This is a genomic window from Methylocaldum sp. GT1TLB, from assembly GCF_051027445.1.
In the GTDB taxonomy this organism is placed as follows: domain Bacteria; phylum Pseudomonadota; class Gammaproteobacteria; order Methylococcales; family Methylococcaceae; genus Methylocaldum.
In genome coordinates this window covers 2,865,628-3,096,313 of record NZ_CP194898.1, presented here as the reverse complement: position 1 = coordinate 3,096,313, position 230,686 = coordinate 2,865,628, and the positions used below count along the sequence as shown (strand labels likewise).

The window sequence follows — 230,686 nt, the reverse complement described above, 5'->3', positions numbered from 1 at the left end:
CAGTAAGGCTGGTTCTTTCCGATAACCAGAACCCACAAAACGGCTTTCCGATCGAGGACCATTGTTCGATTTCTCCGGAAGACAGATCAAGCATCTCACTTAAATTCGAGCGAAAGCAGATAGCCGAAATCTCCCGCTTTGCCGTATCGAAGCAATTTCGGCGCCGCGTTGGGGAGTCCGAGACCATCCATGGTATTGCTGAGCACAAAGTTCCCGTCATCGAGAAGGACGACCGGAGATTGGTTCCTCACATCACTTTGGGGCTGTTTCAAGCGATAGTGCAGATGAGTGCCGAAAACAATATCAAGCTTTGGTATGCGGTTATGGAAACGCAGCTGCTGAGATTGTTAAAACGGTTCGGAATTCGGTTTACTCAAATTGGCGAGCCGGTTAATTATCATGGCTTGCGAGTCCCCTGCATTGGTCCGGTGGATGAAGTGATGTCCGGCATCAAGCGCGACTGCCCTGCGGTCTGGGAATTCATTACCCAGAAAGGCAGGCTATGGCCGTATTGAGGAATGCTTTTGTAGCGGTAGCGTACCGATCAACCCTGACGCCGATAAGAGACACCGAGATGCGAGATTTTTCAAGGGAATACAGCGAGTCACCGAATTGTGTCGCGATTCGGCGACACCTCGCTGTGAGGAATTTCTGAGTTTACTCCAAGAACTTTCAGTCGAAGCTATTAATTCCGGGTTATTCCGCCATTGGCGTTTTTCTTGCTTATACGCATCCTGGTGTTTCGCATGCTCATTTTGCTGAGCGTCGTCTCAGCGAAGAGCTGCGTACTCTCAGGGCGCGATGAGTCGCGGTAAGGCACCTGAGATCAAATCTGTTCGTTCGATAGGCCGACTCTGCTTGACTTAAGTTGGATTTAAGGAGAACGCGTGATGTTTGATGCTCGCTACGAGGTCGTATTGGCGGATACCCCGGAAAGTAAAGAGATTCACTTCAATCTGAGGTACAAGGTATTTTGCTTGGAAAAGGGATTTGAAGATGCGAGTAGATTCACTTCCGAAATGGAAAATGATCAGTACGACGACCGGGCGATTCATTTCTTGGTCAGGGAGCCGCTGACAAACAGATGGATTGGCGCTGCGCGCTTAGTGATAGATAAGGTCTCCGCTTTGCCGATTAATCACATTGCTGATATCGAGGTTCCGTCGAACGAAAAAGATGCCGTAGTCGCAGAGTTTTCGCGGCTTCTGGTACTCGACAACTTTCGCCAAGCCCAAACGAAATTGGCTGCGGAACCCGAAATATTATTAGGGCTTATCCGTGCTGCCCGAGACTATTGCCTCCGACAGGATATAAAAAGCGTACTGTTTTTGTGCCGCCGCTCTATTCACAGAATCTTGGGGAACGCAGGCGTCGACATGCTTCAAATCGGCGCCCCCTGTATTCACCGCGGCGTGAGAGCGCCTTATCTTGTGGACTTGGAAAGAGGATTTGATCGGGTTTTTCGTCCGTATAGCCGGGCTTATCAGATGTTTTCCAGGGCACACAGCTACTATTACTACTCGGATCTCTATAGTCGCCAAGTAGCATAAGCCATTCACGATGACCCGGCGGTGGAATTCGCGATCATTGTGGAGCTATTTGGAATCGCTAGATCCGTCTTTTCTTCGAAATTCATCCTTTCCATTATGTCGGCTTAAACGTTTACGGCTGCCGCGCAAGCCGTTGACGCTCCGGGAGCGTCGTACCGTTTGAAACGATGACGCTTTCAGGCGCAAGCGCGCTTTGGTGTTTTTGCGCCGCAATCGACATTCAATATGACGCGGTAAGCATGCGTTTGGAGTATGCTAACGGCAATTGCTAGCTTCATTCCGTTAAATCCTCATTTCGTCGGGCGTAATGGCTTCCGATCGAAATAGTGCTCTTAGCTGTCAATCAGTCATATCGTGACAACGAATAACCTTTCTAAACTACGGATCGATCGGGCGGCGCGAGAGATTTCGGCTCCCCCTCGCATCGGGGCCCTTCGCAAGCGCATTGGACTGCTTGCGATGCTGATTGCGATCGCTGTGGGAGCTCTGGTTTATTCGAAACTTCGTAGCGCCGGCATCGAGACCGAGGTCGCCACTGTTTCAAAAGTTTTTCCTTCTCAAGCGTTTACCTTGCTGAACGCAACCGGCTATGTGGTGCCGCAAACCAAGGCGGATGTGGCGTCCAAGGCAACCGGGCAGTTGGAAAAGCTCGACGTTGAGGAAGGAAGCTACGTCAAAAAGGATCAGATCATCGCACAGCTCGAAAATCGCGATCTGATGGCGAGTCTTAACCAGGCTGCGGCCAATGTCGCGGTCGCAAGAACGGATCTGCTGAAAGCGGAAGCGGAGTTGAAGGAATCCACCCTGGCTCTGAACCGTGCCCGCACGCTTGTGCAGAAAAAATTCGTTTCGCAGGAAATCTATGATGCCGAGGTTGCCCGGCACGAAAAGGCCGTGGCCGCCGTGGAAAGCGCAAAATCGGCGATCGCCGCGGCCGAGGCGGCATATCAGGGGGCGCGAGTGTCCTTGGATTACACCTTCATTCGGGCGCCTTTCGACGGCATTATCCTAAGCAAGAATGCGGATATCGGCGACATTCTGGCGCCCTTCTCCTCGACGATGCTGTCGAAGGGGACCGTGGTCTCCATGGCCGATATGAATACCTTGGAAGTCGAGGTCGATGTGGCTGAGTCGAATCTTAATCAGGTACGTGTCGGTCAGCCATGCGAAATCCAGCTCGATGCGTTTCCGGATGATCGATTCCGTTGCTCGGTCGATCGCATCGTGCCCACAGTGGACCGCACCAAGGCAACCGTGCTGGTCAAGGTGCGCTTTATCGATAAGGACGAGCGCATCCTGCCGGATATGAGCGCCAAAGTGGCGTTTCTGTCGCGAGAGCTTGCCGCCGATCAGCGGAAGCCCATTTCCGGCGTACCTCCCGCGGCGATCGTGACGCGCGGTCCGGATAGCGTCGCCTTCGTGCTGGACGGCAATCGGGTCAAGGAAGTCCCGGTCGATACCGGAGAACGTATCGGCGAGTGGGTGGTGGTGAAGAACGGGCTCAAGGCCGGCGACCGAGTCGTACTCAGTCCGTCCGAAAAAATCAAGGACGGTATGGAGATCCGTGTCCGGGAAGCCGAAAGATCTTAGCGCTGCCGGCCCGGTTCGTTACATGAACCCGATCGTCGAAATCGAGAATCTCACCAAACACTATTGGAAGGGCGATCAGATCGTCCCGGTACTCGCCGATATCAATTTGGTCATTCGGGAGGGGGACTTTTTGGCGCTCATGGGGCCGTCCGGCTCCGGCAAAAGCACGCTGCTCAATCTGATCGCGGGCCTGGACCGGCCGACCGGCGGCGTTCTCAGGGTTGGCGGAATCAATATCGCCGAGTTGCCGGAATCCAGTCTCACCGATTGGCGCTCGGAGCATGTCGGATTCATCTTCCAGTTTTACAATTTGATGCCGGTTTTGACGGCGTTCGAAAATGTCGAGCTTCCGCTATTGCTGACCGGCTTGTCGAAGCGGGAACGACGCGAGCACGTGGAACTGGTCCTGGAACTGGTCGGTCTGACGGATCGCATGGATCATTATCCGTCCCAACTGTCCGGCGGACAGCAGCAACGCGTCGCAATCGCCCGCGCTCTAGTTGTCGATCCCGCCTTGATCGTGGCGGACGAACCCACCGGCGATTTGGACCGCGTATCGGCGGAAGAGGTACTGGAGCTCATGGAGCATCTCAATCTGAACCTGGGCAAGACCATCATCATGGTGACTCACGACCAACGCGCCGCTGCAAAGGCGCATGCCATCCGGCACTTGGATAAAGGGGTCCTGACCGACGATCCATCGGGCACGGACTAAGTCTCCGATCGATGCTGTTTTTCCTGCGTCTCGCACTCCGAAATCTTTTTCGGCACAAACTCAGGACCAGCCTGACCGCGCTTGGCATCGTCATCGCCATCGTCGCTTTCGCTCTCCTCCGAACCGTGGTCGACGCCTGGTATGCGGGCGCGGAGGCGACCTCGGCCAATCGCCTCATTACCCGAAACGCCATCTCCCTGATATTTCCGCTGCCGATCAGCTATGCCAATCGCATCCGGCAGATAGACGGGATTACCGGTCTGAGCTATTCGAATTGGTTCGGGGGCGTGTATATCGACGAGCGGAATTTTTTCCCCCAGTTCGCCATAGAGCCGAAAAGCTATCTCGAGCTTTACCCCGAATTCATTCTATCGGAAACGGAGAAAACGGCTTTCATAAAGGACCGGAAAGGCGCAATTGCGGGCCGAAAGCTGGCGGAAGAGTACGGGTGGAAGATCGGCGATGTGATTCCGTTGCGCGGAACCATCTATTCGGGGAGTTGGAGTTTCGTCTTGCGAGGCATTTATCGCGGGGCGGAAAGAAAGACCGACGAGACCTTATTCCTGTTTCATTGGGACAACCTCAACGAAACCCTGAAGAAAACGGATCCGAGCCGGGCCGAGCGTGTAGGCGTCTTTGTTCTCCGGATCGATAGGGGCGGTCGCGCGGCGGAACTTTCCGATGCGGTCGACCGGCTTTTCGAGAATTCGCTCGCGGAGACTCTGACCGAAACCGAGGAGGCATTCCAGCTCGGCTTCGTCGCCATGACGGAAGCTATCTTGGTCGCCATCAAGATAGTTTCCTTCGTGGTCATCGCCATCATCATGGCGGTAATGGCGAACACCATGGCGATGAGTACCCGAGAGCGCCGGCGCGAGTACGCAACGCTGAAGGCAGTCGGGTTCGGATCGCGCTATTTGCTCGCGCTTATTTTGGGCGAATCTCTGGCTCTGTCGATCGGTTCCGGAATTCTCGGCATCCTGGCCGCTTTCCCGGCGGCCGGCATCTTGGCGGCCAAGTTCGGCACGCTGTTTCCGGTGTTCGAAATATCCTCGCGAACCATACAATTCGGCTTGTTCGCTTCGTGCCTGATCGGGCTGACGGCGGCGGTATTCCCCGCCTGGCGCGTCATTACCTTCCCGGTCAGCGAGGGACTGCGCAGCATCGGCTAGCGAGAGCGCGACCATGAACCTAGAAACGGCAGTTGACCGCTTAGAAGGAACAGAAAAGCCATATGAATTCTGACCGTCCTATCTTCTATCGATCTCACCGTTTAGGTGAAGCCGCTACGCACCCGATTGCACGGCTGACGGGCCACCTGGCGGCGTTGCTCCTTCTTGTGGGGGGCGGCCCCACGGCGTCGTCGCGCCTAGCCATCCGGCCCGTCAGCCGCACACTCGGACGCGTCCAACTGCCGTTTCTAGGATGAAGATACCGTTCTCTTATTCGTGGAAGAGCTTGTGGGCGCGCAAGGCTACGTCCGTCTTGACGGCGGCGGGGATGGCTCTGGTCGTCTATGTATTTGCAACCGTGCTGATGCTCACCGAGGGTCTCAGGCAGACCTTGGTGGCGACCGGAAGCGATGACAACGTGGTGTTGATCCGGCAGGGGGCGGAGACGGAAGTTCAAAGCTCGATCGAGCGGGAGCAGGCTGCGATCATCGAGAGCGCGCCGGAAATCGCCTATGCGCCGAACGGAACGAAGCTTGCCTCCAAGGAGGTCATGGTTTTGATGACGCTGCCGAAACGGGGCAGCGACAAACCCTCCAATGTGACCATTCGGGGGCTGTCCGAGAAAGGGCTGACGCTAAGACCGCAGGTGCGTTTGGCCGAGGGACGGATGTTTCGTCCCGGATCGTCCGAAATCGTTGCCGGCAGGAAAATCGCAGAGAATTTCAAAGGTGCCGGCATCGGGGAAACGATACGCTTCGGCCTGCGCGATTGGACCGTCGTCGGCGTGATGGACGCCGGAAACACCGGCTTCAGCTCCGAAATCTGGGGCGATGCCGATCAGTTGATGCAGGCTTTTCGGCGGACGGCTTATTCCGCGGTCGTCGCCAAGCTCGCCGATGTTTCGTTGTTGGAGCGCTTCAGGGTCCGTATCGAGGCCGACCCGCGGATGAAGGTGGAAGCCAAGCGGGAAACGGTTTTTTACGCCGAGCAATCGGAAATGCTGGCGAATTTCCTGAAGATACTCGGCATGACCCTGAGCGTGATTTTTTCGCTGGGCGCAATCATCGGAGCGGTTATCACGATGTACGGCGCGGTGGCGAGCCGGACCCGCGAAATCGGAACGTTGCGAGCGCTGGGTTTTCGGCGTGGCGGTATATTGAGCGCCTTTCTTTTCGAATCAGCGCTTTTGGGATTGATCGGCGGTCTCGCCGGTGTCGCGCTGGCTTCCACCATGCAACTTTTGACGGTTTCCACCCTCAATTGGCAGACGTTTTCCGAACTGGCATTCACGTTTACCCTGACGCCGACGATCGCGTTTCAGTCACTCGTGTTTTCGCTGTTCATGGGCCTGCTGGGCGGCTTGCTCCCCGCCTTTCGAGCCGCCAGGATGGATTTGATCGATGCCTTGCGATCTGTCTGAGAGGCTTTTTTACAACCTCTGAAGGAGCATGCCGATGACCGTGAATCGATATGCGAATTTCGAAATGGCGGCGCTTTGGCCGCTCATCCGGCTAAACGGATAAGGTTGAGACGTTTCCGCGCCTCTTTCAGATGTTGCTGCCAATAATTGCGATAGCCGTTCGACCAGATCCGCTGTGCCGACTGTTCCCCGATGGTTCCGGCTTCGTACGAGGCCAGTCCGCGTCTGACTTCGAAATAGATATCGGTCAGGTTTTCCGAAAGATTTCCGAAGCTCAGGTCATAGAATTCGGCAGGGTCCGGCCCCGGTGAGAGTTCGTCGTAGTGGTCCAGGTAACGTTTAAGGCGAAGATAGGACTCGAAACGCGCATCCAAATCGTGGGCCAGTTTGTACGCGTGGTAGGGTTCTTGAGAGGCGAGTCGCCTGACGGCGGTATCCAATTTCAGTAATGAGCTTTGCACGCAGCTCAGCCAGTCCGCCAGCTGATTGGCTCTCACGTGCTCGATCAAGCGGCAATAGTCATGTGCGGCTTCGGCTACCGCTTCGAGCGGGGTTTTATCGTCAATCACGTTTTTTGATCGGTTAAAGTCCAATTGACTCCAAATCGTACCAGCATCTTCAGCGATCAATCGTGCCGCTCCGAAGTCATTGCGTTAGAGGTTCGAAAGCCGATCGCTCGCTGCAAGCCAAAGCGCATCGTGAACAAGTCTAGTCAATCCGGGGCGATTCGCTCGCGGCGGCGGTGTCCTCGTAGCGCATGGAACGTCCATCGCTATGCCGGAAAGGAGTTCCGGAATGGCTGTTCAAGGCCAGAATTCCCTCGGCTGAGGAATGCCTGCGCGATCCTTTGAAGTGCTCGATTTTGAGATCAAGATCTCAAAGATATCGTAACGGGTGAATATACTCTCTACAGCCGAATTGTAAGAAGCCGACTTAGGGCTAAACTCAGGTAAAGTCACAAGTCCTATCTCTCGATTTATGGATCACGATCCGGCTCTGCCTTTCAAGCTCGATATCGAAGCGGCCTCGGTTTGGCTGGATGGATTGCCCGTGGCCAATATCCGTGAAAGCTGCCGTGTACTTTATCCGGTATTGCGGGCGTTGAACGCTTCCGCCATCGAGCCGCGCCTTCGTTTTGCGATCCTCGAGAAATGCCGAGCGACAGTGACGGGGCTTGATAAGGGGCTCCTGTCATATTTCCTTGACAGGCCTTTTCCATTGGATGGAAAGACACGGAAAATCGCCAGTCTCTGCTCCAGATTTCATGGCGAGCTGGCCGCGGGTTATAGGCAACTCGTGGAAGCGGAGACATCTACCGGCGTTTTTAATCCATCAGAGCAGGCTTTGATCATCGGGCGCGCATTCGAGTACTACGCCAACAGCCTTCTAAGATCTGCTCAGATTTATGAGGCGCAGCCCTCGGCTTTTTGGTCGTTCGTCTTCGGGCTTTTCCGGCTGGCGGAAGAGCGGGGACTCTGTCATTCGTCCCCGGACGACAAAGCCTTGGGAACGGTTTCCGTCCCCCTGTTCTTTAAGGTCATACTCTTGTTCGGGATAGCCGCTCCAAGTAGGCTCAGCCAGCAGGACATGCAGCGGCTGTTCGATTTTTTGGTGGCTCATGCGGATCTCGTGAGAATCGAGTCGACGCCCGTCAGTAATGGGGCGCGTGCCGTCTTGTGTTTCGATTTGTCGGTCGGCGGACCTATCATGCCGGTGCCCGCGCCTGCCCCGGTCGACAAGCCGGGTCTTAGGTTTTTGTTCATGGAACGCTTGCTCAATGAATTTCGCAACGAGATTCGGACGGACGGCAAGCCAGAGGAAAATCCGCTGGCCTTGGTTCTCCCCAGACTCGGCGATCGTCTGCCGAATCAGCCGGAACTGACCGCGCGGCGTGCCGCTGCCAGTTTGGGAGTCGAGGCAATCGCCGCAACAGTGGGCCGTATCGAGTCACGCCGAATCAGCGGCGCCTCCCAATCCCTTTGGTCGAACCTGGACCAACTCGAATTGGCGCCCCTGAGTTCGGATATGCGACCGGAGATTCTCGGCTCAAAATCCACAGGCACTTTTGCCGCCGCGCTGGTTTCGGGTTCGGGAGCCAAGGACGAGAGCCTAGGCATTGGTTTCGGGGACATGCGTTCCGTAAAGGTCTACCGTAGCGAGCTTCCTGGTTTTTATATCATCGATTCCGGTGGGCAGGTCTTTCGCATAGGCGATCTGCTCGCATTAAACACCGACGATGAGATTATCCAGGTGGGGGTCGTGCGGGGCGGACAAATATACAACGGCCAGTTTTGCTACAACGTCGAACTGTTTGGAAATCGTCCGTGCTTTGTCCGATTTTTCGCCGACTCGCCCGGAAGCCGTGCGCATAAAGGTTTGTTGTTCAAAATGGGCACGGATGTGCCGGATAGTTTAGTCATTCCGCCTGTCAAGCTACGTTGCGGCGATACCGTCCTCGTGGAGGAGCAGGGAGAGAAAAACACCTTCCGAGTAGCCCGGCTTATCGAAGCCAATTCGAATTTCTGCCAAATAGCGCTTACGACAGTCGAAGCGCCAGCATCTTCCGTTTGAATACGCCTCGCTCGCGCTCAGACGAAACTCCAATCGGAGAACCTCGCCGCTTGGCCGCAGTAGACGCCTCTGGCATCGAGCAGATTCCAGATGGTTGTGTGCTCGATCAAAAAGCGACGCCCGTGTTTCGAGATGCGAATCCCCCGATAATCCTCGATATAGCCGCGAGCGGCGACTTCGGCTAGAAGGCGTTCCCGATTTTCCTGGTTCTGGCGCTCGGCGGAAAGGCGCGAGGGAAACGCGGTAAATTCCTCCCACTCCATGCCGAACAAGCTCATCGCGGTTTGATTGGCGTAGTTGAAAACCGGGTCCTTGGCCGTATCATGAGAAAGCACCGCGAACGGGGCGGAAAACAGATACCGGGCCGCTTCGTAGTGATTCATTCTCGGATCGACCAGCTCGCGCCCCGTCCAATGTCTATAGCTATCCCGCAAAATGGCTACGTGATCGGCCAAGAAACAGTTCTCTTCGCTGGGTTTGGGAAAAGCGGTCATGGACATGTACGGCTCTCAGGACGTAAATTAAGCCGCGCTTTGTAGGCGTAACCCGATAATAGCCCGTACCGAAGGCATTCCCGAATGACCGATAGCATCACTATTGCGACGGTGCCCGCCGGCACTGCCTGAATCGGCCGTTCGTCAAAAAAGAAGGACACCAGAGTAACAGGGGGAAATGGCTTTTGCGGTTAACGGAGGGATACAGTAGGCAGTTATGGAGAATATGTCAGCTGTCCCCTGGTGTCCGAAAGAAGAGGTTATGCAAAGATGTTAACGCAATGGGCGTGCCACGATTGAAAAATCAGTTAAAACAACGATATGCTCGTTTCGTCTGTGGGGTTGCAATCGGATTCGGGGCATCTGCCTCAATCCTGTGCGGGAAAACGCGCACCATACCTGTTCCGCCCGATCGGACATGCCTCGCGTTTCCACTGGAATTTGGCTCGGTCTGAAGTCATTGCGATGCGGAAGTACGGCGGTACCCTTGTCCATTGCTGCAGAGATGAAATGGGCCTCATCGAGGTTGTCGAAACCTGCGGCGTTCGCTCTCTTCATTTCGGCACCCATCCCAAACAGAGCGCCATGTCGCTCGCCGAACCCGATAAATTGGAGCTTTCTTATGCGAGGGCGATGCTCGCGGGACTTCTGTTCAAACCCGAGCCGCGCAAAATTCTTCTGCTGGGATTGGGGGGCGGTACGCTCGCGAGATTCCTGTTCAATCACTTCCCCGAATGCCGAATCGATGCAGTCGAGTGCCGACCGGCGGTCGCCGAGATCGCTTACGAATATTTCGGTCTTCCGAAGGATGCGCGACTCACCGTTCATGTTTCGGACGGAAACGAATTCGTCTGTGCCGAAGCCGACCGTCGGGAGGCGGAGTACGATCATATTCTGGTGGATGTCTTCGATCATCAAGGCCTTGCGGAGGCCGTAAATCAACAGGATTTCTTTTCGGCAAGCCGCCGGCTTTTGCACCCGGAGGGCATTCTCGCCATAAATCTGTGGGGAACGGAGACCCAGTCGCTGCGGCAGTCCATGGGACTGCTCAATCTTTATTTCGAAAGACGCACGATGCGCCTGCAGGTTCCCGGCCGGGGCAATGTGATCGGATTCGGTTTCGGAGAGCGACTCGAACACGCCGAGATCGCCGATCTGAAGCAGCAGGCGAAGACAATGGAGTTGCTCATGGGCGTCGAGTTTCCGCGTTTCTTGCGTCTGCTGTCCTATTCCGGCTGGCGGTGACGCGGCTTGTCTCGGTAGGTCAAGGGTTCTCAGTCTTCCGGACGAGGCCTGTACTGCCCCATGAGCTGTTGCTGAATATGCGGCGATACCGGTTCATAGTGGCTGAATTCCAGCGTATAGGAACCCTGGCCGGCCGTAAGCGATTTGAGCCGTGAATGATAGCTGCTCAGTTCGGCCAGAGGCGCGCGGGCGGCGACCGTCGTCATCCCGCTTCGCGATGGCGCCGTGCCGGTAACCTGGCCGCGTCGCGACGAGAGATCTCCGGTGACATCGCCGATCGTCGATTCCGGAATACTGATTTCCACGTTGACCACCGGTTCCAGCACGATGGGTCGCGCTTTCGCCACGGCATCCTGGAAGGCCTTCTTGCCGGCCGCGACGAACGCCACTTCCTTGCTGTCCACCGGGTGCGCCTTGCCGTCGTAAACCACGACGCGGACATCCTGTATCGGGTAGCCCGCCACGGCGCCGGTTTCCAATGCTTGTCGCACGCCTTTTTCGACCGCCGGGATAAATTGTCCGGGAATCGCGCCGCCTTTGACCTCGTCGACGAACTCGAAACCCGCCCCCCTCGGCAGCGGTTCGATACGCAGGAAAACTTCGCCGAATTGGCCGGCGCCGCCGGTTTGTTTCTTGTGTCGGTGGTGCCCCTCGGCCGGCGAGGTGATCGTTTCGCGGTAAGGAATTTTGGGCGGATGAGTGTCCACTTCCAGCTTGTACTGCTGTTGCATTTTTTCCAGCACCCTTTGCAAGTGGAGTTCGCCCAGACCGTGCATCACTTCCTCATGAGTCGTGGCATCGTATTCCACGTCCAGGGCGGGATCTTCCGCTTCAAGCTTGTGCAGGACCTCGGATAACTTGTGTTCGTCGCCCCGGCGCTTCGGAGTGATCGCCAGACCGAACACTGCATGGGGAAAGTCGAGAGGTTTCAAGTGGATATGGTCGTCCTCGGGCGCATCGTGCAGCACCGAATCGAACTCGATTTCATCCACCTTGGCTACGGCGCAAATGTCGCCCGGTATGCACCGCATCGCGGGAACGTGCTGCTTGCCCTGGAGCATGAACAGATGCCCTGCTTTGAAGGGCTTGCGGGACTCGCCGATGAACAGTTGCGTATCGGGGACGACGGTGCCTTGATGGATGCGGAATACCGAGATCTTGCCGACATACGGATCCATTTCCACCTTGAATACATGAGCCAGCGCATGCTTGGACGCATCGGGTTCCGACCGGAACGGCACGGCGTTCTTGCGCTCGGTGCTGGATGGCCAGCGTTCGAACAGGGGCGGGTTGCCTTCCTTGGGATTCGGCAGCAGTTTTACGAATGCGTCCGCCAATTCCGGAACACCGACGCCGGTGCGGGCGGAAACGAAACAAATGGGAACCAGGTGGCCGTTGCGTAGCGCCTCTTCGAAAGGGGCGTGCAAGGTTTCGGGAGCGATCTCCCCCTGTTCGAGGTATTGCGTCATGAGCTCTTCATCGACTTCAACCACCTGATCGATCAGCGCGCCATGGGCTTCGGTCGGTGACGAAAAATCGGTCCTGCCGTCCCCGTTGAAGAAGCAATCGATGACCCGTGTACCTTTGTCGGCAGGCAAGTTGATCGGGAGGCATTCCTTGCCGAAGGCATCGCGAATCTCCTTCAGGAGTTCCGGCAGGTTCAGATTGTCGCCGTCGATTTTGTTCACGACGATCATTCGACACAATCCTCTTGCCTGGGCCCATTGCATCATCCGGCCGGTGGTGAATTCGATGCCGTTGGCGGCGTTGATGACCACGGCCGCGGTTTCGACCGCATCCAGCGCGCACAAGGCTTGGCCCATGAAATCGGGATATCCCGGAGTATCCAAAAGGTGAATGCGGGTAGCTTTGTGGTCGATGTGGGTGACGGCGAGTTTCTGGGAATGCTGATGGGCTTTTTCGAGCGGATCGTAGTCGCAAACAGTGGTTCCTTTCTCCACACTGCCCGGCGTATTGATCATTCCCGTCTTATACAGCAGTGCTTCGACCAGCGTCGTCTTTCCCGCGCCCGCGTGTCCGACCAGTGCGATAGTCCTGATGTCTTCGGTCGAGTATGCGTTCATATCCGTCCTCACTCTCGCGATTTTGGGGGTTGAGTTCGAGTGTAGGGGAGTACGAGGGGTGAGTTCAAGTTAGCTTATGTTCTCAAAATGGACCTGAGTTTCGCCGATTCGACCTTGAGAACTCGGAGGTGCGCTCCCGTCGGATGGAGCCGTTCACCATTTCTCGTACGGCAGAAATATGCTGATCACGGCGGCGCCGATCCGATCTCCTTGAAATCTATCGGTTGGTGCGGATGCTTGATTACAGCGCGCAAGGAAAAAAATGTCTGTGTTACCTGTCCTTTCTTGCCGGCATTGATTCTTCCGTCGTTCCTTTTATCGGTTTAAGCGCAAGCATCGCCGATCGATTGCTAATCACACCGATAAGCAGCGCCATCGGCTACGCCATTGAGCACTCCGAGCTCCTTGAAGCTTTTCCAGACCACATGTGTGGCGCCTATCCCGTCGGCCTTTTTCAAGGCCCGAACCTTTGCCGCTTGCCGCCAATTCATGTCCTTTCCGTATCCCGAAGAGCCTTTTACATTGGCGATAAATCGGCAATTCTCCACGTCCGGCTGGAAAAGCTCTTTCGGTTCGGCATTTGAATCGCCCGTGGAAATTCCAACGACAACGAGTGCCGCGATGACGCGGAAAGCGATAGACATCATGACGACCTCCTCCGGCAAAGAATGGCAGCGGTTGACTCCCGATCTTCAAAGCTTGTGCGTAAAACGCTAATGAAGAACTCTTGACGCATCAAGCTGCAACTTAGATTTAAAGGGCGATGCAGGGTTCGCTTGATGTTTGCCGAATGGGGCACCGGCAGCGTTATGCCGCATGCATTGGGAGCAAGTCGTCGTTGAAACTGCGGTAAGAAAACAATAGGAGCCCGTTTGGCTCGTGCCTAAGCCGGGTCACGACTTCTCAAGTAGCTTTTCCACCCGCCGTGCCCGGTGATGTCGAGCGCGTCTGCCACCGCATAGGCTTCGCAGAGGAAGCCTTGCACGCATTCGCCGTCCGCGAGTTCCAGGGAGCCTATCCCTAAGGGAGCCGGGATTTCCGCGACAAAGCCGCCGAATTCCGCCACCGGCAGCTCCCAGACCTCGACTTCGATGGCGGCACCGGGCGCTTGCCGCAGCAGCCCGGGACGCTTGCCGTCCGGAAGGGCGTAGAGGCGATAGCTGCTTGCCGTGCGGGCGCTTTTGACTAGCTGCCCGCCCCGGCGGGTCAGTTGTCCGTTGAGCGGGAGCCCGGACAAATGGGCGCCGCAGACGGCGATCCGGACATGGCCCGGTTTTTCCCGCTCGGGTTGAGAAGAAGGCGCCGGCAAGGGCTGGCCGGTGGCGCCCATCGTCAGTCCAGCGGCGTAATGCAGCCGTTCGGCCAGATTCAGCAGGGCGTGATCGCTGCCGGCCGGGGCAAACAGCGTGATGCCGAACGGCAGGCCGCCCGGATTGAACCCTCCCGGCACGGCGACGGCGGCGAGGCATATCAGATTCATGAAGTTGGTGTAATAGCCGAGATTGCTGTTGAGCCGAACGGGATCGGCCTCGACCTCGGCAATCCGGTAGATCGTTCCCGTGGTCGGCGTCAGGATGATGTCCGCTTGCGTCCAAACTTCCTCCGCGGCCCGCTTTAGAGCCATGAGGCGATAGAAGGCGGCGAAGGTATCGCTCGCCGAGTGGTGCTTGCCGCGCTCGATGATCGTGCGTGTGACCGGGTAGACGGCATCCGGGTCTCTATCCAGCAGATCGCGTATCGCCAGATAGCGCTCCGCGACCCAGGGACCTTCGTACAACAGGCGGGCCGTTTCGAGAAACGGGGCAAAATCGATTTCGATTCTGCGACCACCGATGGCTTCCAGCCGTTCCGCGGCGGCCGCGAACAGCCGCTCAGCGTCCTTGTCGCCGAAGAATTCGAGCTGATCGGGCCGCGGCACTCCGAAACGGAAGCGCTCGGCGAATTCGGGCCGCGCCGTTCCATCGCATCGGGCATAAGGATCGGACGGGTCGAATGTCGCCACCACCCGGAACACCCGCCGCGCATCGCCGGCAGTCAAGGCGAATATCGACACGCAATCCAGCGAACGGCAGGCGGGCACGACGCCCGAGGTGCTGATGAGGCCCGGCGTGGGTTTGAGCCCGACGAGATTGTTGAACGCCGCCGGCACTCGCCCGGACCCGGCGGTATCGGTACCCAGTGCGAAGCTGACCCATCCCTTGGCCACGGCCACCGCCGAGCCCGAGCTCGATCCTCCCGAGATATAACCCGGATCGAAGGCGTTCGGGCAGGCGCCATAGGGCGAACGGGTGCCGGTCAGGCCGGTCGCGAACTGGTCCAGGTTGGTCTTGCCGATGGGAATCGCGCCCGCCTCGATCAGCTTCCGGACGGCGAAGGCCGATTGCTCCGGACGGTAGGCGTAGGCGGGGCAGGCGGCGGTGGTCAGGGTTCCCGCCAGGTCGATGTTGTCCTTGATGGCGAAGGGAATGCCGTACAAGGGGAGTTCGGCCGGCGAGCGCTGCTCCAGCGCATGGGCATATCGCAGGACTTCATCCGCCGGCAGACGGTAGATCCAGACGGGCTGCCCGGGTTCGGCGTCCAGCCGGGCGAGCAGGCCTTCGATCAATCGGACCGGCGTGATACGGCGCTGGCGGTAGGCCGCCGACAAGGTTTCGATATCGAGACTCGCCGGAAAATTATCGGTCATTGCTTATCCTCCGTTTGCAGCACGAGCAGGTCTTGCCCGGCGGCCACCGGGCCGCCTTCGGTGCAGAAAACGCCCCAGACGGTGCCGGCGGCCGGGGCCTGAATGTGAATCTCGGTTTTCATGGATTCGACGATCACCAGGAGATCGCCGGCCTCCACCCGGTCGCCCGTCCCCACCGCGATTTTCCAGACGCTGCCGGCCACATGGGACGCGACGGCCCGGGCGTCGGGCGGCAGATCGAGCTCGGTATCCGCCGCCGCTTCGGCCACGGCATGATCGTCGGCAAAGCTCCGTTCCGAACCGGCCCAGCGTTCCCGTTCCGCCTCGAATGCCGCCTGCTGTTTCGCCTTGAATGCGGCGATTTCCTCCCGGTGGGTCTCCAGAAACCGGTTGTACTCCCTGAGGCTGAAGGTTTCCTCGCGGATGTCCAGCTTCAGGCGTCCCCGGATGAAATCCTCGCGGTAGCGCGTCAGTTCGTCCGCCGTGACCGGGAAGAAGCGGATCTGATCGAAGAAGCGCAGCAGCCAGGGTTTGCCGTCCCGGAAATCGGCGGTTTGACGATAGCGGTTCCACATTTGCACGGTGCGCCCCACGAACTGGTAGCCGCCCGGACCTTCCATGCCGTACACGCAGAGGTACGCACCGCCGATACCGACCGCGTTTTCCGGCGTCCAGGTGCGGGCCGGGTTGTACTTGGTCGTCACCAGCCTGTGGCGCGGGTCGACCGGCGTCGCCACCGGCGCGCCCAGGTAAACGTCGCCCAGTCCCAGGACCAGATAGCTGGCGTCGAACACGATCCGCTTGACCGCCTCGATGCTGTCGAGGCCGTTGATGCGGCGGATGAATTCGATGTTGCTGGGGCACCAGGGCGCATCCTTGCGCACCGATTGCATGTACTTTTCGATGGCGAGCTGCGTGGACGGATCGTCCCAGGAGAGCGGCAGGTGGACGATGCGGGTCGGCGTTTCCATGTCGTCGATCGCCGGCAGTTCGCTCTCCGCGGCTATGAGCAGATCGAGCAGCCGTTCCTGCGGGATCGCGCGATCGTCGAAATGCACCTGGAGCGAGCGGATACCCGGCGTGAGGTCGACGATGCCGGCGATGTTTCGCTCCTTCAGCCACTCCATCAGGGCGTGAACCCGGAACCGGAGATTCAAGTCGAGAACCGGCGGACCGTATTCGATGAGCAGGTTGCAATCGCCGGACCGGCGATAGACCGCCGTGGGACAGGAGTCCTCGCCGGACCTTTCGTAAAGCACCGGGCTGCAGAGTGCGCGCGGATTGTCCCCGTGAAGTGTCGTCTGTCTTCGCGGTTCCGCCCGCGTAACAGTGCCGCCGTCGCCGATGCGGGACAGGGAAGCGTCGATCTCGTCCGCCAGTGCGCGGGCCTGGTCCGGGGTGACCGGCCGGAAGCGCACCGTATTGCCGGGGCGGAGTTGCCCCAGCTTCCACAGCTCGGCCTGGACGATCGTGACCGGACAAACGAAGCCGCCGAGGCTGGGGCCGTCGGGGCCCAGGATGACCGGCATGTCGCCGGTAAAGTCGACGGCGCCGACGGCGTAAGCGTTGTCGTGAATGTTCGACGGATGCAGCCCCGCTTCGCCGCCGTCCTGCCGGGCCCATTCGGGTTTTGGGCCGATCAGACGGATTCCGGTGCGGCTGGAGTTGTAGTGTACCTCCCAATCCGTGGCGAAGAAGGTTTTGATATCGCGATGGGTAAAGAAATCCGGTGCGCCGTGGGGCCCGTAAAGCACGCCGATTTCCCAGGCGTCGGTATAACTCGGGATCAGGTCCGTCGGCGGCCTAATGCCCGTCTGCGTCGTTGCGGCTGGCTTTTCGAGATGCAGCACATCGCCGGTGCGGAGTGCGCGTCCGGCATGGCCGCCGAAGCATCCAAGCGTGAAGGTCGATTTGGAGCCCAGATAATCGGGCAGGTCGAAGCCTCCGGCGACCGCGAGATAGGCGCGGCAGCCGTGGCCGTCGACCGGGCCGATACGGAGGACTTGCCCCGCTCTGACCGAATGCGCGGTCCACAGGGGCAGCGGTTCGCCATCCAGTTCTGCGCGCATCGCTGCGCCGCACAGCGATATCAGCACGTCGCAGTTGAACCGCAGGGTCGGACCGGTGACGGTCAATTCGAGCGCAGCCGTTCCTTCGGCGTTCCCGACCAGTCGGTTGGCGATTCGGAAGGCGAGGGCGTCCATGGGACCCGACGGCGGCACCCCCACGTCCCAATAACCGAGCCGGCCGGGATAGTCCTGTATCGTGCTTTGGGTACCCGGTTCCATCACTTCGAGCGTGCGCCGGCGATATTCGAAACCGGCGAGATAACCCGTGGTCTGGCTGCCTTCCCGGAATACCCCGTCGTCCGCGATCTGGCGGAGATAATCGAGGTTGGTTTCGATGCCGGCGAGCCGGGTTTCGGCCAGGGCTTGTTTTAAGATTGCGATGGCGCGGTCGCGATCCGCGGCATGCACGATCAGCTTGGCCAGCAGGGGATCGTAGAACGCGGGCACCTCGAGTCCGCGTGTTAACCAGTGATCCGTCCGCACGCCTTCCGGAAACGATACTTCGGTGAGGAGTCCGGAAGACGGCTGAAAGTTCTTGCCGGGGTCCTCGGCATAAATCCGAACCTGTATCGACGAGCCTTCGGGCTGGTGCCGATAGCGCTCGAAAAACGCCCGTTCGCCCGCGGCCAGCCGCACCATCCATTCGACCAGATCGACCCCGGTGACCGCTTCGGTGACGCCGTGCTCCACCTGCAGGCGGGTATTGACCTCGAGGAAATAGAATTGGCCCGTCGCCGCGTCGTACACGAATTCCACCGTGCCCGCCGAGCGGTAATTCACGGCGCGCCCCATGGCCAGGGCATGCGCATAAAGCCGTTCCCGCACCTCGGGACTCAAACCCGGCGCCGGCGTTTCCTCGACCACTTTCTGGTTGCGGCGTTGCAGCGAGCAGTCCCGTTCGCCGAGATGCAGAACGCCCCCTTGTCCATCGCCGAAAATTTGCACTTCGATATGGCGGGCGCGTTCGACGAATTTTTCCAGATAGAGCCCGGTGTCCTTGAAATTGGCGGCGCCGAGGCGCTGAACCGAGTCGTAGGCATCCACGAGTTCGGATTCGCTCCGGCACAATCGCATGCCAATCCCTCCGCCGCCCGCGGTGCTTTTCAGCATCACCGGAAAGCCGATGCGTTGAGTCTCGGCCAGAGCGTGCCGCACATCGGACAGGAGTCCGGTTCCGGGCAGCAGCGGAACGCCGTTCGCCTCGGCGATTTCGCGCGCCGTGTGCTTGAGTCCGAATCTTCGGATTTGCTCAGGCGTCGGGCCGATGAAGGCGAGCCCGCGTTCGGCGCATGCCTCGGCGAAAGCGGCGTTTTCGCTCAAGAAGCCGTAACCGGGATGGATGGCCTCCGCGCCGCTGCTTCGCGCCGCATCGAGGATGCGGTCGATGCGGAGATAACTCTCGGCGGCGGGCGGCGGGCCGATGCAGACGGCTTCATCGGCTTCTTCCACGTGACGGGCGTGGGCGTCGGCCTCCGAATAAACCGCCACGCTGCGGATTCCCAAGCGGCGCAGGGTACGTTGAATACGGCAGGCGATCTCGCCGCGATTGGCGATCAATACCTTGTCGAACATCGGTGTTCTTGCTCTTTCAGGATGGGGCGGGTCGTCCCGCCGTTTTCGCGAGCCACGGGTCGTCCCGCGGCGAATCGGATCACGGTTGATGGCATGCCCCGAGGCTGGCTGCCTCGTGGCTGGCGCGGTGCTTCGGCAACATGGAAAACCTGCCGGCGAGGTCGCTCATCCGTTCCACACCAGCAGCCGGATCGGTGTCGGGTTGTAGGCGTTGCACGGGTTGTTGAGTTGCGGACAGTTGGAAATCAGCACCATCACGTCCATCTCGGCGCGCAGCTCGACATATTTGCCGGGTGCCGAAATGCCGTCCGCGAAGCTCAGGCCGCCTTCGGGAGTTACCGGCACGTTCATGAAGAAATTGATGTTGGCGGTGATGTCGCGCTTGGTCATGACGAGCTGACGGGCGCGATCGCTGTGGGCCAGAGCATGCAGGAAGTTGTCGCGGCAGCTGTGCATGGGGCGCTTGTCGAGAGCATAGCGCACAGTGTTGCTCTCCGCGGCACAGGCGCCGCCCAGCGTGTCGTGGCGGCCGCAGGTGTCGGCGACGATGGTCAGCATGGGCCGCCCCTCGCTGGAATACAAAACCGAACCGACCCCGAGATAAAGATTGCCCTGGCGGCGTATGGTATCCACCGCACTGTAGCGCTCTTCCCGATCATCGGCGCTGTAGAAGAGGGTATCCACCGCCTGGTTGCCCTCCAGGTCGAGGATGCGAAAGATCTGGCCTTTCTTCACCAACCCCGTCCACGGTTCTCCGACCGGGCAGGTTTCGTCGAGAACGGCGTTTTCCGGAGCGAGTGTGCTTTCGATCAACATGGGTGTCCTCCTAGCAGGCGTAGAAACGCTCGGTATTGATGAAACCGCGCCGGTTCTGTTCGCACGAGGTGCGGCAGAGGTCGCTTTCACCGGCGGGCCCCGCATGCCAGGCGGTCAGCTTTACCGCCGCCGGCCGGTATTCCGGGTTCGGGTCCAGCGGGTGCGGTGCGGTCGAAAACACCACCAGCACGTTCATGTCGAAGCGCAGATCGACCACGTCGCCGGCCCGGCTGTGCCCGGAATGGAAGCGAAGTCCGCCGTCCGCATCCGCCGTCACCTTGCTGAAGAAATTGACGTTGGCGGCCAGATCGCGCTTGCCCAGGCCCCATTTGCCGAGTTCGATCAGGAGGCCGTCCCGGCCGCTGCGGTACATGTCGTTGCGGTGGGTCTGAAACGTGGCGGTGCCGTATTTGTCCAGAATCGATGCGTTGTCGCTGGTGCCGCACACGGTGTCGTGCCAGCCGACCGAATCGTGGATGATCGAGCACAGCACTCGGCCCATGTCGGAGTAGCACACGTGGCCGGCGGTGAGGAAGGCGGTGTGCTGGGCCTTTAGCGTATCCGGCATGTTGTAGCGTTCCAGCTTCTCCTCCTGGTTGTAGAACAGCGCCGAGACGTTGGCGCCGCCCTCCAGGTCGGTGAGGCGCAGCGCCGAACCGCGCCGCAGCAGGCCGGACCAGTGATTGCCGCCGGGAACCGTCTCCTCCCAGAGGATTCGGTCAGGGGTGAAGGTGATCGTCATGCTTGACCTCTCATCATCGAAAAATGAACACAAAAGAAGCGCCGCCGTTCTTGGCCGCAGAGCTCGCATCGGAACCGGTCGTGGTCATGCGGCAGCCCCCGGCTGTGCGGTGGCCGTGAGCTTGTCCAGCATTCCGCGATCGGTTTGCATCCCCGAGGTGGCGCGGATGCGGGACAGGATTTCCCGTTTCAGCTCGGTGAATTCGGGAGATAGCTTCATGTCCTGCTCGCGTTCCGGTGGCAGCGGAACCTCGTAGATCGAGTCGATCCGTCCGGGACGGGGCGCCATCAGGACCACCCGGTCGCCGAGATAGATCGCCTCTTCCACGTCATGGGTGACGAACACGATGGTGGGCCTTTCCAGCGCGAACACATGCAGGATGAGATCGTGCATCACCTCGCGCGTCTGCGCGTCGAGCGCGCCGAACGGTTCGTCCATCAACAGGATGTCGGGCCGGTTCATCAGTGCGCGGGCGATGGCCACGCGCTGCTGCATGCCCCCGGAAAGCTGGTTGGGATAGGCGTTTTCGACCGGGGCGAGCCCCATCAGCCCTATCAGGGCGTCGGTACGCCCGGAAGCGATTTCCACGTCGGCCGAAGTGATCTCTTCGCGCTTGATCTTGAGCGAGCGGCAGAAGCGGATGTTTTCGCGCACCGTGAGCCACGGGTACAGGCTGTAATGCTGGAACACCATGGCGCGCTCGGCTCCGGGACCGGACACCGGCCGGCCGTCCACCCGGATTTCGCCCGAGCTGAGGTCCTCCAGGCCGCCGATGCTGCGCAGCAGGGTGGATTTGCCGCAGCCCGAAGCGCCCACCAGGGTGACGAATTGGTTGGCGCGAATATCGAGGTCGACGTTCTCGAGCGCGGCGATGTGCCGTCCCCCGGTGTCGAACAGCTTGTTGGCTCGTCTGATTTCGATCTTGGCCGTCATGTTGATCACTTGAAGTAAAGCCAGGGGAAACGCTTGCGGTGCAGCCAGCGGAACGACTGGTCCATCAGCAGCCCGAACAGCCCGATCAGAAGAATGCCGGCAAAGATCTTGTCGGTTTGCAGGAAGCGCTGCGCCTTGAGAATGGCGAAGCCCAGTCCTGAATTGGCCGCCACCAGCTCGGCCACGACCAGGTAGGTCCAGGCCCAGCCCATGGTGACGCGCAGCGTATCCAGCAGCGCCGGTTTGGCGGACGGCAGTATCACCAGCCGGGTCAGTTCGCCGCGCGTCGCGCCCATGGTCTGCGCCGCCTCGATCTGGGCCATGGGCACGCGGCGGATGTCTTCGGCCATCATCAGCACCATCTGGAAAAAAGTGCCGATGAAGATGATGGCGATCTTGGCGCTCTCCTCGATGCCGACCCACAGCATCACCAGCGGAATGAAGGCCACCGCGGGCATGTAGCGGATGAAATCGGTGAGCGGTTCGAACAGCGCCTGCAGCGGCCGATAAGTGCCGATCAGCAGCGCCAGCGGCAAGGCCAGCACGGCGGAGATGGCGAAGCCGGCGGTCACCCGGTAGACGCTGATCCAGATGTCGCCCAGCAGGTCGTCCTCGGCGAACCAGCCGTAGATCCGGGTAACCACTTCTTCCGGCGCCGGCATGAACACCTTGTCCACCCAGCCGCTATGGGCCAGTCCCCACCAGGCCGCCAGCGGCGCCAAGAGGCCCAGCAGCGCGAGAACCAGATATTCGCGGCGGCCGATCTGTCCCCGTATCACCCACCATCGCTGGCGCGGGTTCGGGATGCCGCTGTCGCATTGAGCTGCCATTCTCTTTCCTCGATTGAAGCCGTTAAGAAAATGTGGAGCCTCCCCGGCGGAGGCGGGCCGCTGCCTATTTCTTGTCCGCAACTTCTTTTATCAGCGAGCCGTCCACGCCCTGGGCAAAATCCACGGTGCCTTCCATCAGTCGGTTGTCGAGCAGGAAGTCGGAAATGGCGGGCGCTACGTTCAGCAGCGACCGGGATTGGTCGGGCGGGCCGAAAGCTTCGAGGTTATCGGCCTCGGCGAAGAACTTGGTGCCGGGCAGAAAAATCTTGTACTCGTCGGTCTTGAGGCCGACGACCTTGGACATGATCTTGACCGCCTGGTCCGGGTGTTCGCGAATGAACTTCTCGGCGTCGTACCAGGCCTCGATCATGCCCAGGAAATCCTTGCGGTGGACGGCGAGGGATTTTTCCTGCACGACCAGGAGGTCGGGAATCAGTCCGGGGATGTCCTTGGAGCTGAACAGCGCCTTGCCCTTGCCCGACAGCTCGATCTTGTTGACCCAGGGGTTCCATACCACGGTGGCGTCGACACGACCGCTCAGGAAGGCCGCCGCAGCGTCGCCGGCGGACAGGTTGACGATCTCGACGTCCGCCTGCGTCATGCCGTTCTTGGCCAGCGCGGTCACCAGCAGGAAATGGGAGACGCTGAACTGCTCCAGCGCGATCTTCTTGCCCTTGAGGTCGGCGAAGCTCTTGATCTTGGGGCTGACCATCAGAGCGTCGTTGCCGGCCGAGTTGTCGTTGACCAGTATGGCCTTGAGCGGAATGCCCTTGGCCAAAGGGGCCATGGTGTCGGACCAGGTCTGGCAATTGCCGTCCAGCTGGCCGGCCGACAACGCGGAAATGGAATCGGTGTAGTTGGCGAACCAAACCAGTTTGACTTTGGCGCCGTGCTTTTTGAAATAGCCGTTTTTTTCGGCCACGTACCAGGCGACCCAGCCCGGCCAGTCGCTGACGCCGATCTTGACCTCGGCGGGAGACGGCAGGGGAAGCAGAAGAAGGCCGATCAAGGCCGGGAAAGCGAGAAAACGGCGCAAGGCATGAGCGAATAGGGACGACATCACGGGGCTCCTTTTCGGAAATTACACGGCGAGAGGGCGAACCGGTTCTTACGAACCGTCACGACCTCCCGGGCTTTTATCCCGCCGTGTAACCCCGCGAGCCACGGGGCCGGAAACTCTCGGACCAGACGCCCCCGAGCGGAGGGGCCGGAACCCTAGTCGCCATTTGTGAACGGTGCCGCCGAATGGCGCACCTCTCGTTACGGATGAGACCGAGCAGGATGCGTGCCAGCCTCGAATTCAGCGGCTTCGGCAAGATTCGGAACTGAATTGCGCGCGATTTGGACCGATTTCGGGGCGAGAGGTCGGTCTTGTGCTCCGAAATGGTGCAGAAAAACCGGATTCGACTATCGCCTAGAGTCTTTTATTGCTGCCGGAAGCAGATGTCCGTTCAGCCGATCCGGGAAGACCAACGCTGCTTATTGTTTTTTTAAGAGGCATGGCGCGCTTTGTGCTTTTGTAGTCTTTCGACGACTCACAGGGCTCCGCTGTTTAAGCGCAAGAAACACAGGAGCCTGAACTCATGAAAAACATCAAATCGAAGCGTCATCTGGCACTCATCGCGGGCGGGCTGATGAGTATCGGTGACCCGAGCCGGGCAGAAGAGACATCCGGTTTATTGGGGGGATTAAAGGTCATCAACGAATCGGCCTGGATGAAATCCCTGGGGCTGACCCTGACCGGCTGGATAGACGCGGGTATTACCTACAACGCCAACGATCCGGCGGACAACTACAACGGTCCCGTGATCTTCAACGATCGGGCCGGCGAGTTTCAGCTCAATCAGTTGGTGGTGGATTTGTCCCGAACCGTGAACGTCGAGGGCGGCGATTGGGACGTGGGCGGAAAGCTGACTTTCATGTTCGGTACCGACGCCCGGACCAACACCATCAACGCCTATGGCGACGGTCATTGGGACAACGACTTGATCGGCGACGACACGCGTTTCTACAAAATCGCGCTTCCCAACGCTTATATCGACGTGTTCGCACCGTTCGGCAACGGAATCACGGCACGGCTGGGCCGTTTCTATACCATCATGGGTTATGAAACGGGTCTGTCTCCGGACAACTTCTTTTATTCCCACCCGTATACCTTCCAGTACGGCGAACCCTTTACCCATACCGGGGCCATGTTCACCTACCCGGTCGTCAGCAATCTGTTGGTCACCCTCGGGGCCGTCACCGGAGGACACAATCAGTTCGGCGGATCGCTGGACGGCAATGCGGGCTGGGACGGTTTCGACAAGAATATGGAGAACTGGAATTTTCTGGGCGGCGTTTTCTGGAATACCGACGATAAGGCTACGTCGGTCGGACTCTCGATCATCACCGGGGATGTCAACGCCGATAACGACCTCGACGATTTTCGCCGGGAAACGGGCATCGACAAAAAGGACAATCGCACCTTCTACAGTTTCGTTTTCAAACAGAATTTCACCGATCACGTGCACTATGTCTTCCAGCACGATCACGGTATAGAGCAACAGCATCCTTTGAACAATTTCAAGGACGCTCAGTGGTACGGCATTCAGCAGCAGCTGATCTACGATGTCACCGATACCGTGGGCGTGGGATTGAGGGGCGAGTGGTTCCGCGATGACGACGGCGTGCGGGTTGCACAAATGTGTCCCGGCTGCGCCGTTCTTGCTTCCGGACCCGCCAGCTATTACGGCGTTACCCTTGGCTTGAACTGGAAACCGCTGGACTGGGTCGCGGTTCGTCCCGAAGTCCGATACGACTGGGCTGACGGAATAGACAACTACGACGCGCGCAAGAAAAGCGATCAGCTTTTATTCGCTATCGACGCAGTCATCAAGTTCTGAGGAGTTCCATTCTCCGCCGCGGATCGAGAGCATTGATCGTAGGGTGGGTTAGCGGAGCGTAACCCACCGATTCGAGGTGGTTCGGCGGGTTACGGCCTCCTGGCCTAACCCACCATCGATGGGTTTTGCTTCGCTCTACCCATCCTACAAACTACAAACAGTGGCGCTGTCGGCAGCATTTCCTGCTTAGTGCAGCAAAGTCAGTTCCCACCGGCTGTCGCGATCGTTCTGGCGGATGGTGTAGATGTGGCAATCGTCGCCGAGCACCTTGAAGTAGCGGTGCTCCGGCGTGGTCCAGCGGTTGAGGATTTCCACCTTGACTTTGCGGTCGTCGATCAACATCCGCCGCGGTTCTTCGTCGCCGCGATAGCCGGCATAACAGAACACCCTGATTTCGGAAAAAGATTCACGTTTCATGCGCCTTAGAACTGTCCAAAGGGTAACCTTTCTTAGACAGTTCCAGGGCGTTTGTATCGTCAAAGTGACGTGGAGTGGTTCCGGAGTCGGTCTAAAACGCCTCGTCCTTGAAATCCATGATGCTCCCGCTGCCGGAAAGAATGGCGGAAAAGAGCCCCGAGGTTCTGGGCAAGATGCGCTCCATGAAGAAGCGGGCTGTATCGAGCTTGGCCTGATAAAAGCCGGTCGTATCGTCCTTGATTTTTTCCTGGGCGATTTCCGCCATGCGCGCCCAGCAATAGGCCATGGTGGTCAAGCCGAACAGATGCAGGTAGTCGTAGGCCGCGGCACCGGCTTCGTTGGGGTCGGCGAGACTGCGCTCGGCGATGAAGGCCGTCGCGCGTTGCAGCCGGCCGAACGCCTTGGCCAGCGGTTCGGTGACGAAGGCCAGTTGAGCCTGCCCGGTACGTTCGTCGAGATAACGCTGGACCGGGTGGAAGAAGCTGCGCAAGTACCGCCCGGCATGGGCGGGCAGCTTGCGTCCGACCAGGTCCAGCGCCTGGATGCCGTTGGCGCCCTCGTAGATCTGGGCGATGCGCGCATCGCGCACGAACTGTTCGATGCCGTGTTCTCGAATATAGCCGTGCCCGCCGTATACCTGCATGGCCAGATTGGCGGTTTCGAACCCGAGATCCGTGAAGAAGGCCTTCACCACGGGCGTCAGCAGGGCGACGAAGTCCTCCGCCTGCTGGCGGATTCCGGGGTCCGGGTGCCGGTTTTCCTTGTCCAATTGAGCGCCGACCCAGGCCGACATCGCCCGCATCCCTTCGGTATAGGCGCGCATGGTCAAGAGCATGCGCCGCACGTCCGGATGGACGATGAGCGGATCGGCCGGCTTGTCGGGATTTTTCGGGCCGGTCAGGGCGCGGCCTTGCAAGCGCTCCTTGGCATAGGCCGCGGCATTTTGATAGGCCACTTCGCCGAGCCCCAGCCCCTGCAATCCGACTTCGAGGCGGGCGCTGTTCATCATCACGAACATGGCGCGGAGTCCTTTATGGAGATCTCCGATCAGATAGCCGGTGGCGTCTTCGAGGCTCAGGCTGCATGTGCTCGAGCCCTTGATGCCCATTTTGTGCTCGATGGCCGTGCAGAAGATGCGGTTGCGAGGTCCGAGGCTTCCGTCCGGGTTGACCAGGAACTTCGGCACCAGAAACAGGCTTATGCCCTTGACCCCAGGCGGGGCGTCGGGTGCGCGCGCCAGGACCATCTGGATGATGTTTTCGCTGAGATCCTGCTCGCCGCCCGAAATGAAAATCTTGTTGCCGGTGAGCCGATAAGTGCCGTCGGCTTGCGGAACCGCCTTGGTGCGGAGCAGGCCGAGATCGGTGCCGCATTGCGGCTCGGTCAGGCACATGGTGCCGGTCCAGCGTCCTTCCACCATGTTCGGAAGATAAAGATTCTTGATCTCCTCCGAGGCCGTCTTGAGCAGCAACTGATAGGCGCCGTGGGTCAGCTTGGTGTAGATGGCGAAGGACAGATTGCTGGCCGACATCATTTCCGAGGTCAGCACGTAGACCGTTTCCGGAAGTCCCTGCCCGCCGTATTCGGGGCGGCTGGTCAACCCCGGCCAGCCGCCTTCCCGGTAGCGCTGATACGCGTCCTTGAAGCCGCGCGGAGTGTGCACCTCGCCGTTCTCGAGCCGGCAGCCTTCCTCGTCGCCGCTCCGGTTGAGGGGGAACAGAATGTTTTCGGCCACCTTGGCCATTTCCTCCAGGACCGCATCCACCAGCTCGGGCGGCACGTCCTCCATGCCGGGCATGTCCTCCAAGTGCTGGTCGGCCAGGAACTCGTGGTAGATGAAGCGCATGTCGCGCAAGGGTGCTTTGTAGGTGGCCATGGCTAGTTCCTCAAAGGCTTGCCGGTTTCCAGCATGTGTTCCATGCGGGCGATCGTTTCCTTTCGCTTGACCAGGTCCATGAAGGCGCGCCGCTCCAATGCCAAGAGATCGTCTTCGGACAATGGCTTGCTGATGTCGGTATCGCTTCCAGTGAGTACATCGGCCAAGGCTCCGGCGACAACAGCGTCGTGGGCCGTGGCCTTGCCGAGCCGCCGGTACTGGCCGATGGCCATGTCCAGCGCGGCCTTGCCCGAAGGCCCTGGGAGATAAAAGACCGGCGGCTCGGGCGGCGCGTAGCTTTCGCTCAGCGCCAGCGCCTTTTCCTTGGCGTCGAACAGCAGCCGGTCGCGGTTCATGGTGATGCCGTCGGTGGGGCGCAGGAACAGAAGGTCTTTCGCTTCCTGGGCCGATTTCGACACAGTGGCGACGCTGACGGTTTCGAAGACGCGGGCGACCGGCGCCATCGGGCCTTGGGGAGATTTCTTGTCGGCGAAGGCGCGCAGCAGCATCTCCTTGCAGCCGCCCCAGCCGGGAATCACGCCGACGCCGGCTTCCACCAGCCCCATGTACAATTCGGCATGAGCCTGGACGGCATCGCAGTGGAGCAGAATTTCGCATCCGCCGCCGAGGGCCATTCCCGAGGGCGCGCCGACCACGGGGAAGGGCGCGTATTCGAGTGCCTTGAACGCCTCCTGGCCCTGTTTGACCATGTTCTCCACTTCCGGCCACAGCGCGATGTTGACGCCGAAGAGCAGCACCCCGAGATTGGCTCCGGCGGAGAAATTGTCGGCTTCGTTGTAAATCACCAGCGCGCGGTAATCGCTCCGCACGATGTCGACAGCCTTGTGGACCAGCTTGAGCACCAGAGGATCGAAGGTGTTCATCTTGCTCTGGAATTCCAGGCAGACGACGCCGTCGCCCACGTCCCAAAGGCTCGCCGAAGGATTCTTCGTCAGAGGCTTGCTGCGCCGCTTGACGTCGGCCAGCAGCAAGACGCCGGGTGGCCGGTTCACCGCTCGTAGAGTGGGCTTAGTCCCGCCCGTGCCGGTGAATGCAAGCCCGTGCAGCCGCCCGTCGACGACTTGGTAAAGCGGTCCGTCGTGTCGGAGCAGATCTGGCACGGGCTTGCCCATGGCTTCGAGCATCCGGACCAGGTTTTCGTCGCCGATCCGGTCGATCAGTTCGAACGGGCCGTACTGCCAGTTGTAGCCCAGCCGCATGGCACGGTCGACCGATTCCAGATCGTCGGCGACGTGCGGCGCCACCTCGGCGGCGTAAGCCAGGGTCTGGGCCATGACGCTCCGGGCGTATTCGGCGGTCTTGTCGTGGAACTGCAGCAGCCCGGCCAAGCCGCCCGCCTTCATCGCCGCGATGCTGGCGAGTTCCGGTTTGGTGCTGACCCGGTACGCGCCGGTTTGAAGGTCCAGCGCTTCCTTGATCCGCTCGCCGCGGTTCCGGTTCAAGCGATAAAATCCGCCTTTGCCTTTGCGTCCGGTATAGCCTTCCGCGATCATCCGCGTCACCAGGTCCGGCACTTGGCTGATGGCGTGGAACGGATCGTTCGGCGGAAGCGCCCGATCCATGCCGGGAACGATGTGGGGGACGAGATCGAGACCGACCAGGTCGAGCAGGCCGAATATGCCGGTTTTCGGGATGCCGAACGGATGGCTGATGACGGTGTCGGCTTTCTCGACGGTGAGCCCGAGACGCAGGGCTTCCAGGAGCCCCAGCTGCAGCCAGAAGATGCCGATGCGGTTGGCGATGAAGCCGGGCGTATCGTTGGAATGCACGATGCTCTTGCCGAGCCGCCGGTCGCCGAAGTCGACCAGCGCGGCTAGCGCATCGGGCCGGGTTTCGGGGCCGTAAACGATTTCCAGCAGCCGCATGTAGCGCGGCGGATTGAAGAAGTGAGTGATCAGGAAGTCGCGCCGGAAATTCTCCGGCATGTTCCGCGTCAACTCGGCGAGCGGGAGAGTGGAGGTATTCGAGGAAACGATGGAACCGGATTTGCGGACGCTGTCCAAGCTGCGGTAGAGCTTGTGCTTGATGTCCGGTTTCTCGATCACCGCCTCGACGATCCAATCGGTCTCGGCGAGTTTTTCGAGATCGTCCTCGATGTTGCCGGGCGTGATCCGCGCGAGATTCTTGCGGTGCATCAACGGGGGCGGATCGGTTTCCTGAAGCTTCTTCAAGGCGTTCTTGGCAACCATGTTCCGATCCGTTGCGCCTTCGGGCACGATGTCCAGCAACAAAACCGGGACGCCGGCGTTGGCGGCCTGGGCCGCGATAGCCGATCCCATGACTCCTGCGCCGATGACGGCCATTTTTTCTATTTTCATCATGTCGGCCTCACTTGACTTGGAGACGGGCCATCCGAGGCCCGCCTTTTCAAAGTTCAAACCGCTTCCAGAATCGTCGCGATGCCTTGTCCGCCGCCTATGCACTGCGTCGCCAAGGCGTAGCGCTTCTTTTCCTTTTTCAGCAGCGACGCCGCTTTTCCGGTAATGCGGGCTCCGCTCGCGCCCAGCGGATGGCCCAGGGCGATGGCGCCACCGTGGAGATTGAGCTTGCTCTCGTCGATGCCGAGTTCACGGATACACGCCAGCGCCTGGACCGCAAAAGCCTCGTTCAATTCGATGATGTCGATGTCCTCGAGAGCGAGCCCTGCGCGTTGCAGCGCCTTGCGGCTCGCGGCGACCGGACCTATGCCCATGATCTCTGGGGCGCAGCCGGCCACCGCGATGCTCTTGACGTGCGCCAGGGGTTCGAGTCCGTGGCGTTCCGCGTAATCCTCGGAACAGACCAGGACCGCGGCGGCGCCGTCGGTGAGGGGCGACGAGGTTCCGGCCGTGACCACGCCGTTCTCCCGGAAGGCAGGTCTAAGACCGGCCAAGCCCTCCGGAGTGGTTTCGGGACGCGGGCAGCCGTCTTCCGTTACGGTGCCGTCGGGTGTTTCGATGGGGATCAGTTCGTCGTCGAATTGGCCTGCGGCTTTGGCTTCCCGCGTTTTGCGCTGGCTGTCGAAGGCGAAGCGCTCCTGGTCGGCGCGGCTGATGCCGTACCGCTCGACCAGGTTTTCCGCGGTTTCCCCCATGCTCATGTAGGCTTGCGGATATTCCTGGTAAAGCCTGGGGTGAGGCATCGGATTGAAGCCCGTCATCGGCACCCGGCTCATGGATTCGACGCCGGCGCAGATGAACGCCTCGCCGGCATTCAGTTGAATGGCTCCCGCCGCCTGGTGTATGGCCTGCATGGACGAGCCGCAGAACCGGTTGATGGTGGTGCCTGCGACCGACTGCGGGAGACCGGCCAGGAATACCACGAGACGGCCCAAATTGAAGCCTTGCTCGGCTTCCGGAAAGGCGCAACCGAGGATCAAATCCTCGATGTCTTCGGGTTTGGCGCCGGTTTTGCGCAACAAGGCTTTCACCACTTGCGCGGCCAATTCGTCGGGGCGGATGCCGCTGAGCTGCCCTTTCTTGGCCGGGGTAAACGGCGAGCGGCAGTAGCCGGCGATGACAACGTTTTTCATGGTCTGCCTCCTGACAGGAAACGCCACAAAGGACAGGAGATCGCTCGATCTCCGAAACGGAAACAACAATTAAATACAGAAATGGCGGCGTATCGCCTGTGGCCGCCTAAATCGGCCGTGTCATCCGAAATTCTTAGACGCAGCGGGAATTAAAGGAACGTGCTGCGTGTCGTATTGTTAAGTCAGTTTCCGCAACTCGCGGCGAAGAATCTTGCCTACGGCGCTCTTCGGGAGTTCGTTGCGGAATTCTATATACTTAGGCACCTTGTAGGCCGCCAAGTTCATACGGCAGTAGCGGCGGACGGCGTCCGCATCCAGGCTCTCGTCCTTGCGCACGATAAAAACCTTGACCGTTTCTCCGGTCTTGTCGTCCGGCACGCCTATCGCGGCACACTCCCGAACAGCCGGGTGGGTACTTAAGACGGCCTCGAGTTCATTGGGATAAACGTTGAAGCCCGAGACGAGAATCATGTCCTTCTTGCGGTCCACGATATAGAAGAATCCGTTTTCGTCCATCCGGGCGATGTCCCCGGTACGCAGCCACCCGTCCGGCGTCATGACGTTTTCGGTTTCGTCCGGGCTGTTCCAATAACCCTTCATGACCTGAGGTCCGCGCACGTACAGCTCGCCAGCCGTCCCGACCGGCAGCGGACGTCCGTCGTCGTCCCGAACGCTGCATTCGGTGGATGGCACGGGAAGCCCGATGCTGCCGTTGAATTCCGTCGATCCGGGCGGATTGACGGAAACCACGGGAGAGGTTTCGGTCAAGCCATAACCTTCGGTGATCGGGCAGCCGGTCACTTGCTGCCAGCGGTTCGCCACGGCTTCCTCGGTCGGCATGCCGCCGCTGATGACGAACTTGAGCGAGCTGAAATCCAGTTCGTCGAAGCCGGGCGTGTTGAGCAATCCCTTGAAGAGCGTGTTGACGCCGGTTATGACGCTGAAACGCACCTTGCCGAGCATCTTAATGAGACCTTGCAGGTCTCGCGGATTGGTAATGAGATAGTTCAACCCACCCAGTTCGGTGAAGCACAGCAAATCCACGGTCAGGGCAAAGATGTGGTAGAGCGGCAGCGCGGTGATCACGACTTCCTCGCCTTTGACCATCGCTCGTTCCGGGGGAAGTCCGCCGACAATCCACTGGGTGCACTGCTCCACGTTCGCAAGCAGATTGCGGTGCGTCAGCATGGCCCCTTTGGCGATGCCGGTGGTGCCTCCGGTGTATTGGAGAAAGGCGACGTCTTCCAGTTTCAGATCATGCCTTTCGAAAGAAAGCAGGCTGCCTTCCTGCAGGGCCGTATTGAAGGAGACGGCCTCGCTGATGTGGGTGCCGGGGTTTCCCGTTTTGAACAGGCGCACGTACCAGTTGATCAGATAGGAGCGGGGAAACCGCAGCAGGTCGCCGAGTCCGGAAATGATGATCGCCTTGAGCTTTAATCTTGGAAGCGCGGCCGCTACTGCCGGGACGAAATTCTCGAGCATCACCAGGGCTGCTGCCCCCGAGTCTTGGAGTTGATGTTCCAATTCGCGGGCGGAGTAGAGGGGATTCGTGTTGACGACGATCAGCCCGGCGCGCAGCGCGCCCCATAAGGCAACGGGTTGCTGCGAGACATTCGGCAGCATGATGGCGATCCGTTCACCTCGTTCCAGGCCTAGGCGTCGGTTCAGGAAACTGGCGAAATGCCGGCTCAGCTCCTCGAGTTCGGCATAGCAAAGAGTCCGCCCCGAATTGGAAAGTGCCGGCCGTTCCCGATAGCGGGCGGCCATTTCTTCGAAAAAATGCGCCAGCGAAGAGTATTGCGGTTCGCCGATGGTTTCCGGGACGCCCGGCGGATAGCTCTTCAACCAGGGCTTTTCCATGACGTATTGCGACAAGGTGCTTTGAAGGTTTCGCATGGCGCTCTCCGCTGCACGATAAATCACTTGAACGGGTTCGACTCAACCCGCCGGGGCGTCCCTGGTCAAAAAGCGAATCACGATGTCCCTTATACCACCAATATCCTCCGCGAGCATATTGTGACGATCGGCATGCACGGACCGGAGAATCCTGTTCTTCGAGGTCAGGGCCTTATAGATCATCCGCGCGCTTTCCGGATCGAGAATCGGATCGTGATCGGCCTGTGCCAATAATACCGGACACTGCACGTCCGCGAGACTTTCCTCCAGTTCCTGGATCAAGCGGCGCAGTTCGTAGAGCGTACGCAGAGGCACTTCCCGATAGGCGTATTGCGGATATTCCGGCGTTCTTTCCACGAACGGCCGGCTGTTTCGCCGAGACATCCAGCGAACCAGAATGTTTGGGCTGCGGAGCAGCGGAGCCATGGGACCCGACGCGCTGAACTTGAAGGGCGGCGAAATCGCGGCTATCCCTGCCAAGCGCTCAGGCTGTTCGCTGGCCAGTTGCAGCGCCAACAGACCGCCGATTCCGGTGCCGACGATGTAAATGTGAGACGCATAAGCCTTCATGATCTCGTACCCGCGGCGCAAGGATTCGAGCCAGTCCTCCCAGCGTCGGTCTTTGAGGTCGTAGGGCGAAGTTCCGTGGCCTTTCAAACGGACGCCGAGGGCGTGAAAACCGAGATCGGCCAAGCGTCCGCCGAAGTCGCGCATTTCGGCCGGCGAAGACAAAAGTTCGTGGATCAGAATCACGCCGGCACCATTGCTCGATCGCGCCTTCAGAAAGAAGGGGCGAGGGCTCGCGGCCGCGGTTATCGCAGGAGACGTCAAACTTGGAGCGTGTTTGGCATAGTGTTTCGAATCCCATCGCCATGACCTGACCTCATCGTCGAACTGAAGATTTGCCAGTTCGAGAGCGCTTAGCTTCTTTTCCACCGATAGGGCGCGCTTGACTGCCTCCGTAATGCCGGAAATGGGTTCGATCTCGTTGGCATAAACCGAGATTACGTTTTCGATGCGAATTTCATCGAATTCGTGTTCGTGAAGCAGCTTGGGCAGCAACCGATAACGATCCGGATGAACTTCGATCAGCCCGCTGGCTTTCGCGGTATCGATCAATTCTTGCAGACCGGAATGTTCGCCTTCCAGCAGGTTTCGATATTCCTCGGGGTCTTGCAGGCTGCGGTGAAGATGTACGTGCGGCAATCGCTGGGTGTATTTGATGGCCAAATACAGGCTGCGGAAAAATTCGGCCCGGTCGATCTCGATCCGGTTACGTCTTGCGCGATACAAAATCAGTGTCGAGGCGAGGTGGCTGAGATTCACCGTCACCGCCTGATACATCTCGCGCATATATTTGTTGCGCACGATCTGGGCACGCTGGCGCAGCCGGCCGGCCAGGAGCCGCTCTTTCGTGTTGGCGGGTTTCCGGGTGACGGCGAAGACATCGTCGATTGTCCCGATGCGCGGCGCTACCCATTTTGCCAGCCAGGTTTCCCAGTGGTGCCAGGACTCCGACGCGATAATCGGATGTCCGAACTGGATATCCATATCGGTGTTGCGCAGCAGGATATTCCCCTCGATCAGGATTTCTTCCGCAGCCCGCCGGCTCAGCCCACGGCTCAACAGTTCGGCGGCGCTGCTCAAAATATGTTCGTTGATGCGTATGGGATAGAAGGTAATGTTCGCCGGAACCACGATGGTGGGTTGGTGCGCGGCGGCCAGCAGGGCTTCGCGGCTCTCCATCCCGAGCGCCTCGGCCCATGATGTCAGACGCTCCTGCTGCCCTTGGTGCTCGGCGCGGCGCACGGCCATTTTGAAGATTTCAAGACCCATCGCCAGAACGGCGGCCCCGGTATGGTGTTTGCGCCTATCCATGCTGACTCGGGAGTAAATGCTGTAGCGGCCTCTTTTGTCGAGAACCCGGCGGTCCTTCACCATGCCCCCTTCGGGAAAGATGACGACCTTGCGGCCGAGCAGGATTTGTTCGGCGAGCCAGGGCAGAAGTCTCGGGTAGTTGTTCGGGATGACGCCGACGTCGCGCAGGAATCCCGCCAGGACACTGTCTTCCTCCTCGAAGAATTCCGCCGAGGCCACCGAGCAGCAGTAGACCTTTCTGGCCTCGTACATCAGGTATTGGGGGATGAAGGTCTCGAATCGGGCGAAGTGGTTGAAAAGGAAGATATGGCCGCGATCAATGATGTCCGGGCTGCCGTGTAAGGTGATGCGGACCTTGAGCAGCTTCTTGATCTGCCGGAAAACGCGCACCGACCAGTCATAAGTCGAGGTGTTGATGCCATATTCCGGATCTGCGTTCGGATGGCCTTCCATGTGGCGTTGTTTGAGAAACATACTTTTTCTGTCGGGTAGCGTACTCTCTCTTTTCATTTAGATCCATCTGTGCCGATTGATTGCTCAATCGGCCGTCACCACCGTTTTGGTGGGACGAGTGGTATAGTAGGCCGAAAATTCAGTGCCGTTATCTGGCCTTTTTGTAGTCGCTTTCTCATGACGTGGACGGAAGATCCCGAAATTTCGCCGGATGAGTATCCGGAGCGAATCAGTAAATCCCAGTTGAAGCGCGAAAGCGCAGCCTTGCAGGATCTTGGAGAAGAGTTGATCGGCTTATCCCGCGAACAGCTCGAGCGGCTGGACTTGCCTGTAGAGCTGATGGAAGCGGTGCGGCTCGGACAGTCCATCACCGAGCGCGGCGCCCTTAAGCGGCAGCGCAAGTATATCGGCAAAGTGCTGCGCCATATCGACGCTGAACCCATTCGGGCAGGGCTCGCGGCCCTCAGGAACGAGAGCGCTGAAGCGGTGCACCGGCAGCATGTCATCGAGCGTTGGCGCGATCGCATGATAGCCGAAGGCGATGCCGCGATTAACGAATTCTTGGCAGCCCATCCGGGAGCCGACCGGCAGAAGTTGCGGCAGCTGTCCCGAGACGCGCGCCGGGAGCGCGATGCGGCGGCTGCCCCCAAGTCTGCTCGCTTGCTGTTTCGGTACTTGCGGGAAGTTCTGGAGTGAGGTTGACCCGTGAAGTATCGGATTAGGTCGGTTTTTCTGCCGATCCTTTTCGCAGTCTTTGCCGCCGCATTTCAGGTTGCAAAGGCCGAAGAGAGTATCGATCGGCTGCTGTTTTCGCGGAGGTCGCTAGGGCCGGCGGAGTTGGCGGTCATCGTGAACGAGGCCGACCCGTCGAGCGTCGCCATCGGCAATTACTACCAAAAACGGCGAGGCATACCCGAGGAGAACATGATACGGGTGAGTTTTCCGCCGGGTACCGACAACCTGCCGCGCGCGCAGTTCGAATCCGTCAAGCAGGCGGTGGACAGTCGGACGCCGCCGGGGGTTCAAGCCTATGCGCTCGCATGGATGGCGCCGTTCAGGGTCGATTGCATGTCGATCACCTCCGCTTTCGCGCTAGGTTTCGACCAAGCCTATTGTTCGAGCAAATGCGGCGAAACCAAGCCCAGCGGATACTTTCATTCCACCAGCCGCGCGCCTTATACCGATCACGGCATTCGGCCCGCGATGATGCTGGCCGGGCGCACGGTCCAGGATGTCCGCAAACTGATCGATCGCGGCATCGCCTCCGACCGGACCTATCCGGCCGGTACCGGTTACTTGCTGAACACCTCCGACAAGCACCGAAGCGTTCGGGCTGTCACGTTCGACAAGACGGTCGATACGCTCGGCGCGGCGATTCGGCTGCATCGGGTTGAAGCGGACTTCATCAGCGGCAAGCAGGATGTGCTGTTCTACTTTACCGGACTGGCGAAGGTGCCGGATCTCGACACCTTGGGTTTCGTGCCCGGGGCGATGGCGGATCACCTGACCTCGTTCGGCGGGAGGCTGACCGAAAATGCCCAGATGAGCAGCGTGCGCTGGCTGGAGGCGGGGGCCACGGCGAGCTACGGCACGGTGACGGAACCCTGCAATATCCTGAGCAAGTTTCCTCATCCGGCCGTGGCTATGTGGCACTATCTGGAAGGCGATACGGTACTCGAAGCCTATTGGAAAAGCGTCGCCCGGCCGGGGGAGGGCGTTTTCATCGGCGAGCCTTTGGCGGCGCCCTTCGCGCCTCAATTGATCCAGCATAAAGGCCTAGTCACCGTCAAGCTGTTTTCCCCGAGGTCGCACATGCTGGCATTACAGGCCGCGACCAGCGCTATCGGACCCTACCGTTCGGCGGTCAAAACCTATGTCCTCATACCCGGCTATAATGAACTGTCCTTCCAATTGCCGGATACCGCCGCATTTTATCGATTGGCCTATCCGGGCGGCGAACAAACCAAGAAATAGTTCAAAAGAATTCGTGCCGGTTTTCTTTCGGCTGCCGAGCGGCGCAGCAAAATAACTGATGAGTCTTTTTTCGTTAGGGTTTTTGGTCATTTCCGTGCTGCTGGTTTCCGGCATCCTGACGGGAGCGGTGCGCGGTTACGCGACCAAACGCTTGCTGGATCTGCCCAATGCCCGCAGTTCCCACCAGGTGCCGACGCCCCGCGGCGGCGGTTTGGCGGTCGTGCTGTCTTTCACGCTCGTCGCGGCCGGTCTCCACTGGCTGGGACAAATCTCATTCGAGCTTTTTATGCTCGTGCTCGGGGCACTGCCGATAGCTGCCATCGGTTTCTGGGACGATCACGGACACGTACCTGCAAGATGGCGTCTAATCGTGCAGATCGCTTGCGCCGGCTGGGCGCTTTATTGGCTGGGCGGCTTCGAATCGATCCGGTTCGCCGCCGAAATTTACGAATTGGGCTGGCTCGGCCCCGTTCTCGCCGGTTTGCTGGCGGTCTGGCTGTTGAACCTGTTCAACTTCATGGACGGCATAGACGGCATCGCGGGAATCGAGGTTGTTTCGGTGGCGATATCCGCGTACGGGCTTCTGGCCTATCAGTCGCCGCTGTTCCCAGGGGATGCAAATGTTTTATTGTTAGCTTTGGCGGCAGCGGCGGGCGGCTTCTTATGTTGGAACTGGCCTCCCGCGAAAATCTTCATGGGGGATGTTGGGAGCGCGTTCGTCGGGTTCGTTCTGGCCGTTTTCGCGCTGCGTACCTCCGTCGAAGGTACGCTGTCCCTGGCGGTCTGGCTGATTCTGTTCGGCGTGTTTTTCGTGGATGCGAGCGTGACGCTGGTGAGGCGTATGCTCAGCGGACAGCGCTGGTACGAGGCGCACCGCAGCCATGCGTACCAGCGTGCGGCGCGGCGCTGGGCCAGTCACAAGCGGATCAGCCTGTCGGTCTTGGCCATCAATCTGTGCTGGTTATTGCCTTGGGCCTTCGCGGCGGTGCGCTGGCCGCAGCTGGAGCCGGTCTTTCTGGCGTGTGCCTATGCGCCTTTGATAGGCTTGGCGCTATGGCTGGAGGCAGGAAAACAGGGGGGGTAAGCGATGCAGGACATGCTTTCGAAAATGCGCTCGGGAACGATCATATTCATTCATGATTTGATCATGGTGGCGCTCGCCTGGCTCGGCGCTTATTGGCTGCGGTTCAATTTGTCGTTGCCGCCCGAACTCGAAACGCGGACTTCGCTGCACTGGCTGCCCCTGGTCCTCGTCGTCCAAGCCGTGTTTTTCCGCCGCTTGGGACTGTATCGCGGCATCTGGCGGTTCGCGTCCATTCCCGATCTGGTCCGTATCGCCAAGGCGTCTTGCCTCGGGATTGCCACGATCGCCATCATCCTGTTTTCCGTCAATCGGCTGGAAGGCGTGCCCCGTTCCGTCATTCCGCTCTATGCGGTGCTGCTGCTATTTCTGTTGTCCACGCCGCGGCTGATCTACCGCATCTGGAAAGATCGCGGCGCGCCGATGTCGGCCGGGCGGCGCGCGCTGATCGTCGGTGCGGGCAAGGCCGGCGAAATGCTGGTGAGGGACCTGCTTCGCGCCGCCGGGACCGAGTTCGCCCCGATCGCGTTCGTGGATGACGATCCGAAGAAGAAAGGAAGCGAGATTCACGGCGTGAGAGTGAGGGGACGTTGCGAACAGATTCCGCGGCTCGTCGAGAAATTGGAGATCGAGACGATTCTGATCGCGGTGCCATCCGCCACGGACAAGGAGATGCGGCGTCTCGTCGAAATTTGCGAAGGAACCGGCGTCCCATTTCTGACCTTGCCGTCGATGCAGGAAATGCTGTCGGGCCAAATGTCGGGGCACCTGCGCGAAGTCTCCATCGAGGATTTGCTCGGACGCGCGCCGATCAAGCTCGACCGGCAGGGCATTCAGGCCCATCTCGGCGGAAAGCGGGTTCTGGTTACCGGCGGAGGCGGCTCGATCGGCTCGGAGCTCTGCAAGCAAATCGCACAATTTTCCGTTGCCGAGCTGATCGTTTTCGAGCGCTCCGAATTCAATCTCTACCAGATCGAACGGGCGTTGAGGCGCAGCTTCCCCGGATTGCGCCTGTCCGCGATACTCGGCGATGTCACCGACAAGCTCGCCGTCGAGCAGGTGATTTCGCAATATCGGCCGGAAGTCATCTTCCATGCGGCGGCGTACAAGCACGTCCCGTTGCTGGAATATCAGGTCCGCCAGGCAGTTCAGAATAATGTTCTGGGTACTTATACGGTGGCGGAAGCGGCAATCGCGGGCGGCGTCGACGAATTCGTGCTGATCTCCACCGACAAGGCCGTAGCCCCCGAAAACGTCATGGGAGCGACCAAGCGGGCGGCGGAAGTCTTGGTGCAGAGCATGAACGGCGTCGCCGGGACTCGTTTCATCAACGTGCGTTTCGGGAACGTGCTGGATTCCGCGGGCAGCGTGGTGCCTCTGTTCCGCGAGCAAATCAGGGCCGGCGGGCCGGTCACCGTGACTCATCCCGATGTCACCCGCTATTTCATGACGATACCCGAGGCCTGCCAATTGATCATGCAGGCCGCGACCATCGGAAAAGGCGGAGAAGTCTTCGTGCTGGACATGGGCGACCCGGTCAAGATCAGCTACCTGGCCGAACAGATGATCCGCTTGAGCGGCAAACGCCCCGGACAGGATATCCGGATCGAATATGTCGGACTCCGGCCCGGCGAAAAAATCAGCGAGGAATTGTTCAACGATCATGAGGGGCCCACGCCGACCGAGCACAGCAAGCTCTTGCTGGCCCATCCCCTGACCGTCGACTATCGGATGGCCAAGAAAGCCGTGATCGAGCTGGCCGAGGCTTGCCGGTCTTTCGACGAGGCCGCGATCCTGCACAAGCTCAAGTGGCTGGTTCCGGAATACGTCCAGCGTACCGCCGCCGAGTATGGAGAAGACGATCGGTCCGCCATTCAGCGATCGCTTGTTTTATAATGTGTTGTCGGGTACCATACCCGCTTTTTCGAACAACGCCAGAGTTTGGAGCGTGCAGTAATGAAGACCTTTAGCGCAAAACCGGCCGAAGTAAAACGCGACTGGTACGTCATCGACGCGGAAGGAAAGACGCTGGGGCGCCTTTCGACGGAGATCGCGCGTCGTCTGCGCGGCAAACACAAAGCGGAATACACGCCTCATGTCGACACCGGCGACTACATCATCGTCGTCAACGCGGAAAAAGTGCGTGTTACCGGCAATAAAGAGCAAGACAAGATCTATTACAAGCACACCGGTTACATCGGCAACATGAAGTCCGTGGCCCTGGGCAAGCTGCGCGGAACTCATCCGGAGCGCATCATCCAGACCGCCGTAAAAGGCATGTTGCCCCGCAATCCTTTGGGCCGCGCCATGTTCAGCAAGCTGAAAGTCTATGCAGGGCCCACGCACAATCACCAGGCTCAACAGCCCAAATTGTTGGAAATCTAATTTAAGAAGCTGAATCAACCATGGCACAAGCGCAGTATTACGGAACAGGTCGCCGCAAAAGCGCGGTCGCACGCGTCTACGCAAAATCCGGAACCGGTCGTATTGTCGTTAACGACAAACAACTGGAAGAGTACTTCGGCAGAAAGACCGACCAGATGGTCGTGCGCCAGCCGCTCGAACTCGTGGCTCTGGGAGAGAAGATGGACGTGTTCGTCAAGGTCGCAGGCGGCGGTCCCACCGGCCAGGCCGGAGCCATCCGCCATGGATTGACCCGCGCCCTCATGAGCTTCGACGAAACCCTGCGCCAGCCGCTGCGCAGAGCCGGCTACGTCACCCGCGACGCGCGCGAAGTCGAACGTAAGAAAGTCGGCCTGCACAAAGCAAGACGCCGTCCGCAGTACTCTAAGCGTTAATGCAAGGCGCGCCGGCTTCCCCGGCGTGCTTTACTACTGGGGGATCGTCTAGCGGTAGGACTACGGACTCTGACTCCGTCAACCCTGGTTCGAATCCAGGTCCCCCAGCCAACAATTCAAAGGGCCATACTTCGGTATGGCCCTTTTTTGTTGCCTGACGCAAATAGAGCTTTGAACGCGTGCTCAGAGCCTATCTCAGTAGGCCGTTCGAGGGGTTTTGGAACCTACCGGGTATTCAGGCATTTTAGTGAAATCCTGTCTTGCGCGGTTTTCCGATTTCCAACGGTCGTCGGTATAGGATGGGCTGAGCCTGCGAAGCCCATCGATCGCGAACTGAGTCGGATAGGTAGAGCGAAGCGACAAATCGGCAGGATTGATGAAAAACATCCTTGTTTTTCACCCTAGAGCATTTTCCGATCCGGTATCAGGGAGCCCGATAGGTAGGTCGGCAATCCCTTGCCGACCTACGTTCTTCCCGCCCGAACACGAATCCGTACACCGGGATGAAAAACGCTCTAGCGGGCGCTCCGCGTCCCAATCCTCTCCCGGAGGATTGGTGCCGATTTGTACGGCAGCGCCGCCCGCAGGGATGGCGCGGCATGAGCCCCATCGATCGCGAACGATGCCTGTCCTGAGCCCCGTCGAAGGGCGCTTCCCAATGGTCAGCACATCCTATGGACTAGATGAGACCGAAAGACCGCTTCATTGAAGTGCTCCGCCTTTCCGACTTCTCATATCGGGACCTGGAGCTACGAACCGGAATTGATCGGTATCGATGGCAGAATTTGATCAACAAGGAAGGGCAAAAGCTGACGGGAGAACACTTCGAGGCCATGGAAAAGGTGTGGCGGGAATATAAGGTTGGATTGCATTCGGCGAGACATGCCTGGAGCGCGGGCAGGTTAGCCCCGAGATCGAGGAGTCCAGGAAAAAAACTAAACGAGGCTGGATAATCGCCGGAAGATCGCTGCAAGACAAAAGGGCTAGCCAGCCCAAGCCAAATTTTCTCTCCAACTTCTTGTATGCATTAGGCTGATAAAAAAGTCAGCTTACACTTAAAAACAATTATCCCGTCAGTGAACAAAAACCTGTGCCAAGACCTCACACACCGTTAAATTCAAACTGGCGCACGGGTTGCGATAAAATTACCACACCACGATGACACTCAGTGTCAGTGAGGAACGAACTGATGGATACCCTTTCCCCGGAAGAACGAAGCAAGCGGATGTCGCTCATTCGAGGCACAGGATCGGCCCCGGAGATCAAGCTTCGTCGCCTTGTCCACGGAATGGGATTTCGTTATCGACTTCACGTCAAGGAACTGCCAGGAAAGCCTGACTTGGTTTTTCCTTCGAAACGCGCGGTAATTTTCATGCACGGCTGTTTTTGGCATCGCCACCCCGATTGCAAGCTTGCAAGACTACCAAAATCGAAACTGGACTTTTGGAAGCCAAAGCTGGAAGCGAACAAAGAACGGGACTTACGCAACCAGAAGGAGTTGAGATCCTTAGGATGGCGGGTACTAGTTGTCTGGGAATGTGAAATAGATAATACCGAACGTTTGTCACTGATTATCCGGGAATTTCTGCGGGAACAAAAAGGTGAAAAATGAAATCCGTTGAGCTTTTCGCGGGCGCGGGAGGGCTTGCCATGGGAGTATCCCTCGCGGGCTTCGATTCGCTAGCCGTTGTGGAATGGGATAGATGGGCGTGCGACACGATCAGGGAGAATCAAAAGCGCGGATATCCATTGGTCCACGATTGGCCGCTTTGGGAAGGAGATGTCCGACATTTTGAATGGTCCTCAATCCCCGAGGGAATTGCCCTACTTGCGGGAGGGCCGCCATGCCAACCGTTTTCAATGGGAGGCAAGCACAAGGCGTATGGCGATGAGCGCGACATGTTTCCAGCGACGGTGGAACTCGTCCGGAAGCTAAGGCCAAAGTCCTTCATCATTGAAAATGTAAAAGGTCTTACCCGTTCAAGCTTCGCGAATTATTACCAATACATCCTGCTTCAACTCGAATTTCCGGAAGTCACGAGAAGCCACCGTGAAACATGGATGGATCACTTGCGCAGGCTGCAAGAAGAGAAAACCTCCGGCGCGCTTCATGGGAGGGGGCTTACATATAATGTTGTTCCTACCCGTGTGAACGCCGCTGACTATGGCGTTCCACAAAAGCGTGAGCGAGTCTTCATCGTGGGCTTCCGTTCCGATCTTGGCATAGAGTGGTCGTTCCCACGCCCAACGCATTCATTCGATGCGCTCCTGTATTCCCAATGGGTTTCAGAAGAATATTGGGACAGGCATAACGTACCAAAGTTAAAGCGTCCAAAGGTACCGGAAAAACTTGAAAGTAAAATCAAGAATCTAAGTTCGTCGCTTCTGCCACTGGACGAAATCCCATGGCGCACCGTTCGGGACGCTTTAATGGATATTCCAGACCCTAGGAAGCAATCGGCAAAGGAGTTCTACAACCACAACTTTCAGGACGGGGCTCGAGCATACAAAGGCCATACCGGGAGCCCGCTCGACCTTCCGGCAAAAACCCTTAAGGCAGGGGATCATGGAGTGCCTGGAGGCGAAAATATGATGGTTCTGGAAGATGGAAGCGTTCGTTACTTCAGCGTGCGCGAATCCGCTCGCCTTCAGACGTTCCCCGATGGTTATATTTTCCACGGCTCATGGACAGAGACCATGAGACAGCTTGGTAATGCCGTTCCCGTCGCCTTGGCTCGTCGAGTCGCGGCGTCGGTGGCGGAACGACTAGCGGAAGCCGAAATACGCAAATTGAGTCGCACTGGAGAAAGGAACGTCGCATGACGGATACCAATGTCGTTCCTTTCAATCCGCTCGATAAACGGCATTTAGGGGAAAGTGTCGGTCAAGCCATGCTGCGACGACCCGTTATTCCCTTGGGAAACTTGAAAACCTTCAATGGCGCGGGAATCTACGCCATTTATTACACCGGGACCTTTGCGTGCTACGAGCCAATTTCCGAGCGCAATCGCAATGAGCAATTTAGCGCTCCTATTTATGTTGGCAAAGCTGTGCCGAAAGGCGCGAGAAAAGGCGGTGATTTGGAAGCATCTCCCGGAAAGGTTCTTTTCGACAGGCTAAAGCAACACGCCAAGAGCATCGAAGAAGCCTCCAACCTGAATATTACCGATTTCCACTGCCGCTATTTGATCGTGGACGATATTTGGATTCCGCTTGGCGAGTCCTTGCTTATAGCGAAGTTTGATCCGTTGTGGAACAAACTCATCGATGGGTTTGGCAATCATGATCCAGGGAAGGGACGCCATGCCGGCATACGTCCACGGTGGGATGTTCTTCATCCGGGGCGTCCCTGGGCCGGGCGGTGCCAACCGCGTGATGAAACAGCCGAACAGATAATCCGTGAGGCTCGTGACTACCTCCGAAACAACCCGCCCCCTGAAGACAGCACCGTGATAACAACCTGAACCCAGACGGCGTCAGGTTCTGGTTATGGGGAAGGTGTCAGTGGGGAAGGTGTCAGGCTTTGGTTTATGACTATTTGATTTTGGAGCGGAGCTGCTATTGTGCGGGAAATCTTCAACATCGCGATGGGAATTTTACTAGCTTGCGCGATTCTCGCTGGAGGCTTTCTATTTATTCTTTACGCAACCGATCGATACCAGCAATTTAAGATCGCTCAGGAAGAAACAAAAAAAGCCAACATCCTTAAGGATGCTCAACAGCTCGCCACTCAGCGGGAACAAGCGCGTTTAGCAGAGGAAAAACGAGTCCAGGAAGTCGAACAACAATACAGGGCGTTCTTAAAGGCCCATCGAAGGCCGGAATGCGAGCGTAACGATATCACCTGGGATCAGTTGGTGAAGTGTAAGAATGACGAAAGCCGCCTCAGATCGGAGTTTCAAAGACAGCCACCCGGTTATAGCCCATCCATTCAAACGCCCGGAAAAACACTGGCCTCGATCAATTCCGAGGACGATATAAAAAGACTCCCAGATCAAAACCAGCCGGCGAAGAAGTGCGCCATCTGGCGACTCAGAATCAACGATCCATCGTTCGATTCCAAGAGCGTAAGGCAGAACATCGAATTATTTTGTCGGTAAGACGGAATATTTTGCCTCAGTTCCCCAGCGAGCCATCCGCCGCCCACGGTGTTCAGGTTGAACATGCATACATGATATGTATGCTGACGGAATGGACATCGAGTTCGATCCCCTAAAAGTAGCCGCGATTCTTCGCAAGCACGGTGCCAGCTTCGCTCACGCGGAAACGGCTTTACGCGATCCGAACGCCTTAACCATGGAAGATCCGGACGCGGAAGGCGAACAGCGCTTGGTAACGCTGGGCATGGATGCATTGGGACGAATCCTGGTCGTTGTACATGCGCCGCGTGGGGATCGGACGCGCCTTATTTCGGCCCGAAAGGCCAGCCCAAAAGAGTGTGAAGCTTATGCGTGACGAATACGATTTCAGCAAAGGCCGACGAGGCCCGGTAATTCCCTCGCCAGGGAAAACCCGAATCACCATTTTCCTGGACGACGACATCATTGAAGCGTTCCGCATGAAGGCAGAAGCGGAAGGGAAAGGTTATCAAACGCTGATTAACGAAGCGCTACGCGCAGCCATTCAGCCGGAGAATGCGCCGATCACCCAAAAAACCCTACGGCGGATTATCCGAGAGGAACTGCATACGGCCTGATTACCCGATGTTTGAGAAGGTGTCAGGCTTTGATGGCGACGAAACCTTGGCTCGACATACCGAATAACGCCGGCGACAAGGTTTCGCGATCCGCGACCAGAACACTCAAAATTCCCGGCCGCCCTTTGAAGGATTGCAAAAAGCAGGAACACGCATTGACCAAGAGGTTATGAACTGCTACGAAGGTCTTTACGAAGCCGTTCGGTAACGGCCAGCTACCTTCCGACCCATTGAATGAGTAACACCATGATTACCATCGAGCTTTCACCCGAACTCGAGAACCAACTCGACACCGTTGCCAAAGAGCACGGGAAAAGCAAGGAAGAATGGACCCGAGAAGTGATTCTCGAATACCTGCAAGACTTGCACGATCTTAAGGAGGCCGAACAAGTCATGAAGGACATCAAGGAAGGGCGGGAGAAAACAACATCCCTCGAAGAAGTCAAAAAGGTGTCAGGCTTTCGTTGTTTGATAACGTAAATGATAGCGAGGAATCCGGCGTGGTGGAGATCCATGAATATTTCATTACCGATGCCGATGGAAGGGGTAAGGCTGTGGTCATCGACATCGAGAAGTATCAAACGATTCCGGAATCGCTTGAGGAGCCGGAGGCGATCCGAGCACACAAATAGCGTCAGTTCTCACATTCCAACACTCCCCCTGGCGCCCCGAAAAGCAGCCGCCAACCTTTTTGCAAGCATGGAGTCAGTCTTGATCACGCGGAAGCGAGCTTACGCGGTTCATGATCTGAACGGCGAACGCGGGCGGGCCGTTCGGAATTTCGATGCCGGCTCGTTCCGCTTCTTTCCTAATTCCGCCGTAGCCGCTCTGTCCACGCTTCACATCATCGAATGGGCACTCATGACGCCCTGCGCGTCCTCGATACTCCAATTCCGAACGCTTTAACTGACTAGTGAAACTCCGTCGTTCGGCTTACGGACTCGGCTGGAGCGAGTGCAATGCTTGCTACCGCGCAGGCCGGCGGACGACGACAAGCTCCACTTCCTACGTTCGGCGGGGGTCAAGTGCGTTAAGGCTTGGTTAATGTCGGGAGGAGTAGAAAGGAGGCGCGGAACGAATTGCATGATCGGCCGTAGAGAAACACGGCGTATCTGGATCAGGCAACTCCGCTTGTCTTTGTAATGGGTTAGGGGAGTTTCGATACAGATGAACGCATCAGCAAAAAAAATTTGGCGGATAGCAATGTTGCTAACATTGATGATGGCACTGGACGGGTGCTATAGAGTGGTACACCCCCATCACCACGGCCATGCGTATGGCCACGGCCACAGACACCACTACCATGGCGATGGCGGGTATCACAAGGGCAAACACGGGCACGGACACCGCCATCACCACCATGATTAACGGGCTTTACGTATTCCCTGGCTACGTGATCTATGGATGCTATGGGTTTTTCACACTGCCGACGCATACGCCGACCGCCAAGGCACGTGTCTTGGCGGTTGATCACGGGGTCAGGTCTCGCATTCCGACGTAAAAACGAGCCCGGTAGGGCGGGCGTGAACCATCGCCGCTAAAGCTGTCAGGCTTTGGGGATTCGACTGATGTCCCATGGCTGGCATGTTGGTTTCCTCCCCTCGGCCATCAGCTGTCTTTAAAATCAAAGCAAGGTGGTCACCGCATCGCACTCGCCGGTCGTCAGCTCGAAATCGAAGATCGCAAGATCCTCTCGCATGTGGGCTTCCGAGGCGGTGCCGGTCAGGGGAACGATGTCGATCTGGGTCAGATAGCGGAAGAAGATTTGCGAGGGCGTACGCTGGTACTTTGCGGCCAAGGTCTGCAAGGCGGGGTGTGCGATGACCTGGGGATTGGCGGTGAGCGTCCAGAAGCTCTGATAGACGATTTGGTGTTGCCGGCAGAAGGCGCGAATCTCGCGGTCGTAACGGGTCTCGGCATAGAAGCGGTTCTGGATCAGCGCCGGCTTGATGGCCGCCTGCCGATACAACCGCTCGAGCTGTTCGAGCGCATAGCAGTTGCTGATTCCCAATTGCTTCACGGCGCCAGCCTCGAAGATCGCTTCCATCGCCCGCCATACTTCCATCGTGTCTCGCTCGTTCGCTAGAGGGGAATGCAGTACCAGCCCATCGAGATACGGGCTCTGAAGATTTCTCAGTGAGCTCTTGCACGATTGGGCGACTTGCTCGGCCAAGCTCGCCTTCGGATCGTACGGTATTCGGGTGGGATCCTGCCCATTCACGGGCGTGAATTTGGTCTGGAGATAGAGTTCGGCACGGGTCAGCCCCGCCTTCAAACACGCCGCGACGCCGGCACCGACGCCCGGCTCGTCGTAATGCTTCGGCTGGGCGGCGGTATCGATGCCGCGAAATCCCAAGGTGATGGCCTGCTGCACCAGAGCCGCCGTGCGGTCCTTCTTCCATGCCGTCCCGTACAGAATCTTGGGTATCCGCACCCCGTAGGCGGATCTCACGAAGTCGGTGTCTTTCATCGATGGTCTCCGAGCGAGAGGACGTTAACTTTAAACTGTTTGACTAATGCCGCATGACTAATGCATTTGTTTCAGAGCGTCGGCGACAATCGTACAAGAACCGAACTCTATAGGACTAATTACGGAGACGCATCCGGCGACGGACAGATCGGCCGCTATGCGGGTAAACCGGCAGTGGATCCAGGGGGAATGCAAACTGCATGTTTTCGGCTTCGCCACACTCGAAAGTACGCTATCCGGCATTGAAGTTGACGCCCCTTTGAAATCTCGGAACAAACCGAAATGTAGTCACCCCAGTGGCGTGAGCTACTGCTCTCGGGCAATGTTGAAGCCGAAAGGTAAAATATGGCGAACGGGGCGAAGTGTGCAGCATATCGGCAAGCATCGATTCGGGGCGGCGTCCCTGTTCGCACCAGGTCATAAGAGCCTATCCCAGTAGGCTCAAGAAACCCTTCGACAAGCTCAGGGCGAACGGCCTACTGGGATAGGCTCTAAGTACGATTTCGGCCGTCGAGGACACCTCAGGATAAGCCTTACGATGTCTCATTTTTGCCACGCGTATACCTTCGATCCAACTTACGGCTACACCCTGGATAGGCTCCTGCAAGTCGGAGCTCCGGTCATACCGGATGATTTCGCGGCTTTTTGGGAGGCCCGCTACCGGCGAACCTTGACGGTATCCCCCCAACCGCGTCTGAGCCGATGGCCCGAAGGTCGGGAGGGCTTCTCCGTGTACGACCTCGAATACCGTTCCACGGACGATTTCATCATCGGCGGCTGGTTGCTTCTGCCGCAAGACCGGTCGGTGCGGCGCGGCATGGTGGTGGGGCACGGCTATGGCGGCCGGGATGCGCCGGATTTTGACCTTCCCGTCGCGGATACCGCCTATCTGTTTCCCTGTTTTCGTGGCCTTTCCCGAAGCCGCCGGCCGCCGATTTCCGAGGAGCCGTACTGGCACGTCCTGCACGACATCGACAAGCGCGACCGTTACATTCTCGGCGGTTGCGTGGAGGACTTGTGGCTCGCGGTGTCGGCTCTGCTCGAGCTGTACCCCGAGACGGTCGGTCATATCGGCTACATGGGCATCAGCTTCGGCGGCGGCATCGGCGCCTTGGCGTTGCCCTGGGACGCCCGCATCCGGAGGGCGCACCTGAACATGCCCACCTTCGGCCATCATCCGCTGCGTCTCGAACTCCCGACCGTAGGCAGCGGGCGCGCGATCAGGGATTACCAGCAGAAGCACGGTAACGTTCTGGACACATTGCGTTATTACGATGCCGCGAGTGCGGCGGCGTATACCGGGATCCCCGTTCAGGTGGCGGCCGCCCTGTTCGATCCGGTGGTGGCACCGCCCGGACAGTTCGCGGTCCATAACGCCCTAGCAGGGCCGAAGAGCCTTTATGTCCTGGAAGCGGGGCATGTCGATTATCCGGCCAGGGCGCGGCAGGACGCGGAACTGCGGGACATCCTCGCGGATTTTTTCGAAGCGCTGTAGTTGCATGAAGCCCGAATCCTTCGATCGCTGCTTACGACACTTGGTAATTCAGCATGAACCGTGAATATCATCGTTGGTATAGCCCGCGGCTGAATCGCGACATGGAACTGCTGGTGTTCGGCCATGCCGGAGCGAAAGTGTTGGTGTTTCCGACGCGCGACGGGCGATTTTACGAATACGAGGACTTGCGTATCGTGCAAGCACTGGCCCACAAGATCGAGGCGGGACAATTGCAACTCTATTGCGTCGACGGCTTGGCGCACGAGACGTTTTATTGTGGCTGGCGGCACCCGGCGGATCGAATCCGACACTATATCGAGTTTGAGGACTATATCCTCAATGAAGTCTTGCCGTTCATGGCCGCGAAAAACCCGCATCCTTGTGTCATTGCTCATGGCTGTAGCCTGGGCGCCTTCTATGCCGCCAACATCGCGTTTCGTCACCCGCACCTGTTTCGGAAGCTCAGCGCATTTTCCGGGCGCTACGATCTGACCCTGAGTGTCGAGCATTTCGGCAATCTGTACGACGGCTATTACGACGACAACATCTATTACAATACCCCCTGCCATTTCCTGCCCAATCTCGGGCAATGCGACCAACTGAACGCCTTGCGCGCCATGGACATCATCCTCGTCGTCGGTCGGGAGGATCCCTTTCTCGAAAACAACCGTTATCTGAGCCGCATGCTCTGGGAAAAAGGCGTGTGGAACCACCTCAGCGAGTGGGACGGCCGCGCCCATCAAGCCCACTACTGGCGCAAGATGGCGCCGCTATACGTGTGATTTGGATGTCCGTTTTCAGACTAAAGTACCTGTGCGGAAATGTCGCATGAGGCATGTACGACAGGCCGAAAAGTTTTTGCTATCGTCGAAATCGCCTTGTTCCATAAGCCATCGCTTTCGTCGCAGCAACCCATACAGGTATCACTATGGCCAAGAAAACATCCTCCGATTCAAATGACACTGGAGAAAAAATCCTTCGGGAAACCATCGTACAGATGACTTCCGAAACGCACCAAGAAACCGTGATGGAAGCAACCGCCCTGGAAACGCCGGCACAAGCAGCCGTTCAAGGTTTAAGGGAAGGTGCGGGCGATGCGCGCGAAGCCGTTTCCGGAGGCGTGTCGGCCGTAAGTCAGACCTTGTCCGAGGTTGTTTATAAAGGCTTTTATTATCTATCGTACGGGGTCGTTTACAGCGCTCTGGTCGTCGCGAGCCTGATACCCACCGATAATGCCATGGGCGAAGGAATCCAGGCCGGCGCGGACGCTGCCAAGAAATCCTTTGACGAGTACCAGAAGGAGCGGGCGGCTCATCGGGATTCGGCCGCTACCGTTGAAGCTCCCGCGGACGCGGGCTTAGCCACTTCCTGAGCCATTATCCTAGAAACGGCAGTTGACCGCTTAGATGCGGTAGAAACGCCGCGAGGATTCCGACCGTCGTCCCTTCTGCCGATTTCACCGTTTGGGTGAAGCCGCTACGTGCCCGATTGCACGGCGGGCGGGCCACCTGGCGGCGTTGCTCCTTCTTGCGGGAGACTACCCCGCGGCGGCGTCGCGCCTTGCCAGCCGACCCGCCCGCCGCACACTCGAGCACGTCCAACTGCCGTTTCTAGGATTATCCGCCTACTTCGAAAAAACCCCGCCTCGTTTCGCGGGGTTTTTGTTTGTCTTTTCGTTAATCGATCGGACGATAACACTCCGGCAACCGGATGTTCTCCCTTGGCACCTGGCGAACTTGCATGCGCCGGCGGGGGGATCGAATGTCGTCCATCATCGACAGCGGGTGAGAGATCAATGTGAACGCGCCTAGTTCATCTCCGCCAACAGCGAAGTCCGGAGACTTTCGAGAGCCGGAGTTTGTTTGCGCGCCTCGGGTAGTCCGTCGATTTCCTCGAGCGCGGCGGCGAAAGTCCGTTTGGATTCGTCCATGCGCGCCAGCGCCTTGAGAATCATTCCCTTTTTGTAGAGCAAGAAAGGCATACGCTGGTGGGTTGCGAGCATTTGATCGACCCGCCGCAACGCCGACTCGTAGCGTTGTTGCTCCATCTCCAGCGTCAGCGCCCGCTCGCTCAGCACGTGCAGAGGGCCGAGCCGCGCGATTCCGTCGTTCAGCACTTCTATGGCCTTGTCCGTTTTGCCCGCCGAGTGAAAGGCGTCGGCGGCGTAGAGCACGTGATCGGGTTTTATGTCCTTGGAGAGTCTGACGGCTGTCAGGTACGCCTCGGCCGCGGCTAGCGGTTTGCCCGATACCGACAAGATATCGCCGGTGAGCACGTGGCCGCGCGCCTTGGCGGCATCGTTCGTTGCCTGCCGGAGAAATTGCCGCGCGGATTCCAACGCGGCATCCGGCTGTTTCAGCACGAGTTGCGCCCGGGCCAGATGGAAGAGTGCGTCGATCCGTCCAGGAGCGAGTTTGATCGCTTTGGCGAGGTCGTCGTGCGCATGGTCGGCGTGACCCTCGTCGAGAAACAATTGGCCGCGTTTTATGAGCAGATCGGCGTTCTTGGGGTGATGAGCGATTTCGCGGTTGAGATCGTGGATGCGTTCGTGCACGTCGCCGTGAGCCAGCGTGAAGCCAGAATATCCCAGCAGTGCGGCAATAAGCAGTGTTCGTCTAGACATGAACTTTTCCTAGGTGCAAGAACGTGCCGGGACCCGAGCATTGAGCACGGGTGCCCGGCGTCGGAAGTTTATTGATAGGTGACAGTGAGTTTCGGTCGTTGCGACTGCGTACCGTACTCGGACGAACGCAGATCGACGCCGTCGCTGGTGCCGCCGTCCACGATCATGAGGCCGTTGTTCGCGGCCGCTCCGTTGACCCAGCCCTGTACCAGCGAGATGCCGGCGCCGTTGAGCTGGATGGTGTGGGTGCCGGTCGCCGAGGGCTGGAAGGAGCCGATCAGTACGCCCTGATTGTTCAGCGGATCGACGCTGTTCCAGGTGGCGCCGCCTTCGGTCCACGCCGTGTTCACCGCATACAGGTTGTAGGTGCCGTTGCTGAGGTTGGAAACCCGCAGCGTGACGGTGGCATTGGTCACGGTGGCCATTGCCGGGATTGATGAAACATTCCACTTCATCAAACCGATGAGGCGGCCGTTGGTGCCGTCGGCGCCATCGGCGAGTACGGTCGTGGCATTGCCGTAGTTGGTGGTGGCCTTGCCGCTTGCGACATAGGTGTCTTGCGTGCCGGCGTAAGCGTTTAGGCCGTCCTGCAACTGTACCGTTTGCGGCGCGCCGCCGGCCGTGTACATGCCGGCGTCCACGTTGGCGACGCTGCTGCCCGCAACCGCGCTGAACACGGCGGTCTTGCCATCGAGCGGACTCGCATCGCTGTCGATGCTGTCGTTCCCGCCCTGATCCTGCGGCGAGAGGGTGCGCGTCCCTGGAATGAACCGCACGTAGTAGCTGCCGGCCGCAACACTGTCGAACTGGTAGGCTCCGCTCGTGTTGGTGGACTGGGTGGCGACCAGCGTATTGGTATCGGTATAGAGCCGCACCTCGATGCCTTGCAGGAAGCTCTCGCCCGTTTCGCGAATGCCGTCCGCGTCCACGTCCTGCCACACCACGCCGCTCACGTTGGCCAACTGCGGCGGCGGTGTTCCGCCCTTGGTCATGGTGAAGTAGTCGCGCACCGTGCCGTTGTTGTTGAGGAATTTGGCGTCGAGCGTCAAACCGTTCACATCCAGCACCATCGAGCCCAGTTCGTTCAGCGAGATGTACATGGCCGGATGATTGAGCGTGCCGCCGCTTGTTTTACCCGAGCTGCCCGCCACCGCGTAGACCGCGCCTGCGTGCGATGCGCCGACGCCCGATTTGGTGTAGGCCCCGGTGCCGTCGATGCGGCCGCTGCCGGACTGCACGACGTGGCTTGCGTCGCTGAAGGTCGAGGACGAGCCGTAATGGCCGTCGATGAACTTCGAGCGTTCATAGGAATGGCTGTGGCCGGTCAGTACCAGGTCGATGCCATAGCTCTCCAGTATCGGCAATACGTTCTGGCGCATTTCGACCAACTGGGTCTCGGTGTCGGAATTATGCGAACCCTTGGAGTAGGGCGGGTGATGCCAGAAGGCGATATTCCAGTCGGCGGTGGAAGCCTGCAGATCGGCTTCCAGCCAGTTCAACATCGGGCTGCCCACGGCGCGGCTCGAATCGTGGGAATCGAGCACGATGAAGTGGATGTTGCCGTAGTCGAAGGAGTAATACGCCTCCGTACCCGATGCCACACCGCCCGCTTCGCCATTGCGCGGCAGCGAGAAGATGTCGTAATAGGGGCCAGTCTCGGTGCCCGAATCGGCCGAGGCGCCGTCGTGGTTGCCCAGCGTCGACCAGGTCACGGACTGCCGTAGCATGTCCGGATACATGTTGAACATCTTCGATTGATATTCGGCATCGGTACCGCTGCTGTAGGCATTGTCGCCGAGTTGCAGCCACAAATGGGTGGGATTGGTGCCGGTGAAGTTGCGATAGGCGTTGTACACGGCGGCCTGGCCGGAAGTGCCGGTGCCGGCATCGCCGATCACCCAGATGCGCGTCGGCTGCTGTGTGCCCGTGGTCGGCGCGGTGTGGAAATAGGTATTGCTGTCGCCGCCCGAGAGTGTCTGCGTGGTGGAGCCGATCGAGTAATAGTACTTGGTCTGCGGATTGAGTCCACTCACCTGCACGCTGTGCTCGGTGGTCGACGCGGCATCATCGAAGGTGAGCGTCAAGTTCGTAGGGCTGGTGCCGACGCGCACCCGGCTGTTCGAGGCCACGTCCGAGCGCCAGCGCACGATGAGCCCGCTAGATGTGCCCATCTGCAAATAAGGGCCGCGGGTGACCGAAAGCGCGGCGGCATCGCGGGCCAGCGTCGTCGCCATCAAGGCGGCAAGAGTCAATGAAAAAACGCGGAAAAAGTTCGACGGCTTCATAGAAACTCCCTGGTGTTGGTTGTGGAGCCGCCGGAATACTACGCAGCACAAGTGACGAACTAGTGACAGGGATACGACGAAAACGAAGCTCAGCGCATCGAAGACTTCCAGGTGAGCCGAACCTGTAAAGGTCATGAATCGGTCATCGAACCGTCATCAGGCTGACCCGAAGCGATTTATAGAATCCGGGCCTCCAGAAACTCCATGAGGTGTTCCATGCAGGCCTTCGATCGACAAACACGCAATATTCTGTCTCCCATCGGCAAAGCTGCCGCGTCCGCGCTCCTGTTGGCCTTGAGCATGTCCGCTCAAGTCTTGGCGGAGGGCGGCGACATTCAGCTTTCCGCCGGCGGTGAAATCGCAGGCGCTACCATTCAAGTCCCAGGAGCGCCTGACCGCATTCGAATCCCCGTCGGTCAAATCACAGCGGACGGAGGCCGTCTTCCCCTATTTCGCCCGAGTGACCCGCTCCGGCTTCTTCACGATCTGCCGCAAATGGAACAGGGCATCCAGTTCGGCGATGTCGGCGAGGGACGCGCCATCGTGTGGAGCCGCTGCGACCGCCCGGCCCGTATGTGGGTGGAATACGCGTTCAACGAACAATTCACGGATTCCAAGGTCATCCGCGGTCCTCATGCGCTCGAAGTCTCCGACTTCACCGCGCGTCAGGACCTGGTCGGGCTGCCGTCCGGAAAGGACGTCTACGTGAAGGTCTGGTTCGAGGATCTGACCAACGCCCGCAACAAGAGCGAGCCGGTCATCGGTCGTTTCCACACCGTGGGCAAGCACGAGGACATACGCTTCGTGTGGGGCGGCGATACCGCGGGACAGGGCTGGGGCATCAACGAGGCGTTCGGCGGCATGAGGATCTATGAAGCCATGCGTCAAGTGAAGCCGCAGTTCTTCATTCAGAGCGGCGACAGCGTCTACTCCGACGGTCCCATCGAAGCGAGCAAACCGGCCGAAAACGGCCAGATCTGGACTAACCTCGTAACGCCCGAAGTCTCCAAGGTCGCCGAAACCCTGGACGAGTTCCGGGGCCGCTACAAGTACAACCTGCTGGACGCCAACCTCCGCCGCTTCAACGCCGAAGTGCCGCAGATCTGGCAATGGGACGACCATGAAGTGGTCAACAACTGGTCCGATGCCAAGGACCTGGCCAACGATCCCCGCTACACGCTCAAGGAGATTCCGGTGCTGATCGCTCACGCCACGCGCGCTTTCCACGAATATGCGCCCCTGCGCCCGCATACGGCGGAAGAGTCCGAGCGTCTCTACCGCAAGATTTCCTACGGCCCGCTGCTGGACGTGTTCGTCATCGATATGCGCAGCTACCGGGGCCCGAACACGGCCAACTTGCAGACGCAGGAGGGACCGGAAACGGCGTTTCTGGGCGAAGCGCAGTTGAAGTGGCTGAAAAAGGAACTGAAGAAATCGCGGGCCACCTGGAAAGTCATTTCCGCCGACATGCCCATCGGCCTCAACATCGGCGACGGCGTCGATGCGAACGGCCAGCCCCGCTGGGAAGCCATCGCCAACGGCGACAACGGCCCCGCCGTCGGCCGCGAGCTGGAAATCGCCCGCCTCTTACGCTTCATCAAGCACGAGCGAATCAAGAACATCGTGTGGCTGACCGCCGACGTCCATTATGCCGCCGCGCATTTCTACGATCCCTCGGAGGCGCAATTCAAGGACTTCTCGCCGTTCTGGGAATTCGTCGCCGGCCCGCTCAACGCCGGTTCCTTCGGTCCCAATACCACCGACGGCACCTTCGGGCCGCAGGTCGTGTTCGCCAAGGCGCCGCCGGCGGGTCAGGCCAACCTCTCGCCCTACGCGGGCTTGCAGTTCTTCGGCGAGGTCAACATCAACCGCAAGACCCACGAGTTGACGGTGGATCTAAAGGATCTTTACGGCGCGTCGGTATTCAGCAAGACACTCAAGGCTGAACACGGACGAGATCCCGACTGAGCAGACAACCGAGCCAGGCCCCGAATTGGTGAAAACGCATGTCGACGCCATCGGCCCATGGAAGCGTTCCTTCGTTCGACATTCAAGCGAACATTAATCGTAAGGGTGGGTTAGCGCAGCGTAACCCACCGACTCGGGCAAATTGGGGGCCATACGGCTTAAAACTGATAAGCAGCCTCGATTGCAAACAAATCCCAATCACGTTCGAGTTCTCTGACGTTCCGGTTCTCGGCAAGAGATACCCAGCCCGCACCATGGACCCGATGATATTCGGCACGAATCATAAAGTTATCGATTATGTTGAATCGAAGTGCCGCCATCCAATCTTTGGCAAAGAAAAAGGAGCCAGGAATGCCGGTACGCACTTCGTACTTTTTCCCATAGCGATCACTGACGTCTGTATAAAATACATCGTAACGCCCGATCAATTCGATATAGTGGTTGATCTTATAACCCGCCTGAAAGTAATACCCTTCACCGTTGTATTCATTATCTGGGAGAAATCGCCCGAAGTTCTCAAAGCGTATGTTGCGAATTGAATATTCAGAAGCAAGCGATAGCGACTCGCCGTTGTACTGGATGCCTAAACCGTAGGGTTGATATTCAAATTCACCCGAATCGATTATCGGATCCGATTGCTTATCATAATCGCTGATTAACCACGCAGCGCTAAATACGACCCGGATTAGCCCACCCGAATAGTCATACGCCAGCTGAGTTGCCGCCGAAAAATCTCCGATAAACTTTCCTGGACGGTTGCTGCCCCCGAATACATTAAATTCAAGGCTATTATCCGGTATGGATGCTCCAAGATTTGCCTTGAATGAAAAATTGCCGAAAGGGGAACTGAAGTCCGTGTAAAACTGGGCGCCATCGGTCGCCATGCCGACATTTCGAGTACGGTCGAAGTAAAGACTTTGGGGCAGAAATATGGAAGGTCGAGTAAAAGGAGCATCCCGTGATTCGTTATACAAACCCAGCGGTAATTTGACTCGCCCCAGGCGAACTCCGGATCGAAAGCCGGGATGATCGAGCGCCGTGACGTCCATAAGACCGTAATCGAGCCGTAGCTCTTCGGGAATTTGCTCGCCAGCTCGGCGATATAGGCCTTGGACCGCGAAGCGGACATTATTGAAGGGACGCGCCGCCGCATTTAATCCGACCTGCGTCAAGTCGAAGCTTCCGTGCCTACTGTTGCCGTAAAACTGATTTCCGGATGTGGCTACAAAACCTTGTTCGAGAAATCCGTGGACCTGAAAGCTCTCTGACCAGTTGCCAAAAGCTCCACCGGCATGTGAGCTTAACGGGCAAATCATTACTAGCAAAAAAGCTAAAAAATAGGTTCCTTTTTGCATCATTCGGAAACAATGTAGTGGCAACCGAGACTCGTGGCCTAAAGCTCCCGCTTGGGTGCTTGCTTCAACGCCAATGCGATTTAGTTTAGACGCAAAAAAGCCGCGCACAGGGCAGGGCGAGAAGGTGTCGGCTTTTCATTGTTTGATGGGATTTTGAGGGGAATCCGAAAAAGGGGCGGATATCCCAAGCTTTCTTTATGATCAAGTGTTGCCTTAACTGGCTATGTGTCAACCGAGTGTCAACGCAGTTATAACGTTTTACGGCTTTTTGTGATGCTTTGAATTGTAAGTGTTTGTATTTGGTTGTTTTTCGTGTCCTTGCGTCACGTTGCAACGGACTCTGACTCCGTAAACCCTGGTTCGAATCCAGGTCCCCCAGCCACTCCGAGCATTGTCACGTGACCAAATCGTGACATTGCTCGAAAATGCCGGGGGTATTCATATCTGCCAGCGGCATGTTGGAAAGCCCTTGCGCTGTGCAGCCGCCGCGAGCCTCCAGCGCTCTGGCCGTCAAGATCGGCCAATCGGGTAGTTGCCACAGATTCCGTTGACTCTATCCAGCGCTTCGTTTCCCGGTCTCCCATGGGCTGTGGCGGAGATTGAAACTACTGCTCTGATTTTTCGAGCCTTTCCGTCCCAAAGAGCGGGCAGGGCAACTTTCTAGGTGACATCCGGCAACTGATTCTAAACGTGTGTCTGCTCGTCGCGTCCTCCGACTCGCCGGTATTGCCTACGTCTACTAGAGCCGAGACTTCACCTGCCGACTGAGCAAACGTTCAAGCTACATGAACTGATTCTTCTTTCTCGTCGTCTTGGACGACGCCCCTCTGGCCGAAATCTTGCCGAGGAAGAGTCGTTCACCGATCCGGCGCAGCAATTCCGTGAGCGGTCATACAAAAGCCTTGGGCCGGTACTCCGAGGGCCGCGTTGAACTTGGCGGACAGGTTCTGATGCGCGGCGAGCGCCGCCAGTTCCACGATGCCATCGTCGCCGAAGGCTTGCCGTAATCGGTCGATCAAATCCTGATCTATCTCGATTCCGGTGCCCGTGATGGCCTCCACGTAGGCTAGAGCGGCTCTTTCCGCCTCGCTGAATCGAGGCGAATCCCTAAACCCGATCAGATCGTGCAATTGCTCTGGCGATACGCCCCGGTCAAGAGCATGGGAGGCGTTGAGATCGATGCAGAAATGGCATGAGTTGAGCTGGGCGATGCGAGTGCGGATCAGGGCGCGCAGCGCACCGCTCAAGGGTGAAGATTTACGTTCCAGGGCCAAATTCATCAACTGAAAGCCGACGAACGCCAGCGGCAGGCGTGCCCACAGGCGCACAGGTTCCGGCAGAACCCGCAAACGCCGGCGCATCAGGGCTAATACCGGGCGCAGGTACCAGGCATAGCTGTAGTTCTCGGGGGTGTCGACAAAGCTCATAGGGCTTCCGGTTTTCTGTGTGTAACGGTGGAGTCAGGGTTTAGACCATTTTCCGGTTTGGTGTAGCGCCCGAAGTAGGTCGGCAAGGGATTGCCGACCTACGATTGCTTCAGGTTTTCGGTATGTGGCGGTGGGCGCGATCTTCAGTCCGCGAGTCGTCGCAGTCTGAAGATCGTCCCTGGGAAAATTATGGTCTCAGCTCAACTTCAGCAGCATTTTTCCCCGCCGCATTCGGCGATTTGTCGCCCGCCCTTGGTTTCCGCTGCCGGACGGCGGGTTCCCGGTGGCGCGCACCAAGCCACCGGTTCGGCGAGAATCTTTGGTTCGATGCCGATGAAGTGCTTCTGATAAGGGCCTTCGGTGAGGGTGCGGAAGGTTCGCTCGCATACGGCAATGCGCTCGCCGCGCGGGAAGATATGGCCCTCCTCGTCGCGCACTTCCGCGTAAGGGCCGCGATAGATCACCGCATGGCCCCGGTCCAGGCATTCCCGGCCGTAGCCTTTGACGGCGACCAGGGTGACGGCGCGGAATTCGATGTTCTCGAGCACCTGCCAGGGTTCGGCTTCCCATTTGTCCAGACACACGGCGCCGAAGCCGGCTTGCTCGAAGGCTCGGACGAACTCCCGTTCCTCGAAGGCGCCGGAGATGCAGCCGCTCCACAGCGCGGGATCGTCCTTCAGATGTTGGGGCACGGGCTCGTCGGCGACGATGTCGGAGATGGCAACCCGTCCGCCCGGTTTGAGCACCCGGAAAATTTCCCGCACCAGTTGCGTTTTTTCGTCATCGCCCACCAGGTTCAGCACGCAGTTGGAAATGACCAAATCCACCGAAGCGTCGGCAATCAGCGGCTGGGTTTTGCGCTGCCTGGCCTGCCAGGATTTCAGCGCCGCCAGGGACGCCGCGTCGGTGATCGGCCGCTCGGCCAGATAGCGTTCCATTGCGGCGACGTCCAAGGCCAAATCCTGGATATAACCCTTGTGGAAACGCACCCGGTCGCCGCCCAGTTTCTCGGCCATTTCCGACTGGTATTTGCGAGCCAGGGCCAGCATGTCGTCGTTCATGTCGACGCCGATGATCAGCCCTTGAGGGCCGACCACTTGTGCCGCCATATAACAAATCTTGCCGCCGCCCGAGCCCAGGTCGAGCACGGTATCACCTTCACGTACATAGCGGGAGGGATCCCCGCAGCCGTAATCCTTGTCGATGATTTCCCGAGGCAGCAATTTCAATAGCTCGCGGTCGTAATCCACCGGGCAACACAAGGCTGCCTGCCTCTCGCGAGCACCTTCGGAATAGCGTTCTCGTACCGACTCTTCTACAAACATCATGGGCTCTCCAGATTCACTGTTCTCTTTCTACGTGTTCAATGCGCCACCGCAGGAGCTGCCGCAGCCGGCGGTGCAGCCATAGCAATGATCGGCCGTGGCGATGGCCTGGCCTTGCAATGCGGTTGCATCGATTTCCGTGATATGACGCTGTCGCCCGCCCAGCGGCAAGCCCAGCATCTGGTTGAAATCGCAGTCGTGGACGTAACCTTGCCAATCGATGCTGATCAGGCTGCGGCACATGATGCCTTCCAGGTTTTCATCGCGATGGGCGCTTTTCAGCAAGCGCATGTAGGGTTCGAACTGGCCTTTCGACACCAGGGTGCTGCCGAAGCGCTGGATGGGCATGTTGGCGAGGGCATAAAGCCGGTTGAAGACGAGGTCGTAGCGGGCCTTCAGCTCTCGATGGTAGGCGGCTTCCAGTTCCTCCTGGGCCGGCGGCAATGTCGGCCCCTGGGGGTTGTAGACCAGGTTCAGGATCAACCCCGTGCCGGGTCGGCCGTAGCCGAGTCCGTTGAGCCTTTTCAAGGCGCGAAGGCTCGCTTCGAATACCCCGTTGCCGCGTTGCCGGTCCACGTTATCTTCGAGGTAACAGGGGAGGGAAGCCGTGATTTCCACCTTTTGCGCGGCCAGAAAATCGGCGAGGCTCTCGTAACCGGGTTCTTCCAGAATGGTGAGGTTGCAGCGGTCGATCACTTGTAGACCTAAGTCCCGCGCGCTCTCCACCAGATGGCGGAAATGCGGGTTCATCTCAGGGGCGCCTCCGGTCAAATCCAAGGTGGCGACTCCGGCCCGCCGCAGCAGATCGAGCACCTGGTCCACGGTTTCCCTGTCCATCATCTCCTTGCGTTTCGGTCCGGCATTGACGTGGCAATGCAGGCAGGTCTGATTGCAGCGGTAACCCAGGTTCACTTGCACCGTGTCCAGCTCTCCGCGGACGATGACGGGAAAATTGCTGGATCGTACCAAGGGCAATATTGCATGCATGCGCGGCTTAGACTCCGTCGGGAAGTGGAAAATTTAAATCATTAGTCGCCTGCCGAGACGAAATCTTACAGCGTCGCGAAGAAAATCATCCCGGTGCGGCTGTAAGTTTTCTATCTCATTGTCCGACCAATTAATAGCATTATTCGACCATTGCCTTTAGGGAAATCCGTCATGAACCCTTACCGTATCGGTCTTGTCATCGTCCTCCTGTCGCTTGCTTGGGCTTTTTTCGCCTTCGACCTGCAACGCTTTTTCACTTTGGAGACGTTGAAAGCCCAGCAGGAAGCCATCGCCGCTTATCGAACCGCCCATCCTTTCCTCGCCATCACGATTTACGGCCTCCTCTATGTAGCGGTCACGGGGCTGTCCCTGCCCGGCGCGGCGGTGCTGACTCTGGCCGGCGGCGCCGTCTTCGGTCTGCTGTGGGGCACGGTGATTGTATCTTTCGCTTCGACCATCGGGGCAACCTTGGCCTTTCTCGCATCCCGCTTTTTGTTTCGCGACGCGGTCAAAGCCCGGTTCGGCGAGCGTCTGAAAGCCATCGATTCCGGCATCGTCCGTGACGGCGCTTTTTACCTGTTTACCTTGCGGCTGGTGCCGGCGTTTCCGTTCTTCGTCATCAATCTTCTAATGGGCCTGACCGCCATACCCACTCGCACATTTTATTGGGTGAGCCAAGTGGGCATGTTGCCTGGAACCCTGGTTTACGTGAATGCCGGCACGCAGTTGGCCAAGATCGAATCCCTGTCGGACATCCTCTCGCCCGGCCTGCTTTTGTCATTCGCCCTATTGGGGCTGTTCCCGCTGCTGGCCCGCAGGCTGGTGGATACGATCAAGGCCCGCAAGGTATATGAGCCCTGGGAAAAACCCAAACGCTTCGACCGTAACCTGGTGGTGATCGGTGCGGGTTCTGCAGGTCTGGTCACCGCCTATATCGCGGCCGCCGTGAAGGCAAAGGTGACGCTGATCGAGAAACACCGCATGGGCGGAGATTGCCTCAACACCGGCTGTGTCCCTTCGAAAGCCCTGATACGCACGGCGAAACTGCTGAGCCAGATCGGTCGGGCACCCGAGTTCGGCATCCGCCGGGCCTCTGCGGAGTTCGATTTCGCCGATGCGATGGAACGGGTGCAGCGGGTGATACGGACTGTGGCGCCGCACGATTCGGAGGAACGTTACACCGAATTGGGCGTTGAGGTGATCGAGGGCGAAGCGAGGATCGTCTCGCCCTGGTCGGTGGAGGTTCGCACGGAAGCGGGCACTCGCACGCTCAGCACCCGCGCCATCGTCATCGCTGCCGGTGCGAGGCCTTTCGTGCCGCCTATCCACGGATTGGAGGAGGTGGGCTACCTCACTTCGGACAACGTCTGGGATATCCGCGAATTGCCGAAGCGTCTGGTCGTCCTCGGTGGTGGTCCGATCGGTTGTGAGCTGGCGCAGGCGTTCGTCCGATTCGGCAGTCGGGTTACTCAGGTGGAGATGTTGCCCCGACTGCTGATCCGGGAGGATCCGGAAGTCTCCGAAATCATTGCGCGGCGTTTCCGCGACGAGGGCGTAGACCTTCGGTTGGAGCATCAAGCCAAACGGATCATCGTCGAGAACGGCGAGAAAATCCTGATCGTCGAACACCAGGGGCAAGAGATACGGATAGTCTTCGACCAAATACTGGTGGCTGTCGGCCGCGTCGCCAACACTAAGGGCTACGGGCTGGAAGAACTCGGCATCGAAACGACGAAAGCGCGCACCGTCGAAACCGACGAGTTTCTTCAGACGCTTTATCCAAATATCTACGCCTGCGGAGATGTGGCCGGGCCGTTCCAGTTCACGCATACGGCTTCCCATCAGGCCTGGTACGCGGCGGTCAACGCGCTCTTCGGCGATTTCAGGAAATTCCGGGCCGATTACCGGGTCATTCCTTGGGCAACCTTTACCGATCCGGAAGTGGCGCGGGTAGGCCTTAACGAACAGGAAGCCAAGGAACGGGGCATTCCTTATGAAATCAGCCGCTATGGCCTCGACGATCTGGACCGCGCCATTACGGACGGCGAAGCGCACGGTTTCGTCAAGGTGCTCACCGTACCGGGCAAGGACAGGATACTCGGCGTTACCCTCGTCGGCGAACATGCCGGCGACCTGATCGCCGAGTTCATCCTGGCCATGAAACACGGGCTGGGACTTAACAAATTACTCGCCACCATTCACATCTACCCGACTCTGGCCGAAGCCAATAAATACGCCGCCGGTGTCTGGAAACGCGCGCATGCGCCGGAAGCGCTGCTTCGATGGGTGGAGCGGTATCATGCCTGGCGGCGGGGGTGATGGCCAAATAGGGCGTTTTCATTACGGTGTACGGATTCGTGTCGGGCAGGAAGAGCGTAGGTCGGCAATCCCTTGCCGAGCCGGTACGTCGGCAAAGGGTTGCCGACCTACACATCAGGCTCCGTCACGCCGAATCGGAAAACTCTTAGCTTCTTCGCAAACCCTTACGTGCACGGAACCGTGCATTCCAGAACCGGCTCGCGACGTCCGGAGGATGAATATTTCGATAGCCCCGCATGGCCGTCTCAACGACCGGAAAATCACCGCCAAGCCGCGACGGCAGAGCGCGGGTGATTGTTGACACGCTATATTACGTGTATATACTCCTTAATGTCTTTCGTTTAAATTGTAGGTATCCCGAACTTGTCCCAAGCATGTGCCCCCTCGAGTGAAATGCCGGATTACCGGTGCTGTATGGATTGCACCGGCTTCAATCTCCGTAAGGCGACCCGTGCGGTGAGTCAGCTTTACGACGAGATGCTGCGCCCGGCCGGCATCCGGGGTACGCAGTATTCGCTTCTGGTCGCCGTCCATATGAGCGGACCCATCACGGTGACCCAGCTTGCCGAGAACGCCGTCATGGACCGAACGACTTTGAGCCGTAATCTGGAGCTTCTTGAGAATCAAGGGCTTATTGATGTCGCCTCCGGCGAAGATCGCCGCACCCGGATGGTGACGATTACCGACGAAGGACGGGTCGTGCTGCTTAAAGCGTATCCTCTGTGGGAACAGGCACAGTCCAGAATCAGGGAGGCTATGGGCGAAGACCGATTGCAAATCCTGATGAGAAGCCTGTCGGACTTGATTGAGGCATCACAGGCGCAATAATTTTTTTCGTCATTTACGTGTATATACACTAAAAGGAGATATACATGATGAATCTCGATGAACACCCCACCGTCAGGCATTTCCGCGAGACCGATCCAGCAGCGGAAGAGGCGATTGGCGGGCGAGTACTGGAAGCATCTTGGTTACGCCAACTGGCTTTGGAAGCCGGCGCGGACGACGCCGGTTGCATCGGGATTGGCCGGTCCGAGCTCGACGCACAGCGAGCGGACATCCTGCGCGTCTTCCCGTGGGCAAAGACCCTCTTGAGCTTCGTCTGCCGCATGAACCGGGAGAACATCCGCAGTCCTGCCCGTTCCGTCGCCAATCTGGAGTTCCACAATACGGGCGACGAGATCAACGAGGTCGCCCGGCGAATGGTCAGGGTTTTGGAGCAAAAAGGCATCCGTGCGATCAATGGTGCGATGGGATTTCCGATGGAGGCGGATCGCTGGCCCGGCAAGATGTGGGTGGTGTCGCACAAGCCGGTAGCCGAGGCGGCAGGTCTTGGGCGCATGGGTATCCATCGCAATGTCATCCATCCCCGGTTCGGCAACTTCGTTCTTCTCGGCACGATCATTCTGGATGCCGAGATCGACGAGGAGTCGCATCCCATTGACTACAACCCCTGCCTCGAATGCAAGCTCTGCGTTGCCGCCTGTCCCGTGGGTGCGATCGGAGCCGACGGGCATTTCGACTTTTCGGCCTGTTACACCCACAACTATCGGGAGTTCATGGGCGGATTCACCGACTGGGTCGAGGCCATCGCCTCGAGCGCAAACGCCAGAAGTTACCGACAGAAAGTCTCTGATGCCGAGTCCGTTTCCATGTGGCAAAGCCTTTCTTTCGGGGCGAATTACAAGGCTGCCTATTGTCTGGCGGTGTGTCCGGCGGGCGATGACGTCATCGGACCGTTTCTCAATGACCGGAAGGGCTTTGTCAAAGACGTTGTGCGCCCCTTGCAGGACAAGCAGGAAACCGTCTACGTCATAGCCGGCTCCGATGCGGAAGGCCATGTGGCCCGCCGTTTTCCGCATAAAACCGCCAAACGCGCCAACAACAGCCTAAGGCCAACCTCGGTGCCGGCCTTCCTGAAGGGACTTCCTAATGTATTCCAAAGAGGGAAATCAAAAGGCCTCAACGCCACCTATCACTTTACTTTCACTGGCGGCGAGAAAATCGAGGCCACTATCATCATTCGTGACGAAAAACTCCAGGTGCTGGAAGGGCATAGCGGCCGTCCGGATTTTCAGCTGAAGGCCGATAGCCGCACTTGGCTTAAATTCCTGGCAAAGGAGAAGTACCTCGCCTGGGCGCTGATTCGTCGAAAAATTCGGTTCAAGGGACCACCGGGGCTGCTGTTGGCGTTCGGCCGTTGTTTTCCTGCGTAAACCCAAGCCGATTACGGCGACAACCGGCTCGCGGCGCTGGCGTACAACGCCTCGCGGAAGGACAATCGGTACGCCTGCCGGAGAATATTGTGTCGCTCCGGAAAGGCGATGGCGCCGAAGTCGCTCGCCGCTTTCAAGTATTTGGTCGAAAACGGACATTCTTATGAAGGCAAACATTCCAAGCCTAAGAGAACTCCGGTCACGTGCTAGCCGGTGAGTGCAATCCGGCAGTAGTGTGCCATGAATGCATGATTCTGCGGCGGCCAAGTGGTGCTGGCCGAAACGGCTGCGGATGGAGGCGTTTGCTGATCGAACAGCTTGTAAGGAAGTGGAATTTGTCTCGACTAAATGTCACGCGTAAACAGCAAGCTCACGAGAACCGCTGCGGCGGAAACTCCTATCGCAGAAAGAAGTTCGTGCGCTTGCCACGAACCTGATTCCCCTTGCCGCGCTTCATCGGACAAGTCGATGATGCGGTAAGTTTGTGATTACATCCTTTTCACAGGACCCGACACTTATGCCGCTCCTATCCTTGAATCGCTACCTGAGCGCTCTCTCCGTCATGCTGCTCGTCGCGACAACGGCCTCGATTCCGCAGGCGGCCGAGCGGAAGCTGGTGTTGACCGGCTCCAGCACCGTCGCGCCCTTGGCGGCGGAGATCGGCAAGCGCTTCGAGCGGGAAAATCCCGGCGTTCGAGTGGATGTGCAGTCGGGCGGTTCGTCGCGGGGCATCGCCGATGCCCGCTCGGGGCTGGCCGATATCGGCCTGGTGTCGCGGGCGCTCAAGCCCGACGAGCAGGACCTCAAAAGCTTCACCATCGCGCTGGACGGCATCACTCTCATCGTGCATAAGGACAATCCGGTGCAGACCCTGACCGACCCGCAGATCGTCGACATCTACACCGGCAAGATTACCCGCTGGCGTGCCGTGGGCGGGGCCGACCGGCCCATTACCGTGGTCAACAAGGCCGAAGGCCGCTCGACTCTGGAGTTGTTCCTGCATCACTTTCAGCTCAAGAGCGGCGACATCAAGGCCCACGTGGTCATCGGCGAAAACCAGCAGGGCATCAAGACCGTCGCCGGCAACACGAGTGCCATCGGCTACGTTTCGATCGGCACCGCCGAATACGAGGCCTCTCAGGGCGTGCCCATCAAGTTGCTGCTCATGGCCGGGGTCGATGCATCGGTGGAGAATGTGCGCAATGGCCGGTTTCCGCTGGCCCGGCCTTTGAATTTGGTGACCAAGGCCGAATCTGAAGGGCTGGTCCGGCAGTTCATCGACTTCAGCCGCTCGGAACGTGTTCATGATTTGGTCGAAGCACAGTATTTCGTCCCCCTCGCGCACTGACGCGCGCCTCGCCGGGTGGCTCTCGGTCGCGGCCGGACTGGCAGCCGCGGTTCTGGTGCTGATCGTGCTGTTTCTGCTGCACGAATCCTGGCCGGTACTCAAGCGGATCGGTTGGCTGCGCTTTTTCACCGATGCGGCCTGGCATCCTTCCGAAGGGCTGTTCGGCCTCGCCCCCATGCTCTGGGCGACATTGGCGTCCAGCGCCGGGGCGCTGGTGCTGGCGGGGGGCTTGGGTGTGGCCTCGGCACTGTTCTGCCGGTTTTACGCCCCGCCATCCGCCGCCCGCCCTTATCGGCGAATGGTGGCCTTGCTCGCCGGCATTCCCTCCGTCGTGTTCGGGCTCTGGGGCTTGACCGTGATGGTGCCGCTGATCGCCCGCTGGCAACCGCCGGGGGCCAGCCTTTTGGCGGGCATCCTCATTCTGACACTGATGATCTTGCCCACTATGGCCCTTACCGCCGATGCCGCGCTGGCGGCGGTGCCCAAGGCTTACCTGCACGGCGCGGCGGCGTTGGGGATATCGCGTTCGGGAACGGTTCTTCGCGTGGTGCTGCCGGCGGCGCGGAGCGGCATTATCGCGGGTCTGCTGCTGGCGGCCGGGCGTGCCCTCGGCGAAACCATGGCCGTACTGATGGTTGCCGGCAATGTGGTGCAAACCCCTCATAGCCTGTTCGACCCGGTGCGTACGCTGACCGCCAATATCGCTCTGGAGATGGCTTATGCCACCGGCGAGCACCGTGCGGGACTTTTCGTGTCCGGGTTGGTTCTGACTGGGATGATCATCCTGCTGGCGGTTGCCGCGTTGCGCTTGGGCGGAGCGCGTTCACATGTCTGAAGCGGGCAGGTTCGCAATGGCTCGCAGCCGGACACTGGAGCCGCTGATGACCTTGGCCGTCTGGGGTTCGGCGCTTCTGGTGGCGGGCGCTTTCCTGTGGCTGGTGGGCGATTTGCTATGGCATGGTGCCGAGCGGCTGTCCTGGGCTTTCCTGTCGTCATCGCCGCTGAACGCCGGCAGGACCGGGGGTATCGGCCCTATCCTGGTTTCCACGCTGCTGATCCTGGGCGTGGCCGTCGCCGCCGCGGTGCCGCTGGGACTGGCGACGGCGGTGCTGCTGACGGAATTTCTTCGTCCCCGCAGTCGGTTCGGGCGACTCGTCGGCCTGAGCCTGGATGTGCTCGCCGGGGTGCCTTCCATCGTTTTCGGGCTGTTCGGCAATGCTTTCTTCAGCGTCTTTCTGGGGCTGGGCTTTTCCATCCTGTCCGGCGGCCTGACCCTCGCCTGTATGGTGCTGCCCATCCTCATCCGCACCGCGGAAGGAGCCTTACGCGCCGTGCCCGACGATTGGCGGCTGGGCAGTGCCGCGCTCGGATTGTCGCGCACCGCGGCGCTTCGCCATATCCTGCTGCCGGCGGCGTCATCGGGCCTCGTGGCCGGACTGCTGCTGGGCGTCGGCCGAGCGATGGCGGAAACGGCGGCGCTGATTTTCACCAGCGGCTATGTGGATCGTATGCCGTCCTCGCTCCTCGATTCCGGCCGCGCGCTGTCCGTCCATATTTACGACCTGTCGATGAACGTCGCCGGCGGCGACGGCAATGCCTACGCCTCAGCGCTGGTGTTGATCGGCCTGCTCATCCTGATCAACGGCACGGCCTTGTATCTGGCGGAACGTTGGCTAAACCGAAGGATCATAGCTCCATGACGCAAACTCTCGACCGACACAGCGGCTGTTCGCCCAATATAAATGCCGGTGCTTATACCGTTGGCCCATTGCAATCCGGTCCGCCCTGCTGCGTGCCCGAGCCCCTGATCCGGGTGACGAGTCTCTCCGTAAGCTACGGCGATCACCCAGCCCTGAAGGATGTAACGCTGGATATCTACAAGGGCTGTATCACAGCGTTGATCGGTCCATCCGGGTGCGGGAAGACGAGTTTTCTGTCTGCGCTCAACCGGCTGACCGACATGATTCCGGGCTGCCGAGTCGAGGGCGGCATCCGTATCGGCGGCCAGGATATACTCGCCCCCCGCCTAGATGTGTCGGCGCTGCGCCGGGAGGTGGGTATGATCTTCCAGAAACCGAATCCCTTTCCGCTGTCCATCCGCCGCAACATCGAGATGCCGCTGCGTGAACACGGCATGAAAAAGCGCGCCGATCTGGACGAAACGCTGGAACGGGTGCTCACCGATGTGGGCCTGTGGGCCGAGGTCAAGGATCGGCTCGACAAGCCGGCCTTGGCTCTGTCCGGCGGTCAGCAGCAGCGCCTGTGCATCGCCCGTGCGCTCGCTCTCGCGCCTTCCGTGCTGCTCATGGACGAGCCCTGCAGCGCCCTCGATCCCATCGCTTCCGGCATTGTAGAAGATATGATCGCCCAGTTGAGGGGACGCTATACCGTGGTCATCGTTACCCACAACCTGGCTCAGGCAAAACGAATCGCCAACTACGCCGCTTTCTTCTGGTTGCGGGAGCGGGTCGGGACTCTCGTCGAATTCGGCCAGTGCCGACAGATCTTCGAGGCTCCGGCGCATGATCTAACGGCGGCCTATGTGAGCGGGATGCGGGGGTGATGTCGATTCGTCACGGCGGTGCGCCATGCATCCACCGTTCGCGCACCTTGGCGATGAAACCCTCCCGGTTCTCCGTCATTTCGCGAATGACCCCGACCGGGGTCAATGCCGTTGAGTTAAGGCGAAGGACGTCACCCCGGCAGGGAAGGGGCCGACTAAAGGCCCGTTTGCGATTGGAATGCCGGGGTCCAGAAGCCATGGATGGCAGAGGCGTGTCACTTCCCTGTGCTCTGGATTCCGGCACAAATTCGCAAGGAGCGAATTTGGACGTGCTAAGCACGGTCCGAAGGACGAGCCCCAGGGAAGGGGCGAGCAATCCCTGCCGGAATGACGCCTTAACGTAACGGCATTGCGACCGGGGCGAGGTCCGTGCCTTTCTCCGTCAGGCAGTAGAGGTATCGCCTGGCATCGGAGGGATCGCGCTGCTTCGCGACGATCCCGGAGGATTCGAGTCGTTGCAGCCTATCCGACAGGATATTGGTTGCAATTTTTTCACCCGCGTTCGGAAACTCGTTGTAGGTCTTGCGTCCGAAGAACATCAGATCACGCACGATCAGCAGCGACCAGGTGTCTCCCACAGCTTCGAGCAGGATGTTGATCGGGCAGCCCGAACGCCGCCCGGCAGGCGCTTTTTCTCTCATGAATCGAGCGTACGCAAAACGCTTGCACGTCACAAGCCAAATGCAGATACTTGCAACGTGCAAGCGATTGTCAATCACAGCGCCGGTCGCCAGCTCATGGGAGCAGGAGCACAAAGCCCACTACATCGAAAGTTGGGGCCAAGAATCCATCCCTTGGTCATTCGTCGAAAGGAGATATTAAATGCATGCCGTTTTACCGCTTCGTTTGGCTTTGGCGGCGAACGCCGTCTTTTCACTTTCCTCCGCGCTGCTCATGCTCCTTCGCCCAGCGCTGGTGGGCGAGTGGCTTGGGATACATGCGCCAGCTGTGCTTCAAGTAGTCAGCATCGTCTTGGTCATCTTTGCTGCCGACCTGATCCATCAGGCAACGCGTCAGAGGATCGCAACGTGGCGCGCGCTTTATGCAAGTGCCGCCGATTTCTCGTGGGTAGTAGGCTCCATCGTTTTGTTGCTTGCCTTTCCTAAGCTGTTTTCACCTCTGGGCATTATTCTTGTTCTTGCCGTCGCTGGCGCGGTATTTGTCTTCGGCGCTTGGCAGCTTTGGGCCGTTGGCCGGGCTCACAGGACAGGAAAAAATGGCGATTATCGCCATTGCATTATCGTTGAAACCAATGTACCCGTTGCACAAATGTGGCCGATTGTGGGCAATATTGGCGACATCAAGAAGTACATGCCGTCATTGAAGCGCTCCGTTGTCCTGGAAGGAAAAGCACCTGCTGTCGGGGCTGTCCGATCTTGTGAAGATCACGCGGGCAAACGATGGTCCGAGGAATGTACTGAGTTCAATCCCGGCCACAGTTTCGCCGTGCGCTTTCTTTCAGAAGCTCCGGATTTTCCATTCCCGGCAAAAACAATGTGCGGCGGATGGAAAATCACACCATCGGACGCCGGTTCGCAAGTCATGGTGTGGTGGGAATTGATGCCGAAGAACAGGTTGCTTGCACCGGTCATCCTTCCTCTGTTGGCCTTTCAGGCCGACCGCGATTTCCCAAAGATCATACAGCGCATGGCTGCAAGCGCTTTAGGAAAGAGTAACGAAGTTCACTTGCAATCGATCCCCAAAGTAATGGCGCGTCTTCTGCCGAATTTTTGTTAATCTGGGCTATCCATCTGAAATGACGCCCGACCCATCATTTCACCGGACCTGCGCGAAAAGCGGCGCAGGTCCGGTGAATTCAGGCATTGGTCGTCAACCATTCCCGATCGCAAAAGGAGGTTACATGATTAAGCTGTCCACTTCTGTATGCATCAACGCTCCTGCCTCGGTCGTGTGGGAGAGGCTCGCAGCTTTGGAGGACATACAGCTATGGTCAGAGCCTGTACTCCGTGCCACATGTGATGGACCGGTCGCCCGCGGTGTTGGCGCGGAGCGCACCTGCGAATTGGCGGGAAAGTTAACGATCAAGGAGCGTTGGATCGCATGGGACGAAGGGCGGGCCTTCAAGTACGAAGGGTTTGGAATACCGTTCGTTAAGCGAGCAAGCAATGTTTGGTCGGTACATCCGGACGGCGCGCAACAGGCTTTGCTGGTGTCGGAAGCCGAAATTGAGCTGAAGGGCGGTCTAATTGGAACGCTCCTTGAGCCAGCTATGCTTGCCAGAATGCGAAGAATGGGGGCGCAGTCACTCGCATCCTTCAAGTATTTGGTTGAAAACGGACACCCTTACAAGGGCCATCATGCGGACCTTCCGCCTGCTCCCACCGGGTGTTAGCGGTGCACGAACGCCGCAAGAAACACCCAACCCGGCGTTCGAGAGGGGCGCTACGCTAGAGGATGTCCTGACGGATCCGGTGAATTAGGTATGAATTAGAGCGTTTTTCATCCCGGTGTACGGATTCGTGTCGGGAAGGAAGAACGTAGGTCGGCAATCCCTTCCCAATCGCAAACGGCATCTCTGGGAGCGCCAGAGCTGCCCTTCCGACAAAGCCCTTTGCCGAGCCGGTACGTCGGCAAGGGATTGCCGACCTACATATGGGGCTCCCTTACACCGAATCAGAAAATGCTCTAAGGGCCGATTGCGCCGGAAGCAGTGACCGGCTCATATCGCCAGTGATGGAATGCCCCGCTATGCCACGGCGGTTCCGTCCTTAGCGGTCCCTCGGGTGACGAAATGCACACGCGATCCGGAAAGCTTTGGGCGGAGCCCGCGCGTGACGCCTTTTTCTTTCGGGGCAGGCGATTCTTGCTCGATCGGCTATTCCTGCGGGATGCTAGGAGTCGGAATCGCCCCTCACCTCCAATCAGGCGCAGCAGGAGGCCGGTACGGCTTCCTGCGAGTGGGAGCCACAGCGAGGCACAGCGGCTTGGTCCAGGAATTTCCGGTGTGTTGCGGGAAGGGAGAACATCGACCAGTTGTTCTGGACCGAGAACCTGTACTGTTCGAGGTCAATGGTTGCGCTGGCATCGGTGATGCCGAACACCCGATAACCTTTGTCATAGGCGGAGCGCATCGCGGACTCGATGCAGATGTTGGTGAGCTGCCCGGCGAGCGCGACAGTCGTGATGCCATGAGCGCGCAGCACGAAGTCGAGGTTGGTTCCGGCGAAGGCATCAATACTGGATTTCCCGTCGATCACGAGATCACTTTCCTGACGATCGATGAAGGGCGCGATCTCCGCGCCCCAAGTACCCCGAATCAAGGCGCCGGCATCCTTCACCACTTTCATGATGCCGTAGGGAGAATGACCCATCTCCCGGTAGTCGGGCGAAAATTGAATGGGCGTGTGCACGATGAGCATGCCTTGAGCGCGGGCGTCCATGATGAGTCGGTTCAGGTTCTTATTAACGTTATTTTCTTGGAGCACGGAGGTTAGCAAGGGGTATAGCTTGCCGCCTTCGCTGAGAAAGTCATTTTGCAGCTCCATAGAACGACTGCGGTCTGTTTTGTATTCATCGTGTGATTCCTTTAATTGAGTTGAGGTGTCGTTGTTCGTGATTCGGCAGGGATCGGGGGGCGTATACGGCCGCCCGATCCTGCCATGTGCCCTGTCGTTGTCTTCCTTCTTCGAAGTCGATGGTTAGGCCGACTTCTTCCACTCGCGGCTGGCGAATACCGGATCGACCGGTGTGTGGAACAGATGGTTGGCATAGTTGCTCAGGGTTTTCACGGCGATGGCGAGGATGATTTCCAGGATGGACCGTTCGCTATAGCCTGAGGCCAGAAAGTGTTCCACATCCCGACGGCTCGGCTGTCCGCGGGTTTTCACCAGAGTGATGGTGAATGCGCTCAGCGCGGCGAGCTTCGCGTCGGGAATGGGCTTACCGTCACGAATGGCATCAGTCACGGCGGGAGGTACTTTGGACATGGCGTCGGCAACGAAGCTGTGGGCAGCCATGCAATAGTGGCAGCCGTTTTCGCGGCTGATGGTCAGAAACACAACTTCCTGTTCGACCGGCGAAAAACCGGACTCCGTGCGGAAAAGGGCGTAACCGTGCAGATAACTCTCCAGAAGGCCTGGTGAATTGGCCATGACGGCATACATGTTCGGGATAAAACCCAATTGCTTGCGTGCGCTGTCGAGAGCCGACTGGGCGCGAGGCTCCGCGTTATCAATGGTTTTCGGTAGAAGTGAAAGTTGGTATTCGGATGACATGATGTGCTCCTATGTGTAGTGAGTTACGGACGTATCGGTCCAAAAATGGGCAAAAAGATGGTTAGAGCATTTTCTGGTTTGGCGTAGCGCTCTCCCAAGGTGGAGTAGATCGGCAATCCTTTCCCAATCGCAGACGGTCGCTTTAGTCGCGACCCTTCCAATCGCAAACGGTCGCTTTAGTCGCGACCCTTCCAATCGCAAACGACCGTCCTGGGAGCGCCAGGACGCCCCTTCCGACAAAGCCCCTCGCCGACCACGTGTGTCGGCAGCAGATTGCCGACCTACGAATTTCCCGATTCTCACCGCTGAATTGCGGTGAAAAGCGCTCTAGCCGGCCCGCGCGGCCAATCCGCGGAAAACCTCGGTGGGAACGGGCGCCGAACGCTCATTGCTGCGGGGATGGAAAAGAATCGGGAACGACACCCAAAGCGTCGGCAAAACGGTTGAAGGCGGCGAACAACTCCATTACGCCCAGCGCTTCGATGACCTCCGCCATGGGAATGTCTTGGGCAGACAGGCGTTTCAAGTCCGCCGCCATGCGATTGGCTTCGCGATTGGCACGGCGGGCGAAGTCGATGAGTGCTTGCTCGCGGCTGCTGAAATGGGTATCGCCCAGGGTGTGTTCCATGGCGGCGACGTCTTGTGGCGAGAAGCCCAGCATGTGCAGGGCGGCAGCATGGGCGTCGATGCAATAGGCGCAGGCGTTGTCCCTGGAGACCAGCAGGGCGATGGTTTCCTTTACTTCGCGCCGTAAGCCACCCTGCAGCAGGATGGCTTTCACTTTCGCCCAATTGGCGCCCAACAGCGGCGGATAATCGGCATAGGCCCGAAACAGATTGGGGATGAAGCCAAACGTTTGCTCGATTTCGGCAAGTGCGGCGGCTGGATCGATGGCGTTCTGGGTAGTCATTGAAACCTCGGTGGAGCAAGGACAAGTTCTATTTGTGGACTAACCGGTACAGAAATGGGCAAAAAAACCGGCTGCACAGCCTCCTTCGATCTGGAATATTGGCGGCAAGGTTCCGTTCCTCTGGGGTTAACCTGCATGACCCATATCTGTATCGATCGGTTCAAAAAAGTGGCCAAAAAAAGCCGCCCGTACTCATGACATGGGAAGGCTTGAATCGGCTTCGAGCAATTCCCGCAATCGGCCTTCTCGGTCCAGGGCGACCAAGTCGGTGTAACCGCCCACATGGACTTCCCCGATATAAATCTGCGGCACCGTGCGGCGCTGTGTCTTGTTCATCATTTCCGCACGCAGCGCAGGATCGATATCGATACGGCGTTTCTCGATGTTCCGTACGCCCCGGGCGGCCAACAGCCGTTCCGCCGCCACGCAATAGGGACAGTTCGCGGTGCTATACATGTGGACTTCAGGCATGGTCATCCTCAGTTCGGGTTTAAATGGGTCACGCAATTCAATCGATTGCCCTCAAAACGATCTGAATAATCCGTTTAATCTCTTCTCCCTCGATGCCGGCTTTTACCATCGTCTTAAGTCCGCTCATACTGCTGACGAGAAAACGGGCCAGCGCCTCCGGATCCTTGTCGGCGGTAATGGTGCCCTCTGTTTGCGCCCGCTGCACCGCCGCTTTGAAAATCGCCGTAAACTGGTCCACGCCCTGCGCAACCCATTCGGCCACGATCGGATCGCCCTGCGCGAACTCGTTCGCCGTATTCATCACCAGGCAGCCACGCGGTTTCTCGCCGCTACAGGCTTCGGAGGCCACGGACGATAGCCTGTCTTCGATGAACTGCCGGCCCGACGGGGCTTGGTTCAAGCTGTCCAGCATGGCCGCCGCCATGGTGTTTCGGTAACGCTTGAGGCAGCGCTCGAACAACTGCCGTTTGCCCCCGAACGACTGGTAGAAACTGCTTTTCGACAAATCCATCGCGTCGAGCAGGTTTTGCAGCGAGGTCGCTTCGTAGCCGCTCGCCCAAAAGACCTGCATGGCGGCGTCCAGCACCTGTTCGGGATCGAATTCCAAAGGTCGGCCAACGTTCATGCAGCACATTATTGTACCGAACGGTCCATAAGGCAAGCGGGAATTTACCGCACTTATCGGGAGACAGGGAGCAATGCGGATGCGGGCGAGTCGACAAAACCGAAGGAAGGGGTCGACTAAAGGCCCGTTTGCGATTCAGACGAATTTGGACGGCCGAAGGCTGGCTCCGAAGGGGGCGGGCCCCAAGGATGGGCTATAGTCTCGGGTAGATCGCAAGGAACGGGGGTCGGCGCTAGCGCCGATACAAGGTCGGGTTTCGCGGCGTAAAGTGAACTGCGAGCGCCGCGAAACGAGCTTGCTATCGTTTAGCACGAACGGAGCCGGCTTAAGGCATTGGGCTTCGCCTCGCGAGGAATACTTTTAAGGCCGGAAGCCCTAAGAAACGTGGACTCCAAGCCGGCGAACGATCGCTTTATCCCTTGCCCGCTACAGGAACCGCCTTTTCCTTTTCCAACGTCAATTGCCAACGAAATGCCCACTTCCATTTGATATTCCGCTTTGCCTCAGGAATGTCATTTGTTAGCCTCTCCAGGTCCTTTTTCCGGAATCCCCGCAGGATGGAGATTAAGCCATCGTGACGGGTAATGTGGTTTGAGGCCGTAACCAAGGTAAATAACTTAAGGAAGCTCTGAATAAGTGCGTTTTATTGGTGGCTCCGATAAACCGGCCGGGGCTACCAGCCGAAAAAGGTCGTTTTTCCCTCCCCAATTGGCGCCCGCTATCGGCGCTCTTTCCGCCCCTCGCCCCCGGTTTTCCGGGACGATGCACGGATTGATCCCTAGGCCGCCATCAACTCCTCCCGCACCTGGTAGAGATTGCCGAGGGCAAACAGCAGGTAGAGTTGCTGCCCGTTTTTGAAGAGTCCCCGGTACCGGACCTTGGTATAGCCGAATTGGCGTTTGACGATCCGGAATGGGTGTTCGACCACCGCCCGCAGCGCGGCCAGCATGCGGTTGTGAAGCGCTTGTTCCGCAGGCAAGTCCTCGCCCTTCTTACGCTTGAAGGGAAACGCCCAGACCGGCTCGCCCTCCTGGCGTTCGACCTCCAGATTGCGGTCCTTGCGGGTATAGGCCCGATCGCCCAGGACGACCTGCTCCTCGCCGTGCAACAGGGCATCGGTCATGACCCCGTCCGCCACCTTGGCGGTGGTGACTTCCATCGTGTGCACCAAGCCTGAATCAGCATCCACGCCGATGTGCGCCTTCATGCCAAAGTGGTAATTGTTACCCTTCTTGGTCGAACTCATCTCGCCATCCCGCTTCCGCTCGCGGTTCTTCGTGGACGGCGGGGCGGCGATCAGGGTGGCATCCACGATGGTCCCTTGACGCAACAATAAGCCCTTTTCCGCCAATAGTGCCGCCGTTTCATCGAATAGGGTTTGCGCCATCTGATGGGTTTCCAACAGGCGCCGGAACTTGAGGATCGTGGTTTCATCCGGCATGGCGTCCTCGCCCGCATCCAGCCCGGCAAACTCGCGTAGCATCGGAATGTCATGCAGCGCCTCTTCCATCGCCGGATCGGAGTAGCCGAACCAGTGCTGCATCAGGTGGATGCGCAACATCGTCTCCAAAGGAAAGGGACGCCTGCCCCGGCCGGCCGTCGGGTAGTACGGCGCAATCCGGCTCGTCCACAACCCCCAAGGAATCACCTGCTCCATGTCCTGGAGAAATTTCTGACGCTTGGTCAGCTTCGGTTTCTTCACAAACACGGTGGCACTGAGTCCGAGTTGCTTCATCTGGTATCGACCTGTCGAAAATTGGACGTTGGGCGTTATTTTATCGGGGCCAGGGACTTATTCAGAGTTTCCTTAAAGAGGTGATAGGCAACAGGACTTCTGTGCAGGTCGTTGACCACAACCGCCAGCCGGCACTGGTCGTAAGAATTCTTCAGTAATGCTCTTGCCTTGCGGTTGTCGAAGTGGTGCAGAAACAAGCTCATCACGACAATATCGAATCGCCTTCGTTTGAACTCGTCCGAAAAGACATCTATCGTTTCATAGCGTATTTCAGGAAAGTCTTTGGATTGACCATTCGCGTAGCGAACAATTGAGCTATTGAAATCGACAGCAGTTAGAGAAACCGGGATATTTTGTTTTCGGCACCATCTAACGATTGCCCTCGGAAGATCGCCGCTGCCGCAACCCAGATCGACAAACTTGATCGGACGGCTGAAGTCATGCTGTTCAAGTAATGGCGCAATACCCGAAATCAATGTTCTTTCTCCGCCCAGCCAGCGGTTGACCCTGGCAATGTCCTCTAGGTTTTTGATCAGCTCATCACCGCCGAGCGCGGGATCGTCGAGAATCTCGCTGAGGTTGGAACGTTGCAAAAAGCTGTTCATGATTAGTCCTCCGATTGAGCCAAGGAAAACGGGAAACAGATGAGTTTTTTATGCAAAGCCGCTTTGCCGAGGTAGTAAGACGGGCTGGCTTGGTCACCGCCGCCGATGCTGTAAGGGCCGGAGGCGAAAGCGAGGGGACCGAGGCAGATGCTGGCGAGAATAAACAGGCCGCGGATGCGGTCAAATTGAGGTCCATTCATAGCACATTCTCCCTAAGTGACTGAAAGTCGGAACCGACACAGGCGATCCCGCCAATTAGTCGTACCGGAATGGCCAGTCCTTACAGCCTTTTTGAATTTTTTTGACGATCCGCAGCGCTTCCCATACGTCGGCATCCGCCTGCAGCACGAATCTCAAAATCGACTCGGAGACCACATGGTCTTTCGAGGAAGCATTCGGGGGAAATGGTTCGGGTTATTGCGCTTTCTTGCGGCGTCGCCAAGCGATGTCGGTGCTCAGGGGGAGCATGATGAGTCCGAATTCCAGGGGGCGAACCCAGGTCGGATGATCGTAAGGCGCGAGCGTCGAGCTCTCCAAGTTCAGGCCCGTAGCGTAGGCGAGGCACACGGTTTCGTCAAAGTGCTCACCGTGCCGGGCAAGGACCGGATACTCGGCGTGACCGTCGTCGGCGAGCATGCCGGCGACCTGATCGCCGAATTCGTCCTGGCCATGAAACATGGGCCGGGACGTAACCAAGTACCCGCCACTATTCACATCTACCCGACTCTGGCCGGAGCCAATAAATACGCCGCCGGCGTCTGAAAACGCGCCCATGCCCCGGAAACGCTGCTGCGATGGGTGGAGCGGTATCACGCCTGGCGGCCGGCGTGATGGTGGTTATCCATGCCATCGCGTTGTTTGAAAGCCGGCAATAAGCCCACTACCGTATCAATGCCTTCACGGCCGCTTTCTTCTGTCCCGGCAGTTGACCGAACTAGAACTCTGTAAGGAATTCCGTATTTTCGCGACAAATGTTTAACATCGATATAGCGAAAGATGGTTGGCAGCCGATTGCCCGTACTGATCCGGCACTATCGGGGTAAACTGCTGTTTGCCGGAGACTTGTGATGTCTGCCGTCGTGGCCAAATAAATGCTGAGGCAGGGGGCGTTCGACAGAACAGATGAATCCATTCCATGTCGTTTCAATCAAAGAGAACACTGATGACACTCGAGACTCTGACACGGACCCTCTCCGCAGCGTTCTCGTTTTCGCGCTGCTGGACAATGATCTCAACTCCGCTGTTTGGGCGTCATTCGCCGTTCAGCGTCCAGTCATAGGGCAGATTGGCCTTGATCTCCAAGCCTTGCGGCAAGTCCGGGCGATAAGTCCGGATGAATGTCTCGACGCCGCCCTTCTGTTCGAAATCCCCGCCGAACCAGTCGAAGATTTTTGATACCCTTACCGCCGTTCCCTCTACCCGCAGGCCCTTGGTGGGATTATTCAAATAGCCGGCGCTGGCGGAGTCGAGCTGCATATTCAGCTTTGCCGCGGTATAGGGTTCCGGATGTAAATCGGGGCAGCTTTTCGAGGCGCAGACGATGGCCATGTGGATGCGCGGCTCGCCCAGTCTGCGCAGGATGTCGTTCTCGATCTCGTCGAGGCTCAGGGCATTGCCGCCCACATTGCCGACCGGGCGCTTCCACACCGGATTGAGGAGATTGCCGACATCCTTGATGCTCTCAACCGGCCAGTGATCCAGCACGGTCTTGATGGCCAGAATGTTGTAAGCGTTGATGTAGAAGGCCAGCTTTTCCTCGCGGGACTTGAGATTGTCCACGGGAAAGGCAGCGATTTGTGCGATCGCCCGCGTGAACGCCGGATCGCTTTTCAACCCGGTGTAATTCAGCCATGCCAAACGAGTTCCGGCGACGGTGCGCTCGCTGAGGTGTCGCGCGAGAATCTGGCCGTAGTTGCTCCAGTCCGGTTCGGCCGCATACCCAATTCGGAAGGCCAGCGCCATGCTAAGGCCGAATAGGAAAAGCCAGTGCCTCGCCATAGATCGAGTCCTCTTACAATTGAAAGTTTGTCCCTTAGTCGCTGGCCGGGGCCGAACCTTACGACTGATTTGGCCGAAGAGTTCAAAAGTGCGTGAAATATACGTTTCCTTGCGAGGCGCGCATCGAGAAATTCCAGCCGGCTTGTTGCCCGCAAAGTGCAAAGGTTAAAGTGAAAAGGCACCAGAACAATGGCCCGAAGCGAACAAGAAAACCGAAGGGGCATGCCTTGACCGATGACACGCTGATACAACACCGCCCGATATTGTTCCGCTATGCGCTGCTGCATCTGCGTGATGCCGACTTGGCGGAAGACGTGGTGCAGGAAACCTTGCTGGCGGCCTTGCAGTCCGATGCCGGTTTTGCCGAACGCTCATCGTTGCGTACCTGGCTGATTGGGATCCTGAAGCACAAGATCGCCGACCAACAGCGTCGTGACGCACGAGAAACCCGTTTGTTCGAGCCGGACCGAATTGGGGCGGACGAGGACATTGAGGAGCACTTGTTCAACGCCGAAGGGAGTTGGCACTCACCGCCCAAGGTCTGGTCGCATCCTGAAAATGCTCTGGAACAGGAGGAGTTCTGGCGTATCTACGAGTGGTGCCAGCAGAATCTGCCGGCGCGTCAGGCCGAAGTATTCATGCTCAGGGAACTGGTCGGATTGGAGCCGGAAGAAATCTGTAAGGAAGCTAACCTCAGTTCGACCAATTATTGGGTTACGTTGCATCGTGCCCGCATGAGATTGCGGGCATGTCTGGAAGCGCGGTGGTTCGGCAAACAGCAGACCGGAGATAAATAACATGCGTTCCTGCCGGGAAGTCAGTGAGCTGGTGTCCAAGTCATTGGACGTTCACTTGAGTCTGAGAGAGCGAATGGCAGTGCGGCTGCACCTGATGATGTGCAGGCACTGCAGCAACTTCAAGAAACAGATGTTGTTCCTGCGCCGGGCGGGTGCGAGTTATGTGGAGTATCTGGAAAAAACAGGCCGTAAAGAATCGGTCAAGCGTTAAAGGCCGGCAATGCCGGCCTTAAAACGGGGAGCGATCAATTCATGGTTCATTGAACCGTACAAATCGCATGAATCATCAAAATGTCCCCCGGAACGACAGCGCTGTAGAACACCGTCCAACCGTCCCCTTCCGGCGTGGGCCTGCTGGCAACGGCGCTGACCGTGCCGCCTTCGTAGTAGCCGCCGCCTGTAACGACCGGGTGAGAGGCAGGGCATTTCAGGACCTCATTGAGGTATGCGCCGGGCAAGACGTTAAAGGTCTCTTTCACGATCTTGAAGCCGTTGCCGCCGTCGCGAGCGCAGATTGTGGTTCCGTCCGACAGAATCTCCTGGATGGCATAGCCTTCTTCGCAAGCGCCGTTGATACGGTCCTGCTTGGTCTGTTCCAGAGTGGCCAACTGGTTTTGTAACAGGTTAAGTTGAGTATTCAGCGTGCTCAGCTCGGTTTCGTGTTCACTGGCTGTTTGGCTCAGCATGACTATCTTGGCACTTGCCTCGTCGATTTGCGCTTGCAGGGAGGCTTTCACCTGGTCCAGCTGGCTCTGCAAATCGTTTACCTGCCCCTGCAAAGCTTGAAACGGTTTGCCATTGGCGCCGGGATAGGCGTTATTGGTCTCGGCATTCACTGCGGTAGCCAGACATGCGGCTGCAACGAGGCTGGAAAGGGAAAAAGCGGTTTTCTTGATCATGGAACTGTGTCCTTTTTGTTTTGTTTATTGAATTCGTTTTATCTGGATCTGCCGGTTTGCATATCCATGACCGATGTATTGAATAAACCGTGCCAAACATGAATAACCATGAAAAATCAGATGCTTATCAGGGTTGCTGAACCGAAGAGCTTCGGATTTCACTGTTGGGGCAGCCCAACGGCTTTACGCTTTAAGTTATTCATGTCGATGATTTATATGGGATCTTGTACTGTTAGCTAAAACCAACAGCGCTCGAACTCTACCGGTTCCTCGTATTTCGTCCGGATATCGGAATAAAAGAAAGTGCATTGACTTTGTCGAAAATCGCTCTTCGTGCCGAAGCAATGAACCGATAAGAAAAGGGATATCAGGCATTCGTTGCCGGGCGTGCGGCGCCCGCGTTGCAACGTCAATGGGCCCTTGCCTGCCCCACGTGACTGAATCTAACCACCCGTCCCGGTGAAGAGGCGAAGCGCCACCAGTCGATCGACGATCAAGCCGCCGATGCCGATGCAGGCAGCGGTGAGCAGGAGGGCGGCGAGAACGATGTGGGTCTCGGTTCGGGCCAGAAACCTTGAGAAACGGAGGAGGCTCATCGGGCGTTCGCCGGCGTGGTTGTCGGATGTTTTCATCTTCTGGGTAGAGGGACTATTCGCCCGGATTGCGCCGGCTTGTCAAGCGCCGGTACTCGGCGTCCAGGGCGTTTTGCGCATGTTTGACGATCGACTCTCCCGCAGTTCCGGCAGTGAAGAGGAGAAAGCCTTGAAGCTGATTCCGGTACATCAAATAGCCGAGCTCGACACTGCCGCCGCGGCGGACATAGTCGACCAGCCGGGTCACAATCGACTGACAGGCAGCGTGGAGATCGCCGAGGGGCATCTTGGTTTGATAGATAGACATCGGTGCTTTCCCTGTGGCTTGGCTAGAAATACGCCTCCTGCTCGAGGCAGCGCAGGGTGAGCTTGACCATGTTGATCAACCGATGCTTGCCGATGACGATGCTGTCCACCTGACCCCGATCGACCCACCCCTCCACCACACCCGGCGATACCCCCACCAGTTCCGCGAACTTCTCCCGGTGCATCACCTGCACGTGCGGCAGCAACAGAACTTGACGGATGGCCTGTTCGTCCATAATGTCCCCTCATTGCGTTACATTGGGAAATAACATGCTATTTGAACATGTATTTTATACATTACGGTAAATAGTACAAGTATGAGATCTATGCTTGACGAATTTGCCGCGAACGACCGAATTAAGCAGCTACGGAAGACATTAGGCCTGACGAGGGACGAATTCGCCCAGAAGACAGGGATAGGAACGAACCAGCTCAGCAATTTGGAACACAAAAAGCAGAAGGTTTACGCCTGGCATATCGAGGCGATTTCCAACGAATGGCCACAGTACGGTTATTGGCTTTGTACGGGAAAGGTCCTGCCCGATGCCGGGCAAATCAGCCCCGAAATCAAGGAATCGCAGAGATATTTGAAAGTGGCCGAGCCACCGCCGGAGAAGCGCTGACGAGAGGGAGGACAATAGCCGACCGGCGTATTTTTGGGGACATCAACTTCACCCAAATCCCCGTACAGTTCCGTGTCGATAATGTAACTCGCCGGGAAGCCATCGATTTCTGTTAGCTATGGACGACGTAAGAATCAAGGGATGCTTACGGAGCTTCTCATAACGTTTCGGAAACAGTGTCGCGTCGATCCTCCCCCTGTTCGTACCAGTAAGCAATTTTTAAGACGTTTCTCTACCTCTCACTCTTTTACTGTCCATTTCGGGTTTGTCCTGGCTGAATTTGAGAAAACGGAAAAGATAAGAGATTGTTCGAGAGTTCGGCCAACATCGGGTGAATAGAAAACAGCCTCTAACTCGAAAGGAAAAGCGAGATTCGTCCGCTGTTTCCGACGTTGTCCTACGAACCAATTGTTGGATGCCGGCTAGCCATTGCCGATGCTCGATTTCTCTTCACTGCGCAGGAGGAGAACGCGGCCGGCTCGGCGGATCAGCGTATCTTTGGAGTGCCCGCGATATTGCATGACGGAGCCGGCGACTGTGAGGGCGAAGTGAACGGACGCAATGGCGGATTTCCGATTCGACGAGACCTCGACTTCGTCAATGTGATGCTCGTAGCCGAGCGTGGCTATACCGCCTAGGCGCGCTCCGATGTCAGCTATCCCCTGGTACATCTGTTTGTAGGCCGCGCAGGTTTCCTCTTTGTTCTGCGTGACCTCCACTCGTTGGCCGTAAACGACTGATATGCCGCGACTCTCAAAGTCGTTATCCAATAAATTGCAGAGCGCTTCTGGATTGCGGCTCAACGTCGCGTGGGTCTGCATTTGGTAGAAGGCCCTGACCTGATCGTCCGAGATCTTGCGCCCGCCGATGAAGTAATACCAGCTGACTCCGGCCAGGATTGCGACCAATAGCAACATGCGCATCTAAATCTCCGAAAAGTTGTTGATGATCCGCCTGCGGCGGTGCCAAATTAGGTTGGAAGAATGAATAAGATTGGCCCAATTTACGCCGATCAATCCAGGAACCTGGCCAAGAGCCGACTAAAGAAACTCACATGGCGCTCACCTTTAGGGCTCAGGCGACCGGCGGACAAATAGTTGCTAACGGCGAAAAAACCGCAGATCAAGGCAAAGGCGATGCCCAACCATTGAAGCCAATGAATCCGCCGAGTGAAGATCGCCTCAACCGCAGGGAAAAACATGCTGCTGCGACGGCTTTCAAGGAGATGATTCATCCACGCCGGCAGCAACCAATAGAACATCACAAACAGTACAAGGCCAAAGAGCACTGCACCTTTCCATGACAAACGGTTTGCAATGTGAGTCGTGTCACTCAACACCCCCTGACCGCGAGCGTTTGCGACGATATCGGCGACGGTAACCCATGTTTAAACGTCGTTTCGAATAATCCCAGCAGATAAGTCTAGTGACTTCGCGGCTCAAAAAAGCCAGGTTTGAGTCGGAAAAGGCTGAAAATCGTGTAAGCCAGAACTTACGAATAGATAGAAAAAGGATTGGAGGCGGCGTTACGGCCTTTCGGAAAGCTTCACTCTGCTCGGTAAAGTCTTCCAGCGGCAAAGGGGTAAAAGCGAACCAAGCTCAAAACTACCGCCCTGTTGTCTTATGATGCGCTCGCGCCTAGAGAATTTTCCGATCCGGTATCAGGGAGCCCGATATGTAGGTCGGCAATCCCTTCCCAATCGCAAACGGCCGCCCTGGGAAGGGCCTGGCCGGCGCTCCCGGCCAGGCCGTTTGCGATTGGAAGGGTCATCCCGGCGCTCCTGGGATGACCGTTTGCGATTGGAAGGGTCATCCCGGCGCTCCTGGGATGACCGTTTGCGATTGGAGCGCCAGGACGCCCCTTCCCACAAAGTCCTTTGTCGAGCCGATAAGTCGGCAAGGGATTGCCGACCTACGTGCTTCCCGCCCGACATGAATCCGTACACCGGGATGAAAAACGCTCTAATCGTACGGCAGCCAGGCCGCGGAACCGGCGGGTTACGGCGCGCGGAAACACCCACAGGAACCTGGCAGGTTCGATGCGATGCGCGCCTAACCCACCTTACTGCGAAATCGTTTTCAAGTAGACGGGGATGTAATTGGCAGCCAGTCCTAAGGCCTGTCGTTTCGGCATTCGCCGCTAGCATGACGCTTATTAACCCGGCCTATAAATATAGGCCGGGTTAATCCAGGGCAGGGATGCCCCGGCGCGGCGACAAGCCGCGTGAGCCCAGGCCGGGCGTGTACCGGCCTGGGCGGCGGCCCGAAATACCAGGAGGGTATTTACGGGCCTGATTAATAACTGACCGGCATTGGGTTTTGACCGGAGTTTTTTCTTTGGGTAGAGTCGGTACGGGCCTAAAGGGATTTTGGAGGCGTTATGCGTTTCGTGTTTTTAGCTTTGTTGGGTCTGATCGGTGGATGTGCGTCGGATCCGGCGGTGCGGCAGCAATTAGCCGGGGCGGTTCAGGCTCGGTGTTTGGCCGAATCCAAGAAGTATATCGAGGCAGGCGTGGAAAAGGACTACTTCACGCGATGCGTCGATAGTCGGTTGTCGGCTCTGGGCGAAGAACCGATCTATGATCCCGGTTTTGAGGAGCGATGGCCGGAGTTCGAGAATCCTACGACCGGCCAAGCTCTCCAGGAGAGATAGGCCGATTCTCGACCGCCGCCACTTGGGGCGGTTGCACTGATAGCGGGTGTCGGGCGTTCGTTGTTTGACTGTTGCTCCGTCATTGGCTCGGGTTAGGCGGGGCGGATGACGTGACCATCCGGGAACGCGCAAAGCACGACGGGTTTGGTGAGCATCGCATCGAACCGGCCACGTTCCTTGAGGGGCTTCCGCGCGCCGTAACCCACCGGGCCAAGCCGCGGAACCGGTGGGTTACGGCGCGTAGAGAGTCCGTGGTCACGGAACCGTTCGTGGCGGTGCGCGCCTAATTCCAAATCGCTTTCAATAAGGCATTAATTTTCGTAGGGTGGGTTAGGCCGCGAGGCCGTAACCCACCGAGCGACCTCGAATCGGTGGGTTACGCTTCGCTAACCCACCCTACGATTAATGTTCACTCGAATGCCGAATGGGATAATCCATCCGACTCCGGACACAAGACTCGGAACCTTGCTCTTGTCCGTCAGCAAGGCTTCGCCTGGGACAGGGATTCGTCGCCTAGCGCCGATAGCGCGGTTCTGGCCAATTCGTTCCACTGGTCCCTCTGCCAATACTCGAGATAGCGCCTGAACTGGCGCTGGGTCGAAAGAATCGGGAAGGCATCGGGACCCAGCAGGCAGAGCATTTCACCGCAGAACTCCCTGATTTCCTGTTCCGCCTGGCTGGCGCTGAATTTTGGCGCGCCATAGGCAACACCCAGCAGGGCGAGTTCGGCGAGTGTGGCCAGCACATAGGCGCGCTCTTCGCCCGCGGTTTTGTAAAGCTGCCAATGGGCGAGCTGCCGGGCGGCGGCCCACCAGAGGCCGTAATCCTTCGCGAGCGACTTCCAAACCTCGGCACTGCCCGCCAGGACCGGCATCGCCAGCATGGAAAGATACTGCGTAATGGCCCACGGGTTGGAAGGCTCGATCTCCAATGCTTCGCGATAGAGATCACGAGAGGATGCATAGGCTTTCTTGCCTTTTTCCAGCTTCGCGCGGGTGACCTCGGCATCGCCGGTTTCGCTTGCCGCGATCAGAAAATAGGCGATTCCGATGCGCTTCTCGCTGGCGGCATTCATGCCGAGACGCTTGGCCTTTTGCGCAGGCGATTTCTCCGTGACGGGCTCGGCGCACCAGGCCTTGAGTTCGGCGCGGATCGACTCGCACAGAACTTCCAGTTCAGCATCCCGATCGGCGGGGTTGCGCGCCTCGGCGGCTCTCCGGCCGTCCGCGTTGGCGCCGACCAGTTCGTCTATCCGGTCGAACTTCACCTCGAGCCGGCTGCGGATGCGTTCGTCGCGGAAGGCGTCCACCTGCCGCTCGAAGTTCCAGGGCACGGTCGCGTAGCAGACGATGCTCGCCCAGTCATGGGTGCCGGGCGAATCGGTACGAAGCCGTTGGCGCAGGTCGTAGAGCACCCAGCGGGGATCGGTGCCGCTCAAAAGGCCGCTGTAGAGCACCTCGGCCGCGATCGAGGAGGCCCGCATCCAGAGGGGGAATTGCGAGGCGATGACCCAGGGAATGCCTGCCGCGTGGAGCTCGTGAGCGATGCTGCCGCCGGGTATCAGCACCGACTCGATGTTGCCGGAATCGCAGGTCGCGAGCGTGACCACGTTGGGGCGATATTTGGTTGTCCCGGAGGAGTCCCGCGCCGTGAGTACGATCGCCAGGCGTTCGCCGTCGACCACGTCGCCTTGCGCGGAATTGGAATCGCTGCACAGCATGACGCCGTAGTGGCGGTCGCCGGAGTTATTGATCGGCGCGCCGTGGGCCAGGATGTGCACGTAAGCGTACTGGGTGGTCGAGCAGGCTTCCCGAATCTGCTCCAGGCTGGCATTGGGCAGCACCGTCAGGATCTGCTTGACCTCCCGGATGCGTTCCTCGGGCGTGTCCTTGATCTTGATCCAGGGATCGATCGCTCGCCGGATCGCGTGCAAATGGTCTTGCGCCGGCACCGGCGGGAGGCCGCCGGGCGATGCGAACGCGAACAGGATGCGCGGAGGGCGGTTCCAGTCGACCGGCAGCGGCCGTCCGCGCCGGACTTCCCGGGTCATCACGATAGGGGTGCGCGACTGCAGGAACAGGGGAGATCCGGAACCCGGAAAACCGTCCGGCGCGATAGCCGTCTCGAACGGCACCATGCCCAGCTCGAAAGAGGACAGCGAAAGCCTGAGATGCACGAGTTTCCCGCCGTCGGCCCGCGGGTCGGACAGTTCCGAGAGCAGCGCCGGAACCTGTCCGAGCACCCGCCCGATCGCCTCGCCCATTTCCCGCATCTCGCTTTCGCGCTGCGAGGCGGCGACGGGGCTTCCGTCTATGTCGTACCGCAGGCGTTCGAGCCGGTTGAGCAGTTGCCGTTGCTCGAACGGCATGTGTACGGTCACCGGACCGTCGGCGCCGCACAGCGCGAGATACGGCGTCAGCGGCGACAACAATTGATTGTGCGCGGGGCCCGGCCTGAGCAGTTCGAGTTTGACGTTGCGAATTTCGCTCATCTCAGGGCCTCGCGAATTGTTCGATAACCCGCGGCTTGCCCGTGCCGTTTCCCTCGATATGGGTCAGACGGCCGACGACTTTTCCGTCTTCCAGCGAGATCGAGACAGCGCTGGTTTGGTCCATCACGAACGATTCGCCGCCGAATTTCGCCTTGTCGATGGCCGCCATCCCGCCGTCGGTCAGCGCCTCGTACACCGGCTTGAAAGAGGCCGTGTCCTTGAGCATGGCGTCGCTGAACCGCAGCAGGCGGATCCAGGTGCCGCTGTTGAAGTAATAGCGGGAGCCGCCCATCTTAATGGCGCGTTCGAGATGAGTATGGCCGGTGACGATGAAGTCGGTGGAGCCGCCGACCGAAGCCGTCACCTGCTTATAGGTGTCGTCCTGATCGGTGATGTCGAAGGTTTTGTCGCCCGCGAGCCAATCCTTGAGCGCGCGCCGCAGCGCTTCATCCTTGCCGATCCCGGTGATCCAGCCGGTGAGGCGATCCCAGATCAGGCCGCCGGTACCCAGAGTTTCGTTCGCGGGTGTCGCGCGAGCGCCGGGTTGCTTGAAGCCCTTCTCGGCGGCCAGCAACATGTCGTCGGCGGTTTGTGCGCCGGCCGGGCCTCCGCCCTGGATGCCGGCCGAAACGTTCGGCCCCAGCAGCTGATCGACCGTGATGGCGGGCGCGCCGGTCGCCTGGCGGGGCTGGAATCCTTCCGCCGACAGGCGCTGGTCCACCTGTCCGCTGCCCCGTTGGCGCTCGCCCAGGATCGACAGCAGGCTGTTGATCTTGGCCGCCTGGGAAGGATCGAGCACCACCAGGGTTCCGACGGCGGCGGAGGTCTCGGGCTTGAGCAGATCGATCCACGCGTACCGGCGTTTCACTTCGTTCATGACTTCCTTGACCATGCGGGTGCCGGCGTTCGGGTACCATTCGCTCGGTTCGAGCGAACGGCCGGCATTCAGGCGCCGCGCGACTTTCGCCAGATCTTCGTAGCGGTTGTAGTTCCAGGCGTCGACTTCGTTGCCGTGGGTGCAGAAGACGCGGGCATTGCCGACCAGGCAGGTGTGGCCCGCGCCGGTGGTGGAGAATTCGATCCTTGCCCTGGCGAGAAGGTCTTCGCCCGCGAGCCGCGACAGAATCAGGCGCTGGACCGAGGGAAAGGACACTTCGATGTCGTGGTTGCCGATGACGATCACCAGCGTGCGTCCTTTCTTCTTCACGAAATCCGCGAGAGCCTCCCAAATTCCGGAGAACGACTTGTCGTCCATGATCCGCGTCAGCGTGGCCGTCGCCTCGTCGACGGCGACGTAGCCCCGGATGTCCTCGGCCAGGGTGTCGAACACGTCGCCGTTCAGAATCAGCGCGACGCGCCCTTCGGGACGCTGCGCCGCCACCCACCGGATATAGTTGGCGAGACGCTGGGTCTCCCTAAGGATCTGGAAGCCGGGCTTGCCGCCCATGTGGATATCGGAGATGACATGCACCTCGTCGTAAGCCGGGAACTCGCTCATGTTCCTACCCCCCCTTGATAAGTCCAAAGTGTTCGTATGACGTCCGCTGCAAGCGCGGATGATAATTCCGATTCGACGGTTTTATAAAGGATAGGCTTTAAGCTCGCTGAGCGCCGGAGACATCCTTCCGATCGCAAACGGTGTCTTCGGGAGCACCGAAGACACCCTTCCTTGCCGGGGTGACGATTTGTGTAAAGATTCATGCACAGAGGCAGCTTTTACAATGTCCTTCCCCACGGTGAGACAGAGCACAGCTCGCCAACAAGCCAAGCGAATCGGAGTCCGCTGCGGGAGAAATCGGAGAACTGCGGGCTAGACGGAACCGCTGTTCATCCCGGTTCCGCCTTCGGCGGCGCAGGCGCGGATCAGTTCGGCCAGCTTGCGGGTGGCGGGGCCGGCAAGCTTGGGCTGGGCGAAGATGAGATACAGCGGCACCTTTCGGCGCTGTCCATCGCGCAGGGGCAGCGGCTTGAGCCGGCCGGAGGCGAGCGGCTCCTCGATCAGATGGCACGGAATCCAGCCGAAGCCCAGCCCCGCGCATAACAAGGCTATCCGCTTCTCGGGACTGGTCACGCTCCAGCGCCGCGTCGCGCCGAGCCACCCGGAATCGCGCGGCGCCAGTGTGCCCGAATCGCTCACGACGACGTGCAGTTCCCGGCTCAAGTCATCGGCATCTAGGGTTCGTCCGAGCCGGTGTAGCGGGTGGTCGGGATGAGCCACGGCAACGAGTTCCACGTCCAGCACGTGATCTCCCAAAAATCCCGGCGGGACTTGTCCGCCGATCGCGAGATCGGCGCGGCCCATGATCAGCGCCTCGTCGGTGCCGGACAGCACCTCTTCGCTGAGCAGCACGCGCGTGTGCGGGCTGAGGGGCGCAAATTCCCTCAGCATGCGCAGCAAAAGGGGAGTGGGGAACAACGCGTCGACCACCAGCCGGATTTCCGCTTCCCACCCCTGCACCAGACTGTGGGCCAGTTTCTCCAGTTTGAGCGCTTCGCCGAGCAGTTCTTCTGCGTGGCGCAGAAGCGTCTCTCCCGATTCGGTGAGCTTTGCCTTGCGGCCGTGAATCTCCAGCAGTTTCAGTCCGAGCTGCTCCTGCAGCCGGCCGACCGTATAGCTGACGGACGACTGGCTGCGATGCAGCGCTTCGGCGGCCTGGGCGAATCCGCCGTATTCCACGATCGCCTGCAATACCCGCCATTGCTCGAGAGTGGTCCGGGGAATCTTCATATGATCGAATTCTTCGATAAGAATGCCCAGAATTTTGCGCTTTTTAATCGAGTCATACAAACCTATCCTGGTGCCGTCTATCGATTCTTACCAGGAGATCGCCATGGCCAACGTGCTGCAAATCAAGACCAGTTTGTCCGACACCGGCAACGCCAACCGCTTCGCCGACGCTTTCATCACCCAGTGGCGCGCGCGGCATCCGGAGGACAGGATCGTCACCCGCAACCTCGGCCGCGAGCCGATTCCGCACCTGGACGAGACCGCAATCACAGGCTTCTTCGCGCCGGCCGAACGGCGCACTCCCGAGCAGCGGGCGGCAGTGGAACTTTCGGACGAACTGATTGCGGAGCTTCAGGCGGCGGATGTCCTCGTGCTCGGCGTTCCCATGTACAACTTCGGCATCCCGTCGACTCTCAAAGCCTGGATCGACCACGTCGCCCGCGCCGGAATCACGTTCGAGTACACGGAAAACGGCCCGGTCGGTTTGGTCCAAGACAAACAGGTGTTCGTGCTCGCCGCCCGCGGCGGAGTCCATCGTGGCACGCCGCAGGACACCCAAACCGCTTACCTGCGCAATGTGCTGGGTTTCCTCGGGATGACGGACGTCAATTTCGTCTATGCCGAAGGACTGGCTTTGGGGGAGACCGCCAAGGGGCAAGCGGAAACCGATGCGCTCGGGCAGATCGCCCGGCTTGTCGGTTCCCGAGCGGTAACGACTGCGGCGAAACCGATCGATGTTTGACAAATTGTTTGAGGAGAACACCCATGACCACCTCTCCGAATTTTGTAACCCGCGAGGTCGAGCGACTGGTCACCGGCAATGCCGTTTCGGACGGTGCGGGCGTAAAACTGCTGCGCGTGCTGACCCCGGACTTGCAGCGGCGGCTCGATCCCTTTCTGATGCTCGACGAGTTCCGCTCCGACAATCCGGACGACTATCTCGCCGGCTTTCCCGATCATCCCCATCGGGGCTTCGAGACCGTGACCTATATGCTCGCGGGACGCATGCGGCATCGCGACAACGCCGGCCACGAAGGCTTGCTGGCTGCCGGCGGCGTGCAATGGATGACGGCGGGTCGAGGCATCATTCATTCCGAGCTTCCCGAGCAGGAGCAGGGGCTGATGCACGGTTTCCAGCTTTGGATCAATCTGCCCGCGCGCGAGAAGATGACCGAGCCCGGCTACCGGGACATTTCGGCGGAAGCGATCCCGAGCACCACCACGGCCGAAGGCGTGACCATCCGGATCATCGCCGGATCGGTTGCGGGCATCGGCGGCGCGGTCAGGCGCGAGGCGACCGAGCCGCTCTATCTCGATCTCGAAATGCCGGCCGGAAGCGCTTACGAGGCGCCGATCCCTGGGGGACACAACGCGTTTCTGTACGTTTACGAAGGCGAAGTCGGCGTCGGCACACGGGGCGAGCCGGTGCGCGCCCGTCAGCTCGCGGTCCTGACCAACCGCGCGGATGCCGATGGCGTGCGGCTGACGGCTTCGCGCGGGGCTCGATCGTTGCTCGTCGCCGGCCGTCCCCTCAACGAGCCGATTGTGCAGTGGGGACCTTTCGTGATGAACACGCGCGACGAGGTCGAACAGGCCATGCACGATTTCCGCTCGGGCAAGTTTTAGGTCGTGGGGAAGGTAGGCTCTTTGCCGGATAGGCTCCGTTCCAATGACGGCCGATCCCAGTGTCCCAGATCGGCGGCCGCGTCATAGGTGCTTTGGAGAAACTCCAGCAGCAGCCGGCCGGGTGAATCCGCCTGCCGCACCTCGGAATAAGGCAGGACGAATTCCTTGAGCTCGGGGCTGTAAAACGCGCTTTCGGGACGTGCCGGTGCGTCCGGAAAACCTTTCGGTTCAGGGTAGGCATAGGCGTAGAAGGCTGGAAACGGGACAGCATCGTTACCCGGCCAGAAGCCGCAACTGCTTACCTCATGGGAATAGGCCTCGCGGACCACCCAATCGGGAAGATTGGGCACGCCGCCGGGGTGTTCGGGCGCGCGCCGGCCGGAGAAGCGTGTGACCGCCAGGTCGAAGCTGCCCCAGAAAAAATGCACCGGACTGCATTTGCCGATATAGCGCGCGCGGAATGCCTTGAATACGCTATCCGCCTGGGCCAGCACCCTCCAGCACCGGTGGGCGTGCTCGGCATCGTAGGCGGCGTGTTCCCGATCCTGGTCGAAGGGAATCGCGCGGGCGACCTCGTTGGGTTTTTTCCGTATGGCGACCTCGATATCCAGCGCCCGAAGCGCGGCAAAAATTTCCCGGTAGAAATCGGCCACCGTGCAGGGTAGAAGCGGGAATTGTCGCGCCGCGCCGTCGCTGGTCCGGATCACGAGTCGATGCTCGATAAAATCGAAATCGATCTGGAACGTTCGGTCACGATAGGGAATCGGCGAGGTCGTCAGCCCGGATGTCGTCAGATAAAGCACGACATGCCAGGAGTGGTTGATCCAGGGCGTCAAGGCCAGCCGGATTTTGCCGACGATCTGTGTCCACATATGCAAGGTCGCATAGGTGTCTTGCCATGCCTGCAAAGGCAGGTCCGGCCAGGCCGAATTGTCGTTGATGGTGCTCGAAGCGTTCTGGCTCGTCATGGTGACCTCCATCGAGCGGGGAATTTCAACGTCTACTTCCGCTTGATCCCAAGCTCCTGCTCTCATCGTTATACACAAGACCCAGCGGGTGGTCGTCACCGTCATTCCGTCCATGGACGACGGAATCCAGGGCCATGGATGGTAACCGGCCGGTCGCACGCTGGCTTATCCGAAGCACAGCTCCGGCCCGCCGCTTCACCTCCGTGTGGCTGGATTCCGGCTTCCCTGCCGGAATGACGGGTCCGGGCACGTTTCGGGTCGCTCGTAAGTTGTGTATAACGATGAGAGCTCCTGCTTGGGAATACGGCCTTGGAAGCTCCAGCCTCGCAAAGGGCAGGAAGCCGGAGCCTCCAAGACTTGGGTTCCCAACCTTGAGGTTGGGAACCAACATCTGGTTTGATTTCTCGCGAGGTCCGGCCGTTCCGGAGTTCCGCATGCCGCCATGATTTACCTTTGTCAGAGCTTCCGGTTTCGGACGGAGCGAAGGCACTCCCGCATGCCCTGTCGGTCGAATCGATCAAGGTCTCACTCCGTGCGTTCGGTGCTTGTCCTGCGTCCCATCCGACTGGAGATACAGCCGTGAGCCAGCTTCCCATCGCTGACTACGCCTTTCTGTCCGATTGCCACGGGGCCGGCCTGGTCAGCCGCGCCGGCTCGGTCGACTGGCTTAACTTTGCCCGTTTCGACGCGCCCGCGATCTGCTCGCGGCTTCTGGATACGGACGGCGGCCATTGGGCCATCCGCCCGGTTGGCCAAGCATCGACGCGCCGCCGGTATCTCGACGGCACCCTGGTGCTTGAAACGACCTTCGAGACGCCGACCGGCACCGTGGTTCTGACCGACGCGCTGGCGATGGGACCCAACGAACGCGGCCACCAGCTCGGCGCCGACGCGCCGCATACCCTGATCCGCAGCGTCCGATGCCTGGCCGGGCACGCAGACCTCGAGATCGAGTACGCGCCCCGGCCGGAGTATGGGCTGGTCTTTCCCTTGTTGGTTCCGGTCGTTGGCGGCGTATCCGCGCGGGGCGGCGCCTCGGTGCTCCATCTCAGTTCGCCCGTGCCGTTTCAAATCACCCGTTCGACGGCATGGGCGGGCGTGAGAATCGAAGCCGGCCAACGCCTGGACTTCGCCTTGCAGCATCGTTCGAGTTCCGAAGCCGCGCCTCGAGTCTGGACCGAAGCGGATATCGCCGAACGGTTGGACGACACCATCACCGCCTGGCGCAGCTGGTCCGATCTCCACCAGAACTACGAAGGACCGTGGCGGGAGCTCGTCCGCCACAGCGGGCGCGTGCTTCAGGGGCTGACCTATTTTCCGACCGGCGCCATCGTGGCCGCACCGACGACTTCGCTGCCGGAAGCCGTGGGCGGCAGCCGCAATTGGGACTACCGCTACACTTGGGTGCGCGATGCGAGTTTCACCCTGGAAGCGCTGTGGGTGGCGGCCTGTCCGGACGAAGCCTATAAATTCTTCGACTTCTTGGCAGGCTCGGCCTTGACCCAGATCGAGCGCGGCGTGGATATGCAGATCATGTTCGGCATCGGCGGCGAGCACGATCTGACCGAACGCGAGCTGCCACATCTGTCCGGCTGGCGGGCCAGCCGTCCGGTCCGGGTCGGCAATGGCGCCTGGAATCAGCGGCAGCTCGATGTCTACGGCGAGCTGTTGAACGCAGCGTACCGGCTACAGGGACAGCTCACCACTCTCGATCCCATCACCCGTAATTTTCTCGCCGATGTCGCCGACGCTGCCGGTCGTTATTACCGCGATCCGGATCAGGGCATTTGGGAAATCCGCGGTCCGCCGCGAGACTTCCTGTACTCGAAACTGATGTGCTGGGTCGCCCTCGACCGGGCCATCGGGCTCGCAGATCTGCTCGGCGCCGCGGATCGTGTCGAGCGCTGGCGCGCCGTCCGCGAGGAAATCCGCCAGGCGATTCTTACCCAGGGTTGGAGCGAGCGGGCTCAGTCCTTTACTCAGGCGTTCGGTTCGGACGAGCTCGATGCTTCGGTCCTGATGATGGCGCTGGTCGGCTTCCTGCCGGCGGACGATCCCCGCATGCTGGCGACGATCGATGCGATCGAGCGGGAGCTGACGGACAAACGGGGGCTGGTATTCCGCTATCGCGCCGACGACGGGTTGAAAGGAGAGGAGGGCACTTTCCTGCTCTGCACTTTCTGGCTTGCCCACGCAGTCGCTTTGGCAGGACAGGTCGAGCGCGCCAAGGGCATCCTGGCCCGCGGCGCCGTTTATGCCAACGATGTGGGCCTGCTCGCCGAAGAGGTCGATCCGAGCACGGGCGAGCTGCTCGGCAACTTCCCGCAAGCCTTCAGCCATATCGGCTTGATCAACGCCGCGTGGGCGATTGCCGAGGCCGAGCAAGCCCGATCGGCACCGTAATTCCATTCGACATTCGAGCGAACATTCATCGTACGATGGGTAGAGCGAAGCGAAACCCATCGATGGCAGGTTAGCCCCTAGGCTCCGCGTAACCCGCCGATTCGAGGTCGCTGCGCGCCTGACCTATCCTACTTCGCCGGCCGAAGAATCGATCGTCGGCACCGGCGATCCTCATCTTTCTTTAATCTTTTCCCCGGCGGCGTTCTCATGTTGCTTCCGTACTCTAGTACCCGACGGGTGCGGCGATTCCTGGACACGTATCTAAAGGCGCACCGGTAAGAGCCGTTTTTTTGGGGGCCGCCTCGGTGCGGAGTCAGAGACTGATCTAATGCGTTAAAGGTGACTCATGCCAGCAAACATGCGGCAAGACGAGAGGATCGAGGTTTTTTCATTCATTGCCTTGTATGAAGGCCTCAGTGGATTGCTGATCGATCTCGATCTCTATGTGTTCAATAAGGCGGGCGAATTGATCGAGTGCCAGCCCATATGGAAGGGAAAGACCGTAGTGGCGCTTTCCGGGAGGGAACTGAGTAACGCGCGAGTCATGATCGGGCCGCCCATACGTGATTCCATACGCGGGCCAATCACGATGGACATGATTCGGAATTACCATGGTTTCGAGGTCGGGCTCGATTTAGTGCCCAAGACCCGCTCGGTTACGCTTTCCGCCGTGCCGGAGGCAATTTGGCGGGCATGGCAACAATCGGGCTCATGGAGCAAAAGCAGAAAACATCCCAACGCGTTCGACGGTTTTCTATTTTGGTAGATGTCGGCGTCGTCTTGGTAGCGATTCCGTTGCGCCATTGAGAGCATTTTCCGGCTTGGCGTAGCGCTCCCAACGTGGAATAGGTCGGAAAAGCGGCTTCGTCGGCAACGGGTTGCCGACCTACGAATAGGTACGGGACAGTTCCCCCATCTAGCCGCTCTACATGGTATTTGCTTTTGTCTGCCTGATTTAAGGAGTGCCGCGCTGCGGCACTCCTTTCCCGATCTCTCGATGTTACGGCTTTACTCCGATGAGTTTCCAACCGCCATCCGGAGAGAGATTTGCTCTGCTGGACGATCCCACATAGAGGACATCTTTCGTTGGAAGCATGTTCCGCACACCCATAACGGTTTCGGGATGGCCGAAGCCGTTTATGGTCCATGGTACTGCCTTGGAATTCCCATCGGGGAAGACCCAAAGGTCGGCACCGGGATTCTTGCTGAAGTTGACGCTGGATCCCGAGTCGAGCGTTCCCACGGCCAGCTTTCCTTGGAAAACCGCCATGGTCCAGGTATAGACATTGGTCGGAACGTCGAAGCCCGCCGCGCCGTAGAGCGGGGTCATGCCGCCCAGATTGTTATCCACCATGCTCCAAGTGCTGCCGTTGTATTTCGGTAACTGCTTTTCCCCGTAGAGCAGTTGAATCTCGGGACTGCTACCGAAATTGCGGCCGCGGAAGATCGGAATGGCCCGGCTGAGGTTCTTTTGGGTTTCGGTACGATCCTGGGGCTCTCCGTAGGTACTCACGAACGTGCTATAGACCGACCACGGCGGGTTCATATGTCCCCAGTAGAGGTAACCGGCGAACGAGGCCAAGTCGCCCACCCCTTGGGTCGAGGCAACGAGGTCGTCGACTTCGTAGTCATTTACTTCCCAAACCTTGGTCCAAAGAGGGGCATGGATAAGCCGCAAGCCTCCTGCGGGAATCGGCGGACTCATCCAGATCCCGGCCGGCGGGTTGTTGGTTCCGAGGAAGCTGCCGACCGAGCTGGACAGTGTCGACGGACGCCAGGTGGCCACGAAAAGACGCCCTTCGTGCACGGCCAGATTGACCGCATCGTTGTCTACCATACCCACTGTCGTGAAGCTGAAAGGATTGCTTCGAGTTCCCGTCCAGCGCAGTATTTCGCCGCCTCCGGTGAGTGTCTGCACGCCGGTATACATGGCGCCCTGCGCAGAGACGAATTTGCGGATGTTGGCGTATCGCAACAAAGTCGTCGAGCCGAGATATTGTTTGGTATCGGCATCGAAGGCAAACAAATTGACGCTCACCCCGAGCTGGCCCGGACCGGCGAGTATTGCCACGCCATTGGATACGCCGGCCGACCGCAAGCCCAAGGTCTCGTTGATGAGAGGGTCGTTCGGCGTAACATTGGTTTGCTTACCGGTGGCGATGTCATAAACCCATACCTGCGGCGGTCTCCAGTCGCCCAGGAATTGGCGCAATGGTACGGGAACGCCGGGGTATTGGCTCAGCGAGCCCTCGAGGACGTTGATGGGATTGCCGGTGGAATCGTTAGCGAAATCGCATTCCTGCAATCCGTCGCCTGCGGTTTGTCCTATACCCGCGACATTGGCTCCAGTTCCGATCCAGAGGGTCTGTTTCCATTGGGCCAGACCCCAAAGATAGGCCTGATTTCGCTTGGGCGTCGTGCCGGTGGGGCAGGCTCCATTTGCCGACGCGGCGACATAAGGCATGCCGCAACCGTTCCAACACTCATCCGGGACGGCCTTCGCCAAGACAGTAGCGGTCTGCGCGTGGGAAACCGTTACCGCCGAATGGAAAATAAAAAGAGATAAGGGAAAAACAACTCGCCAATTGCACTTGATCATGTCGATACTCCTTTTTCCAAAGTGCATGTTTCCTGTTCGTATCATATTGCCCGTAACCGGGCAGAACTCGCATATTTGGTATATGTAATCGTTGAATTAAGTGGTTGCTTTCATTCTCCTCCTGAGTTGTTTTTGAATTTTTATTACAAGATTTCGGTATGGCACCGAATATTTTATTACGCGAATCTTATGCCATATCTATATTTTTAATTAGATCAATTATTTGCTTGGAGATAGTAAAGTGTCTGTAAAATTTTCTGACACCTTGATATTGCCGATCACGCGGGGAAGTTATGCCAATTCTTTGGAAAAATGATATTCAGCGAACGTAGGCTGAGCCGAAATCGTAATATGTCAGGATCATGTGTATATTTATAATTATAATTATAGGTTAATTACTTGGCTTGGTATGGCGAATCGATTGTAAAATTTTCTGACACTGTTATTTGCTTGAAAGGCTAATTCCAAATCGCTTTCGATAAGGACTTGCTTTCGTAGGGTGGGTTAGGCGCACATCAGCACTGATTGACCGCCGATCACCGCGCTTTGCGTGCGCCGTAACCCACCCTATCGAAAGCCGAATGGAATAAAATGCCGGCTCTCAGCGAGTTTTGATTAACTGAAAAACGCCGGGAGTCTAATATTAATGAATTATTTTTTAGCCCATGAAAGCTCTTTGTATATTCGATGTCTATGCAGTGGACGGTGCAAGTTCAGGCAGTACTATTAAAGTTGCGATAATTCGGGTTTTTATTTCGTTTTATATACTCTTTCGGTTGCGGGAATTTCTTTTTCTAATGCCAGTTGCCAACGAAATGCCCATTTCCATTTAATATTCCTCTTTGCCTCAGAAAATTCGTCTGTCAGCCTCTCCAGGTCCTTTTTCCGGAATCCCCGCAGGATGGAGATTAATCCATCGTGACGGGTAATGGTGGATGAGGCTGTAACAAAGGCGAACAATTCAAAAAGATGATAAGCAACAGGACTTCTGTGCAGGTCGTTGACCACAACTGCCAACCTGCACTGCTCGTAAGAATTCTTCAACAATTCTTCTGCCTTTCGGTTGTCGAAATGGTGAAGAAACAAGCTCATCACGACGATGTCAAACCGCCTTTTTTTAAACTCGTCCGAAAAAACATCTATCTTTTCAAAGCGTATCTCCGGAAAATCTTTCGTTTGCGAAGTCGCATACCGAATAATCGAGTCGTTTATATCGACGGCGGTTACTGAAACCGGGATGTTTTTCCTTCGACACCATTTGACGACTGCTCTGGGAAGATCGCCGCTACCGCAACCCAGATCAACAACTTCTATCGGACGGCCGAAATCATGCTGTTCAAGTAACGGTGCGATGGCCGAAACCAACGCTTTTTCTCCGCCCAGCCAGCGGTTGACCCTGGCGATATCCTCTAGGTTTTTGATCAGATCATCACCGCCGAGCGTTGGGTCGTCGAGGAGCTCGCTGAGATTGGAGCGTTGCGAAAAGCTGTTCATGATTATTCCTCCAATTGTTTCAAACCACTGTGTTTTCACCGGAATTGCCACCATCAAACGGATGTCCGGACATAACGGATAGTCTTTCGTCATGCGTCCCGAAACATTCGCAGAAATGCCGATGACAATTCCGAAATGAAACTTCTCCATGGCGGCATCGTTGGCCGTTTCCATCGCCAGCCATTTGTCTACGCTGCCTTTCGGTGCGATCCACCCGTTTTGCGGAACGGCAATAAGTTATTAATCAGGCCCGTAAATACCCTCCTGGTATTTCGGGCCGCCGCCCAGGCCCGGTACACGCCCGGCCTGGGCTCACGCGGCTTGTCGCCGCGCCGGGGCATCCTTGCCCCGGATTAACCCGGCCTATATTTATAGGCCGGGTTAATAATCGGAGCCTCCTCAACCTAAGCCGCATCATTCCTGCGCATAGGGGTGCCCAGTCCGCTCGCATACCCATAGCGTTCTATTACCTGCCCCCAGCGTCGGGTAATTTCCTCCCTCAGTTCCGGGGTGAGGTCGTAGCGATTGGTACGATAATCGTTCGTCTCTTCTAGGTACTGCTTCAATTTGGGAAGCATTCGCTCGAAATCGCTTAGTTCCAGCTGGTCATACAGCTTACGGAGTTGCCCGACCGGATCTTGCACGAGGTCCTCGTATCGCAGTTCATGGAAGCGGGGGGCGTGGAGCAGCGGGCGTGCTTCCTTGATCTTCTGGAACATATGCAAGAAATTTTCGAACACATAGTCTTCCAGATCGTCGTATTTCGGTTCTTGCAGGCCCTGAGCCTCGTACAAGGATTTCCACAAATGCATCGTCGAGAGAAACAGGGTGTAAGGGTCGCGCACGATATGAACGAACTGTGCATCCGGAAACAGCTCGAGCAAGACCTTGATTCGATAAGTGTGGGTGGGGGATTTCAACAGGATACGTTTGGGGTTGCGTATCGTCAGCTGCTTGAGAAATTTTACGAAGCCGTCTTTCCAGCGCTGCAGCTCCCGCGACGGGACGTCTTCCAGACTGAAATATTCGGGGCAGGGATTGCGATTGGGAAAGGCGATCTTCTGGTAAGGGGAGGGCAGTCCGAGATTGCACAGCGCAAACTCGTCTTCCTGGGGACGTTCCCAACCCATGGCCATGTTGTCGAACGGCCGCTGCTCCGGTAATAGAGCCTTGAACAGGAAACCGAGCCAGTGCGCATCGAACCGCTCCGTGAGCAGAAAGCGGTTAGGGTTGAAGCACACGTAAGTGGTTGGATAGGTGAAACGGTCGTCCAGGGCGAGAAGCTCGTGGAGCCACGTGGTGCCGGAACGCCAATGTCCGATGATGAACAAGGGCGCTTGCTTGATTTCCGTTCTGCGTACCCGACGGTTCCATATCAGCTCTTGCAGACCGTGGCTCAAGCAGCCCAGCAATATGACGAATGTCATGGCCACAATCCGGGGTATGCGTCGCACCCCAACGTCAAATCTGTTGTGTGCCAACATTCTTAGCCAGCCGAGAAAATTGCCCCCGAGCCAGATTTTGGCATACGACTTCTTTTCGCTCCGTGTCTTGCTATCGGTTGTATTCGTGGACAAATCCATTTGGGCGATTCCTTCTGTAAGGTTTAAATGAGTGACGGCGAGGCGTTTCCTCTGCGACGCGAAGCGTTCACTACGGCACGAAAAGTCGGCATCGGGACTGCCTCATTGCGCACCTGCGACCGATCCGCAGCGATCCCGCTCAAACTCGGCCTTGGTGCATGTCGTGACGAGCGGAAAGTACTCTCCCATGTGCGCCGTAATGGCGGCGGGGTCGTTGTTGGTGCCGGCATAGTAGAGCAGCGCCTCGGTAAACGCCGGGTTTGGCTGCATGTGGCGCAGGATCAACGCCGGTATGGTATCGGTCGTAGGTAACCAGTTGTCTGCGTTGGCGGGCCGGTTCTCCGGATTGGAGAAGGCGAACGTCACATAGCCATCGCCATCTTGCGCCGTTTGGGCATCGTACAAGCAGCCGTTAGTAGTCCATAAGCTCGAAGTATTGTGCATGCACAGAGACCAATAGCGGAGCTGCTCGTTGCCGGAAATATCGTCCGCAATACCCTGGAGACCCTGGGTGTCGGGGAAGCTGGGCGCCCTGAAGCGCATCACCGTCACCTCGCCGCGCGAGGGACTCAAAAACACCAATAGATACCCGGTCTGAGCGTTGTAGTAGGTGCCCCGGCCGCTTGGCTGCGGCGTCACGGCCCGATAACGCGCCAGACCGTTGTTGAAATCGGAGGCGGAGGGACTCGGTATGCCCCCTGCTGCGGATGGGCCGTCGATCACGCGGAGTCGAGGCTCGTCCCTCTCGGCGGGTAAGATTTGTGTTTCCCGCGTTTCTTCCGGCGACTCGGCGCTTTCTACTAATCTGATGAGCGCTCGCTTTTCTGCGTCCTGGATCTTCCGCATTTTCTCGCACATCCCGTGAATGCCTTCCAGGCTGGTCTTTGCAGGGTCATCGACGACGAAATAGAAATCCGGCTGAGGAATGCCGCCGAGCGAATCCGTGCCCGGATCGGGCAGGTACACCCGGTAGGCTACGGAGTTGTATTCCGTCGTGCCCCCATCGTAACGATAGCCGCCGTAGAGGATATTCGCCGGCCTCGGCGGCTTAGGCGGCCGAGCTTCGGGCGGCACGTCCAGTAGATCGACGGTGTAAGCGCTTTCCGGGACGTACGGCGTATTCGGGAGGAACGGGTTTTCGCCGCGGTCGGGGACGATGTCGGTGTCGGCCAGCAGTGCCGTCGAAAACCCCAGGAAATCGTGGTTCTGCCAGGACATATAGCGCGCTCGAGGGAACCCGGTACGGAACCGGAAGTGCCCACCGGGTGGATATGCCGGGAGCGCCTGCAAGAACCAGTACACGGCGTTACTTTCTATGGCCGGTGCAGTACTGCTCTGAATCAACCAGCCCGCGCATTCCGTGAGGGGAACCTCCTGGCCTCGGACCAGGTCCTCCTGGGCAAAACTTTCGCCGGGAAGCAACCCGAGCAGGCCGCTTCCCATCACTCCTGATATCGTCACAAGCTTGCGGAACGAATCCTTCATTGCACACCTCCTTAAAGGCAATGGGCCAATCCTTGGCCAGTCGAAGACATCCCCCGAGCTTTGTGCTTTGCCATCTACTGTATTTGCTGACAATTCCATTTGAGTGGTTCTTTCCGGTGTAAGCCCCAAGGAAATGACTAAGGAGCGAAGCGGTTCTTCGAAACGCCGCTTCGTCCGTGCCGCGCGTCAACGGCATCGCTCCTCATCACCGCGTACCTTGCGGCGCCAGCCCGCAGCGATCCCGCTCAAACTCGGCCTTGGTGCATGTCGTGACGAGCGGAAAGTACTCTCCCATGTGCGCCGTAATGGCGGCGGGGTCGTTGTTGGTGCCGGCATAGTAGAGCAGCGCCTCGGTAAACGCCGGGTTTGGCTGCATGTGGCGCAGGATCAACGCCGGTATGGGGCCGCTAGCGACGGGCAACCAGTTGGTCGCGTTGGCGGGCCGGCTCTCCGGATTGGAGAAGGCGACCGTCACATAGCCATCGCCATCTTGCGCCGTTTGGGCATCGTACAAGCAGCCCGTGGTAGGCAGCCCGGCCGTGGCATCGTGCATGCACAGAGACCAATAGCGGAGCTGCTCGTTGCCGGAAATATCGTCCGCAATACCCTGGAGACCCTGGGTGTCGGGGAAGCTGGGCGCCCTGAAGCGCATCACCGTCACCTCGCCGCGCGAGGCGCTCAAGAACACCTGGAGATAGCCGGTCTGGGCGTTGTAGTAAACGCCCTGGCCGTTCGGACGCGGTGTCACCACGCGGTAGCGGGCCAGATCATTGTTGAAATCGGAGGCGGAGGGACTCGGTATGCCCCCTGCTGCGGATGGGCCGTCGATCACGCGCTGGCCAATTTCTTCCTTCGCAATATTTGAAAGCGGCCTATCCTGCCTTGTCGCCAGAGACTCGGTGGTTTGAGCTACTGCGATAAGCGCTTGCTTTTCTGCGTCCTGGATCTTCCGCATTGTCTCGCACATCTCGTGAATGCCTTCCAGGCTGGTCTTTGCAGGGTCATCGACGACGAAATAGAAATCCGGCTGAGGAATGCCGCCGAGCGAATCCGTGCCCGGATCGGGCAGGTACACCCGGTAGGCTACGGAGTTGTATTCCGTCGTGCCCCCATCGTAACGATAGCCGCCGTAGAGGATATTCGCCGGCCTCGGCGGCTTAGGCGGCCGTGCCTCGGGAGGCACATCCAGTAGATCGACGGTGTAAGCGCTTTCCGGGACGTACGGCGTATTCGGGAGGAACGGGTTTTCGCCGCGGTCGGGGACGATGTCGGTGTCGGCCAGCAGTGCCGTCGAAAACCCCAGGAAATCGTGGTTCTGCCAGGACATATAGCGCGCTCGAGGGAACCCGGTACGGAACCGGAAGTGTCCGCCCGGTGGATATGCCGGGAGCCCCTGGACGAACCAGTACACGGCGTTACTTTCTATGGCCGGTGCTGTACTGTTCTCCATTATCCAGCCCGAGCATTCCGTCAGGGGAACCTCCTGGCCTCGGGCCAGGTCCCCCTGGGCAAAACTTTCGCCGGGAAGCAACCCGAGCAGGCCGCTTCCCATCACTCCTGATATCGTCACAAGCTTGCGGAACGAATCCTTCATTGCACACCTCCGTGTAAAGATATGAGCCAACTCCATGGCCAACTGGAGATATCCCGTGAACTTCGTGCTTCGTTATCGATTTGCCGATGAATTCGATTGGGCGATTCCTGATTGCATTAAGAAACATTAACCCGGAATGTGATGCGCGCCCTCGATCGCACGAGGTTTGCGACTGCGTTCGGGAAGGAAGCCATCGTCGCCGTATTCGCGCGTATCAACGCCAATATGCGCCAAGACGGCGTCCGCCATTTCTTCAGCGCTAAACCTTGCTGCGATCGCCCGAGTGTTCTCGGTCAGTTTCCTGTGCAGCATCTCATCGGTGAGCAGGCGCTCGAGCTGTTGGGCCAGGTCCTCGCTGTTCCAGGTTTTGAAGGTCAAACCGCCCGCCTTTTCGCCGTGCCGAATCACCTCGGTGATCCCGCCGTAATCGGGAACCAGCACCGGTGTTCCATAGCTCATGGCCTCGACGGCAACCAAGCCGAAAGGTTCTCGATAGACTGACGGATACACCACACACCGGCTATGTGCGTAAAGCGCATTGCGAACCTCGGGCGAAACAGTGCCGGCATGGTGGACGACTATGCCGAGATAGTCGGCGAGCTCCGCGATTATTTTCTTATACGCTCGGCCTTTAGCCGTGGCACCGCAAATGACCAGTTGCATGGGAATTCGGCGGACGTCGAGGAGTTTGGCTGCGTAAAGCAAAAGATCGATGCCTTTTTCAACCTCCTGGCGTCCGATGTACGAAACGATCGAAATTCCTTTAAGGAGATTCGGAAACGCGGTTTTGAGAATCGAAAGAGGAGGTTTTTCGGTCGATTCCGGGAGATCGACGCCGTTATAGATAACCCGCAACCGCTCCGGATCGAGAGCCATCTCGTCTACAATGCGATTGCGATAATCCTGGCTGATCACTATGGCAGGCCAGGGCGAACCTTGAGTGACCTCGTTCAGCCGCTCGCGATATTCTGCAAACAAACCGGCCCGCCGCGCGTACTTGGCAAAGTCCTCGTCTCCTTGAAAGGTCAATAGGTAGTCAAAGGGATGAGTACCGTTTTTCTTCGCCGCCAGAGCGAGAGGTCCGATCGAGCCGAAGCTCATCATGAGATGGTCGACTTCGTCCAGGGCAAGATATTTGAGCAGCCGCTTGACGAGGAAACGATCTGGATTCGGCGTTTCATAAAGAGACCCGATGAGGTTCACCAGCAGTCTATCGATAAAGCCGGGGAAGTTCTGGGCAAGTCGAACTCGTAATCTGAGCGGAATTAGGTACAGGAGCGAGCCTATGATTCTGTCCAGAAACTCGGACGGTCGTCGAAACTGATAGCGGGTTGCCCGGCAGAGCATCCTTTGCTGGATTCCGTCGGCCACGAGGTCCGGGTTGCATTCCAGCATCCAATAAACGGCCACTTTGAAACCCCGTCTATGCAGAGCATTGGCAAGGGTGATGTCGCGTACGGTGGAGCCGAGATAGGAGCCATTGCCGATTGTGACGAAGGCAAACGCAGGCTTGGAATTCATTGGAAAGTCTCCTCCCTGGGAAATTGCTGATTCTTCTATTCAGCCGGTACTTCATGTAAACGCACAGATCATTCCAACATCGCCGCTCCAGCGCGAACGCGACTGGTTCGTTCGATCGTCCGCTGTCTCCAGGCATATCCCTGCCTCGGAACAGGCCGATGGAACGCCGTCAGGGCTCCCGACACCGCTGCACCGGGGTTGTCGCCGCGACGCTAGAGAATTTTCCTCTTTCGTGTAGCGCCCCCACGGGTGTGATAGGTCGGCAATCCTTTGCCGACGCCCTGGATCGGTGAGAGGCTTTGTCGGCAAAGGATTGCCGACCTGCAACCTTCCCAACCCACGCCGCTAGACCGTAATGAAAAACGCGCTAGAACGTGTACGCGGCGCCCACGAAGAACGAATAATTCAGGAGGCTGCCGAACTCGCTGTCGCGAGAGCCCGTGAAACCGTTGGCAATGACGTACAACAGCGTATGGTCGGTGGCTTCGTATTCGAAGATGCCGATCAGGCGGTCGGACTGGTCGTTCAGATTGTGGATCACCCGGAAATTCACGTTGAAATCGTTCCAGATCTCGGTATCCGAATACTGGAGCATCATGTAGTCTTGGCGAAACATGGGATCGGTGGAGTCGATTTCGCCCCTAAGGAAACATTGATCGATGCGATCCCGCAGGCAGCCGTTTTCGTTATGGAAATATTCCAGGTTGACGGTCGGTCCGGCCTCGAAGGTGTACGAGGCGCCTCCCAGTAATTCGAAGTCGCCGTAATCGCCGTGGGCGCCTTCTCCGTAGAGGAGCAGCGCGTCGGTCACGTTCCAGCCGCCGAAAAAGCCGACCCGGTAGCCGGTGTGTTCCCGGTACGAAGGGATGACGGAAAAGTACTTGCCGTCCCCGGTCCAATCGATCTTGAAGGCATAACCCGGCTGAAAGTTCTGGCCTTGCGCCGAGCCGTCGGCGAATCCCGCTTGGTTGAGACCGAAACCCTGCTGCCGTCCCAACCGGCCTTCATCCGTATTGGCGATGAACGAAACGGCCCAGGTGGAATTCGGTATCCACACGGCCCGCGCATAGCCGAGTCCGGGAACTTCCACTCTCGGGTTGTTCCGCCCGTTCTCCTTGTTGAACGGGTTGGACGAAGACAGGAGCACCGACGGCCCCCACTGAAGGTTCTCGCGGCCGTAGGAGACGAACAACTCGTCCATCAGCCGATAGCGGGCGAACCACTCGTTCGTGTAGAACTGCGCCAGGCTGTCTTCTTCGCCCTCCGGGAACCCTTCTTCCCAGCGCTGCCACAGGTAGATGAAGCGTTGTTTGATACCCAGTTCCAACCGGCGGAAGTCCAGGTTGAGATCCACGCGCGGGTTGATCGACGCCTGATAAGTGGATATCTCCAGGATATTATTGGGATTCAGGCGCGAATTCATTTCCGGTTCCTGGAAAATTCCGAAAGCCAGGACGTTGATCCGCGAATAGAAGCCGTTCTTGATCTCGTCGAAAATGCTCACCGGCCCCGTGGATACGATCACGGGTTCGGTGGCCGCGGCCGCCGTTCCCGATATTGCGCACATGACAAAAACCCATAGTCCCCACGTTAGTCCACCGTTTTTTTTCATTTCATAAAGAGGTTGAGATTGAATACGTAATCCGGAAGTGGCTCGAACCGAGGCTTGGTGAGGTTGAGATAGGTCACGTCCTCGCTCATCAGTTCGTCGTACATGGTGATTTTGGAAATGAACGGGCGCTCCTTTCCGTCGATAAGCACTTTATTGCCGTATTCCATTTCAGCCAGTTTGAATTTCTTTCCCGATACCGTGAAGTACTCCGCTTTCACCCCCACCAGGCGCTTTTTCGAAATCCAGTATTTGATACGATCATACGTGGTCTTGTCGTTCTTGCTGGTGAGATCGAAAACATAGCATTCCTCGTCGCCCACCGTGTCGTCGGGCAACTGAGCAGCATTGTAGTCCTCGGCATAATTGGTCGAGGCGATGTCACCGTAGGCCGCGTTGCCCATTAGTTTCTGGCGCTGCGAAATGGGGACCGCCTTGCTCAGCCCCGGTTTGTAGAACCACATGTTGTTGTTCGACATGAGCAGCTTGTTGCCCTTGTACTTCGGCGGTGCGAGGCTTATTCCGGAGATGTCGAAGCCGCGCGCCTTGATGTCGTAATTCAAAGAGTCGGTACGGCCGTTTTCGATGGACTCTATCACCACTTCCCAGGAAATGCCCAGGAGGTTGCCCCGCGATTGATCCGCCGTCTTCAGTATAGTCTTGACGTCCGGCGAAGCCGACAACGGCGCGGCGGACAGCAATCCGGCCAGGATTAGCAAGCTTCCGAGCAAGAGGGTCGTTCTCATCGTCTTCTCCTTGTACTTTATCTACTCCATCGAAGCGGTCAACTGTCGCTCCTAGGTTCAGGTATGTCCCAGAGCGCCGACGATCTGCATGCGAGCTGCCGTGCGCGCCGGGAGACTGGCTGCGGCCAGGGAAAGAACGATCAGCAGCAGGATGCTGTAGAGCATGTAATCGGGCACCAGGTAGACCTCCAATGGCACCCGGCGGGTGATTTGGGGCGGTATCCAGGTCGGTTTGAAAAATGCGACGCCCGACCAGGTGATCAGGGTGAGGACCATGCCGAGCAGCGATCCAAGAATCCCCAATAACATGCTTTCGGCCGCGAACAGTCCGACGATGCCGCGGCGCTTGAACCCCAGTGCCCGCAGCGTGCCGATCTCGCGGGTCCGTTCCATGATCGCCATGCTGACGGTATTGATCACGCTCATGACGACGATGGTGAACACGATCAGGAAGGTGAACAGGAAGATCACGTCGAACATCTGCTTCACCTTGGTGTAAAAGGTGGAAAGCTCGTTCCAGGTCTTGACTTCCAGCTTCAAGCCTTCTGCCGCCAGTTCTCCGGCCAGCTGGGCGCGCACGGTTTCCGTTGTGTCGTCGTTCGTCAGCAGCAAGGTCAGGCGATCCACGCTGCCGGTATCGTAGAGGCTCTGGGCGAACTTGAGCGAAACCGACATGAGCTTGTCCTCCAGCGCTTCGACCGGGCCATCGAAGAGCTGAAACACCTGGGCGTCGAGCGCGTTGATCTGTCCCGACACGGTGGGCGCCATGGCGACGGCGTCGGAGCCCAAGTCCAGATTAAGCTGCTCCGCCAGTCCCCGGCTCAGGCCGATGCCGTGAATGACGTCGTCCTCCAGGGATTTGCCGTCGAACAACTGGATTTTCCCTATCATCCCGCGGGCATGCTCGTTGATGCGGCGCACGGCGGACGGCACTCGGCCGGCGGCGATGAAGATCGTCGACACCTTCCCGTTGCTCAGAAGTCCCGAAATGTGGAGCTGCGGTGCCACCACCACGATTTCCGGATGCCGGGCCAGCACCTGTTGAATGACTCCCATCTCTTCTTCGTCGATGAGATAACGGGTCGGATCGAGTTTGCCTTCCTGGAGAAAGCCGGTCTTGAAAACGCTGAGATGGCCGTTACCCTGCGCGTAGATGTAGGAATCCTTGAGGCTGGTGAAGATGTAGGCGGTGAATCCGCCCAGGGTGTTGACCGCCGCAAAGCCGAGGCCGATCGCCAGAATCGTGAACAGCGACCGGCGCCGATTGCGGAAGAGATTTCTTAAGGCGAGCTTGATCCAGGTCATCATAAGCCCACCGATCGGTCTAGCCGCATGGCCGGTTGCTCCGGCGACCTGTCATCGATGATCTCGCCGTCGCGCATCTGAATCTGACGCTCCACACGTTCCAGCAGGCGCTGGTCGTGCGTGGAGAACACGAAGGTCGTGCCGTTGTTGCTGTTGAGTCGTCGCATGAGCTCGGTAATCCTCAAGGCGTTTTCGGAATCCAGATTGGCCGTGGGCTCGTCGGCGATCACCAGTGCCGGATCGGTAACCAGGGCCCGCGCGATCGCGACGCGCTGCTGCTGTCCGCCGGAAAGCTTGGCGGGACGATGCGCCGCGTGGTCGTCCAGCCCCACTTCGGCCAGACGCTTGCGCGCCGCTCGCCTTGCCTGTGCCGTGGAAACTCCGGAGATCTGCAGCGGAAGCATGACGTTTTCCAGAGCCGAGAGTACCGGAATCAGATTGAAGCTCTGGAAGACGAATCCGATTCCGCGGTTTCGAAGCTCGCTGCGCTGGTCGTCCGACAGCGCGGCCACATCCTGGCCTTCGAAACGCACCGTACCCGAAGAGCATACGTCGAGCAGCCCGATAAGATTGCAGAGGGTAGACTTGCCGGAACCCGACGGACCCCAGACGGCCACGAATTCGCCCCTATGAATAGACAGATTCACTGTCTTGAGAGCCGTTATACGGCTTTCGCCGAGGTGATAAACCTTCCCGACCTGGCGAAGCTCTACCAGCAGCGGCGGACCAATCCTGCTCATTATTCAATCCTTTGTGTGTTGATGGCGTTTAGGCTTGCCCCGCTTCCGTCTCCGCAGTCGCGGCGCCGGCATAGGCAATGACGAACTCTTCCAGGCGTACCGTCCGTACCATAATCGTTCGGCCGCTGTCTCGATGGACGATGTGGATCAGACCGTCCTCGCCTATGGCCTGCGCCTCGTAGGCTTTCGGCGAGCCGTTCATGCCGAGACCCAGCAACTTGGCGGCGACTTCCTTGGCGCACCACAGGCGGGTGGCCCATTCGTCGGGGTCGCCGCTCGTGTCACGGAGAAGCGAGCGTTCCGATTCGCCGGCCATGGTCTCCACGAAGCTCGGCTGGCGCGGGCGGATCGGTTCGATATCCACGCCCACGGGTCCCGCATGGGCGATGGCGATAGCGCGATGTTCGCTATGGCTGATGCTGAGCTGCGGCAACCGGTTCGCCTCGGGGACCGGCGCCACCTCGGGCTGGCCCTGGTCGTTGTTGCGAATGATCAGGGCGGCCGGGTGCAGCATTTCTTCCGTCCCGGCTTGCCGCGCCAGCCAGTCGCGCACGGCATCCTTGGCTGCGATGCGCCCCAGCAGCCAATGCTGCAGGCCCGGAGCATGCGAGCGCATGTCGGAAAACGTCTCCATCTCGTCCAGATGAAGGCAGAAGCGAGCGAGGAGCGTACTGTCGAAGCCGGCGATGTCTTCGCCTGAGATCATGCGGCAGCTGGCGGAAGGCGGGAGTGCCGGCAGGTCGAGCGCATGGCTCAGCAAATAGCGGGTCGGCAGGCGGCGAAAATTAAGTAGCCGCTTCTCCCAGCGGAACTTCCAGTCCGTCCAGTCCCTGATCCGCATCCAAACGGCGCTCGCGCCGTCCTGAATCTCGATGTCGGCGGAAAGGAGCTTGCCTTCGTCGCGGGTGATTTCGATTCGCACCGGGCATCGTGTTCCCGGCGTCGGGGTAGGCCGGTATAGCTCGAGCTTGCCGATGCCGACGGGAAAGACGTAGCGCTCTTTTTCCATGGCCCAGATTCCGATCAATTGTCCGACCGCATCGAGCAACGCCGGCTCGGTCAGAAACTGGGGCTTGCGTATGGATCGGAACATGATCTCGGGCGCTTTGACCACCAACTCGCCGGCGGCGCCCCGATCGCCCAGCACGATCTCCCCGACCAGGCATTGATACACGGGTCCGTGGAATAAGTGGCGGCCCCGGTAAATTTCCTCGGCGCTTTTGGGATAGAGACGGGCATTGGCGAACTCCGTGAAGCTGAGCTCGAGATCGAGACGATAGTAGGGCGCGAACAGGACGCGAGCCTGGATCGCCGGAGTCGCTTGGTCTTCGATATGGATGGCGGCGGCGATATTGCAAGTGTTCCGTTCGGCATCCCATTGCTCGAAACGGGCCGAAATCCGGAGACACAGGCGGTCGGTGTCGGCCAGCTCGATCCAGCGCGTGGCCTTCACGTCCTCGAAGCCGATCAGCCCGTAGCCGGGTGCGAGGCAGGCAGCCGTTTCCGCCAGGATCTCCAGGCTCAGGGTCATGGGAACTACCGGCAGACAGGCGAATAGCGGTTTCACCCCGGGCGCATGGACGAAGGCGTGATCCGCGAGATGCAGATCCTCGTCCAGGGTCAACTCGCGCTCCACGGTAATCGACTGGCCGGGCACATGATCGAGAATGCGCCCGATGAAGGGCAAAACGGGCTCGTCGCCGCGTTCCGCGTTTTGCCTGCTCCAGTCCTGTGCCACCGATGCCGGGTCGAACGCATCCCTCGGCTCGTCGGATGTCGCCGTCGATTCGGCTGGGGAAGGTTCTGGAGTTTCGAGCTCCCTCAGTGACTCCACCTCGTATACCCGCCCGATCAAGGGCGGAAGATCGCTTTCCGTTGCGCGGCTCGATAGTTCCTTCATGATCAGACCTTTTCCAAAACGAGACCCGTAATCGTGAGTCCCGGTCCAAAACCCAGGCAGACGACGCGTCTCCCGCGGGGAATCGACTTGTCGTCCAGGATCGCTTTCAGGATATGCGGCACGGTCGCAGAAGACATGTTGCCGTTCTCGCGGAATACCTCCTTGCTGACCTCCACCTGATCTTCCCGCAGACCCAGTTCGTCCTGAATGTGTTCCACGATCTTCGGCCCGCCCGGATGAATGGCAAAGGTCAGTCCATCCTTCTCCGTGTCGAAATCGATCTCTACCCGCCGCAATAATGACTGGACGAAAGACCGGATGTGCTTCTTGAGGACCACGGGCACCATGACCGACAGGGTCATGTGGAATTGATGAGACCCCGGCACCCAGGTCATGTCCTCGGCGGAATCGGGCAGGAGATGTTCGTTGAACGCCAGGACCTTGAGGCCGGGAATTTTTCTCTCACGCGCCACCGGTTCCGGATACATCGAGTAGCGGATGAATCCGTCCGCGAACAAGGTCATGGTAATGATGTTCTCGGCACGGAAGTCCTCGATGTTGTTGTGGATCGACAGCAGTTCGGTGTGGATGATGTCCACCCGCTCCTTGGGCGGAGTCACCAAGCATTGCGAGGACGACAGAAAACCGTGCGCCATCTTGATGGCGGGGAAGGCGCCGTAGCAGCCCATGTGATAGCTGTGTGTGACCGTGGTGTCGAACCATTCCTTCCGTGCGACCATGCGCTCGACCGGGCTCGGCGCCAGGTAACCGGAGCAGGTCACGTGAATGACATCGTCCGGCGCTTTGGCCCCGTCGTCGTACATCTGGTTCAGACATCCGTCGACCACCTTGCCGTAGCTCTCGTGCCGGGCTTTGAGGTCCACGCCCTTCGGATCGTTCTTGTCCTTGAACAACTGCAAGTACTCATACTCGGGCTCCGCCAACGTGAACTCGCCGTCCGAGAAGCGGATATCGGTGAGGCGGGGAAAGAACACCAATTGCCGGCGCTTGATATGGGAAGGCGAGAGCGCGTACTTGTCCAGCTTCTCTTTCACTTCCCTGTGAACCCGGCGGAAGCCTTCCTTGTCGCAGATGTCATTGTTCAGGCAATAAGCCTTGGCGAAACCGAAGGCCGCCAGTTCGAGAGTGATGCGCTGCGGGACGGGTTTCGATACTCTCACCGGGGTGAAGTCCGCCAGTACCGCACTGTGTAGATTTGCCATATCCATATGCTCCGTTTACTCCTTGTCGGGTTCACTTAGGGGATTTGGTCGAGCGGTCGCGAGGCATCACGCCACCGCCGGTGTCAAAACGGTCGAATCGACCGCGCGCCGCGTGGTTTCATCGCGCGCCGAGGAGCGTCCGAGTCCGGCGGCGATCGCCTCGATGCTCGCTGCGATCACGAGTTCAGGCTCCTGCCGGTCGCGGCGTTCCAATACTTCCAGGCAATGCCGAACCCCGGTTTCTACCGGGATCGGGCGGATGTTCCGGGAAGCATAGAGCTTGCGCAGTTCGTCGTTCACCATGCCGGAGTCCCAAGGACCCCAATTGATCGAGACGGTGTGGACGTTCGGCCACTCCACTGTCAGTCGGTCGGCCAGCTTGTTCAATACCTCGTTGGCCGCGCTGTAGTCGCATTGGCCCACGTTGCCGAACCGGCCGGCGACCGAGGAAAAGAGCACCACGAACTTCAGCTTTGACGGGTCCAGCTTCCGGGCCATGGTCAGCGCCGGAGTGACCTTGGTGTCATAAACCGCGTCGAAGGATTCCGCCGTCTTGGCGCGGATCAGTTTATCGTCGATGACGCCTGCGCCGTGGAGCACGCCGTCGATTCGTCCCCAGCGCGCATAGATGTCGTCGATCAATTGTCCGAAAGCAGCGCTATCGCGCACGTCCAAAGCATGGTAATCGACTTCTGAGCCGGATTCCTTGAGGGCGGCCAGGTTGGCGCGGATCTGTCGTTCCTTGAGAACTCGTCTGAGTGCGGCCTCGACCTCGGCCGGTTTGACCTTACCGCTCTCGCGCCTCATCTCTCCGATCAGAAATTGCCGCAAGGCATCCGGATCGGCGATATTTCGGGTGGATGGCGATTCAGGCTCGGGCATCGGACTCCGTCCCACCAGCACCAGCCGCAGGCGCCGATTTCGCGTCAAGCCTTTGGCGATATCGGCGGTGATGCCATACGCTCCGCCCGTGACCAGAACCACGGCGCCGGAGTCCAGCTCCAGTTCCGGCCTGATGGTGCCATGGTCCGGGCGCTGTTGCAGATCGAGCCGCCAGCGTCCCTCCCTGGTGTGGCCTATTTCCAAGGTTTGATCGTCCGGGCGCAATTCCATCAAGACCCGTTCGATCGACTGGCTGGTCCCCAGGCTCGGATCAAGATCGATGCACTTTACCTTTAGATGCGGCCATTCGCGGGCGGCGCACTTGGCAACCCCGAGGGTGCCCGCTCGCTCTGCCTCGAACAGCCGAGACCGTTTCAGGCCGAATTGTCCGTCCAATGCGGTCAGATTGATCAGCCAGCCGCCCCCGGCCCGAACGTTCTCCTTGAAGTCCTGTTCCAGAGCTTTCAAGGTCAGGAACAGTGCCCGCGCCTCCGAGGGCCGATAGTCCTCGCTGCCTTCTGGCGTCTCCGCGCTCAATAGATTGATCAGCCCGCCCAGCGGTTTCCCGCCGGCTTTAAGGAAATCGCGCAAGCCGTCCAAGCCTTTGGGCGAGGACAAATCGACTTCCAAGCGATCACCGTCCAGGGCGCGGGTTTCGCGACCCGGGACAAGCTGCCGCGTGACATAGCCGATGCTGTTCAGCGCGTTACGAAGCGCCTCGCTGAGCTCGGAGGCATGCCCCAGCAACAGCATCATGGATGGCGTGCCCGGATTGATGACCGTTCCCCCTTCGAGCGGAGCGGGAGCGGGCTTCACGACGTAACAGGCCACGCAGTCCGGTTGTTTGGCACCAGCGGTAGACTCCACCATCTCAACCGGCGAGATCGATGGTGGAGTCTGCAATTTTTTTGGCGAATCGGCGCCTCCCTGCGCTGGTTTCGGTTCCCGCAGCCGGTCGTACCAGGCGATGATCTCGTTCAAGGTCTTGAGACCCGACAGCTCTTCGAGCACCGTTTCCTCGTCACGTCCTTCCAGCAGGTTATGGTGGTCTTTCAGGGCACTGAAAACTTCGATCCGTTTGATGGAGTCGATGCCGAGATCGGCTTCCATGTGGGCATTGAGATCGAGCATGTCTTCCGGATAACCGGTGCGCTCCGATACCGAGCGGAGCAGATCGGCCTTGAACTGCTCGGTGGGCGCGAGCCCGGTGCCGCCGGCTGCCGGCGCCTTCACCGCCACAAGCGGCGCGGTGTCGCCACCGCCGGTGGGTTTGGCGGAGACCGGTCCGCCGCTACGGACGGCGGGCGTCGGAATGACGGACAACGGCCGTTCCCCTGCCGCTTCGGCGGGACCCGCGGTACGAAGCTGAAGCGGCAAAACGGGTGCCGGCGGCACGCCGTTCAGAACCGCTCCGCCGGACGCGGCCGCTGTCGCGACCGGTTGCGCTTGTGCCATCGAGGAGATTTCGGGCGATGCGACCGTCCACTGCTGCGCCGACAACGATGCGCCCGCCAGGTTGGCGTGCAGAAAATCCAGGAAGGAGCACAAGGTTCTTTGTTGCTCGCGCTGCAGATCGATGAGCTGGGCGACGCAGTTCTGGATCAACGAGAATCTCGGATCTGATCCCGCCGGGATTCCCTCTGCTGGCGGCCCCAAAGCCGGCTTCGCGGAGTTGGATGCTTCATGGTTCATCACGGAATACCTCCTTGTGTTGGTTGGAAGATCTTGCACCACGGCCAAGGACGGGCGCGCGCCCGCGGCCTGAGTTGGCGCCATATCGGTGGAAGCCGCCGGGGATTTCAATCCTGTCGGCAACGGCACGACATTCTTGGATGTGTCCGCCGAGTCGTGCCAGGGTACCGCCCGGCCGCCGTTGACCCGCCAAATCAGCGGTCCCGGATTGGCTTTCGCCCGAGCCTGGGCGAACAGCTCCGGCAGCGGACGGTCCGTCAGCCCGCGGTGTCTGAACCAGGTTTCGAAGCGTACCGGAACGCCCAGCGCGAACAGTTGAGTCAGAAGGTGGGAGAGCTGGAGCCAGCCGGGGCGCCCCGGAGCGTCGAGACCCAGAGCGGTGTGCGGCCGATCGGCCAGGATGCGGTCGACGAGTCCGCTCAGCACCAGACCGGGACCGATCTCCAGAAAAATCCGGGCTCCCGCGTCGTAGAGACGGTTCACCTCCTCCACGAAGCGCACCGGCTCGGCCAGATGGCGGGCTAGCAGTGCCCGGATTTCGGCAGGCTCGTCCGGATAGCGGTCGGCCGTGGTATTGCTGAAGATCGGGAACTCGGGAGAGCGGAAGTCGATCTTGGCCAATTCGGCGGCGAGTACGGCGCTGGCATCGGCCATGGCGGCGCAATGGAACGCGCCTCTGACCGCCAGTTTGGTTACGCGTAGAGAGTTCTTGGCCAATACCGCCGCCGCCTCGTCGATGGCTTCAGCCGGGCCGGCGATGATGGTCTGGTCCGGAGCGTTCAAATTGGCAATGCAGACGGCAAGTCCGTGCTCGGCGATCAGCTTTTCGAGCCGAGCGCCATCCGCGTCCACGGCGGCCATTGCCCCTCGGGAACTTTGTCCCGCGTCGGCGGCGATGCGTCCGCGAACTTCCGAGAGCCGGATCAGGTCGTCGCGATCGAGAGCGCCGGCGGCGCACAAGGCGACGTATTCCCCGTAGCTGTGGCCAGCCGTGAAATCGGGATGGACGCCATAGTTCTTGAGCAGTTCGAACGCCGCCAGCTCGACCGCGCCAAGCGCGGGTTGCGCGATCTGCGTTGCATTCAATGCACTCTGTTGCCGTTCCCGTTCCTCGTCGCTGAACGCCGGCAGCGGATAAATGAATCGGGACAGCGGCTGAGGCAGGCGCTCGGCGAGGAGAGTATCTGCCCGCTCGAAGAAGCCGTGCAGTTCGGGCTGCGTTGCGACCAGATCGCGCAGCATGTTGATCTTCTGCGATCCCTGGCCCGGGAAGACAAAGCATAAGCCACCTGCGGCGTCGGACTCCCGATAATAAATGCCTTGAGGATGCCTGATCTCCGCTTTGTCATTATCGCGCAACTCGCGAAGAGCTAAATCGAGCTTTTGCTTGAGATCCGCAACCGACGTGGCGACCATGGCCAGCCGGCAGGCGCGGACGCCCGCGCCGGTTCCCGTTTTGACTTGCTCCGATTGCAGTGAATACGCCAATTGGGCGAGATCGAGATGTTCGGGATATTCGAGTCCCTGTTGCAGGCGTTCCACCGCGTGAACGATGTGAGAACGATTCGGTCCAAAAAAAATGAAGGGTTCGGCGTCACGGGGATTCAGATCGATTGCATCGGTGTCCCGGTAGTCGCCGCCGTATTCTTCCAGTACTGCATGGAAGTTGGTACCTCCGAAACCGAAGGCGCTTACGCCACAGCGTCGCGGATGTCCGTCAGGGTGAGCGAACCAAGGCCGGGTTTCGGTATTGATATAAAAGGGACTGTTTGTGAAATCCACGCGCGAATTGGGCGTTTCGACACCCAAAGTCGGTGGCAGAACGCGATGTTTCAGCGCCAAGGACGCCTTGATCAGCCCGGCAAGACCGGCGCTGACCTTGGTGTGGCCAATCATCGATTTCACCGAGCCGATGGCGCAGGACTGGGGCGCTGGATTGCATTCGCCGAAGGCAGTGTTGATGGATTCGATCTCCGACTTGTCGCCTACGGCGGTACCCGTGCCATGAGCCTCGATCAAACCGACCGTCGACGGATTCACCCCGGCGTCCTCGTAGGCGCGGCACAATGCACGCACCTGGCCTTGCGGATGAGGCGCGGTAAGGCTGCGATTGCGTCCATCGCTGGAAGCGCCGATCCCCTTGATGACGGAGTAGATTCGATCGCCGTCCCGTTCGGCGTCGCTCAGGCGCTTGAGCACCAGTGCCGCGACGCCCTCGCCGATAGCGATGCCGTCCGCACTGTCGTCGAACGGCCGGCATCGCCCGCGGGGCGAAAGGGCATGAGTTTGGGCGAACGCCATGAAAGCCACGGCATTATTGGTGCCGTCGATGGAACCCACCAGGGCCACGTCGGCGTCGCCATTTCGCAATTGCTTGATTGCCACGTCCAGCGCTGCGAGCGACGAGGCGCAGGCGGCGTCGACCGCGAAGTTGGTTCCTCCGAGATCCAAGCGGTTAGCTACCCGGCCGGCCACTACATTGCCGAGGAAGCCGGGGAACGAATCCTCGGTCCAGTTGGGAAGCTCGCGCTCGTAAAGAGTTTGCATGATGTGCTTCCGGGTCGCCTCGGGCAGCCCCGGAACCTTGGGCAGATAATGGGCCAGCAAGGTGCGGAAGATATAAATCGTGCCGAGGTCGTTCATTCCCCCGGAAGCGAATATGGCCGAGGTCCGCTCCTTGGGGAACGGGCGGCGGTCGAGCCCGGCGTCTTCCAGGGCGCGCTTCGCCACGTACAGAGCCAGGAGCTGCATCGGTTCGATGGAGCGCAGAGCGGCCGGGGGAATACCGAACACCGTGGGGTCGAATTGGACGTCGTCGAGGAAACCGCCCCATTTCGAGTAGCTCTTGTCCGGCGTTCCGCGCTTGGGGTCGAAGAAATCGGCCGGACGCCAGCGGTCGTCGCTGACCTCCCGGATGGTGTCCACCCGCCGGAGGATGTTCTGCCAGTACTGGCGCACGTCGCCCGCCTTGGGCAGCAGGCAGGCCATACCGATGATGGCGATATCATCCCGGTTCTGTCGCCGCGTCCAGCGTTTCGCCTCGGGCTCGTGCGCTGCGCCGGCAAGCAGTTCCTGGCTGCCCGTGGCGACCGCAGTGTGAAGCTCGGCGATCGTAAGGGTATTGTTCCTCAGCCGCGCGACTTCGCCCAGCATGTACATGCCCTCGCGCCGTTGCGTCTGGACATTTACCTTGACATACCGGTCGTCCGGGGCTGTTGCCGCGGACTGGCTCTTATGAGCGATACCCTTGGATGCGATGCGCAGTCGGCCGATGTTGAGCAGTTCGAGCACCTTCAGCGTGCGCTCTTCGGATTCCAAAGCCATTTGCAGTTCGCGCCGCGTCCGGTTGAACTCGTCGCAGAATTCCGTCTTGGCGCAACGGGTATAGATTCCGACGCCGGATTGGAGCAAGGCGGTTTCTCGGCAGGCGATCGCCTGGGCCTGAAACTCGTTCACGATCGCGCCGGTGTGGACGATTTCTTCGGTGAAGAGGTATGCCGTGCCCATGACGACCCCGATACTCATGCCGCGGGCGACGAGCGGCGCCGCCAGGACCGAAAGCATCGCAGCCGAAAGCTCGTCGTGGATTCCGCCGGCGAACAGCACCTGAACCGACTCGGGATCCTCCAGCTCGGCCGCAGTCAGGACTTCGATGGCCGATTCCCAGAGGATGAAGCTGGTGCGCGGACCGGTGTGTCCGCCGCATTCGCTGCCCTCGAAAATAAATTTGCGGGCGCCTTCCTTGATGAAGCTGTTAAGCAGCCCCGGCGAAGGTACGTGCAGATAGGTCATTATCGAGAGCGCTTCCAGTTCGCGCGCCTGACTCGGCCTTCCGCCGGCGACGATGGCGAAGGGGGGCTTGATTTCGCGGATGACATCGAGCTGTTCCTGACGCAGTTCCAGCGGCATGAAGCCGAGCAGCCCCACACCCCAGGGGAGATCGCCCATGAGTTTGCGGGTGCTGCTCAACAATGTTTGGATTTGCGGTTTGCGCATGACGGACAGGGCGAGAAACGGAAGCCCTCCGGCGTCCGCCACCGCCTTCGCGAACTGGGCGGTATCGCTGACCCGCGTCATCGGACCCTGAACGATAGGAAACCGGGTGCCGTGTTTGCGCGCCAGAGGCGAGTCGGCGGACAAGGCCTGGTGCGAGCGCGCTTGCTCGATCAGCGAATCCATGCTTTCTTTCACAGCGGTGAGGATGCGGCCTACGGTGCCGTAGCGCTTGGCCAAAGGAGCTGCGAACGCGATATCCTGCCCGAGAGGCAGCAACGCGTCTTCGGTTTCTCCGAGGCGCTGTACCAGCAGGTCCCGCCAGGGTTCACCGCGAACCACCCGTTGCTCCAGTTCCTGGAGCTTATCGCGGCCGGAGCGTGCGAACAGCCGAAACGGGGCTTCTTCCGGTGCGAGCAGAATCGTTTCGCTGCCGTCCAACTGGCTCCACATGCCGCGCAGATTTGAATGAGCGAGCGGGCTTTCGTCGGTCAGCCACAGTTGTTCGCACAATACGACGCCGTTCGCGCCGGCGAGCGCCGCCGCTGCAGCGCTGCGCAGCCCGATTCCGCCTTGAATCCAGTAGGGAATGTTCAGCCGTCCCTTGAGCTCCTGCAGCAGAATGAAAGTCGAGTGGCGACTAACCGATCCGCCCGCTTCATGGCCTTTGACGATCAGTCCGTCGCAGCCGGCGGCGATGGCGGCCTGGGCCGACGGGAAATCATGGACTTCGACGAAAACTCGGCGGGCGATGGATTTGACTCGCTTCCGCAGAGCAGTCAGTTCGGCCGGTGTCGAACCGGCGAGGACAAGGATGGGAACTTGGTATGGTAGGAGTTCGGAAAGTCGGTTGAGGTCTCGGGCTGCCAATCCGAGTACGTCCCAGCGGACCCCCCACTGCGCCGATTGGCTGGCGGCGGACGCCAGGCTGTCAAGCGCCGACGACAATGCATCTGGCATCTCCCGGTAGCCTAGATCCAAGATCCCGATTCCGTGGGCTCTTACGGCCGCGATGGCAATCTGCGGATCAAGACAGTGTGCCGGCGTGATAGCAATAAGCGTTTCCATCCGTTCACCTCCTATGTGATGGATACTTTCCCTAGCTGGAATTCAGATCCTGAAGCTTAGGCGAGCAGGATTTTCCTGAACCCCAGGCATTGCACGCAAAGATAACTTAGAAGAAGCGAGCTAAATCAGTTGCGTGAATTTATGTAAAAACAAGGGGCTAAAAGCCCAATTGTTTCTCAATCCAGTCATTGCGAGCTGATCATACCCAAATTCTCAAAAAAGCAAAAGTACATTTTGCCGTTGACAAGTGCGCCTTAAATTTGTGATTGTGGACTCCGCTAGAAACGGAGCGCGATTATGGACAATCGAATCTCGATTGAGAAACTCATGGAATATGTCGTTCCTGTGACCGAGTCCGGGTGCTGGATATGGATTGGGTCAATGCAGGAGGACAGTAGGCGCATGAACGCAGAGTGGGAAAACGTGCATCCGGACGAGTACTTCTGGGAAGTCCATTTCGGACACATCCCGACTGGACAGTGCGTTTGCCACAAATGCAACGTTCAATGTTGTGTCAACCCTAGTCACCTGTGTCTCAAGGCCACGGAAGGGGTATCCGGCGAGACAGCTTAATCCATTCGAGCCATCACCGACCCGGGCACCGCCCGGATCAGCGGCGGCTTGGCTTAATTCTACCTGGCGGCTTTTTGAATGAGCCCCCGTTCGTAATGCTGCTTGATATCTACGTTGTAGCTTCCGTTTTTCAGCATCGTCTTGACTCGATAGGGTTGCCCACAGGGATCCAGGTCGATTTTCGCCAGATCGACGATGCGATGGGGCTGCGGATTTTTTTCCGAATCGAGCAGCATGATGACTTTCGGTTTGAGTTTTTGCCGAGGGTTGACTTCGATAACGAGGGCTACTTCCTCGTTGCTCATTTCGACGAGGCTTCCGGCCGGGTAGATGCCTAGGCATTCGATGAATTTCGATGCTAGTTCGGCATCAAGATGCTTTCCGCTCTCTTTGTAGAGAATCGCGATCGCCTCCATGTGAGTACGCCCCGATTGATACACGCGATCGCTGGTGACGGCGTCGTAGGTATCGGCAACGGCGACGATCCGGGTAAAAGAGGGGATTTCGGCATCGGTGAGGCCGGTGGGATAACCGGTTCCGTCGAGGTTTTCGTGATGCTGGTAAGCGACCTCGATGGCACCGGGATAGATGCCGTGGGAGGACATGAGTATTTCTCGGCCGTGCACGGTATGCGCCTTTACCAGAGTCATTTCTTCATCGGAGAGCCGCCCCGGTTTGTTGAGGACCTCCAGGGGGACTCTCATCTTGCCCATGTCGTGCATGAGCCCGGACAAACCGAGATTCCGTAGCTCGTCGACGGACATGCCCAAGTGGCGGCCGAGCACGATCGAGAAGATACAGACGTTCATGGAGTGTTGGGACGTGTACTCGTCCCGATTCTTGAGCTGGGTCAACAGCAGCATGGCGTCGGGATTCTTGTAGACGCTGTCCACGCATTCGGAAACGGCCTCTTTTGCAAGCTGAATATCGAGGCCGCGACCGAAGCGGATTTCGTCCATGAATGTCTTGACCAGCTTGCTTGTCTGCTTATGCGTGTTTTCGGCGTTGTCGATCTCTTGTTCGACGGATAGGTGCTTTTCGGGCGGGGCGGCGGTCCACGATATGGACGAGGATTTGGCGGGCTGCTGCGTGTGCTCCGTTTCCGGATATTTTGTTTGGTAGGAATCGATGTAGACGTAATCGCAGACCTTCCGAACGGCTTCGATGTCCGCTTGTGTCGCGAGCATGAATCCTTGAAACAGAAACGGTGAATCCAGCCAAGGACGATCGAGTTCGCATACATACATCCCGATCTTCAGATCGCCGACGGGCACCTTGACCTTACCCAGGGTGGTTATTCCGTGAGAATCAAAAGACTTGTCCATAGGAGGCATTCCAAAAACAATCCGAAAGGCACGATTATTAATCAGGCCCGTAAATACCCTCCTGGTATTTCGGGCCGCCGCCCAGGCCGGTACACGCCCGGCCTGGGCTCACGCGGTTTGTCGCCGCGCCGGGGCATCCCTGCCCCGGATTAACCCGGCCTATATTTATAGGCCGGGTTAATAACAAGTATAGTTGGTGTGATTTTTGAGAATCGTGCTTAAGCCGGTTGGTGCCGATGTCGCTACTTGTTTTGGAGTATTGCGAATGATTTTGAATTTGTTTGGCCGGGCTTGCGGTTATTCAACAAAAAGGGCCTTGGGCTAGGCGTCCAAAGCCCTTTTTGTTTTTCCGACAAAACCAGATCAACGAAACGCTGAACAACTTTGATGTCGTTCATTCTCCTCGTCCGGACCGAGGAGAATCTTCGACAGGTCCATCACGAATGGAATCAGAGCTTACGGTTCGTCGAAGGGCCTGAAGAGCTTTCCGAACATGGCCCGACAGAATTGCGGCATATAGGACTTGGTGTAGCGCGCCGGGCTTTTTCGGCGCTATGGGCTCAGTTTTACCGTTCGCCCGTTAGCCGCGGACTCCAAAGCGGCGACGATGATCCGGCAATTGTCCTTTGCGTCGTCCAGCGAAAGCTGGGGCGCTTTTCCGGTCAGCGCGCATTCGCTGAAATGCTCGATTTCCAGTGTGAAATGGTTGGCCGCGGGCAGACGTTCTTCACACTGCCGCCCGTCTTCGGTCCACCACGAAAGCACCGGGATATCGCCCGGAAGCTGCCAGACGGTATGGCATTTCAAGCCGCCCTTGGTGCCTATGATTTCGTATTCCGAGCGCCGCGCCCGTTCGAAGCTGAAATCGAAATGGGCATGTTTGCCGTCTCCGAAATCGATGATGCCGCTGGTCGTGATATCCGCGCCGCTCTCGACGTATTTCGCGATGGCGGTGACGGCGAGGGGCGGCTCGCCGAAAAACATGCGGGCCGAATGGATCGCATAGCAACCGATGTCCCACATGGCGCCGCCGCCGCGCTCGACACTTTCCGCGAGGCGATACAAGCGTGCCGGCCGCATCATGAACGAGTAGGTGGCGCGGACGGAGCGTATGTCGCCGACGAGGCCGGAGCGGATTAGCTCCCGCACGCGCGCATGCTGCGGGTGGAAGCGGTACATGAAGCCTTCCATCACGGTCACCTTGTGCTGGCGTGCCGCGGCTTCGATTGCTTCGATATCGGCGACGGTCAGCGCCATCGGTTTCTCGCACAGTACGTGTTTGCCGTGCTGTATGGCGCGCAACGCCCATTCGGCGTGTTCGTGGTTGGCGAGAGGCAGGTAAACGGCTTCCACTTGGGCATCGTCGAGCAGCGCGTCGAGCTTGTCATAAGTCCGGACTCCCTGTTGTTGTGGCGCGTATTTCGCCAGTGTCTCGGCGGCCGCTCCGGGACGGCGGCTGGCAATAGCGACCAGTTCGGCATTCGAGGCATCGACGATGGCGGGCATCAGGCGTTCGTTAACGCGCGCGGCACCAAGTATGCCCCAACGGAGTTTTCGGTCAGTCATGATTCATCCTTTTTGCGAATTAACGTGCACATCATAGTGTCGCAGGAATCGGTGATCGTCTCCACCGCAAGGGCTTTGACAGCATCGACCGATCCGCCCCGTCCGCCCGACTCTCGCACTTGACACCGGTTCAGCGCGAGCGCATGGTTGCTGAATGGAGAGCACATGGGGAGTGCTTTGAATTTCTTTACTAACGTTGCGCTTTTGTCTTGGCCGACAAGTCAAAAGAGCAATGTATTGGGTTTTAACACCCCGCAAGGAGCTCATCATGTCACTAAGATCTTTGATTTCCACCGGCACCAAACTCTGGCTCGATTCCATCGATCCCGAACTGGTCGAAAGAGACCGCGCTCTCGGGGCCACCGGCGCGACCTCCAATCCCATCATCATCGCCGACATCCTCAACACGGGCCGCTTCGACGATCATATGCGCGCGTTGCTCGATGAAGGTATGGACAATTCGGCCATCGCCTGGGAGATGACCGATTACCTGGTGCGCAACGCTCAGGAGGTGTTCTTGCCCGTTTGGGAAGACACCCGCGGCAACGACGGTTACGTCAGTTTCGAGCTCGATCCGCTCCTCGAAGACCGCGAGCTGAATCTGCCTCACGCCAAACGCGTCAAGGAGTACATCGAGCTCGGCAAGCATTGGGGCAGCGGGCACGTCAACCGCCTGATCAAGGTTCCCGCGACCCCGGCCGGGCTGGATTCGCTGGAGGAATTGGCCGCTGCCGGAATCAATCTCAACGTCACCCTCATTTTCTCCGAGCGCCAGTACAAGCTCGCCCGTGAGGCCGTTTGGCGCGGTGCGCAGCGGCGCCCGAGCCTCGCTCATTTCAAGAGTGTGTACAGCATCTTCGTCTCGCGTGTGGACGTATACACGGAAAAGCAGATTCCGGAGCTCAGTCCCGACGCCCAGGGACAGGTCGGCATCGTTAACGTCAAGCGTCTCTGGCAGCTTAATCAGTCCTTCTGGAAGGACAAGAATCTGCCACTCCAGCAGGAAATCGTTTTCGCCAGCACCGGCACCAAGAGACCCGGCGATCCGCCCGACAAATACGTGGAAGCCTTGGCCGGCAGCGACATCCAGACCAATCCGCCCGCCACCAACGACGCTGTCGAGGGGCTCAACAAGCAATACACGCGCAAGGTCGATCAACTGCCGACCCAAGCCGTCCTAGACGAGATCGACGCCAAGGTGGACGTGGCGAAGATGGAGCAGGTCCTGATGGATGAAGGGACGGCAAAGTTCGCCGATCCGCACAAGGCGCTGTTGAAACTCATCGCGGAAAAGCACGAGGCCCTTGCGTCGACGTGATTTAGTTCGCCTATCCGTTCTAACTGCAACCACCTAAGGAGATGCCATGACCATCAAAGTTGGAGATCGCCTGCCCGAGGGCAAGCTGTACGAGTCTACCGAGTTCGACCCGGCTATCGGCTGTCCGATGAAGCCGCAACCGTTGAATGTCGGCGATCTCGTCAAGGGTAAAAAAATCGTGATTTTCGGCCTTCCGGGCGCGTATACGCCGACCTGCTCCGCGCAACATCTGCCCGGTTACGTCACGAACTTCGACAAGCTGAAAGCCAAGGATGTCGACGAAATCTGGTGCATGGCCGTCAACGATGCTTTCGTGATGGCTTCATGGGGCCGGGATCAGAAGGCCGGCGGCAAGGTGCGCATGATGGCCGACGGCAGCGCCGAATACACCCGGAAACTCGGACTCGAACTCGATTTGACCGAAAAAGGCATGGGTGTACGCTGCCAGCGCTTCGCGATGGTCGTCGACGATGGCGTCGTGAAGCATCTGGCCGTCGAGGCGCCTGGCAAATTCGAAGTCTCGAGCGCCGAGGCGATGCTCGCCCACTTATAAGAACGCCTTACTGTCTCCGGAGCCGCGGAAATCGTCACGCTGCGGCTCTTTCGCCGTCTGATGTAGAATGGCCGGCCTGTTTTCTTAACGGCACGGAACAATGCAATCAACCGATCCTTCGCTTACCGACATCCTTGGTGCCGCCGTCACGATCGCCCGTGGCGCAGGGGCCATTCTTCGAGAGGGATTCGAAACCCGTCGCGGCACTGCGGTGCAGTTCAAGACCAGCGATATCGACCCGGTCACCGAATACGACATCCGCAGCGAACAGTTCATCGTCGGCGAACTGCGCAAGCTTTTCCCTTCTCACCAAATTGTCGGCGAAGAGGGCGGAGCTTATCGCGCCGAGGAATCTCGCCCGCCTGCGCGGAATTACCTCTGGCACATCGATCCGCTCGACGGTACCGTGAACTTCGCGCACGGGTTTCCGATGTTCTGCGTATCGATGGGTTTGCTGATCGACGGCGTGCCTTCGCTCGGCGTGGTGTATAACCCCGCCACAGACGAGACATTCGCCGCCGCGCTCGGTTTGGGTGCCACGCGCAACGACCGGCCGATTCACGTGTCCGCGACGCTGGTGCTGAATCGTGCTCTGGTGATTACCGGTTTCTCTTACGATACCCATACCAGCGACAGCAATATGAAGAATTTCCTCGGCTTTCAGCGCAGCGCGCAAGCCACGCGGCGTATTGGTTCGGCCGCGCTCAACCTGTGCTATACGGCCACGGGACAGTTGGACGGACATTGGGAGATGAAGGTCAAGCCGCACGACATTGCGGCCGGCATCGTGCTGGTGCGCGAGGCGGGCGGTACCGTTACCGATTTCGACGGCGGCGACGAGATCTTGAGTACCGGCCGCATCGTTTCCAGCAACGGTCTGATTCATCGCGAGATGCTGGACGTCTTGAAAGCCGCCGACGATCGCGGTTGATGGAGGAGCTTGTCCCGCGATTATACTTTTTCGCCCGCTGTCCCGGTGAAGGACGCGGGTGTCCGCCTACCTTAAATCAATAAGGAGTCATCATGAAAATCGGCATCGCTTCTGATCACGCGGGATTCGCCTACAAGGAAGAACTGCGTACTTGGCTAAGTTCTCTTGGCCATGAGGTCGTCGACTACGGCTGTTTCAGCGACGAACGAACCGATTATCCCACGTGGATTCGCCCGTGCGCCGTGGCTGTCGCCAACGGCGAAGTCGAGCGTGGCATCGTGCTGGGCGGCAGCGGGAACGGCGAGGCCATCGTTGCCAACCGAGTCAAGGGCTGCCGCTGCGGCTATTGCTTCAACGAGGAAACCGCCTATCTCACCCGGTTGCACAACGATGCCAACTGTATCGCCATGGGCCAGCGGATCATCAGTCTCGAAATGGCAAAGAAGATCGTCGAAACCTTCCTGTCCACCGAATTCGAAGGCGGCCGGCACGTGCCGAGGATCAAGGCGATCGATGAGTGATTCGGGATGCGGCGATGTCCCCGATAAGATGCCGCTAACCGAGAGCCGTAGGATGGGCAAAGGCCAACAGGCCGTGCCCATCTTTTCAGATGTTGGCAAAGGATTGCCGACCTCCGACTTTTTCCGTCCCATTCGGTGGGTTACGGTGCGCGTCTAGCCATGCGGCCAAATCCGGTTTCTCGCTGGCGCACCTAACCCACCCTACCATCTGCGACAGCTCAGGGCGTAGGATGTGCTGAGGGACGAAGCGCCCTTCGACTAGGCTCAGGACAAGCATCAATCGCGAACCATGCGGTTCATGCCGGACCATCCCTGTCCGGCACCGTCCGGGCGATGCTGCCGCGCAAACCGGCCTTGCCACGCTACGCTTCGTTCAGCACGTCCTATGATCTGTTCGTAGGTCGGCAATCCTTTGCCGACAACGCCGCTAAAGCCACTGTCTGCGATTGGAAGGTCGCGACTAAAATGATTCTTCCGAACGGGCCAATCAGTCCTTTGTAATTACGGCTTGAGTGCCGAGGCTTCGCGAGCCAAGCGCGTGATTTCAGCCCAATTGCCGCTGGCGACCAAGTCTTTGGGGGTGAGCCAGGAGCCGCCCACGGCGACGACATTGGGAAGCTTGAAGAAATCCGGCGCGTTCTGCACGTTGATCCCGCCGGTCGGACAGAAACGCACGTTCGGAAACGGACCTCTGAACGAGTCGAGCATCTTGATGCCGCCCGCAGCCACGGCCGGGAAAAATTTCATGACGTCGAGGCCGGCTTCCAAGACTTGCATCACTTCGGACATGGTGGCAACGCCCGGGAAAAACGGCAGCTTGCTGTCTACGATCGCCTTCAGCAGGGTGGGCGTCGTGCCCGGCGAAACGCCGAATTGCGCACCGGCGGAAATCGCGGCATCGAGCTGAGCCGGCGTGGCGATGGTGCCGACGCCGACGATCGCGTCCGGGATTTCTTGCTTGATCACCCGTACGGCGTCCAGGCCGGCGGCGGTACGCAAGGTGATTTCTAATACGCGAATGCCGCCTTCCACCAAGGCGCGGGACAGCGGTACCGCGTCTTCCACGCGGTCCACCACCATCACGGGCATGACACTGGTCGCGGCAATGATCTGGTCAAGGTTCATAACAGGAATCTCTTCGTCGGTTGCAAAAAAGGAGAGCCGTGTCAGTCGTCGAACTGGAAAGTGGCGCCGCCGCGTTCCGCGGTGTCGGCCAGTTGGCGCAAGCCGGTGAACAGCTCCCGTCCGCAGCCGAACTGGTTGCGCGACAGGTCGGCCGTGGCGAGCTCGCGGCTGTTCCATTCGGCGGCCGGGACCTCGGCCTCCAGGCGGCCTTCCACCGCATCGAGCACCAGCATGTCGCCATCGCGCACCTTGGCGAGCGGGCCGCCCATCACGCACTCGGGCGAAATGTGAATCGCGGCTGGAACTTTTCCTGAGGCGCCGGACATGCGGCCGTCCGTAACCAGGGCCACCTTGAATCCGCGCTCCTGGAGGACCGCGAGCGAGGGGGTGAGCTGATGCAGTTCCGGCATGCCGTTAGCGCGCGGCCCCTGGAAACGGACTACGGCGATGAAGTCCCGTTCCAGTTCGCCGCGTTTGAAGGCGGCAATCAAGTCTTCCTGGTCGTCGAATACAATGGCGGGGGCGCGCACCACCCGGTTTTCGGGTGCGACAGCCGAGACCTTAATCACCCCGCGGCCGAGATTGCCGGTAACCAGGCGCAATCCGCCGTCCGAGCTGAACGGTTCGCCGGCCGGTGCCAGTACCGCGGTATCGAGGCTCTTCTCGCTGGCGGGGCGAAAGGCCAGTTGACCATTGTCGAGCCAGGGTTCTTCCGCCCAGTGGCGCAGACCCAGCCCCAGGACGGTCTGGACGTCTTCATGCAGAAGCCCTGCATCCAGCAGTTCGCGAATCAAAAAGCCCATACCGCCGGCGGCGTGGAAATGGTTGACATCCGCTTTGCCGTTGGGATAGACGCGGGCCAGCAGCGGAACGACCGCCGACAGATCGTTGAAGTCGTCCCAGTTGATTTCTATCCCGGCGGCTCGCGCGATGGCGATCAGGTGAATCGTGTGGTTGGTCGAGCCGCCCGTCGCCAGCAGGCCGACGATTCCGTTGACCACGGCGCGTTCGTCCACGACGTCGCACAGGCTCGGGGAGGATTTGTCCTGGGCGAGTCGTACTGCTTGCCGTGTGGCGGCGCGGGTCAATGCTTCGCGAAGTTCGGTGCCCGGGCTCACGAAGGCCGACCCGGGCAATTGCAGGCCCATGATTTCCATCAGCATCTGGTTGCTGTTGGCGGTGCCGTAGAACGTGCAGGTTCCGGCGCTGTGATAGGACGCCATCTCGGATTCGAGCAGGGCTTCTCGGCCGACCTTGCCTTCGGCGAACAGCTGTCTGACTTTGGCTTTCTCGGCGTTCGACACCCCCGAGGCCATTGGACCGGCGGGCACGAAAATGGCGGGCAGATGCCCGAAACGCAGCGCTCCGATCAAAAGGCCCGGAACGATCTTGTCGCAGACGCCGAGGAACAGATTGGCATCGAACACGCGGTGGGCAAGCGCCACGGCCGTAGACATCGCGATCACGTCGCGCGAGAACAAGGAGAGTTCCATGCCGCTTTGGCCCTGAGTCACGCCGTCGCACATCGCCGGGACGCCGCCGGCAACCTGCGCGGTCGCCCCCGCTGCCCGCGCCTCGGCTTTAATCACCGCCGGGTATTGTTCGTACGGTTGATGCGCCGAGAGCATGTCGTTATACGCCGTCACGATGCCGATGTTCGGGACTGTGGCGGCTTTCAACACCAGTTTGTCATTGGTCGGCATCGCGGCGTAGGCATGCGCCACGTTGGTGCAGGCGATGCGATTGCGCTCGACGCCTTTCTGACGGGCGCGTTTCATGCGCTCCAGATAGGCCTGACGCTTGGTTTGGCTGCGGGCGCGAATGCGCTCGGTGACGGCGAGCAATGTGGGATGTAGGGACATATGTTTCCGGCTGAAGTGGCGTCTTGTTCGGGTTGCGTCGGCGATGGGCAAGAGCATGCCCTGCAACGGGGCGCAGGCGCCACATTTAATCCAAGCCGCAAAAGCGTGTCAAGAAACGCGGCCGTTCGGCCCAGGGGCGGCTGGACAGTGGGAGGGGCGGCGAGTAGTATTGCAAGGTTTTTTCATCCGGGTTTTCCGGGTCTGCCTTTATACAACATGAGCTCGGCCGAGCCATAATCGGCACGATCTTTAACAAGAGGTTTCTGCGGTGAGTCAGCTCCCATTTCCCCAATCGTTCAACCTGGTTTTTTTTGGCGGTGCCGGTGATCTGGTCACGCGCAAATTATTGCCGGCGATGTACCAGTGCCATAAGACCGGCCGGCTGGTGGAGTCGGGCCGCATCCTCTGTCTCGATCTGCTGGACCTGACGCAAGAGGCTTTCCTCGCCATGGTGGATGACAAGGTCAGGCAATTCGTGCCCAAGGCCGATTGGGACGATGCGGTGTGGGCGACGTTTCTCTCGCGCCTGACCTACCTGAAACTCGATGCCACCCAGCAGGAGCAATACGTGGCATTAAAAACCTTGCTGAAGCAGTCCCCTGCCGAGGTAACCGTATTCTATCTGTCCACCGCACCGTTCCTGTTTGCGACGATTTGCAGCAATCTCACCCGACAAGGCCTTAATGGTCCGAATAGCCGCGTCGTGCTGGAGAAGCCGCTGGGGCACGATCTGGCATCGAGCAATGCGATCACCGCGGATGTGGATCGGTTCTTCTACGAAAAACAAGTCTATCGAATCGATCATTACCTGGGTAAGGAGTCGGTACAGAACCTGATGGCGCTGCGCTTCGGCAACTCGTTGTTCGAACCGCTGTGGCGCCGAATGTGGATCAGCAACGTTCAGATCACGATTGCCGAAGATGTCGGAATCGGCAGCCGCGGAGGGTTCTACGACAAAACCGGCGCATTGCGCGACATGGTGCAAAACCATTTGCTGCAACTGTTGTGTTTTGTCGCGATGGAGCCGCCGGCCAGCCTCGATTCCGACGCGATCCGCAACGAAAAGCTCAAGGTGCTCGAGTGTCTGGTGCCGTTCACTCGGGAAGATGTTTTGACCAAGACCGTACGCGGGCAATACCGCGCGGGCGTTTCGGGCGGCCGTCAGGTGAAGGGATATTTGGAAGAGGACAATATCCCGGCCGGCAGCAAGACGGAAACCTTCGTGGCCATCAAGGCGGAGATCGCCAATTGGCGTTGGGCCGGAGTGCCGTTTTATCTGTTCACCGGTAAACGCTTGCCGACTCGGTTGGCTGAAATCGTTGTCCATTTCCATGATGTGCCGCATCATATCTTTCCTCTGCCGAGCAGCGGTTCGCGCGCGCCGTCCAAGCTGGTCATCCGCCTGCAGCCGGACGAATACATTCGTTTGTACCTCAACGCCAAGGCACCGGGCGATTCGATGGAGCTTCAGCCGGTGTCGCTCGATCTCGACTTCTCGGGAAAATTCAAGGGCCGCCGGGCCGAGGCATACGAACGCCTGCTGCTCGATACCATCCGTGGCAACCAGGCGCTGTTCGTGCGCCAGGACGAGCTGGAGCTGGCCTGGCGCTGGGTCGAGCCGATTCTGAACACGTGGGCCGCCGATCCGAGCGGTCCGAAACCTTATGCGGCAGGAACCTGGGGGCCGTCCGCATCTTCCGAGCTGCTGTCGCGCGACGGTTTTGGCTGGCATGACGAGGGTTAAGACATGGTAGACATTCGATGGTTTGACGATAACGCAAGCCTCGCACCGGCACTCGCCGCCGCGGTGGCTGCCGACTTGCGCGCGGTGTTGCAGACCGAGCCTCGGGCCGCGTTGGCCGTATCGGGCGGCCGGTCGCCGGTGCCCGTGTTCGAAGCTTTGCGCGACGAAGACTTGGACTGGGCACGCGTGGTCGTCACGCTAGTGGACGAGCGATGGGTGCCTGAAACCGATCCGGCCAGCAATGCCGCCCTGGTCAAGACTCATCTGCTGCAAGGTCGCGCGGCGGCGGCTCGTTTCGTGCCGCTCTATACCGGCAATGCGTCCGCCGAAGACGCCGAGGCGATCTTGGCGGCCACTTTCGAAAGCCTGCCCCTGCCATTCGCGGCGCTGATTCTCGGCATGGGAGACGACGGTCACACCGCCTCGCTATTCCCAGCCAGTCCCAATTTAGACGCCGGTTTGGCTCTGGGAGGTTCGGTCGCGGATACGCCGCCCTGTCTCGCTCAAGTGGGCGCAGTCGCGCCAACCGAACGCATGAGTATGACCTTGCCTTGGATTTTGCACGCCCGACGAGTCTATCTACAGTTCGGCGGCGCCAATAAGGCGGAGGTGTTCACTGCCGCGCTGGCTGAGCCGAACCGTCAATACCCCGTGAGCTTCGTGCTCACGCAAACGCAGACGCCCGTGGTGGTGTTCGCTGCAAGAAGCTGAGTCAAAAAACTACGGCGCATCGGCCGATCGTGCGGCGCGTCGTCTTTTAACGTGCACGAAGGTCATTGAAGGCTCGTTTCTACGGGGGATTCAAGCCCGAGGACGGAAAGGTCGACATATCTCTGAGGGGCGGATTAAAGCTCGAGGACGGAAATTCTCTCAGCGGCGGATTGAAACCGCTCGGCTGCGAGATCACGGTTACGGGCGATTCGGTCACGATTCTGACGACGGTGCCGGATTCTCCGCCGATCTGCAAGGGCACTCGGGCGACGGAATCGGGCGTTCCGGTCAGCGACAATAAGATCAAATCACCCGAGCTTACCTGTGCCTGCCCCCGGATTTCTCCTTCCGGAAATGCGGCCGAGCTGACATTCACGAAGATGTTGCCGTCTCTCATGGCCGCAGCCAAATCCGGAAGCGTGGCTATGTTTCTTCCGATCGTGGAAACGCAATCTACCCCTTGAATGATATTGGCTCCGGTTATGGTCGATTGTACTTGCAGTGTGCCGTCCCAGCTGCCCTGAATCGCATTCAGAAGCGGAACGATTGCGGGCCCGGGCGCGCCTACTGGACCGCAATGCAGCTGGATTCCGGTGACGTTTACCCCATTGGTGAGAGCCAAGATGAACGACATCACGGTTTCGTCCGGATTGAATTCGAAACCCGCTTGGCCCGACATCGAGGTGGTCACTGGTGCGGGTATTTCCTCGGAACCGCTGAGAACAGCGTCGAACCGAAGGGGCAAGGTGTTTCCGTTGCTTCCATGAGCCATGCCCGCGGCAATAATCGAACAGAGCAGTATCGGTACAGTGCGGCGGTTCACGTCTGATCTCCTTAGTCGTATCTATCCACCGGAAACATCGAGCGGACGCGAATCTCCCACGTTACCAGCGACGTCGATGACTTTTCCCGGCAATCCAAGTGCACTGTCGGTTTTCTCTAGGATAAGGCTTTAACCTGAGACAAATACTTTTCCGGAGATGTTCCGAGTGATGTCGGGGCGGGTCGCCCCAATCGAACGTTTGTAGTGTTGATCGTCGAAGGCCCGGAAGTGTAAACAGTCGTACCCGATGCGCTATAGTTGCTCCTTCGAATGTTTTCGCAGAATGGCCTTAAGAAGATGGAGACAAGGGCTGCCAGACGTGTCCGCTTATACGGGACGTTGCGGTTTCGCCGGACTCGTCAGGCCCGATACACGCTACCGGAGGGTTTAATGAAGAAATGCTTGTCCTTCGTTGTTCTGTGCTTTGTCGTCGCTTTCGGTTCCGCGAGTAAAGCCGAGGTATATAAGGTAACGGGTCCCGACGGAAAAGTGACGTACACCGATAGTCGTGCGGAAGGCGGCAACAGTGCCAAAGTCGAACTCGTCGAGATCGACTCTTACTCGGGCTCGCCCGAAGTTTCATCGGTTGAAGACGCCGCGGTATCCCAGAAAGTGACGATTTTTACCACCGAATGGTGCGGCGTGTGCCGGAAGGCGAAATCGTATATGGCAAGCCACGGTATTGCCTACGATGAATTCGATATCGAGAAATCTCGGTCCGCTAAGACTCGATTCGATCAGCTCGGTGGCAGGGCCGTTCCGGTCATCCTGGTCGGAAATGAAAAAATGACCGGATTTTCCCCGACGAAGCTTGAGACCATGCTGAAGGACGCTGGCATTTGATTTTCGAATCCGCCGTAGTATCCGATCGTGTAGAGATGCCGCAGGGACATCTACCGGGGAGAAGGTCGGCGTTTACGGAATCCAAGAGTTCATTTGACTTATGCAAGGGATGAGAAGATATGCAGCCGGAGAAGCAGAGAGTTTCGATTGTTCGATGGGCCCGGTGGGCCATAGTCATTGCTGTCGCGTTGGTCGTATTGATCGTGGCCGCCTTGTTTATCGTGGGCAGAAAACCGCCTACCGAAGAGGTTATCCCGCCGGTTCCGCCGGCGCCTCAGGAGCCCGGTAGAGCACCGATTCCGGAGCCGCAAGTAGAGGTTCCGGCTGCGGTCGAAATTTCCATCGCGGGACAGGGCGGGCCTGGTTGCGAAGCCGAGAAGAATGCACACGAAGTGATCGTCAAGGAAATGGGCGGGAAGGATATTTTCGACGCTTACGAAAAAGGCGTGTTGCTGACCGACGAGGAAGGCGTGACGAATAAGTATTACTTGGATGTCGATGGCGTGCCGGAAGACAAGAAGTCCCAACTGCCGGTCCTGTTCGCAACGGGAAACCATCTGAAAGTGCGATATGTGATTTGCGGGAGCGGAGGACTTCGGTTTCTGACGTCCGTACAGGCGCAGCCGAACGGTTGATGGAAGAAGGCTTGTTTCAGTTTGCGCTAACGGCTTTTCTGACTTTGGCCGTGGTCGTTGATCCGCCCGGCGCGGCACCGATGTTTATCGCTTTGACCCGCGGACTGGGAAAAAGCGAGCGGCGCAAGACCTTGAGCCGCGCTTTGCTCATCGCTTTCGGCGTAACGGTTTTTTTTCTGCTGGCCGGCAAATATCTGCTCGCGCATCTCGGGGTTACCGTGCACGCGTTCGCGATCAGCGGAGGCATTCTCCTTTTCGTGACCGCAATGCCCATGCTGTTCGGGCAGCGTGCCGGCCTTCAGGCGCCTAAAGTCGAGGAAAAGCGCACGGCAGGCGAAGACATCGCGATTTTCCCGCTCGCAATACCCTTGCTTTCCGGGCCCGGCACCATTACCGCCGTTCTGCTGCTAGCCAATAGAGCCGGTACGGATACCCGTCGCATGAGCGTGCTTGCCGGCGTCATCGCCGCAATTTATCTGATCACGTGGTTGCTGTTGTACGTCAGCGAAATCGTTACGGGATACCTCGGCGAAAGCAAGGTGCATATCATTACCCGCGTCCTTGGCATCGTGCTTGCGGCGCTTGCGGCGCAATTCGTTCTCAACGGCATCGCGGGTTTTTACCATTCTTTGATCCATCCTTTAAATTAACTGCAATAAAACCATGAAAGTACTGATAGTCGGCGGCGGCGGGCGTGAGCACGCTTTAGCCTGGAAAGCAGCGCAGTCTCCCAAAGTGGAGACGGTTTTCGTCGCACCCGGCAATGCCGGAACGCTTGCCGAGCCGAAAGTGGAGAATCGTCCGATTGCGGCCGAGGATACTCCGGGCTTGTTGGCATTCGCTAAGGAGCGGGCCATCGATCTTACGATCGTCGGTCCCGAAGCTCCGTTGGTGGCCGGCATCGTGGACGAATTCCGCGCGGCGGGGCTCAAGTGCTTCGGCCCCACTCGGCTTGCCGCGCAGCTTGAGGGCTCCAAGGCATTCTGTAAGGATTTTCTGGCTCGCCACGGTATTCCGACCGCCGAATACCAAACGTTTACGGCGGTCGACGAGGCGGTCGCCTATATCCGGCGAAAAGGTGCGCCGATCGTGATCAAGGCGGACGGATTGGCCGCCGGCAAGGGTGTGGTCATCGCTCAGTCGGAACAGGAGGCGGTAGATGCCGTAACCGACATGTTGTCGGGCAATGCCTTCGGTTCTGCGGGCCATAGAGTCGTGGTCGAGGAATTCCTGAGAGGCGAGGAAGCCAGCTTCATCGTCATGGCCAACGGGCTGGACGTCCTGCCCATGGCGACGTCCCAGGATCACAAGGCGCGGGACGACGGAGACAAAGGCCCCAATACCGGCGGTATGGGCGCTTATTCGCCGGCCCCGGTGGTGACGCCGGAAATCCATGATCGCATCATGAAGGAAGTGATCGAGCCCACGCTGCGCGGAATGGCGGCGGACGGCATCCCTTACTCCGGCTTTCTTTATGCCGGGGTGATGATCACGCCGGACGGCACGCCCAAGGTGCTCGAGTTCAACTGCCGTTTCGGCGACCCCGAAACCCAGCCGATCATGATGCGGCTCAAGAGCGATCTGGTCGATCTGTGTCTTGGCGCAGTGGAAGGACGCTTGAGCCGGGTTAGTGCCGAATGGGACGAGCGCGCCTCGTTGGGCGTCGTATTGGCGGCGGGCGGATACCCCTTCGACTATGCCAAGGGCGACGAAATCCAAGGTTTGCCGGAGAAGGCGAGTGCGGATACCAAAGTCTTTCATGCCGGTACGGCGCGGTCGGACGGCAAGATCGTTACGGCCGGAGGACGCGTGCTCTGTGTGTGCGCCTTGGGCGAATCCGTTCTGGAAGCTCAGCGGAAAGCGTATGAACAGGTGCGAGAAATCCGCTGGGAAAACATGTATTACCGCACCGACATCGGCTACCGGGCTATAGGCCGCTGACCGGGCTGAAGATGGGCGATCAGCGCGGCGCGGTTTTTAGCGGCAGGTTGACGACCTGCGGATAACCGTCGAGCTCGAGCCCGATGCGCAGGATTTTGGCGCTTCGGGCTTCTTCTTTTCCGGGAAAAAACAGATAGCCGTAAGCCAGTTCCCCTGGTTGCAATCGCTGGTTGCGCAGCGATTTTCCGATCAAATCCCGGCGTATGCGGTCTTCCAGGTCTTGCGAGTCTTGTCCTCCGCCGACGATTGCTCCGACACCGGCGCCCGCGGCGGCGTGTTCGGGCAGATTGTTGCTGAGTCCGTCGCCAAACCCGCCGTACAAGATCATCCCGATAGCGAACGAGGTCAGCGCACCGGCACCGGCGCCCCATGCGGCGCCTCGCGCCGCATTGCCCATCAGGGTGCCGAACTGCATGGCACTCGCCACGCGGTTATGGGCTTGCTCGCCGGTCAGCAGCGGCCACGCCTGGGCATCCTGATCGATCAGAAACGTTTGCTGCGGGTTGACCCTGACGACGCTCGCGCTTTGATTATCGATGAGGAGACGTACCGGGAGTAGTCCGGCTTTGCGTATGTCGAATCCGAACGCTTGCTCTGCCTGTTCGGGATCAGCGTAAGCTTCTGCCGCCACGCGAGCACCCTCCACGTCCACGTGATCGCGGTTCGACGAGGGCAGCGGCACGGGAGGAATGCGGTTCTCATAGGTCATACAGGAAACCAGCAGGGCGCACATCAATAAAAGCGCGCGTCGGCCGGCCGGGAGGAAAATCGGTAGTGTCGGAGATTGTTTCATTTTCTGAGAGGCCGGATCGGAGCAATCCGCGCGCTGCGGGACGATGACTTCAATTATAATCCATCGTTTTGAAGCGCCTGCGAATCGACTCACTCAAGAGGGATATACGTTACTCATGTTTCAAGAGAACGAAATTTCCGAAAGGACTTTATCGCCCGCTCAACAGGATGTGCAACGGCTCTTCCAGTTTGTGGCGGCCCAGGTAATCGGACAGGATACTCTGATCGAGCGGATGCTGATCGCGCTGCTCGCGGACGGGCACATTCTCGTGGAAGGTGCGCCCGGCCTTGCCAAGACTCGGGCGATCAACGTGCTGAGCCGGGCCGTCGAGGGCGATTTTCACCGCATTCAATTTACCCCGGACTTGCTGCCGGCCGATCTGACCGGCACCGAGATCTATCGTCCTCAGGACGGTTCGTTCCATTTTCAGCCCGGACCGTTGTTCCATAATTTGGTGCTGGCCGACGAGATCAACCGTTCGCCGGCCAAGGTGCAGTCGTCCCTGCTCGAAGCGATGGCGGAACGCCAGATTACCGTCGGTCGCGTGACCTACAAGCTGCCGGATCTGTTCATGGTGATGGCGACACAAAATCCCATCGAACAGGAAGGAACGTATCCGCTGCCCGAGGCGCAGTTGGACCGTTTCATGTTGTATATCCGGATCGGTTATCCCGAAGCCCAGTACGAGCGCGCGATTCTGCGGCTGGTGCGGGAAGAATCCCGGCGCGGACGTGCCGCCTCGGAGGCGGAGTTCAAGTCCGTCAGCCAAGAGACCTTGTTTACGGCGCGGCAAGAAGTGCTCGATCTCTATATGGCCGATACCCTGGAGGAATATCTGCTGCAACTGGTGCTGAGTACCCGCAACCCCGGAGCTTACGGCAAGGAACTCGAACGCTGGCTGCAATACGGCGCGAGTCCCCGCGCCAGCATAGCCCTGGACCGGTGCGCCCGTGCCCGAGCCTGGCTGTACGGACGCGATTACGTGACGCCCGAGGACATTCAATCCATTGCTCCGGACGTGCTGCGCCATCGCTTGATCTTGAGCTATGAGGCGGAAGCGGAAGGCGTGTCGTCGGACCGCGTTGTCCAGGAGCTGCTTCGCCGGGTAGCCGTGCCTTAACCGGGCCGCTTGCGCCGATGTGCTAAAGTTCAATAAGCACATCAGACCCTTTTCGTCGGCGAAGCGGTGCGAAATCATCGTCGCTACTCGCTCGCCGGCGGCTTTAGAAAACGAGATTACAGAGATATAGCCCGATACATGCAGCCATTCCAAGCGGAATTTATCGAATACGCACTCCAATGCGGCGTCTTGCGCTTCGGTGATTTCACCCTGAAGTCCGGTCGGCACAGTCCGTATTTCTTCAATACCGGGCTCTTTGATACCGGAGCCCGTCTGGCAAAGCTCGGCGAGTTCTATGCCAAGACCATGTTGCACGAGGGCATCAAGGCCGATGTCTTGTACGGCCCGGCTTATAAAGGTATCCCCCTGGTTTGCGCCGCGGCCATGGCCCTGGCCCGGGAAACCGGGGAGGAAGTCCCGTTCGCCTTCAATCGCAAGGAGGCCAAGGATCACGGCGAGGGCGGTTCGCTCGTGGGAGCGCCGCTTACAGGTTCGGTGCTGATCGTCGACGACGTGATTACGGCTGGTACCTCGGTGAGGGAGTCGGTGGACATCATCCGGGCTGCCGGGGCGGTACCAAGCGGCGTTCTGATCACCCTGGATCGGCAGGAAAAGGGACGGGGCGAGCTTTCCGCGGTGCAGGAAGTCGCCAATCAGTTTCAGTTGCCGGTTTATTCCATCGTCACGCTGCGCAATATTCTCGAATTTCTTCAGAAGGCCAATCGTCGCACGGACGTTGAAGCGATTCGGGAATACCAGTCCCGATTCGGCGTGTTATGACACCTCTAACCGGTTTTCGCGTTGCCTGGATCACGTTTGCCGTCGCCGTTTATGGGGCGGGCAGCGATGCCGCGACTTACCGGTGGGTCGACGAAAAAGGCGCCGTGCATTACTCCGACCGGGTTCCGCCCGAGGAGGCCAAGCACCGCCGCTCCAAGCTCGATGCCCAAGGGCATGAGGTGGAAGTGCTCGAGGGGGCCAAGTCGCCGGAGCAAATCGAGGGCGAAAACCAGCTCAAACAGTTGCGTCTCGACCAGGAGCGGATTTTGGCCGGGCAGCGGGATCGGGATTTGGCGCTGCTCAGAACCTACCGCAGCGAGGAAGAGATCAACCTGGCCTTGCAAGGAAAATTGAACATGCTGGATTCCTTGATCAAGGTGACCGAAGCCAATAAACAGCGCCAACAGGCGTTATTGGACGGACAGGAAAAGCGCGCCGCAGATCTGGAGAAAAAAGGGCAGGCGCTTCCAAAAAGTCTACGCGACACAATGGAAGCGGCACGACGACAGATCGCCGGTCACGAGGCGAAAATAAAGCGCATCGAAGCCGAAAAAGCCTCAATTTCGGATAGCTTTGCCAAGGACATCGCCCGCTTCAAAGCGATCAACGACCCGAAGCGCGGCTTGAGATGGCATCAAACCTGGATCGAGTCGCCGAATAGCGCGGATAAGTCCGATACCGGGAACATCATCGTCAGCGCTGTTTCCTGCTCAGCGGGAGCGATGTGCGACAAGGCGTGGAGCCTTGCGCGAGCTTACCTGCTCGAACATACCGATGCGCCGTTATCCATCGATAACGACAAAATCCTGCAAACGGCGGCTCCCCGTGACGAGCGGGAGTTCACTACAACCGTTACCCGCATCACCCGCAAAACCGAGAGCGTCATTTTTCTCGACATACGGTGCCGGCCGTCGACAGTCGGCGAAACGCTTTGCGCAAGCCCCGAAGTTCGCCAGATCCGTGCCGGTTTCAAGCCTTACGTAGAGGCCGGTTTGGCCGGTCCTGGGTGAGTTTCGTGAGCGGGCACCTCGAAAAACTTCGAGGTGCTCGTACGGGGCAGAGATGCCCCGTCGTTTTCGGCCGCGTAAGCGGCTGAAAACGTAAGCCAAGCCGAAACCGCGTTTGGGCTTGGCGAAGAGAAAAACCGCCGGGAAGGCGGTTTTTCGAGGTTTCAAGCGCCGGTTCCGTTAGCGACGCATCAGGAGCGTGCCGATCCCCTGATCGGTGAAAAGCTCCAACAGCACGGCGTGGTCGATCCGTCCGTCGATGATGTGAACGCTGGCGACGCCGCCTTTGAGAGCGTCCGTGGCGCAGCGCACCTTCGGGATCATGCCGGAGGTAATGGTGCCGTCCGAGATCAAATCATCCACTTCGGACAGGGATAGCCCGGTCAATAGACTTCCTTCCTTGTCCAGAATGCCCTTGGTGTTGGTTAAAAGTATCAGCTTTTCGGCTTTCAAGACCTCCGCCATTTTGCCCGCCACCAAGTCGGCATTGATGTTGTAGGAAAAACCGTCGGTACCGACGCCGATCGGTGCGATGACCGGGATGAAATCCCCCTGTACCAGCATGTCCACCACGGACGAGTCGATGCTCTCGACCTCGCCGACATGGCCCAGATCGATGATCTCGGGTTCCTCGGTTTCCGGAGAGCGCTGCTTGACCACGATCTTGCGGGCACGCACCAGGTCGCCGTCCTTGCCGCTCAGTCCGACCGCCGAGCCGCCATGCCGGTTGATCAAATTGACGATTTCCTTGTTGACCAGGCCGCCGAGCACCATTTCGACCACGTCCATGGTTTCGGCATCGGTCACCCGCATGCCTTGCACGAATTCGCTGGTCTTGCCCAAACGTTGCAGCAGATTGCCGATTTGGGGGCCGCCGCCGTGGACGACGACCGGATTGATGCCGACGAGCTTCAGCAACACGATGTCCCGGGCGAAGCTGTTCTTGAGCCGTTCCTCGGTCATGGCATTGCCGCCGTATTTGACGACTACGGTTTTGCCTTTGAAGCGCCGGATGTAAGGCAGCGCTTCGATAAGGACGTGGGCGATGTGGGTTGCGGAGTTGATTTCGATGGCTTCTTGCTTTTTCACGGATGACTCCAGGAGAGTAGGGCGGAAGCACGCTGTTCCGCCGGATGTCTGAATCCTATTGATGCCCCGTATGTCCGAAGCCTCCAGCGCCTCTTCGGCTGGTTTCGAAGTCATCGACCCGTTCGAATTCCACCTGCACTACCGGCACGAACACCATCTGCGCGACACGGTCGCCGATCTGGATTTCGAAGGATTCGGTTCCCCGGTTCCAGCAGGAGACGAAAACCTGGCCCTGGTAATCGGAATCGATCAGGCCGACCAAATTGCCGAGCACGATGCCGTGCTTGTGTCCGAGTCCCGAGCGCGGCAACAGCACGGCGGCAAGTCCTGGATCTTCGATGTGGATGGCGAGCCCCGTCGGAATCAGTTTGGATTCGCCCGGTTCGAGCCGTAGCGGTTCGTCGAGGCAGGCCCTAAGATCCAGCCCGGCCGCGCCGGATGTGGCGTAATGGGGCAGGGGAATTTCGCCCCCGAGGCGCTTATCGAGAATCTTTAACTGAATTTTGCGCATGATAGCGTTCGGCAATGAGTCGTATGAGTTGTTCGGCAATGGTTTTCTTGGGGGCCAGCGGCAAATAGATATGGCCGCCGTTCCAGCAGACGAAGAGTGCGTTGTCGTCGGTTTCGAACCCACCCTCGTCGCGCCCGACCCAGTTGGCGGCCACCATGTCCAGCGATTTGGCCGTCAGCTTCTGCCGGGCGTAATCTTCGAGTTTATCGGTCTCGGCGGCGAAGCCCACGGTGAACGGGCGTTTCGCCGAGGCGCTGACGGCGCTCAGTATGTCCTGGGTCTTACGCAGTGTCAGAACCATTTCCGACTGGTTTTTCTTGATTTTTTGGTTCGCGGCGGTTTCCGGGGAATAGTCAGCCACCGCCGCGGCGCCGATATAGATGTCGGCGGACGGGACCTTGTCCATGACGCAGCGGTACATGTCCGCGGCGCTCTCGACCCATGACACCGCGTGTACGTTTGGAGGCATCAGTGCCGTGGGGCCGGTCACCAGACTGACCTTCGCGCCAGCCCGCCCGGCGGCCTCCGCAAGCGCGTAGCCCATCTTGCCCGAGCTTCGGTTGCTGATGTAACGCACCGGATCAATCGGTTCGCGGGTAGGGCCAGCGCTGATCAGGACCGACAGTCCGGCCAGAACCCCGCCTCCGAAGAAACTTTCCAACTCCTCCAAAATCCGTTGCGGTTCTAAGAGCCGGCCCATGCCGACCTCGCCGCAGGCCTGATCACCTTCCGCCGGCCCGAGTATTCGAACGCCCCGGTCGGACAGGCGGCGGACGTTCTCTTGGGTCGCCGGGTTGTCCCACATGGCCTGGTTCATGGCGGGGGCGACGGCGATCGGGGCGCGGGTCGCGAGACACACGGTCGACAAAAGATCGTCACCGAGTCCGATCCGGAGCTTGGCAATGAAATCGGCCGTGGCCGGCGCGATCAGCACCAGATCCGCCCACCGGGCCAGGCTGATATGCCCCATGGCCGATTCCTCGCCGGTATCGAGCAACTCGGTATGCACCGGATTGCCAGAAAGCGCCTGAAACGTCAGCGGAGAGACGAAAGCCGTCGCTGCATGGGTCATGACTACCCGTACCGAGGCGCCGACATTACGCAAAAGTCTGGTCAGTTCGGCAGCTTTGTAGGCGGCGATACCGCCCGTAACACCCAAAACGATGTTTTTACCGGTGAGATAGGTCAATGTTGGCTGGTTTCGATAAGAGGTTGAGCCGCCGCATTATGGCAAGTTTGCGTTACGGCTTCTATGCTTTGCTGCGATTCGGTTTGAAACACTTTATTGGACGGGGGGAGCTATGCCCATCACGGATTGGCCCGACGACGAAAGACCGCGGGAAAAGCTGCTTCAAAAAGGACCGCTGGCTTTGTCGGACGCGGAGCTGTTGGCGATTTTCCTGCGCACGGGGGTCAAAGGCAAGACTGCGGTGGATCTGTCTCGCGAACTGCTCAACGAGTTCGGCTCGCTGAGGGCATTGCTGGAAAGCGACTTCGAACGGTTCAGCCGCAGCCGCGGGCTCGGGACGGCCAAATATGCCTTGCTTCAGGCCGTGCTCGAAATGGCCCGAAGACATCTCAAGGAGACGCTCCGGCGCGGAAGCGCGCTAACCAGTCCCGACCTGACCCGCCGCTATCTCGCCGCGCAGTTGCGCAGCCATCCTCACGAGGTATTCGCGGCTCTTTTTCTCGACAACCAGCACCGGATCATCGAATTCGAAGAGCTGTTCCGGGGTACTATTGACGGAGCCAGCGTCTATCCTAGGGAAGTGGTTAAAAAGGCCTTGTCCTTCAATGCCGCGGCCGTGATATTCGCCCACAACCATCCTTCGGGCATCGCCGAACCCAGCGAGGCCGACAAGCACATCACGCAAAGGCTCAAGCAAGCCTTGTCGCTCATCGATATACGCGTGCTCGATCATTTCATCGTTGGTGACGGGGAAGCCTATTCTTTCGCTGAGCACGGGTTGATATAGTGCGTTGCTAAGCGATCTTGTCGATGGAGCCGAACATGCAGCGTGTACCCGAGCCGGAATTGATGGACGAGGAAGATCAGGCCAAAGCTTATGCGGAGGCGGATTTTTCCGAGCCGCACGATCATTTCGTCTCCCTGTTTCGATCCGCGTTTCCGGACGACACGCTGGCCGGCGCAGTTCTCGACTTAGGCTGCGGTTCGGCCGACGTAACCGTGCGTTTCGCCCGCGCCTTTCCGAATTGCCGTATCGATGGCGTGGATGGGGCCGAGGCCATGCTCGGGTTCGGCCGTAAAGCCGTTCGCTCGGCAGGCTTGGAGCAGCGTATCCGGCTGATCAGAGCCTATCTTCCCGATGCCACCTTACCGCTGACGTCTTACGATGCGGTGATCTCGAATTCGCTGCTCCATCACCTGGCCGATCCCATGGTGTTATGGGCGTCCGTGAAGCGGTGGGGAAAATCCGGCGCGCCGATTTTTATTATGGACCTGCTGCGGCCCGAGAGCGAAGAGCAGCTAAACGAACTGGTCCGGCAGTATGCGGCCGACGCGCCGGAGGTGCTGAAACGGGATTTCTCGAACTCCCTTCGTGCGGCTTACCGGCCGGATGAAATCCGCGCGCAATTGGAGAAAGCCGGCCTAGCCAGCTTTTCTGTAAATATCGTCAGCGACCGCCATCTCGTCGTGTCGGGTCGGCTTTCGTCACGGGAAGCCCAGCGTTAAGCGGGTGACCGAGGCCGCTTTCATGGCCGAATAGAGTCAGTTCTTGCACGACGCATTTGTCGCGTTGACTCGAGGACCGCCGCCGATTCTGTCGTTGCTCCGGACTCCGGGCAAGACGCTCAGCACATTGTCGCCCGTGCCGCCTTAATGGCTCGGCGACACGGATCACCCTTATTCCGCATCTGTGTAAACATCTCAGACGCGGCGAATCGTCCCGGCGCATTGCTCGGCGTGTCACGGGAGGAGGCGCAGTAGAAAGGCTAAAGACAACATCGGACGCTGTGGAAAACAATCATCGTATCTGGCTGTCAATTCCAATATAGCCGTATGGTGCAAATACCCTTGGCGGTTAGCCTAAGCGCCTTGTACTGCAAGGGTAATTGTTCTAATGTAGGCTTTTTATTAGGACTTTAGAACGATAAAGGGCGGCCATGGCCATTCGGAATGCATTTTATGCCCAATCCGGCGGTGTAACCGCCGTCATTAACGCATCGGCATGCGGTGTGATCGAAACCGCGCGGCGGCACCGTAATCATATTGGTAGTGTTTATGCCGGGCGGAATGGCATTATCGGTGCGTTGACCGAAGATCTTATCGACACGGCTCAGGAATCCGATCAAGCCATTGCCGGGCTGCGGCACACGCCGGGCGGCGCTTTCGGCTCCTGCCGCTACAAGCTGAAGGGACTCGATGAGAGCAAGGCGCAATACGAACGGCTGATCGAAGTCTTCAAGGCCCACGACATCGGCTATTTCTTCTACAACGGCGGCGGCGACTCGGCCGATACCTGTCTGAAAGTGTCGCAGCTTTCGGAAAAGATGGGTTATCCCTTGTGCGCCATCCATATCCCCAAGACGGTCGATAACGACCTGCCCATTACCGACAACTGTCCCGGTTTCGGTTCCGTAGCCAAGTACATTGCGGTTTCCACCCGCGAAGCCAGCTTCGACGTGGCCTCGATGGCGGCCACTTCAACCAAGATATTCGTGATCGAGGTCATGGGGCGCCATGCTGGCTGGATCGCTGCCGCCGGAGGATTGGCGGCCGATGCGGAACACGATATCCCGCTGGTGATCCTGTTTCCCGAAATTCCCTTCGATCAAACCGAGTTTCTGGCCGCGGTCGACGAGAGGGTCAAGCGTTACGGCTATTGCTCGGTAGTGGTCTCGGAAGGCGTAAAGGGGGCGGACGGCAAGTTTCTGGCCGATGCCGGTATCAAAGACGTTTTCGGCCACACCCAGCTTGGCGGTGTCGCCCCGGTCATTGCCGCTCTGATCAAGAGCTCGCTGGGCCACAGGTATCACTGGGCCGTAGCCGATTATCTGCAGCGCGCCGCCCGGCACATTGCTTCCAGAACCGATGTCGAACAGGCTTACGGCCTCGGTAAGGCCGCCGTCGAACTGGCTTTGGATGGCCGGAATGCGGTCATGCCCACGGTCGTTCGTACCTCCGATTCGCCTTATCAGTGGAAGATCGGTCACGCCGACTTGTCGGACGTGGCCAATGTGGAAAAGAAAATGCCGCGGGAATTCATTTCTCCGGACGGCTTCGGCATTACCGATGCTTGTCGCGCCTATTTGCGCCCTTTGATAGAGGGCGAAGATTACCCGCCGTACAAAGATGGCTTGCCGAATTACGTCGTGTTGAAAAATGCGTCGGTTCCCAAGAGGCTGACCAGCCAATTCGCAGTTTGATTTCCGAGTTCATGCCCCATGTGACGTAAAAACAAGAAAGCAAAAAAGAGGAGGAGAAAATGGCTTATTTACTCGTCGCCCGCGCGCAAGAGGGCGTCCGGTTAGTGCTGAGTGACCGCCGCTGTAAAATGATCGCCGGTTTGGGACTCATCGAGTTCCTATACATCGGTTTCACAATCGGCTGGGGAGTGGCTTTCGCGTTCACGGCCGCGGTTGCCGCCCTGATCTACGGAATCCTTTCCATTGCCTGGATTAATATCCAATCGCCGGGCAATGAGCGCATGGTGGAAATTGCCTCCGCCATTCAGCAAGGCGCCAAAGCTTATCTGAACCGTCAGTACAAGACGATCGGTCTGGTCGGCGGTGTTCTCTTTCTCGTTATCGGTGTCGCCCTCGGGTGGGCTGTCGCCATCGGCTTTGCCGTCGGTGCGGTGCTGTCCGGCGTTGCCGGTTACATCGGCATGAACATCTCGGTGCGCTCCAATTCCCGCACCGCACAGGCCGCATATCAAGGCATGAATGCCGCTTTCACCGTCGCTTTCCGGGGCGGTGCCATCACCGGCCTGTTGGTGGTCGGATTGGGACTGTTGGGTGTCGCCGGTTACTATGTGATCCTGAAAGCCTCCGGCGTCGACGATCCGTTGCACGCACTGGTGGGACTCGCCTTCGGCGGTTCTTTGATTTCCATCTTCGCCCGTTTGGGCGGCGGCATCTTTACCAAGGGCGCCGACGTGGGCGCCGATTTGGTGGGCAAGGTCGAGGCCGGGATTCCCGAGGATGATCCCCGAAATCCTGCGGTTATCGCCGACAACGTGGGCGACAACGTGGGCGATTGTGCCGGCATGGCCGCCGACTTGTTCGAGACCTACGCGGTGACGATCGTCGCCACCATGCTGCTGGCCAGCCTGCTCACCGCCGGGTCGGAGAACGCCATCGCTTATCCCTTGGTGCTCGGCGGAATTTCCATCATTGCATCCATTATCGGCACTTCTTTCGTGGAGGTTGCCGAGGGACGCAAGATCATGAGCGGCCTCTACAAAGGCGTCATCGTCTCCGGCGGCTTGTCCGCCCTGGCGTTCTATCCGGTCACTCTGGCATTGTTCGGTGGCGATGTTTCGTTTGCGGGCGAATCGATTTCGGCCCACAGCATCTATTTCTCCGCCCTCATCGGTCTTGTTCTTACAGGGGTGATGGTCGCCATCACCGAATACTACACGGCAACCGAATTCAAGCCGGTTCAGCATATCGCATCGGCGTCGACCACCGGGCACGCTACCAACATCATCGCGGGGCTTGGCATCTCCATGAAGTCGACGGCGGGCCCCGTTGTTGCCGTATGTGCCAGCATCTGGGGAGCCTACGAGCTGGCCGGTTTGTTCGGAATCGCCGTGGCGGCCACGGCAATGCTGTCCATGACCGGCATGATCGTGGCGCTGGACGCCTACGGTCCCATTACGGACAACGCCGGGGGCATCGCTGAGATGGCCGATTTGCCCGCCGAAATCCGTAACATCACCGATCCTCTCGATGCCGTCGGCAATACCACCAAAGCGGTAACCAAGGGGTACGCCATCGGCTCCGCAGGGCTTGCCGCGCTCGTGCTGTTCGCCGACTACACCCATAATTTGGGCGGCGGCATTACCTTCGACTTGTCGAACCACATGGTGGTCATCGGGCTTTTCATCGGCGGCTTGGTGCCTTATCTGTTCGGTGCTTTGGCCATGGAGGCCGTGGGCCGTGCCGCAGGCGGAATCGTTAACGAGGTTCGGCGGCAGTTCCGCGAGATTCCCGGCATCATGGACTATACAGCCAAGCCCGATTATTCGAAGGCGGTGGACATGCTGACCGTGGCCGCGATCAAGGAGATGATCGTGCCATCCCTGTTGCCCGTGGCGATACCCATTCTGGTGGGGTTGCTGCTCGGTAAGGAGGCATTGGGCGGCGTACTCATCGGTTCGATCATTACCGGGCTGTTCGTGGCCATTTCCATGACTACCGGGGGCGGTGCCTGGGACAACGCGAAGAAATATATCGAGGACGGCCATCATGGCGGCAAGGGGTCCGAGGCCCATAAGGCGGCGGTGACCGGCGATACCGTCGGCGACCCGTACAAGGACACCGCAGGCCCGGCCGTCAATCCGATGATCAAGATCATAAATATCGTGGCTCTTTTGATCATTCCGTTACTGTAAGTGACGCGATGATCCAGTTATCGAGGCCGGCTTTGCCGGCCTCTTTGTTTCATGCATTTTTTGATTCCTTTATCTAGTCGGTATCGGCGAGCGATTAGGTCTAACCGAATATTCATTCGTTAATATCAGGTTTGAACCCATGGTGCGCAAAACAATCTTGAATGAGATCCACCGGCAGGCTGGCGGACGCATGGTGGAGTTCGCGGGTTGGGAGTTGCCGCTTCATTATGGTTCGCAACTGGAGGAGCATCACGCCGTCCGCCGGGATGCCGGTGTTTTCGATGTGTCGCACATGACCGTCATCGATCTCGACGGCGCGGATTGCAGTCGGTTTCTGAGAATGCTCCTGGCGAACGATGTCGATCGATTGAGCGGTCCCGGCAAGGCTCTGTATAGCTGCATGCTTAACGAGAGCGGCGGGATACTGGATGACTTGATCGTTTTCCGCAGGGCAGGGGATCGGTTTCGGATTGTGAGCAATGCAGCTACTCGCGACAAGGTCATCTCTTGGATACAGCGGCAGGTCTCTAGATTCTCCGTGGGCATCCTGCCCAGGCGGGATCTCGCGATTATCGCGGCGCAAGGGCCGGAAACGAGGCGCAAAGCGGTTGATGGCCTGCCTTCCGAATTGCATGCGGCCGTTATGACATTGGTACCCTTCGAGTTTGCCGAGGCTGGCGATTGGTTCATATCTTGCAGCGGATATACCGGCGAAGACGGTTTGGAAATCATCTTGCCTCAGGCCGATGCTGCTGCCCTGTGGGCAGTACTGATCGCTAACGGTTTTAGACCCTGCGGGCTTGGGGCAAGGGATACCTTGCGTCTTGAAGCCGGAATGCGACTTTATGGATTGGACATGGACGAGACCGTAAGCCCTTTGGAATCCGGACTGGGTTGGACCGTGGCCTGGGAGCCGGTCGAGCGGCAGTTTATCGGTCGCAAAGCCTTGGAGGAGCAGCGGAAAATCGGGCAACTGCGCCGTTTTGTGGGACTCGTGTTGAACGATAAAGGCGTGCTGCGCCATGGGCAGAAGGTCGTCGTTCCGCCGTTTGGTGAAGGTGTTGTCACGAGCGGGATTTTCTCGCCTACACTGAATCGCTCGGTCGGCTTTGCTCGTCTGCCTCCCGGCAGCTATGAGCGTGCCTGGGTAGAGATTCGCGGCCAATCGAAAGAGGCGAGGATTACGCCGCCACGTTTTGTCAGGCAGGGGCACGCGGCTTTCGGCTTGGATCGAATTTAGCAGCTATTAAGCTAGTATTTATAGGGTGGTTAGCATGGGCTCGCCGAGTTGTATGTGAGGCGTGTCACATAAACGAAAATAATATTCCGCCTTGGAGTGTGAGCGGCTATAGATGAATACCCTCGTATTGGCAATCGGTATCCTCAGTCTCGGTGTGGCGGGCTGGCTCGGCTTCAAGCTGGTCGCCGCTAAAAGGACCGCTGCTCGTTCCGATATTCAGGATCCTTCGGATTCGTTTCTGTTGGACTCGCCCAGTGTCGAGCCCACGCTCATCCGAACCGAGCCGGTTCCTCCCGAAATTCTTAAGCGTTTGGCGCCGCTGGCAACACTGAGCGAGGAGGAACTGATCGCCTTCGTTTCCGGGCGCCTAATGGAGTTCTATCCGGCAGGTTCGACCGTGCTTCGTGGCGCTGAAATGCCCGAGACGGCAGTGTTTCTGCTTAAAGGCACGGTTATGGTCGGGCCGGAACGTGGCGGCAAGACGAAGGTGGATTCGGATAGCGATGCCGCACGCTTCCCGCTGAATCGCGACGGGCTGAGTTCGATTGCGGCGAATGCCTGGACGGACGTTTGGGTGCTGCGCGTGCCCGCAGTGATCTTGCGACAGTATGCGGAGAGATCGAGCGCCCGGACGATAGTTCCGCCCGATTTGACTCGATCGCCGCTTCCTCGTGAACTGGGTGGGAGCAATTTGTTTTATGTCTTCTGCCGTACCTTTCATAAAGGCAAGCTCGACTTGCCGGCTTTTCCGTCCGTGGCCTTCAAATTAAGGCAGGCCATGCGCGAGGAGATCGATTTCGTAAAGGCGACAAAAATCGTGCAGATGGATCCCGTACTTGCGACTAAGTTGGTGCAAGTGGCCAATTCTCCTCTCTATCTCACGGCCGAGCCGGTCAAGACGTGTCAGAGCGCCATTGCTCGGCTAGGTCTGGTGGCGACCCGCAACCTCATTTTCACCATGAGTATGAAAGGTCTCTTCAACGCGGGTAGTCCGCAGATCAGAAAACTCATGTTGGACGTGTGGAAGAGCAGCCTTCAACTGTCGGTGATTTCTTCCGTGCTGGCGGCGAGAACCGGTCAGGTCGATCCCGATAAAGCGCTGTTGGGCGGATTGATCGTTCGCATCGGCGCCATTCCTTTTCTGTCTTTTGCCGAAAAATTTCGGTCTGAGTATCACGGCTCGGCGGAACTCGAGGCAGCCCTGCCGATTATTCAAGGGCCGGTCGGCCAATATTTGCTCGCTAAGTGGGAGTTTGCCGACGAATATCTCGATCTTCCGATCATTGCCGAGCAATGGAACTACTCGTCGGGTACGGATCGGCTGGGTTTGGCCGATATCGTCCGGCTAGCGGCCTGGCACAGTTATGTCGGAACGCCCAAGATGGGAGATTTGCCCCCGATCACCGAATTACCCGCATACGCTAAGCTCAAAGATGCCACGCTGACTCCGGAGCAGTCGCTCAAGGTATTGTACGATGCCAAGGAGCAGATTGCCGAAACCTTGAGGGTATTCGGTCAGTAATGTATGTAACAGTTTTCGACAGTGTCCTGTGATAGAGTTGAGAAATGAGCTTGCTGACACGAATTTTCGGTTCTAGGAGGCAAACAGCCAGCCTCAAGACGCAAACACCGGTCGAGGATGGGGCGGATGCTTATCCGCAAGCCTCGAAAATCGTTCCTTCGTCACGGGAGGGGATGTCCATCAACTTGGACATCCTGAAAGAATTGTTTCCGATCCGCACCCTCAGCGAAGACGAATTGGACGCATTCGTTTTGGAGAGAAAGGCCGAGGTTTATGGACCCGGCACAATTCTGTTCAAGGCCGGGGAACCGATCGAATCGATTCATTACCTCTTGGGAGGGACGGTTCTGATGGACCTCGGTGACGGGAAAACTTACGAGATCAGTGCAAATACTGCCAAAGCGAGGTTTCCCTTGTGCTGCGGCAAGAAGTACAGCGCCACGGCGTACGCGCAGACCGAAATTCAGATATTGCGCGTCGCCAGCAAGATCATGAGTCGAGGCGTGGTCAGGTACGAATCGGCGCAAACTCTAATAGACTCCAACGATGAGCGGATTCCGGAAGCTGTTAGGGGAGGCCGGCTGTTTCAGGCTTTCGCCCAGTCTTACGGCGAGGAAGAACTGCGAATCCCCTCTTTGCCGGACGTGGCTTTCAAGCTAAGGCAGGCCATACAACACGATGTCGACATCCATGAAGTCGTCAACATCGTTCAACTCGATCCCGCCGTTGCCGCCAAACTCGTTCATGTCGCCAATAGCCCTCTGTACTTGCCTGTTCGTCCGATCAATAATTGCCACGATGCAGTTTTGCGTTTGGGGCTGGCGGCGACCCGGAACCTGGTGACCAGCTTTTGTCTGAGGCAGGTTTTCCGTGGTCAAGACCCTTACATCAATCAAGCCCTTCACAGGCAGTGGGAAACGAGCATCAAGCTATCCAGCCTCTGTTATGTTTTAGCCGCCGAGAACGAAGGAGTGAGTGAAGAGGAAGCCTTGTTAGCCGGATTGGTTGCCGATATCGGCGTAGTGCCGTTTCTCTATTTTGCCGAAAAGTTTCCTCGCGAGTACTGGAGTCCGGACGAGATCGAGTCGGCGATGCCTCATATTCGGGGTCCGGTAGGGGCTTTCTTGCTGAAAAAGTGGGATTTTCCGGCCGATTTGATCGAAATCCCGATGCTGGCTGAAGAATGGTATCACGACAGCGGCAATGCCCTTGCTCTCAGTGATATCGTGATCTTATCCAGGCTGCATAGCTATATCGGTACGCGTCGCATGGCGGAGCTGCCGGCAATCAATTCCATTCCGGCATGCGCCAAACTCAAGGATAGTCGGTTGTCGCCGACCCATACCCTTAACGTCCTGCATGAAGCCAAGGAGAGGATCGATCGGACTATGAAGTTTTTCAAAACCTGACGTGGCCGTATTCCGTCCAACGTATATTTCCATTTGGTTTTTTTGAGTTTATGAGCAACCCATTACTTGATATGGATGGTCTTCCGCCGTTTTCGCGTATCAAAGCGGAGCATGTCGTGCCGGCTGTCGAACGGATATTGGAAGAAAACCGTGCTGCTATCGCGAAATTGCTTGAACGTGGAAAAACAGATACCTGGGAACACCTGGTAGAGCCGTTGGAAGACTTGGATGACCGGCTAAACAAAGCCTGGTCTCCGGTAAGCCACATGAATGCCGTGGTGAACAGCGACGAGCTTAGAGAGGCCTACAACGCGTGTCTGCCGCTGTTGAGCGAATACGGGACGGAAATCGGCCAAAACGAGGAATTGTACGCGGCTTACCGCGGGCTCGCCGAAAGCCCGGGTGCAACCGAATTGGATACCGCGCAAAAGAAGATCCTTGAAAACGCGCTCAGGGATTTTCGTCTGTCCGGCGTTGAATTGACTCCGGAGAAAAAGTCCCGCTTCAAGGCCATTGCCCAAGAACTTTCCAAACTCGCCAGTCAATTTCAGGATAACGTGCTCGACGCGACGCATGCCTGGAGCAAGCACATCGAGGATGAAAAGCTGCTGAGCGGATTACCCGAGTCGGCGGTTGCGATGGCGCGCCAAGCAGCTGCGGCGCAGGGTAAGAGAGGTTGGCTGTTCAGTCTGGAATTCCCGTCTTATATTGCCGTGATGACTTATGCGGACGATCGGGATTTGCGCCGCGAGTTCTACACCGCCTACAACACTCGCGCGTCCGATCAAGGCCCTGATGCCGGACGCTGGGACAACTCCGAAGTCATGGAGAGGATTCTCGCCTTGCGCCATGAAGAGGCGCGGCTTCTCGGATTCTCGAACTATGCGGAATTGTCGCTTGCCACCAAAATGGCGCCCTCGACCGATGAGGTGATGCATTTTCTGAACGATCTGGCGCGCCGCAGCTTGCCTCAAGCGAGACGAGATCTCGAAGAGCTGAAAAACTTCGCAAGCCAAAAGCGTGGTCAAGAAACGCTGGAATCTTGGGATCTGACTTATTATTCAGAGAAGCTTAGGCAGCATAAATTCGCCTTGTCCGAAGAAGAGATTCGAACCTATTTCCCCGTCAATCGGGTCGTTCCCGGGATGTTCGGCGTGGTCGAGCGCTTGTACGGGCTTCAAATCCGGGAAAAATCCGGGGTGGACGTCTGGCATCCGGACGTCAGGTTTTATGAAATCCATGGCCGCTCGGGCGATTTGTTGGGCGGTTTCTATCTGGACCTTTATGCGCGGCCCAAGAAACGTGGCGGAGCCTGGATGGACGAATGCGTCACCCGGCGCAGAATCGGCCAAAAGATACAGCACCCGATCGCGTATCTGACTTGTAATTTCACGCCTCCGACCAATGGCGAGCCGTCCTTGTTGCGGCATGACGAGGTGTTGACCTTATTCCATGAATTCGGTCATGGCTTGCACCATATGCTGACCAAGGTCGATTACCTGGGTGTTTCCGGCATCCACGGCGTGGAATGGGACGCCGTGGAGCTGCCGAGCCAGTTCATGGAAAACTTTTGCTGGGAACCCGATGCGCTGGGACTCATATCGGGCCACTATCGGACCGGCGAGCCTTTGCCGGAAGATTTGCTTGACAAGATGATCGCAGCCCGCAATTTCCAGTCGGGCATGCAGATGGTCCGCCAGCTCGAATTCAGTGTGTTCGATTTCCGCATTCATTTGGAATACGATCCGAGCCGGGGTGGCCGGATTTATCCGATACTCGACGACGTCAGAAAGCAGGTGGCGGTATTTGTCCCGCCGCCTTTCAACCGGTTCCCGCACAGTTTCTCGCACATCTTCGGTGGGGGCTATGCGGCGGGCTATTACAGCTACAAATGGGCGGAAGTCTTGTCCAGCGACGCTTTCTCGCTGTTCGAGGAAGAAGGCATTTTTGCGCCGGACGTAGGCCGCTCGTTCTTGGAAAATATCCTCGAGCAAGGCGGCAGCCGCAAGGCCATGGAGCTTTTCACCGCCTTCCGCGGCCGCGAGCCGACGATCGATGCCCTGCTAAGGCACAACGGCATCGTTGAAGCGGCTTAGCGAATATACAAATCCTTATAATGAAGGCAGGGCGAGGGCGACGTAAGTTGCCCCGCCCGTTGTTTTGTCTTTTAACCGATATCCGCAGCTTGCCGTAGAGTCGGATGAACAGGCTCAGGCGCCGGTGCTTTGGGGGCGCCGGTTTTTCGTAACAAAAGTGAATCCATAACAACGACGTCTATGCCATACCGGCCGTTTGCCAGGGATTACGTCCTTCTCTGGTGCGTTCTCGTTTTCTCTGGCCTTGCCTTTAGGCCTCTTATACCCGTCGATGAAACCCGCGCCGTATCGGTAGCCTGGGAGATGTGGCTGCGAGGCGATTTCCTCGTACCTTCCCTGAACGGCGAACCGTACAGTCACAAGCCGCCTCTTTTCCAATGGATCATCCATTTGAGCTGGCTCATCTTCGGCGTCAACGACTGGACGCCGCGGTTGGTAGGTCCCTTGTTCGGCTTGGCCAATCTGATTCTGACCGAGCGTTTGGCGCGCCGGCTGTGGCCCGAGTTGGAGTCGGTATCCCGCCTGGCTCCTTTGATTTTGCTCGGTCTTGCGGTCTGGTCCATGTGGACCACCCTGACCCTCTACGACATGCTGGTGGCCTTTTTTGCCTTGCTGGGCGTGTTGGGTATTCTGCGCGCCGCTCAAGAACCTTCCTATCTCGGCTGGTTGATGACGGCTGTCGGGATCGGTGGAGGGGTACTGTCCAAAGGGCCCATCATCTTGCTGCTCATACTGCCGGTTGGTCTGCTGGCACCTTGGTGGATGGGGCGCGGTCCGCGTTCGGGCTGGGGCGGATGGTGCGCCGGTATTCTGGCGGCTACCGTCTTGGGCGCGGCCATTGCCTTGGCATGGGCTATTCCCGCCGGCATGTCCGGGGGCGAAGAGTACGCCCAAGCCATCTTTTGGGGGCAGTCGGCTGGCCGCATCGCCAATTCCTTCGCTCATAAGCGATCATGGTGGTGGTATGCGGCCATATCGCCGATTTTTTTGTTTCCATGGATTCTTTGGCCGGGTCTTTGGCGCAAGCTGATCGAGCTAAAGGCGGATCTGAAATTGCGCTTCTGCATTCTTCACGTTGCAGCCGTATTGATACTGTTATCGGCCGTCAGCGCCAAACAGATTCATTATCTGCTTCCTTCTCTGCCCATCTGGGCACTGATCTTCGCCCGGGTATTCGGCGATCCGTCGATTCAGGTCGGGCGCTTTGGTCAACGGGCATTCGGAACGGTCGTATTGGGCTTGGGGCTGGCGTTGGCTTTGCTTCCGGGTATCGCCGGTGTTCTCGGCTTTCCGAAAGCCGATAGCACAGTCGTGGCCGTCGCCGAAGCATCGCCCTTGATCGCGAGAGCGCTGATCATCGGACTGGGTGCTTTTCTACTGCTATGGCGGCCCGGTGACTCGGCTACGATGGTGCGAGAAGTCGTGGGAGCGATGATCGGCGTGGTGCTGGCCGCGCATCTCATTTATGTCGAAGCAGGGCGATCTCACCATGACATGCGGCCTATGGGAACTCGTCTTGCCCAGTTGCAAGCGCAGAGAGTATCGATTGCGCATTGGGAAAAATACAGCGGGGATTTTCAATTCGTCGGGAGGCTGAAAGAACCGCTCAAGGTGCTCCACACGCCTAAGGCGCTGTCCGAATGGTTGGCCGCACACCCCGATGGTTATGTTGTCATCGTGTATCGCGGTAGCAAGAAGGCATTTGAGGAGAGTGCCGAATTTTCCCAGCCTTATCGGGGCAATCGCCGTATCGGATTATGGAAAGCGTCTGCTCTACTTGCGCGGCCGGATGTGGTTGCCCGACTGACAGGCTGAGCGGGCTAAACCTTGGCCATCTTTCCGAGCGCAGGCTGTGGCTTAACGAGTCCCATAGACGACGATCGTCTTGCCTTTGGCCGAAAGGAGTCCCTGTTCTTCGAGATTTTTCAGAACCCTTCCCGCAACCTCCCTGGAGCAGCCTACGATGCGGCCCAGTTCCTGCCGGGTGATGCGGATTTGCATGCCGTCGGGGTGCGTCAGTGCTTCAGGCTGCTTGCATAGCTCTATGAGGGTGTGCGCGATACGACCGGAAACATCGAGGAATGCGAGGTTGCCGACCTTGCGGCTGGTGTGTAAAAGCCGCCGGGACAGCTGACGCCCTAGGAGATTCAAAATGCCTACGGCATGTTCGGCGAGTTCGCCGTTGAGCAATTGAGAAAATCGAGCATAACCTATCTCGGCAAGTTGGCTCGGTTCACGGGTCGTGACCGTCACATCCCGAAGCATGGAGCCCATGAATACTCCGATTTCGCCGATAAACTCTCCCTTGTTCAGATAAGCGAGTACGATATCGTCACCGCTCGGCTTGTGCGCCAGACTGACCGTAACCGCGCCTTCGATGATGTAATAGAGCGTGTCTCCTGCATCTCCGGGCCGAATAATGTGCGTTTTGTTGGGATAACGACGGCGATGGCAATACGGCAGGAGATTTGCCAGAGCCTCGTCCGGTTTCGAGAGAGAATGCATAGGCGTTGCGGGTCTCGTGAATGGAAAGCGATCTATCAAGTTTAGCAGCGATTAATTTCGCTTGGCCCGGCGGGGAATTGTGATAAAGTATGCGGCTATTTTTACTCGGGGGTCTTCGATGAAGGCGCGCGTCAAGTGGGTAGAAAATGCGCTGTTCCTGGCTGAATCCGGCAGCGGTCACACGGTAGTCATGGATGGGCCGCCGGAATCGGGCGGCCGGAATCTCGGTGTGCGTCCGATGGAAACCTTGCTGATAGGGATGGGGGGATGTACGGCGTTCGACGTAGTACATATTCTCCGCAAAGGGCGGCACGATGTGCGGGATTGCGAGCTACGGCTCGAAGCTGAACGGGCGGAAACCGATCCCAAGGTTTTTACTCGGATCCACGTGCATTTCGTCGTTAAAGGCAAAGGACTGAGCGACGCAGTGGTCAACCGAGCGGTTCAACTCTCCGCGGAGAAATATTGTTCCGCATCGATTATGCTCGGGAAAACGGCCCAGATTACGCACGACTATGAAATCATCGAAGTCGAGTGAACGATGGACAGGTTTCTCGGTCTCATGAACTTTTGGCACCGGCCCTGCACTTTATTCGTGAGCGCGTGCGGTCAAGGGGCAGTTACAACCGACTACGGGGGTAATCGTTAGATCGATGGAAAAATTGCAGTTACACGGTTTCAATAACCTCACCAAATCGTTGAGCTTCAATATTTACGACATCTGCTATGCCAAATCGGGCCAGCAGCAGCGTCGTTACATCGAGTACATCGACGAGATGTACAACGCCAAACGCTTGACGCAGATATTGACCGATGTGAATGCGATCATCGGCGCCGAAATTTTGAACATAGCGCGTCAGGATTACGAGCCTCAGGGCGCCAGCGTGACCATGCTCATCTCGGAAGGGCACGTGCCGGATACCATCACCAATATCGAGGCGCCGGGTCCCGCGCCGGAATCCGTGGTGGCGCATCTGAACAAAAGCCACATCACGGTGCACACTTATCCGGAAAGTCACCCCTATGGCGGCATTAGCACCTTTCGGGCCGATATCGACGTATCCACCTGCGGCCGGATTTCGCCGCTAAAGGCGCTCAATTATCTGATCCACAGCTTCGAGTCCGATATCGTGATCATGGATTACCGCGTGCGCGGCTTCACTCGCGATATCAGCGGCCAGAAGCATTATAACGATCACGAGATCACGTCCATTCAGAACTACATTTCGGATGCGATGGCGGAGCGGTATCAGATGATCGACGTGAACGTCTATCAGGAGAAAATTTTCCACACCAAGATGATCCTGAAAGACTTCCATCTCGACAATTATCTGTTCGAGACCGACAAAGATGCGCTGACCGACGAGGAGCGTATCGCCATTCAGAAGCAGCTCAAGCAGGAAATGGCGGAAATCTTCTACGGCCGAAATTACAAACTGCGGCGATGAGGGATCACGGTCTCTAGCACGACTCCGTAAACCCCATAACTCTAAAAAGCCGGCGCTGAGCCGGCTTTTTTATCGAACGAGCTGCCGTGCGAGTAGCGTGACCGGATGCAGTACTTCGATATGGCCCAGCCCTCTCTGCTTAAAGCCGGCTCTTAAATGCACTGCGCAACCCGGATTGGATGTCGCCAGGAAATCAGGTTTGATAGCCGTCACCGATTCGAGTACATCGTCCCGCAGGTCTTTAGCCATTTCAGGGTGTTCCAGCATATAACTGCCCGCGGCACCGCAGCAGCGCTGGGAGTTGGGTAGGGATGCTACGTCGAGGGACGGTATGCGGTGGAGCAGGTCGGCGCCGTGACGTTCCGCCCGCAACACGTTCTTCAGGGTGCACGGGGTATGCACGCAAACCTTGGCGGCCAGGGGTTTGAACTCGATGTTGTCGGGCCAGGAGAGTTCTGCAAGGAGCTGGCTGATGTCTTTGACGCGCTTGGCGAGATCGGCGGTGGCTTCCAATTGCCGATAGTCGCGCAGCATCGCACCGCAGCCGCTCGCGATAGTGATGACGGTGTCCGCGTCGGACAAATTAAAAGCGGCCAGATTGCGATCCATGAGCTTTCGCGCTGAAGCCTGATCGCCGGAATGATGATGCAGTGCTCCGCAACACGCCTGCGTGTCCGGCACCCGAACGCCGATGCCGAGCCGGTTCAGTACAAGCAGAGCTGAAGAGACGGTCTCGGCATCCAGAAGGTTTGCCGTACAGCCGAGAAACAGGGCGACCCGGCCACGCTCGTTCTGGCCTTGTGCGGGATAAAAATCGTTCCAGCGTACCGAAGTGGATATATCCGGAAGTCCCGCGTCGAATTCGGACAGTCCCAGTGCTTTCAGCAAGCCCGTCTTTTGTAGCAGTCCTTTGCTCTCGCGTCCCGATTTTTCAACCAGGCGTTCCACCCAGCGGGAAGCGCGCTTATTGGTCAGCGCAATCTTGATCCCGGCGGACTTGATGCGAGCCGATGTGGTTTTTTCCACCTCGCCGGTCTCGCCGCGAAACCGATCGACGAGGCTGCCGTACGGAACATGGGCCGGACAGACCGCCTCGCAGGATCGGCACAAGAGGCAATTATCGATGTGACTTACCAATTCCGGCGTCGCAGCGAGTGATCCTTGTGCCCAGCCCTGGATCAGGGCGATGCGTCCGCGAGGGGATTCGTTCTCATCCAGAGTTTTGTTGTAGGTAGGGCAATGGGGCAGGCACAGCCCGCATTTGACGCAGAGGTCGGTGTCGGAAAACCGTTCGGATCGATTCAAAGAAGTTCGAGAAAAACTGTAACTGGTTAGTGGCGAAAATGCCGCATGCCGGTAAAGACCATGGCCATGCCGTGTTCGTCGGCGGCCGCGATCACTTCCGGGTCGCGTATCGAGCCGCCCGGCTGAATGACGGCGGTGATCCCGGCCGCGGCGGCCGAATCCACCCCGTCGCGGAACGGGAAGTAAGCGTCCGAAGCCATAACCGAGCCTTGAACGGCAAGTCCTTCGTCCGCGGCCTTGATCGCCGCGATGCGCGCCGAATAGACGCGGCTCATTTGTCCCGCACCTATGCCGATGGTTTGGCGGTTCTTGCAATACACGATGGCGTTGGATTTGACATACTTGACCACTTTCCAGGCAAACAAGAGATCGGCCATTTCGTCTTCGGTTGGGGCGCGCTGGGTGACGATACGCAAATCTTCCCGAGCAACAACGCCCAAGTCCCGGTCTTGTACCAGGAGACCACCGGATACGCGTTTGAAATCCCATTCCGGCGCGGGAGCGCTAGCCCAAGGACCGGATTCCAAGACCCGTACGTTGGCTTTTCCGCTCAGCACTTGAAGCGTACCCTCGCCCACCCGGGGAGCGATGATCACTTCCACGAACTGTCTTTCGATGATGGCGCGGGCGGTTTGCACATCCAGCGCTTGATTAAAGGCGATGATGCCGCCGAACGCGGAGGTTGGGTCGGTGGCGTAGGCGCGGTCGTAAGCCTCCATCAGTGTCTTGCCCTGCGCGACGCCGCATGGATTGGCATGCTTGACGATGACGCAGGCAGGCGAGTCGTCGAAAGTCTTGACGCATTCGAGCGCCGCATCCGCGTCGGCGATATTGTTGTAGGACAGTTCCTTGCCCTGAAGCTGTTTCGCCGCAGCGACGGTGCCGCTGGGCACGCCGGGTTCCACGTAGAATGCCGCTTTTTGGTGCGGATTTTCCCCGTAGCGCATCGCTTGGGCTTTGCGGAAACGCATCACGAGCGGGTCCGGGAATGTGTCCGAGTCTTCGGCCTTACCGAGATAAGCCGCAATGGCGCTATCATAGGCAGCGGTATGCCGGAAACTTTTGATCGCCAGCTTGAATCGCATGTCATCGGACAGACAGCCGGCTTGCGCTTGAAGTTCCCCGAGAACCTCGGGGTAATCGGTTGGGTCGACGATTACGCCCACCGATTCATGATTCTTGGCGGCCGCACGGATCATGGCGGGACCGCCGATATCTATGTTTTCGATGGCTTCGGCGAGTTCACAGTCGGGCTTGGAGATGGTTTGCTCGAAGGGATAAAGATTGACGACCACCAGATCGATGGGAGAGATGCCGTGTTGCGCCATCACATTCTCGTCGATCCCGCGGCGCCCGAGAACGCCGCCGTGGATCTTGGGGTGCAAAGTCTTGATCCGTCCGCCCATCATTTCGGGAAAACCGGTATAGTCGGATACTTCCACTGCCGCGATGCCGTTTTCGCGCAAAAGCGCGGCTGTCCCGCCCGATGACAGGATCTCGATTCCAAGGTCAGCCAGTCCTCGGCAGAATTCCACAAGTCCGGATTTGTCTGACACGCTAACGAGTGCTCGGGAGACTTTGATTTTCATGAAAAGATGACGCGGGCAGCTGAAAATTAAAAAAGATTACTCGATGCCATACTGAAGCATCTTCTTGCGTAAGGTGCTGCGGCTAACGCCGAGTACCAGCGCCGCCTTACTCTGGTTATGACCGCATTGCTCCAATACGGTTTCGATCAAGGGCTTTTCCACTTCGCTGATGACCATGGCGTAGAGATCCGTTGCCTCATGCCCGTCGAGCTGAGCAAAGTAGCGCGTCAGGGTCATGCGTACGTGGTCGCTCAAGAGCAATGTGGCATCGGTTTTGAACTCGACGGCATTGGGCATTGCCTCGATATTCCTTGCTTGTGCTTTCATGCAGCCAATTTCCGACTTTCTTCGTTAAACAATTGGTTTATTAAATCCAGTTGCTGATTGGCACCGTCTTGAATGTTGAACAGCGGGCCGAAATCCGGCGGGCAGGAAAGATGGCTCAGGTACCAACCGACGTGCTTGCGCGCGATCCGCACTCCGAGATGTTCGCCGTAGAATGCATAAAGTCCGTTCAGATGTTCCAAAATGACATCCCGCGTTTCCTCCGCTCCGGGCAGTCCGGACTCGACGCTTCCGCTAAGAAAATGGTCGATGCGACGAAACAGCCAAGGGTTTCCGAGGGCGGCTCGACCGAGCATGACAGCATCGGCACCGGTGAGTTCGAGGACGGCCGCTGCTTTTTCCGGCGAATCGACGTCGCCGTTGGCGATCACCGGGATGCCTACAGTTTGCTTGACCTGGTGAATTGTAAGGTATTCGGCTTGCCCGGAAAAGCCGCAGGCTCGGGTGCGACCATGAATCGTGATGGCGCGAATGCCCGCATTCTCGGCGATTTTCGCAACGGTGACCGCGTTGCGGTGGTTGGGGTCCCAGCCGGTGCGTATTTTTAGCGTGACCGGTACCTCCACCGCTTCGACAACCGCTTCCAAAATCCGCGCGACCAGGCGTTCGTCTCTGAGAAGCGCCGATCCGGCGGCTTTGTGGCACACTTTCTTGGCGGGACAGCCCATGTTGATATCGATGATCTGTGCGCCTCGATCGGCGTTGATTCTGGCGGCTTCGGCCATGGCGGCCGGATCGTTGCCGAGAATCTGTACGGCACGGGGTTCCGGCTCTCCGGCGTGATCGCTCCGTCGCAGGGTCTTGCGATCATGGCGCAAGGCGGGATTGGCGGACACCATTTCCGATATGGCGAGAGCTGCGCCGTAACGACGGCATAGCATTCGGAAGGGGCGGTCAGTTACGCCGGCCATAGGAGCCAGAATCAAGCGGTTAGCCAGTCGATACGGGCCGATATACATAGTGATGAGTCTATTGCGGGCGCAAAAGTCTAGCCGGATCAGGGTATGGACGCAAAAATTTTTCCTGCCATTCGTCCATGTTTTTAAGCCGCTGCAAGTCTTCAGGACGGTCGATATCCCACAACGGGGAGAGCTCCGCCCACCGCCAGCGCAGCTTTTCAAGCCGTTGCCGCGTCTCGTTCAGCACCTCCGCTCCGCCCCATGGCATGTTTCGGAACAGTTCGCCGTCGGTCCGGGTCAGCCCGAGCAAGCAGTAACCGCCATCTTCGGCCGGACCGACGACCGCATCGTTTCCGTTCATCAATGCGATGATCGCATTTTCCACATAAAGGGGATCGAGCGCCGGACAATCGGTGCCGATAATGATGATCTGGTTCGCCTTCTCGAGAGACTCGCGGGCAGCGTAGGCCATGCGCGCTCCGAGGTTGCCCCGGCATTGCGTTTTCAGGGCTGCTCCCAACAGTTCCAAGCCGACAAATTCGGGGTGGCCGGTATCGGGAGAGCACCAAAGCTGTACCGGGCACAGGTTTGCGTGCAGCATCTCCCGGCCCGTTTTGCGGAGTAGAGCAGTATGCAACCGTGCCGCCGCTTCCGCGCTTAGAGCGGGAATCAATCGGGTTTTTACTTGCCCCGGAATCGGCGCCTTCGCCATGATGGCCAGGGTGGCAAGCGGAAAACGGTAGTCCGACATACTTCAACGGAACGGCAAAATCAGCAGCCGCGAAAAGTCTAGCAGTTTTGGATCGCGTTGGTCTTTGAGGCCGATTTCCATGCCTTCTTGGCCCAGGAGCGGCGTTGCGCAATAAGTGCCGCACAGCTTGTCCCAGAACGGCACGGAAAATCCGAAATTGCTGTCCATTTCCGGCTTGTAGGTCGAATGATGGATGCGGTGCATGTCCGGGGTGATGAGAAACAGTCGGAGTCTCCTTTCCCACGGAGCCGGGATGCGCGCATTTCCGTGATTGAACAAAGCACAGGCGTTCAAAAGTATCTCGAAGACCAGAATGGCCGTCGGCAATATTCCGAAAGCGATGGCTAAAGCCATTTTGTAGTAGGTCGACAGGACGATTTCCAAGGGATGAAAACGGATGGCCGTGGTCGTGTCGAAACCGAGGTCGAGATGGTGAATCTTATGCAATCGCCAGAACAGCGGAACCCGATGAAAGGCGATGTGCTGGAGGTAAATGGCGAAGTCGAGCAGGAGTAAGCCAGCTGCGAAGGATAAACTGTAAGTCAGGGCGAGTTGGTTGAACAGGCCCCAGTGGCTTTCGAGTGCGAACTCTGCGGCGAAATATGCGCCTCCGCCGCTCAAGATGCGTGCGACGGCGGAGTTGAGGGTCATCAGACCGAGGTGCCGCGCAAGCCGGCGTATCTTGCCTTCGGGAAACGTCCGGAATGGACTACGCCACTCCCATAACAGCATCATGCCAAGCACGCCGAGAAAGAAAACAAGACGGAGGATAGATTCAGTCATGGCGGTAATATGCGGCGGCTAACTTGGCCGGATTGGTCCCGAGAAAATAGAGCAGTCGCAGTTTCCACATGAGGAGGATAGTACGCACCGTTCCGTTTTGTTCCCATCGCCGGCTGGACGTTATCACCCGCTCCAGAAGGCAGGCGGGGCTAGCGATGCGTTTTAGCCGCTCGCTCAGCGCTATGTCCTCCATGAGTGGGATCTCCGGAAAGCCGCCGATGCGCTCGAAGATGTCTCGCCGCACGAATATGGCCTGGTCGCCCGTCGCGATGCCGGTCAAGCGAGAGCGCCAGTTCATCAGAGTTTCGACGATCCGCAGCAACGGACGATTCCCGGACAGCCGCACGTCGAAGCGTCCCCATGCGGCCTGGGATTCGAAAACTTTTGTTAACGCGAGGAGTGCGTTCTCCGGCAATCGGGTGTCGATATGGAGAAATAACAGGTAGCCGCCCGTCGCTACGCTTGCGCCGGCATTCATCTGCGCGGCTCGCCCCTTGGGCGCGCGTACGATCGACGACACGAATTCACGGGCCAGGTTCGGACTACCGTCCGTGCTTCCGCCGTCGGCAACGACGATTTCGATTCCCTGACTTCTTAACGGCTGCAGCCGGGATAGCGCCTCCCGGATTATGTCCGCCTCGTTCAAAACCGGAATGATGACAGACCAACGAACGTTTGCGGGCATGTCGCGACACGAGTCGCGGGAGGGTTTGGCGGCCGACTTCTCAGCTAAGCCGTTCGATCTGTTTGTCATGCCGCCGACTCAACAGTGCAAGCGATATCAAAGCCCCGGCCAAGGCAAAAGCCATGTCCGATTGCGCATCCCACAGATCGCCTTGCATCGCCAGAAAATCCTCGGCCCCGTCTCTCAAGGCCACCGCAACGGCCCATTCAACGAGCTCGTAGGCGGCGCTGAGCGCGAGGCACAGGGCCGCGACAATCGCGGCCAGCCAGCGTCGATCCCGAAAAACGCCGGAACGAATGAAAATTTCTCGAAAAACAACCGCGGGCGAAAACCCTTGAAAAAAATGAGCCAGCTTGTCGAAGTTGTTTCGCTGACTCCCGAATAGCGGTTTCAGCCAATCGAAAAAAGGAACTTTGCCGAACGAGTAATGCGCGCCGACGAGGATCAGCAGGCATAAAGCCAGGATCAGGCTATAGGCCAGAGGAGTCAGAGGAAAGAGACGATGCGTGGCGATTACTGCGACGAACGCAGCCATGGCGGGTATTGCATCCAAAAGCCAGACGCTATAGCTGTACGGCTGAACGACCGACCACGCCAGCACGGAAACAAATGCAAAAATAAAGATGTTGAACAATGATCTGATATCTCCAGCGGTTTCCATTAAACATTGACTAATTACGGCTCCATGAGTAGCCTTTACGCCAGCTTACGAGATTACTCTAAGTCGTCCGAACCACACTTCGCAAAATGGCCGTGCAACGTTACGGCCGTATCGAGTTCAAGGAGGGAGCATAGTGTACGTTAAGCCTTCAATCCGGTCGCATCGGGTGTTCAAGGCGACAGCGCTGCACGCAAAGGACGGCACTTTGCCGAATTTCAATCCATCGCCCTTGTTTTCTTCGCGGCATCGATCCGTTTTCGACAAGCCGCGGCGCGCCTCCTATGAAATCACTCGTCTGAAGAGTCAATCTTTCAAAACCTTGGCTTGTCGGAGGCAATCGAATCGTGGCTGAGGTGTTACTCATAAGCCGGTGCTGGCGCGCCGAATGTTTCGATCAGTTCTATTCGGTGTTGTTCCATCAACGTGTCCCGCCGATTTAGCGGTCGGCGGCAGGCAAGGAAGTGATAATGATAAAAAAATGCATGGTCTTCATTTGTGGGGCATTTTTGCTTGCGCTCGTAGATAGCGGTGTTTCCCACGCCCGTACGAAGGCGGGAGCGACGAAATCAGCGGTAGAGGATACCGTTCCTCGGAGTGAATACGAGAAACTGAAACAAGAAGTCGAGGCGCTGAAGGCGCAGGTCCAGATTCTCATCGAAAACGAAACTTGGGAGCGAGAGTCCTTGCCGCAGGCGCAGGCACAGAAAACCCAAGAAGCGGCGGCAGAGACATCCGAGCAAGGGGAGAAGACGGCGACGGCACGAGCCGAAACGGCTCCCGCCGCGCCCAAAAAAGTATCTCCGGAAATGGGGTTGAAGGAGGGGGACCGAGAAAAAGAGGCGGAGGAGGCCAAGATAGAACTCGATCAATTCCTGAGATCGCAAAAGGTCTTGTTCAAGAGAGGCGATCTGCAGGTCGAGTTCATCGCGAGTTACGCTCAAGATACATCCGAAATATCGCCATATAAAGTGAGGGCTAGAGCGGCAAGCGCTGGTGTTTTGTTTCGCTACGGCTTGATCGACGATCTCGAGCTGGATATATCCGTTCCATTTAATTTCCAAGAGCTAGAACTAGATACAATTCAGCCGTTTTTTGCTCGCGAAGGCTTTAGGCGGCAGGATGGTTCCGGACTGGGTGACGTCAGTGGCAGTCTGCGATGGGGCGCCTTGCACGAAGAGGGCCTCGTTCCGGAAACAACGTTGAGCCTGAACGTCAAATCCGATACCGGACGGGAGGGGCGCGGCCTTACGAGTGTTTTAGGGCCCAGCGTAGGGTCCAATTTACTGATCGTAGATCCCAGTTTAGGCACAGGCTTTTGGAATGTCGGCGGTTCCGTATCGCTCGTCAAGACGGTGGATCCGGTAGTCCTCTTCGGTTCTCTGGGCTACAACGCGGTCCTCGAAGACGGCAGAATCGACCCGGGCGATCAAATTCCTTATTCCCTCGGTATGGGCTTCTCGTTGAATGATCGGGTAAGTTTCTCCACAGCCTTGAACGGTGCCGCGATACTGCGAGACAAGATCGATGGTCGAGAAATTACGGGTTCCGGCAGGGATATTCACTCGCTCAACTTGGCCGTTACCGTACAGGTGGCTAAGGGCTTATTCGTGGAACCCTTCGTAAATTTCGGCTTGAGCGAAGAGGCCACGGATTTTTTCGCGGGCGTCAACGTTCCGTACCGGTTTGATCGACAGTATCCCCTGCCTTTTTTCCGATGAGCAGAGCGTCTATCTAACTAAAGGAGATTAAATGCTATGAGTAGCTGTTTTATTCAAGGTTTCATTCTCCCGGTTGGAGAAGAGAGTGGGGTGGCTCATTTTCGACTCCTTTAACGTAGTTGATCAGTAAAACATGGTGTTGGTAATAAGCCGGAGGTGTTTGCAAACTGCATAAGAAAATTTTTGCATTGGATGCGGCTGCCTAAACGATATGACCTAGTTCGCGAAACAATTGACCCAGGCTAGGCAGGCTGACCGGCACCCTATTATCGGTTTCGACGTTTTTTCTTAGCCAAAACTTGCACGGATCGCAAGGTTGGGAAGATTACATGGAAAGTATCAACGTTCTTTACCTCGCCCTCAAACCAGAGGCAGATGATGCCGTTTCATCGATAAGAAATGCGGTGGGACGCAATATTCATGTTACGTGTGATCCCGCACAAGCTCGGAATCTTTTGAGTAGCGGCGATTTTCATGTCGGGCTCATTCAATTCGAGCCATTCGACGAAAACTTTTTCCAGCGCGTTATCGGCGACATTTTTTATTATCCGGAAGGGTCATCCATGCAGTGGGTGGCTTTGGTATCTTCGTCGTCTATGGAAAACGAGGCGGTCTGCCGGCTTATCGCAGAGTATTTCTACGATTATCACACGTTGCCTTTCGATATCGACCGCCTAAGGATTACACTCGGTCATGCATCCGGCATGGCGGGAGTTAGAAGGAAGGTATTTCCGCGTACAAGCGAATGGCTCAACAAAAGCGAGTTGATCGGATCAAGCCCGGCCATGAGGCGGGTACTTCACAGTATCGACAAAGTTTTATCTTACGACTTGCCAGTTTTGATCACGGGAGAAAGCGGCACCGGCAAGGAATTGGCCGCGTTAGCCATTCACAATCATTCACCACGTTCCGAAGGACCTTTTGTTGCCGTCAACTGCGCCGCTTTGCCGTCCAATCTGATTCAGTCGGAACTTTTCGGTTACGAAAAAGGCGCTTTCACCGGTGCCCATCAGCGAAAACTGGGATTAATTGAAAAAGCCGGAGGGGGTACTCTTTTTCTGGATGAAACCGGTGAATTACCGCTTGATTTGCAAGCCAATCTTCTTCGCTTTCTCCAGCAGAAAACCATTTATCGAGTCGGCGGCCACGAAGAGATTGCCGTCGACGTCAGAATCATTTCGGCAACCCATGTCGACCTAGAGGAAGCTGTCCGCAAAGGGCGTTTCAGGGAAGATCTTTATTATCGACTCAATGTCTTGAGGGTTACCATGCCGCCTTTGCGTGACCGGGGTTACGATATTGAATTACTGGCGGAGTACTTTCTAAATAGTTTCAAGAAACAAAATGTCTGTAAGGCAAGGCAGTTCAGTCGGCGTGCGTTGAAGGTGATGCGGCACTACAGTTGGCCTGGAAACGTGCGCGAATTGAAAAACCGCGTAGAGCGTGCGCTGGTCATGTGCGACGACGCGTATATTTCGCCGGCGGATTTGGGTTTGGAGGAATATTCGCCGCAGCCTCTCGCGCTAAACCTGAAGGCTGTCAAGGATCAGGCAGAGAAGGACATACTCCACCGGGTATTAGATCAGGCGGGCGACAGCGTAGTGACGGCTGCTCAAATATTGGGGGTATCCCATGTTACGCTTTACCGGTTGATCAAGAAGCACGATATTAAACTTCAAAAATAATTTTTTCCATTTAAAAAACCTGTCGTTACGGTTGAGCTAGCGAAGCAGGAAAATCCTTTTACCCGTTTGACCGACGCACGTCTGGCTGCCTCGGAGAGAATTTGCAGCGATGGTGATATGCCTGCGCGCCTGCAAATTACCTCTGATACTCTCTTGGTTATGCTCTTCGGTTTTTGCGGCATTGGCTCAACTAAGGGCCATGATTGCTCGTTGCACGGGAGTGTCTTTAAGGATTTGTTAGTCGGCTTTTTTCAAAAAGTTAAATTCACTGAAAATATTAGTCACTCAATATAATCAGTCACTTAGAGTTGCTGGCGGTATAACTGAAGGATGGGAATAACAAAATTGTAAAAGTGGGCCGGTGTTTCGGGAGCCGCCTGGTTGGCGCGAGGCACTCGGACCGGAGGCCAAGGACGCGGCGGGGCCGCTTCGAGGAATCTCAGCTTTGGGGCAAGGGGGTAACCGTTTTGTTATACCGAATTCACCGCGATAAAGTCCTGTGATATGACCGGGTTATTCACCCTATTACAGCCGTGTAACACGGGTGGCGGTTATGGCCGGAGCGCTGACGTACCTTAACGGGAATGGGGCGGTTTTAGATCGGCTTGTTTCGTCTGGCTTACGCCCTTTAAACCCGGAAATAAAGGCGTGGCTCAATACCTCAGGGAAAGCGGCGTGTTTACCTTTTTCAAAAACGTACATTTTCAAGCTGGAAAGCGGGCGGTGGAGGTATGTCATGCCGGCGGAATCTGGGGCGGCGGCAGGGGCGGCGCATATGGAAAATAAAAAACTCGTTTTAAAACAATTGAAAATGGCTGGTCGGGATTCTGGTGGTCAAAGGTGGCACGAGGTCTGCAATATGGTTATCGGTCGCAAGGATGCGACTCGAACAAAAGGGAATTTGATAACTGTGATCTTGCTGCGCACTGTTCTGAGGAACGGGTGCGATGGTAAGGGATGAATTCATTAGGCAAGACCTAGAAAGGAGTTCGATTATGAAATCGTATGCATTGGCTGCTGTGTTGTCTTCGGTGATGGTTGCCGGTCCGGCGTTGGCCGACAACGATTTTCGTGCTTTGGGGCAGGTGTCCAATCTGACGCCGATGACGGAAACGCAGCTCGCGGCCGTCGAGGGCGGCCAGTCTTGCTCGGGTGGTTTATTCAATCTTGCGAACACCTGTCTTAACGTAGCCGTACCTACCGTAGTTGCAATTAACCTGGGCATTTTGGGGAGTCCCAGCCAGTATATTAAGCAAATCACGTCACAGTATATTCAATAACAGCGAACTCGGAGTCCCGATGGCATCCTGATCGGGACCGGGGAATCAGGCGGGGGGCGATCATCAGTCGGCCCTCGCCTTTTTGATGAGAGCCTGGCGAGAGCCGAATGGGTTGAAAGTATCGGCTTGAAAGGTTGTTTTTATACGGAAAATGGGTATCGATGCGAATTCAGCACGATATCCCCAGAACGCAAGAGTCTATATCGTAAAGCAATCCATTTTCTGTTTTGAGCGTTATTTCGTTCCCCAAATCTTCGGGTATTCCCTGTTGTGTTTTATCAGTTGATCAATAAGCACGATATCAAACTTCAAAAATAACTCTCCTCATTTACAAAAGCCTGCCATCGTGGCCGAGATTGCGGAGCGGAATACCGGCTGTTGTCGGTACTGCCTCGAACGTCCGTAAGCGCTGTTGATATTCCCTACATTAACCCCGGTACGTCCAAATCGGTATCTTGCTGTTCTTTCTTCGCCGTGTCGGCGAAGAAGAGCGCCCCGACTGCCCGCTGACTGGAGTGGATCTAAACGCCCGGCAGCTCGGCAATATCAAGAAGTTAAATTCACTGAAAATATTAGTCACTCAATATAATCAGTCACTTAGAGTTGCTGGCGGTATAACTGAAGGATGGGAATAACAAAATTGTAAAAGTGGGCCGGTGTTTCGGGAGCCGCCTGGTTGGCGCGAGGCACTCGGGCCGGAAGCCAAGGACGCGGCGGGGCCGCTTCGAGGAATCTCAGCTTTGGGGCAGGGGGTAACCGTTTTGTTATACCGAATTCACCGCGATAAAGTCCTGTGATATGACCGGGTTATTCACCGTATTACAGCCGTGTAACACGGGTGGCGGTTATGGCCGGAGCGCTGACGTACCTTAACGGGAATGGGGCGGTTTTAGATCGGCTTGTTTCGTCTGGCTTACGCCATTTAAACCCGGAAATAAAGGCGTGGCTCAATACCTCAGGCAACGCGGTGCGTTTACCTTTTTCAAAAACGTACATTTTCAAGCTGGAAAGCGGGCGGTGGAGGTATGTCATGCCGGCGGAATCTGGAGCGGCGGCAGGGGCGGCGCATATGGAAAATAAAAAACTTGTTTTAAAACAATTGAAAATGGCTGGTCGGGGTTCTGGTGGTCAAAGGTGGCACGAGGTCTGCAATATGGTTATCGGTCGCAAGGATGCGACTCGAACAAAAGGGAATTTGATAACTGTGATCTTGCTGCGCACTGTTCTGAGGAACGGGTGCGATGGTAAGGGATGAATGCATTAGGCAAGACCTAGATAAGGAGTTCGATTATGAAATCGTATGCATTGGCTGCTGTGTTGTCTTCGGTGATGGTTGCCGGTCCGGCGTTGGCCGACAACGATTTTCGTGCTTTGGGGCAGGTGTCCAATCTGACGCCGATGACTGAAACGCAGCTCGCGGCCGTCGAGGGCGGTCAGTCTTGCTCTGGTCTTCTGAGTTTCGCGAACACCTGTCTTAACGTAGCCGTACCTACGATCACCGCGTACAACGTGAGTTTTCTCGGGCTACTTGGAGCTACCACCCAGAGCATTAAGCAAGTTACAAACCAGTATATTCAATAACGGCGAACTCGGAATCCCGATGGCATCCTGATCGGGACCGGGGAATCAGGCGGGGGGCGATGATCAGTCGGCCCTCGCCTTTGTGATAAGTCGGCGGCATACCTCGTTTGAACTCGGGGCTAATGTGTCGTCAAAATCGAATTGTTCATGCAGGAAAAGGAGTTCGATCATGAAAGCATATGCATTGGTTGCTGTGTTGTCTTCGGTGATGGTTGCCGGCCCGGCGTTGGCCGACAACGATTTTCGTGCTTTGGGGCAGGTGTCCAATCTGACGCCGATGACTGAAACGCAGCTCGCGGCCGTCGAGGGCGGTCAGTCTTGCTCTGGTTTTTTCAGTATTGGAAACACATGCCTCAATGTAGCCGTACCTACGGTAACTGCGGTTAATCTGAGCCTCTTCGGACGAGCCTTCCAGGATATCGTACAGGTCACGAACCAGAGTATCCACTAACGGCAAACTCGGGGTCCCGACGGCATCCTGATCGGGACCGGGGAGTCAGGCGGGGGCGGTCAGTCCGTCCCCGCCTTTTTGCTGAAGACGAGGTGACAAACGAACGGGCACTAAGGATTGGCTCGCGAGCTTTTTTCCGGCACACCGTCTGAGGTGTTGACGCAAGCCTATCTGGCGCAGGCGGCGCTTCAAAACGCCATGAACACGTCAGCAGCCGATGGCGGCATTACGCAAAATCAGGTGGACAGGACAACATCGCTACGTCAGGCTTGCGAATCACAAGCATGCACTCAAAGTGCGAACCTAACGACTAATTCGCGGATTTAGTGGTATAAGGAAACATTGTCCATCGCTGTCTGGTTTAGGGAAAGGGAATGACAAAGATAAGCGGCTTAATTGTGTGGGGGGTGTTGCTGTGCGCTGCCATGGCACACACGGTTGTGGCCGAGCCGAGAACGGCGCCCGCGATAACGCGGCATACCTTGATCGAGCTCCGGGATCGGGCGGTCGTCAAGCAGCGTCTCGATTATTCCTGTGGTGCCGCGGCATTGGCGACCCTGCTGCGGTACTACTATGGCGAGGATACCTCCGAGCAAGATATTCTGAATCGCCTTAATGCAATTTTGGTCAATTTGACCAAGGAGCAATGGGCACACAAGAAGCGGATCGGTTTTTCGCTGCTCGATCTCAAGAAGGTGGCTCAGCAAAAAGGCTACCGGGCAGCAGGCTTCGAATTGACGATCGATCAGCTAAAACAGCTGATAGCGCCCGTCCTGGTCTACGTGCATCCTTTCGGATATCACCATTTCGCCGTACTGAGAGGAATTGCTGGTGACCGGGTCTACCTTGCCGATCCCGGGCGCGGCAACCTGCGAATGAGTCTATCGCGCTTTCAAGACGAGTACGGCGGCGTCATCTTCGTGCTGGGAAAGCCGGGGGAAGAAAACATCGTGTCCTATCCACTGGCGCTGGGAAGGCCTTCCGACTACCCGGAAGTGCGGTTGCGGGATTTCGCCGAGCGAGCCGACATTCTGACCAGTTCCGCGACCAATCTGAATGTCAGGATACACCCACCGCGTTAGCTTAAACCCTATTGTCCGGGGGGGGGGGCGGGTGCGGGAGATGGTCAAGGGTGCTGTTTGGGAGAGTCGAAGAAAACCAGACGGCCGCTCCCGTGCATGACGTATGCCCAGGCATCGACCGGGAACTTGATCGCAGCGATTCCGCAGGTCGGAAGAGTGCCGAGACTTTCGCCGGTCAGCCGAGTGACCAGTTCGCTGAGATCGGGGTTGTGGCCGATTAGGTAGACTCTGTTATAGATATTCTCTAGGGACCGAATCAATTCGAGGAGAGCCGGTGTCCCTTGCAGGTAAATGCTGTCACGTACCGCGATTGCCCGGCTGTCGTAGCCGACCGCTTCCGCGATCAGTTCGGCGGTTTCGAGAGCGCGTTTTGCCGGGCTCGTTACGATTAGATCCGGTTCCTGTCCGCGAAACTTCAATACATCGCCCATGACCGGCGCATCGCGTTTGCCGCGGTTGTTCAAGGGACGGTCGATATCCGCCAGAAACGGTTGATCCCGGTCGGATTTGGCGTGACGGATGACGATTAGGCTTTTCATGGCGGCGACCGCGCGCTGTTTCCAATTTGATCACGGCATTTTCATGAAACGATCTTTCCTGTACAAGAGGGGGAAGCTGGACGCGCTTTCGATGGAAGAGCTCGGACAGTACCTCGACGGAATGATTTTTCGTTATGCACCGGCAGGTTATACTATGCCCAAATGGCGTGTTTCCGCCGCGTTCTCATCCTCTTTCGTGGTCCTAAGATTCCGACTGAGTCGTATTTGAAGCAGTTCGTTCTTTTTAATACACCCGTTTTGCAAGCAAAGTCCGTAATACTCGATCACGACAGTGATCAGTCGAGTATTCTTGGCGTGCTTGTCGTTTAGTAATGCCTTGACAATATTGTGGGTTTTGCTATTTAGGGCTAATTTGCCCCGGCTTTTGAGCTCGGGCAAGGAAAAATGCATGTGAACGTAAGAGATCTGAGCCTGGTCCGCAGCACAAGATTTGGTTACTGAGTTTCCGAGGAAAAACACACTGTGAGCTTTCGAAGCTGGATTGTCGTCTTTTTGTGTCCTTTATTTTTCAATGATGCCTTGGCCGAGCCCGGCAAGCCGGCGCCGCCGCCACCCCAAGTTCCAGCTCCGAGCGCACCCGTTACACCTCCGGCCGACAAAGCGCCGGCCAAGCCTTTCGAGTTTTCGGATGTGGAGCAGAAGGCAAAGGAATTAGCCCGCAAGCCTTATGTGCGCGACGAAGCCGGGATGCCCGAGTTTCTGACCAAGCTGGATTACGATCAATACCGCGATATTCGGTATAAACCGGAAAAAGCCCTCTGGCGCGATGAGAACCTGCCCTTTCAAATTCAGGCGTTCCATCGCGGTTTTATGTTCAAGGACCGCGTGATCATCAATATCGTGGACCACGGAAATGCGACGCGGCTCGCGTATTCGCCGGAACTATTCGACTTCGGCAAGAATCAATTTCCCAATCCACTTCCCGCGGATCTAGGATTTGCCGGTATACGCTTCCATCATCCGCTGCGGAAAGACGACGTCTCCGACGAAATCGCCGTTTTTCTAGGCGCCAGTTATTTCCGGGCGGTCGGATTGGGACAGTTGTACGGCTTGTCCGCGCGCGGGCTGGCGATCGATACCGGTTTGCCTAAGGCGGAGGAGTTCCCGATCTTCAAAGAGTTCTGGATTGAAAAGCCGGCGAAGGACGCGAGTTCGCTCACGGTGCACGCTTTACTGGATAGCCAAAGGGTAACCGGCGCTTATCGCTTCGTCATTCACCCCGGCCTTGATTTGACCATGGATGTGACGAGTCACCTTTATTTTCGCCAGAGCATCGAACGGATTGGAATTGCGCCGCTAACCAGCATGTTCTTTCACGGCGAGAACACCGATCGTTTCATGGACGACTTCCGGCCGGAGGTGCACGATTCCGATGGCTTATTGATCGGGAGAAGCACCGGCGAATGGGTATGGCGTCCGTTGAACAACCCGCGCCAGCTTCGCATCAGCGTCTTCAGAGATGAGAAGCCCGTGGGTTTCGGCTTGATGCAAAGAGACCGCAATTTCGATCATTACCAAGACTTGGAAGCCAGCTATAACCGCCGTCCCAGCGCCTGGATCGAAGCTTTGGGCGATTGGGGGCCGGGCGCGGTTTACCTGATTGAAATTCCGAGCGACGCGGAGAAATACGACAATATCGTCGCTTTTTGGGTGCCCGATCAGCCAACCGGAGAAGGCAAGGAATATACGTACAGCTATCGTCTCCATTTCGAATTGGACGAATTCACCGCGCCTGGCGGCGGAAAAGTCGCGGCCACCCGTATCGGCGCGACCATTCCGGATAGTCCTAATCGCAAATTCGTCGTCGAGTTCGCCAGTCCTACGCTCAAGCTGCTCAGCGACAAGGCCTCGGTCGAAGCCGAGGTAAGTGCTTCCGCCGGTAAGATTACCAATACCGTGGTTCAGAAAAACAGTGAAAATGATCAGTGGCGTTTGAGCTTTGATTTAGAACCCGAAAAAGATAAAGACCCGGTCGAGTTGCGTGCGATGTTGAAATCCGGCAAGGATGCGCTTACCGAAACGTGGGTTTATCAGTGGAACCGTCGATGAATCAAGTACGGATTTTAGAAGAGATGATAACGTCCGGCGATGCGGACTCCGCTCCTCAATCATGGCTTCCCGGGATCAAGGAGCGGGTCGTCGCCTACCTGCAGAGCCTCGGCTTGTCTCGGCAGGATTTGATCGAGAACTTAGCCGACGACTGTCTGAACCGTGCCCGCCGCCGGGTCGGACGCGGGGCTGGAGACGAATTGCTCAAGCGTGCGATAGAAGAGGCCCAGCGGCGTTTCGACCACGCCTTGGCGCGAGCCATGCGCTTGTCTCCGTCCAAGGATCCTCATCCCATAGCTGCGGCCCGCGCCGCCTTGCTGCTGACCGGTTGCCCGTCGGCCAGCGACGCTCTGTTCGGAAATCCGGATCCGCCGTCTGAGACGGGTGAAATGCTAAGAGAAATTCTGCCCCGACCCACTCCGCCCGAGGACTCCGTTCCTATGGCCGAACAGCCGCTGAGATTCTGGCTGTTCAAATCGACTCATCAAAGCAGCTAACCCTTTTTCAAATATGTCTTCCAATGCCAGCGCTCTGCCGGGCTATGTCCGCACTTTAAGGCGAACGTTTTTCTTCACTCTGGTAACCCTGACGGCCTTCGCGGCGCTTGCCATGATAACGAGCGCTTTCCTGCAGAACGGAATAACGCCGCAGGAGATCGTGCTGCTCATACTTTATACCTTGCTGATTCTGTGGATCAGCACCTCGTTTTGGACCGCTACGCTCGGATTCTGGTGCTTGCTTCGGGGTGGCGACAAGCGCTCGATTTCGAGACTGGTCCCGAATCCGGACATGACGTCCGACCAGGAGCCGGCGCTCACGGCGCTGGTGATGCCGATCTACAACGAGGATCCGGTGCGGGTATTCGCGGGACTGCGGGCGATTTATCAGTCGCTCCGCGAAACCGGGCGCGCGGACGAGTTCGAACTGTTCATCCTCAGCGATACGCGCGATCCCGATACCTGGATGCAGGAGGAGGTAAACTGGTATCGCATGTGCCGCGACTTCAATGCGCACGGCAAAATCTTTTACCGCAATCGCGAGAAGAACATCGCCCGCAAGAGCGGCAACATCGAGGATTTTTGCCGTCGCTGGGGCGGCCGTTACCGCTACATGATCGTCCTCGATGCTGACAGCCTCATGGCCGGTGAGACGCTGACGAAAATGGTGGATCTGATGGAGGCTCATCCCCGCGTCGCACTGATTCAATCACCGCCGCTGCCGGTAAATCATAAATCCTTGTTCGCCCGTATCCTCCAGTTCGCCAGCAGTTTGTACAGCGACATCTTCATTGCCGGGATCAATTTCTGGCAGCTCTCGGGTAGCAATTATTGGGGGCACAACGCGATTATCCGCATGCAGCCCTTCGTTCGGCATTGCGGTTTGCCGAAGTTGCCGGGGCGGGAGCCATTCGGCGGCGAGATCTTGAGCCACGACTTCGTCGAGGCGACTTTGTTGCGCGAGGCCGGATGGGAAGTGTGGCTGGCGGCCGATCTCAAGGGCAGCTACGAGGAGCTGCCGCCGACGCTGATCGACTACGCCAAGCGCGATCGGCGTTGGTGCCAGGGGAATTTGCAACATTTGCGCATGGTGTTCGCCCGCGGCTTTTCTGGACTCAGCCGTTTGTATTTTCTGATGGGCATCATGTCCTATCTGTCCTCGCCGTTATGGTTGCTGTTTCTGGTTTTAACCGGCTTTGAGGCGTATGTGCAGAGCCAAACCATGCCGGTTTATTTTTTCGGCGACAATATTTTTCCGGTCTGGCCCGAGTCTTATGCGGTCGAGATGACGACGGTCTTGCTGGTGACGCTGGCCATGCTGTTTCTGCCGAAATTCTGGAGCTTTTTGCTGCTCCTGATGCGTCCCAGAATAATCAAGGGCTATGGCGGCGTGATACGCGCCGCTTTCAGCGTCTTTTTCGAAAGCGCATTTTCAGTGCTGACGGCGCCTGTGCTCATGCTGTATCAGAGCAAATTCGTCGTCGCCATTTTGCTGCGTCGCAGCGTCGGCTGGCCTCCGCAAAATCGCGGCGATCACCGTTTGAGCCTCAAGGAAGCCACTCTGGCTCACGGCGGGCAGACGCTGACCGGGTTGGGTGCCGGATGGCTGAGCTACGAGTATGTGCCTGACTTTTTCCTGTGGCTGATTCCCGTTCTGGCCGGGTTGGTCCTTGCCATACCCGTTTCGATCCTTTCCAGCAGCACGTCGGTGGGTTCGCTCGCCCGTAAACTCGGATTTTTCCTGACTCCGGAAGAGTATAAGGCGCCGCGTGTCGTCGAACTGCTCCACGAAAATCTTGCCCGTACCGAGCAAGCGGGTGCGCAAAATGAAGGCGAGTTGAACGTTGCCGATCCGGGAACGTATTCCCTCCACTTCGCTCTTTTGCCCGATCGTCCGGTGAAAAAGCGCCAGCGCCACCAGTTGCGCGCTTTGGTGTACCAATTGGTGGAAGAGGGGCCGGAAACGCTGTCCGCCGCCGACAAGCGTGCCTTGATTTCCGATCCGGAGACGCTGACTCGGTTGCACACCTTGGCTTGGAGCCGGAAGGACAAGGACACCCCTCAATTGTCCTGAGGAGCGACCGCCCATGAACGAGCGGTTGCGCTCATTGATCCTCCACCAAGAGGCCTTGAAGAACTGCGTGCGTTGCGCCGGGATGATCGGTCCGGTGGTGATGGGGCGCGCCGTGTTGTCGCCCGTGATCCTCATCGGCCAGGCGCCGGGCGGCAAGGAAGGGCAATTCGGAAAGCCGTTTGCGTGGACAGCGGGAAAAACCCTTTTCAAATGGTTTGCCGAGATAGGCATATCCGAAGACAATTTTCGCCGCAACGTCTACATGGCGGCCGTATGCCGCTGCTTTCCCGGCAAGAACCCGAAAGGCGGCGATCGGGTTCCGTCTCCGGAGGAGATCGATCGTTGCGCCGATTGGCTGAATGCCGAAATTCGGCTTATAAGACCCAAGCTCATTATTCCGGTCGGCAAGCTGGCGATCCGTCAAATTCTCGTCGCCGATAGACTGGATCAGGTGATCGGGCTTAGGCACGAGCTTTGTCGAGAAAGTCTAGAGATAGACGTAATACCCTTGCCTCACCCGTCCGGGGCCTCCACCTGGCACCGCCGAGAACCCGGCAAAACCCTGCTGCATAATGCGTTAAGGCTAATTCGCGAGCATCCCGCTTGGGGTGAGGTCTGTCACGGCTCGAGCGACGGCGTTTTGACATAGCGCAAAAGTTATGCACAACGGATGAGTTGTTTTTCAGTGCTTTCGGTGTACCGGCGTCAGGTTTTTGACGTTTTTGGCAAGTTTTTGATTATTTGCATGTTTTGGCCCAAGAATAAAAATCGTCAAATTAAGGAAAGATCAGGACCGGCGGGGTTTCAAAAGTGTTTTAAGACTGCATTCCACAAACTTATCCACAGGTTCTGGGAAGTTCTTCTTTTTAAGGAGTGCGACAGAATGCTTATCAATAATCAATGGAAGATCTAACAAAGGAATTCCGATGCAAACAATCAACGCTCAGGTAAGGCCGGAAGGCACTCTGGAGGTTTTGTCCAAGCTGGAAGTGGCGAAGCTGCTCGATACCAGCCAGGGCGGTCTTCACGAGCTCTTCCGGCGTTGTTCGCTGGCGGTCCTGAATTGCGGCAGCGCTGTCGATGACACCAAGCTGGTGCTCGAGCAACATAAAGACTTTGACATTCGCGTATTGCAACAGCAGCGCGGTATCAAGCTGGAGGTGCTGAACGCGCCGGCCTCGGCTTTCGTCGACGGCGAGATGATCAAAGGCATACGGGAGCATCTGTTTTCGGTGCTTAGGGATATCGTTTTCACCGGATCGGAGATCGTATCGAATTCGGCGTTCAATCTGGGCAAGTCGGAAGATATCACCAGCGCCGTTTTTCACATTCTGCGCAACGCGGGCAGCCTGATCACGAATACCTCTCCGAACTTGGTCGTATGCTGGGGAGGCCATTCGATCAGCCGGGAAGAATACGATTACACCAAGGAGGTCGGCCATGAGCTGGGGTTGCGGGGGCTCAACGTCTGTACCGGCTGCGGCCCTGGAGCCATGAAGGGGCCGATGAAAGGCGCCACGATCGGCCATTCAAAACAACGTATCTACGAGGCCCGCTACGTGGGCATTTCGGAGCCGGGAATCATCGCCGCGGAGCCTCCGAATCCCATCGTCAACGAGCTGGTCATCATGCCTGATATCGAAAAACGCCTCGAAGCGTTCGTAAGGCTCGGGCATGGCATCGTCGTCTTCCCGGGCGGGGTCGGCACGGCCGAGGAGATTCTCCACCTCTTAGGGATTCTGCTTCACCCCGACAACAAGAATTTGCCTTTTCCGGTCATTTTGACGGGGCCCGCGGAGTGCGCCGGCTATTTCGAGCTTATCGACCGGTTTATGGTTTCGACGATCGGTCGAGACGTGCGCCGATGTTATCGGATCATCGTCGACGATCCCGCCGGCGTTGCCCGGGAAATGAAAGAGGGGATCAGCCTGGTGCGGGAATTCCGGAAACAGAACGGTGACGCCTACTATTTCAACTGGCTGCTGAAGATAGAGCAGCAGTTCCAGATCCCTTTCGTACCCTCGCATCAGAATATGGCTTCATTGGAATTGCATCGACAGCAGGAGCCTCACCATCTGGCAGCCAACCTGCGCCGAGCCTTTTCCGGAATCGTGGCTGGAAACGTGAAGGCGGAAGGCATACGAACCATCGAGGAGCATGGGCCTTTCGAGCTGCGGGGGGACGCGGAGGTCTTGAAGCCTCTGGATGAGTTGTTGGCGGCGTTCGTCGCACAGGGCCGCATGAAGCTTCCGGGCGTGCGTTACGAGCCGTGTTACCGGCTGGTAGCGTAAATTTTGAGGAAAAAACGATTTAAGAGGAGTTCGAGATGTTCATTGCCATGAATCGATTCAAGATTGCTTTAGGGAAAGAGAGCGAATTCATTGCAATCTGGCGGAATCGTGAAACCTACTTGCATGAAGTTCCGGGATTCCGTGAATTTCATCTGCTTCAAGGTCCGAGCAATGAGGACTTCACGCTGTTCGCTTCCCATTCGACGTGGGAGTCGAAAGAGGCTTTCGAAGCCTGGACGCGTTCGGAGGCATTTCGCAACGCTCATGCCAGCGCGGGCGGAAGCAAGGGGCTCTACCTCGGACCGCCTCAGTTCGAGGGTTTCGAGGTCGTCCTTTAAGCGATCGGTCGAGCCCTCATGGGATCTCTAGAGCATTTTCCTGTTCGGCGTAGCGCTCCCAAGCTGCAGTAGGTCGGCAATCCTTTGCCGACACACGCGGTAGACGAGGGGCTTTGTCGGCAAAGGATTGCCGACCTACAAATTATTTTGGCCCGCATTTTGAGCAATCGGATCGCCGGATAATCCGGTACGGTGGGGCAAAGGAGTTATTTCGCCGCTTTCTGCACGATGCTGTCGATGCCTTTCTTGCGCAGGTAGGCCCTGATCTTGTCGGCATCGGCCAGAGTGGCGTACGGGCCGATTTTGACGCGGTACCAGGCCGAATTATCGATCTCGATCATTTCGATCTTGGCCTTGATCTTGATCTTGGCCAGGTCGCCCTTCAGTTGCTCGGCATTCTGTAGATTGTCGAAAGATCCTGCCTGCACCAGATAAAGCGCTGCGGTGGGTTTGCTTCCCTGGCTTTCTTCCCGCTTGATCGTTTTAATCTCGCTTTCAGGAATGATGACTTCCTTTTCGGGGAGGATCTTATAAAAAGTAAACCGGGGCTCGCGCGACTTAATCGGCTGCGGTTTCTGCTCGGGTTTTTGGGCGGCTGTTTTCTTGCCCTCGGTGTTTTGTTTCCTTTCCTGCTGGGGCTGACTCTTTTTTTCGGCTTCCGGAACCGCAGCAGCGGCTTGAGGCGCCGGCGCGGGTATGGACACGGGTTCCGGGGCCTTTGGAGGGGCCTCGCTATCGGCACCTGAGAAAACGTACACAACGAGCCCGATCGCACCAGCAATGCCGACCGCCGCTAGGCCCCAACGTCTCGGAATTTGGAGCTGGCGTTTTCGGTATCCCGGAATCCGGTGCTTATAGTCCTTGGACATGCCTTTACATTGCTTCGGGTGCGGAAACGTCCAGCAGGCTTAAACCGTTGCCGATCACCTGTCTCACCGCGGCAATCAAATTGAGCCGGGCATCCCGTAACGCGGCATCCTCCACCAGGAACTGGTGGGCGTTGTAATAAGTGTGGAATTCGTACGCCAGCTCGCGCAGATAATGCACCAGATGATGAGGCTCGTGCTGAACGGCCGATTGTTCCACAACCTCGGTATAGCGGGACAGCGTGTTGATTAATGCCAACTCGTGCGTTTCCGTCAATAGGTCCAGACGATTCATGCCGCCGGCGAGGTCGCGTTTCCAGCCTTTTTCGTCCAACTGCCTAAACACGCTGCAAATCCGCGCGTGAGCGTATTGCACGTAATAAACCGGATTTTCGTTGGTCCTCGAGGTGGCCAGCTTCAGGTCGAAATCCATATGCTGGTCGGATTTTCGCATGACATAGAAGAACCGGGCCGCGTCTTTGCCCACTTCGTTGCGAAGCTGCCGGAGCGTTACGAATTCTCCGGAGCGGGTGGACATCTGGACTTTTTCTTCCCCGCGATATAACACCGCGAACTGGACCAGCAGCACGTGGAGCCGTTCCGGGGCGCCCCCCAATGCCTTGATGGCGGCCTTGACGCGGGGAATGTAGCCGTGATGATCGGCGCCCCAGATGTTGATGATTTGATCGAAGCCGCGCTCCAGCTTGTTCAAATGATAAGCGATGTCGGATGCGAAATAGGTCATCTGACCGTTTTCTCGAACCACCACCCGGTCCTTTTCGTCCCCCAGCCGGCTCGAAGCGAACCAGGTTGCCCCGTCTTTTTCGTAGAGATAGCCCGCTTCTTGAAGCTTTTCCAGCGCACGCTCGATGGCGCCGGTATCGGCCAGGCTGCGTTCCGAAAACCACTCGTCGTAATGAACCCCGAACTCCTCCAGATCCTGGCGAATGTCGTCGAGGATGCTGTCGAGGCCGGCGTCGAACACGATTCGGTAATCGTCGGCGCCGAGCAGCGACTTGGCCCTTGCCACCAGCGCATCGATATGAACTTCCTTATCGCCGCCCTGGGGCTCGTCCGGTGGAATGTCCGCCATGACTTCGGCGGTCGGGCGCCGGTATTTCTCCCCGACTCGCTTGTGCAGATCCCAGGCAATCGTCCGAACGTATTCGCCGCGATAACCGTTGCTCGGGAAGGTCAGCACCTCGCCGCATTCTTCCAGGTAGCGGAGCCACACGCTGGCGGCCAGAATATCCATCTGCCGGCCGGCATCATTGACGTAGTACTCCCGGTGTACCTCGAATCCGGCGGCAGCAAGCAGGTTCGCCACCACGGCGCCGTAGGCCGCGCCGCGCCCGTGTCCCACATGCAAGGGGCCGGTCGGATTGGCCGAGACGAATTCCACCTGAACTTTGCGGCCGGCGCCGACGGCGGTCTTGCCGAACTCGTGCCCGGCTTCGTGAATATCGGCGACGATTCGATGTTGAGCCTTGGGATCGATGAAGAAATTGATGAATCCGGGGCCTGCGACCTCCAGCTTGGCGACGATGCCGTCATGGGGCAGTGCCGCCACGATTTTTTCCGCCAACTGTCGGGGATTGCATTTGGCGGCCTTTGCCAGGGTCATTGCGAGATTGGAGGCGAAATCGCCGTGCTGCGCATCGCGCGCACGCTCCACCATAATGGTCGGATCGATATCGGGAGGTAGCTCGCCATTCGCTTTCAATGCGGAAACGGCGCCATGCAGCAGATTCTCCAGACGTTTTTTCATGCGGGGAATGGTTAGGACGGGAAAAATGAGCGGCTATTATCCTAAAATCGCGGACGTGCTTGCAACGCAGCGACTGCCAAGGGCCTGTGAATGCCGCATGGTCGCCTTCCTGTCGCTCGTCTTCCTGGCTCAGCCCCAAACGCCGTTCGTCCCGAATGGTTTTTCGGAACTATGTATTTCTACTTATAGGCCGGTTGCGGCCGGTCCGATTAATCTGCGGGCAAGTTGATCGCCCTTGCAGTCCGCTGCAGCACATCCGGAGGAGTGGCATGAATGCCGATCTGGTGCAGGCATCGAATCTTTGGCCGTTCATCGCTTATATCGCGGCGATCATGGTCGTAATCGCGGCGATGTTGGTGATCCCCCGTTTTCTTGCCCGGCCCAGTCGCGGACGCGCGACCGGCGAGCCTTTTGAATCCGGCGTCGTGCCAGTAGGCGATATTCATGTGCGCCTCACCATACGGTTTTATCCGGTCGCCATCTTTTTCGTGATCTTCGACCTGGAAGCCGTTTTTATCCTCGCTTGGGCCGTCGCCTTTCGCGAGGCCGGGTGGATCGGGTACATCGAAATGCTGGTGTTCATCGGCATTTTGCTGGCCGCTCTGGTTTATCTCTGGCGGATCGGCGCTCTGGATTGGCGTACCGAGCGGCAGAAATTGCAGGATGCCCGACTACAAATTTAAGGGGAGTACGGGATGGAGTGGACTCTTACCAAAGCCGATTCCGACCCAGCGCCCCGCCCCGGCGAGCGCGTCAGCGAGGAAGCCATGCGCCGCAACCTGCTCATGGCGAAGTTGGAGGACCTGATCGCCTGGGGTCGAGCGAATTCCGTCTGGCCTTTCAATTTCGGGCTTTCCTGTTGCTACGTCGAAATGGCCACCGCTTTCACGAGCCGTTACGATATCGCCCGCTTCGGTTCCGAGGTGATCCGGGCAAGCCCGCGGCAAGCGGACCTGATCGTGATTTCCGGCACGGTCTTCATGAAAATGGCTCCGGTCATCAAGCGTCTCTACGAGCAGTTGCTGGAGCCGCGCTGGGTGATTTCCATGGGGTCGTGCGCCAATTCGGGCGGGATGTACGATGTTTACAGTGTGGTTCAGGGTGTGGACAAATTTTTGCCGGTCGACGTGTATGTGCCGGGCTGCCCGCCGCGTCCGGACGCCTTGCTCGAAGGTCTGATCCTGCTGCAGGAGTCGATCGGAAAAGAGAGACGGCCCCTAGGCTGGACGGTCGGCGAAGGCGGTGTTCAGAAAGCGCCGATCAAAAGCTTCCGAGACCTCAAGACTCCGGAGCGCATGAGGGCCACCGAGTTGCGCAGTCCGGATCGCCTTTAAGGTATTTAGGATGACTTTTACCACGACGGCAGGCAGCGCGACAACGACGGAAAGGCCGAAGACCGGCGCTATCGTCGGCGAACTCCGGCGCCGTTTCGGGGATGACGAATTTACCGTTCAATCCACCTATGACGGCATTCCAACCCTTTGGGTAAGCAAGGACCGTTTCGTCGATTGTCTGACTTATCTGAAGCGCGAGACCGAGCGGCCATACCCCATGCTGTTCGATCTCACCGCGGTGGACGAGCGCCTGCGCCAATACCGGGATGGGCTCCCGGCCAGCGAATTCACGCTGGTCTATCATCTTTTGTCTTTCGATCGGAACGAGGATATCCGTCTCAAGGTCGCCTTGGCCAATGGCGGTTTGAGCGTGCCGAGCATCGCCTCGCTTTGGCCCAACGCCAACTGGTACGAGCGCGAAGTCTACGACATGTTCGGGATTCGCTTCGAAGGCCATCCGAATCTCCGCCGTATCCTGATGCCGCCCACCTGGAAAGGGTATCCGCTGCGCAAGGACCATCCGGCGCGGGCCACCGAGATGGGGCGGTTCTCGTTGCCCGAGCAAAAGCAGGAGGCGGAGCAGGAGGCCTTGCGGTTTGTGCCCGAGGAATGGGGCATGAAACGGCAGAAGAACAGCAGCGATTTTCTGTTCCTCAATCTCGGCCCTAACCACCCCAGCGTGCACGGGGTATTCCGCATCGCCCTGCAGCTCGACGGCGAGGAAATAGTCGATGCCGTGCCGGACATCGGCTATCACCATCGTGCCGCGGAAAAGATGGGCGAACGCCAGTCCTGGCATACCTACATCCCTTATACCGACCGGGTGGATTATCTCGGCGGCTCGCTGAACAACCTGCCTTACGTCATGGCGCTGGAACAAATGGCCGGCATCGAGGTGCCGCCCAGGGCGCAGACAATCCGGGTGATGATCTCGGAGTTTTACCGGATCAACAATCACCTCTTGTTTTACGGCACCTTCGCACAGGACGTCGGACAACTATCGCCGGTTTTCTACATGTTCGTCGATCGCGAGAGGGTCTTCGAAATCATCGAAGCCATTACCGGTGGGCGCATGCACTCCAGCTTTTTTCGCATCGGCGGCACGGCGATGGATTTGCCCGAGGGCTGGGACAAGAAGGTGCGGGAATTCGTCGACTATTTTCCGAAACGGCTGGCGCACTACGACAAGATGGTGCTGGCGAACAGCATCCTCAAGCGGCGCACCCAGGGCATCGGCGTTTACGACACGAAAGAGGCGATCGACTGGGGCGCTACCGGACCGGGGTTAAGGGCCACAGGTCTCGCCTGGGACTACCGCAAGGCGCGTCCCTATTCCGGCTACGAAAATTTCGAATTCGAGGTCCCGTCGGGGAAAAACGGGGACTGCTACGACCGGTGCCTGGTGCGGGTCGAAGAAATGCGGCAGAGCTTAAGAATCATCGAGCAATGCCTGAACAACATGCCATCGGGCCCCTACAAGGCGTTTCATCCGTTGACGACTCCACCGCCGAAAGCGCGGACCATGCACGACATCGAGACGCTGATCCAGCACTTTCTGAACGTCAGCTGGGGGCCGGTAATCCCGGCCGGGGAGGGCTCCGCCTGCGTGGAAGGGACCAAGGGGCTGTATCGCTATTACCTGACGAGCGACGGCAACACGACGTCCTACCGTACCCGCGTCCGTACCGCCTCGTTCCCCCATCTTCAGATGATTCCACTGATGTCGCGCGGCCTCATGATCGCCGATCTCATCGCGATCCTGGGGAGCATCGATTTCGTGATGTCGGATGTGGATAGGTGAGGGGGGATATGGTGTTTCTCAATGGCTTGTTCTCGGAGGTTGAGGATGTCGGTCTAGCCAGCGGGTTTGGGGTAGTGGCAGCTGGTGCTGCCGGTGATTTTAGATGCGGGTCTCGCCCCGCGGGCGAGTTACTTTTGCAAACCCCATCCATGGGGTTTGCCCTTTGGGCCCGCCTTCGGCGGTCCAAACTCGCTCCCGGCGAGTTTGTCTTTGCTTGCCCAAAGACAAATTTGTCGGGAACAAATTTGGACGCGCGAAGTGCGCCCGAAGGATTTGCGCCAGGACAGGCGCAAATCCAAAGTAACCAAAAGAAACGGCGCCCGAGCGGCATGCTTTTCCTGCGCTTCTCGCTTTGGCGCTGGGGCGACAGAAGGAGCTTCCCTGCTCCTCTGTCGCCGCGCGTCTTCCTGACGCGCCCCTTCGGGCATTCCAGCGCCAAAGCTTGCGATGCTCGGGCATGCCGCACGGGACAAAAATAGCAATATCCCGTATGACGCACCTGAGCATCGCAGTCCTGGACCGGAAAAGCCCGAAGGGGTGCGCAAAGGATTGCGCACGTGTCCCGAGGGACATGGAAGTCCCTTCGGGACGCCCCGCGGCCAGGACGAGAAGCGCAGGAAAAGTGCGTCATCCGGGCGGCGTTTTCTTTGGTTACTTTCTTTTGGCCGAACAAAAGAAAGTAACCCGCGTGCGGGGCGGTTCCCCGCATCAAAAAATGATTTTTCGGGTTCTCTTATGAACGAAGCCCGCATCTTGAGCGAACAGGAAACCGCCGAAATCCTCGCGGCCGCGGGTCATTATCCCGATAAATCCGCCGCCTCCGTCGAGGCGCTCAAGATCGTGCAGAAATATCGCGGCTGGGTGTCGGATGAAGCGTTGAAAACCGTTGCCGGGCTCTTGGAGATGTCGCCGGACGAACTGGATGGGGTGGCGACGTTCTACAACCTGATCTTTCGAAGGCCGGTCGGCGAGAACGTCATTCTTTGTTGCGACAGCGTGAGCTGCTGGATGCTGGGGGCCGATAGAATCCGTGGGCATCTATCCGAAAGGCTGGGCATCGGCTTGGGCGAAACCACGACGGACGGACGTTACACGCTGCTGCCGATCGTCTGTCTCGGCGCATGCGATCGCGCGCCGGTGCTGATGGTCGGCGAAGAGCTTTACGAAGACGTGGACGAATCGAAAATCGATGAGCTATTAAAAAGGAACGGCCAGACATGGACAGACCGCTGACGCAGAACATCAAGCCCGATCTCTCGCCGGTGACGCTGGACGATTACCGCCGCGCCGGTGGCTATGAGGGCTTGGCCAAAGCCTTGAAAGAAATGGCGCCTGCGGACGTGATCGGGGCGGTCAAGGATTCCGGGTTGCGCGGGCGCGGCGGTGCCGGGTTTCCCACCGGCGTCAAGTGGAGCCTGGTGCCGCAGGGCGAGTCGGCGGAGCAGAAATATGTGGTGGTGAACGCCGACGAAATGGAGCCGGGCACCTTCAAGGATCGCCTGCTGATGGAGGCCGACCCGCACCAGCTCATAGAAGGCGTGGTCATCGCCGCCTATGCCGTGCAGGCCGATACGGCCTATATCTTTCTCCGGGGCGAATACCATCTTTCCGCGAGCCGGCTTGAGCAAGCCTTGGGGGAAGCGCGTAGCGCCGCCTATCTCGGCAAAAACATTCTGGGCTCGGACTTCGATCTGGAGATACATCTTCATACCAGCGCGGGGCGCTACATCTGCGGCGAAGAGACCGCGCTCCTGAATTCGCTCGAAGGCAAGCGCGCAATACCGCGCGCCAAGCCGCCGTTTCCCCAGATCAGCGGACTGTGGGGCCGTCCGACGGTCGTCAACAATGTCGAGACCTTTTGCAACGTGCCCCATATCATCCGCAACGGCGTGGACTGGTACCGGGGATTGGGCCGGGGCGAGGATGCCGGCACCAAGCTGTTCGGCGCGAGCGGTCGGGTCAAGAAGCCGGGGTTGTGGGAACTGCCCATGGGCACGCCGATCCGGGTACTGATCGAGGAATGCGCCGGCGGCATGCAGGAGGGGTATACGCTGCGAGGGTTCCTGCCCGGCGGCGCATCCACGGATTTTCTGCTGCCCGAGCACTTGGATCTGCCCATGGATTTCGACGCGATGATGAAAGCCGGCAGCCGGCTCGGCACCGGCACCATGATCGTGCTGGACGATCAGACCTGTCCGGTGCGAATGGTGCTCAACCTGGAGCGGTTTTTCGCGCAGGAATCCTGCGGCTGGTGTACCCCCTGCCGGGACGGGTTGCCGTGGGTCGTCGAACTCCTCGAAGGCCTTTTGGTCGGACGTGGCCGGCCGGAGGACCTGGACCAACTCGAACAGCTCGCGCGCCTGATGGGACCCGGCAATACCTTTTGCGCGCTCGCGCCCGGGGCCGCCGAGCCGTTACAGAGCGCATTGAAATATTTCCGGGCCGATTTCGAACGCTATTTGAAACCGGCATCGACTGCAAGGGTGGCCTGATAGGATTCAATCCATGGCAAAAATCACGGTAGACGGCCAGACCTACGACGTAAAAGCGGGAGACAATCTGCTCAAGACCTGCTTGTCGTTGAGGCTAGATTTGCCGTACTTCTGCTGGCATCCGGCCCTCGGGTCCGTGGGCGCCTGCCGGCAATGCGCGGTCGTGCAGTACAAGGACGAGAGCGACGCCCAGGGGCGGCTGGTCATGGCCTGCATGACCCCGGTGACCGAGGGCCTCCGCGTGTCCCTCGAAGCTCCTCAGGCACGGGAGTTCCGCGCCGGAGTCATCGAGTTCCTGATGACCAATCATCCTCACGATTGTCCGGTGTGCGAGGAGGGCGGCGAGTGCCATCTCCAGGACATGACGGTCATGACCGGGCATACCTTTCGTCGCTATCGCGGCTTGAAGCGCACCCACCGAAACCAGTATCTGGGACCGTTCATCAATCACGAGATGAACCGCTGCATCGCCTGTTACCGCTGCGTTAGGGTTTACCGCGACTACGCCGGAGGCAAGGACCTCGACGTGTTTGCATCCCGCAACAACGTCTATTTCGGGCGCTTCGAGGACGGCGTTCTGGAAAACGAGTTCAGCGGCAATCTGGTCGAGGTCTGTCCCACCGGAGTTTTCACCGATCGGACGTTCAGCCAGCATTACGTCCGGAAGTGGGATCTACAGCATGCGCCCTCGATTTGCGTGCACTGCGGGGTGGGATGCAATACCAGCCCCGGCGAACGCTACGGAACGCTTAGGCGCATCGTCAATCGCTATAACGGAGAGGTGAACGGCTATTTTCTCTGCGATCGGGGCCGCTTCGGCTATGGATTCGTCAATAGCGAGCGGCGCATACGCCAGCCGATGCTTCGCGGAGAGCCGGTCTCCGGGGAGACCGCGCTGGCCCATTTTCAAGGCTTGCTGGGCGGTCACACGATCGGAATCGGCTCTCCCCGCGCCTCGTTGGAAGTCAACTTCGCCCTGCGGGAACTGGTCGGCGCCGAGCATTTTTACGCCGGTTTTGCCCAGGGGGAGGCATCGCTGGCAGCGGCCATACTGGACGTGCTGAGACATTGGCCGGTCCATAATCCGTCGCTGCGGGAGGTGGAGCAGGCGGACGCCGTCTTGATCCTGGGCGAAGACGTGGCGAATACCGCGCCGCGTGTGGCGCTCGCGTTGCGCCAGGCGGTTCGGAACCGCGCTTTCGAACGCGCCGACCGGCTCAAGATACCGCGCTGGCAAGATGCCGCCGTAAGAGAGGCGGCTCAAGGCGAGAAGAGCCCGCTGTTCGTCGTAGCGCCTAACGCTACCCGGCTGGACGACATAGCGGAAGCGATCTGCCGGGGAACGCCGGAAGACATCGCGCGGCTGGGCCTGGCTATCGCCAACCGGATCGATGCCAGCGCGCCGGCGGTGGCCGACCTTTCCCAAGAGGACGAACATCTGGCGGAACTCATCGGCGATACCCTCACTGCCGCGGCGCATCCGCTCATCGTCTCGGGCACCGGTTGCGGCAGTCTCTCCGTGGTCCGGGCGGCGGCCAATATCGCCTTAGCCTTGAGCAACCGGCGAGAAGGAAGGGCTGTCGATCTGTGCTATGTCGTGCCGGAATGCAATACGCTCGGATTGGCGATGATGGACGAGCGCAGCGTCAAGGACGCCTTCGCCGCGGCGAAGACCCGAGACTTGAACACCGTGATCGTGCTGGAGAACGATCTTTACCGGCGGGCGGACGCCGGGGCCGTGGACAGCTTTTTCAACGGCACGCGGCATGTGGTGGTGATCGATCATATTCGCCACGGCACCGCGGCCAAGGCCCAATTGCTTCTTCCGGGAAGCACGTTTGCGGAAACCGAGGGCACTCTGGTCAGCCTCGAGGGGCGGGCGCAACGTTTTTATTCCGTCATGCCGGGCAGCGGCGAAATCCGCGACAGCTGGCGCTGGCTGGCCGATGCCGCAGCGAAACGCTGGTCGAACATCGATGCGCTTACCGCCGCTTGTGCCGCGGCTCTGCCGGAATTCGGGCCGATCCGGAACGCCGCTCCGCCGGCGGGTTTTCGTGTCGAGGGCGAAAAGGTCCCGCGCGAACCCCATCGCTATAGCGGACGGACCGCGATGTTTGCAAACCGGGAAATCCATGAACCCAAGCCGCCCGACGACCCCGATTCGGCTTTGGCGTTTTCCATGGAAGGCGCAAGTGTCGACGTGCCGCCGGCATTATTGCCATTCGTCTGGGCGCCAGGTTGGAATTCGCATCAGCAGGCCGTCAACAAATTTCAGGACGAGGTGGGCGGGGCTTTGCGAGGCGGCGATCCCGGGGTGAGGCTTTTCGAGTCGCCGGAAACGGCGGAGCCCCGCTGGTTCGACGAAGTGCCCTACCGTCTACGCGACGAAGCCCGTTGGCGGGCCATCCCGCTTTACCACGTTTTCGGCAGCGAGGAGCTGAGCGCGCTATCGCCGCCATTGGCGGAGCGGGTGCCGGCAGCCTATGCCGCGCTGCACCCGGAGGATGCGGAAAGACTCGGCGTCGGCGAGACCCTGGCGGTGCGGCTGAACGAGCGCGTCGTGCGTTTGCCGCTGAGGCTGGAATCGTCCTTGCCGAGAGGCGCCGTGGGCATCTCCGCCGGCCTTGCCGGTCTGTTCCGTAGCGATCTTCCGGCATGGATCGCCATCGAAAAAGAAGGGGAGAGGCCATGACGCTGGGGTCGCCGTTCGATATCGCCGGCATTCTCGGGGCGTTGATCACCGTGGCGGCGCTCTTGATCTGGGTCGAACGCCGGCTGCTCGCCATCTGGCAAGACCGTCTGGGCCCCAATCGCGTGGGACCTCTGGGACTGTTCCAGGTCGTCGCCGATATGCTCAAGATCCTGAGCAAGGAAGACTGGATTCCGCCCTTCGCCGACAAACCGGTATTCGTGCTCGCTCCGGTCGTGATCATGGGATGCATGCTGGCCGCTTTCGCGGTGATTCCGATCGCGCCGGACATCGGAATCATCGATTTCGACTTCGATTTGCTTTATGTGCTGGCGGTCCTGGCGCTGTCGGTGTACAGCGTGGTTCTGGCCGGTTATGCGTCCAACAGCAAATACTCGCTGATCGGTTCCCTGAGGGCTACGGCGCAGGCCATCAGTTACGAGGTATTTCTGGCGATGTCCGCGTTGGGGGTCGTCATGCTGGCCGGAACCTTCGATTTGCGCGCCATCGTGGAAGCGCAAAGGGACGGATGGTTCGTGGTGCCGCAATTTCTGGGATTCATCCTGTTCTTTATCGGGGTTCTCGCGGAAACTCACCGCACCCCGTTCGATCTGCCGGAAGCGGAAAACGAGCTGGTGGCCGGCTATCACACCGAATATTCCGGCATGAAGTTCGGCATGTTCTTCGTCGGCGAGTACATCGGCGTTACCCTCGGGGCGGCCCTGATCGTCACTCTGTTCTTCGGCGGCTGGTTGGGGCCGGTCTTGCCGCCCCTGGCTTGGTTCACGATCAAGACCGCCGTCTTTATCCTGCTGTTCATTCTGGTGCGCGGTTCCCTGCCGAGACCGCGCTATGACCAGCTCATGTCGTTCGGGTGGCTGGTGATGCTGCCGCTGTCGTTCCTGAATTTACTGGTTACCGGAGCCGTCATCCTATGGCGATAGGGCATCGGAGGAACGAAAAGCTGGCTTCGCCTGTATCACCCATGGCTGTGGGTGAGCCGTCATGTTGAAGGACTTCTTGACTCAGTTCCAGACGCTATGGACTGTGTTCCAGCATACGTTCACCAAGGCGGACACCGTGCAATATCCCGAGGAGAAGCCGGCCCTGGCCCCGCGCTATCGCGGACGAATCGTGCTGACCCGCGACCCCGACGGGGAGGAACGCTGCGTGGCCTGCAACCTGTGTGCGGTGGCATGTCCCGTGGACTGCATCGCCCTGCAGAAGACCCAGGACGAATACGGCCGCTGGTATCCGGAGTTCTTCCGCATCAACTTTTCCCGCTGTATCTACTGCGGGTTTTGCGAGGAGGCCTGTCCGACCTACGCCATTCAATTGACGCCGGACATGGAGATGAGCGAGTACGACCGCCGCAACATGGTTTATGAGAAGGAGCATCTTTTGATCGACGGGACCGGCAAATATCACGATTACAACTTCTACCGCGTCGCCGGGAAAAGCGTGGCCGGAAAAGATAAGGGCGAGGCCGAGAACGAGGCGCCGCCGGTGGACGTCCGGAGTCTGTTGCCTTAGGAGAACGACCCCATGCTGTATGTCCTGTTTTATTCCTCCGCCTTGATCAGCGTGATTTCCACGCTGCTGGTGATCGTTTCGCTCAACGCGGTGCACGCCCTGTTGTACGTGATTTTGTCCCTGCTGGCTTCGGGCGTCGTGTTCTTTCTCATGGGGGCGTACTATGGAGCGATGCTCCAGATCATCGTTCACATCGGGGCGATCATGATGCTGTTCCTGTTCGTGGTGATGATGCTGAATCTGGGGCGGCGAACCCTGGAGCAGGAGAGAAAGTGGCTGCCGCCTGCCGCGTGGCGGTGGCCGTCCGCGATGGCGGCGGTGCTACTGACCGAGCTGATCTTCGTCCTGATGCAGGAAGAGCGGGCCGCGCTCGGCCATATCGTCGCATCCAAGGAGGTGGGCATTCGGCTGCTCGGACCTTATGTGCTGGCAGTGGAATTGGCGTCCATGCTTCTCCTGGCCGGATTGGTCGGGGCTTATCACTTGACCCGGCAGGAGGTGAAGAAATGAACGGAACCATTCCCGAGGCACACGGACTGCTGTTGGCGGCCGTCCTTTTCGCGCTGGGGCTCACCGGCGTTCTGGTGCGGCGCAACCTGATCTTCATGCTGATCTCCCTGGAAATCATGCTGAATTCGACGGGGCTCGCTTTCATCGTCGCCGGCTCGCGCTGGAATCAGGCGGACGGGCAAATCATGTTCCTGCTGGTGCTTGCGATGGCGGCGGCGGAAGTAGGCGTGGCCATGGGCTTGGTGACGCAGATTTATCATCGGTTCGAGACCTTGGATGTGGACGCTTTGAGCCGGATGAAAGGTTGAGTGCCGCTGCCGTGAAACCGATCGGCTGGATGGATCAAAAACATCGACGCCGTGAAGGGGTCGGATTTTAGAAGATTTTTCACCGCCATCTTGCGACATGGTATAGGAAACGCCGCCCTACACCCCGCAAAATGGAGGCCGAAAGAGTTGTAGGTCGGCAATCCTTTGCCGACAAATCCTGCGTCGGCAAAGGATTGCCGACCTACAGCAGCTTCGGGCGTACACCACATTGGTACATGCGCTCGCAAGGAAACCGAGGGACGGGGGCATTCCCCTGAAAAGCGATAGAAGCAGGACAACCCTTTAACTAACAAGGAGAAATACGGGTGCTGAACTACTTGGGTCTTATTCCGCTTTTCCCATTGATCGGTTTTCTGATTCTGGTGGCGAGTCAGGGGAATATGCCGAGGCGCTGGGTGCCCTGGATCGGCGCCGGATCCGTCGGGTTGTCGGCGGTGCTCGCGGCGCTGGTCGGCATCGAGTTCTTGAGCGGCTCGCTCGAACCCTACCGTCAGACGCTGTGGACCTGGATGCGAGTGGGCCATTTCGCATCCGGCTTCTCGCTTTATCTCGACGCCTTGTCGCTGAACATGATGTTCGTGGTGACCGGCGTCGGATTTCTCATCCATGTCTACTCGGTCGGCTTCATGGCGGACGATGCCGGCTACGCCCGTTTCTTCGCGTACATGAATCTTTTCGTATTCGCCATGCTAGTCCTGGTTTTGGCGGACAACCTGGTGCTGTTGTACCTGGGCTGGGAGGGCGTCGGTCTGTGCAGCTATCTTCTGATCGGCTTCTGGTACGAGAATCCGGAGAACGGCGCGGCGGCCCGGAAGGCTTTCGTGATGACGAGGGTAGGCGATACGGCGATGGCGATAGGCCTGTTTCTTCTGTTCGCGCGGCTCGGCACCCTGGATATTCAAGCACTCTTGAACAGAGCCTCCGCGGCCTGGCCGGTCGGCTCCGGTATGGCCGCGCTCGCCGCCCTGCTGCTATTGGGCGGCGCGGTCGGCAAGTCGGCCCAATTGCCGCTGCAAACCTGGCTGCCCGACGCCATGGCCGGTCCGACGCCGATCAGCGCCCTGATCCACGCCGCGACCATGGTGACCGCCGGGGTTTATCTGATCGCCCGCACCCACACCCTGTTCGAACTGGCGCCCGCAGTGCTGCAATTGGTCGCCGCGGTCGGTGCCGTCACCCTGCTGATCGCGGGTTTCACCGCGCTGACCCAGCGCGATATCAAGCGGATTCTGGCGTACTCCACCATCAGCCAGATCGGTTACATGTTTCTGGCGCTGGGGGTGACCGCGTTCTCGTCGGCGATTTTTCATCTGACGACCCACGCCTATTTCAAGGCGCTCCTGTTCCTCGCCGCCGGAGCGGTGATTCACAGCTATCACCACGAACACGACATCTTCCGCATGGGAGGACTCAGAAAACGGCTGCCGATCGCGTTTTGGAGCTTCGTCATCGGCAGCGCCGCCCTGACCGCTCTGCCGTTCACCTCGGGCTATTTCAGCAAGCACGAGATCCTGGCTTCCGCCTTCCATGCGGAGAACGGCTTCTGGTTCTGGGCTGCCGGAACGCTAGGGGCGCTGTTGACCGGCATCTACAGCTTTCGGCTGGTGTTCATCGCCTTTTTCGGCCCGGAAAACGAGCGGGCTTCGGAGCATCTCGGGTTCGCCATGAGTGTCCCGCTCATCCTGCTGGGCGCACTGGCCTTGCTGGGCGGATTTGTTTCCATGCCGCTGGGTTCGGTGTTTCCGAGATCCGAACCGGGCGAGTTGGGATTGATCGCCGGGATCTTCACCGATCTGGCGCCGCTCGTCGGTGTGGGTATCGCGGTTCTCCTCTATCTGCTCCGAACCTACCCGGTCGAAGCCCTGACGGAAACCCGATGGGGCGATATGCTGCACCGCTTCTGGTTTAGCGGCTGGGGATTCGATTGGCTGTACGGAAAGCTGCTGGTCAACCCGTTCCGCTGGCTGGCCGCCGTCAATAGCAGCGATATCGCGGACGATATCTACCGGGGGATCGCGGCCGCCAGCCAGTATGCGCATCGCGCGTTCGCCGCCACCCAAACCGGACAATTGCGCTGGTATGTCGCCGCGTTCACGGGGGGAACCGTGTTGGCCATCGCGCTGGGGATTTTGTCGTGATGCTCGCGACGCTGATTCTGGTGCTGGCGGTCGGCGGCCTGCTCGCCTGGCAGGCGGAGCGCTACGGCACGAACGCCCCCCGCTGGATCGCCCTCGTGACGCTGATAGTGGACGGGGCGTTGCTGGTCCCTTATTTCGCCGGCGGCTTTCCCGAAGCCGGCGTTTGGCTGGACGATCTCCGCCTGCACTGGATACCCCGCTTCGGCATCAGCTTTCATCTCGGACTGGACGGCGTCAGTCTGTTGCTGGTCGCCTTGACGGTTTTTCTCGGTCTCATGGCCGTGGCGGCGTCCTGGACCGAGATCCGGGAGCGGGTGGGGTTTTTCCACTTCAATCTCCTGTGGACGCTGGCCGGCGTGCTAGGCGTGTTCCTCGCGCTGGATCTGTTTCTGTTCTTCGTGTTCTGGGAAATCATGATCGTACCCATGTATTTCCTGATCGCGCTGTGGGGACACGAGAACCGGGCTTACGCGGCGATCAAGTTCTTTTTGTTCACCCAGGTCTCGGGACTCTTGATGTTGCTGGCCATGGTGGTTCTGGTGATCATCCATCAACGAGATGCCGGCGTTTATACCTTCGACTACTTCGACCTCTTGCAGACGAGTCTCGAGCTCAATACCGCCTGGTGGCTGATGCTGGGATTCTTCATCGCCTTCACCGTAAAGCTGCCGGGCGTGCCGTTCCATACCTGGCTGCCGGACGCGCACACCCAGGCGCCGACCGGGGGCAGCGTCATTCTGGCGGGGGTGATGCTGAAAACCGGCGCCTATGGCTTGCTGCGTTTCGTGATCCCGCTGTTTCCCGAAACCGTTGCCGATTTTTCCCCCATCGCGATGGGATTGGGCGTGGCCGGCATTCTTTATGGCGGCATGCTCGCTTTCGCGCAGTCGGACATGAAGCGACTGGTCGCTTACAGCAGTGTCAGCCACATGGGGTTCGTGCTGGTCGGGCTGTTTGCCTGGAATGCGCTGGCGCTGCAAGGAGTGGTGATTACCTTGCTGGCCCACGGCATTTCGTCGGCCGCCCTGTTCGTCCTGGCCGGCGCGGTGCAGGAGCGCATCCATACCCGCGACATGAATCGGATGGGCGGGTTATGGACCGACGTGCCGCGCATGGCGGCCATCGGATTGTTCTTTTCCGTGGCTGCGCTCGGCATGCCTGGGCTCGGCAATTTCATCGGCGAGTTCCTGGTGCTGCTGGGCGCTTACCGGGTGGATGCCGCCATGACGGCAGCCGCGGCCTTGGGTTTGATCATAGCGCCGGTTTATTCGCTGATTCTGATTCAACGGGCTTTCCACGGCGAAACGCGGGAGATTCATCGAATCCGCGATTTCGGCGCGCGCGAATTGGCCCTGATGGGTTTTCTGATCGTGGCGACGGTTTGGATCGGGATGTATCCGCAGTCCATGCTGGACGTCTCCGATACGTGGCTGAAGAATAGTTTGAGAGGCTGGGGAGAGGGCGTCGCCCAGCCGAATGATTCGCAACCGCCGGGCGAGCGTTTGGCGGATCGGGGAGAGCCATGATCACCACAACCGATCTTCTCGCGCTTTTGCCTTTGATCGTGCTGTCGGCCGTGGCGGTGATCGTGATGCTGGCCATCGCCGTACACCGCAATCATCGTCTCGCCTTCCTCCTGACGGTCGCCGGCATTCTGATCTCGCTGATCACGGTCCCGCTGGTTTCGGATCTCGTGCCGAGGCTGATCACGCCGCTCGTGCTGGTGGATCGCTACGCCCTGGTCTTTACCGTCATGGCCTACGCCGCGGGCCTGGTCGCGGCGGTGCTGTGCTGGGAGTATTTCCGCGTTCGCGAGGGCCACCAGGAAGAAGTATATCTGCTGATTCTGACGGCGCTGCTGGGTGCCGGAGTTCTGGCGGCCGCCCATCATTTTGCGTCGTTCTTCCTGGGGCTCGAGATCCTCAGCGTGTCGCTGTTCGCGCTCATCGCCTATCCGCTGCGCGAAATCCGGGCGTTGGAAGCGGGCATCAAATATCTCGTGCTGTCCGGCGTAGCCTCGGCCTTCCTGCTGTTCGGCATGGCCTTGGTCTACGCCGAGACGGGCACCATGGAGTTCGCGGTCTTGGGCGGGAGGCCCGGAACCTTTCCTTCCGTCATCGGAACCATTCTGATCCTGGTGGCCGTGGGTTTCAAACTATCGCTGGTGCCCTTTCATCTGTGGACCGCCGACGTCTATCAAGGGGCGCCGGCGCCGATCACGGCCCTGCTCGCCACGGTTTCCAAGGGCTCGGTTTTTATCCTGCTGCTGCGCTACGGACTGGAAAGCGGCGTTTTTCGCGTTCCGGTGGTGAGCGTACTTCTGGCCTTGATCGCCGTGGTTTCCATGCTGGTGGGCAATTTTCTCGCCTTGCGGCAGAACAATGTCAAGCGCATTCTGGCCTATTCCTCGATAGGTCACATGGGCTATCTGCTGGTGGCGCCGGTCGCGGCGAACGTCGTTGGCGGAAACTTGGCGGCCGAGGCGCTGCTGGTTTATCTCGCCGCTTATTTCGCCATGACGCTGGCGGCATTCGGCGTGGTGACGGTGATGAGTCCGGCCGATCGCGAAGCGGAGGAGTTGGACGATTATACCGGCCTGTTCTGGACTCGTCCCTGGCTCGCGACCGTGTTCAGCGTGGCGCTCCTCTCTCTGGCCGGCATACCGCTGACCGCCGGTTTCATCGGCAAGTTCTATTTGTTCACCGCCGGAAGTCAGGGGGCGCTCTGGATGTTGCTGGGCGCGCTCATCATCGGCAGTGGGCTGGGGCTCTACTATTACATCCGCATCGTCTTTCAAATGGCCCAAGCGCCCGCCGCGCTGCAAGCGAGACCGGAGGCCCGGCCGGTCGGGGCGCATCTGGTGCTGGCGATATTGCTTCTCCTGATTTTCGGCCTGGGGGTTTACCCGGCTCCCTTCATCGATCTGCTGCATCCGGAGATCAACGTTCCGAAGCAAAGCGCCGCGCAGCAGTAGATACCGTCTTAGAAATCACGATGCAAGCCCATGATTGGGATCGAACGGTCGGCCGGACTTAAGGACGCCGTAGGCCAGGACGAGGAGCTTGCGCATGGCGGCGCCGACGATGAGTTTGCCGTTCTTGCCTTGGGCTTTAAGGCGTTCGCAGAAGGCCCGGATCAGTGGGTTATGGCGCCAGGCGACGATGGCCGGCATATAAAGGGCCTTGCGGAGCAAGGCATCGCCGGTCTTGGACAGGCGGGTGTGGCCTTTCCACTTCCCGGACTGGTGCTCTTTGGGCGAGAGGCCCGCAAAGGCGGCGACGCTGCGCGCGTTTTCGAAGCGGTGAACGTCGCCCAGGGCGGCCAGCAGCACCGGGATGGTGGCGTCGCCTAAACCGGGGATGGTGTCGAGCAGGTCACGCCGTTGGCGGAGGTCCGGATCGTGGTCGATGTGCTCCCGGATGCGTTGTTGGGTAGCGGCGATCTCGGTGTCGAGGGTGGCGAGCACGGCTTCGATGGAGGCGCGTACGGTGGGGTCGGCCCCGTCCAGGCGGTTTTTTTCCATCTGCCGCATCTCGAGGAGGCTCTCGAGCCGACGCACTAAGGCTTGTAATTGGCGCACGGCCGGCGGAGGCGGCTGCCAGAGCAGAGGCCGTTGGCTGAGACAGAAGCGGGCGATGCGCTTGGCATCGCTTTTATCGGTCTTGGTGCGGCTCAGTTCGGCTTGGCCGAAGGCGTGGATTTGGGCGGGGTTGACCACGCTGACGGCGAGGCCGTGGTCGACCAGGAACAGGGCCAAGCCCTCACCATAGCGGCCGGTGGCCTCCAGGCATACGTGGGGCGTTGGGAAGGCTTGCAGCCAGGCCAGGAACGCCTTAAACCCTTCGGGCGTGTTCTGGAAGACCTTGGTTTTGTACTTGCCGTTGCGTAGCGCGGCGGCGTCGAACTTGGCTTTGGCGATGTCGATACCGATGGGGCTGAACGTCATAGGGTCTCCTGGGTCTGCGTTGACGATGGGGCAAAGTGCTGACCGATCGAAACCGCTCCTGCCGGGTTCAGCCTTATCCATCCAGGGTGTTGCCCAAGGCAGCCCTACGATACCGTTCGAACTCTATGGCGAGGAAGGGACGCTGGGGGACGATCTACGGCGCGGGCTTCAGGCCCAAGGTCGGCAACGTCTTGCCCAGCGTCTGGGTCCGATGATCAGTCGGAGATTCTGCCTCTTGTGGAATCCAGAATCGAGATATAAGGTCGGCAATCCTTTTCCAATCGCAAACGGGCGTTTAGAGCGTTTTCCGAATCGGTGTAAGGGATTCGGATATGTAGGTCGGCAATCCCTTGCCGACGTATCGGCTCGGCGAAGGGCTTTGTCGGCAAGGGATTGCCGACCTACGTTCTCCCCTCCCGGAACGAATCCGTACACCGGGATGGAAAACGCTTTAAGTACATTCCGCAAATATTTGCGGAATCTCGATAGATTAGCTTGATTGGCGGGGTTGTCCTGCAGGTTGCCTATGCCGCAAGACTTCCCTGAATGTACTTAATCGGCCCCTTCCAATCGCAAACGGTCGCTTTAGTCGCGACCCTTCCAATCGCAAACGGCATCTCTGGGAGCGCCAGAGCTGCCCTTCCGACAAAGCCCTTCGCCAACTCGGTGTGTCGGCAAAGGATTGCCGACCTACGAATTTCCCGATCCTCGCCGCTGAACGGCGGTGAAAAACACTCTAACAGGCCATTTGCAGTCAATCCTTCCGTGCGAGTGGAAACTGCTCCAAGAACCCTTCGCCAAAAATAATCCAATCCTCATCTGATTTTAATTTTTCCCTCGGCAGTTCGCTCATCTTGCTCCCGTAGGCTAATGCTCGAAGGCTGTCTCTGTCTCCGTACTCGGCAGCCTTCTCGATGTCGCGAGGAATAACAAGAGGTTCACGAACATGCCACTCGGTTTTGGAATCGTATTCAGAGGACTTTACAAACAGTATGGGCACACAGTGATCGTGTTGTTGAGATTTCTGGACATCGCGATGCTGCTGGCCGCTGCTTGGGTCGCCTTTTATTTCTGGCATCAGAAGCCGGTCATCGATCAGGACCATAGGGTCGTGATCGCTCTCGGCATTCTGGGAGCCATCATTTTCTTCGAGATCGGGCAGATTTATCGCCCGTGGCGTAACGACGCGATGCGGGGGGAACTGGTCCGCATCCTGCGAGCCTGGCTATTCACCTTGATCTCGGTCGTATCCATCGTCGCCCTGGTCCGCTTGCATGTGTGGCTTGGTTCCAGCTATCGCTGGATCGCGACCTGGGGCGTGCTGGGCTTTCTGTTCGTCGTTCTCTCGCGAGCGGTGCTTTCGCGCGTGCTCCGGATATTGCGCGCCCGCGGCTGGCAGCAAGGCCGGATCGTGATGGTCGGGCTGAACGAGATGGCGATCGCCGCGAGCCGGCAGTTGAACGAATCGCCGTGGGCCGGTTTGCAGGTGATCGGTTATGTCGACGACCGCGCCAATCCCAGAGGGCTGGCCGGAGATGTTTCCCTGCCTCGGCTCGGCGGGCTCAAGGATCTGGCGTCCCTGGTGACGCGCGAAGCCATCGACGAAGTCTGGGTTGCGTTTCCGTTCAAGGGCGAGTCGCGCGCGGAGCAGGTGCTTCACGAACTGCGTCATTTGCCGGTCAGCATCCGGCTGGTGATCGACTGCTTCGCTTTCAAGATGAGCAAGTTCCTGAATCTGAACGAAGTCGCCGGCATCCCGACGCTCGATATTTCGGTGTCGCCGTTGCACGGCATCAACCGCTACATCAAGGAAATCGAAGACCGTCTGTTGGCACTCGTTCTCCTGATCCTGGCAAGCCCGGTGATGCTGTTCATCGCCGTCGGGGTAAAACTCAGCTCGCCGGGGCCGGTGTTCTATCGACAGGAGCGGGTAGGTTGGAACAATCGCTCGTTCGTTATGCTCAAGTTCCGGTCCATGCCGATGAACGCGGAGTCGAAAACCGGTCCGGTCTGGGCGAAGCCCGGCGAAAACCGCGCCACGCCGTTCGGGGCCTTCCTGCGCAAGAGCAGCCTGGACGAACTGCCGCAGCTCATCAACGTACTCATGGGCGACATGTCGCTGGTGGGTCCGCGGCCCGAGCGCCCGGATTTCGTGGAAGTGTTCAAGGATCAGGTGCCGAACTACATGAAGAAGCACATGGTGAAGGCCGGCATCACCGGCTGGGCGCAAGTGAACGGCTGGCGCGGCGACACCGACCTGAACAAGCGCATCGAGCACGATCTTTATTACATCCAGAACTGGTCGGTCTGGTTCGATCTGGAGATCGCCATGAGAACCGTCGTGTCCGGCTTCGTCAACAAGAACGCCTATTGATGTGGGCCTTGCGGGAAAGGGGTAAGCATCCATGATTGCATCGTCATTTTCGAATTCGTTGGTCGGGAAGCCGGGGGCGCTGGCCGGGATTCTGGCGCTGTGGCTGTCCGTTTTTCTCCCCGGCTGTTCGCTGACCCCCGGCATGGATATGAAGCGGGGCAGCGATATCTCGGACGCGACCGTGCCGGTCATGAAGGACGGCAAGCTGGTCAAGGAGAAGGTCAAGATCGTGCCGATCACCGCCGATTTGATCATCGAGCGGGAAAACGCAAGACTGCAAGACGCCAGCAAGCTCACCCTGCCGAGCTCGGAAGCGGGGGCGGGGCCGTACCGGGTCGGGCCGCACGACCGATTGCAGATCACGGTTTGGGATCACCCCGAGCTCAACGATCCGGGCGGAGAGAAGATTCTGCCCGAACTGGCGGGCAAGGTCGTTCAAGATGACGGCACGATTTTCTACCCCTATGTCGGCACCGTTCACGTGGCGGACAAAACCGTGTCCGAAATCAGGGATCTGTTGAGCGAGGGGCTTTCCAAATATTTCAAGAAGGTCAAGCTCGATGTCCGCGTGCTCTCGTTCGAGGCCCACAAAGTTGCCGTGGTCGGCGAGGTGAAACATCCGGGGGTCCAGTCGATGGTGGATACGCCGCTCAATGTCGCGGAAGCCATCAGTCGCGCGGGTGGCGTGACGGCGGAGGCGGATTTGAGTCACGTGACCTTGTCGCGCGGGGAAAAGCTCTATCCGATCAACCTCCAAGCCCTTTATGAACAGGGCAATAACGGCCAGAACTTGCAACTGATGGACGGCGACGTGCTGAACGTACCCGATCGCTACCACAGCAAGGTCTTCGTCACCGGCGAAGTGGGGCGGCAGCAGGCGCTGCAAATCCACAAGGGCAAAATGACGCTCGCGCAGGCTTTGTCGGAATCCAACGGAGTCGACTTCAATACCTCCAACACGGAGGAGATTTACGTCATTCGGGCCGGACAGACCAAGCCGGAAATTTTTCAGCTCGACGGAGAATCGCCCGATGCCATGATTCTGGCCGAACAATTTTCGCTGCAGCCGCACGACATCGTTTTCGTGGGTACGGCGGGTGTCACTCAATGGTCGAGGGTACTCAACCAGTTGCTGCCGTCGTCCTTTAGCCAGGTCATGACCCGAGGGGCGTTTTATGGGTTCTAGCCCGGTTGCCGGAAGCGCTTCGTCTTTCGACTTCTCTCCCGAAGCAGAACCCGCAGTAGGTCGGGAATCCTTTCCCGACGCTAATGGATACTACCGGCACCTTCGTCGGCAAAGGGTTGCCGACCTACAACTGACGGTTCGTAGACCGAGATAAGCCTGGCCGGCGTGAAATCGAAGGGGCGTTTGTTGTTCCCGGCAAATGGCTTCGAAGATACGAATGGACTTCAGTCTCTTTCAACCGAATCGATATGTGGATTGAGTCATGAATATGCACGGACATAACGAGATTAGCCTGCTCCCGCCGCCGAACCTGTCGCGGATCGAGGAGCCGAGCGTCAGCATCAGGGACTATGTCGATCTGTTGCTCGAAGGCAAGAAAACCATCCTTCTGACATTGCTTTCGATATTGACGGTGACGGTGGTCTATCTGATCTTCGCGCCCCGCACGTACAAGGCGGATGCCCTGTTGCGGATCGACAAGAACAAGGCACTGCTCACGGCCCCGCTCCGCAGCGAGGCCAGCAAGTCTCCGGCCGAGGCCGAAAATCCGAGGGCGCAGCGGGAGGTCGAAATCCTGAGATCCCGTTCGGTTCTCGGCAAGGTCGTCGACGGTCTGAATCTGACGGTGGAGGTCACGCCCAGGTATCTTCCTCTGATCGGCGAGACGCTCGCGCGCTGGCACGATCCGCATGACGGCGTGGCCGGCGCCTGGTGGGGCTTCAACCGCTGGGCCTTCGGCGGCGAGAGGATCAAGGTCGCCGAGTTCACCGTTCCCGATCGGTATCTGGGAAAAGACTTCACCCTGATCGCTCTGGACGGCGGGCGCTTTCAACTGCTCGACCCCAAGGGAGAACCGGTGGGCGAGGGACGGGTAGGCGACAGCGTCGAGATCGATGTGGGCGAAGCCGTACCGGTCGTGATCAAGGTTTCGGAACTCAAGGCCCATCCCGGCACTTATTTCGATCTGACCCGGGAAAGCCGACTGACGGCCATCGAAAAACTGAAGAAGGCGTTCACCGTCAAGGAAGCCTCCAAGGATACGGATATTCTCAACGTCGAACTCAAGGGGCGCGAGCCTGAGCAGCTCGCCAAATCGGTCAACGACATCGCCACGACCTATGTAAATGCGACGGTGAACTGGGAATCGGCGGAAGCCGGGCAAAAATTGGCCTTCCTCGAAAGCCAGTTGCCTGTCGTGAAGGAGCGTCTGGAACGGGCGGAGCAGGCATTGAGCGCATACCGGCAGCAACACGGCGCGGTCGACATCTCCGCCGAGGCCGAGGTGCTCTTGAAGCAGGCGGCGGAAATGGAAACCCTGGGCATCCAGCTCAGACAAAAGTACGAGGAACAGACCCAGCGCCTTACGGACGCGCACCCCGACATGATGGCGACCAAAGCCCAGATCGGCCGGGTCGAGCGCAAGCTGGCGGACCTCAACAAGCGGATCAAGGAGCTGCCGCGCACGCAGCAAAACATGGTGAGCCTGTCGCGCGACGTGCAGGTCAATACCGAGCTGTATACCTCGCTGCTGAACAGTGCCCAGGAACAGCGCGTGGCCGCCGCGGGATCGATCGGCAATTCCCGTATCGTCGATTTTGCCGTTATCCCGGAAAAACCGCACTGGCCTAAGCCGATGCTTCTTATCGCCATAGCCACGGTGCTGGGCATGACCTTGGGGGCGGCGATCGTATTCCTGCGCAATTCGCTGCAGCGTCACGACAATTACCCGGCACTGCTGGAATACCGGGTCGGGATTCCCCTTTACGCGGCGATACCGCACAGCAAGAAGCAAAAGCGTCTGGCGAGACTGGTCGATCAGGATCAACCGGCGGTGCTGGCCAGCCAGGCGCCCCACGACATTTCGGTCGAATCGTTGCGCGCCCTGCGGACGACTCTGGAAGCCACACTCGCCAGCGGCGAAAGCAAGATCATCATGATCAGCAGTCCCGCGCCCGGCATGGGTAAATCTTTCGTCAGTTCGAATCTGGCTGCGCTGTTGGCCAGCATCCGGAAACGGGTGCTGATCATCGACGCCGACCTCCGCAACGGTCGGCTGCATGAAGCCTTTTCCGTTCAGAAAGAACAGGGGCTCTCGGATCTCCTTGCCGGTACGGCTTCTCTGGCCGAGACGATCACCAGCCTTCCCGAGGTGGGAGTGGATTTCATCTCGAAGGGGCGGAACGTGTCCAACCCCGCGGAATTGCTGGTGCTTGGCGGCCTGGACGCGATCCTGGAGGACCTGAAAGCCTTCTACAACCACATCGTGATCGACTCGCCGCCAATCCTGGGCGCCACCGACGCCGCCATCATCGGCAAACACGCCGACGCCACCTTCCTGGTGGTCAAGGAAGGACGCTACACCGCGCAGGAACTGGAGGTCAGCTTCCGCCGATTCCAGCACGTGGGCATCAAGCCGAACGGCTTCATCATGAACGACATGAAAGAAGGGTCGTCGTATTACCCGTATTACGGGTATGCGTATCCGAAGGCGGTTTAAAAGGATTTTGGTTTTTTCTAGCGTGAGGAAGCTGGTTGATGTTAGGCAAGCACATAGATGTTCGCCTTCGGCGGGGATTTGTTTTAAAGCGGGGTGCCGCCCCGCACGCGGGCTACGCTGCGAAGTCCGTCCGTGGACTTCGCCCTTCGGGCCAGCGTTCCGCTGTCCCAATTCGCTCCTGGCGAATTGGTCTTTTGCTCGGCCAAAAGAAAGTAGCCAAAGAAAAGGCCGCCCGGTTGCCGCTTGTCTCCTGCACTCCTCACTTTCGGCGAGAGGCGATCGAAGGGCCATCCTTGGCCCCCGATCGCCGCGCAGAATCCATTCTGCGCCCCTTACGGGTTATTCCCGCCGAAAGCTCCGGTGCTCGGCGCGGCAAACGGGAGGAAAACACACGTCCTTGTCCGCTTAAACAACTCTATCCACACTCCACTGGCGAGATCGGCGATCGCCTCACAGTAGCCTGTTTCGGGATTGAGCATTGTTCGATAAAAAGGATTTCGGTCTCCTTCCCGTATGGCGACCCCGAGCATCGGAGCCTCGGACCGGAACAGCCTGAAGGGGCGCGCGAGGGATCGCGCGCGGCGACCGAGGGACAGGGATGGCCCTTCGGTCGCCCCCGGTCCGAGGCGAGAAGCGCAGGATTAGGGGCGCCATTCGGGCGGCCTTTCTTTTGGGTACTTTTCTTTGGCCGCACAAAGAAAAGTATCTCGCCGGCGGGGTGAGACCCGCATCCAAATAACCCGCCGCATTAGCGGCACCATTAAAGAGAGCTTTGGTTGGCACTGCAAACAGCCAAGAAACTTTATAAACGATGAAAATCCGACTCGAAAAAGACCTACCCGTACTTCTGATCGCTCTGGTGAGCGTGTCGGCTCTTGCCTCGCTGCCTCAGGTCGAATCGGCGTGGAACGGGGTCAAGGAGGTTTACGGAGAGCAGGATTTCGGGTTGCGCATCTTGCGCGAAGTGATGCTGGTGGTCGTGGTCGGCTATGCGGCGCTGGAACGGCGGTTCTGGAACGGCGCGGCGACCGGTTCGATGTTCGCTTTTCTCGCGGTGGTCGCGAGCTATGCGCTGTTCGAGGTCGCCTACGCGCTGTTTCTGGATTTGCCGCTGGTGGTGCCGATGTCGGGGCTTCGCGTGTTCGAATACCTGCCGCTGGCGCTGATCGGCTTCATGACGGCGCGGCTGGGCGCGGCCGAGACGGTTATTCTGAAGTTCACGTCTTACCTTCGTTATTACATCGTCCTGCAAGGCGTGTTGGCCATTGCCCAGGCGCTGTGGGCGCCGCCTCTGGTCGGCGTGTCGATTCTGGGCGGCGGCCGTCCGTTCGGCACTTTCGTCAGTCCCAATCTGTTCGGCGCGGCGATGTCGACCTGCACACTTTTCTTTGCGCTGGCCGAAGCCCCAAACGTCCGGAAATGGATGTACGCGACCACCTTCCTGGCCTTGCTGAGCGGCTCTCGGACGGCGCTGCTCAGTTCCTTCCTGGTTCTTTTCTTTCAGTTCTTTTCGAAGGTCCGTCCCCGCGACCGCTGGGCCCTGGTTCTGCCCGCGCCGGCGCTCGCGGTTGGTGCACTGCTGTTGGCTTCGAGTCCGCTGCTGAGCGGCCGGGACGATGCCGATCCCACGCAGGACGGCCGCATCGCGCTGTGGCAAAGAATGCTGAGCAACAATATCAATGACATGCCGGATCTTCTGTTCGGCTGGGGGCTCGGGCTAGGTTCCAACACCATCAACGTTTTGTTCGGCGCCGAACATTTTCCGGGGCAGTTCGATTCTGACAGCCTGTATCTTTTTCTGCTCAACGGGTACGGCTTGATCGGCCTCTTGGCTTATCTGGTGTTCGTCTGGATGTCCGCCAAAATGTCCGGTTATCCGCAAAAGGGATTGGCGATGACCTTTATCGTCGTGGCGGGTCTGCCGTTCAATCTTTGGGAGTATTTTCCCCAGAATGCGATGCTGATGTTCCTGTGGGGCGCGGTCGTGGGGACCGCGCGTGCGCCGAATTTACAGCCGTCGCGAGCGACGGCGGCGAGTTACCGCGGCTATGGCGAACAAATCCGTTAAACCCTCGTCGGGACGGCGAATCTTCGGAGACGCATCTTGGGCATTGCTCGGCCAGGTTGGGTCGGGCGTGGTGCTTCTTTTGGGCACCCGGATCATCACCGAATTGGTTTCGCCCGAGGTTTACGGCCAGGTCGCCTTGCTGACCGGCATCGTGGCGCTCGGCGTCGGCATTTTTGCCTATCCGTTTATCTGTGCGGGAATGCGTCTGCTGCCGGAGTGTCTGGAACCGGGCAAGCGGTCGGCGTTGCACCGGGTCGTCCGCGGTCTGGCCGCGCGTTCAAGCACAGTCGCCGTGTTTTTTCTGGCGTTCGGAGGGGCGGCGTACAGCCAGATGACCGGGTTGGATCCCTGGTTGTTCGGGGTCGCTGCCCTGCTTTTTTTAGCTACCGTGCGCCGGGAAATAGGATTCCAATTGTTGATCGGCGAACGCCGGCAGCGCGAAGCCAGCCTTTGGCAGACCAGCGACGGCATTCTGCGGCCGCTGTTCGCCATTCTGCTGGTGTGGTACTGGGGGCCGAACGCCGCCTGGGTGCTTCTGGGTTACGCCTTTGCCAGCATCGCCGCGAATACGGTCTGGTCGTTCGTTCACAGGCCCAAACGGAGCAAAAGGATCCGGCATCGTCCGGCAGTTCTGCGGAACCTAAAACGGGACGTCAGGGCTTATGCGGTGCCGCTGATTCCGATGGAACTCTTGTCCTGGTTCAGCGGCCTGGGCGACCGGTATATCGTCGGCTATTTGATGACGGCGGCGGATGTCGGCATCTACGCGGCCGCATACACCCTGACCAACGAGGCGTTCAACCGTAGCGCCATCGTGCTGTTGCGCACTTTTCAGCCGGTGTACTTTCAGCATTTCTCGGCGGGCCGGAAAGAGCAGGCGTTCAAGATCTTCTGGATTTGGCTGGGTTGCGTCGCCGCCATGGGCATAGCGGGCGTCGTGGCCCTGGTGGTGCTGAAAGACTGGGTGGCCGGCTTGCTGCTGGCGGGGAGCTATCACTCCGCGGCCGTACTGATGCCCATCATCGGGGCCGGTTGCGCGCTGCAAGCCTTGGGTATGGTGGCCTCGCAACCTCTGCTGGCGGTCAAGCGGACGCGGCCCTTGCTGGTCGGCCGTTTGTGCGGGGCCATCGCCGCCGCCGTCGCCATACCCTTAATGATTCAGAAATACGGCCTGATTGGCGCGGCCATGGCCGCTCCCGTTTATTTCGGCATCGAGGCCTTCGTCATGGCCATGCTGGCGAGGCCTTGGCGGATGATGGGCGCGGCTCGGCGGGAGGGCTTGTATCCGGAGCCCGAGGCTACAAGTTGTTGAACGGAGCGGATGATCCGAATCTGGAAGATTCGCCTTTCGAAATTGATTTCAACCCAGAAGTTGTGAAAAACCGTAGCGAGCGGCCCGCCTCCGCGCCGACAAATCGGCACGACAGCCGATTTGCACGGCAGTGCCGCCCCCGGAGGGTGCCGCACAGGGAACGTGCGGCATGACAAGCGCAGGCGTACATTGGAGTACGTTGAGCATCGCAGGAGTGGAGGCGGGCCGCGCAGTAGGTTTCTTCACAACCTCGTATTCCATAGGAGTTAGGTAAATGCCCGTACCTCTGTATTTTTTCTCTGATATCGCCTGGGACGAGAGCGATGCGGTGCTGGCATCGACGGGTTCCGCCATATACGGAGACATTCTGCGGGAATGCGTTGCCTGCGGCAGCGAGAATCTACGCTTTTGGCGAAGGAAGCGTTACCAGTACACCCTGGACAGCAGCGTCGAGACCTTTCATATCTGGCGCTGCTCCGATTGCGGTACCGGTTTTCTGAATCGGCCGCCTCATGCGGATTGGCTGAAAACCATTTACCAATACTCGGGCCAAGCGCTTACCGAACCGGTGACGGTCGCGGACATCCTCGCGCGCGAAGCGAAATTCCCCAACATCACGGTCGACGCCGCACGCATGGCGCGCGATGCGGATCGGTATAACGGTTCGGGAAACAAACGAGCGCTGGATATCGGTTCGGGTTTCGGATTCTACACGCAGGCCCTCAGAAGAGAAGGTTATCGCACCGTCAGCATCAATCCCGGCAGATATGAAAATGCCGTTTTCAAGGAGCTCAACGGGGACGAGCCGATACCTCTCATGTTCGACTCCTTTCAGGATTCAGAACCTTATGGGGTAGTCATGATGTCGCAGGTGCTGGAGCACCTTTTGGGACCGGAACAGGCGATCAGGAAAGTATCCGGACTATTGGCACCGGGCGGCGTTCTGGCTTGTGCCGTGCCCAATTTCGAATCGTTTAACGTGAAACTGCTCGGTACTCAGGATAATGCCTGTTTATGGGTGCCGGAACATGTCAATTACTTTACGGAAAAAGGTTTGAGATTACTGCTCGAACATAACGGACTTAAGGTGGTGAAAATGGAACAGACAACCAGAATTCAACCGAAGGCACTGGCAAAACGCATCAAAGCCGGACAGATGTTGTCGTCTTTTCTGGAATCCCTGGTGATAAACCTGCAAAAGCCGTTTTCGCAAGTTGTCAATTCGCTGGGAATGGGCACGTATATCAGCGTATACGCCGTCAAATCGTAGCTGGTTCAACGGAAGAGATGAAATGAATAATCGTATGCTGACCATCGTGATTTTGACCAAGAACGAGGAAGACAATCTCCCCCGTTGCCTGGACGGGATACCCAACCGATACCCCGTCGTGATCGTGGACTCCGGGAGTACCGACCGGACGATTTCGATCGCGAAAGAGCGCGGCTGCACGGTTTACGAAAATCCCTGGCCGGGCTTCGCGGAGCAGCGCAACTTCGCGCTGCAGCGCTGCAATATCCGAAGCCGCTGGGTTTTATTCGTCGACGCGGACGAGATTTATCCGGTTAGATTCTATAACTGGTTCGAATCGCAGATCGCCGCCTCGGATTCGATCGATGTCGTGATGGCGCCGTCGATTCTTTATCTGCGCGGGAAACGGCTCGATTACGCTCCGGGTTACCCGATTTATCATCCGAGACTGGTGCGCAGGGATACCGCAAAATTCGTTACCAATCATACCGGTCATGGCGAGGCCGTGCTCGATACTTGCCGTATTTCGTATTCGCCCATTCCTTACGACCATTATTTCTATCACGGCGAAATCATCGAATGGATGCACAAGCATGTCGGCAAAGCGGCGCAGGAAGTGAGGCTGCATCCCACCGCGGGAGCCGTGATGACGGCGCGCGGCCGCTTGAGCGTTTGGCTCGGGCGCTCGGTATTCAGGATATTCGCCAGATTTCTGTATCACTTCGTACTGCGGCGGGGTTTTTTGGACGGCGCCGCAGGGCTGGAGTTCGCTCTGATGTTCACCTGGTATGAGGCCACCATATACCTGCAAGCAAAGGCGGACGCCAATCGGAAACCGGTTTCTTCGGAGGGCGTGACGCCTTGCTCGAAAGTCATCCTTGAATAAAGGAGGAGGTATTTGCTATGAAGTGCTCACTTATTCTAGCGACGCTTGGAAGGGATATAGAACTGATTTATTTCTTGAATTCATTGCAGAATCAGACTTATCGAGATTTCGAGCTGATTGTCATCGACCAAAACAGAGACGGAAAAATAGATTCCGTCATCGCATCCTGCAAGACCCGCTTTCCGGTAAATCACATAAAAGTGGACTTCAAGGGAAATTCGAGAGCCAGAGATTACGGCATCCGCTTTGCGCAAGGGGATATCATCGCATTTCCCGACGACGATTGCGTTTACGAAAAAGACGTTCTGAAAAAAGTGGTCGAGGAATTCCGGGATAAACCGAACATCGCCATTTTATCGGCCGGTTCTTACGATTTTTCGGAAACCCGGTTCAGTATAGGCGTCAATTCGAAATGGCCCAGATATTTCTCCCAGTTCTATATGATGGGCGTCGAGTTTACCCACTTTTTCAACCTGAAAAGGATGGATCGGAGCGAGTTTTATCTGGATCACGAGTTCGGAATAGGGGGCAAATATCCGGGCGCCGAAGGATTCGAGTTGCTTTACCGGTTGCTGCGCGCCGGAAACAAGGCTTTTTATGACCCGGACATAAAGATATATCATGCCGATAAGGACAATTATAAAGTCGGCACGGACAGGATGCTTTTGTATTCCGCAGGGGTCGGCGCCTATATCCGGAAGTTCACGAACGAATATGATTTGTCGATGCTGTATTACATTGCGAGAAAAATGTTTGTCGCACCCGTGATAAAAATGATGGTGGCCGCGGTATTGATGAATCGGAAAAGGTTCGTTTATTCCTATAACAATTTGATCGGCGTATGGCGGGGCTTTTGCGCATATGGGAGATACGGCCATGGATAATGTGATGGATGTAGGGGTCGTTTCGACGCACATTCCTCCCGCCAAAGGTTATGGCGGCGTATCGGTAACGGCCGCGGTCTTGACCAAGGCATGGGCGGAGTCGGGGCTCAAGATTTCGCTGGTATCCTCCAGCGAATCGATCGACCGCCGGCTGGAACCGTCGGACGTGCGATTGGGCGATACGGTGGAGGTCGGTCTGTACCGGTCTTATGGGTTCAAGCGCTGGGGGTTCGGGCTCGGGGCCATCCCCAAGCTGTTCGGATTGTGCGTCAAGGCGCCGGTCGTCTATATCCATGGCATCGCCACCTGGCCGTCCACGCTTGCGGCCATCTTCTGCGTGCTGCTTAGACGCCGTTTCATGGTTGCGGTGCACGGCGGTCTGATGCCCGAGCACGTCGCCCTGATCCGCCGGCGGAAACCGCACAAGTGGCTGTTCTATAGATGGCTCACGTTTCCCACGTTACGGCGAGCGATCGCCATTCATTGCACCAGCGAGACCGAAGCGGAAGGGGTCAGGAATGTCCTCGGCGAGGATGCCCGCATCCTGCTGGTTCCGAACGGCATCGACAGCCGGGGCGTGACGGTTGCGGATTATCCCGAGGGAGAAGGCATACAGATCTGTTTTCTCGGCCACATTCAGCAGGAAAAAGGCATCAACGCGTTCATCCGAGCCTGGCTCAGGACCCGGCGCGAAGCCGACCGCCTGGTGGTCGCCGGACGCAGCGTGGACGGGGCTTATTTCAAGGAATTTCAGGCTCTGGTCGAGCAGGCCGGCGGGGCCATCCGTTATCGAGGTTATCTCGGACAGGCCGAGGTCGCGGCGCTGCTGGCGGACAGCCATTATCTCGCGCTTCCGTCCGGCCTCGAGGAAACCGGCGGCATGCGCGAGAACTTCGGCAACGTGGTGGCCGAAGCCATGGCCGCTGGACGGCCGGTCCTGGTCGCCAGAGGCTTGGCTTGGGATCATGTCGAAGCCATGGCCGCCGGCTTCATCTTCGACCGCAGCGAAGATTCGGCATGCGAAATCCTGCGCCGGGCGCAGTCGTTGAGCCGAACGGACTGGGAACGGATGTCGGAAAACGCTAGACGGTACGTCGAGACGCATCTCGATCCGGTAAGGCTTGGCGAGCAGGTCTGGCGGGTGCTGAAGGGCTCCAATACGACCGCTTCGTCTCAGGAAATAGCCCTTTGCAGGCCGGAATAAGCTCTTCGACAAGCTCAGGATAGACCCTTCGACGAGCTCAGGACAGGCATCCCGTACCCGGCCGTTTCCCCGGCACAAGACCGTATTCACTCGCATTACTCGGAGTTTTCGCATGACCAAGATCGGCCTGATTGTTCCAACCCTGAATGCAGGCGGCCTCTGGAAAACCTGGCTCGCCGCGTTCGATCGACAAACCCGAAAGCCGGATTGCCGCCTGGTCATAGACTCTTCGTCCAGCGACGACACGGCTGTCCTGGCGCGTTCCCACGGTTTCGCCGTGCATGTCATCGCCAAGGCGGATTTCAACCATGGCGGAACCCGCCAGTTCGGGATCGGCCTTTTGCCGGAAGCCGAGATCATCGTCTTCCTGACCCAGGATGCCTTGCTCGCCGGCCCCGATGCCATCGAGCGCCTTCTGGAAGCGTTTGCGGACGAGCGGGTCGGGGCTGCATACGGACGGCAGCTTCCTCATCGGGACGCCAGGCCGATCGGCGCCCATGCTCGTCTTTTCAATTACCCACCGCAGAGCCAGGTGCGAAGCTTCGATGATCGCCGCCGGCTCGGCATCAAGACCGCGTTCATATCCAATTCGTTTGCCGCTTACCGGCGCAGTGCTCTATTCGCGGTGGGCGGGTTTCCCACCGACACCGTCATGAACGAAGACACCTTCGTCGCCGGAAAAATGCTGCTGTCGGGCTGGAAAATCGCCTACCGCGCGGATGCCCAAGTCCACCATTCGCACGACTATTCTTACGCGGACGAATTCAAGCGCTATTTCGATATCGGCGTGTTTCACGCCCGCACCCCTTGGTTGCAGCAAACCTTCGGAAAAGCGGCCGGCGAAGGTCGGCGCTACGTCCTGTCGGAACTTCGCTATCTCGTGAAAAACGCGCCTTGGCTGATTCCGTCCGCCCTGCTGCGGACCGGCCTCAAGTGGCTGGGCTTCAAAATGGGAAGTTCCTTGCACCGGAAGCTGCCCTTGTTTCTCAACCGGCGTCTCAGCCTGCACCGAGCCTACTGGCGTCGGGCTTTGCCATAACTCCGTTTTCCGGTGGAGACATGAGCGCGGCACAAGGAATAGTTCGGCTGACGTTGCTCTTCTGGGGGCTCGTTTCCGCCGGGATGGCGGCGGAGGATTCCCATCCCGTGGGCGCTTTGATCGATGCCGCCAAAAAGGACAATTCGGTCGTCCGCCGCGAGGCCGTAGAGAAGCTGGGCGAAACGGGCGATCCGCGGGTCTTCGATTCGGTCGTCGCCGCCTTGCGCGACGATAACCCGGAGGTTCGGCGGAAAGCCGCGGAGGCATTGGGCGAGCTCAAAGATCCGAGGGCGGTCGAGCCGCTGATCGGCAGCTTGAGGGACGACGACTCGGCGGTTCGATGGGCGGTTGCCGTGGCGCTGGGAGAGATGGACGAGGCGGCCGTCGAGCTTCTCGTCAATGCTCTCAAGGACAGCGAGCCTTCGGTCCGATGGGGAGCGGCGAAGGCGCTCGGAGAAATTAAAAATCCTTCGGCGGTGGAACCGCTGATCGGCGCCTTGTTCGACAGCGACGCGCTGGTTCGCCGCGAAGCCGTGGAATCGCTCGGGAATCTTCGCGACCCCCGCGCGGTGGAACCGCTGGCGGAAGCCTTGAAAGACGCCGAACCCTCGGTCCAGTGGGATGCCGCGGTCGCGCTCGGACGCTTGAACGACGCTCGGGCAGTCGAATCCTTGATCGCAGCGCTCAAGGACAGCGAAGTGGGGTTCCGGGCAAAGCTTACGGAAGCGCTGGCGGCGATCGGTCCGTCCGCAGCGGAGGCTCTGGTAGCGGCGCTGCGGAACAACGATCCGGGCGTCCGGTCCGGGGTGACGGACGCCCTGGCAAACATCGGCCGGCCGGCTGTCGACTCCCTGATAGCGGGATTTACGGACGACGACAGCGAGTTTCGGCGGGCGGTCAGGGAAGCGTTGCTGACGATAGGGCCCGGTGCGACCGTCCCCTTGATAGCCGCATTGGAAAATCCGGATTGGCGAATTCGCCACGGAGCCGCAGCAGCGCTCCGGAAGGCCAAGGACTCGCGCGCGGCGGATGCGATCTCCGCAAGAATCAAGGGTGTCGCTTCGCTGGCCGAAACCTACGGCGAACAGATCGAAAAAGGCGAGTCCGGAACCGAGGACCGGCTTATCGATGCTTTGAGCTTGCTGGGGAATCCGCGGATGGCCGCGGATTTCGTCCACTGCGGAAATCCGATGCTGGAAGCGGCCGGGCGCCGATGGTCCGAGGATCACGGCCGCCCGGTCCCGAATTTATCGGAGAAGAGGAAAGGACCCCGCTGGGGCGAGCAGCAAACCGTCCTCTAATTGCGTAGCTCCGACGCTGCCTTTCTTCTTCCATTCGGCATTCGAGGCCTGGAGCCTACGACTTATAGGATGCGCTGACGAAGGAAGCGCATCAATCGCGAACGATGCACTTCCAATCGCAAATGGTATCTCTGGGAGCATCAGAGCTGCCCTTCCAATCGCAAACGGACCTTTAGTCGGTCCCTTCCAATCGCAAACGGCATCTCCGGGAGCACCGGAGCCGCCCTTCCAATCGCAAACGGTTGCTTTAGTCGCAACCCTTCCAATCGCAAACGGTCGCTTTAGTCGCAACCCTTCCAATCGCAAACGGTCGCTTTAGTCGCAACCCTTCCTTCGTCAGCGCATCCTATGTAATGGCGCCCTAACCGTTGCCTTTCCTTAATCGTGCGCTGCCAGCGGATGATGCGCCACTTCCTCCTGTGCGATGACTTCGGCCGGCGTGGGCGATCCTTCGATGGCGCGCTTGATCGACAGCTTGGTCGCCTCGTAATTCCAGTCCTGAATCTTGTCGTCGTCGTCGGCTTCCCAATGGATGAAGACGCCGACACAGATGAACGTGTTCTCGGCTTCATCCATCGGGATGATGCCGTCCCTGACGCTGTCCACCACGGCCTTGGCAATGCCGCGCTGCGCCGGCCCGAACATCTGGGTCGCCTGCTTCTCGTTCTTGATTTCGACTTTGTTGAACAACACCGTGTGGGGTTTTGCCATGAGATTGGGAGCGACCAGCGCCAGCAGCGCATTGTCGCCCCGCTTCTGGTTCGTCAAAGCGATGCAGAATGCGGTCTCCGCATTACTGCCACGCGGTCCCATTATCAGATCGATATGCGCGACCTCTTTGCCTTCTCCCACCAAGGCTTCGCCCACCAGCACTCGATCGATTTTCGGCACTTGCATTTGCATGGTAATCCCTCCTTTGAATGCGCTTATCGGCGGAACAAACGTCCGGTTCCGAGCGCAAAGTCGCCGAAGCGTCTGCACCCGGTTTGTCACCCTTAGATCACGAGTCGGGCGGAATCGTTGCAGGTTCTTATTGAAATGGCGGCAAGCCGGGAAGGCTGTGTTCTACCCATCCTGCGCGGTTCTTAATCGCTCAAGATGCCCTCGACGCGTCTCCCGTGAGCGTACGTTTGGTAGTCCCGGAGACGGAATCCCCGCCGATGATCACCGGCCTCGAGATAAGAAAGTCGTACTCACCGATTCGGCATTGCTTCCGCCGTCTGTAAGGCCGTCATCGAGTGGCGTTTCCTCGGGTTCTACACAGTCGGCCAGGAATATTTCATCGAAGTTGTCGCTATTGCCCCCGGTCAGGTCGGACCTCGACACGAAGGCGATGCGTCTCCCGTCGAAACTGATCGAAGGACTGATACTGCTGCCCGCCGCGGCATCGGTGACCGGCGTAAAGGCGCCGGTAGTGATATCGAATAAGACGATTTCGAGACTGCCGTCGGGGTTGGTCCCGGTTAAATCCCGGCCGGACACAAAGGCGATACGGGCGCCGTCGCCACTAATCGATGCGGAGTAGTTCTCGAGGAGAGGGTCGCCCTCGGTGGAATAGGTGATCTGCGTGAGTACGCCTGCGGTCGCGTCGAACAGGAAGATCTCGTCGTTGCCGTCGGTGTTGCCGCCCGTCAGGTCCTGGTTGGAGTGAAAGGCAATGCGGGTACCGTCGGCATTGATGGATGGAGCGAAGTTGCCGATTCCGGCCGCGCTTGCGATGGAGTTGGTGAGCTGCGTCGTGGCGTTGGTCGCTGTGTCGAACAGGAATATCTCCCGGTTGAAGTCGGGATTCCCGCCGGTCAGGTCCTCATCGGATTCGAAGGCGATGCGGGTGCCGTTTGCGCTGATCGACGCATTGAAGCTGCCGGCCCTGGCGGGGGAATTGGTGATCTGAGTGGTGCTATTGGCCGCCGTGTCGACCAGGTCTATTTCGAAGTTGCCGTTGGGGTTCTGACCGGTTGGATTCGCATTGGATTCGAAGGCGATACGGGTGCCGTCGGCGTTGATCGATGGCAGGTAGGCCTGGCCGACCCCGGCGTTTTCGGTGAGCTGCGTGAAGGCGCCCGCCGTGGCGTCGAACACAAAGATCTCTCTGTTCAGCTCCGGGTTCTGCCCGGTCAAATCCGCGGTCGACTCGAAGGCGATGCGGGTACCGTCCGCGTTCAGAGAGGGAGCATGGTTGGCCGGCGCTGATCCGCTCGTCGTATTGGTAATCTGGGTGATGGTGTTCGTATTCGTATCGAACAGGAAGAGCTCGAAATTGCGGTCAGCATTGCCTCCCGTCAGGTCCGCGTCGAGATGAAAGGCGATGCGGCTGCCGTCGGCGCTGATGGATGCATTGTTTTGTTGGATGATGGCTCCGAATGTGTTCCCGTCGGTGAGCTGCGTGATGCCGCAGGTCAATTGGGCGAGCGCCGTCTGCGACCAGATCCCCATCAACGGCAGGGCGACCGACAAGCCTGCACGGAGATGTTTCTTCGCTCTGCCCGTTCCCTGCTCGTTATTCCTTAACGCCTTCATGATTCCCTCCTTCCTCAAAGGTGAATCCTTTCAATTCGAGAACAATTTATTTACGGTAGTTCCTCATTTTTGTGACAAGTTTGGGGCTGGGGTAAGCAAAAGGCGGTTGTCGCTCTCATTGACACGCGGGGACATCCGGCGAGATCGCGTAGGATGGGTAGAGCGTAGCGAAACCCATCATTCCAGAATTGTGATACACCATAGACGATTCTAAAGACTCCGAGTAAACCATGACCGACTATCGCCGTTTCCGTGTCGAGGGAGGTACATATTTCTTTACGGTTAACCTCGCAGAGCGGCATCGCAAGCTGTTGACGGACCATATTGGTGCCTTGCGCGAAGCTTTTCGTGTGGTCAAAGGAGCGCATCCATTCACGATCGACGCGGTAGTGATTTTGCCGGACCACCTCCATACGATTTGGACCCTGCCAAAGAGCGAACAGGATTTCAGCCTACGCTGGCGGCAACTTAAATCAGCCCTTTCCAGAGAGATTGAAAAGGGAGAACGCATTTCCAAAAGTCGTTCCCGTAAGGGTGAACGCGGAGTATGGCAACGCCGATTTTGGGAACACGTCATCCGCGACGAAGAAGATTTCGCGTGGCACGTCGATTACATTCACCATAATCCCGTGAAACACGGATATGTAAAGGCAGTGTCAAACTGGCCGTATTCTTCATTTCATCGGTATGTCCGATTGGGTATTTACTCGAAGGATTGGGCGGGTCCGGAAATGGGGGATCTGGATTTCGAATAGGCTCTGGGATGATGGGTTTCGCTTCGCTCTACCCATCCTACGAGGGCTATGGGCTACAAGTTGTATTCGCGTAATCAATTAGCTCGGCAATTACGTAGGACTTCCAAACAATGCCAAGATCGGACTCTGGATTTATACGGCCACTATAGATGCCTAACAGCTGACAAACCGGACTGATGACACTGGTAGAGTTCTCGTGGGTAATAATCCCGCCGCCATTCCGATAAAGAATGACAGGAGAACCAGATTGGCCTTTCCGAGTTCGGCAGTCAATTAGAAAGACCGGTAAACCGTTATGATTGATTTCTGGCTCTGATGCGACAAAGCCCGTAGCCCATACTGCGAATGAAGGTCCTGTCCGCATGCCAAAGGGAAAACCTACAACACTGACCATTTGTGCTGGCTCAATATCTAAGTGAGTCTCATAACGCGTTTTATACGGATACAACGCTACGCCGTCTGATTCGGATACCGGAAGGGCAACGACGTCAGCTTTAGCGCCTAGAGTTGGATGTTCGATCCAACGCGGAGTATCGCCATTGTAGAGCGGTTCTTTTACCTTTACGAATTCGCCCAAGCCGGATTTGGAATTGTGTGAGATGACGAGAGTATCAGGTATAGCACCTGTGGTTGAAAGAAGTTCTCCGGAATCTTGGTTTCGGCCTGTGACGTTGTGACGATTCGTAATGAGGAATGGCACTCCAGCAGCACCTATGACTACGAAGCTGCTACCCGATGCAATGGTATTGCCAAGTACCTGCATTTCAATATACAGCGACTGAAACGATGGCTGTGAAATACGGAAAGGCATACTGCATCTTATTTCAAGTTAAGCCCATGTAGGATGGGTAGAGCGAAGCGAAACCCATCAACCAGCTACCGCCCCCGCATCAACCTTTCATAATCCCCCTTGCTCAAAACATACAACGGACTCGCCGACACCCTGACAGCCGCCTTGCCGTCCTTATCGACCGCAAGATTTTCAGCATGTCCCACCACGTCTACCACAACCCAAGCCTTGCCCGGATCGAGCTTTAGCGGCCAATCGCTCGCCTGCTCGTCCGTCCGCCAGATCATGAAGGTTTCGCCGAAATAGGCGGCCTGGATGTTGGCGTCTTGGGTGTCCACGGCCTTGTAGGGCAAGCCGTCGATCAGGGCGCCGGCGGTGTAGAGAGCCGCCTCGGCGGGTTTGTGACCCATGGAGTAGTCCCAGAGGCGGCCGTAGCCCCAGTCGTATTCGTGGCCGAGGCAGAAGGCCAGCCCCAAGTAGTCGCTGCGGCTGTTGGCCCAGGCGATCATCTTCGCGGCCTGTTCCGCCTGCCAGCGGCGGCCGGTGAAACCATGGGCGGTCTTGGCGCCGGCTTCGCCCAGCCAGAACGGCAGGGTGTTCTTGCGTCCGAGACTTTCGTAAGCCGAGAGAACGCCGCGTTCGTCTTCGGTGGAGCCGTTGCCGATAGGATGGCCGAAGCGGGGCGGGCGTTGCGGATAGGCGTGGACGTCCCAGGCGTCCTGGTACTTGTCGAGGCCGAGCTTGAGCACTTCGGCGAACCACTTTCCCGAACTCAAGCCCCCGGCATAGCCTCCGTCATCCGTCGTATCGCCGGGGCGCACCAGGCTGCCGCCGACGTAATGGCCGTCCTTCCGGGCCCCGTGTACCGCTTCGTACTCCCACTTAGCCCGCTCGACCCAATGGGCGGGGGCGCGCAGTTTTTGCCATTCCCCTTCGCGGCGGATGTCGATTTCGTTGGTGGCCTTGAAGAAGCGGGTATAGGCCGAGGCCTTTTCGATGAAGGCGCGCCCGTCTTCCGGCTTGTCGTTGAGCCAATGGCTGTCGCCCGAGGTGTCGCCGAAGAAGACCAGTCCGCGCGACTTGGCGCGTTCCCACTTCGTTTGATGCTCCGGCGGGAATCCGGGATAGGAGCCGTAGCTCTTGTAGATGCCCGTGCGCTCCAGCCAGGCGAAGTATCCGCCCTCCTGGCGGAAGCCTTTGTCGCCGTCGAAGAAGGCGTAATAGTCGTTGTTCCAGAGCTTTTTCTTGTCCAGCCGTTCCTTTTGGGCGGCGTTTCCGCGAACCACGGTGAAGCCGTCGGCGGGATAGGCCATGATGAGCCTGCCGTCGGGCGTGTGCAGGGAGGGGTAGACGGCGTAATAACCCGCTTCCGGCGTTTTTCCAAAATCGAGCGTGGCCTCGCCGGGGAAGAGACCATCGATCTCTTTCACGGCGACCTCGTTGCCCCGGTAATCCGTCATCCTGAGGCGCAGCTTGGCGCGGAAGCGGGGCAGGGGAGCGGGCAGATCGGTTTCCTCCAGAATCGGATGCCAGCGGATGTCGGCGCGCAGCTTGAGCGGATCGCCCGGATGGGGCAGATTGGCCGGAGCGTCGGCATAGACGAGCGGCCTGAGCTTCGCGGCCACGGCGCCGAGCGCCAGGTCGGCCGCGGGATCGGCGAGCTGGGTCTTGATCGAATCGAGCGGACGGCCGGACTCATCGGTAAATCGAGCGGCAAAAAAGAAGCTTTCGCCTTTATCGTGCTGCATCGCCAGCTTGACCAACAGACGATGCCACCCCGGCGCAAGCGCCAAGGGCGCGGCCTGCGAAGGCTCGGCGCGTTCCGGCAGGGCAGTGACCGCAAGACCCTCGGTGGTGAATCCCTGTAGCGCATTCTTGGCGGGTTCGCCCGGAGCAGGGAAGTCGGCCGGCGGGTTCGGATCGTCGGCGAAGGAGAGGGGCTGCCCGTCCAGCCATCCGGCGGTTCTGATCCCGGACTGGCGCAATTTCAGCAGCGCCTGGGTCGGCTGGTCGACGTGAAGATAGAGCTGAGCGTAGCCGGTTCCGCGCGACCAGCCGTAGGAGTGATCGGTGGCGGGCTCGATGACGGTGACGCCATTGGCTGCGGCCGGAGCCTTTTGCCAGGTCTTTATCTTGCCGCCCATCATGGCGGTGCTGAGGTAGGGCTGGCCGGGATTCGGACGCAGCACGGTTTCGCTATCGAGGCCGTAAATCGAAACGCCCGCAAGGCCATCCTGCAATCCGCCCACCAGCCAGGCTTCGGGCACGCCGTTATGGAGCGTGGTAGGCGCGTCTGATGTGACGGCCGGGATTGTGAGCATCGTGCCCGCGTGTTCCGGATCGGCGAGAAATTTCGCCACGGCCGCTTCGTTTTTCGGCGAGGCGAGGGCGCCGAGCACGGTGTAGTTGTTGTCGGTTACGAGCGCGGCGGGCAGCGCGGGCAGATTGAGGCGCCGTGCCATGTCCTCGGCTTCGGGCCCGATCGAATAGTTCACCCGGAGCTTTTGAACCCGCTGGCGTGCGGCATCGGCCGCCAATCCCCGGAACAAAATTTCGCCATGATCGCCCTTGCCGTCGAGCACGTAGAGCTGTCCGCTAGGATCGGACACACTCTTCGTCCGCGCCAGAAAGCGGTTTCGGGCTTCCGCCGCCGAGGCGCTCATCCAGTCGCCGAGCGGCGTTTCCATCTTGAGGAGAAAGGCATCGAAAACCTTCGCGCCGTCGGCTTTACCCGCGTTTTCTATTTGCAGCACCTTGTCGCCCGGCAAGATGGCCACGGTGGCAGCGCCTTTCACCCACTGGTATTCCCAGGGCGAGGTGTTGGTCACTACGAATTCGCCGCGAGCGGCCAGTGCGTTCGGATCGGCGCCGGCTTTGACGGTGAAGGTCTGGGCGACCTGCGACACTTCGCCACCGCTCTTGTACCGGGCGAAGAAGCGATAGAGGCCGGGCGGAACGGCGGGATCGAGCTCGAACCGAAAGCTCGCGCCCCAGGCGCCGAAGCCCTGATGAAAAACCTGGACTTCGTCTTTTTCGGTCAGGATCGAGCCCGCGCCTTCGAGTCCCGCAGCGGTTCCGGAATGGACCCGAATCGCGGGATCTTTGCCCGCCGACATCCAAAGCGGCGTTTTGCCCAATTCCAGAAGAACCGCCGGAAGTTCGTTAGTGCCTTGTTCCGGAAGCGCCGTCGGCGACTCTGGGCCGCCGAGCAGAAAAGCGTCGAAAATCTTGGCGTCGTGGCCGGCTCCGCTGTCGCGGATTTCGATTACGGTATCGTCGGCCTTGAGCGTCAGCGGGGTTTCCGCGCCGATCCAGGCGTATTCCCAGCCCTTGGGTTTCAGCTTCACGACCGCGCGTTGTTCGAGCTTCGAGGCATCGGGTCCCGCCCAAATCTCGAAGGTCTGCACGCAAACCTCCGGTTCGCCGCCTTGCCGCCAGCGCGCCCAGAAGGTGTAGGGGCTCGCGTTCGCCCGGGGTTCCAGTTTGAATCGGAAAGCGACATTCCACGAGCCGAATCCCGGATGCAGCGAACTGATATCATCCGGACCGGTTTGAATCGAGGCGTCTCCTTCGTGGGCACTGACATCGCCCTTATAAATACGCGTCGCATTGTCCTGGGCTGCGGCCGACGGCGGCTGGCTGCCGAGTTCGAGCAGCAGAGCAGGATTCTCGGCGCTGCCCGGAACCGGCAATCCCGAGAGTTCGGCGCCGGTAGCCAAAGTCAGCCAGGTTGCCGCCGCAATGGCAAATCCGCCCTTCGAAAAAAAATGCTTTGTCATTCGATTCACCTTGCAGAATACGCCGCTGCGCAGGAAGTCGCTCGTGGGGCGAACACGCCATTCAACACGACCGGGCGATAAATCCCTATCATAAGGGAGGTCACAAGAGTGTTACGGCATCGTCGAGGTCGGTTTGCGAACCCAACGATGCGGCAATGATTGATTTGAAGCGGATGAGATTCGAAAAGTTATTCTCGCTGAAATACCTGATCCCCATAGGGTTCGTGGTCGTTCTGGTTCCCTTGCTGTTTGCCGTGATGTATGCGGCCTTCGCCATGCGCGACATCGCGCGGCTGGAGCAAAGAACCTTTTATCAGATCGTCGAGCAGGTGAAAACCGCCCGCTCGGCGCTACAAATGGTTTCCGATATCGAGCGAAAAGCCAAGCTCTTCGTCATTTTGGCGCATCCGGCCTTGCGCCAGCCCTATGAGCGGCAGTCTTACGAAACCGTTCGGAACTCCCTGAGGGAGGCCTTGGGCGAACTGCTGAAAATGGGCGTGGACGAAAAAGTCGCGCTTTCGATCAACCGGTTGTCGGAGCAAGAGCGCTTGGTTTACGAGCAAATCATCAGCTCCGACACCGGCGATCGCGTCGCCCTGCCCGACGACCAGGCATTTCAAGGTTTGCATGCGGCGGCTAATGCTTTGTGGCAGGAAATCTCGGAACAGGTCGACCGGGAGGCGAAACAGCTCTACGCACAGTCGAGATCGGTTCAGCAGGATCTGGTGATCAAGGCAGGATTTCTCTTGCCTACTTCGGTTGCCGTCATCCTGTTCTTGCTGACCTTGCTCAGCCGCTCGGTCCGGCAGTTGGACGAAGCGATCCGAAGGCTGACGGCGCGGGATTTCGGAAAGCCTATCAGCGTGGCGGGGCCGCAAGATCTTCGGTATCTCGGCGATCAATTGGAATTGTTGCGGACGCGCCTGCGCTCGCTCGAAGAGTCGAAACGGCAGTTGATGGATAATGTGTCGATCGAGATCGAGACGCCGCTGGCCCGGATCGTCGAAAGCGCGGAACAGCTCGAGATGATGAGTGACGAAGCCGGTCCTGAACAGCGCGAAATCGGCCGGACGCTGACCACGAACATTCAAAAGCTGCAAGAGTTGTTGGCGGAGCTGACCCGCTACAACCGGCTTCACGAGGAACCGGAACAGAATGTCGCCGAAAGCGTTAAGATGCAGGACCTGTTAAGGTCCGTCATCGCGGATCACCGGCCTCGCCTGCAAGCGAAGTCCTTGACGGTCAAGGAATTGGTCCAGCCGGTCGAGGTGTCCGGCGATCGGGACCAGCTACAAACCATTATTGACAACCTGATTTCCAATGCCGTGAGCTACTCGCCCGTAGGCGGCGAAATTCGAATCATTCTCCGCGCCGTGGGGGGCAACATGGAGCTGGAGGTCGAAGACGACGGGCCCGGTATCGACGAAGAGGAAAGCAAGCATGTATTCGAACCGTTTTACCGGGGCAAGGCCGCGTCCAGCCTCGCCACCGAAGGTACCGGAATGGGATTGGCCATCGCCAGCGAGTGCGTCGCCAATCAGCGCGGAAAGATCGAGGTTCTCGAACCGCGGCAGGACAAACAAGGCGCTCGCATCCGGGTTCAATTACCGCTGGTCGAGGCTGCCTGAATGAACATGCTTGTCCGCAGTACAGTTTTAATGGGGCTCTCGGTGCTGGCCGGCTGCGCGGAATTCTACCCGGACCGCTACCGGGCTTCGTATTACACACCTTCCCACGATGCCTATTCGCGATCGGATATCGACGAACTGCTGGGCTTCGGAGCCGCGTTCGCCAATAAAACCGCCGCATCTCGCGCCGAGGAATGCCGGCGGATGCTCAAGCATTACCGGCAAAATCCGGACGTCGGCGTGCGCTTGCACCTTCTGATTGCGCGAACGCTTTCCGAAGCCTGCGGCGACACGACCAAGATCTTGGCGTCCGTGGGGGCCATACCCCCCGAGCGGATGCCGGACGGAAGGGTACAGAACCTGGTTGCCATTCAAATGGAGACTCTGAAGCGGGCCGGGAGTCTGTCGAGAAAAGCGGTAGCCGCGGAACGAAAACCGGACCGCAAACAGGCGACGGTTTGTGCCCCGGACTCGAAGACGGTCGATAAGACCAATCCCCCGACCGACGAGGCGAAAATTCTTCGGGAGAAACTGGAAGCCATCAGGGCCATCGAGAAGAGCATGGACGCGCCGACGATCGACACCGAGGGTGGCGAGGGGGGAGGGAAGTAGCCAGGGGCTTTGCCGTACCCCTCGGGCACTGCGCTGTTCGCCGGCTCCCTGCTGGCCGGTGCAGCGCCTTGACACCCTTGCGACAAAGGCGTGCGAGAAATGTGGGCTAATAGTAGGTCGGCAACCCCTTGCCGACGAAGCCGTTTTTCCGACGGTTGCGTCGGGAAAGGATTCCCGACCTACTCTCCCTTGGACCGCTAAACCGGACCGGAAAGTATTGTAAGGCCGTAACCCGCCGAGCGGCCTAGCCTTTGCCGCCGACAAGCGCATCGATCTTCGCAAGCAGCCTTCCGAGCGGGGTGCGGCTGAGCGCCAGGCCGAGGCAAACGCCGATACCGTTGGCGACCATGTCGACCGGATCGAATGTACGCACGTTGCTGAGTCCTTGAAGAAATTCCAGTCCGATCCCCAGGAAAAGGAGAAACAGCGGCCAGCGCCAACGGGGCAGGAAGGCCTGTCGAAACCAGTACGTCAGCGAGGCATACGCCAAGGCATGTTGCGCCTTGTCCCAAGCGAGCAACGGCGTGGGCGGCTGAGGCGGTTCCGGCGTCAGGCTCAGCCAGACCACGACGGCGACCATCAGCCAGCCGATGCCTTGCCAGAGGCGGGGAAGGTGTAAGGGGCGGCGTGCTTCGCCGCTGGCCGGAGGTCTATGTTTGCGACGCCCGACCGTTTTCCGAAGTCCTGTTCCCATGCAGATGAATGCTTTCCTGGAGTTAAACGGCGGATTCTAGCAATTCTGCGGACGCGGAACTTGCTGGACATTTCGAATAGGGACGTCTCCGTCGGCTGGTTGCACAGGCTGAGGTGGAGGCACCGGAGGCGGCGATCGAAGCGCCACCTAGCGAAGCCGCTGCTCTTTCAGAACGATAAAACGATCTCAGCGTGCCGCGATCGCCGCCGCTTCCTCGGGAAAGATTTCGCGCATGATGCGCTCCGCCGAAGCGGTGTAGTCGTGCCGGGTCGAGACCGGTTCCCAGGGAAGCCCGTCCAGCAGGGTCCGCAAAACCAGCCGGACGTTGTTCTCCAGGTCGCCGATCCCCATGTTCCGGTAAGGGAAGTTGAAGGTTTCGAACATGAGTTCGCCGTAATGCAATGCCCAGAAACCGTAGACCAGGTCCTGCGGCGCCATGGTCCCCGGCAGCTTCAAGTCGCCGTTTTCGATGGCTTCGTCGATGACGATGACGACCCGGTCGATCACGTCCTTCATGAGCTCGTTTTGAGCCGCGTGGCTCTCCGGCGAGATTTTTTCCCGGACGCCGGCGGACTTGACCGTGTAAATGCTTTCGTATTCCACCGGGTACAGCTTGGCGTAGAAGTGGTGGGCCAGGTGTATGGCCAGCAGCCGTTCGCGGCTGTTGCCGCGGAGCTTCAGCGCGCGATCGAAAAAGTCGCGCCAGGTTCGGAGTCCGCGTATGCAAAGGTGCATCAGCACCTCCTCCTTGCACTGGAAGTGCTGGTAAATGGTGCCCTTGGAGTACTCGGTCAACTCCGCTATCCGGTCCATCCCGAAGTTGCTGAAGCCCTGTTCGGCGATCAGCTTCG

The 230,686-nt window shown here is 58.4% G+C and carries 197 protein-coding genes, 1 tRNA gene, 1 pseudogene and 1 riboswitch (2 of these 200 running past the window's edge); of the genes and pseudogenes, 114 read left to right on the top strand and 85 right to left on the bottom strand.

All coding sequences use genetic code 11. The annotated features are described in order from the left end of the window. From ACR2R1_RS13455 to ACR2R1_RS13430, 6 genes are all read left to right on the top strand, one after another. A protein-coding gene (locus ACR2R1_RS13455) for a PEP-CTERM/exosortase system-associated acyltransferase (RefSeq protein WP_077730765.1) crosses the window boundary here: on the top strand, positions 1–515 show its 3' portion. 238 nt of this gene lie to the left of the window's left edge; 515 of the gene's 753 nt are visible here — the last part of the coding sequence; its start codon lies off the left edge, out of view; its stop codon occupies positions 513–515. A gap of 375 nt (positions 516–890) precedes the next feature. Continuing rightward, positions 891–1,550, top strand: coding sequence for a GNAT family N-acyltransferase (locus tag ACR2R1_RS13450; RefSeq protein ID WP_086134693.1), 660 nt, complete (start codon positions 891–893; stop codon positions 1,548–1,550). A gap of 459 nt (positions 1,551–2,009) precedes the next feature. Then, positions 2,010–3,140: an efflux RND transporter periplasmic adaptor subunit gene (locus tag ACR2R1_RS13445; protein WP_156880140.1), complete on the top strand. Its 1,131-nt coding sequence runs from the start codon at positions 2,010–2,012 to the stop codon at positions 3,138–3,140. A 22-nt stretch (positions 3,141–3,162) separates the two neighbouring features. Further along, positions 3,163–3,855: an ABC transporter ATP-binding protein gene (locus ACR2R1_RS13440; RefSeq protein ID WP_077730768.1), complete on the top strand. Its 693-nt coding sequence runs from the start codon at positions 3,163–3,165 to the stop codon at positions 3,853–3,855. 11 nt (positions 3,856–3,866) lie between these two features. Then, positions 3,867–5,027, top strand: coding sequence for an ABC transporter permease (locus tag ACR2R1_RS13435; RefSeq protein WP_077730769.1), 1,161 nt, complete (start codon positions 3,867–3,869; stop codon positions 5,025–5,027). Positions 5,028–5,280: 253 nt separating this feature from the next. Beyond that, entirely contained in the window at positions 5,281–6,447 is a 1,167-nt protein-coding gene (locus ACR2R1_RS13430; protein ID WP_077730770.1) for an ABC transporter permease, read from the top strand. Between the two features lie 83 nt (positions 6,448–6,530). Here ACR2R1_RS13430 and ACR2R1_RS13425 read toward each other — a convergent pair whose 3' ends face one another. Beyond that, entirely contained in the window at positions 6,531–7,016 is a 486-nt protein-coding gene (locus ACR2R1_RS13425) for a DUF5063 domain-containing protein (RefSeq protein ID WP_166642569.1), read from the bottom strand. A gap of 409 nt (positions 7,017–7,425) precedes the next feature. Between ACR2R1_RS13425 and ACR2R1_RS13420 the strand changes: the two genes are divergently transcribed. After that, positions 7,426–9,018 carry a hypothetical protein gene (locus ACR2R1_RS13420; protein ID WP_434110473.1) on the top strand — a complete coding sequence of 531 codons (1,593 nt, stop codon included), beginning with the start codon at positions 7,426–7,428 and terminating at the stop codon, positions 9,016–9,018. Positions 9,019–9,035: 17 nt separating this feature from the next. Here ACR2R1_RS13420 and ACR2R1_RS13415 read toward each other — a convergent pair whose 3' ends face one another. Next, positions 9,036–9,518 carry an MEKHLA domain-containing protein gene (locus tag ACR2R1_RS13415; protein ID WP_434101492.1) on the bottom strand — a complete coding sequence of 161 codons (483 nt, stop codon included), beginning with the start codon at positions 9,516–9,518 and terminating at the stop codon, positions 9,036–9,038. A gap of 504 nt (positions 9,519–10,022) precedes the next feature. Here ACR2R1_RS13415 and ACR2R1_RS13410 point away from each other — a divergent pair. Further along, entirely contained in the window at positions 10,023–10,757 is a 735-nt protein-coding gene (locus ACR2R1_RS13410) for a hypothetical protein (protein ID WP_240507063.1), read from the top strand. Between the two features lie 29 nt (positions 10,758–10,786). On the opposite strand, the gene fusA is transcribed toward ACR2R1_RS13410, so the two are convergent. From fusA to ACR2R1_RS13365, 9 genes are all read right to left on the bottom strand, one after another. Next, entirely contained in the window at positions 10,787–12,841 is a 2,055-nt protein-coding gene (fusA, locus tag ACR2R1_RS13405) for an elongation factor G (RefSeq protein WP_133717510.1), read from the bottom strand. 350 nt (positions 12,842–13,191) lie between these two features. After that, positions 13,192–13,488, bottom strand: coding sequence for a hypothetical protein (locus ACR2R1_RS13400; RefSeq protein ID WP_434110471.1), 297 nt, complete (start codon positions 13,486–13,488; stop codon positions 13,192–13,194). A 236-nt stretch (positions 13,489–13,724) separates the two neighbouring features. After that, positions 13,725–15,527 carry an allophanate hydrolase gene (gene atzF / locus ACR2R1_RS13395; protein ID WP_434110469.1) on the bottom strand — a complete coding sequence of 601 codons (1,803 nt, stop codon included), beginning with the start codon at positions 15,525–15,527 and terminating at the stop codon, positions 13,725–13,727. Further along, on the bottom strand, positions 15,524–19,168 hold the full coding sequence (gene uca / locus ACR2R1_RS13390; protein WP_156880136.1) for an urea carboxylase: 3,645 nt from the start codon (positions 19,166–19,168) through the stop codon (positions 15,524–15,526). The genes atzF and uca overlap by 4 nt, the downstream gene beginning before the upstream one ends. Positions 19,169–19,333: 165 nt before the next feature. Then, the gene (locus tag ACR2R1_RS13385) at positions 19,334–19,984 is read right to left on the bottom strand and encodes an urea amidolyase associated protein UAAP2 (RefSeq protein WP_077730777.1); all 651 of its coding nucleotides are present in this window, start codon (positions 19,982–19,984) and stop codon (positions 19,334–19,336) included. A gap of 10 nt (positions 19,985–19,994) precedes the next feature. Beyond that, positions 19,995–20,726 (bottom strand): urea amidolyase associated protein UAAP1, encoded by a 732-nt coding sequence (locus tag ACR2R1_RS13380; protein ID WP_077730778.1) that lies wholly within the window; start codon positions 20,724–20,726, stop codon positions 19,995–19,997. A gap of 84 nt (positions 20,727–20,810) precedes the next feature. Beyond that, positions 20,811–21,659, bottom strand: a complete 849-nt coding sequence (locus tag ACR2R1_RS13375; RefSeq protein ID WP_077730797.1) for an ABC transporter ATP-binding protein — start codon at positions 21,657–21,659, stop codon at positions 20,811–20,813. 5 nt (positions 21,660–21,664) lie between these two features. After that, positions 21,665–22,489, bottom strand: coding sequence for an ABC transporter permease (locus ACR2R1_RS13370; protein ID WP_077730779.1), 825 nt, complete (start codon positions 22,487–22,489; stop codon positions 21,665–21,667). 64 nt (positions 22,490–22,553) lie between these two features. Then, positions 22,554–23,549 carry an ABC transporter substrate-binding protein gene (locus ACR2R1_RS13365; RefSeq protein WP_077730780.1) on the bottom strand — a complete coding sequence of 332 codons (996 nt, stop codon included), beginning with the start codon at positions 23,547–23,549 and terminating at the stop codon, positions 22,554–22,556. A 63-nt stretch (positions 23,550–23,612) separates the two neighbouring features. Further along, positions 23,613–23,719: riboswitch (guanidine-I (ykkC/yxkD leader) on the bottom strand. Between the two features lie 353 nt (positions 23,720–24,072). Between ACR2R1_RS13365 and ACR2R1_RS13360 the strand changes: the two genes are divergently transcribed. Continuing rightward, positions 24,073–25,374: a porin gene (locus ACR2R1_RS13360; RefSeq protein ID WP_077730781.1), complete on the top strand. Its 1,302-nt coding sequence runs from the start codon at positions 24,073–24,075 to the stop codon at positions 25,372–25,374. A gap of 186 nt (positions 25,375–25,560) precedes the next feature. Here ACR2R1_RS13360 and ACR2R1_RS13355 read toward each other — a convergent pair whose 3' ends face one another. The 6 genes from ACR2R1_RS13355 to ACR2R1_RS13330 all read right to left on the bottom strand — a co-directional run bounded on the left by ACR2R1_RS13355 (position 25,561) and on the right by ACR2R1_RS13330 (position 35,447). Continuing rightward, positions 25,561–25,791, bottom strand: coding sequence for a hypothetical protein (locus ACR2R1_RS13355; RefSeq protein WP_086134707.1), 231 nt, complete (start codon positions 25,789–25,791; stop codon positions 25,561–25,563). A 91-nt stretch (positions 25,792–25,882) separates the two neighbouring features. Beyond that, the gene (locus ACR2R1_RS13350; RefSeq protein WP_434110463.1) at positions 25,883–27,667 is read right to left on the bottom strand and encodes an acyl-CoA dehydrogenase C-terminal domain-containing protein; all 1,785 of its coding nucleotides are present in this window, start codon (positions 27,665–27,667) and stop codon (positions 25,883–25,885) included. Between the two features lie 2 nt (positions 27,668–27,669). After that, positions 27,670–30,009, bottom strand: a complete 2,340-nt coding sequence (locus tag ACR2R1_RS13345; RefSeq protein ID WP_434110461.1) for a 3-hydroxyacyl-CoA dehydrogenase NAD-binding domain-containing protein — start codon at positions 30,007–30,009, stop codon at positions 27,670–27,672. Positions 30,010–30,062: 53 nt separating this feature from the next. Further along, positions 30,063–31,199, bottom strand: a complete 1,137-nt coding sequence (locus ACR2R1_RS13340) for a thiolase family protein (RefSeq protein WP_434110459.1) — start codon at positions 31,197–31,199, stop codon at positions 30,063–30,065. Between the two features lie 177 nt (positions 31,200–31,376). After that, positions 31,377–33,095, bottom strand: a complete 1,719-nt coding sequence (locus tag ACR2R1_RS13335; protein ID WP_434110457.1) for an AMP-binding protein — start codon at positions 33,093–33,095, stop codon at positions 31,377–31,379. Between the two features lie 42 nt (positions 33,096–33,137). Continuing rightward, on the bottom strand, positions 33,138–35,447 hold the full coding sequence (locus ACR2R1_RS13330) for an alpha/beta fold hydrolase (RefSeq protein WP_434110455.1): 2,310 nt from the start codon (positions 35,445–35,447) through the stop codon (positions 33,138–33,140). A gap of 156 nt (positions 35,448–35,603) precedes the next feature. Between ACR2R1_RS13330 and yjgA the strand changes: the two genes are divergently transcribed. The 16 genes from yjgA to ACR2R1_RS13250 all read left to right on the top strand — a co-directional run bounded on the left by yjgA (position 35,604) and on the right by ACR2R1_RS13250 (position 47,343). Beyond that, positions 35,604–36,122, top strand: coding sequence for a ribosome biogenesis factor YjgA (yjgA, locus tag ACR2R1_RS13325; RefSeq protein WP_077730786.1), 519 nt, complete (start codon positions 35,604–35,606; stop codon positions 36,120–36,122). A gap of 9 nt (positions 36,123–36,131) precedes the next feature. Then, entirely contained in the window at positions 36,132–37,400 is a 1,269-nt protein-coding gene (locus tag ACR2R1_RS13320) for a TIGR03790 family protein (RefSeq protein ID WP_434110453.1), read from the top strand. Positions 37,401–37,458: 58 nt separating this feature from the next. Beyond that, positions 37,459–38,484, top strand: coding sequence for an MraY family glycosyltransferase (locus tag ACR2R1_RS13315; RefSeq protein WP_434110451.1), 1,026 nt, complete (start codon positions 37,459–37,461; stop codon positions 38,482–38,484). Between the two features lie 3 nt (positions 38,485–38,487). Beyond that, positions 38,488–40,377 carry a polysaccharide biosynthesis protein gene (locus tag ACR2R1_RS13310; protein WP_240502542.1) on the top strand — a complete coding sequence of 630 codons (1,890 nt, stop codon included), beginning with the start codon at positions 38,488–38,490 and terminating at the stop codon, positions 40,375–40,377. Positions 40,378–40,437: 60 nt separating this feature from the next. Then, positions 40,438–40,866 carry a 50S ribosomal protein L13 gene (gene rplM, locus ACR2R1_RS13305; RefSeq protein WP_077730788.1) on the top strand — a complete coding sequence of 143 codons (429 nt, stop codon included), beginning with the start codon at positions 40,438–40,440 and terminating at the stop codon, positions 40,864–40,866. Between the two features lie 20 nt (positions 40,867–40,886). Then, positions 40,887–41,279: a 30S ribosomal protein S9 gene (rpsI, locus tag ACR2R1_RS13300; protein ID WP_077730789.1), complete on the top strand. Its 393-nt coding sequence runs from the start codon at positions 40,887–40,889 to the stop codon at positions 41,277–41,279. Between the two features lie 37 nt (positions 41,280–41,316). Then, positions 41,317–41,390 (top strand) — tRNA-Gln (locus ACR2R1_RS13295). A gap of 1,078 nt (positions 41,391–42,468) precedes the next feature. Then, positions 42,469–42,891, top strand: coding sequence for a very short patch repair endonuclease (locus ACR2R1_RS13290; RefSeq protein WP_347258632.1), 423 nt, complete (start codon positions 42,469–42,471; stop codon positions 42,889–42,891). After that, a complete protein-coding gene (locus ACR2R1_RS13285; protein ID WP_347258631.1) occupies positions 42,888–44,102 on the top strand; it encodes a DNA cytosine methyltransferase in 1,215 nt (404 codons plus the stop codon). The genes ACR2R1_RS13290 and ACR2R1_RS13285 overlap by 4 nt, the downstream gene beginning before the upstream one ends. Then, positions 44,099–44,743 (top strand): Eco29kI family restriction endonuclease, encoded by a 645-nt coding sequence (locus ACR2R1_RS13280; RefSeq protein ID WP_434110447.1) that lies wholly within the window; start codon positions 44,099–44,101, stop codon positions 44,741–44,743. The genes ACR2R1_RS13285 and ACR2R1_RS13280 overlap by 4 nt, the downstream gene beginning before the upstream one ends. A gap of 99 nt (positions 44,744–44,842) precedes the next feature. Next, positions 44,843–45,379 carry a hypothetical protein gene (locus ACR2R1_RS13275; protein ID WP_434110445.1) on the top strand — a complete coding sequence of 179 codons (537 nt, stop codon included), beginning with the start codon at positions 44,843–44,845 and terminating at the stop codon, positions 45,377–45,379. Positions 45,380–45,455: 76 nt separating this feature from the next. Then, a complete protein-coding gene (locus ACR2R1_RS13270) occupies positions 45,456–45,734 on the top strand; it encodes a BrnT family toxin (protein WP_434110443.1) in 279 nt (92 codons plus the stop codon). Further along, the gene (locus tag ACR2R1_RS13265) at positions 45,727–45,975 is read left to right on the top strand and encodes a BrnA antitoxin family protein (protein WP_434110441.1); all 249 of its coding nucleotides are present in this window, start codon (positions 45,727–45,729) and stop codon (positions 45,973–45,975) included. Before ACR2R1_RS13270 ends, ACR2R1_RS13265 begins: the two co-directional genes overlap by 8 nt. A 246-nt stretch (positions 45,976–46,221) precedes the next feature. Further along, a complete protein-coding gene (gene relB, locus ACR2R1_RS13260; protein ID WP_434110439.1) occupies positions 46,222–46,455 on the top strand; it encodes a type II toxin-antitoxin system RelB family antitoxin in 234 nt (77 codons plus the stop codon). A 231-nt stretch (positions 46,456–46,686) separates the two neighbouring features. Continuing rightward, entirely contained in the window at positions 46,687–46,881 is a 195-nt protein-coding gene (locus ACR2R1_RS13255; protein WP_139841110.1) for a hypothetical protein, read from the top strand. A 297-nt stretch (positions 46,882–47,178) separates the two neighbouring features. Continuing rightward, positions 47,179–47,343 (top strand): hypothetical protein, encoded by a 165-nt coding sequence (locus tag ACR2R1_RS13250; protein WP_347259182.1) that lies wholly within the window; start codon positions 47,179–47,181, stop codon positions 47,341–47,343. Between the two features lie 256 nt (positions 47,344–47,599). On the opposite strand, the gene ACR2R1_RS13245 is transcribed toward ACR2R1_RS13250, so the two are convergent. Next, the gene (locus ACR2R1_RS13245) at positions 47,600–48,445 is read right to left on the bottom strand and encodes an aldo/keto reductase family protein (RefSeq protein ID WP_434110436.1); all 846 of its coding nucleotides are present in this window, start codon (positions 48,443–48,445) and stop codon (positions 47,600–47,602) included. 538 nt (positions 48,446–48,983) lie between these two features. On the opposite strand from ACR2R1_RS13245, the gene ACR2R1_RS13240 reads away from it, so the two are divergent. From ACR2R1_RS13240 to ACR2R1_RS13230, 3 genes are all read left to right on the top strand, one after another. Continuing rightward, complete coding sequence (locus tag ACR2R1_RS13240; RefSeq protein ID WP_210024023.1) at positions 48,984–49,940, top strand: acetylxylan esterase; 957 nt, start codon at positions 48,984–48,986, stop codon at positions 49,938–49,940. Between the two features lie 53 nt (positions 49,941–49,993). After that, positions 49,994–50,722 (top strand): esterase family protein, encoded by a 729-nt coding sequence (locus ACR2R1_RS13235; protein WP_086134716.1) that lies wholly within the window; start codon positions 49,994–49,996, stop codon positions 50,720–50,722. A gap of 215 nt (positions 50,723–50,937) precedes the next feature. Beyond that, a complete protein-coding gene (locus ACR2R1_RS13230; RefSeq protein WP_156880126.1) occupies positions 50,938–51,312 on the top strand; it encodes a hypothetical protein in 375 nt (124 codons plus the stop codon). A gap of 435 nt (positions 51,313–51,747) precedes the next feature. Here ACR2R1_RS13230 and ACR2R1_RS13225 read toward each other — a convergent pair whose 3' ends face one another. Together ACR2R1_RS13225 and ACR2R1_RS13220 are read right to left on the bottom strand one after the other, a co-directional pair. Continuing rightward, positions 51,748–52,563 carry a tetratricopeptide repeat protein gene (locus ACR2R1_RS13225; RefSeq protein ID WP_086134717.1) on the bottom strand — a complete coding sequence of 272 codons (816 nt, stop codon included), beginning with the start codon at positions 52,561–52,563 and terminating at the stop codon, positions 51,748–51,750. 68 nt (positions 52,564–52,631) lie between these two features. Then, a complete protein-coding gene (locus ACR2R1_RS13220) occupies positions 52,632–54,848 on the bottom strand; it encodes a DNRLRE domain-containing protein (RefSeq protein ID WP_434110432.1) in 2,217 nt (738 codons plus the stop codon). Positions 54,849–55,064: 216 nt separating this feature from the next. Here ACR2R1_RS13220 and ACR2R1_RS13215 point away from each other — a divergent pair, with 216 nt between their 5' ends. After that, the gene (locus ACR2R1_RS13215) at positions 55,065–56,816 is read left to right on the top strand and encodes an alkaline phosphatase D family protein (RefSeq protein WP_434110430.1); all 1,752 of its coding nucleotides are present in this window, start codon (positions 55,065–55,067) and stop codon (positions 56,814–56,816) included. A gap of 158 nt (positions 56,817–56,974) precedes the next feature. Here the strand turns inward: ACR2R1_RS13215 and ACR2R1_RS13210 are convergent, their stop codons facing one another. From ACR2R1_RS13210 to arsS, 4 genes are all read right to left on the bottom strand, one after another. Next, positions 56,975–58,174: a hypothetical protein gene (locus ACR2R1_RS13210; protein WP_434110428.1), complete on the bottom strand. Its 1,200-nt coding sequence runs from the start codon at positions 58,172–58,174 to the stop codon at positions 56,975–56,977. A gap of 854 nt (positions 58,175–59,028) precedes the next feature. Further along, positions 59,029–59,598 carry a carboxymuconolactone decarboxylase family protein gene (locus tag ACR2R1_RS13205; protein ID WP_434110426.1) on the bottom strand — a complete coding sequence of 190 codons (570 nt, stop codon included), beginning with the start codon at positions 59,596–59,598 and terminating at the stop codon, positions 59,029–59,031. 206 nt (positions 59,599–59,804) lie between these two features. Continuing rightward, complete coding sequence (locus ACR2R1_RS13200) at positions 59,805–60,926, bottom strand: methyltransferase domain-containing protein (RefSeq protein WP_434110424.1); 1,122 nt, start codon at positions 60,924–60,926, stop codon at positions 59,805–59,807. Between the two features lie 27 nt (positions 60,927–60,953). Next, positions 60,954–61,910: an arsenosugar biosynthesis radical SAM (seleno)protein ArsS gene (arsS, locus tag ACR2R1_RS13195; protein ID WP_434110422.1), complete on the bottom strand. Its 957-nt coding sequence runs from the start codon at positions 61,908–61,910 to the stop codon at positions 60,954–60,956. 171 nt (positions 61,911–62,081) lie between these two features. Between arsS and ACR2R1_RS13190 the strand changes: the two genes are divergently transcribed. The 7 genes from ACR2R1_RS13190 to ACR2R1_RS13160 all read left to right on the top strand — a co-directional run bounded on the left by ACR2R1_RS13190 (position 62,082) and on the right by ACR2R1_RS13160 (position 70,356). Then, positions 62,082–64,229: an FAD-dependent oxidoreductase gene (locus ACR2R1_RS13190; protein ID WP_434110420.1), complete on the top strand. Its 2,148-nt coding sequence runs from the start codon at positions 62,082–62,084 to the stop codon at positions 64,227–64,229. A gap of 414 nt (positions 64,230–64,643) precedes the next feature. Then, on the top strand, positions 64,644–65,057 hold the full coding sequence (locus ACR2R1_RS13185) for a MarR family winged helix-turn-helix transcriptional regulator (protein WP_434110418.1): 414 nt from the start codon (positions 64,644–64,646) through the stop codon (positions 65,055–65,057). Positions 65,058–65,101: 44 nt separating this feature from the next. Then, a complete protein-coding gene (locus ACR2R1_RS13180; protein ID WP_434110416.1) occupies positions 65,102–66,445 on the top strand; it encodes an SCP2 sterol-binding domain-containing protein in 1,344 nt (447 codons plus the stop codon). A gap of 517 nt (positions 66,446–66,962) precedes the next feature. After that, a complete protein-coding gene (locus tag ACR2R1_RS13175) occupies positions 66,963–67,793 on the top strand; it encodes a phosphate ABC transporter substrate-binding protein (RefSeq protein WP_434110414.1) in 831 nt (276 codons plus the stop codon). After that, on the top strand, positions 67,750–68,628 hold the full coding sequence (gene pstC, locus ACR2R1_RS13170; RefSeq protein WP_156880118.1) for a phosphate ABC transporter permease subunit PstC: 879 nt from the start codon (positions 67,750–67,752) through the stop codon (positions 68,626–68,628). The genes ACR2R1_RS13175 and pstC overlap by 44 nt, the downstream gene beginning before the upstream one ends. Beyond that, the gene (gene pstA / locus ACR2R1_RS13165; protein ID WP_434110412.1) at positions 68,621–69,493 is read left to right on the top strand and encodes a phosphate ABC transporter permease PstA; all 873 of its coding nucleotides are present in this window, start codon (positions 68,621–68,623) and stop codon (positions 69,491–69,493) included. The genes pstC and pstA overlap by 8 nt, the downstream gene beginning before the upstream one ends. Then, complete coding sequence (locus ACR2R1_RS13160) at positions 69,490–70,356, top strand: phosphate ABC transporter ATP-binding protein (protein ID WP_434110410.1); 867 nt, start codon at positions 69,490–69,492, stop codon at positions 70,354–70,356. The genes pstA and ACR2R1_RS13160 overlap by 4 nt, the downstream gene beginning before the upstream one ends. Positions 70,357–70,691: 335 nt before the next feature. Here ACR2R1_RS13160 and ACR2R1_RS13155 read toward each other — a convergent pair whose 3' ends face one another. Beyond that, on the bottom strand, positions 70,692–70,997 hold the full coding sequence (locus tag ACR2R1_RS13155; protein ID WP_434110408.1) for a winged helix-turn-helix transcriptional regulator: 306 nt from the start codon (positions 70,995–70,997) through the stop codon (positions 70,692–70,694). Between the two features lie 181 nt (positions 70,998–71,178). Here ACR2R1_RS13155 and ACR2R1_RS13150 point away from each other — a divergent pair, with 181 nt between their 5' ends. Together ACR2R1_RS13150 and ACR2R1_RS13145 are read left to right on the top strand one after the other, a co-directional pair. Further along, the gene (locus tag ACR2R1_RS13150; protein WP_347258817.1) at positions 71,179–72,093 is read left to right on the top strand and encodes an SRPBCC family protein; all 915 of its coding nucleotides are present in this window, start codon (positions 71,179–71,181) and stop codon (positions 72,091–72,093) included. Positions 72,094–72,217: 124 nt separating this feature from the next. After that, positions 72,218–72,709, top strand: a complete 492-nt coding sequence (locus tag ACR2R1_RS13145) for an SRPBCC family protein (protein WP_168175404.1) — start codon at positions 72,218–72,220, stop codon at positions 72,707–72,709. Between the two features lie 529 nt (positions 72,710–73,238). Here ACR2R1_RS13145 and ACR2R1_RS13140 read toward each other — a convergent pair. The 8 genes from ACR2R1_RS13140 to ACR2R1_RS13105 form a co-directional block, all read right to left on the bottom strand. Continuing rightward, positions 73,239–73,862, bottom strand: coding sequence for an isochorismatase family cysteine hydrolase (locus ACR2R1_RS13140; protein ID WP_434110405.1), 624 nt, complete (start codon positions 73,860–73,862; stop codon positions 73,239–73,241). Between the two features lie 153 nt (positions 73,863–74,015). Beyond that, a complete protein-coding gene (locus tag ACR2R1_RS13135) occupies positions 74,016–74,591 on the bottom strand; it encodes a carboxymuconolactone decarboxylase family protein (RefSeq protein WP_347258937.1) in 576 nt (191 codons plus the stop codon). Between the two features lie 385 nt (positions 74,592–74,976). Beyond that, positions 74,977–75,501 (bottom strand): carboxymuconolactone decarboxylase family protein, encoded by a 525-nt coding sequence (locus ACR2R1_RS13130; RefSeq protein WP_347258936.1) that lies wholly within the window; start codon positions 75,499–75,501, stop codon positions 74,977–74,979. Positions 75,502–75,693: 192 nt separating this feature from the next. Continuing rightward, positions 75,694–75,957, bottom strand: coding sequence for a glutaredoxin 3 (grxC, locus tag ACR2R1_RS13125; protein WP_434110402.1), 264 nt, complete (start codon positions 75,955–75,957; stop codon positions 75,694–75,696). A 52-nt stretch (positions 75,958–76,009) separates the two neighbouring features. After that, a complete protein-coding gene (locus tag ACR2R1_RS13120; protein ID WP_347258935.1) occupies positions 76,010–76,597 on the bottom strand; it encodes a TetR/AcrR family transcriptional regulator in 588 nt (195 codons plus the stop codon). Between the two features lie 778 nt (positions 76,598–77,375). Beyond that, positions 77,376–78,332: an IS5 family transposase gene (locus tag ACR2R1_RS13115; protein WP_434110401.1), complete on the bottom strand. Its 957-nt coding sequence runs from the start codon at positions 78,330–78,332 to the stop codon at positions 77,376–77,378. 35 nt (positions 78,333–78,367) lie between these two features. Then, positions 78,368–78,937: a methyltransferase domain-containing protein gene (locus tag ACR2R1_RS13110; protein WP_434110400.1), complete on the bottom strand. Its 570-nt coding sequence runs from the start codon at positions 78,935–78,937 to the stop codon at positions 78,368–78,370. Positions 78,938–78,939: 2 nt separating this feature from the next. Further along, on the bottom strand, positions 78,940–79,137 hold the full coding sequence (locus tag ACR2R1_RS13105) for a hypothetical protein (protein WP_434110399.1): 198 nt from the start codon (positions 79,135–79,137) through the stop codon (positions 78,940–78,942). Between the two features lie 355 nt (positions 79,138–79,492). On the opposite strand from ACR2R1_RS13105, the pseudogene ACR2R1_RS13100 reads away from it, so the two are divergent. Beyond that, positions 79,493–79,768, top strand: a pseudogene (locus ACR2R1_RS13100) (pyridine nucleotide-disulfide oxidoreductase); the annotation flags it as partial. 420 nt (positions 79,769–80,188) lie between these two features. On the opposite strand, the gene ACR2R1_RS13095 reads toward ACR2R1_RS13100, so the two are convergent. Beyond that, complete coding sequence (locus tag ACR2R1_RS13095; RefSeq protein ID WP_434110398.1) at positions 80,189–80,935, bottom strand: DUF547 domain-containing protein; 747 nt, start codon at positions 80,933–80,935, stop codon at positions 80,189–80,191. Between the two features lie 227 nt (positions 80,936–81,162). Between ACR2R1_RS13095 and ACR2R1_RS13090 the strand changes: the two genes are divergently transcribed. Then, positions 81,163–81,732 carry a sigma-70 family RNA polymerase sigma factor gene (locus ACR2R1_RS13090; RefSeq protein ID WP_434110397.1) on the top strand — a complete coding sequence of 190 codons (570 nt, stop codon included), beginning with the start codon at positions 81,163–81,165 and terminating at the stop codon, positions 81,730–81,732. A gap of 1 nt (position 81,733) precedes the next feature. Beyond that, positions 81,734–81,943 carry a zf-HC2 domain-containing protein gene (locus ACR2R1_RS13085; RefSeq protein WP_133717466.1) on the top strand — a complete coding sequence of 70 codons (210 nt, stop codon included), beginning with the start codon at positions 81,734–81,736 and terminating at the stop codon, positions 81,941–81,943. 46 nt (positions 81,944–81,989) lie between these two features. Here the strand turns inward: ACR2R1_RS13085 and ACR2R1_RS13080 are convergent, their stop codons facing one another. From ACR2R1_RS13080 to ACR2R1_RS13065, 4 genes are all read right to left on the bottom strand, one after another. Next, entirely contained in the window at positions 81,990–82,631 is a 642-nt protein-coding gene (locus tag ACR2R1_RS13080) for a hypothetical protein (protein ID WP_434110396.1), read from the bottom strand. A gap of 443 nt (positions 82,632–83,074) precedes the next feature. Beyond that, entirely contained in the window at positions 83,075–83,227 is a 153-nt protein-coding gene (locus ACR2R1_RS13075) for a hypothetical protein (RefSeq protein ID WP_347258879.1), read from the bottom strand. A 52-nt stretch (positions 83,228–83,279) separates the two neighbouring features. Then, positions 83,280–83,531: a hypothetical protein gene (locus ACR2R1_RS13070; RefSeq protein ID WP_077730239.1), complete on the bottom strand. Its 252-nt coding sequence runs from the start codon at positions 83,529–83,531 to the stop codon at positions 83,280–83,282. A gap of 22 nt (positions 83,532–83,553) precedes the next feature. Beyond that, the gene (locus ACR2R1_RS13065; RefSeq protein WP_077730240.1) at positions 83,554–83,766 is read right to left on the bottom strand and encodes a hypothetical protein; all 213 of its coding nucleotides are present in this window, start codon (positions 83,764–83,766) and stop codon (positions 83,554–83,556) included. 90 nt (positions 83,767–83,856) lie between these two features. Here ACR2R1_RS13065 and ACR2R1_RS13060 point away from each other — a divergent pair, with 90 nt between their 5' ends. Continuing rightward, positions 83,857–84,153 carry a helix-turn-helix domain-containing protein gene (locus ACR2R1_RS13060; protein ID WP_086135714.1) on the top strand — a complete coding sequence of 99 codons (297 nt, stop codon included), beginning with the start codon at positions 83,857–83,859 and terminating at the stop codon, positions 84,151–84,153. A gap of 422 nt (positions 84,154–84,575) precedes the next feature. On the opposite strand, the gene ACR2R1_RS13055 is transcribed toward ACR2R1_RS13060, so the two are convergent. After that, the gene (locus ACR2R1_RS13055) at positions 84,576–85,076 is read right to left on the bottom strand and encodes a hypothetical protein (RefSeq protein ID WP_347258878.1); all 501 of its coding nucleotides are present in this window, start codon (positions 85,074–85,076) and stop codon (positions 84,576–84,578) included. Between the two features lie 131 nt (positions 85,077–85,207). On the opposite strand from ACR2R1_RS13055, the gene ACR2R1_RS13050 reads away from it, so the two are divergent. Both ACR2R1_RS13050 and ACR2R1_RS13045 read left to right on the top strand, forming a co-directional pair. Next, positions 85,208–85,456: a hypothetical protein gene (locus ACR2R1_RS13050; protein WP_143735161.1), complete on the top strand. Its 249-nt coding sequence runs from the start codon at positions 85,208–85,210 to the stop codon at positions 85,454–85,456. A gap of 1,076 nt (positions 85,457–86,532) precedes the next feature. After that, positions 86,533–86,805 carry a hypothetical protein gene (locus ACR2R1_RS13045; RefSeq protein ID WP_434110395.1) on the top strand — a complete coding sequence of 91 codons (273 nt, stop codon included), beginning with the start codon at positions 86,533–86,535 and terminating at the stop codon, positions 86,803–86,805. 478 nt (positions 86,806–87,283) lie between these two features. Here the strand turns inward: ACR2R1_RS13045 and ACR2R1_RS13040 are convergent, their stop codons facing one another. The 3 genes from ACR2R1_RS13040 to ACR2R1_RS13030 form a co-directional block, all read right to left on the bottom strand. Then, the gene (locus tag ACR2R1_RS13040; protein ID WP_434110394.1) at positions 87,284–89,296 is read right to left on the bottom strand and encodes a CHAT domain-containing protein; all 2,013 of its coding nucleotides are present in this window, start codon (positions 89,294–89,296) and stop codon (positions 87,284–87,286) included. A 1-nt stretch (position 89,297) separates the two neighbouring features. Beyond that, complete coding sequence (locus tag ACR2R1_RS13035; protein ID WP_434110393.1) at positions 89,298–90,794, bottom strand: metallophosphoesterase; 1,497 nt, start codon at positions 90,792–90,794, stop codon at positions 89,298–89,300. Positions 90,795–91,106: 312 nt separating this feature from the next. Then, a complete protein-coding gene (locus ACR2R1_RS13030) occupies positions 91,107–92,084 on the bottom strand; it encodes a LysR family transcriptional regulator (RefSeq protein ID WP_434110392.1) in 978 nt (325 codons plus the stop codon). 43 nt (positions 92,085–92,127) lie between these two features. Here ACR2R1_RS13030 and ACR2R1_RS13025 point away from each other — a divergent pair, with 43 nt between their 5' ends. Both ACR2R1_RS13025 and ACR2R1_RS13020 read left to right on the top strand, forming a co-directional pair. Next, positions 92,128–92,766: an FMN-dependent NADH-azoreductase gene (locus tag ACR2R1_RS13025; RefSeq protein ID WP_077730247.1), complete on the top strand. Its 639-nt coding sequence runs from the start codon at positions 92,128–92,130 to the stop codon at positions 92,764–92,766. Positions 92,767–92,789: 23 nt separating this feature from the next. After that, positions 92,790–93,650: a pirin family protein gene (locus ACR2R1_RS13020; RefSeq protein WP_077730248.1), complete on the top strand. Its 861-nt coding sequence runs from the start codon at positions 92,790–92,792 to the stop codon at positions 93,648–93,650. Here ACR2R1_RS13020 and ACR2R1_RS13015 read toward each other — a convergent pair. After that, the gene (locus ACR2R1_RS13015; protein ID WP_434110391.1) at positions 93,647–94,618 is read right to left on the bottom strand and encodes a DUF5996 family protein; all 972 of its coding nucleotides are present in this window, start codon (positions 94,616–94,618) and stop codon (positions 93,647–93,649) included. The two genes, ACR2R1_RS13020 and ACR2R1_RS13015, sit on opposite strands and share 4 nt — an antisense overlap. Before the next feature lie 579 nt (positions 94,619–95,197). On the opposite strand from ACR2R1_RS13015, the gene ACR2R1_RS13010 reads away from it, so the two are divergent. Together ACR2R1_RS13010 and ACR2R1_RS13005 are read left to right on the top strand one after the other, a co-directional pair. Then, complete coding sequence (locus ACR2R1_RS13010; RefSeq protein ID WP_434110390.1) at positions 95,198–97,021, top strand: glycoside hydrolase family 15 protein; 1,824 nt, start codon at positions 95,198–95,200, stop codon at positions 97,019–97,021. Positions 97,022–97,367: 346 nt separating this feature from the next. Beyond that, positions 97,368–97,787: a hypothetical protein gene (locus ACR2R1_RS13005; RefSeq protein WP_434110388.1), complete on the top strand. Its 420-nt coding sequence runs from the start codon at positions 97,368–97,370 to the stop codon at positions 97,785–97,787. Between the two features lie 234 nt (positions 97,788–98,021). Here the strand turns inward: ACR2R1_RS13005 and ACR2R1_RS13000 are convergent, their stop codons facing one another. The 13 genes from ACR2R1_RS13000 to ACR2R1_RS12940 all read right to left on the bottom strand — a co-directional run bounded on the left by ACR2R1_RS13000 (position 98,022) and on the right by ACR2R1_RS12940 (position 122,455). After that, complete coding sequence (locus tag ACR2R1_RS13000; protein WP_156880101.1) at positions 98,022–99,620, bottom strand: hypothetical protein; 1,599 nt, start codon at positions 99,618–99,620, stop codon at positions 98,022–98,024. Between the two features lie 750 nt (positions 99,621–100,370). After that, on the bottom strand, positions 100,371–101,288 hold the full coding sequence (locus tag ACR2R1_RS12995) for a methyltransferase domain-containing protein (protein WP_434110386.1): 918 nt from the start codon (positions 101,286–101,288) through the stop codon (positions 100,371–100,373). A gap of 230 nt (positions 101,289–101,518) precedes the next feature. Beyond that, positions 101,519–102,541: a sulfotransferase family protein gene (locus ACR2R1_RS12990; RefSeq protein ID WP_434110384.1), complete on the bottom strand. Its 1,023-nt coding sequence runs from the start codon at positions 102,539–102,541 to the stop codon at positions 101,519–101,521. Positions 102,542–102,799: 258 nt separating this feature from the next. Next, positions 102,800–104,182: a hypothetical protein gene (locus ACR2R1_RS12985; RefSeq protein WP_434110382.1), complete on the bottom strand. Its 1,383-nt coding sequence runs from the start codon at positions 104,180–104,182 to the stop codon at positions 102,800–102,802. Between the two features lie 205 nt (positions 104,183–104,387). Next, on the bottom strand, positions 104,388–105,776 hold the full coding sequence (locus ACR2R1_RS12980; RefSeq protein WP_434110380.1) for a hypothetical protein: 1,389 nt from the start codon (positions 105,774–105,776) through the stop codon (positions 104,388–104,390). Between the two features lie 126 nt (positions 105,777–105,902). Next, on the bottom strand, positions 105,903–107,297 hold the full coding sequence (locus ACR2R1_RS12975; protein WP_086133185.1) for a glycosyltransferase family 4 protein: 1,395 nt from the start codon (positions 107,295–107,297) through the stop codon (positions 105,903–105,905). A gap of 367 nt (positions 107,298–107,664) precedes the next feature. After that, entirely contained in the window at positions 107,665–108,864 is a 1,200-nt protein-coding gene (locus ACR2R1_RS12970) for a hypothetical protein (protein WP_434110377.1), read from the bottom strand. Positions 108,865–108,905: 41 nt separating this feature from the next. Continuing rightward, positions 108,906–109,652: an outer membrane lipoprotein-sorting protein gene (locus ACR2R1_RS12965; protein WP_077730257.1), complete on the bottom strand. Its 747-nt coding sequence runs from the start codon at positions 109,650–109,652 to the stop codon at positions 108,906–108,908. 57 nt (positions 109,653–109,709) lie between these two features. Further along, positions 109,710–110,960 carry an ABC transporter permease gene (locus ACR2R1_RS12960; protein WP_077730258.1) on the bottom strand — a complete coding sequence of 417 codons (1,251 nt, stop codon included), beginning with the start codon at positions 110,958–110,960 and terminating at the stop codon, positions 109,710–109,712. Beyond that, positions 110,957–111,697, bottom strand: a complete 741-nt coding sequence (locus tag ACR2R1_RS12955; protein ID WP_077730259.1) for an ABC transporter ATP-binding protein — start codon at positions 111,695–111,697, stop codon at positions 110,957–110,959. Before ACR2R1_RS12955 ends, ACR2R1_RS12960 begins: the two co-directional genes overlap by 4 nt. A 28-nt stretch (positions 111,698–111,725) precedes the next feature. After that, positions 111,726–113,597 carry a 4'-phosphopantetheinyl transferase superfamily protein gene (locus ACR2R1_RS12950; protein ID WP_434110375.1) on the bottom strand — a complete coding sequence of 624 codons (1,872 nt, stop codon included), beginning with the start codon at positions 113,595–113,597 and terminating at the stop codon, positions 111,726–111,728. Positions 113,598–113,599: 2 nt separating this feature from the next. Next, the gene (locus ACR2R1_RS12945) at positions 113,600–114,820 is read right to left on the bottom strand and encodes a type III polyketide synthase (protein WP_434110373.1); all 1,221 of its coding nucleotides are present in this window, start codon (positions 114,818–114,820) and stop codon (positions 113,600–113,602) included. Positions 114,821–114,886: 66 nt separating this feature from the next. Beyond that, entirely contained in the window at positions 114,887–122,455 is a 7,569-nt protein-coding gene (locus tag ACR2R1_RS12940; RefSeq protein ID WP_434110371.1) for an SDR family NAD(P)-dependent oxidoreductase, read from the bottom strand. Between the two features lie 297 nt (positions 122,456–122,752). Between ACR2R1_RS12940 and ACR2R1_RS12935 the strand changes: the two genes are divergently transcribed. Continuing rightward, complete coding sequence (locus ACR2R1_RS12935) at positions 122,753–123,028, top strand: HNH endonuclease (RefSeq protein WP_077730262.1); 276 nt, start codon at positions 122,753–122,755, stop codon at positions 123,026–123,028. A gap of 59 nt (positions 123,029–123,087) precedes the next feature. Here the strand turns inward: ACR2R1_RS12935 and ACR2R1_RS12930 are convergent, their stop codons facing one another. From ACR2R1_RS12930 to ACR2R1_RS12920, 3 genes are all read right to left on the bottom strand, one after another. Then, on the bottom strand, positions 123,088–124,353 hold the full coding sequence (locus tag ACR2R1_RS12930; protein ID WP_077730263.1) for an HD-GYP domain-containing protein: 1,266 nt from the start codon (positions 124,351–124,353) through the stop codon (positions 123,088–123,090). A gap of 242 nt (positions 124,354–124,595) precedes the next feature. After that, the gene (locus ACR2R1_RS12925; RefSeq protein WP_210023716.1) at positions 124,596–124,751 is read right to left on the bottom strand and encodes a hypothetical protein; all 156 of its coding nucleotides are present in this window, start codon (positions 124,749–124,751) and stop codon (positions 124,596–124,598) included. A gap of 154 nt (positions 124,752–124,905) precedes the next feature. After that, the gene (locus ACR2R1_RS12920; RefSeq protein WP_086133179.1) at positions 124,906–125,919 is read right to left on the bottom strand and encodes a Gfo/Idh/MocA family protein; all 1,014 of its coding nucleotides are present in this window, start codon (positions 125,917–125,919) and stop codon (positions 124,906–124,908) included. A 268-nt stretch (positions 125,920–126,187) separates the two neighbouring features. On the opposite strand from ACR2R1_RS12920, the gene ACR2R1_RS12915 reads away from it, so the two are divergent. From ACR2R1_RS12915 to rpiB, 4 genes are all read left to right on the top strand, one after another. Next, positions 126,188–127,237, top strand: a complete 1,050-nt coding sequence (locus ACR2R1_RS12915) for a transaldolase family protein (protein ID WP_434110368.1) — start codon at positions 126,188–126,190, stop codon at positions 127,235–127,237. Positions 127,238–127,283: 46 nt separating this feature from the next. Beyond that, the gene (locus ACR2R1_RS12910) at positions 127,284–127,790 is read left to right on the top strand and encodes a peroxiredoxin (protein WP_077730266.1); all 507 of its coding nucleotides are present in this window, start codon (positions 127,284–127,286) and stop codon (positions 127,788–127,790) included. 100 nt (positions 127,791–127,890) lie between these two features. Further along, the gene (locus ACR2R1_RS12905; protein WP_210023718.1) at positions 127,891–128,721 is read left to right on the top strand and encodes an inositol monophosphatase family protein; all 831 of its coding nucleotides are present in this window, start codon (positions 127,891–127,893) and stop codon (positions 128,719–128,721) included. A 92-nt stretch (positions 128,722–128,813) separates the two neighbouring features. After that, entirely contained in the window at positions 128,814–129,242 is a 429-nt protein-coding gene (gene rpiB, locus ACR2R1_RS12900) for a ribose 5-phosphate isomerase B (RefSeq protein ID WP_077730268.1), read from the top strand. A gap of 501 nt (positions 129,243–129,743) precedes the next feature. Here the strand turns inward: rpiB and ACR2R1_RS12895 are convergent. After that, positions 129,744–130,367 carry a bifunctional 4-hydroxy-2-oxoglutarate aldolase/2-dehydro-3-deoxy-phosphogluconate aldolase gene (locus ACR2R1_RS12895; RefSeq protein ID WP_077730269.1) on the bottom strand — a complete coding sequence of 208 codons (624 nt, stop codon included), beginning with the start codon at positions 130,365–130,367 and terminating at the stop codon, positions 129,744–129,746. Positions 130,368–130,408: 41 nt separating this feature from the next. Then, entirely contained in the window at positions 130,409–132,229 is a 1,821-nt protein-coding gene (gene edd / locus ACR2R1_RS12890; RefSeq protein WP_434110365.1) for a phosphogluconate dehydratase, read from the bottom strand. 268 nt (positions 132,230–132,497) lie between these two features. Here edd and zwf point away from each other — a divergent pair, with 268 nt between their 5' ends. Further along, positions 132,498–133,973 (top strand): glucose-6-phosphate dehydrogenase, encoded by a 1,476-nt coding sequence (gene zwf, locus ACR2R1_RS12885; protein WP_166642659.1) that lies wholly within the window; start codon positions 132,498–132,500, stop codon positions 133,971–133,973. Between the two features lie 3 nt (positions 133,974–133,976). Next, positions 133,977–134,684, top strand: a complete 708-nt coding sequence (pgl, locus tag ACR2R1_RS12880) for a 6-phosphogluconolactonase (protein WP_086133175.1) — start codon at positions 133,977–133,979, stop codon at positions 134,682–134,684. 79 nt (positions 134,685–134,763) lie between these two features. Here pgl and ACR2R1_RS12875 read toward each other — a convergent pair whose 3' ends face one another. Then, complete coding sequence (locus ACR2R1_RS12875) at positions 134,764–135,507, bottom strand: CHRD domain-containing protein (RefSeq protein ID WP_086133174.1); 744 nt, start codon at positions 135,505–135,507, stop codon at positions 134,764–134,766. Positions 135,508–135,897: 390 nt separating this feature from the next. On the opposite strand from ACR2R1_RS12875, the gene ACR2R1_RS12870 reads away from it, so the two are divergent. The 4 genes from ACR2R1_RS12870 to purD all read left to right on the top strand — a co-directional run bounded on the left by ACR2R1_RS12870 (position 135,898) and on the right by purD (position 138,926). Further along, positions 135,898–136,350 (top strand): glutaredoxin domain-containing protein, encoded by a 453-nt coding sequence (locus ACR2R1_RS12870; protein WP_166642658.1) that lies wholly within the window; start codon positions 135,898–135,900, stop codon positions 136,348–136,350. A gap of 119 nt (positions 136,351–136,469) precedes the next feature. Beyond that, complete coding sequence (locus ACR2R1_RS12865; RefSeq protein WP_077730274.1) at positions 136,470–136,985, top strand: hypothetical protein; 516 nt, start codon at positions 136,470–136,472, stop codon at positions 136,983–136,985. After that, positions 136,985–137,635: a MarC family protein gene (locus ACR2R1_RS12860; protein WP_086133172.1), complete on the top strand. Its 651-nt coding sequence runs from the start codon at positions 136,985–136,987 to the stop codon at positions 137,633–137,635. The genes ACR2R1_RS12865 and ACR2R1_RS12860 overlap by 1 nt, the downstream gene beginning before the upstream one ends. Before the next feature lie 13 nt (positions 137,636–137,648). Continuing rightward, positions 137,649–138,926 (top strand): phosphoribosylamine--glycine ligase, encoded by a 1,278-nt coding sequence (purD, locus tag ACR2R1_RS12855; RefSeq protein ID WP_434110362.1) that lies wholly within the window; start codon positions 137,649–137,651, stop codon positions 138,924–138,926. Between the two features lie 19 nt (positions 138,927–138,945). Here purD and ACR2R1_RS12850 read toward each other — a convergent pair whose 3' ends face one another. Next, the gene (locus ACR2R1_RS12850; protein WP_347257960.1) at positions 138,946–139,635 is read right to left on the bottom strand and encodes a hypothetical protein; all 690 of its coding nucleotides are present in this window, start codon (positions 139,633–139,635) and stop codon (positions 138,946–138,948) included. A gap of 199 nt (positions 139,636–139,834) precedes the next feature. Here ACR2R1_RS12850 and ACR2R1_RS12845 point away from each other — a divergent pair, with 199 nt between their 5' ends. The 3 genes from ACR2R1_RS12845 (at position 139,835) to ACR2R1_RS12835 (ending at position 142,629) form a co-directional block, all read left to right on the top strand. After that, on the top strand, positions 139,835–140,839 hold the full coding sequence (locus tag ACR2R1_RS12845; protein ID WP_077730278.1) for an AAA family ATPase: 1,005 nt from the start codon (positions 139,835–139,837) through the stop codon (positions 140,837–140,839). 138 nt (positions 140,840–140,977) lie between these two features. Beyond that, positions 140,978–141,619, top strand: coding sequence for an orotate phosphoribosyltransferase (gene pyrE, locus ACR2R1_RS12840; protein ID WP_077730279.1), 642 nt, complete (start codon positions 140,978–140,980; stop codon positions 141,617–141,619). Further along, positions 141,616–142,629, top strand: a complete 1,014-nt coding sequence (locus ACR2R1_RS12835) for a DUF4124 domain-containing protein (RefSeq protein WP_434110359.1) — start codon at positions 141,616–141,618, stop codon at positions 142,627–142,629. The genes pyrE and ACR2R1_RS12835 overlap by 4 nt, the downstream gene beginning before the upstream one ends. 177 nt (positions 142,630–142,806) lie before the next feature. Here the strand turns inward: ACR2R1_RS12835 and argB are convergent, their stop codons facing one another. From argB to coaBC, 3 genes are read right to left on the bottom strand one after another with little or no spacing between them, the layout of a single operon-like run. After that, a complete protein-coding gene (gene argB / locus ACR2R1_RS12830) occupies positions 142,807–143,715 on the bottom strand; it encodes an acetylglutamate kinase (protein ID WP_434110357.1) in 909 nt (302 codons plus the stop codon). Positions 143,716–143,770: 55 nt separating this feature from the next. Beyond that, the gene (gene dut, locus ACR2R1_RS12825; RefSeq protein ID WP_434110355.1) at positions 143,771–144,226 is read right to left on the bottom strand and encodes a dUTP diphosphatase; all 456 of its coding nucleotides are present in this window, start codon (positions 144,224–144,226) and stop codon (positions 143,771–143,773) included. Beyond that, positions 144,195–145,415: a bifunctional phosphopantothenoylcysteine decarboxylase/phosphopantothenate--cysteine ligase CoaBC gene (coaBC, locus tag ACR2R1_RS12820; RefSeq protein WP_434110353.1), complete on the bottom strand. Its 1,221-nt coding sequence runs from the start codon at positions 145,413–145,415 to the stop codon at positions 144,195–144,197. Before coaBC ends, dut begins: the two co-directional genes overlap by 32 nt. A 112-nt stretch (positions 145,416–145,527) precedes the next feature. Between coaBC and radC the strand changes: the two genes are divergently transcribed. The 9 genes from radC to ACR2R1_RS12775 all read left to right on the top strand — a co-directional run bounded on the left by radC (position 145,528) and on the right by ACR2R1_RS12775 (position 158,889). Next, a complete protein-coding gene (gene radC, locus ACR2R1_RS12815) occupies positions 145,528–146,202 on the top strand; it encodes a RadC family protein (RefSeq protein WP_434110351.1) in 675 nt (224 codons plus the stop codon). A gap of 35 nt (positions 146,203–146,237) precedes the next feature. Beyond that, positions 146,238–146,921 (top strand): class I SAM-dependent methyltransferase, encoded by a 684-nt coding sequence (locus tag ACR2R1_RS12810; protein WP_434110349.1) that lies wholly within the window; start codon positions 146,238–146,240, stop codon positions 146,919–146,921. Between the two features lie 431 nt (positions 146,922–147,352). Further along, entirely contained in the window at positions 147,353–148,615 is a 1,263-nt protein-coding gene (locus ACR2R1_RS12805; RefSeq protein ID WP_434110348.1) for a 6-phosphofructokinase, read from the top strand. Positions 148,616–148,674: 59 nt separating this feature from the next. Next, complete coding sequence (locus tag ACR2R1_RS12800; RefSeq protein WP_208110146.1) at positions 148,675–150,807, top strand: sodium-translocating pyrophosphatase; 2,133 nt, start codon at positions 148,675–148,677, stop codon at positions 150,805–150,807. Positions 150,808–150,946: 139 nt separating this feature from the next. Continuing rightward, positions 150,947–152,047: a glycine cleavage system aminomethyltransferase GcvT gene (gene gcvT, locus ACR2R1_RS12795; protein WP_434110346.1), complete on the top strand. Its 1,101-nt coding sequence runs from the start codon at positions 150,947–150,949 to the stop codon at positions 152,045–152,047. Between the two features lie 112 nt (positions 152,048–152,159). After that, the gene (locus tag ACR2R1_RS12790; protein WP_434110344.1) at positions 152,160–153,569 is read left to right on the top strand and encodes an HDOD domain-containing protein; all 1,410 of its coding nucleotides are present in this window, start codon (positions 152,160–152,162) and stop codon (positions 153,567–153,569) included. Positions 153,570–153,613: 44 nt separating this feature from the next. After that, on the top strand, positions 153,614–154,978 hold the full coding sequence (locus ACR2R1_RS12785) for an HDOD domain-containing protein (protein ID WP_133717814.1): 1,365 nt from the start codon (positions 153,614–153,616) through the stop codon (positions 154,976–154,978). 50 nt (positions 154,979–155,028) lie between these two features. Continuing rightward, the gene (prlC, locus tag ACR2R1_RS12780) at positions 155,029–157,074 is read left to right on the top strand and encodes an oligopeptidase A (protein ID WP_434110342.1); all 2,046 of its coding nucleotides are present in this window, start codon (positions 155,029–155,031) and stop codon (positions 157,072–157,074) included. Positions 157,075–157,377: 303 nt separating this feature from the next. Then, complete coding sequence (locus tag ACR2R1_RS12775) at positions 157,378–158,889, top strand: ArnT family glycosyltransferase (RefSeq protein ID WP_434110340.1); 1,512 nt, start codon at positions 157,378–157,380, stop codon at positions 158,887–158,889. Positions 158,890–158,931: 42 nt separating this feature from the next. Here ACR2R1_RS12775 and crp read toward each other — a convergent pair whose 3' ends face one another. Beyond that, on the bottom strand, positions 158,932–159,579 hold the full coding sequence (gene crp, locus ACR2R1_RS12770) for a cAMP-activated global transcriptional regulator CRP (protein WP_077730291.1): 648 nt from the start codon (positions 159,577–159,579) through the stop codon (positions 158,932–158,934). Between the two features lie 118 nt (positions 159,580–159,697). Between crp and ACR2R1_RS12765 the strand changes: the two genes are divergently transcribed. Further along, on the top strand, positions 159,698–160,117 hold the full coding sequence (locus ACR2R1_RS12765) for an OsmC family protein (RefSeq protein ID WP_133717817.1): 420 nt from the start codon (positions 159,698–159,700) through the stop codon (positions 160,115–160,117). Positions 160,118–160,232: 115 nt separating this feature from the next. After that, positions 160,233–161,027: an adenosylmethionine decarboxylase gene (speD, locus tag ACR2R1_RS12760; RefSeq protein ID WP_077730293.1), complete on the top strand. Its 795-nt coding sequence runs from the start codon at positions 160,233–160,235 to the stop codon at positions 161,025–161,027. A 69-nt stretch (positions 161,028–161,096) separates the two neighbouring features. Here speD and ACR2R1_RS12755 read toward each other — a convergent pair whose 3' ends face one another. From ACR2R1_RS12755 to ACR2R1_RS12720, 8 genes are read right to left on the bottom strand one after another with little or no spacing between them, the layout of a single operon-like run. Beyond that, complete coding sequence (locus ACR2R1_RS12755; protein WP_434110338.1) at positions 161,097–162,332, bottom strand: (Fe-S)-binding protein; 1,236 nt, start codon at positions 162,330–162,332, stop codon at positions 161,097–161,099. A 26-nt stretch (positions 162,333–162,358) separates the two neighbouring features. Further along, entirely contained in the window at positions 162,359–163,921 is a 1,563-nt protein-coding gene (gene purH / locus ACR2R1_RS12750; protein ID WP_434110336.1) for a bifunctional phosphoribosylaminoimidazolecarboxamide formyltransferase/IMP cyclohydrolase, read from the bottom strand. A gap of 36 nt (positions 163,922–163,957) precedes the next feature. Beyond that, on the bottom strand, positions 163,958–164,248 hold the full coding sequence (locus ACR2R1_RS12745) for a helix-turn-helix domain-containing protein (RefSeq protein WP_077730296.1): 291 nt from the start codon (positions 164,246–164,248) through the stop codon (positions 163,958–163,960). Then, on the bottom strand, positions 164,245–165,225 hold the full coding sequence (gene dusB, locus ACR2R1_RS12740) for a tRNA dihydrouridine synthase DusB (RefSeq protein WP_434110335.1): 981 nt from the start codon (positions 165,223–165,225) through the stop codon (positions 164,245–164,247). Before dusB ends, ACR2R1_RS12745 begins: the two co-directional genes overlap by 4 nt. A gap of 10 nt (positions 165,226–165,235) precedes the next feature. Then, positions 165,236–165,916 carry a TIGR04282 family arsenosugar biosynthesis glycosyltransferase gene (locus ACR2R1_RS12735; protein ID WP_077730298.1) on the bottom strand — a complete coding sequence of 227 codons (681 nt, stop codon included), beginning with the start codon at positions 165,914–165,916 and terminating at the stop codon, positions 165,236–165,238. A 3-nt stretch (positions 165,917–165,919) separates the two neighbouring features. Further along, a complete protein-coding gene (locus ACR2R1_RS12730; protein WP_077730299.1) occupies positions 165,920–166,699 on the bottom strand; it encodes a sterol desaturase family protein in 780 nt (259 codons plus the stop codon). Beyond that, positions 166,692–167,384, bottom strand: a complete 693-nt coding sequence (locus tag ACR2R1_RS12725; protein ID WP_347257498.1) for a TIGR04283 family arsenosugar biosynthesis glycosyltransferase — start codon at positions 167,382–167,384, stop codon at positions 166,692–166,694. Before ACR2R1_RS12725 ends, ACR2R1_RS12730 begins: the two co-directional genes overlap by 8 nt. Before the next feature lie 40 nt (positions 167,385–167,424). Beyond that, a complete protein-coding gene (locus ACR2R1_RS12720; RefSeq protein WP_347257499.1) occupies positions 167,425–168,018 on the bottom strand; it encodes a DUF2238 domain-containing protein in 594 nt (197 codons plus the stop codon). Between the two features lie 494 nt (positions 168,019–168,512). On the opposite strand from ACR2R1_RS12720, the gene ACR2R1_RS12715 reads away from it, so the two are divergent. The 8 genes from ACR2R1_RS12715 (at position 168,513) to ACR2R1_RS12680 (ending at position 175,842) form a co-directional block, all read left to right on the top strand. Then, complete coding sequence (locus ACR2R1_RS12715) at positions 168,513–169,763, top strand: transporter (protein ID WP_434110331.1); 1,251 nt, start codon at positions 168,513–168,515, stop codon at positions 169,761–169,763. 329 nt (positions 169,764–170,092) lie between these two features. Further along, positions 170,093–171,448 carry a sigma-54 dependent transcriptional regulator gene (locus tag ACR2R1_RS12710; protein ID WP_077731759.1) on the top strand — a complete coding sequence of 452 codons (1,356 nt, stop codon included), beginning with the start codon at positions 170,093–170,095 and terminating at the stop codon, positions 171,446–171,448. A 553-nt stretch (positions 171,449–172,001) separates the two neighbouring features. Then, positions 172,002–172,409, top strand: a complete 408-nt coding sequence (locus tag ACR2R1_RS12705; protein ID WP_434110329.1) for a hypothetical protein — start codon at positions 172,002–172,004, stop codon at positions 172,407–172,409. 34 nt (positions 172,410–172,443) lie between these two features. Continuing rightward, complete coding sequence (locus tag ACR2R1_RS12700) at positions 172,444–172,728, top strand: hypothetical protein (RefSeq protein ID WP_077731757.1); 285 nt, start codon at positions 172,444–172,446, stop codon at positions 172,726–172,728. A gap of 847 nt (positions 172,729–173,575) precedes the next feature. Next, positions 173,576–173,983, top strand: a complete 408-nt coding sequence (locus tag ACR2R1_RS12695; protein WP_434110327.1) for a hypothetical protein — start codon at positions 173,576–173,578, stop codon at positions 173,981–173,983. A gap of 35 nt (positions 173,984–174,018) precedes the next feature. Next, positions 174,019–174,309 (top strand): hypothetical protein, encoded by a 291-nt coding sequence (locus ACR2R1_RS12690; RefSeq protein ID WP_077731755.1) that lies wholly within the window; start codon positions 174,019–174,021, stop codon positions 174,307–174,309. Between the two features lie 169 nt (positions 174,310–174,478). Further along, positions 174,479–174,760, top strand: coding sequence for a hypothetical protein (locus ACR2R1_RS12685; RefSeq protein WP_077731754.1), 282 nt, complete (start codon positions 174,479–174,481; stop codon positions 174,758–174,760). 374 nt (positions 174,761–175,134) lie between these two features. Next, entirely contained in the window at positions 175,135–175,842 is a 708-nt protein-coding gene (locus ACR2R1_RS12680; RefSeq protein WP_086133661.1) for a C39 family peptidase, read from the top strand. A gap of 44 nt (positions 175,843–175,886) precedes the next feature. Here ACR2R1_RS12680 and ACR2R1_RS12675 read toward each other — a convergent pair whose 3' ends face one another. After that, complete coding sequence (locus ACR2R1_RS12675) at positions 175,887–176,381, bottom strand: SixA phosphatase family protein (RefSeq protein WP_434110325.1); 495 nt, start codon at positions 176,379–176,381, stop codon at positions 175,887–175,889. 483 nt (positions 176,382–176,864) lie between these two features. On the opposite strand from ACR2R1_RS12675, the gene ACR2R1_RS12670 reads away from it, so the two are divergent. The 6 genes from ACR2R1_RS12670 to ACR2R1_RS12645 all read left to right on the top strand — a co-directional run bounded on the left by ACR2R1_RS12670 (position 176,865) and on the right by ACR2R1_RS12645 (position 183,651). Next, positions 176,865–178,451, top strand: a complete 1,587-nt coding sequence (locus tag ACR2R1_RS12670; RefSeq protein ID WP_240506858.1) for a glucan biosynthesis protein — start codon at positions 176,865–176,867, stop codon at positions 178,449–178,451. Beyond that, on the top strand, positions 178,448–178,948 hold the full coding sequence (locus tag ACR2R1_RS12665) for a hypothetical protein (RefSeq protein WP_077731749.1): 501 nt from the start codon (positions 178,448–178,450) through the stop codon (positions 178,946–178,948). Before ACR2R1_RS12670 ends, ACR2R1_RS12665 begins: the two co-directional genes overlap by 4 nt. 13 nt (positions 178,949–178,961) lie before the next feature. Then, positions 178,962–181,022 (top strand): glucans biosynthesis glucosyltransferase MdoH, encoded by a 2,061-nt coding sequence (gene mdoH / locus ACR2R1_RS12660; RefSeq protein WP_086133658.1) that lies wholly within the window; start codon positions 178,962–178,964, stop codon positions 181,020–181,022. A 13-nt stretch (positions 181,023–181,035) separates the two neighbouring features. Then, complete coding sequence (locus ACR2R1_RS12655; RefSeq protein ID WP_240506855.1) at positions 181,036–181,671, top strand: uracil-DNA glycosylase family protein; 636 nt, start codon at positions 181,036–181,038, stop codon at positions 181,669–181,671. Between the two features lie 277 nt (positions 181,672–181,948). After that, positions 181,949–183,313, top strand: a complete 1,365-nt coding sequence (ppnN, locus tag ACR2R1_RS12650) for a nucleotide 5'-monophosphate nucleosidase PpnN (protein WP_086133656.1) — start codon at positions 181,949–181,951, stop codon at positions 183,311–183,313. 35 nt (positions 183,314–183,348) lie between these two features. After that, positions 183,349–183,651 carry an antibiotic biosynthesis monooxygenase family protein gene (locus ACR2R1_RS12645; protein ID WP_086133655.1) on the top strand — a complete coding sequence of 101 codons (303 nt, stop codon included), beginning with the start codon at positions 183,349–183,351 and terminating at the stop codon, positions 183,649–183,651. 206 nt (positions 183,652–183,857) lie between these two features. On the opposite strand, the gene ACR2R1_RS12640 is transcribed toward ACR2R1_RS12645, so the two are convergent. Beyond that, positions 183,858–184,355, bottom strand: a complete 498-nt coding sequence (locus ACR2R1_RS12640) for an SPOR domain-containing protein (protein WP_240502602.1) — start codon at positions 184,353–184,355, stop codon at positions 183,858–183,860. 169 nt (positions 184,356–184,524) lie between these two features. Next, a complete protein-coding gene (gene argS, locus ACR2R1_RS12635; protein ID WP_086133654.1) occupies positions 184,525–186,285 on the bottom strand; it encodes an arginine--tRNA ligase in 1,761 nt (586 codons plus the stop codon). A gap of 269 nt (positions 186,286–186,554) precedes the next feature. On the opposite strand from argS, the gene ndhC reads away from it, so the two are divergent. The 13 genes from ndhC to ACR2R1_RS12570 all read left to right on the top strand — a co-directional run bounded on the left by ndhC (position 186,555) and on the right by ACR2R1_RS12570 (position 202,085). Next, positions 186,555–186,968 (top strand): NADH-quinone oxidoreductase subunit A, encoded by a 414-nt coding sequence (ndhC, locus tag ACR2R1_RS12630; protein WP_077731742.1) that lies wholly within the window; start codon positions 186,555–186,557, stop codon positions 186,966–186,968. A gap of 12 nt (positions 186,969–186,980) precedes the next feature. Next, the gene (locus tag ACR2R1_RS12625) at positions 186,981–187,619 is read left to right on the top strand and encodes an NADH-quinone oxidoreductase subunit B (protein WP_077731741.1); all 639 of its coding nucleotides are present in this window, start codon (positions 186,981–186,983) and stop codon (positions 187,617–187,619) included. 10 nt (positions 187,620–187,629) lie between these two features. After that, on the top strand, positions 187,630–189,420 hold the full coding sequence (gene nuoC, locus ACR2R1_RS12620; protein ID WP_086133653.1) for an NADH-quinone oxidoreductase subunit C/D: 1,791 nt from the start codon (positions 187,630–187,632) through the stop codon (positions 189,418–189,420). Between the two features lie 735 nt (positions 189,421–190,155). Further along, positions 190,156–190,653 carry an NADH-quinone oxidoreductase subunit NuoE gene (gene nuoE, locus ACR2R1_RS12615; RefSeq protein WP_086133652.1) on the top strand — a complete coding sequence of 166 codons (498 nt, stop codon included), beginning with the start codon at positions 190,156–190,158 and terminating at the stop codon, positions 190,651–190,653. Further along, entirely contained in the window at positions 190,638–191,912 is a 1,275-nt protein-coding gene (gene nuoF, locus ACR2R1_RS12610; protein ID WP_086133651.1) for an NADH-quinone oxidoreductase subunit NuoF, read from the top strand. Before nuoE ends, nuoF begins: the two co-directional genes overlap by 16 nt. A 13-nt stretch (positions 191,913–191,925) precedes the next feature. Further along, positions 191,926–194,604 carry an NADH-quinone oxidoreductase subunit NuoG gene (gene nuoG / locus ACR2R1_RS12605; RefSeq protein WP_077731736.1) on the top strand — a complete coding sequence of 893 codons (2,679 nt, stop codon included), beginning with the start codon at positions 191,926–191,928 and terminating at the stop codon, positions 194,602–194,604. Next, on the top strand, positions 194,601–195,545 hold the full coding sequence (gene nuoH, locus ACR2R1_RS12600; RefSeq protein ID WP_077731735.1) for an NADH-quinone oxidoreductase subunit NuoH: 945 nt from the start codon (positions 194,601–194,603) through the stop codon (positions 195,543–195,545). The genes nuoG and nuoH overlap by 4 nt, the downstream gene beginning before the upstream one ends. Positions 195,546–195,606: 61 nt before the next feature. Further along, positions 195,607–196,134: an NADH-quinone oxidoreductase subunit NuoI gene (gene nuoI, locus ACR2R1_RS12595; protein ID WP_077731734.1), complete on the top strand. Its 528-nt coding sequence runs from the start codon at positions 195,607–195,609 to the stop codon at positions 196,132–196,134. A 12-nt stretch (positions 196,135–196,146) separates the two neighbouring features. Continuing rightward, the gene (gene nuoJ / locus ACR2R1_RS12590; RefSeq protein WP_077731733.1) at positions 196,147–196,644 is read left to right on the top strand and encodes an NADH-quinone oxidoreductase subunit J; all 498 of its coding nucleotides are present in this window, start codon (positions 196,147–196,149) and stop codon (positions 196,642–196,644) included. Then, entirely contained in the window at positions 196,641–196,952 is a 312-nt protein-coding gene (gene nuoK, locus ACR2R1_RS12585) for an NADH-quinone oxidoreductase subunit NuoK (RefSeq protein WP_077731732.1), read from the top strand. The genes nuoJ and nuoK overlap by 4 nt, the downstream gene beginning before the upstream one ends. Before the next feature lie 326 nt (positions 196,953–197,278). Then, positions 197,279–199,111, top strand: coding sequence for an NADH-quinone oxidoreductase subunit L (nuoL, locus tag ACR2R1_RS12580; RefSeq protein ID WP_077731731.1), 1,833 nt, complete (start codon positions 197,279–197,281; stop codon positions 199,109–199,111). Continuing rightward, positions 199,111–200,637, top strand: a complete 1,527-nt coding sequence (nuoM, locus tag ACR2R1_RS12575; RefSeq protein ID WP_240506859.1) for an NADH-quinone oxidoreductase subunit M — start codon at positions 199,111–199,113, stop codon at positions 200,635–200,637. The genes nuoL and nuoM overlap by 1 nt, the downstream gene beginning before the upstream one ends. Then, on the top strand, positions 200,634–202,085 hold the full coding sequence (locus ACR2R1_RS12570; protein WP_347258774.1) for an NADH-quinone oxidoreductase subunit N: 1,452 nt from the start codon (positions 200,634–200,636) through the stop codon (positions 202,083–202,085). Before nuoM ends, ACR2R1_RS12570 begins: the two co-directional genes overlap by 4 nt. Before the next feature lie 15 nt (positions 202,086–202,100). Here ACR2R1_RS12570 and ACR2R1_RS12565 read toward each other — a convergent pair whose 3' ends face one another. Then, positions 202,101–203,057 (bottom strand): IS110 family transposase, encoded by a 957-nt coding sequence (locus tag ACR2R1_RS12565; protein ID WP_434110321.1) that lies wholly within the window; start codon positions 203,055–203,057, stop codon positions 202,101–202,103. 946 nt (positions 203,058–204,003) lie between these two features. Between ACR2R1_RS12565 and ACR2R1_RS12560 the strand changes: the two genes are divergently transcribed. The 11 genes from ACR2R1_RS12560 (at position 204,004) to ACR2R1_RS12510 (ending at position 219,057) form a co-directional block, all read left to right on the top strand. Further along, complete coding sequence (locus ACR2R1_RS12560; RefSeq protein WP_156880785.1) at positions 204,004–205,431, top strand: undecaprenyl-phosphate glucose phosphotransferase; 1,428 nt, start codon at positions 204,004–204,006, stop codon at positions 205,429–205,431. A gap of 31 nt (positions 205,432–205,462) precedes the next feature. Next, complete coding sequence (locus ACR2R1_RS12555) at positions 205,463–206,617, top strand: polysaccharide biosynthesis/export family protein (RefSeq protein ID WP_205780838.1); 1,155 nt, start codon at positions 205,463–205,465, stop codon at positions 206,615–206,617. 262 nt (positions 206,618–206,879) lie between these two features. After that, complete coding sequence (locus ACR2R1_RS12550; RefSeq protein WP_347258247.1) at positions 206,880–209,114, top strand: polysaccharide biosynthesis tyrosine autokinase; 2,235 nt, start codon at positions 206,880–206,882, stop codon at positions 209,112–209,114. Between the two features lie 811 nt (positions 209,115–209,925). Beyond that, positions 209,926–211,182 (top strand): O-antigen ligase family protein, encoded by a 1,257-nt coding sequence (locus ACR2R1_RS12545; protein WP_086133647.1) that lies wholly within the window; start codon positions 209,926–209,928, stop codon positions 211,180–211,182. After that, positions 211,163–212,494, top strand: coding sequence for a lipopolysaccharide biosynthesis protein (locus ACR2R1_RS12540; RefSeq protein WP_434110317.1), 1,332 nt, complete (start codon positions 211,163–211,165; stop codon positions 212,492–212,494). The genes ACR2R1_RS12545 and ACR2R1_RS12540 overlap by 20 nt, the downstream gene beginning before the upstream one ends. A 274-nt stretch (positions 212,495–212,768) precedes the next feature. Beyond that, positions 212,769–213,764 carry a methyltransferase domain-containing protein gene (locus ACR2R1_RS12535; RefSeq protein ID WP_156880787.1) on the top strand — a complete coding sequence of 332 codons (996 nt, stop codon included), beginning with the start codon at positions 212,769–212,771 and terminating at the stop codon, positions 213,762–213,764. 22 nt (positions 213,765–213,786) lie between these two features. Beyond that, positions 213,787–214,629: a glycosyltransferase family 2 protein gene (locus ACR2R1_RS12530; RefSeq protein WP_347258251.1), complete on the top strand. Its 843-nt coding sequence runs from the start codon at positions 213,787–213,789 to the stop codon at positions 214,627–214,629. A 17-nt stretch (positions 214,630–214,646) separates the two neighbouring features. Continuing rightward, the gene (locus ACR2R1_RS12525) at positions 214,647–215,513 is read left to right on the top strand and encodes a glycosyltransferase family A protein (RefSeq protein ID WP_086133646.1); all 867 of its coding nucleotides are present in this window, start codon (positions 214,647–214,649) and stop codon (positions 215,511–215,513) included. Next, positions 215,506–216,717 (top strand): glycosyltransferase family 4 protein, encoded by a 1,212-nt coding sequence (locus ACR2R1_RS12520; protein ID WP_434110314.1) that lies wholly within the window; start codon positions 215,506–215,508, stop codon positions 216,715–216,717. Before ACR2R1_RS12525 ends, ACR2R1_RS12520 begins: the two co-directional genes overlap by 8 nt. A 112-nt stretch (positions 216,718–216,829) precedes the next feature. Next, positions 216,830–217,756: a glycosyltransferase gene (locus ACR2R1_RS12515; protein ID WP_156880788.1), complete on the top strand. Its 927-nt coding sequence runs from the start codon at positions 216,830–216,832 to the stop codon at positions 217,754–217,756. Positions 217,757–217,776: 20 nt separating this feature from the next. Further along, positions 217,777–219,057, top strand: a complete 1,281-nt coding sequence (locus ACR2R1_RS12510; protein ID WP_434110312.1) for a HEAT repeat domain-containing protein — start codon at positions 217,777–217,779, stop codon at positions 219,055–219,057. Between the two features lie 378 nt (positions 219,058–219,435). On the opposite strand, the gene fae is transcribed toward ACR2R1_RS12510, so the two are convergent. Then, positions 219,436–219,954 carry a formaldehyde-activating enzyme gene (fae, locus tag ACR2R1_RS12505; protein ID WP_077731765.1) on the bottom strand — a complete coding sequence of 173 codons (519 nt, stop codon included), beginning with the start codon at positions 219,952–219,954 and terminating at the stop codon, positions 219,436–219,438. A gap of 267 nt (positions 219,955–220,221) precedes the next feature. Next, the gene (locus ACR2R1_RS12500; RefSeq protein ID WP_434110310.1) at positions 220,222–221,577 is read right to left on the bottom strand and encodes a TolB family protein; all 1,356 of its coding nucleotides are present in this window, start codon (positions 221,575–221,577) and stop codon (positions 220,222–220,224) included. A gap of 230 nt (positions 221,578–221,807) precedes the next feature. On the opposite strand from ACR2R1_RS12500, the gene ACR2R1_RS12495 reads away from it, so the two are divergent. Continuing rightward, a complete protein-coding gene (locus tag ACR2R1_RS12495) occupies positions 221,808–222,332 on the top strand; it encodes an REP-associated tyrosine transposase (RefSeq protein WP_434110308.1) in 525 nt (174 codons plus the stop codon). Between the two features lie 46 nt (positions 222,333–222,378). Here ACR2R1_RS12495 and ACR2R1_RS12490 read toward each other — a convergent pair whose 3' ends face one another. Together ACR2R1_RS12490 and ACR2R1_RS12485 are read right to left on the bottom strand one after the other, a co-directional pair. Continuing rightward, the gene (locus tag ACR2R1_RS12490) at positions 222,379–223,143 is read right to left on the bottom strand and encodes a trypsin-like peptidase domain-containing protein (protein ID WP_133717850.1); all 765 of its coding nucleotides are present in this window, start codon (positions 223,141–223,143) and stop codon (positions 222,379–222,381) included. Positions 223,144–223,208: 65 nt separating this feature from the next. Then, positions 223,209–226,901, bottom strand: coding sequence for a hypothetical protein (locus tag ACR2R1_RS12485; RefSeq protein WP_434110306.1), 3,693 nt, complete (start codon positions 226,899–226,901; stop codon positions 223,209–223,211). A 155-nt stretch (positions 226,902–227,056) separates the two neighbouring features. Between ACR2R1_RS12485 and ACR2R1_RS12480 the strand changes: the two genes are divergently transcribed. Together ACR2R1_RS12480 and ACR2R1_RS12475 are read left to right on the top strand one after the other, a co-directional pair. Further along, complete coding sequence (locus ACR2R1_RS12480) at positions 227,057–228,529, top strand: sensor histidine kinase (RefSeq protein WP_240506846.1); 1,473 nt, start codon at positions 227,057–227,059, stop codon at positions 228,527–228,529. Continuing rightward, entirely contained in the window at positions 228,530–229,141 is a 612-nt protein-coding gene (locus ACR2R1_RS12475; protein WP_240506844.1) for a hypothetical protein, read from the top strand. A gap of 244 nt (positions 229,142–229,385) precedes the next feature. Here the strand turns inward: ACR2R1_RS12475 and ACR2R1_RS12470 are convergent, their stop codons facing one another. Beyond that, a complete protein-coding gene (locus ACR2R1_RS12470) occupies positions 229,386–229,835 on the bottom strand; it encodes a hypothetical protein (RefSeq protein ID WP_077731714.1) in 450 nt (149 codons plus the stop codon). A 186-nt stretch (positions 229,836–230,021) separates the two neighbouring features. After that, positions 230,022–230,686, bottom strand: the 3' portion of a protein-coding gene (locus tag ACR2R1_RS12465) for a TetR/AcrR family transcriptional regulator (RefSeq protein ID WP_168175482.1). The gene runs 13 nt beyond the window's last position; the window shows 665 of its 678 coding nt (coding positions 14–678); its start codon lies off the right edge, out of view — the gene reads right to left on this strand; it ends in the stop codon at positions 230,022–230,024.

Bases quoted from the DNA above. Each gene is read 5' to 3' on its own strand.
- ACR2R1_RS12860 (WP_086133172.1), top strand. From the start codon at position 136,985: ATGGAAGAAGGCTTGTTTCAGTTTGCGCTAACGGCTTTTCTGACTTTG.
- ACR2R1_RS13110 (WP_434110400.1), bottom strand. From the start codon at position 78,937: ATGAACAGCTTTTTGCAACGTTCCAACCTCAGCGAGATTCTCGACGAT.
- ACR2R1_RS13330 (WP_434110455.1), bottom strand. From the start codon at position 35,447: ATGTTTCTCAAACAACGCCACATGGAAGGCCATCCGAACGCAGATCCG.
- ACR2R1_RS12560 (WP_156880785.1), top strand. From the start codon at position 204,004: ATGCCACTCGGTTTTGGAATCGTATTCAGAGGACTTTACAAACAGTAT.
- ACR2R1_RS12935 (WP_077730262.1), top strand. From the start codon at position 122,753: ATGGACAATCGAATCTCGATTGAGAAACTCATGGAATATGTCGTTCCT.
- ACR2R1_RS12800 (WP_208110146.1), top strand. From the start codon at position 148,675: ATGGCTTATTTACTCGTCGCCCGCGCGCAAGAGGGCGTCCGGTTAGTG.
- ACR2R1_RS13340 (WP_434110459.1), bottom strand. From the start codon at position 31,199: ATGAAAAACGTTGTCATCGCCGGCTACTGCCGCTCGCCGTTTACCCCG.
- dut (WP_434110355.1), bottom strand. From the start codon at position 144,226: ATGCGCAAAATTCAGTTAAAGATTCTCGATAAGCGCCTCGGGGGCGAA.
- ACR2R1_RS13310 (WP_240502542.1), top strand. From the start codon at position 38,488: ATGCAGGACATGCTTTCGAAAATGCGCTCGGGAACGATCATATTCATT.
- ACR2R1_RS13065 (WP_077730240.1), bottom strand. From the start codon at position 83,766: ATGGACGAACAGGCCATCCGTCAAGTTCTGTTGCTGCCGCACGTGCAG.
- gcvT (WP_434110346.1), top strand. From the start codon at position 150,947: ATGGTGCGCAAAACAATCTTGAATGAGATCCACCGGCAGGCTGGCGGA.
- ACR2R1_RS13205 (WP_434110426.1), bottom strand. From the start codon at position 59,598: ATGAGCTTTGTCGACACCCCCGAGAACTACAGCTATGCCTGGTACCTG.
- nuoJ (WP_077731733.1), top strand. From the start codon at position 196,147: ATGCTGTATGTCCTGTTTTATTCCTCCGCCTTGATCAGCGTGATTTCC.
- ACR2R1_RS13040 (WP_434110394.1), bottom strand. From the start codon at position 89,296: ATGAGCGAAATTCGCAACGTCAAACTCGAACTGCTCAGGCCGGGCCCC.
- ACR2R1_RS12555 (WP_205780838.1), top strand. From the start codon at position 205,463: ATGATTGCATCGTCATTTTCGAATTCGTTGGTCGGGAAGCCGGGGGCG.
- ACR2R1_RS13055 (WP_347258878.1), bottom strand. From the start codon at position 85,076: ATGCGCATGTTGCTATTGGTCGCAATCCTGGCCGGAGTCAGCTGGTAT.
- yjgA (WP_077730786.1), top strand. From the start codon at position 35,604: ATGACGTGGACGGAAGATCCCGAAATTTCGCCGGATGAGTATCCGGAG.
- ACR2R1_RS12625 (WP_077731741.1), top strand. From the start codon at position 186,981: ATGGAGTGGACTCTTACCAAAGCCGATTCCGACCCAGCGCCCCGCCCC.
- pgl (WP_086133175.1), top strand. From the start codon at position 133,977: ATGGTAGACATTCGATGGTTTGACGATAACGCAAGCCTCGCACCGGCA.
- ACR2R1_RS12545 (WP_086133647.1), top strand. From the start codon at position 209,926: ATGAAAATCCGACTCGAAAAAGACCTACCCGTACTTCTGATCGCTCTG.
- ACR2R1_RS13105 (WP_434110399.1), bottom strand. From the start codon at position 79,137: ATGAATGGACCTCAATTTGACCGCATCCGCGGCCTGTTTATTCTCGCC.
- ACR2R1_RS12500 (WP_434110310.1), bottom strand. From the start codon at position 221,577: ATGAAGGCGTTAAGGAATAACGAGCAGGGAACGGGCAGAGCGAAGAAA.
- ACR2R1_RS12980 (WP_434110380.1), bottom strand. From the start codon at position 105,776: ATGAAGGATTCGTTCCGCAAGCTTGTGACGATATCAGGAGTGATGGGA.
- nuoG (WP_077731736.1), top strand. From the start codon at position 191,926: ATGGCAAAAATCACGGTAGACGGCCAGACCTACGACGTAAAAGCGGGA.
- ACR2R1_RS12565 (WP_434110321.1), bottom strand. From the start codon at position 203,057: ATGACGTTCAGCCCCATCGGTATCGACATCGCCAAAGCCAAGTTCGAC.
- ACR2R1_RS13365 (WP_077730780.1), bottom strand. From the start codon at position 23,549: ATGTCGTCCCTATTCGCTCATGCCTTGCGCCGTTTTCTCGCTTTCCCG.
- ACR2R1_RS12715 (WP_434110331.1), top strand. From the start codon at position 168,513: ATGATAAAAAAATGCATGGTCTTCATTTGTGGGGCATTTTTGCTTGCG.
- ACR2R1_RS13045 (WP_434110395.1), top strand. From the start codon at position 86,533: ATGCGTTTCGTGTTTTTAGCTTTGTTGGGTCTGATCGGTGGATGTGCG.
- relB (WP_434110439.1), top strand. From the start codon at position 46,222: ATGATTACCATCGAGCTTTCACCCGAACTCGAGAACCAACTCGACACC.
- ACR2R1_RS13020 (WP_077730248.1), top strand. From the start codon at position 92,790: ATGACCACCTCTCCGAATTTTGTAACCCGCGAGGTCGAGCGACTGGTC.
- ACR2R1_RS13175 (WP_434110414.1), top strand. From the start codon at position 66,963: ATGCCGCTCCTATCCTTGAATCGCTACCTGAGCGCTCTCTCCGTCATG.
- ACR2R1_RS13200 (WP_434110424.1), bottom strand. From the start codon at position 60,926: ATGATGTTTGTAGAAGAGTCGGTACGAGAACGCTATTCCGAAGGTGCT.
- ACR2R1_RS13410 (WP_240507063.1), top strand. From the start codon at position 10,023: ATGGGCCTCATCGAGGTTGTCGAAACCTGCGGCGTTCGCTCTCTTCAT.
- ACR2R1_RS13435 (WP_077730769.1), top strand. From the start codon at position 3,867: ATGCTGTTTTTCCTGCGTCTCGCACTCCGAAATCTTTTTCGGCACAAA.
- atzF (WP_434110469.1), bottom strand. From the start codon at position 15,527: ATGACCGATAATTTTCCGGCGAGTCTCGATATCGAAACCTTGTCGGCG.
- ACR2R1_RS13035 (WP_434110393.1), bottom strand. From the start codon at position 90,794: ATGAGCGAGTTCCCGGCTTACGACGAGGTGCATGTCATCTCCGATATC.
- ACR2R1_RS12685 (WP_077731754.1), top strand. From the start codon at position 174,479: ATGAAAGCATATGCATTGGTTGCTGTGTTGTCTTCGGTGATGGTTGCC.
- ACR2R1_RS12765 (WP_133717817.1), top strand. From the start codon at position 159,698: ATGAAGGCGCGCGTCAAGTGGGTAGAAAATGCGCTGTTCCTGGCTGAA.
- ACR2R1_RS13005 (WP_434110388.1), top strand. From the start codon at position 97,368: ATGCCAGCAAACATGCGGCAAGACGAGAGGATCGAGGTTTTTTCATTC.
- ACR2R1_RS12920 (WP_086133179.1), bottom strand. From the start codon at position 125,919: ATGACTGACCGAAAACTCCGTTGGGGCATACTTGGTGCCGCGCGCGTT.
- ACR2R1_RS12725 (WP_347257498.1), bottom strand. From the start codon at position 167,384: ATGCCCGCAAACGTTCGTTGGTCTGTCATCATTCCGGTTTTGAACGAG.
- ACR2R1_RS13085 (WP_133717466.1), top strand. From the start codon at position 81,734: ATGCGTTCCTGCCGGGAAGTCAGTGAGCTGGTGTCCAAGTCATTGGAC.
- ACR2R1_RS13335 (WP_434110457.1), bottom strand. From the start codon at position 33,095: ATGCGAAACCTTCAAAGCACCTTGTCGCAATACGTCATGGAAAAGCCC.
- ACR2R1_RS12970 (WP_434110377.1), bottom strand. From the start codon at position 108,864: ATGTGCGCAATATCGGGAACGGCGGCCGCGGCCACCGAACCCGTGATC.
- ACR2R1_RS13375 (WP_077730797.1), bottom strand. From the start codon at position 21,659: ATGACGGCCAAGATCGAAATCAGACGAGCCAACAAGCTGTTCGACACC.
- ACR2R1_RS13350 (WP_434110463.1), bottom strand. From the start codon at position 27,667: ATGGCCACCTACAAAGCACCCTTGCGCGACATGCGCTTCATCTACCAC.
- ACR2R1_RS12735 (WP_077730298.1), bottom strand. From the start codon at position 165,916: ATGTCGGACTACCGTTTTCCGCTTGCCACCCTGGCCATCATGGCGAAG.
- nuoH (WP_077731735.1), top strand. From the start codon at position 194,601: ATGACGCTGGGGTCGCCGTTCGATATCGCCGGCATTCTCGGGGCGTTG.
- nuoI (WP_077731734.1), top strand. From the start codon at position 195,607: ATGTTGAAGGACTTCTTGACTCAGTTCCAGACGCTATGGACTGTGTTC.
- ACR2R1_RS13415 (WP_434101492.1), bottom strand. From the start codon at position 9,518: ATGTCCATGACCGCTTTTCCCAAACCCAGCGAAGAGAACTGTTTCTTG.
- uca (WP_156880136.1), bottom strand. From the start codon at position 19,168: ATGTTCGACAAGGTATTGATCGCCAATCGCGGCGAGATCGCCTGCCGT.
- ACR2R1_RS13220 (WP_434110432.1), bottom strand. From the start codon at position 54,848: ATGAAGCCGTCGAACTTTTTCCGCGTTTTTTCATTGACTCTTGCCGCC.
- fusA (WP_133717510.1), bottom strand. From the start codon at position 12,841: ATGAACGCATACTCGACCGAAGACATCAGGACTATCGCACTGGTCGGA.
- ACR2R1_RS12570 (WP_347258774.1), top strand. From the start codon at position 200,634: ATGATCACCACAACCGATCTTCTCGCGCTTTTGCCTTTGATCGTGCTG.
- ACR2R1_RS12895 (WP_077730269.1), bottom strand. From the start codon at position 130,367: ATGAACCTTGACCAGATCATTGCCGCGACCAGTGTCATGCCCGTGATG.
- ACR2R1_RS12775 (WP_434110340.1), top strand. From the start codon at position 157,378: ATGTGGCTGCGAGGCGATTTCCTCGTACCTTCCCTGAACGGCGAACCG.
- ACR2R1_RS12540 (WP_434110317.1), top strand. From the start codon at position 211,163: ATGGCGAACAAATCCGTTAAACCCTCGTCGGGACGGCGAATCTTCGGA.
- ACR2R1_RS12845 (WP_077730278.1), top strand. From the start codon at position 139,835: ATGTTTCAAGAGAACGAAATTTCCGAAAGGACTTTATCGCCCGCTCAA.
- ACR2R1_RS13355 (WP_086134707.1), bottom strand. From the start codon at position 25,791: ATGAAACGTGAATCTTTTTCCGAAATCAGGGTGTTCTGTTATGCCGGC.
- ACR2R1_RS12990 (WP_434110384.1), bottom strand. From the start codon at position 102,541: ATGACATTCGTCATATTGCTGGGCTGCTTGAGCCACGGTCTGCAAGAG.
- ACR2R1_RS13210 (WP_434110428.1), bottom strand. From the start codon at position 58,174: ATGATGCAAAAAGGAACCTATTTTTTAGCTTTTTTGCTAGTAATGATT.
- nuoK (WP_077731732.1), top strand. From the start codon at position 196,641: ATGAACGGAACCATTCCCGAGGCACACGGACTGCTGTTGGCGGCCGTC.
- ACR2R1_RS12675 (WP_434110325.1), bottom strand. From the start codon at position 176,381: ATGAAAAGCCTAATCGTCATCCGTCACGCCAAATCCGACCGGGATCAA.
- purD (WP_434110362.1), top strand. From the start codon at position 137,649: ATGAAAGTACTGATAGTCGGCGGCGGCGGGCGTGAGCACGCTTTAGCC.
- ACR2R1_RS13445 (WP_156880140.1), top strand. From the start codon at position 2,010: ATGCTGATTGCGATCGCTGTGGGAGCTCTGGTTTATTCGAAACTTCGT.
- ACR2R1_RS12745 (WP_077730296.1), bottom strand. From the start codon at position 164,248: ATGAAAGCACAAGCAAGGAATATCGAGGCAATGCCCAATGCCGTCGAG.
- dusB (WP_434110335.1), bottom strand. From the start codon at position 165,225: ATGTATATCGGCCCGTATCGACTGGCTAACCGCTTGATTCTGGCTCCT.
- ACR2R1_RS13400 (WP_434110471.1), bottom strand. From the start codon at position 13,488: ATGATGTCTATCGCTTTCCGCGTCATCGCGGCACTCGTTGTCGTTGGA.
- ACR2R1_RS13370 (WP_077730779.1), bottom strand. From the start codon at position 22,489: ATGGCAGCTCAATGCGACAGCGGCATCCCGAACCCGCGCCAGCGATGG.
- ACR2R1_RS13000 (WP_156880101.1), bottom strand. From the start codon at position 99,620: ATGATCAAGTGCAATTGGCGAGTTGTTTTTCCCTTATCTCTTTTTATT.
- ppnN (WP_086133656.1), top strand. From the start codon at position 181,949: ATGCAAACAATCAACGCTCAGGTAAGGCCGGAAGGCACTCTGGAGGTT.
- ACR2R1_RS12955 (WP_077730259.1), bottom strand. From the start codon at position 111,697: ATGAGCAGGATTGGTCCGCCGCTGCTGGTAGAGCTTCGCCAGGTCGGG.
- radC (WP_434110351.1), top strand. From the start codon at position 145,528: ATGCCCATCACGGATTGGCCCGACGACGAAAGACCGCGGGAAAAGCTG.
- ACR2R1_RS13315 (WP_434110451.1), top strand. From the start codon at position 37,459: ATGAGTCTTTTTTCGTTAGGGTTTTTGGTCATTTCCGTGCTGCTGGTT.
- ACR2R1_RS13345 (WP_434110461.1), bottom strand. From the start codon at position 30,009: ATGATGAAAATAGAAAAAATGGCCGTCATCGGCGCAGGAGTCATGGGA.
- ACR2R1_RS13245 (WP_434110436.1), bottom strand. From the start codon at position 48,445: ATGAAAGACACCGACTTCGTGAGATCCGCCTACGGGGTGCGGATACCC.
- nuoM (WP_240506859.1), top strand. From the start codon at position 199,111: ATGCTCGCGACGCTGATTCTGGTGCTGGCGGTCGGCGGCCTGCTCGCC.
- ACR2R1_RS13380 (WP_077730778.1), bottom strand. From the start codon at position 20,726: ATGACGATCACCTTCACCCCTGACCGAATCCTCTGGGAGGAGACGGTT.
- ACR2R1_RS13115 (WP_434110401.1), bottom strand. From the start codon at position 78,332: ATGAAGCAACTCGGACTCAGTGCCACCGTGTTTGTGAAGAAACCGAAG.
- ACR2R1_RS13190 (WP_434110420.1), top strand. From the start codon at position 62,082: ATGAACCCTTACCGTATCGGTCTTGTCATCGTCCTCCTGTCGCTTGCT.
- ACR2R1_RS12515 (WP_156880788.1), top strand. From the start codon at position 216,830: ATGACCAAGATCGGCCTGATTGTTCCAACCCTGAATGCAGGCGGCCTC.
- pyrE (WP_077730279.1), top strand. From the start codon at position 140,978: ATGCAGCCATTCCAAGCGGAATTTATCGAATACGCACTCCAATGCGGC.
- ACR2R1_RS12695 (WP_434110327.1), top strand. From the start codon at position 173,576: ATGGCCGGAGCGCTGACGTACCTTAACGGGAATGGGGCGGTTTTAGAT.
- ACR2R1_RS13420 (WP_434110473.1), top strand. From the start codon at position 7,426: ATGGATCACGATCCGGCTCTGCCTTTCAAGCTCGATATCGAAGCGGCC.
- ACR2R1_RS12805 (WP_434110348.1), top strand. From the start codon at position 147,353: ATGGCCATTCGGAATGCATTTTATGCCCAATCCGGCGGTGTAACCGCC.
- prlC (WP_434110342.1), top strand. From the start codon at position 155,029: ATGAGCAACCCATTACTTGATATGGATGGTCTTCCGCCGTTTTCGCGT.
- ACR2R1_RS12520 (WP_434110314.1), top strand. From the start codon at position 215,506: ATGGATAATGTGATGGATGTAGGGGTCGTTTCGACGCACATTCCTCCC.
- ACR2R1_RS13150 (WP_347258817.1), top strand. From the start codon at position 71,179: ATGCATGCCGTTTTACCGCTTCGTTTGGCTTTGGCGGCGAACGCCGTC.
- ACR2R1_RS13135 (WP_347258937.1), bottom strand. From the start codon at position 74,591: ATGTCATCCGAATACCAACTTTCACTTCTACCGAAAACCATTGATAAC.
- ACR2R1_RS13095 (WP_434110398.1), bottom strand. From the start codon at position 80,935: ATGGCGAGGCACTGGCTTTTCCTATTCGGCCTTAGCATGGCGCTGGCC.
- ACR2R1_RS12690 (WP_077731755.1), top strand. From the start codon at position 174,019: ATGAAATCGTATGCATTGGCTGCTGTGTTGTCTTCGGTGATGGTTGCC.
- rpiB (WP_077730268.1), top strand. From the start codon at position 128,814: ATGAAAATCGGCATCGCTTCTGATCACGCGGGATTCGCCTACAAGGAA.
- argS (WP_086133654.1), bottom strand. From the start codon at position 186,285: ATGAAAAAACGTCTGGAGAATCTGCTGCATGGCGCCGTTTCCGCATTG.
- ACR2R1_RS13185 (WP_434110418.1), top strand. From the start codon at position 64,644: ATGGATTGCACCGGCTTCAATCTCCGTAAGGCGACCCGTGCGGTGAGT.
- crp (WP_077730291.1), bottom strand. From the start codon at position 159,579: ATGCATTCTCTCTCGAAACCGGACGAGGCTCTGGCAAATCTCCTGCCG.
- nuoC (WP_086133653.1), top strand. From the start codon at position 187,630: ATGACTTTTACCACGACGGCAGGCAGCGCGACAACGACGGAAAGGCCG.
- ACR2R1_RS13290 (WP_347258632.1), top strand. From the start codon at position 42,469: ATGGATACCCTTTCCCCGGAAGAACGAAGCAAGCGGATGTCGCTCATT.
- ACR2R1_RS13430 (WP_077730770.1), top strand. From the start codon at position 5,281: ATGAAGATACCGTTCTCTTATTCGTGGAAGAGCTTGTGGGCGCGCAAG.
- ACR2R1_RS13235 (WP_086134716.1), top strand. From the start codon at position 49,994: ATGAACCGTGAATATCATCGTTGGTATAGCCCGCGGCTGAATCGCGAC.
- ACR2R1_RS12510 (WP_434110312.1), top strand. From the start codon at position 217,777: ATGAGCGCGGCACAAGGAATAGTTCGGCTGACGTTGCTCTTCTGGGGG.
- ACR2R1_RS13250 (WP_347259182.1), top strand. From the start codon at position 47,179: ATGTTGCTAACATTGATGATGGCACTGGACGGGTGCTATAGAGTGGTA.
- ACR2R1_RS12925 (WP_210023716.1), bottom strand. From the start codon at position 124,751: ATGAACGACATCAAAGTTGTTCAGCGTTTCGTTGATCTGGTTTTGTCG.
- ACR2R1_RS13440 (WP_077730768.1), top strand. From the start codon at position 3,163: ATGAACCCGATCGTCGAAATCGAGAATCTCACCAAACACTATTGGAAG.
- ACR2R1_RS13225 (WP_086134717.1), bottom strand. From the start codon at position 52,563: ATGTCTAGACGAACACTGCTTATTGCCGCACTGCTGGGATATTCTGGC.
- ACR2R1_RS13060 (WP_086135714.1), top strand. From the start codon at position 83,857: ATGCTTGACGAATTTGCCGCGAACGACCGAATTAAGCAGCTACGGAAG.
- ACR2R1_RS12995 (WP_434110386.1), bottom strand. From the start codon at position 101,288: ATGGAAACGGCCAACGATGCCGCCATGGAGAAGTTTCATTTCGGAATT.
- ACR2R1_RS13155 (WP_434110408.1), bottom strand. From the start codon at position 70,997: ATGAGAGAAAAAGCGCCTGCCGGGCGGCGTTCGGGCTGCCCGATCAAC.
- ACR2R1_RS12550 (WP_347258247.1), top strand. From the start codon at position 206,880: ATGAATATGCACGGACATAACGAGATTAGCCTGCTCCCGCCGCCGAAC.
- ACR2R1_RS12915 (WP_434110368.1), top strand. From the start codon at position 126,188: ATGTCACTAAGATCTTTGATTTCCACCGGCACCAAACTCTGGCTCGAT.
- ACR2R1_RS12700 (WP_077731757.1), top strand. From the start codon at position 172,444: ATGAAATCGTATGCATTGGCTGCTGTGTTGTCTTCGGTGATGGTTGCC.
- ACR2R1_RS12910 (WP_077730266.1), top strand. From the start codon at position 127,284: ATGACCATCAAAGTTGGAGATCGCCTGCCCGAGGGCAAGCTGTACGAG.
- ACR2R1_RS12475 (WP_240506844.1), top strand. From the start codon at position 228,530: ATGAACATGCTTGTCCGCAGTACAGTTTTAATGGGGCTCTCGGTGCTG.
- nuoE (WP_086133652.1), top strand. From the start codon at position 190,156: ATGAACGAAGCCCGCATCTTGAGCGAACAGGAAACCGCCGAAATCCTC.
- ACR2R1_RS12960 (WP_077730258.1), bottom strand. From the start codon at position 110,960: ATGATGACCTGGATCAAGCTCGCCTTAAGAAATCTCTTCCGCAATCGG.
- ACR2R1_RS13450 (WP_086134693.1), top strand. From the start codon at position 891: ATGTTTGATGCTCGCTACGAGGTCGTATTGGCGGATACCCCGGAAAGT.
- ACR2R1_RS12730 (WP_077730299.1), bottom strand. From the start codon at position 166,699: ATGACTGAATCTATCCTCCGTCTTGTTTTCTTTCTCGGCGTGCTTGGC.
- ACR2R1_RS12495 (WP_434110308.1), top strand. From the start codon at position 221,808: ATGACCGACTATCGCCGTTTCCGTGTCGAGGGAGGTACATATTTCTTT.
- purH (WP_434110336.1), bottom strand. From the start codon at position 163,921: ATGAAAATCAAAGTCTCCCGAGCACTCGTTAGCGTGTCAGACAAATCC.
- ACR2R1_RS12785 (WP_133717814.1), top strand. From the start codon at position 153,614: ATGAGCTTGCTGACACGAATTTTCGGTTCTAGGAGGCAAACAGCCAGC.
- ACR2R1_RS13265 (WP_434110441.1), top strand. From the start codon at position 45,727: ATGCGTGACGAATACGATTTCAGCAAAGGCCGACGAGGCCCGGTAATT.
- ACR2R1_RS12940 (WP_434110371.1), bottom strand. From the start codon at position 122,455: ATGGAAACGCTTATTGCTATCACGCCGGCACACTGTCTTGATCCGCAG.
- ACR2R1_RS13140 (WP_434110405.1), bottom strand. From the start codon at position 73,862: ATGGAGCTGCAAAATGACTTTCTCAGCGAAGGCGGCAAGCTATACCCC.
- ACR2R1_RS13075 (WP_347258879.1), bottom strand. From the start codon at position 83,227: ATGAGCCTCCTCCGTTTCTCAAGGTTTCTGGCCCGAACCGAGACCCAC.
- ACR2R1_RS12645 (WP_086133655.1), top strand. From the start codon at position 183,349: ATGTTCATTGCCATGAATCGATTCAAGATTGCTTTAGGGAAAGAGAGC.
- ACR2R1_RS12950 (WP_434110375.1), bottom strand. From the start codon at position 113,597: ATGAAGGAACTATCGAGCCGCGCAACGGAAAGCGATCTTCCGCCCTTG.
- ACR2R1_RS13230 (WP_156880126.1), top strand. From the start codon at position 50,938: ATGACTTCCGAAACGCACCAAGAAACCGTGATGGAAGCAACCGCCCTG.
- ACR2R1_RS12470 (WP_077731714.1), bottom strand. From the start codon at position 229,835: ATGGGAACAGGACTTCGGAAAACGGTCGGGCGTCGCAAACATAGACCT.
- ACR2R1_RS12710 (WP_077731759.1), top strand. From the start codon at position 170,093: ATGGAAAGTATCAACGTTCTTTACCTCGCCCTCAAACCAGAGGCAGAT.
- ACR2R1_RS12985 (WP_434110382.1), bottom strand. From the start codon at position 104,182: ATGAAGGATTCGTTCCGCAAGCTTGTGACGATATCAGGAGTGATGGGA.
- ACR2R1_RS13280 (WP_434110447.1), top strand. From the start codon at position 44,099: ATGACGGATACCAATGTCGTTCCTTTCAATCCGCTCGATAAACGGCAT.
- ACR2R1_RS12965 (WP_077730257.1), bottom strand. From the start codon at position 109,652: ATGAGAACGACCCTCTTGCTCGGAAGCTTGCTAATCCTGGCCGGATTG.
- rpsI (WP_077730789.1), top strand. From the start codon at position 40,887: ATGGCACAAGCGCAGTATTACGGAACAGGTCGCCGCAAAAGCGCGGTC.
- arsS (WP_434110422.1), bottom strand. From the start codon at position 61,910: ATGCATGCAATATTGCCCTTGGTACGATCCAGCAATTTTCCCGTCATC.
- rplM (WP_077730788.1), top strand. From the start codon at position 40,438: ATGAAGACCTTTAGCGCAAAACCGGCCGAAGTAAAACGCGACTGGTAC.
- ACR2R1_RS12810 (WP_434110349.1), top strand. From the start codon at position 146,238: ATGCAGCGTGTACCCGAGCCGGAATTGATGGACGAGGAAGATCAGGCC.
- pstC (WP_156880118.1), top strand. From the start codon at position 67,750: ATGATTTGGTCGAAGCACAGTATTTCGTCCCCCTCGCGCACTGACGCG.
- ACR2R1_RS13120 (WP_347258935.1), bottom strand. From the start codon at position 76,597: ATGAACGTTGGCCGACCTTTGGAATTCGATCCCGAACAGGTGCTGGAC.
- ACR2R1_RS12905 (WP_210023718.1), top strand. From the start codon at position 127,891: ATGCAATCAACCGATCCTTCGCTTACCGACATCCTTGGTGCCGCCGTC.
- ACR2R1_RS12870 (WP_166642658.1), top strand. From the start codon at position 135,898: ATGAAGAAATGCTTGTCCTTCGTTGTTCTGTGCTTTGTCGTCGCTTTC.
- ACR2R1_RS13050 (WP_143735161.1), top strand. From the start codon at position 85,208: ATGGCGCTCACCTTTAGGGCTCAGGCGACCGGCGGACAAATAGTTGCT.
- ACR2R1_RS12865 (WP_077730274.1), top strand. From the start codon at position 136,470: ATGCAGCCGGAGAAGCAGAGAGTTTCGATTGTTCGATGGGCCCGGTGG.
- ACR2R1_RS12490 (WP_133717850.1), bottom strand. From the start codon at position 223,143: ATGCCTTTCCGTATTTCACAGCCATCGTTTCAGTCGCTGTATATTGAA.
- ACR2R1_RS12705 (WP_434110329.1), top strand. From the start codon at position 172,002: ATGGCCGGAGCGCTGACGTACCTTAACGGGAATGGGGCGGTTTTAGAT.
- fae (WP_077731765.1), bottom strand. From the start codon at position 219,954: ATGCAAGTGCCGAAAATCGATCGAGTGCTGGTGGGCGAAGCCTTGGTG.
- ACR2R1_RS12680 (WP_086133661.1), top strand. From the start codon at position 175,135: ATGACAAAGATAAGCGGCTTAATTGTGTGGGGGGTGTTGCTGTGCGCT.
- ACR2R1_RS13180 (WP_434110416.1), top strand. From the start codon at position 65,102: ATGATGAATCTCGATGAACACCCCACCGTCAGGCATTTCCGCGAGACC.
- edd (WP_434110365.1), bottom strand. From the start codon at position 132,229: ATGTCCCTACATCCCACATTGCTCGCCGTCACCGAGCGCATTCGCGCC.
- ACR2R1_RS12930 (WP_077730263.1), bottom strand. From the start codon at position 124,353: ATGGACAAGTCTTTTGATTCTCACGGAATAACCACCCTGGGTAAGGTC.
- ACR2R1_RS13285 (WP_347258631.1), top strand. From the start codon at position 42,888: ATGAAATCCGTTGAGCTTTTCGCGGGCGCGGGAGGGCTTGCCATGGGA.
- ACR2R1_RS12525 (WP_086133646.1), top strand. From the start codon at position 214,647: ATGAAGTGCTCACTTATTCTAGCGACGCTTGGAAGGGATATAGAACTG.
- ACR2R1_RS12790 (WP_434110344.1), top strand. From the start codon at position 152,160: ATGAATACCCTCGTATTGGCAATCGGTATCCTCAGTCTCGGTGTGGCG.
- ACR2R1_RS12655 (WP_240506855.1), top strand. From the start codon at position 181,036: ATGAACGAGCGGTTGCGCTCATTGATCCTCCACCAAGAGGCCTTGAAG.
- ACR2R1_RS12530 (WP_347258251.1), top strand. From the start codon at position 213,787: ATGAATAATCGTATGCTGACCATCGTGATTTTGACCAAGAACGAGGAA.
- ACR2R1_RS12835 (WP_434110359.1), top strand. From the start codon at position 141,616: ATGACACCTCTAACCGGTTTTCGCGTTGCCTGGATCACGTTTGCCGTC.
- ACR2R1_RS13025 (WP_077730247.1), top strand. From the start codon at position 92,128: ATGGCCAACGTGCTGCAAATCAAGACCAGTTTGTCCGACACCGGCAAC.
- grxC (WP_434110402.1), bottom strand. From the start codon at position 75,957: ATGTATAGCACCGCGAACTGTCCCTATTGCGTGGCGGCGGAACGGCTG.
- ACR2R1_RS13080 (WP_434110396.1), bottom strand. From the start codon at position 82,631: ATGATCAAGAAAACCGCTTTTTCCCTTTCCAGCCTCGTTGCAGCCGCA.
- ACR2R1_RS12480 (WP_240506846.1), top strand. From the start codon at position 227,057: ATGATTGATTTGAAGCGGATGAGATTCGAAAAGTTATTCTCGCTGAAA.
- ACR2R1_RS13360 (WP_077730781.1), top strand. From the start codon at position 24,073: ATGAAAAACATCAAATCGAAGCGTCATCTGGCACTCATCGCGGGCGGG.
- ACR2R1_RS13385 (WP_077730777.1), bottom strand. From the start codon at position 19,984: ATGTTGATCGAAAGCACACTCGCTCCGGAAAACGCCGTTCTCGACGAA.
- mdoH (WP_086133658.1), top strand. From the start codon at position 178,962: ATGTCTTCCAATGCCAGCGCTCTGCCGGGCTATGTCCGCACTTTAAGG.
- ndhC (WP_077731742.1), top strand. From the start codon at position 186,555: ATGAATGCCGATCTGGTGCAGGCATCGAATCTTTGGCCGTTCATCGCT.
- ACR2R1_RS13130 (WP_347258936.1), bottom strand. From the start codon at position 75,501: ATGACTACCCAGAACGCCATCGATCCAGCCGCCGCACTTGCCGAAATC.
- pstA (WP_434110412.1), top strand. From the start codon at position 68,621: ATGTCTGAAGCGGGCAGGTTCGCAATGGCTCGCAGCCGGACACTGGAG.
- ACR2R1_RS13015 (WP_434110391.1), bottom strand. From the start codon at position 94,618: ATGACGAGCCAGAACGCTTCGAGCACCATCAACGACAATTCGGCCTGG.
- ACR2R1_RS12850 (WP_347257960.1), bottom strand. From the start codon at position 139,635: ATGACCTATGAGAACCGCATTCCTCCCGTGCCGCTGCCCTCGTCGAAC.
- ACR2R1_RS12535 (WP_156880787.1), top strand. From the start codon at position 212,769: ATGCCCGTACCTCTGTATTTTTTCTCTGATATCGCCTGGGACGAGAGC.
- ACR2R1_RS12485 (WP_434110306.1), bottom strand. From the start codon at position 226,901: ATGACAAAGCATTTTTTTTCGAAGGGCGGATTTGCCATTGCGGCGGCA.
- ACR2R1_RS12945 (WP_434110373.1), bottom strand. From the start codon at position 114,820: ATGGCAAATCTACACAGTGCGGTACTGGCGGACTTCACCCCGGTGAGA.
- ACR2R1_RS13215 (WP_434110430.1), top strand. From the start codon at position 55,065: ATGCAGGCCTTCGATCGACAAACACGCAATATTCTGTCTCCCATCGGC.
- ACR2R1_RS13240 (WP_210024023.1), top strand. From the start codon at position 48,984: ATGTCTCATTTTTGCCACGCGTATACCTTCGATCCAACTTACGGCTAC.
- ACR2R1_RS13145 (WP_168175404.1), top strand. From the start codon at position 72,218: ATGATTAAGCTGTCCACTTCTGTATGCATCAACGCTCCTGCCTCGGTC.
- ACR2R1_RS12975 (WP_086133185.1), bottom strand. From the start codon at position 107,297: ATGAATTCCAAGCCTGCGTTTGCCTTCGTCACAATCGGCAATGGCTCC.
- nuoF (WP_086133651.1), top strand. From the start codon at position 190,638: ATGGACAGACCGCTGACGCAGAACATCAAGCCCGATCTCTCGCCGGTG.
- ACR2R1_RS12665 (WP_077731749.1), top strand. From the start codon at position 178,448: ATGAATCAAGTACGGATTTTAGAAGAGATGATAACGTCCGGCGATGCG.
- speD (WP_077730293.1), top strand. From the start codon at position 160,233: ATGGAAAAATTGCAGTTACACGGTTTCAATAACCTCACCAAATCGTTG.
- ACR2R1_RS13160 (WP_434110410.1), top strand. From the start codon at position 69,490: ATGACGCAAACTCTCGACCGACACAGCGGCTGTTCGCCCAATATAAAT.
- ACR2R1_RS13070 (WP_077730239.1), bottom strand. From the start codon at position 83,531: ATGTCTATCTATCAAACCAAGATGCCCCTCGGCGATCTCCACGCTGCC.
- ACR2R1_RS13270 (WP_434110443.1), top strand. From the start codon at position 45,456: ATGTATGCTGACGGAATGGACATCGAGTTCGATCCCCTAAAAGTAGCC.